We start from the raw sequence: 202,659 nt of genomic DNA on the forward strand, positions 1-202,659 counted from the left end.
GCCGATCAGGTAACGGGTGTAGTCCCACTTCACCGCCGCCGAATAGAAGTTGTCCTTGCCGCCATTCTGATACTCGAAGTCGGTGCGGTTGATCAGTGAACCGAGCGAGAACGCACCCAGTTCGTCATCCCAGAACTGGTAACCGGGGCCGGTACCCACGGTGCGCTGACGCGCCAGATCCTCGATGTGATCCCGCTTGTACTCAAGACGCCCCTGCCAGAACCATTTCTCGGTGATGAAGCGATCGAGCGCATACTCTGCGCTCCAGTTGTTGGTCGTGGTGACGTCGTCCTTGGTCTCGCGGTTGTACTCGCCTTCGGCGTTGTGCCGCCAACGGCCATGACGGGCCGTGGTCTTGAAACCGATGTCATAGTCGTCGGTATCGTTCTCGGCACGCTGGTAGTCCAGCGCGGCATCGATATTGCCTTTCCAGACCAGGTCCTCGACCACAGGCTTGGGCTTCATGATCTGCTCGATGCTGGCAAGCTCTACAGTCTTGGGCGTCTCACCGTTGGCCAGGGTCACCTTGCCAGGCTCGGCGGCCTCCAACGACTTGGCCCGCTCGCCGTTGTAGGCGTCCTGCTTGACCAGCAGCTCCTGGTCGCTCTCCAGGGTCTGGACCTGCTTCCAGTCCAGCGAAATAGAACCACCGTATGGGGTTTCCAGCAGCAGCTTGCCACCATCGAAGACCCGAATCTTGCCGCTCAAGCGGTCACCGTTCTTCATCCACACGGTGTCGGCGAACGCAGGAGCAGCGCACAGGGAAGCGGTCAACAGGCACAGCAAGGATCTAGAATGCATAAGCGAAATACAGGTTCGATTAGACGAATGAGCCGGGCATTATCCGGATGCGGACGACCAGAGCAAGGAAAGACCCCCCACTATGGCGTTGAGTTCAATACGCATTTGCCGTGACCACTGGTCCGGTTTCACTTCAGGCCAGGGCTGCCGCGATGTCTGAGGCACATGAGTACGCGCTGCAGACGCCCGAGGCCCGACGAACGGCGCTTTATTCAGTGCTGGGCCAGGTGCCAGCAGGCAAGGTGGTCAGCTACGGCCAGCTCGCCGAATTGGCGGGCCTTGGCCGAGCGGCGCGTTGGGTTGGAAAGACCCTCGGCCAGCTTCCTGCGGACACCCGTCTGCCGTGGCACCGTGTACTGGGTGCCGGCGGTCGTCTGAGCCTGGCGCTGGGGACTCCCTCGGGAGATGAACAAAGGGCGCGGCTGCGTGCGGAGGGCGTGAATGTAGCCAATAATCGTGTGGATATGATGCGCCATGGCTGGCGCCCAATGGAGCACAGCGGTTAGAGTGCGCGTTTTGTTTTCGCAAACTTGAGGCAGATGTTGGCCCATGCCCCGTAAAACCTGGCGCGCTGCGCTCGCTGCCTATGCCAGCCCGTCAACCCTGGTGCTTCTGCTGCTCGGCTTCGCTGCCGGTCTGCCCTACATGCTGGTGTTTTCGACCCTGTCGGTGTGGCTGCGCGAAGCTGGCGTGGCGCGCGAAACCATTGGCTATGCCAGCCTGATCGGCCTGGCCTATGCCTTCAAATGGGTATGGTCGCCGCTGCTCGATCAATGGCGGTTGCCGCTGCTGGGTGGGCTGGGTCGCCGGCGCTCGTGGCTGTTGCTGTCACAGGCACTGGTGGTGATCGGCCTGGTGGGCATGAGCCTGTGTGACCCTCAGCAACATCTGTCGTGGCTCATCGCTTTGGCCGTGCTGGTCGCGTTCGCGTCTGCCACCCAGGACATCGCTGTCGATGCCTATCGCCTGGAGATTGCCGACGATCAACGCCAGGCCGCCCTGGCCGCAAGCTACATGGCCGGTTACCGGATCGCTGCGCTGCTCGCCACTGCTGGCGCCCTGTTCTTTGCCGAATGGTTCGGCTCCACCGGTTTCAGCTACCTGCACAAGGCCTGGGCCGGCACTTACGTACTGTTCGGCGTGATGATGCTGCCTGCGCTGTTCACCACGCTGGTGATGCGCGAACCTCCCGTACCATTGCGCACCCAGTTGTCGGCAGCGCGCTATGGGCTTATTCACCAGTTGGCCTCGGTGTTTGTGCTGATCATCCTGCTGGTGTCGGTACCGGCTAGCTTCACCCAGCTGTTCAACACCGACTGGGCCAGCGTCATCTTCGGCGATGCCACACCACTGGACCTGCTGCTCGAAGACCGCGCCTTCCTGCGTCTTATCCTTTATGTGCTGCTGAGTTGGGCGTGCCTGTCGAGCATGGGCCGTCGCGGCCTGGCGCCAGTGCTGACGCCAGTCAACGACTTCATCACCCGCTATCGCTGGCAGGCCCTGCTGCTGCTGGGCCTGATCGCCACCTATCGGATGTCGGACACGGTGATGGGCGTCATGGCGAACGTGTTCTACATCGACATGGGCTTCACCAAGGACCAGATTGCCAGCGTCAGCAAGATCTTCGGCCTGATCATGACCTTGGTGGGCGCAGGTGCAGGTGGGCTGCTGATCGTGCGCTTCGGCATACTGCCGATCCTGTTCATTGGCGGTGCAGCCTCGGCGGGTACCAACATCCTGTTCCTGATGCTGGCCGACATGGGGCCAAATCTTCAGATGCTGGTGGTCACCATTTCGCTGGACAACTTCAGCTCGGGCCTGGCGACATCGGCATTCGTCGCCTACCTGTCGAGCCTGACCAACCTGAAGTTCTCGGCCACGCAATATGCCCTGCTCAGCTCGATCATGCTGCTGTTGCCACGCCTGATCGGCGGCTATTCGGGGGTGATTGTCGAGAAGTTCGGTTATCACGACTTCTTCCTGATCACCGCCCTGCTGGGTGTACCGACCTTGATCCTGATCGCCTTGCAATGGCGACAGGAAGCGGGCCGCGGGAAACAGGCACCGGTGGAGAACTCGGCAACCGAGCAGCCCTGAGGGAGACTCGCGGCCTGTACCCGCCCCATCGCAGGCATGCCGGCGATGGGGCCAGGCAATCGCTACTGAGCGACAGCACCCTCATCAGGCCGGCCACCGACCACAAACCACAACGGCCAGAGCGCCAGCGCCCCTGCTACGCCTGCCGCCAAGGCAAAGTGCATCAAGCTCGCCCCCGCCCCGATCATCGCCATCAGCGCCCCGCCCAAGCCCAGCAAGGCGATGGTGATCATCCCCAGCATCGCAGACACCAACCCTTTGCTCTGATCGCTGGAGAACAGCGTCATGCGGTACAGCACCGCATTGGCCACGCCCAGGCCCAGCGCATACAGCGACATGCCCGCCACCACGCTGGTCACGGTGGGCCAGTACCAGGTGGCCAGCACCATCAGGCACAAACCTGCCAGGTATGGCCACAGCGCACCGCGCACCAGCGCCGGCAGCGGATAGCGGTCAGCGATGCGGTTGATGATCAGGTTGCCCAGGATCAGCCCACCGAATACCGGCAACTGCCACAGGGCGTATTCCATCGTGCTGAGCCCCTCGTCGTGGATCAGCAATACCGGTGAGAGGCCGATCCAGCCGATCAGCGGCAGGCCCACCAGGCCCAACGCCGCGCTGCCGGCGACGAAACGCCGGTTGGCCAGCAACTGGCCATAGCCCGCCAGTAGCGGCAGCAGGTGGATCGGCGTGAACGCCAGGCGTGAGCCGTCGCGCCGCTCCACGCCCAAGGTCTCGGGCATCAAGCGGTACAGCAGCCCCCACACCAACACAGCGCCAACGGCGAACGCCACGAACAGCCAGCGCCAGTCCAGCCATTGCAACATCAGGGTACCCACCAGCGGGCCGAGCAGTGGCGACAGCAAGGCAATATTGGCCAGCAACGCCATCATCCGTACCGCATCGGCCTCGCTGAACGCTTCGTTCAGCGCCGGGTAGCTTACCGTCACCACAAAGCCCAGGCCGATGCCTTGCACTAGCCGCAGCAGGTTGAAAAGGCCAATGTCCTGCACCCAAAAGGTGGCCAGGCAAGCCGCACCAAAGAGCGCGCAACCGGCCAGCAGCAGTGGGCGACGACCATAACGGTCAGCCAGCGGGCCGATCAGCCACTGCAGCACCACACCACCGAGCAGGTACAGGTTCAACGCGTGCGGGATGTATTCGGGGCTGGCGTTCAGATGGTCGACCACCACCGGCATGGCTGGCATGACGGCGTCGCTGGCCAGGTAGGTCAGCAGTTCGAACAGGGCCAGGGTCAGGCCGAACAACAGGGCTCTGAGAGGGGTGATGTACAGCAATGGTTTCATGGTGGGGTATCGGTGCAGAGGCAGGTGGGGTCAGGCTATATGCCAGAAATGACGCGGCTTGGCTGTGAACAAGTGTAAATACAAGGGGCCGCTGCGCGCCCCAATCGCCGGCAAGCCGGCTCCTCCAGGCCCACTGCAAGCATCAGGCGCAGTGCATACCTGTTAGAGCCGGCTTGCCGGCGATTGGGCCGCACAGCGGCCCCTATGTTGCAACCTCAGCGTTACTGCGCGGCAGGCTCCTGGACCACACGAATCACCCGCTGCGGGAACGGAATGTCGATTCCTTCGGCCTTCAAGCGATCACGCGCATGTTCATTGAGCATGAACAGCACATCCCAGTAATCGCTGGTCTTGGTCCACAGGCGCAAGGATACGGTGATAGAGCTGTCACCCAGGGTCGCCACCACGGCCTGCGGCGCCGGGTCGGGCAACACGCGAGGGTCCTGCGCAAGCTCCAGCAGTACGTTGCGGGCCTTCTGCAGGTCGGCCTCGTAATCCACACCTACGTCGAACACCACCTTGCGCGTCGGCTGGCGGTTGGTGTTGGTGATGATGCCGTTGGACAGGCTGCCGTTAGGCATGATCACTGTCTTGTTGTCACCGGTGCGCAGCACAGTGTGGAAGATCTGAATGCTGTCCACCGTGCCCGCCACACCCTGCGCCTCGATCCAGTCGCCGATGCGGAACGGGCGGAACATCAGGATCAGCACGCCACCGGCAAAGTTCGCCAGGCTACCCTGCAGGGCCAGGCCGATGGCCAGGCCGGCGGCACCGATGGCAGCGACGAAGGAGGTGGTTTCGATGCCGATCATCGAGGCCACACTGACCAGCAGCAGCACCTTCAGCACGATGTTGGCCAAGGTGCTGATGAAGCCCTGCAGCGCCAGGTCGGCGTTACGCAGACCTACCAGTTTGCCCAGGCGGGCGCTGACCTTGTTGATGATCCACCAGCCGACCGCCAGGGTCAGCAGTGCCAGCAGCACACGGCTGCCGTACTCCATGATCAAGGGGACCCAGGTCTGCGATTGGCGGACCAGCTGATCGACTTCAGCGTTCAAATCCATGTTCATCTCCTGATGCCGAACGGCAAGTACACGGTAAAACCGGCCGCGAAAAATTCAGCGGCCATGGCCCCCATGGACATCATTGCGCCATCGGGGTTCCTGCCAACAAGGATCAGTCGCGGAAGTTGTTGAACTGCAGCGGCATGTCGAACTCTTTGGCACGCAAGGCAGCAATGGCCTCTTGCAGGTCATCACGCTTCTTGCCGGTCACGCGCACCTGCTCACCCTGAATGGCAGCCTGGACCTTGAGCTTGGCATCCTTGATGTGGGCGACGATCTTCTTGGCCAGCTCTTTGTCGATGCCTTCGCGGAACTTGGCCTCCTGCTTCATTTCCTTGCCCGAGGCGTAGGCGTCTTGGGTTTCCAGGCATTTCACGTCGATCTTGCGCTTGACCAGCGCCAGGCGCAGGATCTCGATCATCGCTTCGAGCTGGAACTCAGCCTCGGCAGTCAGCAGCACGGTCTGTTCCTTTTCCTTGAACTCGAAGCTGCCCTTGCCCTTGAGGTCGTAACGACGGTCGAGCTCCTTGATGGCGTTTTCGACGGCGTTCTGCACTTCGTGCTTGTCCAGTTCCGATACCACGTCGAACGAAGGCATGGTTGTTCTCCATAAAATAAAAGCGCGCTCGGTCTGAAGATGGAGCGCGTCGGGGTTTGAAGGTTAAAATGCGGGCTTATTATAACGGGTTGCGAAACGCAGATGAGCAGCACCTGGCATATTCTCGGCGCCGGTAGCCTCGGCACCCTCTGGGCTTGCCGACTGGCACGTGCCGGCAAGGCGGTGCGCCTGATTCTGCGCGATCGGCAGCGGTTGCTGGCCTATGAACAGGCTGGCGGCCTGACGCTGGTCGAACAGGACCACGCCAATCATTACGCGATCCCTGCCGAAACAGCCGATACCAACGGGCCGGTGCACCGCCTGCTGGTGGCTTGCAAGGCCTACGACGCAGCACCTGCGATCGCACGGCTGGCCCCGCGCCTGGCCGCTGGCGCGCAAATCGTGCTGCTGCAGAACGGGCTGGGCAGCCAGGACGAAGTCGCCGATCAGGTACCGCTGGCCCGCTGCATCTTCGCCTCCAGCACCGAGGGCGCATTCCGCGAGGACGACTGGCGGGTACGCTTTGCCGGCCACGGCTTCAACTGGCTGGGCGACCCGGCCAACCCCGCGGCGCCAGAGTGGTTCGACGAGCTCCATGACGCCGGTATCCCGGCTGAATGGACCGTCGACATACTTACCCGCCTGTGGCGCAAGCTCGCGCTCAATTGCGCGATCAATCCGCTGACCGTGCTGCATGACTGCCAGAACGGCGGGCTGCTGGGGCACCTGAGCGAAGTCGATGGGTTGATCGCCGAACTCGGCGAACTGCTGGGCCGCTGTGGCCAACCCGAAGCCGCCGATAATCTGGGCGAAGAAGTACAACGGGTGATCCTCGCCACGTCAGCCAACTACTCTTCGATGTATCAGGATGTGCGCGCAGGCCGGCGTACCGAGGTGCATTACTTGCTTGGCCATGCCTGCCGCTCAGCCGCGCGCCATGGCATGGTGCTGCCTGGGCTGGAACGCCTGCACCAGCGGCTGGTCGATAACCTGCGTGCACGTGGCTTGCCAAGCGCCTGACGCGCCCTTTCAACCGGATACGGACATTGCCTAGCCCATGACCTTGCGCCAACGCCTGGAAAACCTCCCGGTCGGGCAGAAGCTGCTGGCCGCCCTGCTGGTACTGCTGGTGACCATCCTGCTGGTGGCCAACCTGACGTTCATCAGCGCCGCCTACTGGATCACCCAGGAAAGCATGGCGCCGCAAGCGTTGCAGACCATCGGCCGCCTGGTCGCCAACCCTCAGCTGGCAGCACGCGCCGGCGAATCCCAGGACACTGCCACGGCGCTGCTCAAAGAGCTGGACAGCTATACGCCGCTGCGCGCTGCGGCGGTCTATGGTGGCGATGGTCGCATGTTGGCCCAATTGCAACATGGCGACCCGCTGGCCCTGCCCAAGCGCTATCGAAACATCGACGGCTGGCGCCTGATGGAATTTCGCAGCACCCAACTGATCCGTATCCCCCGTGATGCCAGCCCGCCCGCGCACCTGCTGCTGGTGGCCAGCAGCGAACTGCCAACCGCGTTCTACACCGGCACCCTGAGCGCCAGCCTGGCGATCCTGGTGTTCAGCATCCTGCTATGGCTGGTCATCGCCCGGCAGATCAAACGCCTGATCACCCAGCCGATCAATCAGCTCGAAGAACTCAGCCGCCAGGTCACCCGTGAAGAAAGCTACGCGCTGCGTGCCAAAAGGGGCAACGACGATGAGATCGGCAGCCTCGCCGACGCTTTCAACACCATGCTCTCGCGCATCGAGGCGCGCGAGCAGCAACTCAAGCGCACCCGCGACGAATTCCAGGACGCTTACGATCAGGCCCAGGGCCTGGCCGAGGAAACCCGCCACACCAACCGCAAGCTGGAACTGGAAGTCCAGGTGCGCAGCAAGATCGAGAAAAAGCTCACGGGCTTTCAGAACTATCTCAACAGCATCATTGACTCCATGCCCTCGGCGCTGATCGCCCTCGACGAGCAGCTTTATGTCACCCAGTGGAATCACGAGGCCACGGTGCTCTCCGGCACGCCGCTGGACGAAGCGCTGAACCAGCCGATCTTCATCGCTTTCGAGCCGCTCAAGCCGTTCCTGCCGCAGCTCAAGGAAACCGTGGAAAAACACCGTGTCGCCAAGATCGAGCGGGTCACCTGGGCCAAAGGCGAAGACACGCGCCACTACGCCCTGACCTTCTATCCGCTGATGGGCGGCGGCGGCCGCGGCGTGGTCATCCGCATCGACGACATCACCCAGCGCCTGTCGCTGGAGGAAATGATGGTGCAATCGGAGAAGATGCTCTCGGTCGGTGGCCTGGCGGCCGGCATGGCACACGAAATCAACAACCCGCTGGGCGCGATCCTGCACAACGTGCAGAACATCCGCAGGCGACTGTCGCCGGAGCTGCCACGCAATCAGGAGCAAGCCAGCGAGCTGGGCATCGACTTGCCCAGCGTCAATCGCTACCTGGAAAGCCGCGAAGTACCGCAACTGCTCGACGGCATTCAGCAGGCCGGTGCCCGGGCGGCCAAGATCGTCACTCATATGCTCAGTTTCAGCCGCCGCAGCAACCGCCAACTGGCACCCTGCGACCTGCCGGCATTGATCGACCAGGCCGTGGAAATCGCCGGTAACGACTTCGACCTGACCATCGGTTTCGATTTCAAGGGCCAGGCCATTGTCCGCCAGTTCGACCCCAACCTGGGGCCGGTGCCGTGCACCGCCAACGAGCTGGAGCAAGTGCTGCTGAACCTGCTGAAGAATGCCGCCCAGGCCATTCACCAACGGCCTCAGCCCAGCGAGCCAGGAAGGATCACCTTGCGTACCCGGCTCAGCCCGCCGTGGGCCGAGATCCAGGTCGAGGACAACGGCGTCGGCATGCCCGAAGCGGTCCGCAAGCGCACCTTCGAGCCCTTCTTCACCACCAAGGAAATCGGCCAGGGCACCGGGCTCGGTTTGTCGGTTTCCTACTTCATCATCACCAATAACCACAAGGGGCAGATGGAAGTGCAGTCCACGCCCGGCCAGGGCACCTGCTTCACCCTGCGCCTGCCCCTCGGCCAGCCGTCGGCAGCGGCCCCGAACCAGACGGAGACATGACATGGGCTATCGCCTGTCGAAGATTTACACCCGCACCGGTGACACAGGCGAAACCGGCCTGGGCGATGGGCGCAGAGTGCCCAAGGACCACCCGCGGATCGAGGCTATTGGCGAGGTGGACAGCCTTAACAGCCAGCTTGGGCTGCTGCTGGCCGGCCTTGCAGAGCAAGGTCTGGAGGAGGTCAGCGAGGTTCTGGCGCCATGCCAGCACCGCCTGTTCGACCTGGGCGGCGAGCTGGCGATGCCCAGTTACAAGGCACTGAACGAGGCCGAGGTGGAACGGCTTGAGGCCGCCATCGATGGGTGGAACGAGGAACTGGGGCCGTTGACGAACTTTATCCTGCCCAGTGGATCGGCGCTGATCGCCCAGGCGCACGTCTGCCGAAGCCTGGCACGCAGTGCGGAACGACGCTGCCAGCAACTGAATGCGGTTGAGCCGCTGGAAGGCGTGGGGCTGGCGTATATCAATCGCCTTTCCGATCTGCTGTTTGTGGCGGCGCGGATCATCGGGCGGCGGCAGGGGGTTGCCGAGGTGTTGTGGCAGGCTGCGGACAAGCCAGCAGGCTGACACCGCAAAGGGGCTGCCTGGCAGCCCCCTGCGACGGCCGCCTCAGGCCTCAGGCCAAAAGGCCCGAATCCCGGCAACACCTTGCGCCCCGGTTTGCCAGGCCCGCTCACGCTCGCCTGGCCCAACACCACCGAGCAGGAACACCGGCTTGCCGAACCCGGCAATCAAGCGCTGAGCCTCATCCCAACCCAGCGGCGAGGCCTCAGGATGCGTCTGCGTCAGCTGCACTGGCGAGAGCGTGACGAAATCCACACCCATCTGCTCAGCCAGTGCCAGCTCTTCAGCACTGTGACAGGACGCTGCCAGCCAACGATCTTTAGGGAAAGGCCGGCCCTTGGCGGCGTATTTGCGCAGTTGCGCAGCCGTCAGGTGCCAGCCTGCCGCGGGGAAGTCGCCCAACCACTCCAGCGGCCCCTTGAGCATCAATTGTGCCTTGCCCGCACATAGCCCCACCGCATCCACCGCCACATCGCGGTACTTGGGGTCGTACATGTCCGGCGCACGCAACTGGATCAAGCGGATGCCGGCGGCGACAGCCTTCTGTATACCCTTGAGCATCTCGGGTACGTCCAGGCCGTCCGGGGTGATCAAGTACTGATCGGGCAGGCGCGCGGCGGCCACGATCGGCTTGTTGGCCTCGGGGAACTCATACTGTGGCAAGTCCCTCGGCGACACCCAGGCCAGCGGCTGGCCTTCAGCGCCGTGGGGCTCACCGGTGAACGCTTCGACCTCACGGACATCGAGCAACACCTGTTTGTCCGGGTAGTCGTGGCTGACTTTGATAAGCGCCCGTGAACGGGTCACTTCGATACCCAGCTCTTCGCGAAGCTCGCGAGCCAGCGCCGCTTCGACGCTTTCGCCCTCCTCCACCTTGCCGCCAGGGAATTCCCACAGGCCACCCTGATGCTGGCTGTCGGCCCGTCGGGCAATGAGGATGCGGCCGTCTGTACCGCGAATCACCGCTGCTGCTACATGAATCCGTTTCACCCTTCACGCTCCGCCAGGCCTGCTTGTTGCCAGGCCTTGAAGGCCGGCCATTGGTAAATGGTTTCGATATAGCTCGCAGCCTGCGCTGGCACCTCTACACGGTAAGTACGCAGGCGCACGGCAACCGGGGCGAAGAAGGCATCGGCCAGGGTCGGCTTGCCGAACAGGAACGGGCCGCTGTCCTTGGCCACCAGGCGGCATTCGGACCACAGCGCGACGATACGGTCGATATCCACTTGCACATCCAGCGGGATGTTTTCCAGTGCTTCGTCCCGGGACAGATCGAAGGGCATGGCGCCACGCAGGGCGAAAAAACCGCTGTGCATCTGCGCACAGGCCGAACGGGCCTGGGCACGGGCTGCCACATCGACAGGCCACAAGTGGGCCTCGGGGTGGCGCTCGTTAAGGTATTCAGCGATGGCCAGGGAGTCGGCGATCACCCCGTGCTCGGTCTTGAGCAGCGGCACCTTGCCGGTGGAGGAGAACGCGAGAATGCGCTGACGGGTGTCGGGCTGGTTGAGTTTGATCAGGGTTTCTTCGTAGGGAACGCCGGCCAGCTCAAGGGCCAGGGCGCCGCGTAGCGACCAGGAAGAATACAGCTTGTCGCCGATGATCAGGTGATAGCTCATGGGTCGGCTCCGATGATGTGGCAATGTCGGTGGCCTTGGGGCTGCTGTGCAGCCCATCGCCGGCAAGCCGGCTTCCACAGGTGGCTGCGAGCAGGCTTTTCGGCGATCAGGCCATTGGATCAGGTACGGTATTCGGCGTTGATCTTCACGTATTCGTGGGACAGGTCGGTGGTCCAGATGGTTTCGCTGCACTGGCCACGGCCCAGCTCGATACGGATGGTGATCTCTTCCTGAGCCATCACTGCCGAGCCCTGCTCTTCGGTATAACTCGGGCTGCGGCCGCCTTTGCTGGCAATACACACATTGTCGAGGTACACGTCGATCAGGCTTACATCCAGCGCAGGCACCCCAGCGCGCCCTACGGCAGCAAGGATACGGCCCCAGTTCGGGTCGGAGGCGAACAGCGCGGTCTTGATCAGCGGCGAGTGAGCGACAGCGTAACCGACATCCAGGCACTCCTGATGGTTGCCACCGCCATTGACCTGCACGGTCACGAACTTGGTAGCGCCTTCGCCGTCACGGACGATGGCCTGGGCCACTTCCATGCACACTTCGAACACCGCCTTCTTCAGCGCTTCGAACAGCGCGCCGCTGGCCTCGGTGACTTCCGGCAGGCCCGCTTTGCCGGTGGCGATCAGCATGCAGCAGTCGTTGGTCGAGGTGTCGCCATCGATGGTGATGCGGTTGAACGACTTGTTGGCGCCGTCGAGCATCAGGTCCTTGAGCACGGCCGGGGCAACTTTGGCGTCGGTAGCGATGTAGCCGAGCATGGTGGCCATGTTCGGGCGGATCATGCCGGCGCCTTTGCTGATACCGGTAACGGTGACGGTCACGCCTTCGTGCTGGAACTGGCGGCTGGCGCCCTTGGGCAGAGTGTCGGTGGTCATGATGCCGGTGGCGGCTTCAGCCCAGTTGTTTTCCGACAGGTTGTCCAAAGCGGCCTGCAGGGCACCTTCGATCTTTTCGACCGGCAGCGGCTCACCGATCACACCGGTGGAGAATGGCAACACCGACTCGGCAGGCACACCGGCCAGTTCCGCAAGCTTGGCGCAAGTGCGCTCAGCGGCGGCCAGCCCCGGCGCGCCGGTGCCCGCGTTGGCGTTGCCAGTGTTGGTCAGCAGGTAACGCACAGTGCCCTGAACGCGTTGCTTGGCAAGGATCACCGGTGCTGCGCAAAAGGCGTTGAGGGTGAACACGCCTGCCACGCTGGAGCCCTCGGCGCAGCGCATGACCACCACATCCTTGCGCCCTGGGCGCTTGATGCCGGCAGAAGCGATGCCGAGTTCAAAACCCGGAACCGGGTGCAGGGTGGGCAAAGGACCAAGACCAACAGCCATTAGAGCGCTCCTAGAAAAACGGTGAAGTGATGAGGAAAGAGCGGGGCCGCTTCGCGCCCCATTCGCGGCACAAGGCCGCTCCTACAGGGACCGCGCCAACCGGTGGGCGAGCGCGATATGTGAGAGCGGCCTTGTGTCGCGAAAGGGCCGCAATGCGGCCCCAGGCTTTTACAAACGTCTGTTCAGATCACTCGATCTGACCATGGCAATGCTTGAACTTCTTGCCCGAACCACACCAGCACGGCTCGTTGCGGCCCAGCTTCTGATCGTTGCGCACCGGGGCCACGGCGACTGCCACTTCGGCACCTTCTTCGCTCAGTTGCTCGCTCTCAAGGCCTGGCGCAGGGGCGTGCTGGAACTGCATGCGGCTGGCCAGTTCTTCGGCTTCGCGGCGCAGGCGGGCCTCTTCTTCGACCGGGTCTTCGCGGCGTACCTGAACGTGCGACAGCACGCGGATGGTGTCGCGCTTGATCGACTCGAGCAATTCCTGGAACAGGGTGAAGGATTCGCGCTTGTACTCCTGCTTCGGGTTCTTCTGCGCGTAACCACGCAGGTGAATGCCGTGGCGCAGGTGGTCCATGGTCGACAGGTGGTCTTTCCACAGGTCGTCCAGCACGCGCAGCAGGATCTGCTTCTCGAAGGTGCGCAGGGCGTCGATGCCGGCCTGGTCTTCCTTCTCGTTGTAGGCGTCGGTGATTTCCTTCAGCAGCTTCTCGCGCAGGGTCTCCTCGTAGAGGTGGTCGTCCTCGTCGAGCCACTGCTGGATAGGCAGCTTGATGGCGAAGTCGCTGGCCAGCGAAGCCTCCAGGCCGGCAACGTCCCACTGTTCGGGCAGCGACTGCGGCGGGATGTGCTGGCTGATGGTGGCATCGAGCACTTCCTGACGGAACTCGGCGATGGTGTCACCGATGTTTTCGGCAGCCAGCAGGCTGTTGCGCATGTGGTAGATCACCTTGCGCTGTTCGTTGGCCACGTCATCGTATTCGAGCAGTTGCTTACGAATATCGAAGTTGCGCCCTTCGACCTTGCGCTGCGCCTTTTCGATGGCGTTGGTGACCATGCGGTGTTCGATGGCCTCACCGGACTGCATGCCCAGTGCTTTCATGAAGTTCTTCACCCGATCGGAGGCGAAGATACGCATCAGGCTGTCTTCCAGCGACAGGTAGAAGCGGCTGGAACCCGGGTCGCCCTGACGGCCGGAACGGCCACGCAGCTGGTTGTCGATACGGCGCGATTCGTGGCGTTCGGAGGCGATCACATGCAGGCCACCGGACTCGATCACCTGCTGGTGACGCTTCTGCCAGTCGGCCTTGATCTGAGCGATCTGCTCGGGGCTCGGGCTCTCCAGGGCAGCCACCTCGGCTTCCCAGTTACCGCCCAGAAGAATGTCGGTACCACGACCGGCCATGTTGGTGGCAATGGTCAGTGCACCCGGAGCCCCCGCTTGCGCGATGATCTCGGCTTCCTTTTCGTGGTACTTGGCGTTCAGGACCTTGTGCTCGATGCCTTCCTGCTTCAGCAAGTTCGACATGTGCTCGGAGGTTTCAATGGTCGCAGTACCCACCAAAACCGGACGGCCCTGGGTCATGCTTTCCTTGATGTCGGCAATGATCGCAGCGTACTTCTCGTCTGCGGTCAGGTACACCAGGTCGTTGAAGTCCTTACGCGCCAGCGGCTTGTTCGGCGGGATCACCATCACGTTGAGGCCGTAGATCGACTGGAACTCGAACGCTTCGGTGTCGGCGGTACCGGTCATGCCGGACAGCTTGGTGTACAGACGGAAATAGTTCTGGAAGGTGGTCGAAGCCAGGGTCTGGCTCTCGGCCTGGATGTTCAGGTTCTCTTTCGCCTCGATGGCCTGGTGCAGGCCTTCGGACAGGCGACGGCCTGGCATGGTACGGCCGGTATGCTCGTCGATAAGCAGGACCTGACCGTCCTGAACGATGTACTCGACGTTGCGGTGGAACAGTTTGTGCGCACGCAGGCCGGCATAAACATGGGTCAGCAGGCCAAGGTTGTGCGACGAGTAGAGGCTCTCGCCCTCAGCCAGCAGGCCGGACTGGGTGAGCATCTCTTCGATGAACTGGTGACCGGCTTCGTTGAGCTCGACCTGGCGGCTCTTCTCGTCGATGGAGAAATGGCCTTCCTGGGTGACCTGGCCTTCGACTTCTTCGATGTGCTGGGTCAGGCGCGGGATCAGGCGGTTGATCTCGATGTACAGCTTGGAGCTGTCTTCTGCCTGGCCGGAGATGATCAGCGGCGTACGGGCTTCGTCGATGAGGATCGAGTCGACTTCGTCGATAACGGCGAAATTCAGTTCACGCTGGAATTTCTCTTCCAGGCTGAAAGCCATGTTGTCGCGCAGGTAGTCGAAACCGAACTCGTTGTTGGTGCCGTAGGTGATATCGGAGGCATACGCAGCGCGCTTTTCCTCTGGTGGCTGGAAGGCCGAGACGATGCCTACGGACAGACCGAGGAATTCGTACAGAGGACGCATCCAGTTGGCGTCGCGGCGGGCCAGGTAGTCGTTGACCGTGACCACGTGCACCCCTTTGCCGGAAAGGGCGTTGAGGTAAACGGCCAGGGTACCGACCAAGGTCTTGCCTTCACCGGTGCGCATTTCTGCGATCATGCCCTCGTGCAGGGTCATGCCGCCGATCAGCTGCACATCGAAGTGGCGCATGCCCATCACGCGCTTGCCGGCTTCACGGGCCACGGCGAAGGCTTCAGGCAGCAGTTGGTCCAGTGTCTCGCCTTTGGCCAGACGCTCCTTGAACTCTGCGGTTTTGGCGCGCAGTTGCTCATCGGAGAGGGCGACCATTTTCTCTTCGAAGGCATTGACGATGTTCACCGTCTTGAGCATGCGTTTGACTTCACGCTCGTTCTTGCTTCCAAAAAGTTTCTTTAACAAAGGCGCAAACATATCGGCAGGATCTTCCACACGTAGGGATGGAGGGCGGCCCCATGAGTCGCCCGTGCAGCCCTTGGGCCGCATGCGAACGAGCATTCTACCCGGAAACGATGGTGAGGAAAGTGGTGGATTTCCACGATGCTGGCACAGCGCTTTGGCGGGGGCGTTTCTAAGATAAGGGCATTTTCGCTGAGTTCAACCCGGAGCATCATGAAACGTATCGAGAATGACTCGTATGCTGTCTGTGTGCGATGGCGCTGACGCCGTCAGTGGGGCCGATAGAGGTGTTAGACTGCCAATCTTGTAACCTGATGCGACCCCCCATGGCCTACAAACCCTCCCCCGCCCAGCCTCCTTCGGCACTGCTGCGCCAGGTGCGCCCGCTGCGCCTGTTGCTGAACCAGGCCGAACGCCTGGCGCACCTGCAGCGCCTGCTGGAAAGCCAGTTGCAACCGGCAGCCCGCGAGCACTGCCACGTGGCTTCGTGGCGCGACGGCACGCTGCTGCTGGTGGTCACGGACGGGCACTGGGCCACCCGCCTGCGCTATCAGCAGAAGCGCCTGATGCGTCAGCTGCAGGCGCTGGAAGCGTTCGGCAACCTTCAGCGCATCCTTTACAAGGTGCAGCCGCCGCTGGTTCCGGCCAAGCGCGGCGGTAACATGACCGAGCTGTCGACCAATGCCGCCGAAGGCATTCGGGGTTCCGCCGAAGGCATCACCGACCCCAAACTGCGTGAAGCACTGGAACGCCTGGCCAGTCACGCCAAGGGCAAGGGTTGAGTCAGCAGGCCTGAGCACAACCCATAAAAAAGGCCACCCAAAGGTGGCCTTAATCACTAGAGAGAGTGTTCGAACTTACACGGCCGCAACAGGGCGCATATAAGAGATCGGTGCCGTACTGGCATCTTCGAAAGTGACCACTTCCCAGGCATCGGTTTCATTGATCAGCTTGCGCAGCAGCTGGTTGTTCAGCGCGTGCCCGGACTTGTAGCCCTTGAACTCGCCAATCAGGCTGTTGCCCAGCAGGTAAAGGTCGCCGATGGCGTCGAGGATCTTGTGCTTGACGAACTCGTCTTCGGAGCGAAGGCCGTCTTCGTTAAGGACACCGGTCTCATCGACAACGATGGCGTTCTCGACACTGCCACCCAGCGCAAGGTTGTGCTTGCGCAGGTACTCGATGTCACGCATGAAGCCGAAAGTACGGGCGCGGCTGACTTCCTTGACGAACGAAGTGCTGGAGAAGTCGACGACGGCGCTCTGGGTCTGGCCCTTGAGGACCGGGTGATCGAAGTCGATCTCGAAGCTCACCTTGAACCCTTCGAAAGGCAGGAAGGTAGCGCGCTTGTCGCCCTCCTCCACTGTCACTTCACGCAGGATGCGGATGAACTTCTTGGCTGCGTCCTGCTCTTCCAGGCCGGCAGACTGAATCAGGAATACGAAGGGACCGGCGCTGCCATCCATGATCGGAACTTCCGAGGCGGAGAGCTCGACGTAGGCGTTATCGATGCCCAACCCCGCCATGGCGGAAAGCAGGTGCTCGACGGTATCGACCTTGACGTCACCGTTGACCAGCGTGGTGGACATGGTGGTCTCACCGACGTTGGCCGCACGTGCCGGGATCTCGACCACAGGGTCGAGGTCGGCGCGACGGAAGACGATGCCGGTATCGACAGGCGCAGGCTTGAGGGTCAGATAGACCTTCTCCCCGGAGTGCAGGCCGACGCCTGTGGCACGGATGGTATTCTTCAGGGTGCGTTGTCTAATCATGGCATTGGCCGCTTCAGCGCAAATTGCGAACAGGTATCAACAAAGGCTGAGGATGATAACAGACCCGGCCTTTGCTGAACACCAATCACCCTTATACCCCTGATAAATTCCATTAATCGGCCTGACGACGCAGGAAGGCCGGGATATCCAGGTAGTCCAAGTCATCCTGAGGGTTGAGTTTAGCTGCTGCGGCAGCGCCTGCGTGGGCCTGGTTGCGCATCACGGTCGGACGCTCCAGGTCACGGTAGTTGACCGCTGGCTGCTCCTGACGAACAGGGGCCGGGTTGGAGGCCTCGTACGCCTGCTGGGCAGTCTGCAGGGTGTTGTCGACCACCTTGACCGGCTTCTCGATACGCGCGCCCAGGCCAGTGGCCACCACGGTCACGTGCAGCTCATCGCGCATGTCCGGGTCGATCACGGTGCCCACCTTGACCATCGCGTGGTCGGAGGCGAAGGCTTCGATGATGCTACCCACATCGGAGTACTCGCCCAGCGACAGGTCAGGGCCTGCGGTGATGTTCACCAGGATGCCGCGGGCGCCCTGCAGGTTGACGTCTTCGAGCAGCGGGTTGCGGATTGCCGCCTCGGTGGCTTCGCGAGCACGGTTCGGGCCGCTGGCGCAACCGGTACCCATCATCGCCATGCCCATCTCGCCCATCACGGTGCGCACGTCGGCGAAGTCGACGTTGATCATGCCCGGGCGCTTGATGATGTCGGAAATACCGCGAACGGCACCGGCCAGTACATCGTCAGCCTTGGCAAAGGCGGACAGCAGGCTGGCATCCTTGCCCAGGATGGTCAGCAGCTTCTCGTTGGGAATGGTGATCAGCGAGTCGACGCTCTCGGCCAGCATGCGGATGCCTTCATCGGCGATCTGCATACGTTTGCGACCTTCGAACGGGAACGGGCGGGTTACCACGGCAACCGTGAGAATGCCCATTTCCTTCGCCACTTCGGCGATGATCGGCGCTGCACCGGTACCGGTACCGCCGCCCATGCCGGTAGTGATGAACACCATGTTGGTGCCCTGCAGCACCTCGGCGATGCGCTCACGGTCTTCCAGAGCAGCCTGACGGCCGACTTCCGGATTGGCACCTGCACCAAGGCCCTTGGTGACCCCGGTACCCAGTTGCAGGATGGTGCGCGCGCCGATGTTTTTCAGCGCCTGAGCATCGGTGTTGGCGCAGATGAACTCGACGCCTTCGATGCTGCTTTTCACCATGTGGTTGACGGCGTTGCCGCCGCCACCGCCGACACCGATCACTTTGATGACCGGGCTTTGCGGGACGTTGTCTACGAGCTCGAACATTTTCCCTCTCCTTTCAGTTCTCTAGTTGTCGCGCCTACCACTACTGCTTTGAAACTTAGAAGTTGCCCTGAACCCACCGCTTGAAGCGCTCAAGCACTGGGGCCTTCGGTTCATCGCCATAGCTGTTGCTGCTGCTGTTACCGGTCAGGGGCAAGTCTTCGGACTGCTTCTGCAGGCCGTAAGCGAGCAAGCCCACGCCGGTGGAATAGATCGGGTTGCGCACCACGTCGCTCAACCCCCGAACGCTGTGCGGTACGCCCAGGCGTACCGGCATGTGGAAAATTTCTTCGGCCAGTTCCACGGCGCCTTCCATCTTCGCGGTGCCGCCGGTGAGGACGATGCCGGCCGGCACCAGGTCCTCGTAACCGCTGCGGCGCAGTTCGGCCTGGATCAGCGTGAAAAGCTCGTCGTAACGGGGCTCTACCACCTCGGCCAGGGCCTGGCGCGACAGTTCGCGCGGTGGGCGGTCGCCCACGCTCGGCACCTTGATGGTCTCGCCGGCGCCGGCCAGTTTGGCCAAGGCGCAGGCGTAACGGATCTTGATTTCCTCGGCGTACTGGGTGGGTGTACGCAGGGCCATGGCGATGTCGTTGGTGACCTGGTCGCCGGCAATCGGGATGACCGCAGTGTGACGGATCGCGCCTTCGGTGAAGATGGCGATGTCGGTGGTGCCGCCGCCGATGTCCACCAGGCACACACCGAGCTCTTTCTCATCGTCGGTCAGCACCGAGTAGGCCGAGGCCAGTTGCTCGAGGATGATGTCGTCGATTTCCAGGCCACAACGGCGCACGCACTTCTCGATGTTCTGCGCCGCGTTGACCGCGCAAGTGACCACGTGAACCTTGGCTTCCAGGCGCACGCCAGACATGCCCAGCGGCTCGCGCACACCTTCCTGGTTATCGATCACGTAGTCCTGCGGCAGGGTGTGCAGCACGCGCTGGTCAGCCGGAATGGCCACGGCCTGGGCAGCGTCAAGCACACGCTCGAGGTCGGCAAGGCTGACCTCGCGGTCGCGAATGGCGACGATGCCGTGGGAGTTCAGGCTGCGGATATGGTTGCCGGCCACGCCGACGAACGCCGAGTGGATGCGGCAGCCAGCCATCAGCTGCGCTTCTTCCACTGCGCGCTGGATCGACTGCACGGTGGACTCGATGTTCACCACCACGCCCTTCTTCAGGCCGCGGGAAGGGTGAGTACCGATCCCGACGATCTCCAGGGTACCGTCTTCGCCTACTTCACCCACCAGCGCCACCACCTTGGAGGTGCCAATGTCCAGCCCGACGATCATTTTGCCGCTATGCGCGTTTGCCATGGTCCTGCCTCTCTCTAATTCTTCGCAACGGCGGGTTGGGCCGTCGTCGGTGCGTTCGGTTCCCGCCAACCAACGGCAAGTCCGTTGGAATAACGCAGATCAATGCGGGCGATGTTGGTGATCTGCTCTTTGAGTGTCTTGTCGTAAATGGCAATGAAACGGCGCATCTTCTCCACCAGATGATCGCGCCCCAGCAGCAGCTCGACGCCCTGCCCGGTGCTGCCCGCACCGGTGGTCAGGAACCAGCTGCCACGCTCGCGCAGCTCCAGGCGAGCGATGGAAAAGCCCAAGGGGCGCAGCATCTGGCTCAAAACCTGATACTGCTGCATGACTTGCTGCTGGGCACGCTGCGGCCCGGCCAACTGCGGCAGATGCTCGTAGTTGGCCAGCTCGCGCGGGGTGAAGGCCTGGCCCTGGTTGTTGAGCAAGGCTTCCTCACCCCAGCGTGCCACCGGCAACTGTTCTTCCAGGCGAATCACCACCTCGTCCGGCCAAACCCGGCGTACTTCGGCGTGGGCGATCCATGGCATCTGTTCGAGCTCGGCTCGCATCGCCGTGAGGTCGACGCTGAAGAAACTCGCTGCCACGTATGGCGCGATCCGCTGCTGCACCGACTGCTGGCTGATGTAACTGAGGTCGCCCTGCACGTCGATCTTGGTGATCGGCCGGTCGGCGTACGGCATCAGGCGAATGGCGCCCTCGTAGGCGCCAAAGCCTGCGGCCACCAGCAACACCGGCCACAGCAGGCGCTTGAGGCCGCCCAGGCTGGGCCGCGGCAGGCGCGCCGATACGGGCTCGTCGGCCACCAGTCGGCTGGCACCACGCGGCACCGGCTTGCTACGGCCGGTAACGGGTTGCTGCTGACGTATCATTGCGCCTTGCATGGTTTGTTAACCTCGCGTCGCTACGCTGTCGGCCAGGATCGCCAGCACCAGTTGCTGGAAGTCCAGACCGGCCGCGCGGGCCGCCATGGGCACCAGGCTATGATCAGTCATGCCCGGCGCGGTGTTTACTTCGAGCAGCCAGAACCGGCCCTGCTCGTCCTGCATCACGTCCAGACGGCCCCACCCTTCAATGCCGATAGCATCGCAGGCGCGCGCGGTCAGGTCGATAAGCTCCTGCTCCTTGGCACTGTCCAGCCCGCACGGAATGCGGTACTGGGTGTCATTGGCGATGTACTTGGCGTCGTAGTCGTAGAACACGTGCGGAGTGCCCAGGGCGATCGGCGGCAGCACCTGGCCACGCAGAACGGCAATGGTGAACTCCGGGCCGTGAATCCATTGCTCGACCAGCACCTGAGAATCGTATTTGGCGGCGTCTTGCCAGGCAGCGACCAGTTCCTGCTCGCTGTTCACCTTGGCCATGCCGATGCTAGAGCCTTCATGGGCAGGTTTGACGATCAGCGGGAAGCCCAGTTCCGTACCAGCTACAACACAATCTTCTTCGCTGGCCAGCACAGCATGACGCGGGGTCGGAATGCCCAGGCTTTGCCATACCTGCTTGGTCCGCAGCTTGTCCATGGCCAGGGCCGAGGCGAGGATGCCACTGCCGGTGTAGGGAATGCCCAGGCACTCCAGCAGGCCTTGCATGCTGCCGTCCTCACCGCCGCGGCCGTGCAGGATGATGAAGGCACGGTCGATCTTCTCGCTTTGCAGGCGGGCCAGCAGGTCATCGCCCACGTCGATGGCGACCACGTCGACACCGGCGCTGCGCAGCGCCTCGATCACGGCAGCGCCCGACTTGAGCGAGACTTCACGCTCGGCGCTCTTGCCGCCGTACAGTACAGCGACACGGCCGAACGCGTTGACGTCCAGGGTTGAATGTAGCTTCTCGTAGGCGCTGGTCATTTCGACTTCTCCTGCTTGGCGCCAGCGAACAGCGGGCTTTTCATCAATTGCGGGGCCAGGCCACCGACATCGCCGGCACCTTGGCACAGCAGGATGTCACCGGCACGCAGCAGCGGCTTGACCAGCGGTGCCAGCTCGGCGCCGCGTTCGATGTAGATCGGGTCCAGCTTGCCGCGCTGGCGGATGCTGTGGCACAGCTGACGGCTGTCGGCACCGGGTATCGGCTCTTCACCGGCCGGGTACACCTCCATCAGCAGCAGCACGTTGGCATCGCCCAGCACCTGCACGAAATCGTCGTACAGGTCACGGGTGCGGCTGTAACGGTGTGGCTGGTAGACGATGACCAGGCGACGGCTTGGCCAGCCACCGCGTACAGCCTTGATCACCGCCGCCACTTCGGTCGGGTGGTGGCCGTAGTCGTCGACCAGCATCACGCTGCCGCCTTCAACCGGCAGTTCGCCGTACACCTGGAAGCGTCGACCGACACCCTGGAAGCCCGAAAGCCCCTGCACGATGGCTTCGTCGCTGATGCCTTCGTCGGTGGCGATGGCGATGGTGGCCAGGGCATTGAGCACGTTGTGGTTACCCGGCATGTTGACCGACACTTCCAGCGGCTCACGATCACGGCGCAGCACGGTGAAGTGGGTCTGCATGCCCTTCTGGCTGACGTTGATCGCGCGGATGTCAGCCTCTTCGCTGAAACCGTAGGTCACGGTCGGGCGCTTGACCTGCGGCAGGATCTCACGCACCACCGGGTCGTCCAGGCACATCACGGCCAGGCCGTAGAACGGCAGGTTGTGCAGGAACTCGACGAAGGTTTTCTTCAGTTTGTTGAAGTCACCCTCGTAGGTGGCCATGTGGTCGGCGTCGATGTTGGTGACCACAGCAACCATCGGCTGCAGGTGCAGGAAGCTGGCGTCGCTTTCGTCGGCTTCGGCGATCAGGTAACGGCTGGTTCCCAACTGCGCATTGGTGCCGGCAGCGGTCAGGCGGCCACCGATGACGAACGTCGGGTCCAGGCCACCGGCGGCAAATACCGAGGCCAGCAGGCTGGTGGTGGTGGTTTTGCCATGGGTACCGGCAACCGCCACACCATGGCGGTAGCGCATCAGCTCAGCGAGCATTTCGGCACGCGGCACCACTGGGATGCGCCGTTCAAGCGCAGTGGCGACTTCCGGGTTGGCCGGGTTGATGGCGCTGGACACCACCAGTACATCGGCATTGGCGGCGTTTTCGGCACGGTGGCCAACGAAGATCTCGGCACCGAACGACTCCAGGCGCTGGGTAACCGGCGACACCTTGAGGTCGGAGCCGGACACTTCATAGCCCAGGTTCAGCAGCACTTCGGCAATACCGCACATGCCCACGCCGCCGATACCGACGAAGTGGATACGATGAATACGGCCCATCTTCGGCTGGGGCATGGCTTTCTGGCTTTCAACCATGGGCCACCTCCAGGCAGATATCGACCACGGTGCTGGTTGCGGAAGGTTTGGCAAGGCCCCGTGCGGTGCGTGCCATGGTGTTGAGTTTCTCGGGTTGCATCAGCACCTCGTTCAGGCGTTCAGCGAGTTGCGCTGCGCCAGTTGTCGCTTGTGGCATGAGGAAGGCGGCGCCTTCCCGAGCCAGATATTGGGCGTTATGGGTCTGGTGGTCGTCGATGGCATGGGGCAAAGGCACCAGCATCGAAGGCAGGCCGGCCGCCGCGAGCTCGCTGACGGTCAGGGCACCGGCCCGGCACACCACCAGGTCGGCCCAGCTGTAGGCGTGGGCCATGTCCTTGATGAACGGCTCTACCTGAGCCTCGACACCCGCCTCTTGATAACGCTCGGCGGTGATCGGCGCGTGGTGCTTGCCGGCCTGATGGAACACCTCGGGCCGCAGGTCAGCGGGCACCTCGGACAGGGCCTTAGGCAACAATTTGTTCAATGGTTCCGCACCCAGGCTGCCACCCATGACCAACAGGCGGGCACGGCGCTCGCCCAAGGGCGCACGCTGCGCGTCCATGAACAGCTCAGGGCGCACCGGATTGCCGGTGGTACGCAGCTTTTCGCCAGCTTCAAACGTGCCTGGGAAAGCCTCGCAGACACGCGCCGACAACGGCACCAGCAGGCGATTGGCGGTACCGGCGCGGGCGTTCTGTTCGTGAATCACCAGCGGCACACCGCACAGACGCGCGGCGACGCCGCCAGGGCCGGTCACATAGCCACCGAAGCCGATCACGCAGACCGGCTTGAGCTGGCCAATGATACGCCGCGCCTGGAGCACGGCCTTGACCAGGGTAAACGGTGCCTTGAGCAGCGACAGCTTGCCCTTGCCACGCAAGCCGCTGACCTGGATCAGGTGCAGCGCCAGGCCGGCCTGGGGGACCAGCTCATTCTCGATGCCGCGGGGGGTGCCCAGCCAGTGCACGGTATAGCCGCGCGCCTGGAACTCACGTGCGCAGGCCAGGGCCGGGAACACATGGCCTCCGGTGCCACCCGCCATGATCAGTACGTTTTTGCCGTCAGCGGCCATGACTGGTCTCCTCGGCAAAATCGCTTTCGCTGAATTCGTGTTCCTCGCTGCCCAAGTGCGTGCGGCTTTCCCATTCGATACGCAGCAACAAGCCGACGCAGGCACAGCAGATCACCAGGGAGCTGCCCCCGTAACTGAGGAAGGGCAAGGTCAGGCCCTTGGTCGGCAGCAAGCCGACGTTCACGCCAATGTTGATCAGGAACTGGCCAATCCACAGGAACGCCAGGCCAAATGCCATGTAGGCGGCAAAGTACTGCTTGGCCTTCTCGGCCCACAGGCCGATGTAGAGGGCGCGCACGGTCACGAATACGAACAGCGCGATGGTCACCAGCGAACCGACCACGCCCAACTCCTCGGCGAGTACCGAGAACACGAAGTCGGTGTGCGCTTCAGGCAGGTAGAACTGCTTTTGCACACTGTTGCCCAGCCCTACGCCCAGCCACTCGCCGCGGCCGAAGGCGATCAATGCCTGGGTCAACTGGTAACCAGAGCCGAACTGGTCGGACCAGGGGTCGGTAAAAGTGATCAGGCGCGCCATCCGGTAGGGCTGCGCCTGCACCAGCACGAACACTGCGACCACCGCCAGCACCACCATCAGGCTGAAGCGGAACAACCCTACTCCGCCGAGGAACAGCATGGCTGCGGCAGCGCCCATCATGACCACGGTGGCACCGAAGTCCGGCTCCATCAGCAGCAGGCCGGCCATCGGCAGCAGCACGATGAACGGTTTGAAAAAGCCCATCCAGCTTTCGCGCACTTCGGTCTGCCGACGTACCAGGTAGCCGGCGAGATAAATGACCACGAAGACCTTGGCGATCTCCGAAGGCTGGACGTTGAAGAAGCTGAAGCCGATCCAGCGCATCGAGCCGTTCACTTCCCGACCAATGCCAGGCACCAGCACCAGTACCAGCAGGCCAAAGGCACCAACCAGCATCATGAAGCCCATGCGCTGCCACGTGGCGATCGGCACCAGCAGGGTCGCACCACAGGCGACCAGGCCAATGGCCACATAAACCAGATGGCGGAACATGTGGTACAGCGGGTTGCCTGACTGTACTGCGGCCACTTCCGACGACGCCGAGGTGATCATCACCAGGCCCAGGCCGAGCAGCGCCAGGCAGCCGGCCAGGAAGGCGAAGTCGAGGTCGATGCCACGGCCGCTGATAAGCGGCGACGGGTACGGCTTGAGGATGCCGAAGATCATGCCAGCCCTCCCGCCGCCTGGGCGAACAGCCGCCCGCGTTCTTCAAAGTTCTTGAACATGTCGAGGCTGGCGCACGCCGGCGACAGCAACACGGCGTCACCCGGCAGGGCCAGCTCGGCGCATTGCTGCACGGCCTCGTCCAGCGTCTTGACCCGCACCAGCGGCACGGCATCACCTAGCACCTCGGCCAGGCGTTCGGCATCACGGCCGAGCAACACAACGGCGCGGCAAAAACGTGCCACCGGCTGACGCAGGGCGGCAAAATCGGCACCCTTGCCGTCGCCGCCGGCGATCAGCACCAGCTTGCCGTCGATATCCGCGCCCAGGCCTTCGATGGCGGCCAGGGCAGCACCGACGTTGGTCGCCTTGGAATCGTCGTACCAGCTCACACCGTTGCGCGCACGCACCCATTGGCAACGATGGGCCAGGCCGCCGAATTCGCGCAGGGCTTCGAGCATCGGCTCGAACGGCAGACCGGCGGCATGCCCGAGGGCCAGGGCCGCCAGGGCGTTGCTCTGGTTGTGGGCACCCCGAATTTTCAGGTCACGGACCGGCATCAGTGCCTGGAACTCGAAAGCCAGGTACTTCTCGCCCTCGACTTCACGCAAGCCGAAGGCCTTGAAGTCCGGCTGATTCAGGCCAAAGCTCCAGCACGGGCGATTTTCGACCGGCAACGGCCGGCTCAGGGCATCCTGGCGGTTCACCACCACTTGGCGGGCGCCACGGAATATCCGGTGCTTGGCCAGGTGATAGGCCGGCAGGCCGCTGTAGCGGTCCATGTGGTCTTCGCTGATGTTCAGCACCGTGGCAACTTCGGCATTGAGCTGGTCGGTGGTTTCCAGCTGGAAGCTCGACAGCTCCATGACATACAGCTCGACATCATCACTGAGCAGGTCCAGGGCCGGTGTACCCAGGTTGCCGCCGACGGCCACGCGCTTGCCGGCCTTGGCGGCCATCTCGCCGACCAGGGTGGTTACCGTGCTTTTCGCATTGGAGCCACTGATCGCCACGATCGGCGCCTTGGCATGGCGGGCGAACAGTTCGATGTCACCGGACAGCTTCACGCCACGCGCCGCCGCCTGCTGCAGGGCCGGCGTGGCCAGTGCCAGGCCTGGGCTCACATACAACTCGTTGGCGCGGCACAGGAAGTCCACGTCCAGTTCACCACAGCGTACTTCCACCTGCGGGTAATCACGGCGCAGGGTGTCCAGTTCCGGCGGTTGCTCGCGGGTGTCGGCGACCGCAAAGGCAATGCCCTGGTTCGCCAGGAAGCGAACCAGGGACATGCCGCTCTTGCCGAGGCCGACAACGATGCGGAATTGGTCGGAAGCGATCAGTGACACGCTCGTCTACCTCAGTTTCAGGGTTGCAAGGCCGATCAGCACCAGAATCACGGTGATGATCCAGAAACGGACAATCACCCGTGGTTCAGGCCAACCCTTGAGTTCAAAGTGGTGGTGGATCGGTGCCATGCGGAACACGCGCTTGCCGGTCAGCTTGAAGGAAGCCACCTGGATCACCACCGACAGGGTTTCCATCACGAAGATGCCGCCCATGATGAACAGCACGATTTCCTGGCGCACGATTACGGCGATGGTGCCCAGTGCAGCGCCCAGCGCCAGCGCGCCGACGTCACCCATGAACACCTGGGCCGGATAGGTGTTGAACCACAAAAAGCCCAGGCCGGCGCCGATCAGCGCGCCGCAGAACACGATGAGCTCACCTGAACCCGGCACATAAGGAATGAGCAAGTACTCAGCGAACTTCACGTTACCCGACAGGTAGCAGAAGATGCCCAGCGCACCGCCAACCATCACCGTCGGCATGATCGCCAGGCCATCGAGGCCATCGGTCAGGTTGACCGCATTGCTCGACCCGACGATGACGAAGTAGGTGAGGACGACGAAGCCGATGCCCAGCGGGATGGTGACGTCCTTGAGGAACGGCACGATCAGGGTGGTTTCGACAGTGGTCGGGGCCGTCTGATACAGGAAGATCGCCGCCGTCAGGCCGAACACCGACTGCCAGAAGTACTTCCAGCGGCTAGGCAGGCCGCGCGAGTTCTTTTCGATCACCTTGCGGTAGTCGTCGACCCACCCGATGGCGCCGAACAGCAGCGTGACGATCAGTACCGTCCACACATAGCGGTTCGACAGGTCGGCCCACAGCAGGGTGCTGATGCCGATGGCGGACAGGATCAAGGCACCACCCATGGTTGGCGTGCCGGATTTGGACAAGTGCGATTGCGGGCCGTCATTACGGACGGCCTGACCGATCTGGCGGATCTGCAGGGTACGGATCATCCACGGGCCCAGCCACAGCGCCAGCGACAACGCGGTCAGTACGCCAAGGATCCCGCGCAGGGACAGGTACTGGAAGACCGCGAAGCCTTTGTGGAACTGTTGCAGATACTCAGCCAACAGCAGCAGCATTAATGTTTCTCCCCGCTGGCACCGCACAATGCAGCCACGACGTTTTCCATCGCAGCGCTGCGCGAGCCCTTGATCAAGATAGTGGTGTTGCTGGCAGTTTCGGCACGAACGGCCTCGATCAGCTCAGCTTGAGTTGCGAAATGACGGCCATTGGCGCCGAACGCCTTGACCGCATGTGTCATGTTGGTACCCACTGCATACAGGGCATCGACCTTACCGCGCGCGTAATCGCCCACCTGACGGTGGCCTTCTTCGGCCCACTGCCCCAGCTCGCCGATATCCCCCAGCACCAGAACGGTGCGACCGGAAAAGCCGGCGAGTATATCAATGGCCGCGCACATCGAGGTGGGATTTGCGTTGTAACTGTCATCGATCACGCGCACGCCATTCGGGGCGATTTGCGCCACGGTACGGCCCTTGACCGGCTGCATGGCGTTCAGGCCGGCGGCAATGCCGCTCAGGCTCAGACCAACGGCATGGGCGGCGGCGGCGGCGGCCAAGGCGTTGCTGACGTTATGCTCACCGAGCACATTGAGCTGCACGGCCACCGATGCGCCGGCGCCATGCAGTGTGAACGACGGGCAACCCCGCGCGTCGCGCCCGATGTCGGTGGCATGGAAGTCGGCGCGGGCGTCGCTGCGGGCAAAGCTGATGACCTTGTGCGCACCCGCACGCGCCTTCCAGATGGCAAAGGCCTTGTCGTCCAGGTTGAGGATGGCCGTGCCACCCTCGCCCAGCCCTTCGAGAATCTCGCCCTTGGCTTCAACGATCTTCTCTGGCCCGCCGAACTCGCCGACGTGGGCAGTACCTGCGTTGTTGATGATGACCACCTGTGGCTGGGTGAGGCCCACGGTATAGCGGATCTCGCCAATGCGCGAAGCGCCCAGCTCAATGACGGCGGCGCTGTGCTGCGGGGCAATTTCCAGCAGGGTCAGCGGTGCACCCAGGTCGTTGTTCAGGTTGCCACGGGTGGCATGAACAGGGCCACGGGTACGCAGGATGCAGGCAAGCATCTCTTTGACCGTGGTCTTGCCGCTGGAGCCGGTGATCGCTACCACAGGTTTGTCGTAGCCGGCACGGTTCAGCGCACCAAGCTGGCCGAGGGCCAGACGACTGTCGGCAACCACCAGTTGCGGCAGGTCGACATCGGCCACTTCACGCTCCACCAGCGCTGCCACAGCCCCCTTGGCCTGCACATCGGCCAGGTAGTCGTGGCCATCGAAACGCGGCCCCGCCAGGGCGACGAACAACTGCCCGGCGCCGACGCTGCGGCTGTCGATGCTGACACCGCTGAAGCTGGCGTCTGCGCCGACCAGGCGAGCGCTCAGTGCTGCGGTCAGCTGGCTGAGTGTCATGGGCTTAAGCATGTGGAGCCTCCCAGGCTGCAAGTGCCTTTTCGGCTTCGACCAAGTCGGAGAAGTCATGGCGCTGGCCATTGATTTCCTGGTAATCCTCGTGCCCCTTGCCGGCCAGGACGATGACGTCCGAGGCGGCAGCAGAAGCGATCAGGTGTGCAATGGCCTCGCCACGGCCAGCGATGAACTCGACCTCGGCGGGCCGGGCAAAACCAGGGCGAATGTCGTTGAAGATGGCCTGCGGGTCTTCGGTACGTGGGTTATCGTCAGTGACCAGTACACGGTCAGCCAGGCGCTCGGCCACCTCGGCCATCAGCGGACGCTTGCCACGATCGCGATCGCCGCCACAACCGAACAGGCACAGCAATTGGCCGTGGGCGTGCGGGCGCAGGGCCTGGAGTACTTTTTCCAGGGCGTCAGGAGTGTGCGCGTAGTCGACCACCACCAGCGGCTTCTCACCACCGCCAAGGCGCTGCATGCGGCCCACCGGGCCCTGCAATTGCGGGGTGACCTTGAGGATTTCATCCAGCGAATAATCCAGAGCCATCAGAGTGGCCACGGCCGCGAGCATGTTGCTCAAGTTGAAGCGGCCCAGCAGCTGGCTGCGCAAGGTGCGCTCACCCTGGGCAGTGACGATGATGGCGCGTACGCCATCGTCGTCGAATTTGGCTTCACGGCAATACAAGGAAGCGTCGGAGTTTTCCAGGCTATAGCTGAGCAAACGGGTCTCGATATGATCGACACTCGGACGACGGGCAAAATCAGCCGCCAGGCGACGCCCGAATCCGTCATCCAGGTTGACCACCTGGCAACGCAGGCCAGGCCAGGCGAAAAGCTTGGCCTTCGCGGCCTCATAGGCCTCCATGCTGCCGTGATAGTCCAGATGATCACGGGACAGGTTGGTCATCACCGCGATATCGAATTCCAGCGCAGCAACACGACCCTGTTCCAGGGCGTGCGAGGATACTTCCATCGCCACAGCCTTGGCGCCAGCCTTTTTCAGATCATAAAGGGTCGACTGCACCGCAATCGGGTCTGGCGTGGTCAACCGACCGCTCTGCAACTCACCATGAAACCCGGTACCCAGGGTGCCGATCAGGCCGCACCGCTGGCCAAGTGCATCGAGCGCCTGGGCCACCAGCTGAGTGACGCTGGTCTTGCCGTTGGTGCCGGTAACCCCGACCAGGTTCAGCTGACGGCTCGGCTCGCCATAGAAGCGGCCGGCAATATCCGACAGCTGGGCGATCAGGCCTTTGACCGGGATCAGCGGCACATCGGTGATCGGCAGCACATGGGTGCCCTGCTGTTCGTAAGCGACTGCGGCGGCACCACGGGCCAGCGCGTCGCTGATATGGTCACGGCCATCGACCTTGGCCCCCGGCACGGCCAGGAACAGGTCACCTGCGCGCACAGCACGGCTGTCCAGGGTCAGCTCACGGATCAGCGGGTCGCGACTGGCGTGGGCGAAAAGCTTGCTCAGTGGCATTGTCATCATCCACGCCCTCCCTTGGCGGGTACTGCATTGACTTGTTGCGGGTCGGCAGGCGGTGGCAGGTTGTCTGGCGGCACATTCATCAGCCGCAGGGTGCCCGACATGACGTTGCTGAACACCGGCGCCGATACCAGACCACCGAAATAACCGCCTTTCCTCGGCTCGTCGATGACCACGACAATGGCGTAACGCGGGTCGCTCATCGGGCCGAAGCCGGCGAACAGCGAGCGGTAGGCGTTTTCGGTGTAGCCCTTGGCGCCAACTGTGGCTTTACGTGCGGTACCGGACTTGCCGGCCACGTGATAGAACGGCACCTGGGCACGGAATACCCCGCGCGGCGCCTCGATCACTTGCTGCAACATGCCTTGCACGGTCTCGGCGGTGTCCTTTGGAATGGCCTGGACTGCCTCGGGCGCCTTGTCGACCTTGAGGATCGACAGCGGCACCATCTTGCCGTCGTTGGCCAGCGCCGCGTAGGCATGCACCAGCTGCAGGGCGGTAACCGAGACGCCGTAGCCATAGGACAAGGTCGCGGTTTCGGCCTTGCGCCACTCGCGATGGTTGGGCAGGTTGCCAACGCGCTCACCCGGGAACCCAAGGCCGGTGTACTGGCCAAGGCCGACCTGGGACATGACCCGGTAGATGGCTTCGCCGCCGATATCGAAGGCGATCTTGCTCATGCCGACGTTACTGGAGTTGATCAGGATGCCGGTCAGGTCGAGGATCGGCCCCTCGCTCCTGGACACGTCCTTGATGGTGTAGCGGCCGATCTGCAAGCTGCCCGGGTACACCTCGACCTTGTCGGTGGGCTTCCAGCGCCCACTCTCCAATGCGGCGCTCATGGAGATCGGTTTGACCGTGGAGCCTGGCTCGAACACGTCAATGATCGCCCGGTTACGCATCGCCGCCGGGAACATGGTGCGACGGTTGTTCGGGTTGTAGGTCGGCTGGTTGACCATCGCCAGGACCTCACCGGTCTTGACATCCATGATCACCAGGCTGCCGGCCTTGGCGTCCTGTTCGGCGATTGCGTTACGCAGTTCGCGAGTGGCCAGGTATTGCAGGCGCAGGTCGATGGACAACGCCAAGGTCTTGCCGGCCTTGGCGTTCTTGGTTACCTGAATGTCCTTGATCAAGCGGCCGCGCCGGTCCTTGATCACTTGCCGCTTGCCGGGCACCCCGGCCAGCCATTCATCGTAGGCCAGTTCCACCCCTTCGCGGCCATGGTCATCCAGGTCGGTGAAACCGACCATGTGCGCGGTGACATCACCGGCGGGATAGAAGCGGCGGAATTCTTCAAGGCCGTATACACCCGGCACTTTCAGGTCGAGCACATGCTGCCCCTGCTCCGGGGTCAGGCCGCGGACCAGGTAGATGAATTCTTTGCTGGCCTGCTGGGTCAGGCGCTCGCTCAGCTGTTGGGCGTTTTGCCCCAGTGCTGCGGCCAGTTGCGGCCAGCGCTCCTTGGAGGCTTGCATTTCCTTGGGGTTGGCCCACAAGGTGGTGACAGGCGTACTGACGGCCAGAGGCTCACCATTGCGATCGGTAATCAGACCACGGTGTGCCGGAATAGGGATATGACGCAGGCTGCGGGCATCGCCCTGGCCCTTGAGGAAGTCACGGTCGACCACCTGCAGGTCGATGATGCGCCAGCAGATGGCACCGACCATCAACGCCAGCAAGCCGATCACCACGCGGAAGCGCCAGGGGTAGAGCGCGCCTTCGAGCTTCATCATGGCGCCACCATCCGTACTTCGTCGGCGGCAGGCACGTGCATCTTCAGCTGCTCGGAAGCCAGGTTCTCGATGCGGCTGGCAGCGGTCCAAGTGCTTTGTTCAAGGATAAGCCGGCCCCACTCGGCCTGGGCCTTGTCGCGCTCATTCAACTCGCCGTACAGGGTGTTGAGCAACTGGCGATTCCAGTGGGCGCTGTACGATACGGCAATGGCCGAAACAAGCACGCCAACGAACAGCAGAAGCATCAGGAAGCTTCCGCCTGGCAAAGGTTTGGCAAATAGCCGGCTCACCGAAGCTTCTCCGCCACCCGCATCACGGCGCTGCGCGACCGCGGGTTGGCCTTGAGCTCGGCTTCGGAAGCAAACTGGGCCTTGCCGATCAGACGGATTTTCGGCTCGAAGACCTTGTGCTGAACCGGCAGGTTGCGCGGCAGGTTATCCGCTTCACCCTTGACCAGTTTGCGCATGAACAGCTTGACGATACGGTCTTCCAGCGAGTGGAAGCTGATCACCGCCAGGCGGCCGCCGACTTCCAGCGCATCGAGTGCGGCCTCAAGGCCGGCCTCAAGATCGCCCAGCTCGTTGTTGACGTGAATGCGCAGGCCCTGGAAGGCACGGGTAGCCGGATTTTTACCTTTTTCCCAGGCAGGGTTGGCGACCTTGAGCACTTCGGCCAGGTCCGCAGTACGCGTGAACGGCTGCTTTTCGCGGCGCTCTACCACGGCACGCGCCATGCGCCCGGCAAAACGCTCCTCGCCGTACTCTTTGAAAACGCGGGCAATTTCCTCAACCGGCGCGGTGGCGATGAACTCGGCAGCACTGATGCCCTGGTCGGGGTTCATGCGCATGTCCAGCGGGCCGTCATTGAGGAAACTGAAACCACGCTCGGGGTCGTCCAGCTGGGGCGAGGACACGCCCAGATCAAGCAGGATACCGCTGACCTTGCCAGCCAGCCCGCGCTCGGCCACTTCCGCGCCCAGTTCGGCAAAACTGCGCTGCACAATGACAAAGCGGCCGTCTTCGGCCGCCAGCGCTTGCCCCGTGGCAATCGCTTGAGGATCTTTGTCGAAGCCCAGCAGCCGCCCTTGCGGCCCGAGCTTGCTGAGGATCAGACGGCTGTGCCCGCCGCGGCCGAAGGTGCCGTCGAGATAGCAACCGTCGGCGCGCAGGGCCAATGCCTCGACAGCTTCGTCGAGCAGGACGGTGATGTGGTTGAAGCCGCTATCTATGGTCACAGGATCAGGTCACGTAAATCGTCGGGCATGGCGCCCGGTTGTTGGATAGCTGCAAGGTCGGCTGCCGAAACTGCGTTCCAGGCATCCTCATCCCACAGCTGGAATTTGTTCAACTGCCCCACCAGCATCGCCTTCTTGTCCAGCTTGGCGTACTCCCGCAGGCGGGGCGGTACCAGGAAACGGCCACTGCCGTCGAGCTCCAGGTCCACCGCATTACCGATCAGCAAACGCTGCAGGCGGCGGTTTTCCTCACGCAACGACGGCAAGGCACGCAACTTGGCTTCAATCTGCTCCCACTCATCGAGGGGATAAACACACAAGCAGGGGTCGACGGCGTCGATGGTCACGATCAGCTGACCATTGCAACGCGAATCGAGCTCGTCACGGTACCGGCTCGGCATGGCGAGACGGCCCTTTGCATCGAGGCTGACGGCGTTGGCTCCGCGGAACACGGCTGCGATTCCCCACAATGGTAGCTTTTTTGTGCCAGAAAACCCACTTCATCCCACTTTCTGCCACTTGCGCACACTATAGGAATCCGTCCGCTGCACCGTCAAGGCGCGTTCATAGGGAAAACCCTTACAGGACCGAGATTTAGCTCAATAAAGGAAGAAGGAAGGAGTACTGGGGGCAAAAAAAAACGTGAAAAATCAAACCCACTCAAACGGATACCGTTTGAACTTAAAGTGATTTATTAAGAGTAAGATCTTTTCGGTATTACAAACGCGCTCTGCTATCGATCGAGCAGAAGGGAGGAGAGGTGGAGAGTCGATCTGTAAGCCGGGTTTTGTCGAGGACAGTCATTCCTCTACGACGGCCATCACTGGACGCCTCTAGCAACCTACCCGGTTCCGACGCGGGCCACGCCTGATGGAACCCTATTTGGTCTTGCTCCGAGTGGGGTTTACCTAGCCACGAACTGTTGCCAGACGTGCGGTGCGCTCTTACCGCACCTTTTCACCCTTACCGGCACCGAAGTGCTTAGGCGGTTATTTTCTGTGGCACTTTCCGTAGGCTCGCGCCTCCCAGGCGTTACCTGGCACTCTGCCCTATGGAGCCCGGACTTTCCTCCCCCCGCCGTTACGCAACAAAAGTTGCGGAACAAAAGCAGGCAGCGACTGTCCGATCGACTCTCCGGCGCCAAGGTTAACGGCAGCTGCGCTCAAGAACAAGCAATACCGCAACTATATCAAATTGCCACTACTGCGGTTTCTGCTTTTCCAGTGCCGCCTGATACAACAGGTTCTTGCGCACACCGGTGATCTCGGCCGCCAAGGCCGCCGCACGCTTGAGCGGCAACTCGGCCAGCAGCAGGTCCAGCACACGCTGCGCTTGGACACTGATCGCCGCCTCACCTTCCGGCGCACTCCAGCCACCGACCAACACCACGCACTCGCCGCGCTGCTGGTTACTGTCACCCGCCACGAACTCGCACAACTCTGCGAGCGGCAACCCTTTGAGGGTCTCGAAGGTTTTGGTCAGCTCACGTGCGAGCAACGCCGGGCGCTCGGCACCGAACACCAGCTTCATATCTTCCAGACACTCAAGAATACGATGAGGCGCTTCGTAGAAAATCAACGTGCGCGGCTCCTCCTTCACCTGTTCGAGCCGGCCACGGCGACCGGCGCTTTTGGCGGGGAGGAAACCTTCGAAAATGAACCGATCGGAGGGCAGCCCGGCCGCCGAAAGCGCGGCGATCAGCGCGCAGGCGCCAGGCACAGGCACCACATCGACACCTGCGGCTCGCGCCTGACGCACCAGGTGGTAGCCAGGATCGGAAATCAACGGTGTACCGGCATCGGAAACCAACGCCACATCCTCACCGGCCAACAGCTTGGTGATGAATCGCCCGCCTTCGTCCCGCTCATTGTGCTCGTGACAGGCTGCTAGCGGCGTATCGATGCCGAAATGCTGCAGCAGGCGGATCGAGTGCCGGGTGTCCTCGGCAGCGATCAAGGCGACGTTGGCCAGCACCTTCAATGCCCTGGCGCTCATGTCGTCGAGGTTGCCAATGGGGGTTGCGACCACATACAGCGTCCCCACGGTGGATTTCGAAGCCCCTGCCACATCAGTCACTGCGCACACCTGCCTTTCGGATCAAAGGCGCCATTGTAGCCCGAGCGCCGGTAACAGGGCGCAAAGAACTTCACCTGCGGCCACGTCAAGTACACCTATAGTGAAGGTTCCCGTTCAGCAACATCGCGCCCCGGCCAACGCTTGGGTACAATTGCCGGCCAACTTGATCGAGTAACAGGACCTTTACATGATCGCTTGCCTGCGGCTGCTCACAGCCCTCTGCCTCGCTGCCCTGCTGGCAGCCTGCGCCAGCTCGCCCTCATCCAGCCTCGGAGAGCTGCCACGCACGCCGGACGCCAGCATCGAGCAACTGCTCGAAAAAGCGGCGGCCAGCACGTCTGCCGAAGATGCCGCCCTGCTGCGCCTGAGCGCTGCCGACCTGGCTTACAAGCAGAAGGATTACCCGCGCGCCGCACGCATTCTCGAGCAGGTCCCCATGGATACGCTCAAGCCCGCCCAACAAATCTTCGCCGCCACACTTGGCGCCGAACTGGCCATGAGCCGCAACCAGCCCAAAGCCGCCCTCAGCGCCCTCTCGCACAGCAGCCTGCAGCACCTCGCCCAATTGCCGGCAGAGCAGCAGGTGCGCACCTATGGCGTCCACGCCGCCGCCCTTGAAGCCGACGGCCAGGCCCTGGCCGCTGCACAACAGCGCGTAATGCTGGGCCCACTGCTCAGCGGCCAGGCTGCCAGCGCCAACAATGACGCGATCTGGGCCCTGGTCGCCTCGCTGCCGGCAGAGCAACTGCAGCAGCCCGCCGGCGACCAGACCCTGGCCGGCTGGACCAGCCTGGCCCTGGCCGTGAAAAGCGCCGGCACCCTGGAGCAGCAGCAGGCCGCCATCGAAACCTGGCGCAAGCAGCACCCCGACCACCCCGCGGCACAGCAACTGCCATCGGCCTTGGTCAAGCTCAAGGAACTGGCAAGCCAGCCGCTGACCAAGATCGGTCTGCTGCTGCCCCAGGAAGGCCCGCTTGCCGGTGTCGCCCGCGCCCTGCGTGACGGCTTCATGGCCGCGCACTTCCAGGCCCAGCAGGCTGGCCAGCAAGCGCCGGCCGTACAGGTGTACGACAGCTCACGCATCGGCTCGCTGGACGACTTCTATCGTCAGGCCCAGGCCGATGGCGTGCAACTGGTAGTCGGCCCGCTGGAAAAAGCGCTGGTAAAAAAACTGGCCGCCAATGCGCAGCTGCCTATCACGACTCTCGCCCTGAATTACGCCGACGCCGGCCAGAACGCCCCGCCACAGCTTTTCCAGTTCGGCCTGGCGGCCGAAGACGAAGCCCGCGAAGTCTCGCGCCGCGCCCGCGCCGACGGCATGGTTCGCGCGGTGGCCCTGGTGCCGAGCGGTGAATGGGGCGACCGCGTGCTTGCCGCGTTCCGCCAAGACTGGGAAGGCAATGGCGGCACCATCATCGCCGCCGAACGCATCGCCCAGCCGGTCGCCCTGGCCCAGCAGATCGCCAACCTGTTCCAGCTGCGCCAGAGCGAAGGCCGCGCACAGAGCCTGCAGAGCACCGTGGGCGGCACCATTGCCGCACAACCATCGCGTCGCCAGGACATCGACTTCATCTTCCTCGCCTCGACCCCGCAACAGGCGCAGCAGATCAAACCGACCCTGAACTTCCAGTACGCTGGCGACGTTCCGGTCTACGCCACCTCGAACCTTTACAGCGCCAGCGGTGACGTCAACCAGTACAAAGACATGAACGGCATTCGCTTCTGCGAAACCCCGTGGCTGCTCGACACCACCAACAGCCTGCGCCAGCAGGTGGTTCAGCAGTGGCCACAAGCCGCTGGCAGTCTCGGCCGCCTGTATGCGATGGGTGTAGACGCCTATAGCCTGGCACCACGCCTGGGTCAGCTCAAAGCATTGCCGGACAACCGTGTACAGGGCCTTTCCGGCAGCCTGAGCATGAGCGCCAGCCAGCGCATCGAGCGCCAGCTGCCGTGGGCTGAATTCTCTGGCGGCCAGGTCAAACGCCTGCCCGATACCATCCGCTAATGCCCCAAGCATCACCAACCAGCGCCGGCCATGCCGCAGAGAACCAAGCCCTTGAGTTTCTTCAAGGGCAAGGCCTGCAACTGCTGACGCGCAATTGGCGATGCAAAGGCGGCGAGCTTGATCTGGTCATGCTCGACACCGATACAGTAGTATTCGTCGAAGTCCGCTATCGGTTGCACGCGGGCTTCGGTGGCGCCCTTGGCAGTATCGACGGGCGCAAGCAGAAGCGGCTGGTGCATGCCGCCAGCCTTTTTCTGCTGAAGGAGTCTTGCTGGGCCAACCACCCTTGCCGCTTCGATGTTGTCGCCTTGCAGGGTAGCCACCATGCAGGCAGGCCGCTTCAATGGCTGAAAAACGCCTTCGAATGCTGAACCCACTCCCCTATTTTTGCTCTATGTTTCGCGGGCTGGTCCCTGTTGCGCGTAGCAAAGGCCACCGCCCCACTTAAGGTCACCAGATGGACATGCAATCCCGAATTCGCCGGCTGTTCCAGGCCAGCATCGATACCAAGCAACAGGCAATGGACATCCTGGCACCGCACATCGAGCAGGCCAGCCTGGTCATGGTCAATGCGCTGCTCAACGAGGGCAAGATGCTCGCCTGCGGCAACGGCGGCTCGGCCGGCGACGCCCAGCATTTCTCTTCGGAGCTGCTCAACCGCTTTGAGCGCGAGCGTCCGAGCCTGCCGGCAATCGCTTTGACCACCGACAGCTCGACACTGACCTCGATTGCCAACGACTACAGCTACAACGAAATCTTTTCCAAGCAGATTCGCGCCTTGGGCCAGCCCGGCGACGTCCTGCTGGCGATTTCGACCAGCGGCAACTCGGCAAACGTGATTCAAGCGATCCAGGCGGCACATGATCGCGAAATGATTGTCGTAGCATTGACCGGGCGTGACGGTGGCGGCATGGCTTCGCTGCTGTTGCCCGAGGACGTGGAGATCCGCGTACCCTCGACGGTCACTGCACGCATCCAGGAAGTCCACCTGCTGGCGATCCACTGCCTGTGTGATCTGATCGACAGCCAACTGTTCGGGAGTGAAGAATGATCCCCAAGCGCCTCGGCCTGATGGCCCTGACCCTGTGCCTGAGCGTCACCGGCTGCAGCTCGGTACTGACCTCGACCCGCAATTCGCCGATCGAGGATGATCGCGGCACTCGCACCATCGGCAGCAAGATCGACGACTCGCTGATCGAAACCAAGGCCGCTGTAAACATCTCCAAGGCCAACCCTGATCTGGACAAGGGTTCGCACATTGTCGTCAGCAGCTACAACGGCATTGTCCTGCTCGCCGGCCAAACCCCGCGCGCCGACCTGAAGAGCCTGGCCGAGCAGACTGCCAGCCAGGTGCAGCGGGTCAAGCGGGTGCATAACGAGCTGCAGGTGATGCAACCCTCCTCCATCCTTGCGCGCAATAACGACGCCTGGCTGACCACCAAGATCAAGACCCAGATGCTCACCGACAATGCCGTGCCCAGCTCACGCATCAAGGTCATCACCGAGAACGGTATCGTCTACCTGCTAGGCCTGGTTACCCGGCAGGAAGCCAACTCCGCCACTGCCGTGGTACAGGGCGTGTCGGGCGTGCAAAAGATCGTCAAGCTGTTCGAGTACATCGACTGATACGCTTGCCTGCACCGGCCCTCGCATACCGGCACAGGCATCCTAATGGCTCCACCTTCAGAACTTCAGGAAACACCGCATGAAAAAGCTTCTGCTGCCCGCCCTGTTGATCGGCGCCTTCGCCACCCTGGCCGGCTGCTCCACCCCTAGCCTGATCACCCTGAACGACGGTCGCGAATTCCAGACCGTTGACGAACCACAGTTTGATCAGGACTCCGGCTTCTACGAGTTCCAGCAGCTCGACGGTAAACAGACCCGCGTTAACCGTGACCAGATTCGCACCATCAGCGACCTGTAACCACCACCGTGCTGCAAAGAAAAAGGCGACCCAACCGGATCGCCTTTTTTGTTACTTGACCACCTTCAGGCTCGGCCGACCACTCGGGCGCGGCGGCTGCCCCCCACCTTCCGGCGGGCCATCATCATCCGGCTCGACACCCTCGTCTTCCAGCTCTTCACCCTCCATCAACGGAGGCTCCAGCTCGAAGACCATGCCTTGGCCGTTCTCCCGGGCATAAATGCCCAGAATCGCGCCGACCGGCACGAACAACGAGTGGGCAACGCCACCGAAGCGCCCCTCGAAGCTCACCGCGTCGTTGTCCATGTGCAGGCTGCGCACGGCACTTGGGGAAATGTTCAGGACGATCTGGCCGTCACTGGCGAAACCTTGCGGCACCTGGACTGCCGGATATTCGGCATTGACCAGCATATGGGGCGTGCAATCGTTGTCGACGATCCACTCGTACAGTGCTCGAACCAGATAGGGGCGACTGGAGTTCATCAACGGCTCCTTAAAGCTTGCGCATTTCACGTTCAACGGAGGACAGGCTCGCCAGGAAAGGCTCACGGGCGAACTGCCGCTCCATATAATCCAGCAGCGGCTTTGCTTGCCGCGGCAATTCGATACCCAGTACCGGCAAACGCCAGAGTATGGGCAATAGACAACAATCGACCAGGCTTTGCTCATCGCTCATGAAACAAGCGAACTCGTTGAACAATGGCGAGACGCCCGTCAGGCTCTCACGCAGTGCCTTGCGCGCCTCGGCACGAGCGGCATCACTGCTGCGCGAATCGAGCACGGTATCGGCCAGCGCGCACCAGTCACGCTGAATGCGATGCATCAACAAGCGGCTGTTACCACGCGCCACCGGATACACCGGCATCAGGGGCGGATGCGGATAACGCTCCTCGAGGTATTCCATCACCACGGTCGATTCATACAACGCAAGATCGCGGTCGACCAGGGTCGGCACGCTGCCGTAAGGGTTCACTTCACCCAGCTTGGGTGGCAGACGACCGGGATCGACGTCGATGATCTGCACGCTGACACCTTTCTCGGCGAGAACCAGGCGTACCCGATGAGAATAATGGTCAGCGGGGTCGGAATAGCAGGCTAACCTGATGGTCGCGCCCATGTAGCGCCTCCTCGCATGGGGATGCTTGTGAAACTGCAAATGCAAACGCGCCCTGGAGGCCCCTTCGCATACACGAGGGAGCGCCCAGGGCGCGTTCAACTACCAGAAACTACTGCGTGATCAGTGCACGTCCTTCCAGTATTCGCGCTTGAGCAAGTAGGCGAACACGAAGAAGAAGGCCAGGTACAGCAACACATACGTGCCGATGCGCTGGCTTTCCAGTTTGACCGGGTTGGCCGAATAGGCCAGGAAGGTCACCAGGTTCTTGACCTTCTCGTCGAACTGCTCAGGCGTCAGGGTACCGGAATTCGGCGTGATGGTCAGCTGGTCACACGCTTCATGGGTCAAAGGGCTGCCGGTCAAGGGGTCGAATTGCTTCTTGCCATCGACCACCATCTGCACCTGCTTGCACCCTATCACCTGATTGCCCTGCAGCCCGACCAGCACATTGGGCATACCGACATTCGGGAACACCTTGTTGTTAACCCCGTAAGGTCGCGACTTGTCCTCATAGAAGCTGCGCAGGTAGGTGTACAGCCAGTCGGTACCACGCACCCGGGCAACCAGGGTAAGGTCCGGTGGCGCAGCACCGAACCAGGTCTTGGCGTCATCGGGCTTCATGCCGATGTTCATGTGGTCGCCGATCTTGGCACCCGTGAACACCAGCTTCTCCAGCATCAACTCATGGGGTATTCCCAAGTCATCGGCTACGCGCTCGTAACGCTGGAACTTGGCACTGTGGCAACCCATGCAATAGTTGGCGAAAGTCCGTGCGCCATCCTGCATCGCAGCCTTGTCCGTCAGGTCGATATCGACTTTGTCCAGCTCCAGCCCCGGTCCGGCAGCAAAGGAAAAGGCAGGCATCACTGCCAGCAAAAATACTGCAATCAACTTTTTCATCAGCCAGTCACCCTTTCCGGAACCGGTTTGGTCTTCTCAAGCCTTGTGTAGAACGGCATCAGCAGGAAGTAGGCGAAGTACAGCACGGTGCACACCTGCGACAGCAGCGTGAGACCTGGCGTAGGTGCCAGCACCCCCAAAATGCCGAGGATGACGAAGGAAATGCAGAACACCAGCAGGAAGACCTTGCTGATCCAGCCCTTGTAGCGCATGGAGCGTACCGGGCTTCGATCGAGCCAAGGCAATACGAACAGCACGGCGATCGCCGCCCCCATGGCGATTACGCCCATCAACTTGTCGGGCACCGCACGCAGAATCGCGTAGAACGGCGTGAAGTACCAGACCGGCGCAATATGCTCAGGCGTCTTGAACGCATTGGCCTGTTCGAAGTTGGGTTTTTCCAGGAAGTAACCGCCCATTTCCGGGAAGAAGAACACTACCGCACAGAACACGAACAGGAACACCACCACGCCGACAATGTCCTTGACGGTGTAGTAAGGGTGGAACGGAATACCATCCAGCGGGATGCCGTTTTCGTCCTTTTTCTTCTTGATATCGACCCCGTCCGGGTTGTTCGAACCCACCTCGTGCAGGGCCAGAATGTGCAACACGACCAGCCCGAGAATGACGATCGGCAGGGCCACGACGTGCAGCGCGAAGAAGCGGTTCAGGGTAATGCCGGAAATAAGGTAGTCACCACGAATCCACTGGGTGAGATCGTCGCCGATCACCGGAATGGCACCGAACAGCGAGATGATCACCTGCGCCCCCCAGTAAGACATCTGACCCCACGGCAGCAGATAGCCCATGAAGGCCTCGGCCATCAGCGCCAGGTAGATCAGCATGCCGAACAGCCAGACCAGTTCACGTGGCTTCTGATAGGAGCCATAGAGCAGGCCGCGGAACATGTGCAGGTAGACCACGACAAAGAACGCCGAAGCACCGGTGGAGTGCAGGTAGCGCAGGATCCAGCCGTACTCCACGTCACGCATGATGTACTCGACCGAAGCGAAGGCCTCCTCCGCCGAGGGCGTGAAACTCATGGTCAGCCATACACCGGTGACAATCTGGTTGACCAGCACCAGCAGGGCCAGCGAGCCGAAGAAATACAGGAAGTTGAAGTTCTTGGGCGCGTAATACTTGCTCAGGTGCTCTTCCCACATCTTGGTGGCGGGGAAGCGAGCATCAATCCAGTCCATGAACTTGCTCATCATGCTTTCTCCTGGTCGACGCCGATGACGACGATGTCATCCGACTCGTAAGAGTGCGGCGGCACTGGCAGGTTGAGAGGCGCTGGCTGCGATTTGTAGACACGCCCCGCCAGGTCGTAGTGGGAACCATGGCAGGGGCAGAAATAGCCGCCCACCCACTTGGGCCCCAGATCGGCGGGCGCGACTTCCGGGCGGAAGGTCGGTGAGCACCCAAGGTGAGTGCACAGGCCCACGAGAATGAGGATTTCCGGCTTGATCGAGCGTACCTGGGGGTCGACGTACTCCGGCTGTACGGAGGCCTTCGATTCAGGGTCGGCGAGCTCGGCAGTGACTTTTTTCAGGTTACCGAGGATCTCATCCGTTCGCCGCACGATGAACACAGGCTGGCCACGCCATTCCGCAACCATCTGCTGCCCAGGCTCAACCTTGGCGATGTTGACCTTCACCGGTGCCCCGGCCGCCTTCGCCTTGGCGCTGGGAAACCATGACCCCACGAACGGTACCGCAGCCCCCACTGCCCCCGCTGCCCCGACCACGGATGTCGCGGCTACGAGGAAGCGGCGCCGGCCTGCGTTGACGCCGTCATTGCTCATTCAGTCCTCTCCCATCAGCTTGCTTGGCCTGTTGGATCAGGCCTGTACTTAGGTAATGTCTGTGGCACCCCAAATTGGCCGCCATGGTAAGAAACAAATCCACACAGTGACAAGGTGATTAACCCAGGTCTGGGCTACAACCCTCGCTTTGCTTGATCTGCGTCTATGCGACAGGACACCACGGACATGCTGACAGGTTAGTTCAAGCCATAAAAAAAGCCCGGTTCCAAAGAACCGGGCTTTTTTCGACTGCCGAAGCGGTATTAACGCTTGGAGTACTGAGGACGCTTACGCGCTTTACGCAGACCCACTTTCTTACGCTCGACTTCACGAGCGTCGCGGGTGACGTAGCCAGCACGACGCAGAGCGCCACGCAGGGTTTCGTCGTATTCCATCAGAGCGCGGGTGATACCGTGACGGATCGCACCGGCTTGACCGCTGACACCACCACCGGCAACGCTGACATAGATGTCGAACTTCGCGGTGGTCTCGGTCAGCTCCAGAGGCTGGCGAACAACCATACGAGCGGTTTCGCGGCCGAAGAAGGTGTCCAGAGGACGGTTGTTGATGGAGATGTTACCAGTACCCGGACGCAGGAAAACGCGAGCGGTTGCGGTCTTGCGACGGCCAGTGCCGTAATTTTGAGTCGCCGACATAATGAACTATCCCGTTAGATCTTCAGTTCTTGAGGCTGCTGAGCAGTGTGTGGGTGAGCAGCACCCGCGTACACTTTCAGCTTACGGTACATGTCGCGACCCAGCGGGTTCTTCGGCAGCATGCCTTTGACCGCGGTTTCGATAACACGCTCAGGGGCCTTGGCGATCAACTTCTCGAAGTTGATTTCCTTGATACCGCCCGGGAAGCCGGAGTGGGAGTAGTACATCTTGTCGGAAGACTTGGCGCCAGTTACACGGATTTGCTCGGCGTTGATGACGACGATGTAGTCGCCGGTGTCAACGTGAGGAGTGTATTCTGGTTTGTGCTTGCCACGCAGACGGCTAGCGATTTCGGTAGCCAGACGACCCAGGGTCTGGCCAGCGGCGTCGACTACGAACCACTCGCGCTTTACTGTTTCCGGTTTAGCAGTAAAAGTTTTCATTCTCTAAAGCCTCAGAGGCCGCCCAGCGAAAAATAGACGGCGAATCTTACTGGATAGTGCACAGCTTGCCAAGGGCAAGCGCGCAGCCGAACACAGACGCTTTTGGGGGCTCGGGTCGGGCACGCCAATGTTCGACGGGGTTCTTCCTGCGTGGTGGTGCATCACTTCCGCCACACGGAGAGGGGCCGAATTATCCAGATTGCGCGAAAAATTTCAACCTGCTTTTATGGGTGTCTTTGCCAAGGAGTGTTTTCCCGATGGAATACCGCAAGCTCGGCCGTACCGATCTCGATGTCAGCGCCCTGTGCCTGGGCACCATGACCTGGGGCGAGCAGAACGACGAGGCCGAGGCCTTCGCCCAGATCAAACTGGCCAAAACCAGCGGGGTCAATTTTATCGACACCGCCGAAATGTATCCGGTGCCGCCACGCCCCGAGACCTATGCCGCCACCGAGCGCATCATCGGCAACTGGTTCCGCCAGCACGGCGACCGTGATGACTGGATTCTCGCCAGCAAGGTCGCCGGCCCCGGCAACGGTATCAGCCACATCCGCGACGGCCAGCTCAAGCACAACCGCCAGCACATCGTGGCGGCGCTGGATGCGAGCCTTGAGCGCCTGCAAACCGACCGTATCGACCTGTATCAGCTGCACTGGCCGGAGCGCAGCACCAACTTCTTCGGCAAGCTGGGTTACCAGCACCTGCCGCATGACCTGTTCACCCCCCTGGAAGAAACCCTCGAGGTGCTCGACGAGCAGGTGCGGGCAGGCAAGATCCGCCACATTGGCCTTTCCAACGAAACGCCGTGGGGCACCATGAAGTTCCTGCACCTGGCCGAAACCCGCGGCTGGCCCCGGGCGGTGTCGATCCAGAACCCGTACAACCTGCTCAACCGCAGCTTCGAGGTGGGCCTGGCGGAAGTGGCCATCCGCGAGCAGTGTGGCCTGCTGGCCTACTCGCCGCTGGCCTTCGGCATGCTGTCGGGTAAATACGAGAACGGCGCCCGGCCGGAAAAAGGCCGCCTGACCCTGTTCAGCCGCTTCGCCCGCTACTCCAACCCGCAGACCGTGGCGGCCTGCAGCCGCTATGTGCAACTGGCCCAGGCACACGGGCTGGACCCGGCACAAATGGCCCTGGCATTCGTCACCCGCCAGCCCTTCGTGACCAGCAACATCATCGGTGCCACTGACCTGGTACAACTTCAGAGCAACCTCAAAAGCCTGGAGCTGAACCTGAGTGATGAGCTGCTGGCGGCGATCGAGGCCGTTCATCAGGAGCAGCCCAACCCGGCACCTTGAACAAAGCTGCAAGAAAAAGCAGAGCGGTGTCGCAGCCTCTGCTTTTTTCTTGCCGCTTGCAGCTTGAAGCTTGCAGCTCGACAAAAAACATAAGACGATCCAGCCGGTGATTGACCACTCTACCCTATAAGAACAATGACAATGATGTTTACCCAACCCTCCGCGTCATTGCGGCGCGTCAGCATCCTGGCCATTGACAAGGTGTTCGCTTCGACCTTGATGCAAGCCAAGGACTTTTTCCACCTCGCCAGCCTGCGCTACAGCAAACAGCTGGGCCTGGGCCTGCAGCCCATGTTCGAGATCTGCCTGGTGAGCCCCGACGGCCGGCCGGTGGACAGTTTCAGCAATGTGCAGCTGCCGGTCGATGGCGGCCTGGACGACGCCGATGTGATCATCCTCCCAGCCTTCTGGGAAGACTTCGACAACCTGCTGCAACGTTATCCGCAAGTGCTGCCCTGGTTGCGCGAGCAACATGCCCGCGGCGCCGTACTCTGCGCTGAAGCCAGCGGGGTATTCTGGCTGGCCGAGTCCGGCCTGCTCGACGGCAAGGAGGCGACCACCTACTGGCGCTTCTTCACCAGCTTCGCCGAGCGCTACCCGAAGATCCGGCTGAACCAGGACAAGCACCTGACCGACGCCGACAACCTTTACTGCGCCGGCGGCACCACCTCGGCCTGCGACCTGTACATCTACCTGATCGAACGCTTCTGCGGGGCCAACGTGGCCCGCGCCGTGGCCCGTGACATCCTCTACGAAGTGCAGCGCAACTACACCCCTGGGCGCATGGGTTTCGGTGGGCAGAAGCTGCACCAGGACCTGATCATCCTGCAGATTCAACACTGGCTCGAGGAGCACTTCGCCGACAAGTTCCGCTTCGAGGATGTGGCCCGCAACCATGGCATGAGCATCCGCAACTTCATGCGGCGCTTCCAGGGCGCGACCGGCGACAAGCCGCTGCACTACCTGCAGCGGCTACGGATAGAAACAGCCAAGGGGTTGCTGTCGAGCACACGCAAGAGCATCAAGACCATCAGCTATGAAGTCGGCTATGACGATGCGAGTTTCTTTGCGCGGCTGTTCCGCCAGCACACGGAGTTGTCGCCGAACCAGTATCGGCAGCAGTTTATGCAGGAAGCCTGAATTCAGCCCAAGCGACCGTCTGTAATCGATGGACTCGCCCCCGCCGAGGCATCACAGTGCCACGGTGGCGTTCTAAGAAGCCAACGGCAGCGAGGGCGAGTCCATGAAAAAGCATAGTTCGAAGCACGATTCCCTGTCTTCCACTGATGTGGAGCTTTGCACAACCATCTGCGTAGACCTGACCAAGCAGGTCTTCCAGCTAGCAGGCGAAGATGCTGCCGGCCGGGTGATCTACGAAGATCGCATCAAATCCCGCCAAGCCTTCCATGATTTCTTGCTCAAACTACCCGTGACGGTGACCGTCTTGATGATCAGCCAGACGATCGCCGCCTCTTGCGCTGGCTATCCCGCCTTGGGCGCAAGGAGGCGGCAATCAGACTGGCTAATCGGAATCTGCGGATAATCTGGGCTCTGCTGCAGAGTGGCCAGGTTTACCAACGCAAAGCGGAAAATCGGTCGGAGGCTGCTATGAGCCGCTGATCAACTGAGCAATGCCACCGGGCGCTGAGCGCTCCAACCCCTGCTAGTGAACATTGACCCTTGGTAAGACCGTCGCAGACAGATGCCCCCGCTCCTACAGGCCTGATGAGTGGCCTCAATGTAAACGGCACGCTGCGAGCTCACCACGATGTTGGCCAGAAGCAAAAAGCTTCCTTGAATAGGCCTGATACGTAGATGCAACCGGGTTCCTATGTTCAAAAAGCAGCTAAGTCCATACATAGGAGCGGCCTTGCTGGGGCGCCGGACCGGTCGGAAAGGGCTGCGCAGCGGCCCCGATGTTTTTTGTTGCGCCACAGAACCTGGGGCCGCTGCGCGCCCCTTTCGCGACGCAAGGCCGCTCCTACAGCGCAAGGACCTCAGGGCTTGTGCGCGCGGGCCAGGAATTCGTGCGACTGCATCTCCAGCAACCGGCTCAAGGTGCGCTGGAACTCGAAGCTCAGGCGCCCACCGGTGTACAAATCCTTCAGCTCTACCTCGGCCGAAATGATCAGCTTGACGTTGCGGTCGTAGAACTCGTCCACCATGTTGATGAAGCGCCGGGCGATGTCGTCGGTGGTGACGCCCATCTGCTCGACGTTGCTCAACAGCACGGCATGGAAAATCTTGCCCAGTTCAATGTAGTCGTTCTGGCTGCGCGGCCCGTCGCACAGGGCGCGGAAGTCGAACCAGGCGACATCGTCACAGGTACGCAGCGCATGGATCGGGCGGTTCTCGATCATCAGCACGTCATTGTCGACGGCCTGGGTGCACTCGGGTGTCAGCGCCTTGAAGCTCGCACGCATGCTCTGCTCGGCAGCCTCGTCGAGCGGGAAGTGGAACAGTTCGGCCTGCTCCAGGTGACGCAGGCGGTAGTCGACCCCGCTGTCGACGTTCACCACGTCCGTATACTGCTTGATCATGGCGATGGCCGGCAGGAAGCGCGCACGCTGCAGGCCATCCTTGTACAGGCCGTCGGGGACGATGTTGGAGGTCGCCACCAGCGATACGCCGTTCTTGAACAGCTCTTCCATCAGGGTGCCGAGGATCATGGCATCGGTGATGTCGGAGACGAAGAATTCGTCGAAACAGATCACCTTGGCTTCATCGCTGAAGCGCTTGGCGATCAGGGTCAGCGGGTTCTTCTCGCCCTTGAGGGTTTTCATCTCCTCGTGCACCCGCTTCATGAAGCGGTGGAAGTGCGTACGCATCTTCTGCTTGAACGGCAGCGCTTCATAGAAGGTATCGACCAAGTAGGTCTTGCCCCGGCCTACCCCGCCCCAGAAATACAGGCCTTTGACCGGCGTCTGCTCCTTCTTGCCGAACAGCTTGCCGAACATGCCCGGCTTGTTGTTCTGCGCGTGCACCAGGTCGTCGTACAGGCGCTGCAAGTGACGCACCGCAGTTTCCTGCGCCGCATCATGGAAGAAGTCGGGACGTTTCAGATCTGCTTGATATCGTTCTAGGGGCGTCATGATTTCGTTAGCGAGGCAACAAAAAACGGGCCGTCACTGTAGCGACCGGCCCGCCTAATGGCAATCAGACTTGCGTCAAACTGTCTCAGTCCTGCTGCGGCGCCAGGGCCTCACGCAGGCTTTGAACGGCCATGTCACGGGCCTGGGCACTGGCAAACTGCGGCCCGTCGGCAACCTGCTCGCCGTTCAGCCACAAGCTGAAGCCCAGGCCTTCGACACGCACATCGGCGTCGCCGCCCTGCTGCAACTGCTTGCTCACCGCGCCCGCGCTCTTGCCGTCGGCGAAGCTGCGAGACAACAGCAGTTGCTCGCCATCAGCGGCCAACAGGCGGAAGCGGAAGCTGCCGTCCTCGTCACGGAAGCTGACGAAGCGTGCGCTCTTGACGGCCTTCTTCTTCACCTCTGTAGTGGCCTGCACGCTGCTACGGAACGAGCGCAGGCCAACGGCCTCGCGCAGTTGCTCGAGGAACGGCGTGGCGGTCTTGCGGGCCTTGGCAGCGCCGGCCAGCAGGATGTCTTCCAGGTCCGACGGGCGGGAAATCAGTTGGTGATAGTGCTCACGCTTCTCGGCCAGTTGCCCGTCAAGCAGCTGGAACAGGCGCTGCTTGGCCTCGCCCCAGCCCAGGCCCTGCAGCAGTTCTTCGCGGAACTCGGCGCATTGCACCGGCGTCGAGAAGGCCTGGAACAGGGTGAACAGGTGCGCGTTGTCCGGGTCTTTCGCTTCGCCAGGTGCGCGCGAGTCGGTGACGATGCGCGAAATGGCGTCCTTCATGTCCTTGGCGCTGGAGAAAAGCGGGATCGTGTTGTCATAGCTCTTGGACATCTTGCGCCCGTCCAGGCCAGGCAACGTCGCCACACTTTCTTCGATAACCGCCTCTGGCAAGGCGAAGAAGTCCTTGCCTTGGCCGAACAGGTGGTTGAAGCGCTGGCCGATGTCACGGGCCATTTCCACGTGCTGGATCTGGTCGCGACCGACCGGCACCTTGTGCGCGTTGAACATCAGGATGTCCGCCGCCATCAGCACCGGGTAGCTGTAAAGGCCCATGGTCACGCCGGCGTCCGGGTCTTCGCCATTCTCGAGGTTCTTGTCCACCGAAGCCTTGTAGGCGTGCGCACGGTTGAGCAGGCCCTTGGCCGCGACGCAGGTGAGCAGCCAGGTCAGCTCGGGAATCTCGGGAATATCGGACTGACGGTAGAAGGTCACTTTGTCCGGGTCGAGGCCGCCGGCCAGCCAGGTAGCAGCGATTTCCAGACGCGAGCGCTGAATGCGCAGCGGGTCATCGCACTTGATCAGGGCGTGGTAGTCGGCCAAAAAGTAGAACGAGTCGGCCCCTGGCTGCTGGCTGGCGACGATCGCCGGGCGAATGGCACCGGCGTAGTTGCCCAGGTGTGGGGTACCGGTGGTGGTGATACCAGTGAGAATGCGCGTGGTCATGGGTGTTCGCTTATTCAGGCTTGGCTCAATTCGAAAGGCGCGGCAGCAGCAGATCCTTCAGATCGGTCAGCTTGCCATGGAAGAAGTGTCCGCATTCTGCCACTTTCAGCAGCTCATGGGGGCGCGGCAGCGTGTCAGACCATTCGTAAACGAGCTGCGGTGCAACGACTTCGTCGGCATCTGGCTGCACCACGGTGATCGGGCAGCGCTGCGGCAAGGGGAACTCTGCAGTCAGGCGCATCACGGCCGGGGCAATCATGAACAGGTGCTGCAGCGTGACGTCGGCGCTCTCAAGGCGCCCGGCCAGGCAGGTGGCGACAAAGCCGCCGAACGAGAAGCCCATCAACACCAGCGGCAGGTGCGGGTGTTTTTCGCGCAACCAGGATGCGGCAGCTTGTGCGTCGGCCACTTCACCAGCGCCCATGTCATGGCTGCCCGCGCTCTGGCCAACACCGCGGTAATTGAAACGCAATGTCACGTAGCCAGCGTCGCGTGCCGTGCGCTGCAGGGTCGAGACCACCTTGTTGAGCATGGTGCCACCCTGAACCGGATTGGGGTGGCAGATCAGCACCGCGCCACGGGCGTCGGCCACGTCCAGGTACAAGGCTTCCAGCTGGCCGACGGGGCCATCGATGAACAAGGGGGTTTCGCGGACAAGCAAGGCACTCACTCCGTGACCTCGAAGGGGGTCGATTCGTCTAGGGTAGGAATTCTGTTCTGATTTGCGATCGCTCGCGGTATACAGCGCAGGTCTGAGCCGTTAACGTAAAGCAAAGCCGTTTATAGAGGAAGGACTCGTGGAACTCTCGCTCCTTGTTTGGTTGTTGCCAACCCTGGCCCTGGTCATCGGTGTGGCGGTCGGTTTCATCGTGGCCCGCCTGCTGCCCAATGCTGCGCCGACCAACACCCAGCGCCAACTGGACGACATCCAGAAGCGCTTCGACAGCTACCAGAACGAAGTGGTCACCCACTTCAACAGCACCGCAATGCTGGTCAAGAAACTGACCCAGAGCTACCAGGATGTCCAGGATCACCTGGCCGAAGGCGCCAATAGCTTGGCCCTCGATGAAGTCACTCGCCAGCGCCTGCTGGCTGCACTGCACTCCGAGTCGGCCCAGGCACCACGTGACCGCCTGACGCCGCCGAAGGACACCGCCGAAGTACCGCGCGACTATGCGCCAAAAGCGCCGAACTCGCCGGGCATGCTTGACGAGAGCTACGGGCTCAAGCGTTGATCTGCTGAACACGTAAAAGGCCTCGTAAGAGGCCTTTTTTGTGGATGCCGTTTTCCTGCCCGTGTACGACCCAGTGTAGGAGCGGCCTCGCGCCGCGAACGGGCTGCAAAGCAGCCCCGGCAATCTTGCAGGATGGCTGAAATCCGGGGGCCGCTGCGCGCCCCTTTCGCGGCACAAGGCCGCTCCTACAGATGCCCCAGCGCCTGCTCGATGTCCGCCAGCAGGTCTTGCACATCCTCCAGCCCCACCGATAACCTCACCAGCCCCTCCGATATCCCGTGATGCGCCCTCTCCTGCGGTGTGTAGCTGGAATGGGTCATGCTCGCCGGGTGCTGCGCCAGCGACTCGGCATCCCCCAGGCTCACTGCCCGGGCAAACAGCTGCAGGGCATTCATGAAGCGCCGCCCAGCCTCGAAACCACCCTTGAGCTCAAACGCAATCATCCCGCCCGGCAAACGCATCTGCCGCTGTGCCAGTTCGTACTGGGCAAACGACGGCAACCCCGGGTAATGAATCAGCTCTACCTGCGACTGCCGAGCCAGGCATTGCGCCACCTGCAGTGCATTGGCGCAGTGCCGGTCCATGCGCAGTGCAAGGGTCTTGATACCGCGCATCAATAGCGAAGCGTCATGCGGCGAAAGCACAGCCCCGGTCATGTCTTTCAGCCCTTCCAGGCGAATGCGGTCGACCAGCGCTTTGCGCCCCACCACCAGGCCGGCGGTAATGTCGCCATGGCCACTGAGGTACTTGGTCGCCGAATGCACCACCAAGTCCGCCCCAAGCTCCAGCGGCCGCTGCAGATAAGGCGTGCAGTAGGTGTTATCGACCACCACAAGCACATCACTGCCTTGCACTGCCTCGACGACGGCCGCTATATCCACCAATTGCATGTTGGGGTTGGCCGGCGTTTCGAAGTAGATCATCCGCGTTTTGCCGTTGATCGCCGCTTTCATGGCCTTGGCATCGTTAAGGTCGACATGGCGAATCTTGACCCCGAACTCGCCGATGCCATGGTGCAGGAACGCGAAGGTGCAGCCATACAAGGTGCGCCCGACGATCAACTCATCACCAGGCCGCAGCAGGGTCCAGATGGTCGAAGTGATGGCGCCCATCCCCGACGCCAGCGCCAATCCCGCCTCACCGCCCTCCAGCGAGGCCATGCGCTGCTCAAGCAAGGCCAGGGTGGGGTTGGAGATGCGGCTGTAGAAGTGCCCCGCCTCCTCCCCGGCGAAGCAGGCAGCACCGTATTCGACAGTCGGGAAGGCATAGGTAGCGGTCTGGTACACCGGTGGCACCAGGGCACCACCGTGGGAAAGCGGGTCGTAGCCATGGTGAATGGCCCGTGTGGAAAAACCGGTGTTGTTATGGGAGTCGCGCATCGCAACAGCCTCTTGTGGTTTGTTATAAGCTTATGCCACCGAGCTGCCCGATTTTTTCCAAAATAGCCCACGCATCTGCGTGCTTGCTGGAACAAAAACAACAATTAACGGACCAGGAGGGCAAAACATGCCTTCAAGCCTCGACCGCACCGACCGCGCCCTACTCGCCGCCTTACAGGACAACGCCCGCCTCACCGTCGCCGAACTCGCCGACCAGGTAGCCCTGACCACCTCGCCCTGCTGGCGACGGGTCAAGCTGCTGGAAGACAACGGCTACATCACCGGCTACCAGGCTATTCTTTCGCCCAAATCGCTAGGGTTTGGGGTAACTGCGTTCGTCAGCATCATGATGGACTCGCACACCAAGGAAATGGCGCTGGCGTTCGAGCAGCGGCTGATGGAAATCCCCGAGATCGTCGCCTGCCACAACATCTCCGGGCGCTATGACTTCCTGCTGGAAATCCTCGCACGGGACCTGGAGTCGTTCGGCGAATTTACCCGCGAAGTGCTGCAGCGCTTGCCCGGGGTGAAGGAGATTTATTCGAGTTTTTCCTACAAGGCAGTTAAGGAAAAACGCGTGATCCCCGTGTCGGAAACGCATATCTGAATGAGACCTTTCAAGCCGGAAGTAGGGCTAGCTTTCCCCATTTCCTCCAATGAGCAGTTGCTCAATAACACAACCAGTCAAAAAGTCACCTAAGAGCGCACTAAAATCTAAATCCACATAAAACCACCAAGCGTATTAAGTTTGGTGGTCTACATTCAGCGAAACGCGATTATGCATCACGGATAGTCATGTGGAATCTTAATGAGTGGCGGAGGGATTGGTGGATAGACCTCCGGATATATTTTGGTTCTACGCGGCAGCCGTCCAGGCACATAGCCATAGCGCGCCCATCGCACCTCCCCATTACGACCGTCAAAGATCAGGATATTTCCCGTATCAGTCAACGCAAGATAGTTGTTTTCCCAGTAGGACCTATCCAGTGTTTCAGTGGGCTGTGCGGACCAGATCCGCAGTCGGACAGGATCATATAAAAATCCGGAGTTGCTGACAACGAACTGGAGTGACTCGCGAGTTCGTAACCGAAATGTAGAGCTATGAGGTTGACTCTCGTCTGCCACCCATACGACGGTCCCCCCATCTTCCAACACAAGATTTCCATCACTTCGAAGACGCAGAATAAACCGGCCATTCTCTGATTTTATAAACTGCCCAGCCTGCATGGCTTGATTAGGAGGTAGCAATATCCCACCAGAACCAAGGAAAGGCTGATAGCGTATTTTCCGATACTTACTTCGCCCCATTGCACACCTCATTCCTATGGATACACATGGAGTGCTCAAGCAGCGCTCCATGGCCATCATGGGTACATAGCGCGCAAAACAACACATAGAATTACTCCCCACCAAATCCGGAACAAATTCCTACGCATCAAGGCGGAATTTCCTACACCTATTGCGCCATACTAATTCTCGAAAACAAGGCATAATTCAAGAACAAACCGCTCACCCAGTCCCTGCACAGCAACGTGTACCCCTCGAGCAAATAATTACTTTAACGAACTCTACCCATGAAAAAGCTAGCGATCACCACCCTATTATTCCTAAGTGGATGCACCGGCGAAATGCCTATGCTTCTCCCTGACAAACAAGAAATCCACTTTAAATGCGACATGGACCCCTACAAGCAGGGCTGCGAACGACAGAAGGATTACCAAGAACACTTCCGATGGATAGATAACACAAAACAAAACAACCCTACGGAGTAATTACTCGAAATTCGAAATCCATGTGCTTGCTTCGCGACAACACAGAACTGCAGCAGCCTCATGCAGACCTGCCAAAGGCAATCGAGCGCAGGATCCGGCAGATACAATTGGAGCAGCAGATCTGTTTCGACTGTCTGCCTAACTTCGTACAGCATCAGGTGGTTCAGGCCACGTCCATTCAGGATACCGATACCCTGCCCCAGCGGCTGTCGGCATACTTGAATACCGCCAACGGTCTGATTGAGGCCAAGAAGGCGCAAGTACCGGCATTCAGCGAATCCAACCCGAACATCATCGGGCCACTGTCCAAGCCGCAAACCGAAGCCTTGCAACATTTGGTCTATGAGCAGGCCACACGTCGAGCCGGACAACTGTGGGCGGACTAACATCGCGCACTCGCGCTGACCGAATCCATTCGCTACCTGCAAGGGTTCAGCGCTGCGATGCAACCTGGCTCAGCGCGCCATTGAGGTGGAGCAACTTCAAGCCAGGCACGCGGCAGAACAGGCTGCGGCACAGGAAGCTGCGCGGCTGAAGGCCGAGACGCAATGATTGGCTGCCGAGGAAGCTGCACGAAAACAGGCAGAAGTCGAACGACTGGCAGCACACGCTGAACGTCAGCGCCAAGAAGCGGCACGCCAACGCATCAGCTACATCAGCGATGCCCGAACCGCATCCTCAGTACCCACCATCACTCCGATCGGCGCGGCAACGTTCGCACTAGCGGAAAGTGCGTCCACTGTAATGCTGGAGGCTATCAAAGCAGCAGTAGCTGGCATGGGGGCGGTGACCGTTGCGGCTGCTCCTCAGTTCATCGTCACCGCTCTGGCAGCAGCTTGGCCATCAACACTCGGTAGTGCTGATCGGCGCTACCTTGTCAGCACCCCACTCTCCAGACCCAAGCCTTCTTGGCACTTTCGGCGCCTTGGCCATCATCTTTTCCACCGGATGTAGCGGATTAGCCATGCGCCCTCCAATAAACAAAAAACCCGCCGAAGCGGGTTTTTTGATGCAGCAGCCAGCGCTTAGATCGCGCCGCGCTGACGCAGCACGTCCAGCACCTGTTTCACACCTTCGTCCACGCTAGTGGCCTGGGTGTCGATAACAAGGTCAGCATCCAGCGGCACATCGAACGGGAAGCTTTCACCCGGGATGTTGTCTCCACCGGCAGCGTACAGGCCTTGCGGGTCGCGCTCACGGCAGGCCAATGGCGAGGCCTGGACGTAAACGGTCACCAGGCGCTCCTTGCCGATCAGCGCCTTGGCCTGCTCGCGGCCTTCGGCATCCGGGGCCACGAACGCGGCCAGGGTCAGCAGGCCGGCTTCGTTGAACTGGCGCGCCACATGGGCGGCGCGGCGCCAGTTTTCGGTGCGACCGGCGCGGTCTTGCGGCAGGCCCTTGTTCAGGTCGTGGCGCAGGTTCTGGCCGTCGAGCACGTACACCGCACGGCCCATGTCGAACAGCTTGCGCTCCACGGCATAGGCCAGGGTGCTCTTGCCAGCGCCGGACAGGCCGCTGAACAGCACGGTGGCTGGCTGCTGGCCGAAGCGCAGGGCGCGCTCTTCGGTAGACACGTGGGCCTGCTTGCCATGCTGGCCGGTGCTGCCGTGCGGCAGAACAGGCGGAGCGATGATCATGCCGGCGCCGACGGTGCCGTTGGTCAGGCGGTCGATGACGATGAACGCACCGGTGGTGCGGTTGCTGTCGTAGCCGTCCAGGGCGATGGCGCTGTCCAGCGACACCTTGACGCGACCGATTTCGTTCAGCTGCAGCGCGCTGGCTGCATCTTTTTCGAGGGTGTTCACATCGACCTTGTGGGTGATGCTGGCAATCGAGCCCGGCACGTAGCTGGTGGCGCGCTTGATGTCGTATTTCTTGCCCGGCAGCATCGGTTCTTCGGCCATCCATACCAGCATGGCGTCGAACTGGTCGGTCACTGGCGGGACGTTGTCGGCATGCACCAGCAGGTCGCCACGGGAGATGTCGATCTCGTCTTCCATGGTCAGGGTCACGGCCTGGCCCGGGCCGGCGTTCTCCAGCTCACCTTCGTAGGTGACGATGGACTTGACCCGGCTGCTCTTGCCCGACGGCAGTACGACGATTTCGTCACCTTTGTGCACAACGCCGCTGGCAAGGGTACCGGCGAAGCCGCGGAAGTTCAGGTTCGGGCGGTTGACGTACTGCACCGGGAAACGCAGGTCGGTGAAGTTGCGGTCGGCCGCGACCTCGACGGTTTCGAGGATTTCCATCAGCGCAGGGCCGGTGTACCACGGCGAACGCTCGCTGCGGTTCACCACGTTGTCGCCCTTGAGCGCCGACATCGGCACGAAGTGCAGGCTGCTCGGGGTCAGGTTGATGGCGTCGGCGAACTTCAGGTAGTCGGCCTTGATTTCCTCGAAGACGCCTTCATCGAAGCCTTTGAGGTCCATCTTGTTGACCGCGACGACGATGTGCTTGATGCCCAGCAACGAAGCGATGTAGCTGTGGCGGCGGGTCTGGGTCTGCACGCCGTAGCGGGCATCGACCAGAATGATCGCCAGGTCACAGGTGGACGCGCCGGTGGCCATGTTACGGGTGTACTGCTCGTGGCCCGGGGTATCGGCAATGATGAACTTGCGCTTGGCAGTGGAGAAGTAGCGGTAGGCGACATCGATGGTGATGCCCTGCTCACGCTCGGCCTGCAGGCCATCGACCAGCAGCGCCAGGTCGACTTCCTCACCGGTGGTGCCGGACTTCTTCGAATCACGGGTGATGGCCTCGAGGTGGTCCTCGTAGATCATCTTGGAGTCGTGCAGCAGGCGCCCGATCAGGGTGCTCTTGCCGTCGTCGACGTTGCCGCAGGTCAGGAAACGCAGCAGTTCCTTGCGCTCGTGCTGGGCCAGGTAGGCGAGGATGTCCTCGCTGATCAGATCAGATTGGTGCGACATGGAGTAACCCTGAAATTAGAAGTAGCCTTGGCGTTTCTTGTCTTCCATGGAACCGGCGCCATCGTGGTCGATGACACGGCCCTGGCGTTCGGACGTTCGGGTCAGGAGCATTTCCTGAATGATGTCCGTCAGGGTCTCGGCTTCCGACTCGACAGCACCCGTCAACGGGTAGCAGCCCAGGGTACGGAAACGCACCTTCTTCTTGACGATGCGCGCTTTCTCTTCCTCGGAGAGGTGCTCGAGGATGCGCTCGTCGTCGATCATGATCAGGGTGCCGTTCTTCTCGATGACTTCACGCTCGGCGGCGAAGTACAACGGCACGATCGGGATGCCTTCAAGGTAGATGTACTGCCAGATGTCCAGCTCGGTCCAGTTCGACAGGGGGAACACGCGGATCGACTCGCCCTTGTTGACCTTGCCGTTGTAGACGTTCCACAGTTCCGGGCGCTGGTTCTTCGGGTCCCAGCGGTGCTTGCTGTCACGGAACGAGTAGACGCGCTCTTTGGCACGTGACTTCTCTTCATCGCGGCGGGCACCACCGAAAGCGGCGTCGAAACCATGCTTGTCCAGTGCCTGCTTGAGACCCTGGGTTTTCATGATGTCGGTGTGCTTGGAGCTGCCATGGGTGAACGGGTTGATGCCCTGCGCCACACCTTCGGGGTTGACGTGGGTGATCAGCTCCAGGCCCATTTCCTCGACCATCTTGTCGCGGAAGCGGTACATCTCCTGGAATTTCCACTGGGTGTCGACGTGCATCACCGGGAACGGCAGCTTGCCTGGGAAGAAGGCTTTGCGCGCCAGGTGCAGCATCACGGCGGAATCCTTGCCGATCGAGTACAGCATCACCGGGTTGTCGAACTCGGCGGCCACCTCGCGGATGATGTGGATGCTTTCCGCCTCCAGCTGTTTCAAGTGCGTCAGTTTGTCGACCATGGCTACTCACGTAAAACGATCTTATGGACGGCCTTCGGGCCGTGTTCGAGCGAGCCACTTTATCACAGCGGCTGATTCTATTTAGGCGCCGGACTAGATCGAAAAGGTCTAACGATATGACTGGGGGTTTGGCTATCAAAGGGCCGCTCTGCGGCCCAATCGCCGGCAAGCCGGCCCCACTGACCCATGGGAGCCAGCTTGCCGGCGATGAGGCCGAAGATGGCCTCAGATAGGGTTCGGGCAGTCGATGAACAGATGCTCCAGAGCAAAGCGCCGCGCCAGATAGTCGCCCAGCGCCTGCACACCATAGCGCTCGGTGGCATGATGCCCGGCGGCAATGAAGCTCACGCCATTCTCGCGGGCACTGTGGTAGGTCTGTTCGGACGCCTCACCACTGATGAACAAGTCTACCCCGGCAGCAATCGCCGTATCGATATAGCCCTGCCCACCGCCCGTACACCAGCCGACGCGACGGATCACCTGGTCACCTTCGACCAGCAGCGGCTCACGCCCCATCACCTCCTGCACACGGCGGGCGAAATCGCGCGCCGTCACAGGCTCGGCCAACGAGCCGACCAGCCCGACCACCTTGGGGTTGTTCGGGTCCAGCGGCCCTTCGACAGTGATGTCCAGCTGGCGGGCCAGTTGCACGTTGTTGCCGACCTCAGGGTGCACATCCAGCGGCAAGTGGAAGGCCAGCAGGCTGATGTCGTGCTTGAGCAGGGTTTTCAAGCGCCGCTGCTTGATCCCGGTAATGCACGGGTTCTCGCCCTTCCAGAAATAACCGTGGTGTACCAGCACCAGGTCGGCCTGTGCCTCGACCGCCGCATCCAGCAATGCCTGGCTGGCGGTGACGCCGCTGACGATGCGGCTGACCTGCGGGCGGCCTTCGACCTGCAGGCCGTTGGGGCAGTAATCCTGGATTTTCGCGCTACCCAGGTAACGCTCGGCTTCTTCAACCAGGGTGTCAAGGGCGACGGCCATGGAAAATCTCCTCGAAATCTGCACGTTCAACGGTAACAACGCCCGTATAATGGCCGCCATTATGGGCCGTCGCCGGCGTTGGGGAAACCGGTGTATGATCGCGCGCGTTCGCGCCCCGCCGCGCCACCATGGCCCTCGCCCACTCCCAGGATTCGTTCATGTTCAAGGCTTTGCGTTATTTTGGCTGGCCCCTGCTTACCGGCATACTGATCGCCATGCTGATCATCCAGCGCTTCCCGCAGTGGGTCGGCCTGCCCAGCCAGGATGTAAACCTGCAACAAGCGCCACAGACCACGCAGATCATGCAAGGCCCGGTGTCCTATGCCGATGCCGTCACGCTCGCCGCCCCTGCCGTGGTCAACCTGTACACCACCAAGGTGGTGAACAAGAGCGCCCACCCGCTGTTCGAAGACCCGCAGTTCCGCCGCTTCTTCGGCGACAACCTGCCCAAGCAACGGCGCTGGGAGTCGAGCCTCGGCTCGGCGGTGATCATGAGCCCCGAGGGCTATCTGCTGACCAACAACCACGTCACCAGCGGCGCCGACCAGATCGTCGTGGCGCTCAAAGACGGCCGCGAAACCCTGGCACGGGTGATCGGCAGCGACCCCGAAACCGATCTGGCGGTATTGAAGATCGACCTCAAGAACCTGCCGGCCATCACCATCGGCCGCTCCGACACCATCCACATCGGTGACGTCACCCTGGCCATCGGCAACCCCTTCGGCGTCGGCCAGACCGTTACCATGGGCATCATCAGCGCCACTGGCCGCAACCAGCTGGGCCTGAACAACTACGAAGACTTCATCCAGACCGACGCCGCAATCAACCCGGGCAACTCCGGCGGCGCGCTGGTCGATGCCAACGGCAACCTGGTCGGCATCAATACGGCGATCTTCTCCAAATCGGGCGGCTCGCAGGGCATCGGCTTCGCCATACCGGTCAAACTGGCGCTGGAAGTGATGAAGTCGATCGTCGAGCATGGCCAGGTGATTCGTGGCTGGCTGGGTATCGAAGTTCAGCCGCTGAGCCAGGAACTGGCCGAATCGTTCGGCATGCAAGGGCGCCCAGGCATCGTTGTAGCGGGCATTTTCCGCGATGGCCCGGCGCAGAAGGCCGGGTTGCAACTGGGTGACGTGATCCTGAGCATCAATGGCGAGCCGGCCGGTGACGGGCGCAAGTCGATGAACCAGGTGGCGCGGATCAAGCCCAACGAGAAGATCACCATCGAGGTGATGCGCAACGGGCAGCAGTTGAAGCTGATCGCCGAAGTGGGGCTACGGCCGCCGCCTGCGCCAGCTGCGGCTCAGGAAGAGAAGTAAGGCTTCAAGATCCGGGGCTGCTTTGCAGCCCTTTCGCGACACAAGGCCGCTCCTGCAGGTAAAACGCGTACCCCTGCAGGAGCGGCCTTGCGCCCCTACAGCATCAGTGCAGGATCTGGCTTAGGAACAGCTTTGTCCGGTCACTGCGTGGCCGGTCGAAGAAGTCATCCGGCGCAGCCTGCTCCACGATCTCCCCCTTATCCATGAAGATCACCCGGTTCGCCACGGTTCGGGCAAAGCCCATTTCGTGGGTCACGCAGAGCATGGTCATGCCGTCCTCGGCCAGGCCAACCATGGTGTCGAGCACTTCCTTGACCATTTCCGGGTCGAGCGCCGACGTCGGCTCGTCGAACAGCATGATTTTCGGCTTCATGCACAGCGCCCGGGCAATCGCCACGCGCTGCTGCTGGCCACCGGACAACTGCCCCGGGTACTTGTGCGCCTGCTCCGGGATACGTACCCGCTCCAGATAGTGCATGGCGATTTCCTCGGCCTTGCGCCGCGGCATCTTGCGTACCCACATGGGCGCCAGGGTGCAGTTTTCAAGGATGGTCAGGTGCGGGAACAGGTTGAAGTGCTGGAACACCATACCCACCTCACGACGGATCGCCTCGATCTGCTTGAGATCGTTGGTCAACTCCACACCATCGACCACGATGCGCCCCTGCTGGTGTTCTTCCAGGCGGTTGAGGCAGCGGATGGTGGTGGACTTGCCCGAACCGGAAGGCCCGCACAGCACGATACGCTCACCCTGGCGCACGTTCAGGTTGATGTCCTTCAGTACATGGAACTGGCCGTACCACTTGTTGACGCCCTGCATCTGGATGATGCCTTCGGGGCCGGCAGGCTGCTTGATCGCTTCACTCATTTCGAAACTCCTAACGCTTGTGGCCAGTGTCCAGCTTGCGCTCCAGGTGCATGGAGTAGCGGGACATACCGAAACAGAAGATCCAGAACACCAGGGCTGCGAACACATAGCCCTCGGTGGCCATGCCCAGCCAGGCCGGGTCGGCGGCAGCCTGCTTGACGCTGTTGAGCAGGTCGAACAGGCCGATGATGATGACCAGGCTGGTGTCCTTGAACAGGGCGATGAAGGTATTGACGATGCCAGGGATCACCAGCTTCAAGGCCTGCGGCAGGATCACCAGGCCCATCGAGCGCCAGTAGCCCAGGCCCATCGCCGCAGCGGCTTCATATTGCCCCTTGGGGATGGCCTGCAGGCCGCCGCGCACCACCTCGGCGATGTACGCCGACTGGAACAGGATCACGCCGATCATGGCCCGCAGCAGCTTGTCGAAGCTCATGCCTTCGGGCAGGAACAACGGCAGCATCACCGACGACATGAACAGCACGGTGATCAACGGCACGCCACGCCAGAACTCGATGAAGGTCACGCAGACCACCTTCACCGCAGGCATGTTTGAACGCCGCCCCAGGGCCAGCAAGATGCCCAGCGGCAAGGCGCCGACGATACCCACCGTGGCGATCACCAAGGTCAGCATCAGCCCGCCCCACTGGCTGGTCGGCACGCTTTCCAGGCCCAGGTAGCCGCCATGCAGCAGCGTGTAGGCCAGGAACGGGTACACCACCAGAAAGCCCAGGCCGTAAACGGCCTTGCGCGGGAAGCGCTTGATGAACAGCGGCGCAGCGCCAAGCACGGCAAGCCATACGGTCAGGTCCACGCGCCAGCGCAACTCAGCCGGGTAATAGCCGTACATGAACTGGCCAAAGCGCTGCTGGATGAACACCCAGCAGGCACCCTCCTTGGTGCAGTCGGCGCGCGTGGTGCCGACCCAGTTGGCGTCGATCAACGCCCACTGCAGCAGCGGCGGCACGATCAGCCATACCAGGTACACGGCGAACAGGGTCAACAGGGTGTTGAGCCAGCTGGAGAACAGGTTTGCCCGCATCCATGCGAGCACGCCGACGGTCTTGACCGGTGGCGGCATGTCAGGTTTGAAAACATGAGCATTCACGGGCGTATCCTCACCGCTCGATCAGCGCAATGCGCTTGTTGTACCAGTTCATCAGCAGCGAAATGCTGATGCTGATGGCGAGATAGACACTCATGGTGATGGCGATCACCTCGATGGCCTGGCCGGTCTGATTGAGTACGGTACCGGCGAACAGCGAGACCATCTCCGGGTAGCCGATACCGGCCGCCAGCGACGAGTTCTTCGCCAGGTTCAGGTACTGGCTGGTCAGTGGCGGAATGATCACCCGCAGTGCCTGGGGGATGATCACCTTGCGCAGCGTCGGGCCTTCGCGCAGCCCGAGCGAACGGGCGGCTTCGGTCTGGCCATGGCTGACCGAACGGATGCCCGAACGCACGATTTCGGCGATGAACGCGGCGGTGTAGATGGTCAGCGCCAAGGTCAGCGCCAGCAGTTCCGGGATCAGTACCCAGCCGCCAACGAAGTTGAAACCTTTGAGCTGCGGGACTTCCCACTGCACAGGGCTGCCGAACAGCAATGCACAGAGGCCTGGAATCACCACCAACAGGGCAAGCCCTGCCCAGAACTTATGGAACGGCTCGCCGGTTTCGTTGAAGCGCTTGTTGGCGTAACGCACCATCGCCATGATGGCTACGATCGCCAGGGCTACGGCAGCGACGAACGGCCAGAAGCCGTCGGCCATCAGGGCGCCGGGCATGTTCAGGCCACGATTGCTGATGAAGAAGGCATCGTCGAAGCTGATGCTGCCCCGTGGCCCCGGCAGGGTCAGGAACACGGCGAAATACCAGAAGAGGATCTGCAGCAGCGGCGGGATGTTGCGGAACGTCTCGACATACACGGTCGCCAGCTTGTTGATCATCCAGTTCGGTGACAGGCGAGCCACACCGATGATGAACCCCAGGATCGTTGCCAGGATAACGCCGATGAAGGTGACCAGCAGGGTATTGAGCAAGCCGATCACGAACACCCGCGCATAGCTGTCGGACTCCACATAGGGAATCAGATGCTGGGCGATGCCGAAGCCGGCACTGCGGTCGAGGAAGTCGAAGCCGGACGTAATGCCCCGGTGTTGCAGGTTGGTTTGAGTATTGTGGAACAGGTACCAGCCCAGACCCACCACGAAGATGATCGTGAGAATCTGGAACAACCACGCGCGCACACGTGGATCGCTCAGGGTCAGCCCCTTTTGTGCGCCGATTCGATTTTGCATGAAGTGCCCCGGACAGTAGGGATTCGAACAGCCTGCGGCGGCGGAATGCCGCCGCAGGGTGCAGCCATCAGCGCACAGGTGGCGCGTACTGGATGCCGCCGTTGTTCCACAGGGCGTTCATGCCACGGTCGATCTTCAGGTCAGTGCTCTGGCCCAGGTTCTTCTCGAACACCTCGCCATAGTTACCCACTTGCTTGACGATCTGCACTACCCAGTCCTTGGGCAGCTTCAGGTCCTTGCCGTACTCACCGTCAGCGCCGAGCAGGCGGGCGGTGTCCGGGTTTTTGGTGGACTTGGCCTCGGCTTCGACGTTCTTCGAAGTGACGCCCGCCTCTTCGGCATTGAGCATGGCGAACAGGGTCCACTTGACGATGCTGAACCACTCCTCGTCGCCCTTGCGTACCACCGGGCCCAGCGGTTCCTTGGAGATGGTTTCCGGCAGCACCACGTAGTCGGTTGGCCCGGCCAGCTTGGAACGCTGGGCGAACAGCTGCGACTTGTCCGAGGTCAGCACGTCGCAACGGCCCGACTCCAGCGATTTGGCGCTCTCGTCGGAGGTATCGAAGGTGATCGGGGTGTACTTCAGGCCGTTGGCGCGGAAGTAGTCGGACACGTTCAGCTCGGTGGTGGTGCCTGCCTGGATGCAGATGGTCGCGCCATCGAGTTCCTTGGCACTGGAAACACCCAGCTTCTTGTTGACCAGGAAGCCGACGCCGTCATAGTAAGTGACGCCTGCGAACACCAGGCCCATGCCGGCATCGCGCGAGCTGGTCCAGGTGGTGTTGCGCGACAGCACGTCGACTTCGCCGGACTGCAGCGCAGTGAAGCGTTCCTTGGCGTTGAGCTGGCTGAACTTGACCTTGGTGGCATCGCCGAACACGGCGGCGGCCACGGCGCGGCAGACATCAGCGTCGATACCGACGATCTTGCCCTGCGCATCAGGTACCGAGAAGCCTGGAAGACCGTCGCTCACGCCACACTGGACGAAGCCCTTCTTCTTGACCGCATCGAGGGTGGCGCCGGCCTGGGCATTGCTCACGGCGCCCAGCGCGGCGGCAGCGGTGAGGACTGCCAGGGTGGTTTTCAACATCTTCATTCACAACCTCCAAATCGCTCTTGTTGTACGAGCCGGAATTGCACCGCACCCTTATGAGGCGCATCCGACCCTTGTTGGCTTGTTATTGGGTCAATGGCGCAATGGGCTGTTCTATGACAGCCTTCGCGTGACAAGGGTGTTACCGTACCGGCCCGACCCTTGCATCGAAGGTTTCATAGCAAGGGGCGTACCACAGTTGGCGGCTAAAGCGTTTAAGCGCTCGTCAAGTAGGGAAAGTTGTATCGTTGCGACATTCTTTTTCCGACAATCATTTCCAGCGCCTTCTTTTTGCGCATGCCTTCATACGATTCGCACACTTTCGGAGCAGTCATGACCCACCCGTTGATTCTCGAACCCCAGAAAACCGCAGACGCCTGTGTGATCTGGTTGCACGGCCTGGGCGCCGACCGTTACGACTTCCTACCGGTTGCCGAATTCATGCAGGAGCGTCTGCTCAGCACACGGTTCGTCATGCCCCAGGCGCCGACCCGGCCTGTCACCATCAACGGCGGCTATGCAATGCCCAGTTGGTACGACATCAAGGCCATGACCCCGGCCCGCGCCATAGACGAAGCGCAGCTGGAAGAATCGGCTGACCAGATCATTGCCCTGATCGAGGCCGAGCGGGCCAAAGGCATCGACCTGGCACGGATCATCCTGGCCGGGTTCTCCCAGGGCGGCGCCGTGGTGCTGCACACTGCTTATATAAAGTGGCAAGAAGCACTGGGCGGCGTGATCGCACTGTCTACCTATGCACCAACCTTCAACGACGGCCATCAGTTGAGCGCCTGCCAGCAACGTACCCCCGCCCTGTGCCTGCACGGCGTGCACGACCCGGTGGTGATCCCCTCCATGGGCCGCACCGCCTTCGAGTACCTGAACACCTGGGGCGTGGCCGCGCGGTGGCAGGAATACCCAATGGAACACGAGGTGGTGGTGGCAGAGCTGAGCGATATCCACGACTGGCTGAGCAAGCAACTGCAATAGGCAGGCTCTCTTGTAGTTGTGGGCGCATTCCGCTACGCCGCGCCCAGATCTTGCATTACACTGCCCGGCGTACATTCCTAAATCAGTTGATGAGACGATCGTGCTCAAGGCACTCAAGAAAATATTCGGCAAGGGAGACCCGGCACCTCAGGCCGCCGCTCCTGCTGCCAGCATCACCCCGCCTGCGGCCCCCATGGCTCAGCCCGAGCCGCAGCCCTCCACGCCGCGCACCAAACCCGCCGCCAAGGCCCAGATGCCTGCAGCCGCGCCCGTTGCCGAGCAACCGGCCATGGACAAGCCGCGCCGCGAACGCAAGCCCAAACCCCAGGCCAGCCTGTGGAAGCCGGAAGACTTCGTGGTCGAACCGCAGGAAGGCAAGACCCGCTTCCACGACTTCAAGCTCTCCAACGAGCTGATGCACGCCATCCATGACCTGGGCTTCCCGTACTGCACGCCGATTCAGGCCCAGGTGCTGGGCCACACCCTGCGTGGCCAGGACGCCATCGGGCGCGCGCAGACCGGCACCGGCAAGACCGCCGCGTTCCTCATCTCGATCATCTCTCAGTTGCAGCAGACGCCGCCGCCCAAAGAGCGCTACATGGGCGAGCCGCGTGCACTGATCATCGCGCCAACCCGCGAGCTGGTGGTACAGATCGCCAAGGACGCCGCCGCCCTGACCAAATACACCGGCCTGAACGTCATGACCTTCGTCGGCGGCATGGACTTCGACAAGCAGCTCAAGGCGCTCGAAGCGCGCCATTGTGACATCCTGGTGGCTACCCCTGGCCGCCTGCTGGACTTCAACCAGCGCGGCGATGTGCACCTGGACATGGTCGAGGTGATGGTGCTGGACGAAGCCGACCGCATGCTGGACATGGGCTTCATCCCGCAGGTACGGCAGATCATTCGCCAGACCCCGCCCAAGAGCGAGCGCCAGACCCTGCTGTTCTCTGCCACCTTCACCGACGACGTGATGAACCTGGCCAAGCAGTGGACCACCGACCCTGCGATCGTCGAGATCGAGCCGGAGAATGTCGCCAGCGAAACCGTCGAACAGCACGTGTTCGCAGTGGCGGGCAGCGACAAGTACAAGCTGCTGTACAACCTGGTGACCCAGAACAAGTGGGAACGGGTGATGGTGTTCGCCAACCGCAAGGACGAAGTGCGGCGTATCGAGGAAAAACTGGTGCGCGACGGTATCAATGCCGCCCAGCTGTCGGGCGATGTGCCGCAGCACAAGCGCATACGTACCCTGGAAAGCTTCCGCGAGGGCCGGATTACCGTGCTGGTGGCCACCGACGTGGCGGGGCGAGGCATTCACATCGACGGCATCAGCCATGTGATCAACTTCACTCTGCCGGAAGACCCGGATGACTACGTGCACCGCATCGGCCGCACGGGCCGTGCCGGCACCAGTGGCGTGTCGATCAGCTTTGCCGGCGAGGATGACTCCTACCAGTTGCCGGCGATCGAAGAGTTGCTGGGGCGCAAGATCAAGTGCGAGATGCCACCGGATGAGCTGCTTACACCGGTGCCGCGCAAACACCATTGATGCGGGGCTGCTTTGCAGCCCATGCGCCGCAGTTGGTCGCAACGAGAACTGCACTGAGTCTTGCATCGGATTTACCGGCCCTATCGCCGGCAAGCCGGCTCCTACAGGTACCCCGCTGCTCTCAAGCTCAGCGCAAACCCAGTGGGAGCCGGCTTGCCGGCGATCCGGGGCAAAGCCCCGGCCAATCGATCAGACCTTACCAGCGCCCCGCCGCATCCTGATCACTCTGCCTGCCTTCGACCCAGCGCGGGCCCTCCTGGGTATTCTCCTTCTTCCAGAACGGCGCACGAGTCTTCAGGTAATCCATGATGAAATTGCAGGCATCGAAAGCCGCCTGCCGATGGGCACTGGCCACACCGACGAACACGATCGGCTCCCCAGGCTCCAGCGCACCAATGCGATGCAGCACTTCAACCTTCAGCAACGGCCAGCGCTGCTCGGCCTCGACCACGATCTTCGCCAAAGCCTTCTCGGTCATGCCAGGGTAATGCTCCAGGAACATCCCGGCCACGTCCCGGCCATCATTGAAATCGCGCACGTAACCAACGAACCCGACCACCGCGCCCACGCCAACATTGGCGGCATGCATGGCATTGACCTCGACCCCGGGGTCGAACGCGCCATCCTGCACTCGCACTGCCATGCTCAGCCTCCGGTCACCGGTGGGAAGAACGCCACCTCATCGCCCGCTTCCAGCGGCTCATCGAGCCTGCACAGCTCTTCGTTGCGCGCGCACATCAGGTTCTGCTCGGCCAGCACCTGGTACTGCCCACCCTTGGCCACCAGGGCCTGGCGTACATCGTCAAGCACCTTGAAGTCGCCCTCCAGGCGCTCGGCATCCACACCAAGCAACTCACGGTAACGGGCGAAATACATCACTTTCACGTTCATCACGCATCCACCTTGTAGTGGCCGCTTTTGCCACCGAGCTTTTCCAGCAGGCGCACCTGCTCGATGACCATACCCTTGTCCACGGCCTTGCACATGTCATAGATCGTCAGCGCCGCGACGCTGGCAGCGGTCAATGCTTCCATCTCCACACCGGTCTGTCCGGCCAGCTTGCAGCGCGCGACGATGCGCACCACATCCGTGCCTTCTGCGCTGAGTTCGACCTTGACGCTGGTGAGCATCAAAGGGTGGCACAACGGAATCAAGTCGCTGGTCTTCTTCGCCGCCTGAATGCCGGCGATACGCGCCACGGCGAACACATCGCCCTTAGGGTGCTCACCCTCGACGATCATCTGCAAGGTCTGCGGCAACATCCGCACGCGCGCCTCAGCGGTGGCCTCGCGCTCGGTCACGGCCTTTTCAGTGACGTCGACCATGTTGGCCCGCCCCTGGGAATCAAGATGTGTCAGCACTGCTCTGCTCCTGTGAAGGGAACACAGAGTGTAAACCTGTGGGTCAGGTTTGAGCAGTGGAAAAAACCGGGCGGCGCACCGCCCGGTTCGAGAGGTTACAGGTGCGACTCGGCGTACTCGGCCAGCACCGAGCGCGGTACACCTTGCAAGGTGATGTGCACGCCGTGGGGGAAGTCCTTGAAGCGTTCGGTCAGGTAGGTCAGGCCCGAACTGGTCGCGGACAGGTAGGGGGTGTCGATCTGCGCCAGGTTGCCCAGGCAGACCACCTTGGAACCAGAGCCGGCACGGGTGATGATGGTTTTCATCTGGTGCGGCGTCAGGTTCTGGCACTCGTCGATCAGGATCAGGCTCTGCTGGAAGCTGCGGCCCCGGATGTAGTTCAGCGATTTGAACTGCAGCGGGACCCGCTCGAGGATGTACTCGACACTGCCGTGGGTGCTCTCGTCATCCATGTGCAACGCTTCGAGGTTGTCGGTGATCGCACCCAACCAGGGTTCCATTTTCTCGGCTTCGGTCCCCGGCAGGAAACCGATTTCCTGGTCCAGCCCCTGCACGCTGCGGGTGGCGATGATACGGCGGTAACGCTTGCTGACCATGGTCTGCTCGATAGCCGCTGCCAGCGCCAGGATAGTCTTGCCGGAGCCGGCGGCGCCGGTCAGGTTGACCAGGTGGATATCCGGGTCGAGCAACGCGAACAGCGCCAGGCTTTGATGGATATCCCGCGGTTTGAGGCCCCAGGCCTCCTGGTGCAGCAGTGGCTCCTGGTGCAGGTCGAGCAGCAGCAGTTCATCTTCGCGGATGCCCTTGATCCAGCCGACGAACCCTTGCTCATCGATGATGAACTCGTTGACATGCACTGCCGGCAGGTTGTCGATCAGTTGCACCCGGTGCCAGGTTCGGCCCCGCTCCTGACGGGTATCGACCTTGCTGACACGGTCCCAGAACGAACCGGTGACCGAGTGGTAGCCCTTGGAAAGCAGCGAGACGTCATCGACCAGCTGGTCGGTGCTGTAATCTTCGGCCGCGATACCGCAGGCCCGCGCCTTAAGGCGCATGTTGATGTCTTTGGTTACCAGCACCACGTCCAGGTCGGCACGTTTGGCCCGAAGTTCCAGCAACTGGTTGATGATGATGTTGTCGTTGAGGTTCTCCGGCAGCAGCCGGTTGGGTTCGTTGCGTGGGCTCATCAGGATCGAAAGGAAGCCCTTGGGCCCACTCTTGCCACGCTGTATGGGTACGCCCTGCTCGACATCGCTGGGCGAGGCGTCACCGAGGGTCTGGTCGATCAGGCGGATGGCCTGGCGACATTCGGCGGCGATGGACTGTTTACCGGTCTTGAGCTTGTCGAGTTCCTCCAGCACCGTCATCGGAAGGGCGACGTGGTGCTCCTCGAAGTTGAGAAGTGCGTTGGGGTCGTGAATCAGGACGTTGGTATCGAGCACATAGAGGATTGGCTTGCTGGAGGAAGGGTTGCGTCCTTGGTCATCCATACTCGGTCACCTTATGTCGAAGCCACACGGCGCGGTCTGCTGCGCCGCAGAGTGACTGCCGTTCTCCCCGTATCCGCGTTGCTACGGGCGGGAAGTGAACCTGGCAAGGTGGGCTCGGATGACGCCACCTGTGCTGCAGGAATCGGCTGTCTGGTTTCTTCATACCGCAAAAAGCATGACTAAAAAAAGCATTTTTACGTGTTGGTGAAGTTTATTTTTCCGATTGACGAACAGGACTTGGCGATGGACCCAGACGGGACTACAGTCAGAAGTCAGACCCGTTATTCCTGATAGCCGTATTCACGGCAATCCTCCCAGCCAATGCCGCTTTGCGCGGTATGTTCCAGCAACCATTGCACCGCCGGCTGCGCCTTGGGCAGGCTGTCATGGAACTGGATCACGCCCTTGCGCCACAGCAGCATCAAGGTCACCACCCGCTGGGCCGAGGCTTGGGCTGTCAACGGGCCGTCATCCTGTGCGTCGATATCCCACAGCGACACCCGCAGCTGCTGGCTGGCCATGAATGCCTCGCCATCGGCCCGGCGCTGGCCATAGGGCGGGCGGAACAACGGCACATACTGCTCAGGCAGGTCGGCCTGGACCCGCGCCTGGCTGCGCCTGAGCGAATCCTGCCAGCCATTCCACTGCGCATGCGAGCGATACTCCCACCCCTGAAGCCCCACGCACTGGCCATCATAGAGCTGCCCCAGCGCACCGGCCGCTCCAGCGTCACGGCGCTGCTGCAAGCGGTTGCCCAGTACAAAGAAGGTGCCCTGCATCTTCTGTTTGCGCAGGTAAGCGGTCAGCGTGTCGGTCGTGCTGCCCTGGGGGCCGGGGCCGCCCACGAAGGTCAGCAGGAACATGCGGTCATTCAGCTCATCGCCGCTGCGCTCACGATTGGACAGGCGTTCGACCTCGCTGGTGATCTGCGGCAACAGCGCCGCCTTGCGCAGTTGCTCATCCAGGTAGCGCACATGGAACTGGCGGCTTGGTTCGACCCAGCCGGTATAGAAGGTGCCGACATCGGTAGCGAACGTCGCAGCCCTTGTGCGCAAATCGGCCATGGACTCCACCACGTAGCAGAACGAGGCATCCTGCTCGCAGCTGCGCTGGGCCTGCTGGTAGCCCTGCCACAAACGCTGCCACATGCGCGCCCGCAGCGCCCGGACCTTCTGCAGGTTGATCTGCCGCAAGCCCAGGCGCGCAGCCAGCGCCCCATCGTCGAGCAGCTCACTTTCGTGCAGTACCTGGGCAAACGACAGGATCTCTGCGCGCGAGGCGACATCGAACAATGCAGGGCTGTCCAACTGTTCGGGCCACAGGCTGCGGTCCAGGCTGGCGGGGGGGATAGGGGCGGCTTGGGCGGCCAGGCTCAGGAGTGAGGCCAGCAAGACACCGGCAATGCGCACGATCGGTCTCTCCGTCACAGCGAAACGCGCACTATAGCGCCTGCTCATCCGATGGTCTGTGACTATTGTCGCCATAGTTTGGCGTTCCCCCCTTCAGTCCGTAGAATCCCCGGCAACGATTCCAGGAGCCGACCCGATGCTGACGGTGATTTCCCCCGCCAAGACCCTCGATTACGACACCCCACCGGTGACCGAGCGTTTTACCCTGCCCCAGTACCTGGACGACTCCCAGGAGCTGATCGTGCAACTGCGTGAGCTGTCACCGGCGCAGATCAGCGAGCTGATGCACCTGTCGGACAAACTCGCCGGCCTCAACGCCGCCCGCTTTGGCAGCTGGACGCCAGGCTTCACGCCGGCAAATGCCAAGCAGGCCCTGCTGGCCTTCAAGGGTGACGTGTATACCGGGCTGGACGCCGAAACCCTGAGCGAAGACGACTTCACCTACGCCCAGCAGCACCTGCGCATGCTTTCCGGCCTGTACGGCCTGCTGCGCCCGCTCGACCTGATGCAGCCCTACCGCCTGGAAATGGGTACCAAGCTGGCCAATGCCCGTGGCAAGGACCTGTATGCCTTCTGGGGCACGCGTATCAGCCAATGGCTGAACCAGGCGCTGACCGAGCAGGGCGATGACCTGCTGTTGAACCTGGCCAGCAACGAGTATTTCAGCGCGGTGAAACGCAGCGCCCTGAAAGGCCGGGTAATCAACGTCGACTTCAAGGACCTGAAGAACGGCCAGTACAAGATCATCAGTTTCTACGCCAAGAAAGCCCGCGGCATGATGAGCCGCTTCGTAATCCAGGAACGGGTCAATGACCCGCAGCAGCTCAAGCAGTTCGATGTACAGGGCTACTACTACAGCGCCGAACAGTCCAAGCCTGATCACCTGGTGTTCTTGCGCGATCATCCGGCCGAGTGAGTGCCTGCACCACCGCCAAGCCCTGGTCCCTGGATCTGTGACAACCGACCGGGCCGCACAGCGGCCCGTTACGGAATTCGTACATAACCCGCCGATAGCCCCACCACCTCGACCCCCTGCGCTACCGCGACACCTGCCGTGACCGGTACCTTGCGCCCCTGTCGATCTGCCGTAGCCCGGTAAACCACGTAAGCCTGCCCCGCCTCATCCACCTGCAGCGCCTCTGCCGGTACCGCAATGCCCTGCTCCGTTCTGTGCGCGATCACTGTCAACTGCGCCGTCATCCCAAGGCGCAACAACGGTGTCGACGGCTCCCTCGGCATCTCCAAGGCCACCCGTACGTCGTACCAGGCCCCCTGCCCTTCATCGTTCCTGGCCTGAAGGGCAACGCGTTGCACCTGGCCGGCAAGTGGCTGACCGGCGATGATGACCTCGACCTCCAGCCCTTCGCGCAGCCTGTCCAGATCATGCTCCTGGACTGCGGCAAGCACCTGCAGCTGGCTCAGGTCGACCAGCGTCAGCAATGGCGCGCCCTGGCTCACCTGCTGGCCCGCTTGCAGGTGCCGTGAGGCACCGCCCCCGGCGTTGTCGGCACGCACCACCAAGGCCGCAAAAGGCGCCCTGACCACCCTGCGCTCACGCTGGGCCAGCATCGCCTGCCAGCGGGCGTGGGTATTAGCCAGCGCCATCTGTGCAATGCGCAGCTCATCGCCTCGCCCGCGTTCGCGCACCAGGCTCAGCTCCTGTTCGGCATCTTGCAGTGCCTCGCGCTGAGCGACTACCTGCTGCGCCAGGCTGTCGACCTCGATGCGGGCGACGATCCCCCGCTCGAACAGGCGTCGTGTGTCTGCCAGCGCGGCCTCGCTGGCTGCCAAAGCCCCCCGGGCGCCGAACATCGCGCGGCGCGCACGGGCCACCTGCGGCCCGGTTTGCCAACCCTGCAGCAGGCGCACGCTAGTCCGCGCCTTGAGCCACTCGGCCTCGGCCTGGCGTATCTGTACATCCAGTTGTGCGGTATCGAGCCTGAACAGTGGCTGGCCTGGCGCCACCCGCTGCCCTGGCTCCACCTCCACTTCGGCGACCACCCCGTCGAATGGCGCAGCCTGGATCTGCTGGCGGACCGCCTGGACCCTGCCGACCAGGCCCACCCGGCTTTCCAGCCGCTGCGGCTCAACCCACAACCAGCGCGCCGCGACATCCTGTCCCTGGCTAGCAGGCCAGGCTTGCCACAGGAGCCACGCTGCCGGCCACGCCAGCAGCCACAACAGCAACCGCCACCTAATCATTGAGCGCCACAGCCCAGCTTTCCAGCGTGGTACCCAGTGTCCGGTCGAGTTCAGCCTGGCCATTGAGGTAGGCAATTCTGGCATCCAGTTCGACGCTCTGCGCATGGCGCAAATCGCTCTCGAAGCTGAGCACCTGGAAATTGCTCGAGCGTCCGACGGCGAGTTTTTCCTGTTCTATCTCCAGTTTGCGCCGCGATAGCGCCAGCGCCCGTGCGGCAATTTCCAGCTGGCGCCAACGCACCTGGGAATCGCGCACTGCAGTCAACACATCGCGCTGGAGTTGCTGGCGCGCCTCGGCCAGGCTGACCTGCTGCCTTTCGACCGCCACGCGGGCACGTACCTCGGCCTGACGCCGGCTCAGGTATCCAAGCGGTATTTCCAGCTCCAGCCCTACATAGTGCTCCCAGCCGGCCTGGTTGCCAGGGCGCTGGCGCGTCTGGCTGGCCCCGCCGACCAGCGACACGTCCCACCATTGCTCATTGCGTGCCACCTGCAGCTCAATCAACGCCTGCTCACCCGTGATCACCTGCATCAGATACGCAGGCTGCAGCGCTTCGGCTTGGGTCAGTGCCTGCGCAGTATCGACCTGCAAGCGCTGGACGTGGACCTTTTCCACTGCTCGCAAAGGGGTGGCCAGGTCCACTGCCAACACCTGGGCCAACGCCAGCCGGCTTGCGTGGAGCTGATTACGGCTGCTTTCGAGCGCCAACTCCTGCCCAGCCACCTCGGCTTCGGCCTGAACCTTGTCGAATGCGGCCATGCGCCCGGCAGCGATCAGCGCCTGGTTCACCTCTACCAACTGCTGCGCCCGGGCCAGCGCCTGCTGGGCAATGTGCAACTGCTCCTGGGCGTGAAGCAGTTCGCGATAGTGCAGGATGGTACGCGTGATCACTTCAGCCACGCGGTCTTTGAGCACCAGCCGGTTTAGTTGCTCGGCCAGCAGCGCCTGGCGTAGCGGTGCACTGGCCACCTCGCGCCCGGCACCGCGCAGCAGCGGCTGTATCACCATCAAGTTGGCGCCATCACGGTAATGTACGCCAGCCCTGTCGGCGCGTGTCTGGCCGTACGCCCAGTCCAGGCTCAGCCGTGTGCCGTAGGGCGTGAGCAGGCTCGCCGCCGGAGCGAGCTGGACTTCGCGGTAGTGGTCATCACTGTTGCGATTGCCAAGGTAGCGTGCCTTGAATGACAGCTGCGGGGCATAGTGATCACGCGCCACGCGCAGGTCGAATTTCTGCGCGATGCGCTCAAGATAAGCACTGCGGACGGCGCGGTTGTCGCGCAGGGCCAAGGCAACGGCATCGGCCAGCTCCAGCGATACCTCGGCGCCCCCGCTGGCCGCCCAGGCAGTGGCCGACACCGCAAAGCCGTGGTCCGAACGCGGCAGCTGCAGCGGATCAGCAGCCAGTACGGCACCGCCCAGCAGCGCCAAGCACAGAAAAACGAGCCATCTAGTCATCGCGCAACGCCAATACAGGTTGCAGGTGCGCCGCAGCCAGTGCCGGTTGCAAGCCGAAGAAAAGGCCGAGCGCCAACGCGCTGCCCATGCCCAGCGCTATCGATGACGCATCCAGCGCATAGCGCCAGCCTGACACCAGGGCAAAGCCCCAGCTCGCCGCTAGCCCCACCAGTGTTCCGAGCAACGCTCCGCCAACCGCCAGCAACAGCGCTTCGAGCAGGAACAACCAGGCAATATCGCGGGTGCGTGCGCCCAGCGCCAAGCGCACGCCGATCTCGCGACGGCGCTGCGCTACGCTCATCAGCATCACATTCATCACCCCGACCCCACCCAACAGCAATGCGATACCGGCGAACCCGGCGAGCACCCACGTGAACATCCGTGACTGGTTAGCCATCCCTTCCAGCAGCTGCTGTGGCAGTTGCACGTCGACCTCGTAACCTGGCAATCGTGCAGCCAGGTAGTCAGTCAGCGCCTGCGCCGTGCCCGTCAACACCGCGACATCATGCCCGCGTGCAAGCACCGTCCCCACCTCGGGCGCAGCGCCCAGGCGGCGCATACCCGGCAAGGGCATCAGCAGAACATCGTCGACCTGTATTGGCAGCATCGGGTTGTAGCCCCGCTGCGCAAGCACGCCAACCACCTCGAACAGGTAGCGGCCCGACTGCAGACGATCGCCCACACGCGCACCCAGTTGCCGGGCCAGCGTAGCCCCCAGCAATACATGCGTGGTGTCATCGTCGTAGGCGGACAACAAGCGGCCCTGGCTGGCTTGCAGGTCCAGCACTTGCGCCAGTTGCAGCGTGCTTGCGCCGACCAGGGTCTCATGGCGCTTGCTTGCCAATTGCACTGTGGCCACAGAAACCAGCAATGGCGCAGCGGCGCGAATGGACACTGGCAGTACTGACAGGTCCAGTGCCACGGGTGCTGCAACTTTAGCGGGGCGTTGCAGATTGGCGACCAGCAGTTCACTGCCCATGCCTCGATACAGCTGCCGAGCATGCTGCGTGGCGCTGTGGCCGATATTGAGCAAGGCCACCAGCGCAGCACACCCCACAGCGATGCCGATCAGCGCCAGCCAGGCGCGGGGGCCTGCCTGACGCAAGCTGACCAACGCCTCGCTCAAGCGCTGTGGCCACGAAGGGCCATAAGCCTCAGGCATCAAAGGCCCCACCGTTGCGCACCTCGATGCAACGGTCCATGTGCCGCGCCATGGCAGGGTCGTGGGTGACCATCAGCAAGGTCACGCCCCGCTCACGATTGAGTGCCAGTAACAGCGCTGCGATACCCTCGGCCGTGGCGCCATCGAGATTACCGGTCGGCTCATCGGCCAGCAGCAACGCGGGCTCCGTCACCAGCGCCCGGGCGATGGCGACCCGTTGCCGCTGGCCACCGGACAAGTCGGCAGGCAGGTGCTGCGCCCGCTGACCTAGCCCGACCGCCTCCAGTTGCTGCTGTGCCGCCTGGCGTGCCGCTACCCGCCCGATGCCCCGGTAACTCAACGGCAAAGCGACGTTGTCCAGCGCAGTCAGGCGCGGCAGCAGGTTGAAGCCCTGGAAGATGAAACCCAGCAGGCGATTACGCATGATTGCGCGCTGGTCGGCGGTGGCGGCGGTCATGTCCCGGCCAGCCAGCACTATCTGGCCACGGCAAGGCTGGTCGAGCAGGCCGATCAGGTTGAGCAAGGTACTTTTGCCCGAGCCGGAAGGGCCGATGATGGCGCAGGTCTGGCCGCAGGGGATGGACAAAGAGACATCTTGCAGGACTGGCTGGCAGCCCAGAATGCGCGCGATACCGTTCACGCAGACTATCGGGTTCATGCCTTGCCCCCCCCATTCTCACCCTGAAATGCAGCGTCGCTCTGCGAGTCGAGTGCTTTCGCTTGATCGCTTCGTGCCGATTTCCACTCCTTTGCCAGCATGTCGATCAACGAAGTATCAAACTCCGGCTGCGGCACTTCATGCTGCGACAACTGCATCATGATATCGGCCTCATAGTTCCCATATTCGGCAACTTCAATGGGCGGTAGAGCATTATAAAAGTCCAGAATCTCATGCAACCCTTCATCAATTCGGCCCGTTCGCTGATATTCAGCATTCATCTTGCCGCTTATTGATTGTGCCCACTGGTTATGCTGGTCTGTTTTTTCGAACATTGCAGCACGCCGCTCACTCACCGTGAAAGCCCCGCTTTCATCGTAAATGATCAGGCTTAGCTGCTCGCGACTAAAACCCTTGAATGGGTTGCTACCTTTGCCACTTGCAAAATCATTGGCTTGGCGCGCACGCGCCAGCAACTCGGCATTATCCGTATCCGGTAGCTGTGAATCATAAAAGTCTTTCGCCAAGGAATATGAAAGCCCTCCCAACCGGTCAAGAATGCTGGCTGCAAGGTCTGCCAGCTCACTACGGGAGAGCTGGCTATCACGCAACGCCGCACGCTCGGCAGCAGCGCTCAACTGTTTAGCCAGGCTCGAAATTTTTTCTTCGCCATTCCCCATTTTGCTGTCTATTTTCTGCGCGTCTACAAGGTCAGACTCCTCTACACGCCTGACAGTTAGAGCCGTGCCAACCTGGCTTTTATATACCCCACGACCATTGACTCCATCCATATACATAACTCCTGCTGCTGATGCAGCACCCACCTTTCGCACAAATACTTCAATTACACTTCGCCGGCGCATACCGGCAAAGTGCAGACGTTGAGAAGCAGACTGAAACGCCACTCACCTCATCGTGAATTCAACTTTCCATGCGAAGTCAGCGGATGTACTCGTAATAGTCGCCGTGCACGTTGCCCCGCCACTTGGCGTTGCAGTTTTGGTCCACTGGGGCTGCTTGATTCCCCCCGGTAACATACGCATCTGAAATGTGGTGCCAAAAGCACACGTCTTGCTGCCAATGGTGTAGCGCACCATCGCACCATTTACGTCCGGGCTTACCAACCGCTGCACGCGCATGAAGGTGGAAGATGAGGCTGGAATCATATTGGAGGGTTTAGGGTTGGCGATCTGATAGGTGCTGCTCTCATTTGAGGTTACCAGTTTCATGACCGCGGGCTGAGCGCCGAGGTTTTTGATGGTCACTTCAACGGGCGGCCCCGCCTGCGCCAGGCCGGCGGCAAGCAGCGATACGGTGGCAAGCACAATCTGCGATGTCTTTTTCATTAGCGTGATCTCGTCTCTTCCATGTGATTAAGGATGAGACGCCCCTGATGGCCAGTGGCCTCAGGCTGCCCAAGACGCTCCGTCGTTCATGGACAGCTCCGAATAGGGGCGTCCAAGGGTGTTAACGACCAGCCCCGGAAAAACCTTAGCTTTCGCATGGCTTTGAATATTTCTGAATGTGAACCCGCACCACACTGAAGCAGGGATCACGCAGCCACCATGCCAACAAACCAGCGCCAAAAAATCGGCATACGAGCTGTTATCGCAAACCGTCATAAGCCCATTCGTAGTTTTTTGACGAATTTTGAAAAAAATTTTTCGGTGCTGGCACAAAAATATCTCACCCGGATTTCGCCCTTTATATACAGGGGTGCGCCTGAGGCGTGCTATCAGTTTGAAAGTATTCGCCACTGAAGAATTATTTAGAAATCTTTCATCGAGGCGAAACCCACCCAGGAACTTCTTCTGTGACGCATCGCTCATAGTGCCGTAACGAATTTCATGCCTGTGCGGTGTGAGAGATGACTTACAGATGACAAGCAGCCGCGAACCAATAGCGGCTCCGAAACTTTTAACAGATGCCACGGGTACTCCCGTAGGCCCTGCCCAGCAGGAGAGACGCGCCCCTAAAGAATCGTCCTAGTGGTTGATTTCAAAGGATTTTTCCACTTGAAAGAACAAGCACAGCAACGCGCCAAGTAGCGCTTTGCAATAAAGACGGCTGCATTTCAGGGCACGCCTATTAATTACTGGCCTTTGACTGCCAACTTTGAGTGCACAACGTTGTGCGCTCCGGATTTATTCATGCCTGCGCTCGGTGAAGTGTGCATTCGCCATGGGATCCGTGCGCCCTAAAACTGTTGTTAATCAACCCGGTCCGGCTCTTCCCGGAAGAGCTGGCGTGATAAACACATGAGGTGATAGCGATGCGTATCAGCATCTTTGGTTTGGGTTATGTGGGTGCGGTCTGTGCAGGTTGCCTGACGGCGCGAGGCCATGACGTGATTGGTGTGGACGTGTCCAGCACCAAGATCGACCTGATCAACCAGGGCAAGTCGCCCATCGTCGAACCTGGCCTGGAAGCACTGCTGCAGCAGGGCATCGCCAACGGCCGCCTGCGTGGCACCACCGACTTCGCCGAGGCCATCCGCGCCAGCGACGTGTCGATGATCTGCGTCGGTACCCCAAGCAAGAAAAATGGCGACCTGGGCCTGGAATACATCGAGTCGGTCTGCCGCGAAATCGGCTACGTCCTGCGTGACACCACTCGCCGCCACACCATCGTGGTGCGCAGCACCGTGCTGCCAGGCACGGTCAAGAACGTAGTCATCCCGATTCTCGAAGACTGCTCGGGCAAGAAAGCCGGCGTCGACTTCGGCGTCGCGGTCAACCCCGAGTTCCTGCGTGAAAGCACCGCGATCAAGGATTATGACCACCCACCGATGACTGTCATCGGCGAACTGGACAGCGCCAGCGGCGACGTCCTGCAAAGCCTGTACGAAGAACTCGATGCACCGATCATCCGCAAGCCGATCGAAGTCGCCGAGATGATCAAGTACACCTGCAACGTCTGGCACGCCACCAAGGTCACCTTCGCCAACGAAATCGGCAACATCGCCAAGGCCGTCGGCGTCGATGGCCGCGACGTGATGGACGTGGTCTGCCAGGACAAGGTGTTGAACCTGTCGCAGTACTACATGCGCCCTGGCTTCGCCTTCGGCGGCTCGTGCCTGCCCAAGGACGTGCGCGCCCTCACCTACCGTGCCGCCAGCCTCGACGTACGGGCGCCACTGCTCGACTCGCTGATGCGCAGCAACGAATCTCAGGTGCAGAACGCCTTCGAACTGATCGAAGCCCACGACAAGCGCAAGGTCGCCTTGCTGGGCCTGAGCTTCAAGGCCGGTACCGACGACCTGCGTGAAAGCCCGCTGGTGGAGCTGGCCGAGCGCCTGATCGGCAAAGGCTACCAACTGGACATCTACGACGAGAACGTCGAGTACGCCCGTGTTCACGGTGCGAACAAAGAGTACATCGAGTCGAAGATCCCGCACGTCTCGTCGCTGCTCAACGCCAACTTCCAGAAGGTCATCGACAACGCCGACATCATCGTCCTGGGCAACCGTGACGAGCAGTTCCGCGCCCTGGCCGAACAAGCGCCGGAAGGCAAGCAAGTGATCGACCTGGTCGGCTTCATGAGCAAACCGACCTGCAACATCAGCCGTACCGAAGGCATCTGCTGGTAAGCCAGCAGCCAGGCAGCGCAGGCCTCCTGCGCTGCCCTTTTCCCAGAATTCTCGACGGATGCTGAACATGCAAAGGCTACAGACAGTGCTGCTGCAGTGCGCCGGTTGGCTGCTCTACATGAGCCTGCTCATGTTGATCGCCCTGGCCTTGCCGGCCGAAATCTTCGACTCGCAGTCCAAGCACTTCATCTTCCTGGTCGGCGCAGTCGGCATCTGGCGCTACTCCATGGGCGCCACCCATTTCATTCGCGGCATGATCTTCCTATACGGCGTGTACCCCTACCTGCGCCGCAAGGTGCAGAAGATGGGCAGCGCGGCCGACCCGTCGCACGTGTACCTGATGGTCACCAGCTTTCGCATCGAAGCATTGACCACTGCCCAGGTGTACAGCTCGGTGATCCGTGAAGCGATCGATTGCGGCTTCCCCACCACCGTGGTCTGTTCGCTGGTGGAAATGTCCGATGAACTGCTGGTAAAGAGCCTGTGGGCCAAATACAACCCGCCCGCCCACGTGAAGCTGGACATCGTGCGCATCGCCGGGACCGGCAAGCGTGATGGCCTGGCGTACGGCTTTCGCGCCATCTCGCGGATGCTGCCGGATGAGAACGCCGTTGTCGCGGTGATCGACGGCGACACCGTGCTGGCCGAAGGCGTGGTTCGCAAGACCGTACCGTGGTTCAAGCTGTACCCGAACGTCGGTGGCCTGACCACCAACGAGTTCTGCGAAGTGCGCGGTGGCTACATCATGAGCGAGTGGCACAAGCTGCGCTTCGCCCAGCGCCACATCAACATGTGCTCGATGGCCCTGAGCAAGCGCGTGCTGACCATGACCGGGCGCATGTCGATGTTCCGTGCCAGCGTCGTGACCAACCCCGAGTTCATCGCCGACGTCGAAAGCGACTCGCTGATGCACTGGCGCCTGGGCCGCTTCAAGTTCCTCACCGGGGACGACAAGTCCAGCTGGTTCAGCCTGATGCGCCTTGGCTACGACACCTTCTACGTGCCGGACGCCGCCATCAACACGGTCGAGCACCCGCCGGAGAAGAGCTTCCTCAAGGCCAGCCGCAAACTGATGTACCGCTGGTACGGCAACAACCTGCGGCAGAACTCCCGCGCGCTGGGCTTGGGCATGCGCCGTCTGGGGCTGTTCACCAGCATCGTGCTGTTCGATCAGCGCGTGTCGATGTGGACCAGCCTCTTGGGCCTGACCGTGGCTGTGATCGCCAGCCTCAAGTTCGGCCTCGGCTTCCTGCTGGTGTACCTGCTGTGGATCGGCATCACCCGCCTGATCCTCACCATCATGCTGCTGTGCTCGGGGCACAACGTCGGCCCGGCCTATCCGCTGATCCTTTATTACAACCAGATCGTCGGCGCGCTGATGAAGATCTACGTGTTCTTCCGCCTCGACAAGCAGTCCTGGACCCGTCAACCGACTGCCCTGAAACGCGACCTCGCCAGTTTTCAACAATGGTTCAACACCTGGTCCTCGCGGACCATGACCTTCTCGGCTGCCAGCATCTTCGTCGCTGTGCTGTTCATGGTCGTGTGAGCCCAACCCGGATCGGAACTAACAGGAACAAACCACCATGAATACCGCCGTGAACGTCAATGTCGTGCATGAGTCCGAAGCCCAGCGCCAGCACGCCCGGGTGCGCATCCCGGCCAAGCTGCGCTACCTGGATGGCGAACGCCAGACCCAGGAGGTCAAGGTCGAAGACCTGTCCGCTGGCGGCTTGAGTTTTTACGCCAAGCAGCCGCTGAAGGTCGGTCAGGTACTGCGCGGGCGCTTGCAGTTCGTGGTCGACAACCTGGGCCTGTCGATGGACATCGAGTTTCAGGTGCGCTCCTGCAACCCGAGCGATGGCCGTACCGGTGCGCAGTTCCAGAACCTCGAACCCCGCGACATCGCCACCCTGCGCCACATCATCACCAGCCACCTTTCGGGTGAACTGATCAGCGTCGGCGACGTGCTCAGCACCCTGCAGCGCGACAACTTCACCAAGGCGCGCAAACAGAAGGACGGCGGCTCCGGACTGTCCGCTTTCGGCCGCCTCAAGGCAGTGACCGTGACCCTCGGGGTGTTCGTCGTTGGTGTGGCCGCCTTCGGCTTCGTCGCCAAATCGCTGTACGGCATGTACTTCGTCAGCCACGCCGAAGCCGGCGTGGTCGCAGTGCCGACCACCAACATCACCATGCCGCGTGACGGCACCGTCAACAGCCTGGTCGAGCCCGGTGGCATGGTGGTCAAGGGCGCGCCGCTGGCAAGCTTCAGCACCAGCATGCTGGACATGCTCAAAGGCCACCTGGACGACTCGCAGCTGGAACCGGCCAAGGTCGAGGAACTGTTCGGCAAGCAACTCTCCGGCACCCTCACCAGCCCCTGCGATTGCGTAGTCGCCCGCCAGCTGGTGGACGATGGCCAGTACGCCGCCAAGGGCCAGCCGATCTTCCAACTGGTCCCGCGTACCAGCAACCCGATGGTCGAGGCACGCTTCAGCTACCGCCAGTTCGACGAAGTCAAGCCAGGTACCCGCGTCAACTTCCAGGTGGCGGGCGAAACCGAAGTGCGCACCGGCCAGATCGTCAGCAGCGCCAGCCTCGACAGCGAAAACCTGGCGTCCGACATCCGCGTGCAGATCAAACCAGACGGCGGCCTGCCTGCCGAGCTGGCCGGGCGCCCGGCATCGGTCAGCAGCGACCGTGGCCCTTCGCTCAACTGGCTGATCGACAAAGCCGTGGCCCGTGGGCTGTAAGAGGATCAAACGATGATTCCCCACAAGAAAAGCGCAAGCCTGGGCCTCTGTGCCCTGGCCGCGGCGATCGCCCTGGCAGGCTGTGCGGGCCTGCCTGACCAGCGCCTGGCCAACGAAGCCCTCAAGCGCGGTGACACCGCGCTGGCCGAGCGCAACTACAAGGCCCTGGCTGACCTGGGCTACAGCGACGCACAAGTAGGCCTGGCCGACATCAAGGTCGCTACCCGCGACCCTTCGCAGCTCAAGGAAGCTGAGGCCACTTATCGCGCTGCGGCGGCAACCTCGCCACGCGCCCAGGCACGCCTCGGCCGCCTGCTGGTGGCCAAGCCCGACAGCACCCAGGCCGAACGCGAAGAAGCCCAGGCCCTGCTCAAGCTCGCCGCCAAGCAGGGCCAAGGCAATACCCTGATCCCGCTGGCGATGCTCTACCTGACCTACCCGCAGAGTTTCCCCAACATCAATGCCCAGCAGCAGATCGACCAGTGGCGCGCTGCCGGCAACCCGGAAGCGGGCCTGGCCCAGGTGCTGCTGTATCGCACCCAGGGCACCTACGACCAGCACCTGGGTGAAGTCGAGAAGATCTGCAAGGCTGCGCTGAACACCAGCGACATCTGCTATGTCGAGCTGGCCACCGTGTATCAGAAACGCGGCCAGGCCGACCAGCAAGCCGCCCTGCTCGGCCAGCTCAAGTCCGCCTATGCCCGCGGTGCGGTGCCTGCCACTCGGGTCGACAGCGTTGCCCGTGTACTGGCCGACCGTAGCTTGGGCCAGACTGACGAAAAAACCGCCAAAGCGCTGCTGGAACAGGTCGCCCCGGCCAATCCGGCTTCCTGGGTGAGCCTGGCGCAACTGGTCTACGACTTCCCGGAACTGGGCGACACCGACCAGCTGATGGCCTACATCGACAAGGGCCGCGAAGCCGAACAGCCGCGTGCCGAACTGTTGCTGGGCCGCCTGTACTACGAAGGCAAGACCTTGCCCGCCGATGCCGAAAAGGCCGAACACCACCTGCAGGCAGCTGCCGAGGCCGGCGAAGTCAGCGCCCACTACTACCTTGGCCAGCTGTATCGCCGTGGCTACCTGGGCAACGTCGAGCCGCAAAAGGCCGTCGATCACCTGCTCAGCGCAGCCCGCGGTGGCCAGAACAGTGCCGACTATGCCCTTGCCCAGCTGTTCAGCGAAGGCCATGGCATTCGCCCACAACCTGGCAACGCCTGGGTATTCGCCCAGCTTTCGCAGGCCAACCCGACGCCGCAGTCCACCGAGCTGCTGCAGCAACTCGACCAGCAGCTCACGCCTGACCAGCGCAGCCAGGCACAAAGCCTGCTGACGCAGGAAAAGCAGGCTCGCGGCAGCATGGCCCAAGGCGGCACCCTGGCCCTTGAGGCCCTGCAAGACGACGAAAAAGAAGTAGACGGTGAGGACTCGCTATGACGCTCAATCCCTTCGTGAAAGCCGGCATCGGCCTGAGCTTCGCCCTGCTGTGGTCCTGCCCGACCCTGGCCGACATGACCGCCCAGAAAAACTTCGGCCTGGATGTGAAGATCACCGGCCAGTCGGAAGACGATCGCGACCTGGGCACCCGCTCCGGCGGTGACGTCAACGGCCTGGGCCTTGACCTGCGCCCTTGGGTATACGGCGAGCGCGGCAACTGGAGTGCCTTCGCCATGGGCCAGGCCGTTGCTGCCACAGACACCATCGAAACCGACACCCTGCGCCAGAACGATGACGGCACCACCACCGACACCGGTGACGACAGCCGCCAACCCGACAAAAGCTATCTGGCCATGCGCGAGTTCTGGGTCGGCTACAGCGGCCTCACGGCTTACCCGGGCGAGCAGCTGCGCCTTGGTCGCCAACGCCTGCGCAGCGACGACGGCATGTGGCGCGACACCAACATCGAAGCGTTGAACTGGACCTTCGACACCACCTTGCTCAAGGCTGACCTGGGTGTGGCCCAACGCTTCAGCGAATACCGCACCGACCTGACCGAGCTGGCCCCGGAAGACGAAGACCGTACGCACATCTACGGTAACGTCGCCACGCAGTGGACACCCGGCCACTGGGTCGGCCTGCGCGCCCACCACACCCATGACAGCGGCAGCCTGAAAAGCCCGGGCGAAACCATCGACGCACTGGACAAGACTCGCACCGGCGACCTCACCTGGCTGGGCCTGGAAGCCAACAGCGACGCCTACAACTGGCGCAACGACCACACCGTCAACTACTGGGGCAGCCTGACCTGGCTGACCGGTGATCGCGACAAGCTCAACAGCCAGCTGGTCGGTGACGACCAGGTCGTCGTCGGCAAGCAGAGCGGCGACGTCAACGCCTGGGCCACCGACCTGGGCATCCGCCTGCGCCTGGACCCGAACTGGCAGGTTGGCGCGGCCTATGCCCGCGGCAGCGGCGATGGTGGCGACGACGGTTCGAGCAACTTCGAGCAGACCGGCCTTGAGAGCAACCGCTCCAACTTCACCGGTACCCGTTCGCGCGTGCACCGCTTCGGCGAGGCCTTCCGCGGCGAGCTGGGCAACCTGCAGGCGGCCACCCTGTTCGCCTCCTGGCAACTGCGCGAGGACTACGACGCCAGCTTCATCTACCACAAGTTCTGGCGTGTCGATGGTTCGCAGAACATCGGCTCCAGCGGCATCAACGCTGCAGTCAACGACAACGGCGTGAGCCGCCCGCTGGTCAACGGCGAGAAAGACCTGGGCCAGGAAATGGACGTGGTCGTCACCAAGTACTTCAAGCAGGGCCTGCTGCCTGCTTCGATGAGCCAGGCGATCGACGAGCCGTCCGCGCTGGTGCGCCTGCGCGCCGGTGTGTTCAAGCCCGGCGATGCCTATGGCAAGGAAGCGGACTCCTACATGCACCGCGCCTTCGTCGACGTGATCTGGCGCTTCTAAGGCCGGTAGAGGACCTGCAATGAACCTTCACCCGCACTTACGTCACAGCCTTCTGGCCAGCGCTCTGCTGCTGGCCTCAGGGCTGGCCGTCGCCGCAGAACCTGCGGTGATCGCCAAGGAACTGCAGCATGCCAAGACCTACACCGTGTCCAGCGCACCGACCGAGCCGTTGCACATGGACCCGCCCAAGCTGCCCGATCTGAGCGGTTACACCGCCGCCGCTGTGCAGAAAAAGATCGACCGCAGCCACAAGGGCAAGGTCAGCGTGCGCCGCATGCTGCAGGAAGAATCGCTCAAGGAATTCATCGGCGGCGACAACAAGGCTGCCGAGTGGGTACAACGCCAGCACGGCATCCCCCAGGCGATCTTCGTCGATGACGGCCATGTCGACCTGGTCGAACTGAGCAAGAAGGTGCCCAAGCAGTACCTCAGCGAAGTCGAGCCAGGTGTTTACCTGGCGCGCCTGCCGATCGTGGTCGGGCACAAGGGCATCCTCGAGATCGACGGCAAGGTCAAGCAACTGCGCCTGTCCCAGGAGGGCGGCGCGTTCCTGGTCAATGACGGCAAACTGTTCGTCAGCGACACCCAGGTCACTGGCTGGCGCGAGAAGGACAACGGCCCGGCGACCTTCCGCTCGCCCAATGAATTCCGCCCGTTCCTGCTGTCGTGGGGCGGCACCGAGACGTACATCGTCAACACCAAGATGGCCAGTTTTGGCTATGCCAAGTCCAAGTCTTACGGCGTGAGCATCTCGCAGTACACCCCGAACATGGCCAAGCGCATGGGCCGCCCGGAGCCCACCGGCTGGATCATCGGCTCGGAATTCAGTGACATGTGGTACGGGTTCTACTGCTACGAGACCCAGGACTTCGTGGTCAAGGACAGCACCTACCGCGACAACATCGTCTACGGCATCGACCCGCACGACCGTTCGCACCGCCTGATCATCGCCGGCAACACGGTGTATGGCACCAAGAAAAAGCACGGGATCATCGTCTCGCGTGAGGTCAACGACAGCTGGATCATCAACAACAAGAGCTACGACAACAAGCTCTCGGGCGTGGTGATCGACCGTAACAGCGTCAACAACCTGATCGCCTACAACGAAATTTACCGTAACCACACCGACGGCATCACTTTGTACGAAAGCGGTGACAACCTGATCTGGGGCAACAAGCTGATCAACAACCGTCGCCACGGCATCCGCGTGCGCAACAGCGTCAACATCCGCCTGTACGAGAACGTCGCCATGGCCAATGGCCTGGTTGGCGTGTACGGGCACATCAAGGACCTGTCCGACACCGACCGTGACATCGCCCTCGACCCGTTCGACACCAAGGTCTCGCTGATCGTGGTCGGCGGTGAGCTGGCGGCCAACGGCTCGGGGCCTCTTTCGATCGATTCGCCGCTGTCGGTGGAGCTGTACAAAGTCTCCATGCTCGCCCCGCGCAAATCCAACGGCATCAGCCTCAACGGCATCCTGGGCGAGCGCCAGGACGAAATCCTCGACCTGCTGGTGCGCCAGCAGAAGGCCGTGCTGATCGACCCGGTCGAACGCCAGACCGAAATGATCGATTAAGGAAGCCCAGACCATGACCCCACACTTGATGAAACTGCTGGGCCTGTCCGCCGCCCTCCTGGCCATCAGCCAGGGTGTGCGCGCCGACGAGGTCAAGGCGCCGACCTTCACTGCCGAGCCTTGCTGCCAGCTGTGCCCCGAAGCACACGACGCCAGCCGCTACACCACACGCTACCAGCAGAACTTCACCACGCTGGTACAGGCCAAGGGTGACTGGCTGTTCCGTACCCGCGAAGACCTGCGTACCGAGTTCAGCACCACACCGGCAGGCTACAAACGCCTGCAGCAAGTGCACGACGCGTTCAAGAAGCGGGGCGTGGAACTGGTGGTGGTGTACCAGCCCACCCGGGGCCTGGTGAACCGCAACATGCTCAACCCGGCCGAGAAAGCCGCCTTCGATTACCAGAAGGCCCTGGGCAACTACCAGGCCATGCTCAAGCGCTTCGCCGGCATGGGCTACAACGTGCCGGACCTGTCGCCGCTGACCAACGAACAGTTGGCGGCCGCCGAGCAGGGCAAGGACTTCTACTTCCGTGGTGACCAGCACTGGACGCCTTACGGCGCCGAACGTGCAGCCAGGATCGTGGCCGACACCGTACACAAGATGCCGGCCTTCGAAGGTATCCCGCGCAAGGAATTCGAGACCCACAAGTCCGGGCGCATGGGCAAGACCGGCACCCTGCACAACGTTGCCGGGCAGCTGTGCGGCACCAGCTACGCCGTGCAGTACATGGACCAGTTCGCCACCGAACCGAAAGGCGCCAGCGGCGGCGACGATCTGTTCGGCGACAGCGGTAACGCCCAGATCACCCTGGTCGGCACCAGCCACAGCGGCAAGAACTACAACTTCTCGGGCTTCCTCGAGCAGTACATCGGCGCCGACGTGCTCAACGTCGCCTTCCCTGGCGGCGGCCTGGAAGGCTCGATGATCGAGTACCTGGGCAGCGAGGAATTCCAGAACAATCCACCGAAGATCCTCATCTGGGAATTCTCGCCGCTGTATCGCCTGGACCAGGAAACCATCTGGCGGCAGATCCTCGCTCTGCTCGACGATGGCTGTGACGCGCGCCCGGCACTGATGAGCGCCAGCAGCACCCTCAAGCCCGGCAAGAACGAGCTGATGGTCAACGGCAAGGGCGGCGTGATCAAGGACCTGGTCAACCGCAACCTGCAGATGGACATCAAGTTCGAAGACCCTTCGGTCAAGGTGCTGCAAGCCACCCTCTGGTACCTCAACGGGCGCCACGAGGACATCAAGATCGAGAAGCCGGAAACCTCCGACACCAATGGCCGCTTCGTCTTCCAGATGCGTGAAGACGAGGACTGGGCCAGCCAGAACTTGCTGGCCCTGGAAGTCCAGGGGCCAGAAAGCGGCACCCAGAAGGTCGAGGCCAAGCTCTGCAAACGCAACAACTACGCCGTGCCCGCGCAAACCGCGCAGGCCGGCCAGTGAGGCGACCATGACTGCATTCAAGCGAATATTCAGCCCCGCCCTGCTCGTTCTGGCCCTGTACGGAGGTGCCGCGCATGCCGCGCTGGTACCGCCCCAGGGTTATTACGAGGGGATTGAAAAGATCAAGACCAGCGACGGCAACTTCCGCTGCGAATCTGCGCCCAAACCTTTCACCGGCGCGCTGCAATTTCGCAGCAAGTACGAAGGCTCGGACAAGGCTCGGGCGACCCTGAACCGGGACTCGGAACAAGCCTTCCGCGACTCCACCAAAGACATCACCACCCTTGAGCGTGGTGTCGCCAAGATGGTCAACCAGTACATGCGTGACGGCCGCCCGGCACAACTGGACTGCACCCTGACCTGGCTGGGCACCTGGGCACGCGCCGATGCGCTGATGTCCACCAACTACAACCACACCGGCAAGTCCATGCGCAAATGGGCGCTGGGCAGCATGAGCGGCTCGTGGCTGCGCCTGAAGTTCTCCAATTCGCAGCCACTGGCAGCACACCAGGCCGAGGCCGAGCTGATCGAGAAGTGGTTCGCCCGCCTCGCCGAGCAGACCGTGCGCGACTGGAGCAACCTGCCGCTGGAGAAGATCAACAACCACAGCTACTGGGCGGCCTGGTCGGTGATGGCCACCGCCGTGGCCACCGACCGCCGTGACCTGTTCGACTGGGCGGTGAAGGAATACAAGGTCGGCGCCAACCAGATCGACGACCAAGGCTTCCTGCCCAACGAAATCAAGCGCAAGCAGCGTGCCCTGGCTTACCACAACTACGCCCTGCCGCCACTGGCGATGATCGCAAGCTTTGCCAAGGCCAATGGCGTGGACCTGCGCAGCGAAAACAACTTTGCCCTGCAGCGCCTGGGTGAAGGCGTGCTGTACGGCGCCCGCGACCCGCGCCACTTCGCCGAGCGCGCGGGTGAGAAACAGGACATGAAGGACCTCAAGGTCGACGGCAAGTACGCCTGGCTCGAGCCTTGGTGCGCGCTGTACCAGTGCGTGGGCGACACGCTTGAGCGCAAACACCGGATGCAGCCGTTCGACAGCTTCCGCCTGGGCGGCAACCTGACCCGGGTCTATGACCCGAGCGCGCAATCCAAGAAATGAGCGTTGCCTGAATGGGGGCCGCTTTGCGGCCCATCGCGACGCAAGGCCGCTCCTACAAGGACGGCGCTGAATCTGTAGGAGCGGCCTCGCGTCGCGAAACGAGGGCCAAGCCCCTCGCCAGCGGTATTGAAGCAACAAAGGTTTCCTCCAGTTTCTCACTGGGGGGTTTGGGGGGCGCTTTGCCCTGGATGCTGTGAACAATTTAGGAGAACCGGGATGGTCTTCTCGTCCAACGTGTTCCTGTTCCTGTTCTTGCCGATATTCCTCGGCCTGTACTACCTGAGCGGGCAACGCTATCGCAACCTGCTGCTGCTGGTCGCCAGCTACATCTTCTACGCCTGGTGGCGGGTGGACTTCCTCGCCCTGTTCGCCGGTGTCACCCTGTGGAACTACTGGATCGGCCTGAAAGTCGGCGCCGCCGGCGTACGCACCAAGCCTGCACAGCGCTGGCTGCTGCTGGGCGTAGGCGTGGACCTGGCGATCCTCGGCTACTTCAAGTACGCCAATTTCGGCGTCGACAGCCTCAACGCGATCATCAGCTCGTTCGGCCTTGAGCCCTTCATCCTCACCCACGTGCTGTTGCCGATCGGTATCTCGTTCTACATCTTCGAGTCGATCAGCTACATCATCGATGTGTACCGCGGCGACACCCCGGCCACCCGCAACCTGATCGACTTCGCAGCGTTCGTGGCGATCTTCCCGCACCTGATCGCCGGCCCGGTGCTGCGCTTCAAGGACCTGGTCGACCAGTTCAACAACCGCACCCACACCCTGGACAAGTTCTCCGAAGGCTGCACCCGCTTCATGCAGGGCTTCATCAAGAAAGTGTTCATCGCCGACACCCTGGCGGTGGTCGCCGACCATTGCTTCGCCCTGCAGAACCCGACCACCGGTGACGCCTGGCTCGGTGCGCTGGCCTACACCGCGCAGCTGTACTTCGACTTCTCCGGCTACAGCGACATGGCCATCGGCCTGGGGCTGATGATGGGCTTCCGCTTCATGGAGAACTTCAAGCAGCCTTACATCAGCCAGTCGATCACCGAGTTCTGGCGCCGCTGGCACATCAGCCTGTCGACCTGGCTGCGCGACTACCTGTACATCACCCTGGGCGGCAACCGCAAAGGCACCTTCAACACCTACCGCAACCTGTTCCTGACCATGCTGCTGGGCGGGCTGTGGCACGGCGCCAACTTCACCTACATCATCTGGGGCGCCTGGCACGGCATGTGGCTGGCAATCGAGCGAGCACTGGGCCTGGACACCAACCCGCAGCGCTTCAACCCGGTCAAGTGGGCGTTCACCTTCCTGCTGGTGGTGGTCGGCTGGGTGATCTTCCGCGCCGAAAACCTGGAAGTGGCCGGCCGCATGTACGGCGCCATGTTCAGCTTCGGCGAGTGGCAGCTGTCCGAACTCAACCGCGCCCAGCTCACCGGGCTGCAGGTGGCGACGCTGGTCATCGCCTACATCACCCTGGCGTTCTTCGGCCTGCGTGACTTCTACCGCAATGCCACCCCGCCGGCAGCCATGCGCACCCCGGCGCAGGTCAATGCCGACGGCTCGCTTGGCCTGGACTGGACCCGGGTGATGACCCGCGCCCTGATCCTGCTGCTGTTCGTGGCCTCGATCCTCAAGCTTTCGGCGCAGAGCTACTCGCCGTTCCTTTACTTCCAGTTCTGAGGTTGATGACCATGACCCGGACATTACGCATCACCTATTCCCTGTCGTTCATCGGCCTGCTGGTAGGCATGGGCGCCTGGTCCACCGGTGGCCTGCAAAGCTTCCAGCGCACCGAACAGATGACCGTGCTCAACGGCAAGCTGGCCAAGGCCGCCGAGACGCACTACGACGACGAGTTCCCGATCAAGCGCCTGGGCACCAACCTCTGGGCCGCGCTGGATTACAAGCTGTTCAACGAAGGCCGCCCGGGCGTGGTGCTGGGCCGTGACCAGTGGCTGTTCAGCGACGAAGAGTTCAAACCGACTGCCGGTGCCGACCAGCTCATGCAGGAAAACCTGGCGCTGATCCGCGGTGTGCGCGACACCCTGCAACAGCACGGCAGCCAGCTGGTGCTGGCGATCGTGCCGGCCAAGGCGCGGGTCTACTCGGAGTATGTGGGCAAGGAGGCGCCAGCCAGCCTGCATGACGACCTGTACAACCAGTTCCATGCCCAGGTCCGTCAGGCCAACGTGTTCGCCCCTGACCTGATGGCCCCGATGGAACAGGCCAAGGCCCGCGGCCAGGTCTTCCTGCGCACCGATACCCACTGGACGCCGATGGGCGCTGAAGTCGCCGCACAGGCTGTGGCCGAGGCGGTCGGGCGCCAGAGCCTGCTCAATGGCGCCCCCCAGACGTTCATCACCGAGACCGGCAACACCGCCCCGTACAAGGGCGACCTGACCAACTTCCTGCCACTGGACCCGCTGTTCAGCAACCTCTTGCCCAGCCCGGACACCCTGCAGCAACGCAGCACGCGCCCGGTCGAGGCCGAAGGTGATGCGGGCGATGCCCTGTTCGCCGACAGCCAGATCCCGGTCGCCCTGGTCGGCACCAGCTACAGCGCCAACCCGCACTGGAACTTCCTCGGCGCGCTGCAGCAGGCCCTGCGCAGCGACGTCGCCAACTATGCCGAAGACGGCCACGGCCCCCTGCTGCCAATGCTCAAGTACCTGCAAAGCGATGCTTTCAAGAACGCCGCGCCACAGGTTGTGGTGTGGGAATTCCCCGAACGTTATCTGCCAATGAAAAACGACCTCAGCAGCTTCGATCCACAGTGGATCGCGCAACTGAAGAACACCCGCAAATCCGAAGAAAACCTGGCCCTGTCGTCCAACCGGACGGACCACTGATAGATAGAGAGGAACACGCACATGACTACCAAGACTTCCATTGCCAAAGCCCTCACCCTCGCAGCAGGCCTGTCGTTGGCTTCGATGCAGGCATTCGCCGGCGCCGACGCTGCCCTGTATGGCCCGACCGCACCGAAAGGCTCGACCTTCGTGCGCCTGTACAACGCCTCCCCTGCACCGGCTGCCGCCAGCGTCGGCAACACCCAGATCAAACAGGTCGGCGCCCAGGCCAGCAGCGACTTCAGCTTCCTCCCGGGCGGTGACTACACCGCGCAGGTCGCCGGCAAGAGTGTCCCGGTCAAGCTCGCCGCAGACAAGTACTACACCCTGGTCAACAACGGCAGCGGCAACCCGCAGCTGATCGAAGAACCGCCTTTCAAGAACAAGCAGAAAGCCCTGGTGCGTGTACAGAACCTGAGCGATCAGGCGCTGGCCCTGAAGACCGCTGACGGCAAGACCGAGGTGGTTACTCCGGTGGCGGCCAAAGGCCGTGGCGAGCGTGAGATCAACCCGGTCAAGGTGAACCTGGCCCTGTTTGCAGGAGACAAGAAAGTCAGCGACGTCAAACCCGTCGCCCTGGAGCGCGGCGAAGCCGCCGTGCTGTACGTCACCGGCTCGGGCAGCAGCCTGTCGCCAGTCTGGGTCACCCGCCCAGTGTCCACCAACTGATCCTCTGCCTCTTTAACGACCTTATTGGAGAAACAACATGATCCCGGTAATTCTTTCTGGTGGTAGCGGTTCGCGTCTGTGGCCTTTGTCGCGCAAGCAGTTCCCCAAGCAGTTCCTCGCCCTGACCGGTGAGCACACGCTGTTCCAGCAAACCCTCGAGCGCCTGGTGTTCGAAGGCATGGACGCCCCGATCGTGGTCTGCAACAAGGACCACAAGTTCATCGTCCAGGAACAGCTCGCGGCGCTGAAACTGCAAACCCAGGGCATCCTGATGGAACCCTTCGGCCGCAACACGGCCCCTGCGGTGGCCATGGCCGCCATGAAGCTGGTCAACGAGGGGCGCGATGACTTGATGCTGGTGCTGCCGGCCGACCACGTGATCGACGACCAGAAGGCCCTGCAACGTGCCCTGGCCCTGGCCACCGTGGCCGCCGAGCGTGGCGAGATGGTGCTGTTCGGCGTCCCGGCGACCAAGCCCGAGACCGGCTATGGCTACATCCGCTCCAGCCAGGACGCCCTGCTGCCCGAAGGTGTGGCCCGGGTGGCGCAGTTCGTCGAAAAACCCGACGAAAAACGCGCCGCCGAATTCGTTCAGTCCGGTGGCTACTTCTGGAACAGCGGCATGTTCCTGTTCCGCGCCAGCCGCTTCCTTGAAGAGCTGAAAAAGCACGAGCCCGACATCTATGACACTTGCGTGCTGGCCCTGGAGCGCAGCGACGAAACAGATGATGTGCTGAGCATCGACGAAGCGACCTTCGCCTGCTGCCCGGACAACTCCATCGACTACGCGGTGATGGAAAAGACCCAGCGCGCCTGCGTTGTACCGATGTCGGCTGGCTGGAGCGACGTCGGCTGCTGGTCGTCGCTGTGGGAAGTGCATGACAAGGACGCCAATGGCAACGTCACCAAGGGTGATGTGGTGGTGCAGGACAGCCGCAACTGCATGATCCATGGCAATGGCAAGCTGGTGTCGGTGATCGGCCTGGAAAACATCGTCGTGGTCGAGACCAAGGACGCGATGATGATTGCCCACAAGGACAAGGTCCAGGGCGTCAAGCAGATGGTCAAGACCCTCGACGAGCAAGGCCGCAGCGAAACCCAGAACCACCTTGAGGTGTACCGCCCGTGGGGCTCTTACGATTCGGTGGACATGGGCGGCCGCTTCCAGGTCAAGCACATCACCGTCAAGCCGGGCGCCAGCCTGTCGCTGCAGATGCACCACCACCGGGCCGAGCACTGGATCGTGGTATCGGGCACCGCCGAAGTGACGTGCGATGAAAACGTTTTCCTGCTCACCGAAAACCAGTCGACCTATATCCCGATCGCCTCGGTCCACCGCCTGCGCAACCCGGGCAAGATCCCGCTGGAGATCATCGAAGTGCAGTCCGGCAGCTACCTGGGCGAAGATGATATCGAGCGCTTCGAGGATGTGTATGGGCGCACGGCAACTCCCGTCGAACGTGGCGTATCGGTGAAGACCATCGCGCAGTAAGCTACGAGCTGCAAGCTACAAGCACAGCGGGTCGGCGGTGTACCTACAGATGTGGGGCCATCGCCGACCCGCTTTTCTCTTGCAGCTTGCCGCTTGCAGCTTGCAGCTGGCCGCTCCAAGATGTCCGAAGACTCGAACGGGAATCGGACCACATGATCATCGGCGCCTTCCTCATCCTCACCTGGCTGGTACTGCTGCTGCGTTACCCGGCCAAGGCCCTGCTGATCTCGCTGGCCGCTGTCTGCGGCCTCGGGCTGGTCGCGCTGTTCGTCGTCTGGCAGGACACACGCGAAGCTTCGCAACTGGCGCGTCTTGACCTGCGCCTGACCTATGCCCCGGATCAATGCCCCGCCGACCGTGCCTTGAAGGTACACATGAAAAACGGCAACAAGGCTCCGCTGACAGAACTGCGCTGGCGGGTCGGTGCCTATGCCCCGGGCGATACCATCAACCTGGCCGAAAACACCTACAGCGCACCGCGCTATCGTGGGCCGGGCGAACTGCAGCCTGGGGCAGAATGGACCGATTGCCTGCCACTGCCGCCACTGCGCGCCGGCTACCGGCCGCAGACACTGGAGTTTCGTGCCGAGCATCTACAGGGTACATTCGCCAACTGATACGGTGCCTGCTCTGGCCCTATCGCCGGCAAGCCGGCTCCCACAGGTTCACCGCTGCCCGCAGATTCGGGGTACTTCTGGGAGCTGCCTTGCCGGCGATAGGGCCAGCCCAGCCTATACATAACTTACTTTGAGCACAGGCCTGCCCAATGCCCACCGTCCTGATCACCGGTTGTTCCAGCGGCATCGGCCGCGCCCTGGCCGAAGCCTTTCGCGATGCCGGCCACGACGTTTGGGCCACCGCCCGTAAAGCCGAAGACGTCGAACACCTGGCCGGCGCCGGCTTCACCGCCCGGCAGCTTGACGTCAACGACGCCGAGGGCCTGAAGCACCTGGCCGAGGAGCTGGAAGCACGCCACGGCCGGCTCGACATCCTGGTCAACAACGCAGGTTACGGTGCCATGGGCCCCCTGCTCGATGGCGGCGTGGACGCCCTGCGCCAACAGTTCGAAACCAATGTGTTCGCCGTGATCGGTGTAACCGGTGCACTGTTCCCGCTGCTGCGCCGTGCGCGTGGGCTGGTGGTCAACATCGGCAGTGTATCGGGCGTACTGGTCACGCCGTTCGCCGGCGCCTACTGCGCCTCCAAGGCTGCCGTGCACGCACTGAGCGACGCCCTGCGCCTGGAGCTGGCGCCTTTCGGCATTCAGGTGATGGAAGTGCAACCGGGGGCGATCGCCTCACAATTCGCCAGCAATGCCCAGCGCCAAGCCGATCAGGTGGTAGCGGCGCAGTCGCCGTGGTGGCCGCTGCGCGAGCATATCCAGGCGCGGGCCCGCGCCTCGCAAGACCGGCCCACATCCGCGGCGCAATTTGCCCAAGGGCTGCTGGCGGCCACGCGCAAATCGCCTGTGCCAGCGGTGGTGCGGCTGGGCAATGGCAGTACGGCGTTGCCGCTACTGGCACGCTGGCTGCCACGCCGGTTACTGGACTGGGTACTGCGCAAACGCTTCGGGCTGCTGCGACCGCTCTGATTCACCGCCCAGGTGGATCACCTGCCCCCATTTGCGCTCGGCCATGCCGCGGGCGTAATGACGCTGCAGGCGCCGGGCAACGTCCCGCGTGCCGTTGTTGACCAGGATATCGGTATGCGGCACCTGCTCCAGCAACGCCTGTACGCCCTGTTCGGTGCCCAGGTCAGCGGCAACACCAATGATCCGTGCCTTGGGCAAGCGCTCACGTATCGCTTTCAGCGCAGCGTCGACCAACGCCTGGGTGCGGTCGTTGAGCACGACCTCCGCGCCGGCGGCGGCAAGGTCTATGGCGGTAGACAGGCCCTGCCCTGCCATGGAGCCACTGATGAGTGCGCGCTTTCCATTGAGGGAGAGGTGCATGGCTGCCTCCGCTTGATCACACCTTTGTCGTCGGCTGCCCGTCGAACGCCTGCCAGCCACCACCCAAAGCCTTGTACAGCCCGACCAATGCCTGCGATACCGCCGCCGAACTGTCGATCCACTGCTCTTCGCTGGCCAGCAACGCACTCTGTACAGTCAGCACGTTGAGAAAGTCCACTGCCCCTTCCACGTACTGACGCTGGGCGGTTTCCAGGGCGATGCGGTTCTGCCGCACCGCTTCGGCCAAATGATCACGGCGCAGCTGGCTGGCGTTGTACAGGCGTAACACATCGTCGATCTCGTGCCAGGCACCGAGCACCACCTTGCGGTAGTTGAGCGCCGCCTCCTGCTGCTGCGCCTCACGCAGCGCCAGGGTGCCCTTGAGCCGGCCACCCTCGAAGATCGGCAACGACAGCTGTGGGCCGAAGGCAAAGCGGCGCGAGTCCCAGGCGCCGAAATCCGACAGTTGCATGGCCTGGAAGCCGACGCTGCCGGACAGCCGGATGCTGGGGTAGAAATCCGCCTTGGCCACGCCAATGCTGGCAGTGGCCGCATGCAGCCGCGCCTCGGCCTGGCGGATGTCCGGACGGCGCTCGGCCAGCTCGGACGGCAAGCCGATCGCAAATTGCTGCTGCGGCGCGGGCAACTCCCCGCCCTCAAGCAACTGTGCCTGCAAACTGCGTGGGGGCTCGGCCGCCAGCAGGCTGAGCGCGTTGATCAGGTCGTCGCGCCGGGCCTCCAGGCTCGGTAGACGGGCCTGGATCGAGGCAACCTGGGCACTGGCCTGGGCCACGTCGAGCCGGGTGGCGACACCCTCGGCCTGGCGGTCCTGGGACAGCTTCAGGCTGTGCCGGGCGACCTTCAGGTTGTCGCGCGTGACATCGAGCGTGTGCTGCACGGCACGCAACTGGATGTAGTTGCCTGCGGTTTCCGACAACAGCGCCAAGAGCACACCGCGCCGGTCATTCTCGGCCACTTCCACCGTGGCGTCGGCAGCCTCCACCTGCCGGCGCACCCGGCCCCAGAGGTCCAGCTCCCAACCGGCGACCAGGTCGCCCTGCCACAGGTTGAACGCCGACTTGCCTGCTTTGCCAGACGGGTCGCTGAGGCCTTCGGCACTGTTACGGGCGCGGCTGTAGCCGCCATCCACATCGACCGACGGCGCCTGGTCGGCAGCCACCGTGCTGCGCAAGGCGCGGCTTTGCAGCAGCCGCGCACTGGCGATCTGCAGGTCGAGGTTACGCTCGGCCACCTGCTGGATCAGCGCACTCAGGCGCGCATCGTGGAAGGTCTCCCACCAACGCAGTTCAAGCGGTTCTGCTTGCGGCTGGCTGGGTGCCGCCTGGCCCTGCAGCGGTGCCCATTGCTGCGGGGCCTGGCTGGCCGGGCGTTTGAAGTCGGGGCCCAGGGTGCAGCCGGCCATCAGTACGGCCAGCAGCAAGGGGCTCAAGCGTACTGCCGGTTTCATCGTGCACTCACCTCTTTGCCACTGAACGTGTCACCACGGGTGTCGATGGTCGCTTCCACCGACATGCCCACACGCAGGCGCGCAAGCAACGGCTGGCCGTCATCGAAGACGATTTTCACCGGGATGCGCTGCACGACCTTGGTGAAGTTGCCGGTGGCGTTGTCGGGTTTTACTGCCGCGAAGGTCACGCCAGTTGCAGGCGCAATGCTTTGGACATGGCCCTTGAGGGTTTCACCGGAAAAGGTATCGACGCTGATACTGACAGGCTGCCCCGGCTGCACATGGGTCAGCTGGGTTTCCTGGAAATTGCCGACCACATAGGCATGCTGCAAGGGCACCACCGACAGCAGGCGTGCGCCCGGGTTGACGAAGGCGCCAACGCGCAGGGCACGCTCACCGACCATGCCATCCACCGGGGCAGTAATGCGCGTGTAGGACAGGTCCAGCTGAGCTTTTTCAACGCCCGCTTCGGCACGCTTGAACTGCCCATCGGCGCTGGCGACCTGAGCGCTGAGGATGTCCACCTGCTTGCGCGCGGCAACCAATGCAGCCTGGGTATTGGCCAGCCGTGCGCGGGCCTGGTCGACCCGGCTGCGCGCCTGCTGGGCATTCTGCACGGTGCCGGCGCCCTGCTGGGCGAGGCGGCTGTAGCGGTTGACCTCGTGGTCGGCGAACGATGCTTCGGCCTGCGCTGCCTTCACCGCCGCCTCGGCCTGGGCAATCAATGCCGCCTGGCGTTCCAGGGTGGCACGGGCATCGGCGCTTTGCGCCTTGGCCACCAGCAACTGGGCCTGCGCGGCATCCAGGGCGGCCTGGTAGTCCCGCGCATCGATGGTCGCCAGCAACTGGCCGGCCTGCACCTGCTGGTTGTCTTCGACCAGCACTTGCTTGACGAAGCCGGCCACCTTGGGCGCCACTACGGTGTAATCGGCGATCACGTAGGCGTCGTTGGTGCTTTGCCGGTGGTCACTGCCGAGCAGCCAGGGGCCGACGATACCCGCCAGCACGGCCACGGCGAGTACCGAGCCGATCACGATTGTCTTGCGCTTGTTGGTCATTTTCAGCGGTCTCGAATTCATCCGGGCTCAGGCCACCGCGCGCGGTGGGTAGACCCGGGTAGGCACGAAAGGAATCAGGCAGATCAGCGCCACGGCGATACCGGCCATGACCAGGTAAAGGTCGGCCGAAGTCAGCACCAGCGCCTGGTCATGGATACGCTTGGCAAGGCCCGCAGCGTTGTCATCGATCAGCGGGGCGTTGCCCAGGCTGTCCACCAGGTGGTTGGAATGAAAGTGTCGGCGCAGCGTGCCGAGGGCATCCAGCAGGCCACCGGCGATCACTGCGGCGAGCCCCTTGACGGTGTTGAACCAGCTGGAGGCGAATGGGCCTTCCTGTGGGCTCATGCCATTGGTGGAGAGCATCAGCAGCGGCAGTACCGCCATCGGTTGGCCGAACACCTGAAGCAGGTAGAAAGGGTAGAAATCACCACGGATCCACTCGGAGGTCAGCAGGCTGCTGCCGATGCACGACAGCGCCAGCATCGCCAGCCCCGTGGCCAGCACCCAGCGGCAGTCCACCGCACGCAGGTTGCACAGTGCCGCCGTCAACGGCAGGGCAATCAGTTGCGGCATGGCCACCAGCATCATCAGCGGGCTGGTTTGCGCCGGGCGATACCCTTGGATTTGCGCAAGGTAGGCAGAGGGAATGCTGCCCACACCGGAAAGCACCACCAACACGCCGGCCAGGGTGACCAGCGCGAAGCTCAGGTTGCGGCGCGACAGCATGCGCAACTGGAAGAACGGCAGCGGCTCGGACCATTCGTTGTACAGGAACAGCACCAGCAACAGCACGCCCCCGCCCAGCAGCCAGCAGATCAGCGGCGAATCGAACCAGCCCCAGCGGTCCCCTAGCGACAGGCCCAGGACAATGCAGCTGATGGCCGGCAGGCCAAGCAACACGCCGCGCCAGTCGAACTGCTTGAAGCGCTCCAGGCGCAGCGGGTCTTGCGGCAAGCCCCAGCCGACACAGCACATGGCCAGGGCCGAGGGCAGGATGATCTGCCAGAACGCCCACTGCCACCCAACGTATTCGGTCCACAACCCGGCCAGCGGCGTGCCGAGGTTGGGCCCGAAGGTGGCCGTCAGGGCATAGCAGGCCAGGCCGTAGACCTTGATGCCCGGCGGCAGAAAACGCAGCGCCACGCTCATGAGCATCGGTGGCAAGGCGCCCGCTGCAAAACCCTGAAGGATGCGCAGCAGCATGAGGCTGTGCAGGTTGGGGGCCAACGGCTGCAGCAACCCCAGCAGCGCAAACAGCCCGACCGCGCTCATGGTGAAGCGGCGCAAGGAGAAGGTAGTGGCCAGCCACGGCGCGAAGGCCATGGCCGAAACCGACGCGGCGCTGTACACCGCCAGCAGCCAGGCGCCCTCGTCGGCGCCGATGCCCATGCCCCCGCGGATATCGGCCAGGGAAATCTTGGTCACCGACTCGTTGAGGCCGGCGCACAGCACGGCCAGCAACACGCCGAACAGCCCGACCACCACGCGCAGGCCGAACGCCGACTGCACGGGCGCAGCCGGCGCGGGGGCGGCGGCGATCGCGGTGGCAGGGGCGGACAGGGAACTCATGGGTAGACAACTCCAGCAACAATTTTATGGCTGGGGCAAGTCTAAGAAAGTCGAATGCTTACGAAAACTGACTTATCGGCAGCTTTATATTGCGTTTGACGCAATCCGCCCCAGCCGCCGTAGGGCGAAGCGGGTTTATGGATCGACACTGCAGCAGGTTTTCAGGATCTGCCGCAACCAGCGGTGGGCCGGATCGTTGTGATAACGCGGGTGCCAGGCCTGCAGCACGGTTACCCGCTCCAGCGGCACCGGAATCTCGAACGAGCGCAACGGTAAGCCGAGCTTGTGCACACTGTTGAGGATATTGGCGGGCATCGGCAGGATCAGGTCCGAATCCGGCAGCGAGAACAACGCCGAGTGGAAGCTCGGCGTGATCAGCGCCACGCGCCGCTGCACCTTGAAGTTGGCCAGTTCGACGTCAATCGGCCCATTGGCGCGGCCACGCCTGGATACGCTGATCTGTGGATAACTGGCAAAGCTCTGCGGTGTGATCGGCTGGTCGAATATGGGATGGTCGCGCCGCGCCAAACCCACGTAGTAGGTCTGGAACAGGCTCTGCACCTTGATCTCCGGGCCCAGGTCGACGGTCGAGCTGATGATCAGGTCGGTGCGCCCGTCGCGCAGCACGCTATCGTCATCACCGCCGGGGCTCTCGGGCACGAAGCGCAGGACCGTGCGCGGGGCCTGCTCATGCATGCGGCGCAACAGCATGGCGCCATACAGGGCAATGAACAGGTCATTGGTGCGGATGTTGAAGGCTCGGTCGAGCTTGGGCAAATCCACCTCTGCAGCACTGCGGAACACCTCACCGGCCTGCTCCACCAGCGCCGCCACCTGCTCGCGCAGGGCCAGCGCCCGAGGTGTCGGTACCAGGCCACGACCCGCGCGTACCAGGATCGGGTCGCCCAAGGCATCGCGGATACGCCCGAGGGTCCGGCTCATCGCCGCCGGGCTGAGGTTCATGCGCTGCGCCGCACCGACCACACTGCCTTCATCGAGCAGGGCGTCGAGGGCGACGAGCAGGTTCATGTCCGGGAGTGGCATGGCCGATTTCCGTGGCAGTTGTGGGAACGCGATGTTAACAGGTCGCATGATTGCACCAGACGCAATGCGTTCGTGCGTGGAGGGGCATTTATCTCGAGGGCGAGATGAGCCATTAATGATGCTGTGGCTGTACCGGCCCTATCGCCGGCAAGCCGGCTCCTACAGGTGCCCCACTGCCCTGCGATCGGTGCATTACTTGTGGGCCGGCTTGCCGGCGATGGGGCGGTACAGGCAACCGACCAGCCAGTTTTTCAGCAAGGAACCTCCATGCCCAGCCCCGTCCTGATCGCCATCGACGCGTCCCCTGCCTCGACCGCCCTGCTCACCCTCGCCCGCCGCTACTGCCGGCCCGACGAACACGAACTGCATGTACTGCTGGCCATCGACTCGACTTTCGCGGTGCACGACAAGCCTGCGCCCTACACCGCCGAGGAACTGGAGCAATACCCTGCCGCCTGTGAGGAACAACGCCTCGGCGACCGCGCCGTGGCCGAGGCTGTTGCATGGCTAAAGCAGGCCGGCTTCACCAGCCACGGCTGCATGGTCGCCGGGCAACCGGTCGAGGCCATTGTCGCCAAGGCACGGGAACTGCAATGCGAGCTGATCATCATGGGCCACCGGCACCTGTCGCGGCTGGGGCGGATGCTGGATCCGTCGATCAGCACTAAAGTGATCGATCGGGTTGAGGTGCCAGTGCTGGTGGGAGCGGCTTGAGGGGACATTTTCAAAAGCCATGGCTCACTCTTGACGAATAGCCAGCTCCCGCTCGATCTGCTCGACAGTGGGCAAGCTTGCCTGCAGCTCTTCCGGCAAGGTATTGATCAACTGAAATTCAGCGACACCAATGGGTTGAGACTTGCCGCGTAACGCGTACTCGGCCACCACCTTGTTCTTGCCTTTGCACAGCAGCAAGCCAATCGTGGGGTTGTCTTGCTCTAGCTTCATCTGTAAATCAACTGCAGTGAGGTAGAAGCTCAGCTGACCCAGATGCTCCGGCTTGAACTTTTCTGCCTTCAACTCAATGACTACATAACAACGCAGCTTCAGGTGGTAAAACAGAAGATCGATATAGAAGTCATCACCTCCGACTTCCATATGCACTTGGCGGCCGACGAAGGCAAAACCTGCCCCTAGCTCAAGCAGAAATTGGGTGATGTGCTCCACCAACGCTGCCTCGATCTCTCGTTCACTCGCCTCTTGGGTTACATTCAGGAAGTCGAAAAGATAAGGATCCTTTAGAAACTGGCGAGCCAGGTCAGTCCCTGGCGGTTGCAAGAGCGCCGAAAAATTTGAAACACCATTACCCTCGCGCTCCAGCAACCTGGACTCGATATGCATCTGCAAGGTCGACCGTGACCAACCGCACTCCGATGCCCGCACTGCATAAGCAAGCCGCTCTTGTGGCTTTTTTAACTTGGTCAGCAACACCAGATTATGGCCCCATGGCAATTGTCCAACAGCCTGTTGGACAATTGCTTCCTCTGGCCAAGCCTCAGCAAATGCTCGCATATACATCAGATTGGCTCGTGAGAACCCCTTCATCGCGGGGAACGCAGTTTTGAGGTCATGAGCCAGCCGCTCTATGACTTTCGCTCCCCAACCTTGAGCCGCTTGGCGTTCGACAATATCTCGCCCAAGATGCCAATAAAGACCCACCAGCTCCCGATTCACGGCAAGGCTGGCCCTTTGCTGGGCTTTTTGAATACGACCTTTCAGGTCAGCTAGCCAAGCGCTGTAGCCCTGAGGGGTGTCGATCAGGGATAGCGTTTTTTCGGGCATGGGATCAGAGTTCCTCGAACAATCGATGGGTTGCTTTCGTGACAACCCAGGCTGCTCCGATGGAAAAGCACCGCCAAGAGCTCCAGCAGGCGATTTCTCCCTAAATCAAGTAGGATATTTCCCAATCCCTCCCTGAGCTCAAAACTAACGTTCTTACGGCATCCCGCGATAACAGTTTCATTCCTCCCTCTTCACCACCACCGTACACGTCGTCCCCGCCGCCAGCAGAAACCCGTCCGGCACTTCATCAATGTGAATCCGCACCGGCACGCGCTGGGCCAGGCGCACCCAGTTGAAGGTCGGGTTCACATCGGCAATCAGCTCGCGGCTCTGCGGGTTGTCGCGGTCGTAGATACCGCGGGCGATGCTCTGCACGTGGCCCTTGAGCCGTTCGCCGCTCATCATCTGCAGCTCAGCCTGGTCACCCACCTTCACGTGCGGCAGCTTGGTTTCCTCAAAGAAGCCGTAGACCCAGAACGAGTTTTCATCGACCACTGCCATCACCGCCTCACCGGTACGTGCATAGTCGCCTTTGTGGATATTCAGGTTGGTCACGTAACCATCGACCGTGGCAACGATCCGGGTGCGCTTGAGGTTCAGCTCGGCCGCTGCCAATGCTGCCTGGGCCTGTTGATAGTCGGCCAGGGCGGCGTTGGCGATGTTGCTGGCGTCGTCGCGGTTTTCCTTGGAGATCACCAGGTTGTCCATGTCGGCACGGCGCCGGGCGTTGACCTTGCGCATCTCCCAGGTGGCCTTGCGCGAGGCGACCAGCGCCTTGGCCTGGTCGACAGCCAGCTGGTAGTGCTCGGGGTCGATGCGGATCAGCAGGTCGCCCTTCTTCACCCGCTGGTTATCCTTGACCGGTACGTCCACTACATAACCGGGCACGTCGGCGGCGACATTGATGATGTCGGCCCGCACGCGGCCGTCACGGGTCCAGGGCGTGGTCATGTAGTGCAGCCACAACTGGCGACCGATCACCACGGCAGCGGTCAGCACCAGCAAGGTAGCGATCAGGCTGAAGAACTTTTTCATCGAAGGATTCTCACCAGTAGAGCGACAGCGCCAGGGCGCCGAACAGGCAGACGAACAGGCTCAGGCGCAACAGCGCCGGGTGCCAGAAGAAGCGGTAGCCATCATGGCTGGCAATGAAGCGGTCCAGGCCCCAGGCCAGGCCCAGGGCGAACAGGAACATCAAGGTCATGGTGGGCATGTACACGCCATGAAAAGCGATCTCACGGGGCATGATTTCACGGAACATCGTGCAATCCTTTCGTCGTAGCCAACGGCGACTGTGGGTCGAGCAGGGAGGAACGGATGAAGTGCAGGTAGCTCTGCGCGCGGCGTAACACCGAGGTGTCGAAGTGCCGGGCGAAGGGTTCGTCGGTGGCCTGCACGCGGCTGATGGCGTGGTCCACCGCCACCAGCGCGCGCTCGTGGTTGCTGGCGCTGGGCTGCAGGAACAGTCGTGCCAAGGCGCGGCCCATGACACGGATGGCCTGGCGCCACGGCTGCGACTCGGCATACGCCGGGTGGATTGGTGCGCGGGCCTGCTCCTTGCGCAGCTCGATGACCGCGTGGCCGATTTCCAGCACGGTGAACATCCAGCCCATCAGCTGGCTTTGGACCTGCGGCTTGCCGGCAGCCAGGCCATAGGCCTGGTGCAACAGGTCACGGGTGCGGCTTTCGAAAGCCGAGCCCAGACCGCGCAGGCGACCGCTGATGGCGAACAGCACCTGCTCGCGCAGCTCCTGCTCCAGGCGGCTCCACAACCAGCGGCTGTTGGGCGGCAGGATGATCGCCCCGGCCGCAGCGCAGACGAACATGCCGATGACCATGCCGATGTAGTCGTTGATGAAGGTGTAAGGGTCGTACACGGTCAGGTTGTTGGGCACCGAACCGATGGCGAAGAACACCAGCAGGCCTATGCCGTAACCTGCGTAAGCCGGCCGCGAAGACAGGAACGCGCCGAGCACGAACACCGGCGCCAGGACCATGCACAGCAGCGGGAAACCATCGATCCAGGGGAACACGAAGAAGGTTTCGAAGAAGCCGACGAACGCGCCGATCGCCGTGCCGCAGGCCATTTGGAACGACATGCGCTTGGGGTTCGGCGAAGCCGCCGACAGGCCCACGGTGACGGTGGCGATCAAGGTCATCATGGCCCCGCTGGGCCAGTCGCTGAGCAGCCAGTAGCTACCCAGCAGCAACAGCACCGCCGAGGCGCGCACGCCAGCGGCCAGCGACACCAGCCAGCTGGTCCGGGCCACGTAAGGCTCGTCCCACTGCTCGCGCGCGTGCGTGTGCGCTGCCAGGGAGGCATGGGTTTCGGCGTAGCTGTACATCTCGTCGACGAAGCGATAGAGCAGTTCGAAAGCGGTATGGAAATCCAGCAGGTCGGACTCGCTGGGCTCGGTCAGCAGGTACTCGGCGCGCAGGCCGCGTACCTGAGCCTGCAGGCCCTCTTTGTAGGCCGCCAGTTCCAGCGTCAGGCGCAGTGCATCGGCATCGGTCAGCGCACGCCCTACATAGGGCTCAAGCAGCTCGACCAAGGTGTTCAGGCCCGGCTCGATGGCCCCGACGATCTGCAGCGGGCCGCGGGCGCGCAAGCGCTCAAGCAACCGGTGCAGGGCGTTGAAGCGCGTGGTGATGGCCATGAACTCACTGTTCATGCGCACCAGCCGGCCAGAGCGCCTGCGCATGTGTGGGTCTTCGAAGGCGGTGACGTTGCGCAGGCTTTCCAGGCCGACCGCCTCGGCGACGAAACGCACGTTGCTGGTTTCGAAACGGTCACGCTGGCTGTCACCGCGCAAGGCCTCGACCACCACCCCGGCGAACACACCAAAACGCTGGTACAACGCATTGCGCATGGCGGCGCTGGCCGATTGCGGCAGGATCGCGGCGCTGACGAAGGTCGAGACGAGAATGCCCAGGGCAATCTCCAGCACGCGCCACACCGCTGCCATGAACGCCTGGTCAGGGTGCTCCAGCACCGGCAGGCCGATCATGGCTGCGGTGTAACCGGCCAGCACGAAGCCATAGGCGCGCAAGGTGCGGTAGCGCATGGCGCCCGCCGAACACAGGCCCACCCACAGTGCCAGGCTGGGCAGGAACAGCTCAGTGTTCTGCGGGAACAGGGCGATCAGCGCCACCATCATCGCCGAGCCGGCCAGGGTGCCGAGCACTCGGTAGAAGCTCTTGGCGAAGACATGGCCGCTCTGCGGCTGCATGACGATGAACACGGTGATCATCGCCGTGCGCGGCTGCGGCAGCTCCAGGCGCATGGCCAGCCACAAGGTGATGAACGCAGCGGCGAGCACCTTGAAGATGTAGACCCAGGTCACCCCGTCGGTACGCGCCCAGGCAAAGAAGCCACGGCGCCACTCCAAGCTGTGCAGCCAGCGCAGGGGCAAGCTCGATGTACTCATTCGGCGTGGTCCGGTTTGCGTTCGAAAACAGCCAGGGTGGCCGGGGTTTTCGGCGCCGCCTGGCGCTCCTGCTCAGGCACGTCCTTGCCGGCCTGCAGGCCACCGCCCAGCGCGGTCACCAGCTCGGCATGGGCGATCAGGCGCGCGGCCTGCACCTGCTGCTGCACCTGCTGCTGACGCAGCAGCAAGGTCTGGGCACTGAGCACGTTGAGGTAGTCGGTCAGGCCGCGCTGGAAGGCGACCATGGCAATATCGTAGGTTTTCTGTGCAGCGACCACGGATTCGGCGGCGAAGTGGGCCTGCTCCTTCATCGACTCACGGCGGATCAACTGGTCGGAAATGTTCTTCAGCGCGCCGATGACCGTCTGGTTGTAGTGCGCCACGGCCACGTCATAGCCCGCCGAGGCCACACCCAGCTGCGAGCGCAAGCGGCCGCCGTCGAAGACCGGCAGGCTGATGGCCGGCCCGACGTTGTAGTTGAACTTGCGCCCGGTAAGGAATTCCAGCGGCCCGCCACCGGTGGCCATGAAGCCCAGGCTCCCGACCAGGTCAACGTTGGGGAAGAAACCGGCGTGGGCGACGTCGATACCACGCGCCTGCGCGGCCACCTGCCAGCGGCTGGCGACCACGTCGGGGCGCTGGCCGACCAGCTCGGCCGGCAGGGCCGACGGCAGTTTCAAAGGGGCGGCGAGGGCCAGGCTGGGGCGCTGGATCTGCGCGCCCTCACCCGGCCCCTTGCCCGCCAGCGCGGCCAGCTGGTTGCGGGTAAGGGCGATTTCTTCGTCCAGGCTATCCAGTTGGCGGTGGGTTTCGGGCAACGGTGCTTCGGCCTGGCTGACCTCAAAATGGGTACCGATACCGCCGTCCAGGCGGCGCTTGGCCAAAGCCAGGATCTGCTCCTGCTGCTCCAGCTGGGCCTTGACGATGTCGCGCTGGGCGAAGTGCAGGCTGAGCTGAATGTAGGCACGCACCACATTGTTCTGCAGTTCCAGTTGCGCCTGGCGGGCCTCGGCCACGCTCATGTGTGCCTGGTCCACGGCCTGTTCGCTGGCATTGCGCTCGCGCCCCCAGAGGTCCAGGGCATAGCTGAAGCCGATGGCGGCGTTGTTGTCCCAGGTGTTGGCACCCGACAGTGCGCCAGGGCCATAGAACTGGTCTTCAGGCCAGTTGTGGCGTTTGAGCGACGCTTGACCGTTGGCCTGCAGCTTTTCTGCCGACTCGACCACACCGGCCATGGCCTTGGCTGCGCGCACCCGCGCTGCGGCCATGGCCAGGGTCGGGCTACCGGCCATAGCCAGGTCGAGCCAACGATCGAGCTGTGGATCACGGTAGGCGTGCCACCACTGCTGGTCGGGCCAGTGGGCATCGCTGGCGGCTTCGCGGATGGCCGCATCGGTGGTCAGGGTATTGGCTTGGAGGGTCTTGCTTTGTGGGGCAATGCCCCAGGTTCCGATACAGCCGCTCAAGGTGAGGCTAAGGGCACAGGCACTGAACGCCTGAAGCGTTCTGATGATGCGACGCGGCACAGCTGCGATTTCCCGAGGAAGAGGTGGAGGGCTGGGCAATTCTAGGGGGCGGCCGCACTGGCGATAAGCGCAGATTCCTGCGAATCTTTGTTACCAAAACAGCGATAATCCGGCTTTGGTCGAAGGCACATGCAACTAACTTCGTGACACAATTTGCCCTCTACCTTGAGAGTGACCCATGGACACCCTGCAAAACATGCGTGCTTTCAGTTGCGTAGCCCAGCTTGGCAGTTTCACTGCCGCTGCGGCGCAACTGGATACGACTACCGCGAACGTGTCGCGGGCGGTCTCCAATCTGGAAGCCCATCTGCAAACCCGGCTGCTCAACCGCACCACCCGGCGCATCGCCCTGACCGAGGCGGGCAAGCGTTACCTGATGCGCTGTGAACAGATCCTCACCTATGTCGAAGAAGCCGAAGCCGAGGCAAGCGACGCGCATGCCCGGCCTGCCGGGCAATTGAAGGTGCATTCGATGACCGGGGTCGGCCAGCACTTCGTGGTCGATGCCATCGCCCGCTACCGCGAGTCGCACCCGGACGTGACCTTCGACCTGACCATGGCCAACCGCGTCCCCGACCTGCTCGACGAAGGCTATGACGTGTCCATCGTGCTGGCCACCGAGCTGCCGGACTCAGGTTTCGTGTCGCAGCGCCTGGGCATCACCTACAGCATCGTCTGCGCCTCGCCCGAGTACGTGGCCAGGCACGGCTTCGCGCACAAGCCGGTCGACCTGCTGCAGCATGCCTGCCTGCGCATGGTCAGCCCGGTGATCCCGCTGGAAAAGTGGTTGTTCGACGGCCCGGAAGGCCAGGAACTGGTCAACATCACCAGCTCGCCGTTCCAGGTCAACTCGGCCGACGCGATGAAAACCGCGATTCGCAGCGGCATGGGCATGGGCGTGCTGCCGATCTACTCGGCCATCGATGGTTTGCGTGATGGCAGCCTGGTGCGGGTGATGCCGGACTACCGGCTGCAGGAACTGAACCTGTATGCGATCTACCCGTCGCGCCAGTACCTGGATGCGAAGATCAAGACCTGGGTTGAGTACCTGCGCAACTCGTTGCCAGAGATTCTCGCAGCCCATGAAGCGGACCTGAAAACCCACGAGTTGCTGATCGCGAACTGAAAGCAGCTGCAAGCGGCAAGAAAAAGCAGATTGGTGCACGCGCTGCTTTTTCTTGCGGCTTGAAGCTTGTAGCTTGTAGCTTGTAGCTTTTGCGTTGGAAGTAGCCCGATGAAAAAGACCGTCCTGGCCTTCAGCCGTATCACCCCGGCCATGGCCGAGCGCCTGCAGCAAGATTTCAACGTGATCGTGCCGAACCCCAAGCTCGGCGACATCAGTGCCCAGTTCAATGAAGCTTTGCCCCAAGCCCACGGCCTGATCGGCGCCGGTCGCAAGCTCGGCCGCGCGCAGCTCGAGGGGGCAGCCAAACTGGAAGTGGTGTCCAGCGTATCGGTGGGCTACGACAACTACGACGTCGACTACTTCAACGAGCGCGGCATCGCCCTGACCAATACCCCCGATGTGCTCACTGAAAGCACCGCCGACCTGGGCTTCTCGCTGATCATGGGCTGCGCCCGCCGCACGGCCGAACTGGATGCCTGGACCAAGGCCGGCCAATGGCAAGCCACCGTCGGCCCGGCGCACTTCGGCAGCGATGTGTACGGCAAGACACTGGGTATCGTCGGCCTGGGCAACATCGGCGCGGCCGTCGCCCGCCGTGGCCGCTTCGGCTTCAACATGTCGGTGCTGTATGCCGGCAACAGCCGCAAACCGGCGCTGGAGCAGGAACTGGGGGCGCAATACCGCAGCCTCGAACAACTGCTGGCAGAGTCCGATTTCGTCTGCATCGTGGTGCCGCTGTCCGACGCCACCCGCAAGCTGATCGGTGCTCGCGAGCTGAAGCTGATGAAGCCGAGCGCCTTCCTGATCAACATTGCCCGTGGCCCGGTGGTAGACGAGGCAGCGCTGGTCGAGGCCCTGCACAACGGCACCATTCGCGGCGCTGGTCTGGATGTCTACGAGAAAGAGCCGCTTAGCGAATCGCCGCTGTTCAAATTGCCCAATGCCCTGACGCTGCCGCACATCGGCTCGGCCACCGCCGAAACCCGTGAGGCCATGGCCAACCGGGCAATGGACAACCTGCGTGCGGCGCTGCTGGGCGAGCGGCCGCAGGACCTGGTGAATCCGCAGGTGTGGAAGGGCTGATTACGCGTTTGTCCCACCAAAGGGCCTGCGCAGACAACCTTCACGTGGGTTGTCTGCGCCGCCTCAGCACCTTGCGCACCACGTACCGGGGCCGCTGTTTGGTCTCCTGGTAGATCCGCCCTACGTACTCCCCCAGTATTCCGATACCGATCAACTGCACACCGCCAAGGAACAGCACTGCCGTCATCAACGACGGATAGCCCGGCACATCGTTTCCGTACAGCAGTTTGTCGATCACCATGTACACCGCAAAGGCAAAAGCCGACAGCGATACACCTCCGCCCACGTAACTCCATAGCCGCAAAGGCACAGTGCTGAACGAGGTGATGCCATCCAGGGCCAGGTTCCACAGCCGCCAGAAGCTGAACTTGCTGTTGCCCGCCGTACGTTCGGGCCGGTCGTATTCGACGATGGCAGTACGAAAGCCTACCCAGGACAACACACCTTTCATGAACAACTGCTGCTCCGGCAACTGGCGGATGGCGGCTACTACTTTACGGTCCAGCAGGCGAAAATCACCGACGTTCTCCTCGATCCGGGTCGAGGCAATGCGGTTGTGCAGGCGGTAGTACAAGCGTGCGCTCCACCGTTTGAACCGTGTGTCAGCGGCACGGCTACGGCGCTTTGCCAGAACGACCTCCGCCCCTTGCTGCCACACATCGATCATCTGCGCGATAAGCTCGACCGGGTCCTGCAAGTCGACATCGATCGGCACCACGGCGTCGCCCTCGGCGTACTCAAGGCCGGCGAACAACGCCGACTCCTTGCCAAAGTTACGCGAGAAATTGACGACGGTTACCCATTCATCCCGTGCCGCCAACTCGGCGCAGATGGCCTCGCTGGCATCATTGCTGCCGTCATTGACCAGCAGGATCTCGACCACCACGCCCTGTAAAGACGGCTCGTTACGCACCGTGTGATAGAACCGTTCGAGGGTGTCCTGCTCGTTGTACAGGGGCACGACCAAGGTAATGTTCATGGCTGCCTCCGCTTGAACACCACTGTCCGCGAGTAGCCGTAGCCGATGATCAGGCTGACGGCTGAAAAAGCTACCAAGGTCAGCCAGGGTGACAAACCAGCCCGGTCCGATAGCGCCCCCATGCTCAGGCTCAGGCAACCCATGCCCGATACGAACGCCAGGTAACGCAGCTTGCTCGGCGCGGTGGCGAACGTGAAGCGAGCATTGAGGTAATAGGACGCACTGACAGCCACTGCGAATGCCAGCAAGTTGCTCGATGCCTGGTTCAGCCCGGCAGCCTGGTGCAGCAGGAAGAAAACCGCCCAGTGCAACAGCGTATTTCCAACACCGATGAGGCCATACCGGTAGAAACGCAGGGTCGTTACCATCGGTAGGCCTCGCTCTGGGCAGGTGCTTTCATCAGCACATAGCCGTTACCGTCGACCAGGTGGATGTCGAAAAACGTGCTCTTCACCACCGCTGCATGGCTGCGCGCAAGTACCTGCTCACGGTCGAGCGGGGGATTTGTAGTGAAGTTGACCAGCCCGAGGCGCGGCATCATCTCAGGCAACAGCAGAAAATCGATGTTCAGGACATAACGCAACGCTGGCATCTGTTCATAACTGGCGCTGGCTGCAGGCAACCAACGTGCGCTGCTACCGATGTCGAGAACATAGAATCGCTTGGTCTCGTACAACTGCGGCCGGCTTTGGATGGCATTGGCGAGCGAAGACGTCACCATGCGTTGCAGTTCCTTCTGCACGATCAGCGTTCGGCCGTAAGCAAACGAAAATGACAACATGAACAACACAGGAATAGCCAGCAGCCACCTCAGCCGACCGCCAAGCCCTGACAGTAGCCGATGGGCCAGCAGTGCCAGCATCATCAAGACCACGCCGAACCCCATCAACAGGCGTGCGCGACCGTCAAAATGCGCGAACACCATCATCAGGCCGTACACCAGCAACGCCACAGCCGGGATGGGCAGCAGCAGCGCAGCCGTCAACACCCCCCGTTCCCATACAGGGCGTGGATCAACCAATACCTCACGCAAGGCGATCAGCAGCGCCACAAGCGCCAGCCCCGAAAGGCCGATGAACACCCACGCCGTTCCTGGCGTGATCAACATCGCCACGTGCCCCAAGATAACTTCCAGGCGCCGCAACAGCTCAGGCCACCACTGGGCATCCAGAGGCAGCAACGCGGTGCGGGGGACATCTATGAACTGATGGGCCGTGAGCAAGTACAGCAGGCACCCGCCGAGCAGTTGTGTCAGCCGGCCGAAAAGATGACGGCAGACCTGATGCAACCCGGCATGGCCGAGCACCTGACGCATGATTTCGAGGCAACACAAGCCAGCGAAGACGTTGATGCTGACCTGGTAGAAACTCGCGGCACATGCCACCAGCACGCCGCCCAGCAGGCACTGCTGCCAGCGCTCGGCACTCAGCGTGATGGCCCAGACGCATGCAGCCAGCGCCAACGCCATACCGGGTGCGTCGTATTGGTACGACAGGTTTTGCAGAAAGAAGGGGTTGTACCATAAGGGCAATACCACCAGCACAGAGGTCGCCGTGGGGGCCGGGAAGTAATGTGACACCAGCCGGGCGAGCGCCAGTGCAGTCACGCTGGCAGCCAGCAGAATAGGCAAAGGGAACAGATTCACAGCCCCGACAGAGAAGCCCAGCATGCGATGCATCAGGTAGAGCAGGAAGCGCCCCTGCCCCGTCCAGGATTCATTGCCGGTAGGCGTGAGGCCAGCGTTCTGGGCGCGCCACACATCATCGATATAGGCGTAATCGGCAAGCACCAGCGGCAATAGATGCACCGCCAAGGCCAACAGGCAGAGCAGCTGCACCTGACGATGCGACAGTCGCTTGTTCCAGGGGAGCAATGGTGACATTGACGTTTCCGGGCTAATGGCTCCCGGGCAAGTCTAAACAGCCCACCCCGTGCCAACACCTGGCATTTATGTCAGTTGCTGCGCAGCGCTCAACGTGCCAGAGCACCTGCCAACGTGGGTTTGGGCTTGCGAAACACCAACACATTACCCGCCATGACTGCGACCAGCCCGAGCAAAGCCGGGGCTGTCCATTGATAGCCTTCGGCAAACGCCGACACGTTCAGCGCCACCAGCGGGAACAGCACCGTGCAATACGCAGCCCGCTCCGGGCCCATGCGCCCGACCAACGTCAGGTACGCGGTGAAACCGATCACTGAACCCGGTATCACCAGGTACAGCAGCGAGCCGACATAGCGCGTGTTCCACTCCATCGCAAATGGAATACCGCTGATCAGGCAATACACGGCCAGCATCGCGGCGCCATAGACCATGCCCCAGGCATTGGTGGTCATGGGCTTGAGGCCAGCTTTCTGCTGCATGCTCGACAGCATGTTGCCTGCCGAAAAGCACAACGTACCGAGCAAGGCCAGGCCGAGACCATAGAGCGTTTCGCGGCTTGCCGCATGGTGCGACAGCTCCGGCCAGAACAGCAGCCCCAACCCCAGAAGGCCAAGCGCGCCGCCACCGAGTACGTTGCTGGCAACCCTCTGGCCAAAAAAGAGGCGCGCGTTCAGCGCATTCCACAGTGTTGCAGTGGAAAACACCACGGCGATCAAGCCACTGGCGATCCACTGGCTGGCGGTGAGGAAACACATGAAATTGACGCAGAACAGGCACAGGCCCTGCGCCAGGCACAGCAGATGACCGCGCCGATTCATCGGCTGCAGGCGGCGGGTGAGCAGCAGGATGGCGAACAGAATCAGGCCGGCCAAGGCAAAGCGGTAGACGATCGAAACCGGGATGGCCACTTCACCCAATTGCAGTTTCAGGGCGATCCAGGTGGTACCCCAGATCAGGACAGTGAGCAGGTACAGGGAAAGGTTCATGGGGGTTCCTTAGGCATACGACCATGCATTGCGGGGGGCACCATGCGGCCAACCTGTGGGAGCTGGCTTGCCGGCGATCGAGGACGCAGCCCTCGCCAGGGCCATCAGTGTTCTCTGCGGCCAGTGAAGTGCGCTTGCACAAACTTGCGCTTTTCAGCATTCAGGGAGCTGCCACCTCGGCGCATCGGCAGTACGATGGCGACAGAGGAAAAGCTCATGACCCCACTGACCCAGTTGCACGTGTTCAACGCCATGCATGCCTCGCCCCACGCGAGGCTGGAACTGAGCGCGCACCTGGGCGACGGGCTGGCGGCGGCGCTATGGAGCAACCGTGACGATGCCCGCGACTATCAGGCGCCCAGCCACCACACGCTGTCGTGCTACATCGCCCACGGCACCGGCACCTTTCGCCGCCAGCGCCCAGCCGACAAAGGAGCGCCGGACAAATTGTGCATCATGCCGGCCGGCCACGAGTCCAACTGGGTGGTCAATGGGCAGATCCGCCTGGCGCACCTGTACATCAGCGAGGTGCAATTCGCCCTGGGCTGCGTGCGCCTGCTCGACCGGGAACCGCGGGAGATGCAACTGCAGGAAGCGACATTTCTCGACGACCCACGGCAGTCGGTGCGTTTTCGCCAGTTGATCAGCCTGGCCTGGGAAGAGCCAGGCGAGCGCTTGCTGGCCAGCAGCCTGGCACACGAGATCGTCGATCACGCCGTGCTCAGCCAGGTAGGGCTGCGCCAGGGGTTACGCCTCAAAGGCGGGTTGGCACCGAACCTGCGCCGGCAACTGGTGGAATACATCGAGACACACCTGGATCAGCCCATCACCCTCGGTGAGTTGGCCGTGCGTTGCAACCTCTCCGAGTATCACTTCGCACGCATGTTCCGCACCAGCTTCGGCTTGCCACCACACCAGTACCTGCTGGCCCGCCGGCTGCATCGGGCCTGCCAGCTGCTGCGCCTGGGCCAGCTGCCATTGGGAGACATTGCACTGCTGTGCGGGTTTGCCAGTGCCAGCCATTTCAGCAACCGCTTTCGCCAGGCAGTCGGCGCGACACCTGGCGACTATCGCGCCGCCTTCAGCCACTAGAACTCGAAGGTACTCGACAGGCTCACCTGGCGCGCATCACCTATGGCAACGAAGTACTGGTTCACCGCCGAGCTGTAGTAAACCTTGTCGAACAGGTTCTTCACGTTCAGTTGCAGGCGCACATTGTGCTCGTCGAGCCGGGTCTCGTACGTGGCGAAAGCATCGGCAACGGTGTAGCTGGGCAAGTCGAAGGTGTTGGTCGAGTTGCCCGGGCGCTCGCCGATATGACGGGCTCCGGCACCGAAACGCAAACGGTCGCCACCGAACAGGCTGCCGAAGTCGTACACCGCCGACAATGAGCCACTGTGCCTGGCCACGTTCTGCAGGCGGTTACCCTCGAGGTCCGGGTCCTTGGTCACCTTGGCGTCGGTAAAGGCATAGCTGCCGATCAGGCTCCAACGCTCACTGAGCTGTCCGGTCAGGTCAAGCTCCACCCCCCTTGAACTGACCTCGCCCGCATTGCTGTAGACCGTCTCGCCGGTACCGCTGTCGAAGTTGGAGACCAGCACGTTGCGCTTGGTGATGTCGAACAGCGCCAGGGTGCCGGTCAGGCTGCCAGGCATGTCGAGCTTGGCCCCCAGCTCCCACGACTTGCCCTCTTCCGGCGCAATCGACGAATCCAGCACCACACCGCCGGTCAGCGGGGCAATGCTGGAGTTGGGCTTGAACGACTCGCTGTAACTGCCATAGAACGACAACTGCTCATCGACCTTGTAGACGATGCCGGCATGCGGTACCCAGGCCTGGCCGCTGGTGTCGGTATTGGCCTTGAACGGCCGGCCGCGGCCGGCGTACTGGTCGTACTGCTGAAAGCGTGCGCCGGCCACCAGTATCCAGTGCTGGTCCAGGTGCAGTGCGTCCTGCAGGAACAGCGCCTCGGTGCGCAGCTTGTCGGTCTGGTCGCTGTCGCTGGCGCGCACCGTACTGCCCTCCACTTCCTGGCCATAGACCGGGTTCACATAACTGAAGGTGGACTGAGCGGTCTGGCGAATCAGGTCGCCGCGAAATACCTTGCGGTCTTCGTGATCAATGCCAATGAGCAGGTCATGCTGCATTCCGGCCAGCTCGACGTTGCCATTGAGGCTGAGGGTCGCGAACTGGTCGCGGCTCATGGCGTTGTGGGTGCCATCGATGCTGCGCGTAAGCGTGCCCTTGTCTTCGTTGACGCCGGTCACGCGCACTTGGCTTGCGTCGTAAGTCTCGCGGTTGAAGCTGTAGCCAGCGTGCAGTTTCCAATCGTCGGCCAACTGGTGGTCGACCTCAAGGCGATACAGGTCGGAGCGGCCTTCCATGTCGTTGAAGGGTTCATCCAGGCGGCGCGTGGCCGGAATGTCCAGCGGGTGGCCGTTGCTGCCGAACGCAGTGCCCCGGTCGAACGGGTAGAGAAACTCACGGTGCTCATAAGCCAGCACCACTTGGGTGTCCTCGCCCAGCCAGGCCAGCGACGGCGCCACCAGCGATTCGCGGTGCACGCCATAGTTGCGCCAGTAATCCTCGTCCTCATGATCGACGATCAAACGGTAGGCGAAGTTGCTGTCGCCCAGTGCCCCGGTGCTGTCGAACCCACCGCCGCTGCCGTTCTTGCCGCTGCCGTAGGTCGAGCCGCGCACGGTCAGGGCGTTGTACTGCCGCAATTGCGGGCGCTTGCTGACCACGTTGATCACCCCGCCCGGGTCCTGGATGCCATACAGCAGCGAAGCCGGGCCCTTGAGCACCTCGACCCGTTCGGTGCTCGCATTGAGGCTGCGCCCCTGCACGACGGGCATGCCATCGCGCATGATCGAACCGTCGCGGTTGTCACCGAAGCCGCGTTTCATCACCGTGTCGGAGGTGCCACCGAAATTGTTGCCCTGGGTGATGCCGCTGACATTGGCCAGGGCGTCATCCAGGTTGCGCGGGGCCTGGTCGCGGATGACCTGGGCAGGGACCACGTTGATGGCTTGGGGGATGTCCTGGGACGGGCCTTGGCCACGCATGATCGAGGCGCTGGCCGGCGGCTGGTAGCTGTAGGTGTCCATCTGCGAGGTCACCGTGGTGGCCTGCAGGTTGAGCGCACCGGAGGTGTCCACCGGTTCAAGCGTCAGGGTGCGGGCATCGACCCGGCGCCACGTCAGGCCAGCGTTGCCCAGCAATCGCTGCAGCGCCTGTTCGGCACTGAACGTACCCTGCAGGGCCGGTGCCTGCACGGCAGGCAGTTCCAAGGTGTAGACCACGCTCTGGCCGGTGGCACGGCTGAAGGCATTGAGCGCCTGGGGCAAGGGCTGGCTCGGCTGGGCGAACCGGTGCAGTTCAAGCTGCTCGGCGGCAAAGACACAAGGGGCAGCAGCCAAGGCCGAAAGCGCAGAGAAACCTAGCCAGAGAGGGACGCAACGGTGGGTGAACTTCATGGACGCTGACCTGTGAGAGGGTGATGACTGCGAATGAATCGCACTTCCACTCATTACACGGATGTCACGTCCTGTTACCTCATCCGCTTTTGAAAATTATTTTTCCAGTGCCGCCGCTTAACGGATAACGGTCAACCGGCCGAAAACCGTCTGCCGCGAGAACCCCATCACCTTGCCCAGCGAATCCAGTGCCGCCAGTGGCTCGCGCACCGGGAAACTGCCGCTGACCTTGCGCTGCCCCAACTCGCCGTCGAGCAGCACGATCCGCCCCGGGTAATAGCGCCCCAGGTCCTCGACCACCTGCGCCAATGGCACCTGGTAGTAATTGACCCAGCCCTGGCGCCAGGCCAGACGGCTGTCGCTGTCCACACTCGCCGTCTCACCGGCCCGGCCTCTGGCATAGGCCAGTTGCTGGTTGGCCGTCAGCTCAAGGGCGGCCTGCCCCTGAGCCGGCGTGACCGCCACCCGACCGTTGCGCACCGTGACCTGTGCACCCTCGGCCTGCTCGCGCACTTCGAACTCGGTGCCCAGCACCCGCACCTGCCCCCCCGCCGCCTGTACTACAAACGGGTCACCGGTGTGCGTGACCTTGAAGAATGCAGCGCCATGCAACAGCCGCACATGGCGCTGCCCCTGCTGGAAATCGACAGCAATGGCACTGCCCGCATCCAGCGTCACCTGCGACTGGTCAGCCAGCGTCACCTGGCGAATGGTGTCTGTGCTGCTGAAGTCGGCCTGCAGGTCCTGCAGCCAGTACCCCGGATGCCAGCCCCCGGCAACGCCCACGGCAAGCACCAGGCAGGCCGCTATGGCCAGTGCGCGGGCGCGCCGCCAGCGAGGCGGGGCAGGCGCCTTGGCCATGGCATCCAGGTATCGTTGCAGGTCTGCGTGTTCTTCCTCGGCCAGGCGTGCCGCGGGTGCCGCACTCTTGTGCCACAGCGCCTGGGCCTGGGCATAGGCTTCAAGGTGCCTGGGGTCGGCCAGCAACCAGCGCTTGAACGCCGCACTGTGCGCTACCTCAGGCTGCTCGTTGATCCTGGCCAGCCAATGCAGTGCAGCGTGCGACGGGTCGGCGGTGGTCAAGTCTGAATGGCTCATCGACGGGCGCTCCCTGGCCTGCGCATCGGGGTCGCGGGTTCGGCAACACTGGCCTTGCACGCTTGGAGGGCGCGCATCATATGCTTTTCCACGGCGCTCTGGGACAGCTGCATGGCCTTGGCGATTTCGCCGTACTTGCAGCCGTGTATGCGGTTGAGCAAAAAGATCTGCCGGGTGCGCTCGGGCAGGGCGCGCAGCGCCGCTTCGATGCGCTGCAGGTCATGGTCTACCTCAAGGGCCTGCTCCGGTGCCTGGGCCGAGCACTCATCCAGTTGCAGCGAAGCTTCGGCGATGCGTTCGCGGCTGCCTTCGCTGCGCAGATGGTCGATGGCCAGGTTGCCGGCGCAGCGCAGCAGGTAGGTATCCAGCGCCTCGACCTTGACCTCGGGGCGGCGCCAGAAGCGCAAGAACAGCTCCTGCACCAGGTCCGATGCAGTGGCGCGGCAGCCTACCCGACGGCTGACCAGGGCTTCCATGCGTGCGCGCTGGGCCATGAAGACCTGGACGAAACGTGCGCGCGTACTGTCGCTGTCAGGTTCGATCAAGGCATCACCCGCCAGATATGACCAGCAGTGGGCCCAGTACCAGGCTGGTCGCCGCCAGCCCCAGCAACAGGCGCGGCTGGTAAGGCAAGGCGAAGACCCACAGGGTCACCCCGGCCATCAACACAGCGACCCACTCCACCAAGCCATGGGCCCACCCACGCAGGTGCACCGACAGCAACAGCGATGCCAGCAGCAGCAACCAACCCGCCATACGCAGCCTGCGCAACTGGCCGACAGCAGGCTTGCGCCCGAGCAGGTCGCTGAAGTGCTTTTCCATCGCCAGGCACAAGGCGGCGAACCCGGCAAAACCGATCAGGGCGACGCTCAGCATCCGTTCACCTCGACCGTTTCAGCCGCTGCCTTTGACACCCGGGGCTCACGCTTGGCCACAGCCTTCGGAGCACGCAGCATCTTGCCTGCGGCCCAGGCCAAAAACAGGCCGGTGCCCAGTGCCGTGAGGTCCAGGCCCGCCATCGCCCAGTCGCCGGCGGCTACGCTGTGGTTCAGCCCCTGGCCGGTGGCCAGTGCATTGAGCAAAGGCAGCAGCGCGAAGGCCAGCGCGCCCAACCCAAGCTGCTCGCCCCAGGCTCGGCGCCCGGGGCGCAGCACGGCATGTACCAGCGACAACAGCCAGGCCACGAAGAACGTGTTCACCTCCCAGTCCGCCCGCCCTTGCAGCGCCACAGGCAGCAAGCGGTTGGCCCAGAAAAAGCCGGCCACCGCGAGCAGCAGGCCACTCATGCTGGCGATGTTGAGCACCTCGACCAGGCGCAACTCAGCGGGCATGCGTTCGCGCTTGGCATGCTTGAGCTGGCGCTTGCCAAGCCACATCACCAGGCCCGTACCGATGACCGCAGTACCCGCCACCCCGAACACGAAGTACAGCCAGCGCAACCAGGGCCCGGCGAAGTTGCCCATGTGCAGGCCGACGAAGCTGAACGAAGTCATCATCGCAGCGCTTTCCGGTGCCCCCTGGCTCAGCAGCTCGCCCGTGCTGCCGTCGAACATCCAGTTGGCGCTGCGCTTGTAGGCGATGTTGTCGGCCGAAGCCTGGGCGAAGCTCACGCGAGCGTTGCGGTCGCCCGGGTTGTGCACCTGGATGTAACCCATGCGGGCACCGGGGACCTGCGCCTGAACCTTGGCGTACAAGCCGGCCAACGGCACCAGTGGCGCAGCGACGTTGGCCACCTTGGGCACCTCCTCTGGGCCGAACAGGTCGTTGAAGTAGCCGTTGGTAGTGCCGCCATAGCTGGCCATGATGCTGGCCGGCATCACCATGTACATGAAGATCACCAGGCTGCTGTAACTGATCATCAGATGGAACGGCAACACCAGCACACCGATTGCGTTGTGCCCATCCAGCCACGAGCGCTGGCCCTTGCCGGGGCGGAAGGTGAAGAACTCCTTGAAGATCTTCTTGTGGGTGATGATGCCGGTGACCAGGCCCAGCAACATGATGAACGCGCAGAAGGTCGCCAGCCAGCGCCCCCAGGGGTGGGGCATCTGCAGCTGGAAGTGGAAGCGGTAGAAGAACTCGCCGCCGCGGCTGTCACGGGCCTCTACTGGCTGCCCGGTCTGGGCGTCGAGTTGCTTGCTGACAAAGCCACGGCGCCCGCCGGCAGGGTCACGCCAGCCGACGCTCAACGCGGCTTCGCGCTCGCTGGGCAAGCGGATCATCCAGTTGCCCGAGTGCGCCGCGTTGGCCTCCAGGTAGCGCTGGGCCAGGCCCAGGCTGGCCACCGGGTCGAGCGCGTGGCGGCGGACTTCGGGCTGTGCCCAGTGGCTGATCTCTTCCTTGAAATACGACAGTGTGCCGGTCAGGAAAATTGCGAAAAGCAGCCAGCCGAAAATCAGCCCGGTCCAGGTGTGCAGCCAGGCCATCGCCTGGCGGAAACCGCCCTTCATGGGTTCTTCATCCAATAGGCCAGCCCGTTGATCAGCCCCAGCAGCAGGCTCGGCAGCAACACGCCGAGCCAGGCATGCCAGGCGCTGCGGCAGGCAAAGCACCAGATGAAGGCCAACAGGTAGAAAACGAACGACAGCATCATGCCGGTCATGGCCGCGTCGACTTGCGCCAACGGCACCAGCAAGGTGATGCAGACACTGGCCATGGACGCCAGCAGGTACCCACCCAGCACCGCTGCCAGGCAGCGTGAGGTCACGGCCAGGCGGTAGCTGAGGGGCAGTCCGGCGGCATTGCGCTTCATGGCGGAGGTCCGGGAAACTCTGGGGGCTGCAATAGTAATGATTTCAATTCGCATAAGCAAAGTCTGAAAGACTTTGGGTTTTTAACCGGTCTTATGTAGTCAAAGGGCTGCCCGGTAGCCTCTGCGGGGTTAATTGCAACAGAAAATTTATTTCACGAAGGGCTTGAATTCAGGCTTCGGTTGCCTGACCTTAGAGTCAAGAGGCGAAGAATTTCCAAGGGCCTCAAGGGCCTAGGCACGCCTCCATGCGAGCAAGCTGAATAAGGATTGAATCATGCAAATCCAGGTCAACAGCAGCAACCATATCGAAGGCAACATCCGTCTCAACGAGTGGGTCCGCAGTACGCTGCAAACCACACTCGAACGTTACGAGGAGGACCTCACCCGCATCGAGGTGCACCTGCGCGACGAGAACGGCGCCAAGCCCGGGCCGCATGACAAACGCTGCCAGATGGAGGCTCGCCCCAAAGGCCATCAACCGATTTCCGTGACCCATACCGCCGCTTCGCTGGACCAGGCGGTGGATGGAGCCGCCAGCAAGCTGAACAATGCGCTGGATCATTTCTACGGCAAGCTGCGCAGCAAGCGCGGCGTACTGGAACTGAGCGATCCCGACGCCTGACCCTTGCCAGTAAGCAAAAACGCCCGGCCATGTGCCGGGCGTTTTCGTTTTCACCTTCGTCCAGTTGAGTCAGTACTTGGCAACCTGCAACAGTGGTTGCGGGAACAGGTTGTCCAGTGTCTCCAGCAACCGTGCGTAATAGATGGGCTTGCGGAAGAAATCCAGCACCTGCAGGCGCAGCAGGTCGCTGAGGTCTTGCGCACCGGCGTGCCCCGACATGACGATCACCGGCAAATGCTGCCGGGCCGTATGGTCGCGCAGGCGCTGGATCAAACCGATGCCGCTTTCTTCCGGCATGCGTAGATCAGTGATGACCAAGGCAACGTCCGGATAACGGGTGAGCAGTTGCAGGGCAGCTTTCACCGAGCCTGCCGTGTGGCAGTAGTACCCCTCGTTGTCGAGGAGTTCGGCCAACTCAAGCAGGTGCTCTTCCTCGTCATCGACCAGAAGAATCTGCTGACGCGAGGGAGAGTTCTGCATGTGCGGCTCCTGTTGATCCGGTCCGACGAAACATCGCCTGTTATTGGTCTAGTTCAGGGCCGTCTGGATTGCGGTGAACATGGTACTGATGTTGCCGGAGATCCCGGGAACGAACCCGGCCAATACCACCGCCACCATCGCCGCGATGACCGCGTACTCGATACCCGAGGCACCGTCCTTGCGATGCAGGAATTGCTTGCAGTGAAGGATGACCTGTTTCAGCAACATGACCAGCTCCTTGCGGCGAACTCGCCGGCGACAATGGTGTCAAAGTGACGCCTGTTTGCCATCAAAGGATTGCCAAGCTGGAGCCGTCTGCAAATATAAAAAAGCATTAGTCATCAGGTGATAATCCAAAAGAATTAGATCCTTTTATTTCAACAACCGACTGTTTTAATTGGGTTTACGTTCTGGCTACAAAAAAAGCCGAGCGCCTAATGGCGAATGGCGATGGGTGGGCTACCGTGCAATAGCGAAATAGTGACTTTTTGCCACCACTCGACGCGTGCACGGAGGCCAGCCATGAGCAGTCGCTTGACCATGATTCTGGCTGCCCTTTTCCTGCTCGGCGCACTGCTCGCGGGATACTGGGGGGTCGTGCTCAGCCGCCCCCCTGCACCCCCCCAGCCGGTAGCCCCCGCCGCCGAGCAGCCGCCTGCGGTGGTTGCAGCGCCCACCCCGCAACCGCCCGAGCCGCAGCGCTTCCCCATCGTCGTGCTGCGCAAGGCGCTGCCGGCCAATACGCCCTTGACCGCAGACGACGTGCTGCTCGAGCGCTTGCAGGTAGTCCCTGCCGGTGCCTTCCAGCAAGTGGACCAAGTGATCGGACGCAGCAGCGCCAGGCCACTGGCCGCAGGTAGCTGGCTGGACGAGTCGAGCTTCCAGCCCGGCGGACCGCTGGCACGGATGATCCGTGCCCACGAGCGGGCCGTTGCGGTAGGCGTGGACGACGTGGTCGGCGCCGCCGGGCAACTGTACCCGGGTGATTTTGTCGACGTGCTGCTGTACCTGCGCGAAGAGGCCAACAACCCGCAGTCTTCTGCCCAGGTCGTGCTGCCGGCCCTGCGCGTGCTGAGCGTCGGGGAACAGATGGGCGTTACCAATGACGGCCGCCCGGCACTGACCGCCGAGGAGCTCAAGGCCCGACGCGAGCAGGCGACCCCAGGCAACCTCGCAAGCACCCGCACCGTGGTGCTGGCAGTCCCTGAAGCCTTGGCCAGCCGCCTGATGCTGGCAGCCCAGGTCGGCACCCTGCGCCTGGCCGTGCGCAGTGCCGCCGAGCAGCGGCTGGCCCGCTATTGGGCCCAAGCGGATAGCCAACCGCAGGTAGAAAGCATCAACCGGGAACTCTATCGGTTCAGCCAGCTTTCCCAGGCGCCATTGGCCAAAACCGCCTCAACCGCTGCAGCCGTTGCAAGCATGCAGATCATCCGTGGCGCACAGGCCGCGGACGCCAACAAGACCCCCTGACAAGGCAAGGATGCAGTATGCGTAGTTCCGAGCGTTGCAGTTCAAAACGGTTCTTCAGCCTCGCGTGCCTTGCCCTGCTCATGGTTGCGCTGCTGCCGAAGGCCCATGCCGCCAGCAACGGCTGCGAAGCATTTGCCCAGCTGCCTTCAGTGATCGAAATCGACCAAGGCCTGCAGCAAGAATTGCGCTTGCCGCTGGCGATCACCCGCGCCGCCGTCGGCGACCCCAAGGTTGCCGACGTGCAACCCAGCGGTGACCGCGCCGTGCTGGTGACGGCCGTGGGCCAGGGCAATACCACGCTCATGCTGTGGACAGCCTGCGCACCGGCGCCACACCGGGCCATGCTGTTCGTCAAAGGCCAGGCCAGCGCCGCCATGGCCGAAACGGGCCTGCCGCCGTCGCTGGATCCGGAGTTGCCAAGCCAGGTGCAGGCCGATATCCGCTTCGTCGAGGTGCGCCGCACCAAGTACAAGGAAGCCGGCGCCCGGCTGTTTTTCAGCGGCTCGAACAACAGCCTGATCGGATCGCCGGGTACCGTGCCAGGCACTTCGGTGACACCGGGCGCCGTGCCTGTCACCTCGCCACAGATCCCGCTCAACGACGGGGTGTTCAACATCGTCTGGGGCGGCGGCAGCAGCCGCTTCCTGGCGGCCATCAATGCCCTGGAAAACAGCGGTTTCGCCTACACCCTGGCGCGCCCCAGCCTCACCGTGCTCAGCGGCCTGACTGCAAGCTTCCTGGCCGGTGGCGAGATACCGATCCCGGTGCCCAGCGCCGGCAGTGACAACTTCTCGATCGAGTACAAGGAGTTCGGCGTGCGCCTGGCACTGACGCCGACCGTGATCAGCCGCGACCGCATTACCCTGAAGGTAGCACCTGAAGTGAGCGAGCTGGATTACACCAACGCGGTGACCATTGGCGGCACAAGCGTACCGGGGCTGAGCATACGGCGCACCGATACCAGCATTTCCCTGGCCGATGGCGAGAGTTTCATCATCAGCGGCCTGGTCGGCAACAACACCCGCTCCGCCGTGGACAAGCTCCCCGGCCTGGGCAACCTGCCGATCCTTGGCGCGTTCTTCCGGCAATCGGCCCTGATACGTGAGGAGACCGAGTTGCTGATGATCGTCACCCCGCACCTGGTTCAACCGCTGGCGGCCAATGCCCGCCTGCCGGAACTGCCCGGCGAAGGGTTGCGTACCTACGACCCCAGCTGGGGCCGGCTGTTCTTCATGGAAAACGGCAACTTCGATGGCCAAAGCGGGTTATCACGATGAACGAGAGCCTCAACCAGACCTTTCTGGGCATCACCCGCAATGAAGAAGACCTGCAGTGGCTGCAGAGCGCGCTGGCACCCCAAGGCCAGGTGATCGGCGCCAGTGGCGGCAGCCTCGACGAACTGCTGGCGCTGATCAATGCGACCTTCAGCACCCTGGTGTTCATCGGCCTGGACCGTGAGCAACTGGTCAATCAGTGCGCACTGATCGAGGGGGTGCTTGAAGCCAAGCCGCTATTGGCGATCGTCGCTCTGGGCGATGGCATGGACAATCAACTGGTGCTGCACGCCATGCGTGCCGGCGCCCGCGATTTCGTCGCCTACGGCTCACGGGCCAGTGAAGTGGCCGGGCTGGTCCGGCGGCTGGGCAAGCGCATGCCCACCGTCACCAACAACCCCAGCCTGGGCGGCCTGACCGTGCTGTACGGTGTGCAGACCGGTGCCGACGGCGCTTTGCTGACCACGCACCTGGCGCGGGTGGTACAGGAAAGCGGCCAGCAGACCCTGCTGCTGGACCTGGGCATGCCACGTGGCGACAGCCTGGCGCTGCTGGGGCTGGAGGCGTCGTTCTATTTCGGCGATGCCCTGCGCCACCTGCGCCGGCTCGACACCACCCTGATCGACAGTGCTTTCACCCGCGACAAGAAAGGCCTGCGCCTGCTGACCTTTGCCGAAAACGATGACCCGCTGCGCCAGACCAGTGCCGCCGAGCTGTACATGCTGCTCAGCGCACTGCGCCAGCACTTCCAGCACATCGTCGTGAACCTGACCGGGCATGCCGACAGCGAAGCCCTGCGCACCATCATCAGCCACTGCGACAAGCTCATCATCTATACCGACCAGAACATCCTCGACTGCCGGCGCAACCTCGAAGTGCTGGAGCTGTGGCGCGATCATGGCATCAAGCTGGAGCATGCCAGCCTCTTGGTCGACCGCTACCTGGGCAATGTCGCCCCGGATGCCGAGAGCCTGGCCAAGCGCTATGCGCTGCCGCTGCTCAAGGTCATGCCCGACAGCCCCGAGGTGCGGCTGAACGTGAAAAACCAGGGCCTGAGCCTGTTCGAACTGGCCCCGCGCGAAAACCTTACCCAAGCCCTGCGCGGCCTGGGTGAGCGCTTGGCGCAGCGTTCGGAAAACCTTGCGCCACCGGCCTTTACCTGGCTGCGTCGGCTATGGGGCAGCAAATGAACGGCGACCAACCCTTCGGCGGCCCCCACCATGCCACGGGCGACCCTTATGCGCTCAAGCGTGCACTGCACCGCTTTGCCATCGATGCCATCGAAGACAGCGGCCGCAACCTGCTCGAAGGCGCGCGCCCGGCACTGACGCAGTTTGTGCTGGAGCAGGTGGGCGATTACGTGGCGCGCCTGCGCCTGGCAATGTCACGCTACGAAATGGAGCGCCTGGCCGAAGAACTGGTCGACGAGCTGACCGGGTTCGGGCCGCTGGAGGTGCTGCTGCGGGACGCCAGTGTCACCGAGATTCTGGTCAACGGGCCGCACAGGGTGTTCGTCGAGCGGGCCGGGCAGTTGCAACAGACCGACCTGCGTTTCATCGATGCCCAACACGTCGAGCGCGTCATGCAACGCATCCTTGCACCGCTCGGGCGCAGGCTGGACGAATCGTCGCCGATGGTCGACGCGCGCCTGCCCGACGGCAGCCGGGTCAATGCGATCATTCCACCCGTGGCCCTGGACGGGCCGTGCCTGTCGATCCGCAAATTCCGCCAGGACATGCTCAAAAGTGCCGACCTGCTCGCCACCCGTGCCATCGACCAGCACATTTTCGACTTCCTCGAGCGCGCCGTGGGTCGGCGCTGCAACATCCTGGTCAGCGGCGGCACCGGCACCGGCAAGACCACCCTGCTGAACATCCTCAGCCAGATGATCGCCCCGCGCGAGCGCCTGGTGACCATCGAAGACGTCGCCGAACTGCAACTGCACCATCCCCACGTGGTACGCCTGGAAACCCGCCCGCCAAATGCCGAGGGGCACGGCGAGATCAAGGCCAGCGAGCTGATCCGCAATGCCCTGCGCATGCGCCCGGACCGTATCATCCTCGGCGAGATCCGCGGCACCGAGGTGCTGGACGTGCTCACCGCGATGAACACTGGCCACGACGGCTCGATGAGTACGGTGCACGCCAACACCGCGCAGGACGCCTTGCTGCGCCTGGAAACCCTGGTTGGCCTGAGCGGGCGGCAGATCGCCGAGAAGACCTTGCGGCAGATGATCTGCGCGGCACTGGACGTGGTGATCCAGCTGACCCGCCTGCCCGACGGTCGCCGCTGCGTCAGTGAAATCCTGGAAGTGGTCGGCGTGCGTGACGACGTGTATGTGACCAATACCCTGTTCCGCCTCGACCGCCGCGGCGGCGACGTGTTTCTGCGGGAGGCGCCGAACCCCGCGGGCAGCAAACTGCGCCATGAAGGTGTGCAATGACCGGCCCCCTGCTGCTGGCGCTGGCGCCCCTGTTGCTGGGCGTCTCCCTGATGCTGTTTCGCCTGGGCCTGTACAAGCGCAGCGAACAGCGCATTCTCCAGCGCCTGGGGCGGGCCTTTGAATTGGTCCGCAGCGGCAATGCACGGCGCGCCTGGCTCGAGCCGCTGTTGCAACGTGCCGGGCTTGGCGCAACCGACTGGCAACCGCAGCGCTGGCTGCTGGCCTGGCTCGGCCTGGCACTGGTGGCGCTGCTGGGGGCCGGGTGGGTGGCCGGGCTGATGGTGCTGGTCGGCCTGCCGCTGCTCGGCTATTTCACCCTCAGTTGGCTATGCCGACGGCGCGTGCACCAGCTTGTCGAACAACTGCCCGCTTTGCTGGACTACAGCGTGCGCAGCCTCAAGGCCGGGCGCACCCTCAATGATGCGGTCCTTGGTGGTATCGACGGCTCTCGCGAGCCCTTGCGCTCGACCATGACCCGGGTACGGCGCAACGTACAGCTGGGCGTGCCGCTGGACGATGCGGTCAACGAACTGGCCGAGCTTTACAACCAGGACGAGCTGCGTCTGTTCGCCATGGGGCTGCGCATCAACCAGCGCTACGGCGGCAATACCAGCGAGCTGATGGAGAACCTGATCAAGCTGATCCGCGAGCGCGAACAAGGCAGCCGTCAGCTCAAGGCCATGACCGGCGAAACCCGCATCACAGCGATGGTCCTGGGTGCCTTGCCGCTGTGCATGGTCGGCTACTTCCTGATGGCCAATCCGCACTACCTGCTGACCATGTGGCAAGACAGCAGCGGCCAGATGATGCTGCTGTTCGCCTTCGCCCTGCAGGTGGTCGGCTGCCTGGTGCTGTGGCGCATGATGAGGAGCCTTTGACCATGGCCTTGTTGCTCTGCGCCGTGTGCCTGTTCATCGCCGCCGGCTTGCTTGGCGTGCAGGCCGCCCGGCAGCTGCGTGCCCGCTACCTGGTCGCTCGCAGGCTGCAGGGGCGGCTGACGCGCGAGGAGCGCCTGGGGGACTGGCTGCACTGGCTGGGCAGTAGCCCGCTGGGGCGGCGCCTGCAGAAACTCGACGGGGAAACCCAAGCCTTGCTTGACCGTGTCGGCTGGCGCCGCAGCCGCCAGCGGGCGCTGTTCGCTGCCATGCAACTGGGGCTGCCGCTGCTGGCGGTCGTGCTGACACTGATCCTGCAGCAAGGCGTGCTAGGCGGTGAAGGCACGCACTGGTTGGTCTGGCCGTTATGCGCCTTGGGTGCCAGCTACCTGTTGCCCAAGCGCTTGCTGGCGGTTGCCGCCAGACGGCGCCAGCAGCGTATCGCCCAGGAAGTCAGCCTGATGATTCCGCTGCTGCGCATTCTCTTCGAGACCGGTCTGGCCGTAGAGCAGGCACTGCGCGTGCTGAGCCAGGAAGGCCAGGCGCTGGTCCCCGAAATCAGCGAAGAGTTGCGCCAGGTGCTGCAACGGGTGGACTCGGGCCTGGCGCTCGGCCCGGAGCTGGAAAAGAGCGCCCGGGTACTGGCCGTGGATGAGTTCATCGACACCTGCGTGATCCTTCAACAGTTGCTGGTACAGGGCAGTGGTGCGATGAAATCGCTGCTCGCGCTCAAGGACCTGCTCGATGACCGGCGCCTGACACGCATGCAGGAACGGGTATCGAAAATGTCGGCAAAAATGTCGGCGGTGATGATGGTATTCCTCTTCCCGGCACTGCTCATCGTCCTGGCCGGGCCGGGATTTTCCGCCTTGACGCGGGCCTTGGGCCCCTAGGGAGTAATGGATGAAAGCGACCCTGTTGTTCACCGGCCTGCTCTTGCTGACAGGATGCGCCGGCCAGCAGCCTGAAGGGTTCGGACACCTGTTCGGCACCTCGAGCTGCGGCAAGCCGAACGCCGATCAGCAACTGGCGCTGAACCTGGCGGACGAGATGCTCAACGATGGCCGCCCGCATGCCAGCCTGGCGCACCTGGAGCAGTTGCCCAACACCCTCGACCAGGTACGCTTGCGCAAGGCCAGGGTCTCGCGCTTGTTGGGGCGTAGCGAAGCAGAACCGCTGTACCGCAGCCTGCTCGGCGGCTGCCTCGCGGCCGAAGGTGAACATGGCCTGGGCCAGCTCGCCTCGGCCCGGGGCGATGACGTGCAGGCCTTGCAGAACCTGCAGCGTGCGGCGCGTCTGGCCCCCACCGACGAGCGGGTTCGCAACGACCTGGGTGTGGTGCTGATGAGCATGGGCCGGTATGAACAGGCACGGTTCGAATTCCTGACCGCCATCGAGCTCAAGGATGACAACCCGCTGCCCGCCGTCAACCTGGTGACCTTGGCGCTGCTGCAGGACAACTGGCAGCAAGCCACCGACCTGGTCGGCCGCCTGCGGCTCAAACCGGCGCAGTTTGCCCAGGCCCAGGCACGCGCCAGCCAGATCAAAGCCACAGGACGCGGGCCGATAGCTTCGGCCAGTGGCGCAGGTGTGATGGTCAACTGAGCAAAGGAGAAGGTCATGATCAGGTATGTGATGCTGCTGGCCTGCTGCACCGGTATTACCACGGCCTGGGCAGAGGATTACCCACGCCAGCAACCGCCTGCGCTGACGGCAACCGAAGCGCTGCTGCGAGTGCAGTCCAGTGGCGAACAGGCGTCCACGCGCCTGCAGGTGCAGACGGCGCGCGAGCGTGATCTGTCCAAGCAGCGCTGGCTGGAAACCTACAAGTACGCCATTCCGGATTTCTATCGCTGGACCAAGATGACTGAGTCGAACAACTGACCGGGCCTGGCGATCTCACTGCAGGCACGCGCTGGTCAGCAAAAAACCCACCAGCACAAAGGGCGCGAAAGGCTGCTTTTCAGCCCCCTGCCCTGCCCTGCGCCGCGCCCACCGTCGCAACAGCGCCCAGACCAGCAAGGTGCCGCCGGCGCCGATGAACGTACCGAGCACGTAGTCCTGGCTGGTGGCCAGCCCCAGCGCGCCGAGCAACTTGACGTCGCCGGCACCGAAACGCCCCATCGCGTAGCCGGGCAACGTGAGCAGCAACACAATCGCCAGTGCCCAGCCGGCATCACTGGCCCGGGCGCCGATCCAGCTATGCCCGGTAACCGCCAGCCACACCAGCGCACAGGCTGCGACGCCCAGGGTCAGAAGGTTGGAAATCTGCCGTTCGCGGACATCTTGCCGGCTGCACAAGGCAAGCCACAGCAGCAGGGCGATACTGGATATTGGCAATTGGCCATCCCTGTTCGTCGAAGGCTTCTATGCTGTAACTCAGGACTCCTCGTCAGGGTAGACGCAATCATGCAAGCAGGCCCGGTAGCACGGCAAAAAGGCGCGGCAGCCATCGAGTTCGTCGCCGTCTTCATGATCTTTTTCACAGTGTTCTACGGCCTGGTCAGCTACACCCTGCCAATGCTGATGCTGCAATCGTTCAACCAGGCCAGCAGCGAGGCCGTGCGCCGCTGCGTGGCTCTGGACCCGAGCAGCGAGACCTATGACGACGATGTACAGGCGCTTGCCCATGCAGTGATCCGCGAGCAGTTGGCCTGGATGCCTGAGGCACTCGACTTCCAGCCGGCCGATGCACAGGTGAGCGTGGATGATGACAAGCTGCTGAAGGTGACGATCAATTATCCGAAAAGCAAACTGCACAAGGTGCTGCCGCTGCTGGTGATACCGCTGATTGGCGAAGTGCCCCGCTTGCCTGAGAGCTTGCAGGCCGAAGCGAGCCTGCAACTGTGAGTGGCCTGTTCGATCGCTGGCTGGGCAGCCATGGCGCAGAGCCCGCCGCGCAGATGTCGCATGCCGTGGGCCTGCAGGTGTGGCTGGACGATCAGGGGCATGTGCTGCGCCTGGCCGGGCCCTTGCGCACGCTGCTGGCCGTACCCAGCCACGCGCAGGCGCGGGTGCACGACTACCTGTATCGGCACAGCTGGCTGGCCCTCGAAGGTGTGCCCGCCGATTGGCAAGGGCAAGCACTGGACCTGGATTTTCATACCGTGCACGGCCAGGCCCTGCAGACCCGTGGCTGGCTGCAACACCAGGCTGTCGGCTGGATGCTGCAGCTGTTCGATATCAGCGACCTGCTGCGCCAAGGCGCTCAGCAGGAGCAGTGCCTGACCTTGCGCCAGCTGGCCGCAGACGTCGGCCAGGCCGTGCGTGACTGCAGCGAAGACTGGCTGACGCAGACGACCGCCGAGCAACTGCTGCGCCTGGCCGAGCACTGGCATGCCGGCTCGGTACGCCTGATGTTGGCGGACCCATCGGGCTGGCGGGCGCATACCTGCAGCGAAAGCGACTGGCCTTGGCCCGATGACCAACGCCTGCAGCCGTGGCTGCAGGCACTTCCCGCCCATTTTCAGCAGGTCGCGCCTGACTTGCCGCACTGGCGGGCGACGTGCGCTGGGTTGCCGCTGTTCCTTGTGCCTTACAGCCACGGCCATGAGGTTCAGGCCTGGTTGCTGTGTGCGGGCGCGCCATCGGTGCCTTCACCAGAGGCGGCCAAGGCGCTCTTGCAAGCCTTGCTCGAGCCGCTGCTCGCGCGCCTGCGGCAACACCAGCTGCAGCAGCGCTCGCGCCATCTGGACGAGCTGCAACAGCAACTGGGCGCAGGCTGGTGGCAATGGCCGGGGCAAGGGCCGCTGCATTTCGATCCGGCCCTGGCCGCCAGCCTTGGCCTGCCCAGTGCGGTGAGCATCGAGCAATGGCTGGCGCGCCTGCACCCGGCTGATCGGGAGGCTGCGCAAATGGCCCTGGAGCAGCTGCGCAACGGTGTGGCATTGAGCTTGAACGTGCGGCTGCTCGAAGCCGACAGTGGCGCGGCGCCTCGCTGGCTGCACTGGGTCGGGCAGTTGCACGGCGGCCAGGGGCACGGCTTTGTGCTCGACATCAGCGCACTGAAAGCCCAGGAGCTTCAGGCCAGCGCCGCGCGCGCCCGGCTGGAGAACCTGATCGCCAGTTCGCCTGCGGTGATCTATATCCAGCGCTGTTGCGAGGGCGCGTTGCACAGTGAGTTTTTCAGCGCCAGCCTGACGCCGATGCTGGGCTGGCCCAAAGATAGCGAGCTGGCGCGCCATCCAGGCCAGGCGGTACACCCGCACGACCGGGCGCTATGGCTTGAGCGAACACGTACGCTGTTGCGCGATGGCCAGGTCCGCAGCCGCTATCGCCTGCGCGACCACTTGGGTGGCTATCACTGGGTGCTGGACGAAGCCCGGCTGTTGCGTGACGACCTTGGCCAGCCGGTCGAGGTGGTCGGCCTGTGGCTGGATGTCAGCGAAGCGACCGAGGCAGCCGAGCGTGTGCGCCAGAGTGAGGAACGCTACCGGGTGCTGGTGGAGGATTCACCCGCGATGATCTGCCGCTACACCCCGGACCTGCAGCTGCTGTTCGGCAACCGGCCGCTCGCCGAACAACTGGAGTGCGCACCTGAGCAACTGAGCGAGAAGAACCTGGGCCAATGGATGTCCGACAGCCAGCGCCTGTCGTTTCTGCAACGCCTGGCCGACCTTACCCCGGAGCAGCCGCTGGGCAGCGCGGAGATCTGCCTGCAACTGCCAGGGCACAGGCATGCCTGGTGGGTGTGGGCCGAGCGTGGGCTGTTCGATGAGCAAGGCCGGCTGCTGGAAGTGCAGGCAGTGGGGCGCGACAACACGCAGGTAAGGCAAAGCCAGCAACAATTGATGCAGGGCGCCAAGATGGCCACGCTCGGCGAGTTGGCGACAGGGCTGGTGCATGAAATCAACCAGCCGCTGAACGTGATGCGCCTGGCCATTGCCAACACCCTCAAGCGCGTGGAAAGCGGGGTGGTCGAAGTCGAGTACCTGACAGGCAAGCTGCAGCGCATCGATGCACAGGTGGGGCGCGTGGCCAGGCTGGTGGAGCATATGCGCACCTATGGGCGGCGCTCCGCGCTTGAGCACCAGGTGTTTGCAGCCTGGACTGCGGTGGATGGCGCAGTGGCGTTGCTGGCTGAAGGGCTGCGCGGCAAAGGTGTGGCGTTGCAGGTCGAAGAGCCGGATTTCTGCCCGGAGGTGCAAGGGCATGAGGACCAGCTCGAGCAGGTGCTGATCAACCTGATGGTCAACGCCCGGGACGCTTTGCTCGAGCGCCAGGTGGCCAGCCCACGGATCGGCATCTGCCAGCGTATCGAGCAAGGGCAACTGTGCCTGCAGGTGGAAGATAACGCCGGCGGTATCGACCCACGCCTGATCGAGCGCATCTTCGAGCCGTTCTTCACCACCAAGCCTGCGGGCGTGGGTACCGGGCTGGGGTTGTCGGTGAGCTTCGGCATCGTCGAAGCCATGGGCGGCAGGCTCGAAGCGCTCAATGGCGTTGACGGTGCCTGCTTCCGGGTGTTGCTACCCATCTACAACACCAACTGAGCACGGCCGGTGGAGCAACTGAGGTTGGCGCCGACGTCGGTATTGACCAGGTCGATTCCCAGAACCTTCAGCAGCACATTGACCAACGGGTCGATCAGGGGGCTGAGCAACCCTCTTATCAAGGGTTCGATGATGCCTTTGACCGTACCGAGTACATTGCCGGCGATCACCAGCACATCGCCGAGGCCACTGTTGGCGGTGGGTTTGAAGGCCTGGAGCTGGACGCCCAGCAAGGTGTCGCTGAGGCTGCCGACCACGTTGTCATTGGCGGGGCGCATGTTCAGGTACTCGGCGGGCTGCCCGATATTGGGCGGTTCGCTAACCGGGCCCTGGAACACCAGCGAGTGCTCTACCGGGCCACTGCCCAGCAGCTTGCTGTCGACCCGCAGGCCAAGGCCGCCACCGGCGTAGGGTATTCGGCTTTGGCAAGTTCCGAGTATCAGCAGCTTGGTGCAGCGTTTGGTGCCGATATCGATCAATGGCAGCGCCTTGACTGCGGTAGTGCCGGTGGTGAAGAACGCGTCAGTGGATTCGAAGCGCCCCACCGCCAGCTGGGCAGCAGCGCTCTGGGCCTGAACGGTCAAACGCTTGGGCGAGCATCTGAACGTGTCAGGAGACTGCGGGTCGAGGCGTGCCGTGGCTTCGGCGACCTGAAGGCCAATGTCCAGCTGAAGCTTGTCAGGCACGAGCACGATATCGGTGACGGTGCACGGCACACCCAACAGGCATAGCACCGATTCCAGTGTCGAAGCCAGGTTCAGGCTGAGCAGGTTGTTGAGCACGTTGGTCAGTGGCGAGGCCAGGTCGAGCACCGCATTGACCAAGCCGAAGACCGTGCTGAGCAGCGGCAGGTCGAGCGAAATCATCGCCCGTACCTGAGCCGTGTGAACCCTCAGTTCATCCGTACGCGGATCGCCGACCGCCGAGACCTGTTGCGGCTCGATGACCTTCAGCCGCACCCGACCGTTGATCAGGCCGAGCACGCTAATCGGCAAGTCGGCAGTGGCTGCGCTTTCGCTGGCAGCCAGCTGGATCACCCCCTGCACCAGTTGCAGCAGCTGGATGCTGGCGTCCAGCCCCGCTTGGGCAGTACCGTTCTGAATATCGAGAATGTCGCCCAGTTGCAGCAACGTGCTGTTGCCGGCCCCCAGGGCGACCTTGCCCAGGTTGGTGACAACATCGGCGGCGGCACCGCTTTGCTCAAGTACCTTGACCGCCGCTTCCAGCAATTGTGTGACGGTGGCGTCGGCATTGAGCAGTTGCTCGTAGTCGCCAACGGTCAATTGCAGGTCGACAGCCAACTGCTCGAGGTAGTTGAGCAGGTTGAGGTCGGTTGCGGCTATGCCTTTCCAGCCTGCGAGGCCAAGCTGCACGTTGCCTCCCAAGGCGCCGAGCAGGCCATCGAGCAACACCGACTGTTGCGAATCCACCGTAGCCAACGTAGTGCGAATGCTCAGCATGGCCTGTGGCGGCAATGCCTTGGACGCCACCGCATGGGCCTGCAGGGTGGTGGTCAGGGGAGCCCCGCCACCTTGGGTCAGGATGTAGATGCCGGCGGCAAAACTGGTGGTGACTGTGTTGCTGACATCGACCCGTATCGCTTCGTTACGGGCATTGTCGCTGGTAAACGTGCGCAGGCTATTGGCACCGGTCTGCAGGTAACCGCAACTGGCCACCAAGGGGCTGCCAGGCGTGTGGCCGTTGCGGGCCGCGGCTACGCTGGCGATGGCCGTGGCCTGTGGGCCACTGCCCGTGCACACGGCAGACTGGCCTGCAGCTTCAAGCGCGGCCATGTCGGCGATGCGTTGCAACTTGCGCTGCTCAAGGTAAAGACGGCCGCTGTCGACCACTACCAGCATGAAAAGCAAGGCCAGGGCCAGTGTGGTAACCGCCATCAGGCCGATCGCGCCACGCTGCCGGGCAGCGGAAGAGGGAACCACGGGCACTCCTTTGCAGGCCAGAGGCCAGCCATCGCGGCTTTGGTCACAGGAGTGTAGTCACAATAGTGGCTAATTGCCTTGCCCTGGGGCGCGAGGGCTACCGATCAAATGCCCTGAACCAACCCGGCATCTACCCGGTCAATTCCTGCAATCACCTATTGCAGGCCCAGACCATGAACAATCCATTCGAACAGATCAGCGCCGCCTTCGCCCCCGAGTACCGCGTAAACCTGAGCATCGAGCGCCTGGACGGCAGCATCATGCTGACACTGTCCGATGATGCCGGGGTGGTCGCCAAGCGCCTGATAACCCAGGCCCAGCGCAACGACCCGGTGCGCCTGCAGCGGGTCATCGACAGCATTCGCCTGGGCTTGGCCATCGAACTGGGGCAGAACCCTTTGCAGGTACTGGCCGCCCTCACCCGCGACCCGCGCCAGCAGCCAGGTCACTCCATCGCCAACTGACGGCTACTTGCCCTCTTCCACTGCCTTGCCATTGGCGTCCAGCACCTTGGTCGAGGGGTAACGGTACGAGGCGTAGCGCACCACCAGGATCGAAAACGCCAGCAGCAGGATGCCCCCGCACAGGTACAGCAGGCCCTCATCCGGCGCCTTGTGGTGCGACACATCACCGATCAGCAGGCGGGTGAGCGCGGTGATCGCCACATACAGCAGAAAGCGGATAGGCATGTGGTTGGTCTTGAAATAGATCCCGACCATCGCCCCAAGCTCCAGGTAGATGAACAGCAGCAGGATGTCATCGACGCTGATGCCGCCCTTGCCGAGCATGTCCAGGAACGTCATCACCGCCGCGTAGGCGGTAATGGCGCCGATGCCGAACAGGGCAAGGTAGTGAAACCCCTCTACACACAGATTGCCCAGCGAGTCGGCCGAGCCATGCAGGCCCTTGCGCAGCTTTTCTGCCCATTTGATGTTCACGATGTGCGATTCCCCGATACGACATGAAGGATGATGCGTCACGCGTGTGACGCTTGTGCCATGCAGTTAAAGGGCCAGGCCCCTGCTTTGGAAGGCGGCAGATTGCCGCAAGGCACCTGTGGGCTACGCTTTTTTGCGGCAAGGGTTGCACCTGAGGTGCGATTGCCATTACTGTATGCGCATACAGTTATCGATAAACCAACCGCAAAAAGGCACAGAGGTGATGAATGGCCGTCGAAGTGGTGTACCGCAGCAGCCGCGACCCGGAGCGCTTGTTCATGGATAAGGCCGAAGCTGATCGTCACGACAAGATGCTCGAACTGGCCGAGCGCCTGGCCGAGGTGCTGCACAAGGCGGTCCCGTCGCTGACCGAGCAGCAGGTCGAGGAAGCCGGCATTTACATGGCGAAGAACCGCGACGTGTTCGCGCGGGCATTCAAGAGCCAGCCGGACGCGTTGGGTGAGTTGTTGCAAGGTGACGCTGCAGAATGATGTCGACGGCCGGGCCGCCGTGCGGCTTCAGCCGTATAGCAACCGCTCCGCCAGCATTTGCGCCACACGGGCGGGCGAACGCTTCTCGGCCTGAGCGTGGGCGAACACCTCGGTCAGGCGCGTCGGGATCCGTGCCAGGTGCGCGGTGATGGTGCCCAGCTCCTCGCCGCGGTGCTTCATTGCCACGTAGATCAAACCACCGGCATTGATCACGTAGTCCGGAGCATAAAGAATCCCGCGAGCCTCCAGCTGGTCAGCAACCTGCAAGGTGGTCAGCTGGTTGTTCGCCGCCCCTGCCACCGCAGCACAGCGTAATTGCATCACCGTCTGGCCATTGAGCACCGGGCCCACGCCACACGGCGCAAAAATATCGCAGGGCGTACTGATCAAGGCATCGTTGGTCACCGGATGGGCGTTGAACTGCTCCACCGCCAGCCGCACCCGACCGGGGTCCAGGTCACTCACCAGCAACTCGGCACCTGCTGCGTACAATTGCTCGGCCAATGCGTAACCCACATTGCCCAGGCCTTGCACCGCAATGCGCAAGCCTTTGAGGTCGCTGCTGCCCAGGCGGGCCAGGCAGGTTGCACGGATACCGGCGAATACCCCCATGGCCGCATGCGGCGAGGGATCACCCGAGGCCGTTGTGCTGGTCACATGGGGCGTACTCTGGGCGATGCAATCCATGTCCAGCGTGGAGGTGCCGCTGTCCACAGCGATGATGAAACGCCCCTGTAGGGTATCGACGAAGTGCCCCAGCGCCTCGAACAGCGCCGCGCGGTTTTCCACGTGCGGGTTGCGCATGACCACCGCCTTGCCACCCCCCAACGCCAGCCCGGCCAGCGCCGCCTTGTAGCTCATGCCTTGCGCCAGGCGGATGGCATCGGCCATGGCGCTCTCGTCGTCAGCGTAGGGCAGGTAGCGGCAACCTCCCAGCGCCGGGCCTCTAATCTCGTTATGAATGGCCACCACAGCCTTGAGGCCGGTTTTCGGGTCGGTAAAGAGGTGCAGTGACTGAGTGCGGGTGCTTTGCATCAGCGCGAACATCGGCGGGCTCCCCTGGGAGGTGCTCCTAGCAGTATAGGCATCCACATGCACGCCAAGCTGCGACCGGACCACTGGACGAATCACGACGCCAGCGCTATTACTCAAGGGTATGCGGAGATGCCCCCATGAACCCACGCCAAGCCTGCCTGGCCTGCCTGGAACGCGAACCGGTCGCCTTGCTGGAAGCTGCCTTGTGGATTGCCGCCGAGCACGATCGCAAGGTCGAGCCCGCAGCCAGCCTTGCCAGCCTGCACCACCTGCAAGCCGAAATCAGCGCCAGCCTGCCGATGCTGCCGGTGTGCGAGCTGGCTCAGCCACTGCTGCGCCAACTCAATGCGCTGGGCTTCCAGCAGGATGAATTCCACCCACTGCGCCCGCAGGCAGCACTGATGGACAAGGTTTTGCTGCGCCGCCGGGGCCAACCGCTGGCGCTGGCCATCATTACCCTGGAGCTGGCCCGGCGCCTGTCCATAGCGCTGGAGGGTGTGGCATTCCCAGGGCACTTTCTGCTGCGCGTACCCGGTGCCGATCACCTGCTCGACCCTTGCGGTGGCCGGCGCCTGTACCCCAATGATTGCCGCGAGTTGCTGGCCCGCCAGTTTGGCCCGCATGTGCCGCTGACAGCCGAGCACCTGCGCACGGCCAGCCCGGCCCAGATGCTGCAGCGCCTTTCGCGTAATTTGCGCCAGCTGCATATCAGCAATGACAACCACCTGGCCGCGCTGGTCGACGCCGAACGGGTCATGCAACTGGGCCCGGTGCAAGTCAGCGACTACATGACCCGCGCCTCGCTCTACCAACACCTCGACTGCCCGCAGGCCGAACGCTTCGACCTGGAGCATGCCTTGCTGCTCACCGAGGACCCGGTCCAGCGCCTGAAGCTGTCCGAACGCATCGGCCAGCTACCGCTGGCGAACCGTTCGATTCACTGAAGCGGTGTATCCGGCTGGCAGGACGGGTGCGCCTTGGCGAATGCAGCATGCCTGGCGGCCAATGCCGCAACCCGGCGGATACGCGGATAGCTGCCAAGGTCGATGTTGAATCGCTCGGCGGCATACAGTTGCGGGACCAGATAGACGTCTGCCAGCCCCGGCGCCTCACCAAAGCAGTAGCCATCATCGCCGATCAGCTGCTCTACAGCCGCCAGGCCTTGGCCAATCCAGTGGGCAATCCACTGGTTGACCTTGGCCTCGTCATGGCCCAACTGGCGCAATTGGTTGAGCACACTGACGTTGTGCAACGGATGGATATCGCAACCGATGATCGCCGCCACACCGCGCACCCTGGCCCGTGCTGCAGCGCCACGGGGCAACAGCGCAGGCTGTGGATAAACCTCTTCCAGGTACTCGATGATCGCCGGCGACTGCACCAGCAGCTGGGCATCGTCGGTGCGCAGAGCCGGTACCCGGCCCTGCGGATTCACCGCTACATACTCGGTACCGCGCTGCTCGCCCTTGAGCAGATTGACCGGCAGGGCCTGGTAATCCAGGCCCTTGAGCGCCAGGGCAATGCGCACCCGGTAGGAAGAGGTGGAACGGTAGTAGGTGTACAGCTCCATTGCCCTGCTCCCTCAGTTGGCGGCGATGATCTTGCCGCGGCACTCACCAAAGCCGATGCTGGCCACGCCATCACGCTTGCAACGGGCACGCAGGATGATCTCATCGCCATCCTCGAGGAACTTGCGCTGCTCGCCACTGGCCAGCTCCACCGGCTGCTTGCCACCCAAGGTGGTCTCCAGCAGGCTGCCGTAGGCGTCGGGCGAAGCGCCGGACAGCGTGCCCGAACCGAACAGGTCGCCTGGCTGCAACTGGCAGCCGTTGACACTGTGATGGGCAATCAGCTGTGCCACGGTCCAGTACATGTTCAGGGTGTTGCTCAGCGCCAGGCGGTGGGCCGGCAAGCCCTGCTCACGCATGCGCTCGGTGATCAGCAGCACTTCCAGCTCGATGTCGAAGGCGCCGTTGGCCTGGTCACGTGGGTCAAGCAGGTAGGGCAACGATTGTGGATCACCTTGCGCACGCGCCGGTTGGGCGCAGCGGAAAGGCTCCAGGGCCTCGGCGGTGACCACCCAGGGCGACAGCGTGGTGATGAAGCTCTTGGACAGGAACGGCCCCAGCGGCTGGTATTCCCAGGCCTGGATATCACGCGCCGACCAATCGTTGAGCAGGCACAGGCCAGCCAGGTGCTGGTCGGCTTCAGCGATCGGAATCGCCTGCCCCATCTCGTTACCCCGGGCAATCCAGATACCCAGTTCAAGTTCGTAATCCAGGCGCGCACACGGGCCGAAGCTCGGTTCGGTGTGCCCGGCGGGCAGCGTCTGGCCCTTGGGGCGGCGTACATCGGTGCCTGACGGGCGCAGCGTCGAGGCGCGGCCGTGGTAGCCGATCGGCACGTACTTGTAGTTGGGCAGCAGTGGGTTATCGGGGCGGAACAGCTTGCCGACGTTGGTAGCGTGCTGGATGCCTACGTAGAAATCGGTGTAGTCGCCGACTTTGGCTGGCAGGTGCAACTGGCAATCGCCGGCAGGATGCAGCGCGCCCTTGAGCACAGCCTGATGCTCGCTGTGTTCGCCCAACAGCGCCAGCAACCGCTCGCGCAACGCCACGCGGGCCTCTCGGCCCAAGGCGAAGAAGGCGTTCAGCGCACCACCACGGGTAGCCTCCACGGCGGCCTTGGCCTGGCCTTCGAACAGCCCGGCAGCCAGCACGGCCTCCAGGTCAAGAATCGCATCACCGATGGCAACGCCGCAGCGCAGCGTTTCACCTGGGCGGCTGAAGATGCCCAGCGGCAGGTTCTGCAGCGGGAAGTCGCTGTGCCCGTTGGCGTGCTCGACCCAACTACGGGCAATGGCGGACTGGTTCATGGGTTATCTCCGGTTCGGGTTGAAGGTGCTCGGCAAGGTGGCCCAGCAACTATCGTAGTCGGCCTGCAACTGCGGGCACTCGAGCGCCTGCAGGCTCGGGCGCAGCACCTGGCTGGTCTCGAACATGAAGGCCATGGTGTTGTCGATCTTGTGCGGTGCGAGGTCGGCGGCAATGGCTTTTTCGCAGGTTTCGGCATCGGGCCCGTGGGCGCTCATCACACCGTGCAGCGAAGCGCCACCGGGCAGGAAACCTTCGGCCTTGGCATCGTAGGCACCGCTGATCAGGCCCATGAATTCGTTCATCAGGTTGCGGTGGAACCACGGTGGACGGAAGGTGTTCTCGGCCACCATCCAGCGCGGAGGGAAGATCACGAAGTCCATGTTGGCCAGACCATGCACGCTGGTCGGTGACGTCAATACGGTGAAGATCGACGGATCGGGGTGATCGAAGCTGACCGTGCCGAGGGTGTTGAAACGACGCAGGTCATACTTGTAGGGCACGTTGCTGCCGTGCCAGGCGACCACATCCAGTGGTGAGTGCTGCAGCTCGCAGGCCCAGTGTTCGCCCAGGAACTTCTGCACCAGTTGCACCGGGCCTTCAGCCTCCTCGTAGCGCGCTACCGGGGCCAGGAAGTCTCGGGGGTTGGCCAGGCCATTGCTGCCGATCGGGCCCAGGTCCGGCAGGCGCAACGGCGCGCCGTGGTTCTCGGCAATGTAGCCCCGGGCCTGGCCATCAGGCAGTTCGACGCGAAACTTCATGCCGCGCGGGACCACTGCGATTTCCTGCGGCTCGACCTCCAGCAGCCCCAACTCAGTGGCGATGCGCAGGCGGCCCTGCTGCGGCACTATCAGCAGTTCACCGTCAGCGTTGAAAAACACCCGTTCCATCGAGCGGTTGGCGCAGTAGATATAGACACTCACCCCCGCCGGTTTGTCCGCAGCGGAATTGGCCACCATTGGGAGCCAGCCTTCGATGAAGTCAGTTGGTTCAGCGGGGAGCGGTTGAGGGTTCCAACGCAGGCGATTGGGGGTGACGGCGCCCAGCGGCCCGTTCAGTGGCTGACGCGCCAGCCGTTCAAAGCGTGGGTGCAGGGCGGACGGGCGGATGCGATACAGCCAGGTCCGGCGCAGTTCGCTGCGCGCCATGGTGAACGCCGTACCCGACAGTAGCTCGGCATACAGGCCGTAGGGGGCCTTCTGCGGAGAATTTTGCCCGACGGGCAGGGCCCCGGGCAGGGCTTCACTGGCGAACTCATTGCCGAAGCCGCTCAGGTACTGAAGGTCGGGCGACGTGTCGCGGTTCATCGATGCCTCCGGATTTTGTTTTTATCGTAATCAGATTACGAATAACGTAATTTGCTCCGTGCAACCCGTCAAGCTATAAAGGCGCGACTCGACGAATCCGGAAAACCCAACCCATGGCCAAAGCCAGCTCCCCCACCGACAACGGCAAGCAGAAGGTCCGCTCGGCGGAAGTCGGCACCGACATCCTCAAGGCCCTCGCCGAGCTCTCGCCGTCCACCTCCCTGTCGCGGTTGGCCGAGCACGTGCAGATGCCCGCGAGCAAAGTGCACCGTTACCTGCAAGCACTCATTGCCAGTGGTTTTGCCGAGCAGGATGCGGCCACCAACCACTACGGGCTGGGCCGAGAAGCATTGCGCGTGGGGCTGGCAGCGCTGGGCAGCATCGATGTGCTGAAGCTGGCGGCGCTGCCCTTGTCGCAGCTTCGCGACGAGCTCAACGAAAGCTGCTTCATCGCCGTGTGGGGCAATCAGGGAGCAACGGTGGTCAGCATCGAGCCTGCTGTACGGGCAGTCACGGTGGTGACCCAGATCGGCTCGGTGTTGCCGCTGCTCAGTTCCTCTACCGGGCTGGTGTTTGCCGCATACTTGCCTGAGCGCGAAACCCTGGAGCTGCGCGACAAGGAACTGGCCGTGCTGCAGCAGAGCGCGAGCGATTACGACCGGCTGCTGGCAGGCATTCGTGAACGGGGGCTGCACCATGTGCACGGCTTGCTGATGCCGGGCGTGGATGCGCTCTCGGCCCCCGTGTTCAATGCCATGGGGCAGATCGCTGCGGTGATGACGGTGGTAGGGCCGACCTCGATATTCCACGCCGATGAACATGGGCCGGCGGCGCAGCGCCTGCTGGCAGCAGCGCGCGATACCAGTTGGCGCATGGGTCACTCGCCGAAGGCCTGAGAAGGGCCGTGGCACTATTGCCTGAAACGTAAAGGTGAATGTCGCAAGCGGCTATTTTTCCTGCCGGATCAAGCGCTTATTCTTGAATCACTGGCCGGCATGAAGGGCACTCCCCCGCCTTTCAGGCCTGCGAGGTTCACCGACGTTGATTTTGAAGCTCCTTGATCTGACGTCTCGATTGGCCGCTGCGCTTGCAGCGGCCTTTTTTTATGGGGTGTGCTCTGGCGGCCAGAAGACCGAGCGGCGACCGCGATGGTGCTCGTTTTCAAGGACGCTGCAGCGGATACTGCTGCAGGTTCGTCATCATCTGCTGCAACGCCTGCAAGCTGTCCTGCGGGTGCACCGCATCAGCGAAATCACCAATCTGCGCCCAGCTGTCAGCCACCTGCTCAGGGCTAAAACCTTCCCTCGGGTCGAAGCCGACACCCAGGCTACGCTCCCAGCGCACCTTGCCAATCCAGCCCCCGCCCACCTCGAACAGCTCACCGCTGCTCTGGCACTGCTCGCTGCCCAGGTAAACCACCAGGGGGCTGACCAGTTCAGGCTTGAGGCGTTCGAACACCTGTGCCGGTATCAGCCCTTCGGTCATGCGCGTGCCACCGGTAGGCGCGATGGCATTGACCAACACGCCGTGTTTGCGCCCTTCGATGGCCAGGGTACGGGTCAAGCCATATAAGCCAAGCTTGGCCATGCCGTAATTGGCCTGGCCGAAGTTGCCATAGATCCCAGAGGTCGAAGCGGTGAAGATCACCCGCCCCCAGTTCTGCTCGCGTAAATGGGGCCAGGCAGCGCGGGTGACCTTGTAGGCGCCCTCGACATGGACTTGGTAAACCTGATCCCAATCGCTGTCGTCCATCTTGTGGAACGTCTTGTCGCGCAGGATGCCGGCATTGTTCACCAGCACATCGACCCGCCCAAAACAGTCCAGCGCCTGTTCGACGATGCGTGCGCCGTCACCAACGGAGTCGTGATTGGCCACAGCCATGCCTCCAGCGGCGCGGATCTCATCGACAACCCGATCGGCCGCTGAAGCGCTGGCGCCTTCCCCGTGGGTAGCCCCCCCAAGATCGTTGACCACCACCTTGGCGCCACGCGCGGCGAACAGCAGTGCATGGGCGCGGCCCAGGCCACCACCGGCCCCTGTGACGATCACCACACGGTCTTGCAGACGTACCGGCTCGCTCATGCTCCTGGCTCCAGATCGGTTGAAGGACTCGAGTGTCCACCAGCATCTGCCAGCGGACAATCAAGCTCACTCAGGCTGAATGCCAGGCGATAACGCGCAACGATGTCAGTCGCTCAGGACCAGGCCATTTTTTGCGGGAGGTAGCTCAGCGGCTGTTCGCGAAAGGCCAGGTAGTGGCGCAATACCTGCGCAGGGGCTTCGGTGTGCGGGTAATGGCCAATGCCCTGCAATTGCACGATGTCCGGGTTGGGCACCAGTTGCCGGTAACGCTCGACCATCTGCGCTCCGCTAAGCGGATCGACCACGCCGTTGATAAAACGCAACGGCACGCCCTCACGCTGCAGCGCACCCACCCAGCGTTCGCGATGCAGCCTGCGCTCGGTAACGAAACCTACCAGTTTGTGCAGGATGCGAGTGCCGCCGTTGGCAGCGATCAGGCTCCAGAAGTCATCCAGCGCGCTTTCGCTGGGGTGAGTGCACGGCCCATAGACCTGGCTGACGTTGCGCACCAGGTCGTCGCGCCCGAACGAACGCGCCACCAGCCAACCCAGGCGGCTGAGCAACAGCTTCTGTATCAACAGTACCCGGCAGCTTTCAGGGAACAGGCCGCTGTTGAGGAACACGCAACTGGCGATGTCCGCACGCTGTTCATGGTGTCGCGCCAGCAACTCTTGAGCCACACTGCCGCCGTAATCGTGTGCCAGCAGGTGCACAGGCTGGTCGACCTCGAGGTGGGCGAGCAAGGCCTGCTGCAGGTCGGCTTGCTCGATCAGGCTGTAGCCATGGTTGAGCGGCTTGGCCGAATCGCCAAAGCCGAGCATGTCGCAGGCGATGAGGCGAAAGCGCTGGGCCAGCGGCGTCCAGAGGTAATGCCAATCCCAACTTGCCGTCGGGAATCCATGCAACAGCAGCAGGGGCTCTCCTTGCCCTGCGGTCCAGTAGCGGATGCTCTGGCCCCGGAATGAAAAACTCTGACTCCGGGTACGCCAGACGCACAATGGTATCTCGGCCAAAGGCATCAGATTCGTCCCGGTATGCAAAGGTTGTGGTTATAGGGCAAGGCTGCGGTCATTGCATTTCACCTCGGCACATACATGTGCTCTCTATGTCGAGGCTGAGTCTAGTCAGCCGCCCACTCGGTGAAACTTGCGTTGACAGCCAGCTTGATGACCGAGCGAGTCAGTGGCACGAACGGTCACTGCGCACACGGGTCGCCACCACAACTTCAGGCCGTCAGGGCCTGGGCAAATGCTGCCAACCACGGTTCGGCGTCAGTCTCCGGGGTTACTGTCTCGCTGGCATCGAGCTTGAGCATCGGCTGCAGTTCACGCACACCCAATTCGGCAAACAGCTCACGCAACTGCTCGCCACCGCCGCAGTAAGTATCGCCATAACTGGAGTCGCCCAACGCAATGACCGCCCCCGGCAAGCCACGCCAAGCGGCGGGCAGGGTGTCACGGATGCTGCTGTACAGCGCCATGAGGTTGTCCGGCAGTTCACCCATGCCGGTGGTGGAGGTCACTGCCAGCAACGCTTCTGGCGCAAAACCTTCGAGATCCTGTTGGGTGGCGCGGGCAGCGTGCCAGGCATCATGGCCTGCAGCCTTGAGCAGCGATTCGGCATGACGGGCAACTTCTTCGGCAGTACCGTACACGGAGCCGGAAATAATGGCGATTTTCATCGAGAGATGGATTCCGAAACTGAGTGAAAACGTAGGATACTAGCATCCGGCGGTGGCAAAAGGCCGCCCATCCTTATGCCCCCTTTGTCTACTGGCCAGGACATGATCAACGCACAACTGCTGCAATCGATGGTCGATGCGTCCAACGACGGCATCGTGGTCGCCGAACAGGAAGGCGATGACACCATTCTGATCTACGTCAACCCGGCGTTCGAGCGCCTGACCGGCTACAGCCGCGACGAGATCCTTTACCAGGATTGCCGTTTCCTGCAGGGCGATGACCGGGACCAGCTTGCCCGAGCGCGCATTCGCAAGGCGCTGGCCGAAGGCCGTCCCTGCCGCGAAGTACTGCGCAACTACCGCAAGGACGGCAGCGCCTTCTGGAACGAGTTGTCGATCACGCCGGTGAAATGCGATGCCGATCATCGCACGTATTTCATCGGCATCCAGAAGGATGTCAGCCGCCAGGTCGAGCTGGAACGTGAACTGGCCGAGATGAACGTTCGTCGGAATTTCGACAAGCGCCAGGAACCAAGCGCTTAAGGCAGAGTCAATCCCGTTGAAGAAGCCGTCAACTCCGAGTTCGATCATGCACGCCAATGCGCTTTTGACCCAGGACGAGCTGGATTTCATCCAGGACATGCAGCATTCCCCGCAATTGAACCAGACCGACCCGATGTCGAGCCTGCTGGTCAATGGCGACCGTCGTATTCAGTCGTTGCTGGCTCGGCTGGTGGCCAACGAGCAAGTCACCCTGCAGGCACAGTTCAACAACCAGCAGATCAACTTCCCCCTGCACCTGGTGGAAGACGAGTTCCACGCCGTGCACCTGCAGATCGGCTCGCCGGAAATTTACGAAGACGGCCCGATGCTGCGCCCTTGGCGCCTGTCGATGGACCAACCCACCGCGCTGCTGGATGCGCACGGGAAGGTTAGCGGGCTCTTCGTGCGCGAGATTTCGTTCAAAGGGGCGCTGCTGGAAATTCGCGGCCTGCCCGAAGCGCCTTCGCGCTTCGACCTGCGCTTCGCGCCAGGGGGCATCCCGGCCATCACACTGCACGGCAGGCTACGCCGGCGTATTGGCTCGGATCTCGCTGCCTACGACCTCAGCCGCAGCCCGGCGCAAGAAACCGAGCGCTTGCGTGAATACATTCTGCAGGCTCACCTTCAGGCCCACCCGGAGCTGCACGCTCAGCTGTCGAGCTGACCGGCCAGGTATTGCCGCAGGCGCCGCCGCATCAGGCTTACCTCTGCACCCAGGCACGCCACCGGGCTGCCGGCCAGGCTTTCCTGGGCCATTTCGGCAGCCTCCCCCGCCAGTAGCAATGGGCACTCAAGCCCGGCAGCCAGACGGCTCAAGCGCTTGCTCAGCTCAGCGGTCGGCGCGTGGTTGGAGAACAGCACCAAAGCATCGGGCCGGAGCTTTCCAGAGACGACCGCCAATTCATCCAGCGGCTGCCCAGGCGTCAACACCGTCACCCCGACATCATCGCTGCACAACAACAGGCCGGTGACCAGCAGCTCCAGTTCCAGGCACTGCCCTGGCAACGGTGCCAGTAGCACGCAGCGGTTGCGCTGCCGACGCGTGAGCTGCAGGCGCGAGAACACCCGGGCACGCAAGAACTGATCGAGGAACAGCCACTCGCTGGCCTGGCCGAACGCACCCTGCCCCGCCGCCAGGTCGTGCCAGACAGGCATGAACACATCAGCGAAAACCTGGTCCTGACTGATGCAGGCAAACACCTGGTCGAACAAGCGGTCAAGGCTCGCGGCATCAAAGCGTTGCACGGCCTCGCGCAATTGCGCCTGCCAGCGGATGGCGGAATCGGCTGCAAACGCGTCATGCACGTTCGCCTGATCACGCGCCAGGATACTGCCGACCTTGCTGACCGCCACACCGCGTTCGAGCCACCCGAGGATGCGCCGGATTTCGTCGATGTCTGCCAGCGAATAGAGCCTATGGCCACTGTCGGTGCGTGTTGGCTGGATCAGCCCATAGCGCCGCTCCCAGGCACGCAAGGTCACGGCATTGACCCCGGTGAGCCGGGAAACTTCACGAATCGGGTACAGCTCCGAATGCTGCAGGCCTGCTTCGACTTGCGCGATAAGTCCCTGTTTGTCCATCTGCACTTAGTGACCTGTGCGCAAAAAATTGGAGGTACAGTCTACTACGACCGGGAACGTCTCACGTTAGCCTCCCTTTTGCAGCGGAGCAGTTGCCAACGAAGTCCAATAAGCGATAATCCGCGCCCGATTCTTGCATGCAAGCCTGCGTCGCCCACCACCCCGGGCCACGCAGCCAAGGGGCCGGCTACCCGCCAGCCCCGTCGCCAGGAGATACACGATGTCTACCCCACCCGTCACCCTGATGGTGTCGCGCCGCGCCGCCCATGGCCGCTACCAGGACCTGCTGGCCTGGCTGCACGAAGGCGAGCAGCTGGCTACCGACTTCCCCGGCTACCTCGGTTCAGGCATCCTCGCACCGCCCCGCGACAGCGATGAATTCCAGATCATTTTCCGCTTCAGCGATGAACCCACCCTGCACGCCTGGGAGCATTCCGCGTCGCGCCGGGCCTGGCTGCAACGCGGCAACGGCCTGTTCGAGCGCCCCAAAGAAAGGCGCGTCAGTGGCATTGATGACTGGTTCGGCACCAACACAGTGCAAAAACCACCACGCTGGAAACAGGCAATCGCGATCTGGCTGGCATTTTTCCCCGTCTCGCTGCTGTTCAACGTGCTGTTCGGCCACTGGCTGACCGAATTTGAACTGGTGCCGCGCGTGATGCTCAGCACCCTGGCCCTGACGCCGCTGATGGTGTACCTGTTCATTCCCCTCTCCACCCGCCTGCTGGCCGGCTGGCTTCATGCCTCGCCCTCCTCAGGCGCCGCACTGCGCAGCCGCTGAGGCCAGGCCATACAAGAGGGAAACAGTTCGGGTATGCTGGGCGGCAACGACAGGAAAGACAAGTTGACCGCCCGCACATGAACAGCCCAATTCTCGTTACCGGAGCCAGCCAGCGCGTCGGGCTGGCCTTGGCCCTTGAGCTGGCAGAGGCCGGCCATACCGTGGTCAGTGCCAGCCGCAGCGTCCAGCCCCAGCCTGCGCACCCCAACATCGTGCAGTTCCAGGCCGACCTTTGCCTGGCGGCCGACCGTCAGGCGCTGATCGACCACCTGCAGCAGCACTACGATGGGCTGCGCGCGATCATCCACAATGCCTCTTTGTGGCTCGACGATGGCCTGGACAACCTGCAGACCATGTTCCGCCTCCACGTCGAGGCGCCCTACCACCTGAACCTGGCGCTGGGTGATTTGCTGAACAAGGTCGACAAGGCCGATATCATCCATATCTGCGACGAAACCTCCTCGCGTGGCAGCAAGAGCCATATCGGCTATGCCGCCACCAAGGCAGCGCTGCAGAACATGGTGCTGTCGTTCGCCGAAAAATATGCGCCCAAGGTACACGTCAACGGTATCCTGCCCGGGCTGCTGATCCTCAAGGAAGGGGGCGACGAAGCCTATCGCCAGCAGACCCTGAAAAAGGCCCTGCTGGAATTCGAACCCGGCGCCGGCCCGCTGATCGAGACGGTCAAATACCTGCTCGACAGCCAATACAGCACCGGCAGCCAGGTGGTCATCAACGGTGGCCGCCACCTGAAGAATCGCATGACCTGAGAGAAGCCCATGACTGCGCAAGAACAGCTCGAACTCGAGGCCGCCGCCTTCCGGCGCCTGGTCGCACACCTGCAGAACCGCACCGATGTGCAGAACATCGACCTGATGAACCTCTCCGGCTTCTGCCGTAACTGCCTGTCCAAGTGGTACAAGGCCGCGGCCGACGAACGCCAGGTCGACATCAGCCTGGATGACGCCCGCGAAGCGGTGTATGGCATGCCCTACGCCGAATGGAAAACCCAGTACCAGAAAGAAGCCAGCGCCGACCAGCAAGCGGCGTTTGAAAAAGGAAAACCTCGTGACTGATCTGAACACCCTGCGCGCCAGCCTGGCCAGCGGCGAACACGCCTTTGCCGACACCCTGGCGTTCATCGCCGCCCACTACAGCTACCAACCACAGGCCTTCACCAACGGTGGCGTGGAAAACGCCGCCGGGCAGAACGAAGGCTCGTGCAAGACGCTGGGCCTGGCCCTGCTGGAAGGCCTGAGCGACCAGGAGGCGCTGCTGGCCTTCGGTGAACACTACCGCGACGTGATGGCCACGCCCGAGGGCACTGACCATGGCAACATCCGTGCGCTGATCGCGCATGGCCTGGCAGGCGTGAAGTTCAACGCCCAGCCGCTTTCGCGCAACGCCTGATACTGCCGGGCCGGGCAGGCCCCATCAACTGATGATCTGCCCCGGCCCGTCGGCCGGCAACCCGCCGCGCTGCAACCACGCCAGCGCAATCGGCCACAGGCTCTCGCGGAATCGGTCATGGAAAAACGCGAAGTGGCCAATGTCCTCGACCGCGATATCCACAGGTGCGATCCGCAGATGCCGACGCTCGGCGCCTTCCAGATAACCTAGCAATCGCTCTGTAGCGGCAACCGTGCCAAACGGGTCATCGGCCAGGCTGATCGCCAACGTTGCCGCCCGCACCTGAGCAAACGGCAAGTACTGCAACTGGCGCCCGCTGGGCCTTTGCTCGTAGCGCGCAGTACGGGTAGTCCAGTCCTGCACCACACCGGCAGGCGTGTCTTCCATCCAGCCCAGGCGCTTGCCAGGGAAGTAACCGAACACACGGGTCAGCAACGGCATCGCCACATGCCATTTACCGAACAGTCGCCAACGCTGATCGGCCGCGTAGTCACGCCAGTAGGCAAACTGCGCACCCACCATCACCACCCGCCTGATCCGCTCGGCAGACGGCGCCAGCCCTACGGCGCAACCGCCGAAGCTGTGCCCAACGACATCCACCGGCTGGCAGGGAAATGCCTGGGCGGCGTACGCCAGCATGGCTTCGAAATCCAGCCTGCCCCAGTCGCTCCAGGAGGCCTGGAAACCGCGCAAGGAAGGCGGCCGGGATTCGCCGATGCCGCGGTAGTCATAGGTCAACACGTCGCAGCCTTGGGCGAACAGGTAATCGGCAAAGCGGGTGTAGTAACGGCAGCGCACGGACGTGGCGGCATTGATGATCACCAGCGGGCGCTGGGGATTGGCCTGGGCGTGGCGCCAGTAGAAACCACCAAGGCTGTAGCCGTCGGCTGTGGTCTGGCGAAAAGGCGTGGCCGGTCGGGTGAGGCTGCTCATGGCGCGCTTCCTTTTGTTGTGCGCCAACGCTAGCAAAAAACGCGAGGGCTGTACCGGCCCTTTCGCGGGGCCGGTACAGCCAGAGGGCTTACAGCTCGACGCAGTCGAACTTCACATCGGTCGCCACATCTTCGTCGTAGTTGACGTCAGCGCGCTCGAAGCCGAACAGGTTGAGGAACTGCTTCTTGTAACCTTTGTAGTCGGTCAGTTCGAACAGGTTCTCGGTGGTCACTTGCGGCCACAGGGCCTTGCAGGCGCCCTGCACGTCGTCGCGCAGCTCCCAGTCGTCCAGGCGCAGGCGGCCCTTCTCGTCCAGCTCCGCCGGGGCGCCGTCAGCACGGTACATGCGGTCACGGAACATGCGGTCCAGCTGGTCCTGGGTACCTTCGTGAACGCCCTTCTCCTGCATGATCTTGAAGACCATCGACAGGTACAGCGGCATCACCGGAATGGCCGAACTGGCCTGGGTGACCACCGACTTGAGCACGGCCACGTTGGCGCTGCCACCGACCTTACCGGCCAGACGCTGGGCGGTTTCGTCCAGGTCCTGCTTGGCCTTGCCCAGGGCGCCGTGCCAGTAGATCGGCCAGGTGATGTCGCTACCGATGTAGCTGAAGGCCACGGTGCGAGCCTGTGGCGCGAGCACGCCAGCGGCGTTCAGGGCGTCGATCCACAGTTCCCAGTCCTGGCCGCCCATGACGGTGACGGTGTCAGCGATTTCCTGCTCGGTGGCCGGCTCGATGCTGGCCTCGATGATGGTGTCCTTGTTGGTGTCGATGGCGGTCGACTTGTACGGCTGGCCGATCGGCTTGAGCGCGGAACGGATCACTTCACCGGTCTGCGGCAGCTTGCGCACCGGCGAGGCCAGGGAGTAGATGACCAGGTCGACCTGACCGCCCATTTCGTTCTTGATCAGCTCGATGACCTTGGCACGGGCTTCATCGGAGAAAGCGTCACCGTTGATCGACTTGCTGTACAGGCCCTCGGCCTTGGCGAACTTGTCGAAGGCAGCAGCGTTGTACCAGCCGGCAGTGCCAGCCTTGGTCTCGGTGCCTGGCTTTTCGAAGAACACGCCCAGGGTATCGGCCTTGAAGCCGAAGGCTGCGGTAATGCGTGCCGCCAGGCCGTAGCCGCTGGATGCACCAATGACCAGGACCTTCTTCGGGCCATCCTCGCGCACGCCCAGCTTGCGGGTGGCTTCGATCTGGTCACGGACGTTCAGCTCGCAGCCCTTGGGGTGAGTCGTGGTGCAGATGAAACCGCGAACCTTAGGATGAATGATGGCCAATGTCTGTACCTCGTCAGGTTTATGCAGGGAAGCGCCGCCTTGGGCGATTCCGATTGATCAGAGGGTGAGACTACCCCCACAGGTTATCCGACACATATTACGGGGTGATCAAAGGGATGCAAAACGATGCGCCTCCCGATGAACACTCTGTCGCCGGCAAGATCCGGTGGTTAAGAGCAAAGACCGGACACCAGCCCAGGAGCCATTGATTGGTTTTTCACATCAATGGCAAAGAAAAACAAACTTAACAAATGAGCCAAACCCGCCGAAGCTGGTGGCACTGCGCCCGCTTGGCGCCCACCTGCACACGGAGAACAACAACATGAACGACGTGGTCATCGTCGCCGCAACCCGAACCGCCATCGGCAGCTTCCAGGGTGCCCTGGCCAACGTGCCCGCGGTAGACCTGGGCGCTGCCGTGATCAAGCGCCTGCTGGAGCAGACCGGGCTGGACCCGGCACAGGTCGATGAGGTGATTCTCGGCCAGGTACTCACCGCCGGCGCCGGGCAGAACCCTGCCCGCCAGGCCGCGATCAAGGCCGGCCTGCCCTACAGTGTGCCGGCGCTGACCCTGAACAAAGTCTGCGGTTCTGGCCTCAAGGCCCTGCACCTGGCGGCCCAGGCCATCCGTTGCGGTGATGCCGAGGTGGTGATCGCCGGAGGCCAGGAGAACATGAGCCTGGCCCCCTACGTGATGCCTTCGGCGCGAACCGGGCAGCGCATGGGCCACGGCCAGTTGGTCGACAGCATGATCACCGACGGCCTGTGGGATGCCTTCAACGACTACCACATGGGCATTACGGCCGAGAACCTGGTGGAGAAGTACAGCATCAGCCGTGAACAGCAGGATGCGTTCGCTGCCCAATCGCAACGCAAGGCCGTGACCGCCATCGATGCCGGCCGCTTCAAGGACGAGATCACGCCCATTGTGATGCCGCAGAAAAAAGGTGACCCCAAGGTCTTTGACCGTGACGAGCAGCCACGCCCGGACACCACCGCTGATTCCTTGGCCAAGCTGCGCCCGGCCTTCAAGAAAGACGGCAGCGTCACCGCTGGCAACGCCTCCAGCCTCAACGACGGCGCCGCTGCGGTGCTGCTGATGAGTGCGGGCAAGGCCAAGGCCCTTGGCCTGCCGGTACTGGCCAAAATTGCCGGCTACGCCAGTGCGGGGGTGGACCCGGCAATCATGGGCATTGGCCCGGTGTCGGCCACCCAGCGTTGCCTGGACAAGGCCGGCTGGCAATTGGGCGAGCTTGACCTGATCGAAGCCAACGAGGCCTTTGCCGCACAGGCGCTGGCGGTGGGCAAGGCGCTGGAGTGGGATGCCGCGCGGGTCAACGTCAACGGCGGGGCAATTGCCCTTGGGCACCCGATCGGTGCTTCGGGGTGCCGGGTGCTGGTGACCTTGCTGCACGAAATGATCAAGCGCGACGCCAAGAAGGGGTTGGCCACGCTGTGCATCGGCGGGGGCCAGGGTGTCGCTTTGGCGATCGAGCGTTGATCCTGGTTTAAGGCAGACAGCACTGCCCTCATCGCCGGCAAGCCGGCGATGAGGGCAGTACAAGCAGCAAATGCTCAGGCTGTGGCGCGCAACTCACGAGCCGCCGCCACCATGTTCACCAACGCCGCCTCGGTCTCAGGCCAGGCACGGGTTTTCAATCCGCAATCCGGGTTGACCCACAGACGCTCGGCCGGAATACGCAAAGCCGCCTTGCGCAGCAACTTGACCATCTCCTCTCTGGTCGGTACCCGTGGCGAGTGAATGTCATACACACCTGGGCCGATCTCGTTGGGGTAGTCGAACTTCTCGAACGCCTCCAGCAATTCCATGTCAGAACGCGATGTCTCGATGGTGATGACGTCGGCGTCCATCGCAGCGATCGACTCGATCACATCATTGAATTCGCTGTAGCACATGTGGGTGTGGATCTGTGTTTCGTCACGAACGCCCGAAGCGCACAGGCGGAAGGCTTCGGTGGCCCACTCGAGGTAAGCCGGCCAGGCACTGCGACGCAGCGGCAGGCCTTCGCGGAAGGCGGCCTCGTCGATCTGCACGATCTTGATATCAGCTGCCTCAAGGTCGAGCACTTCATCGCGAATCGCCAGCGCCAGTTGACGGGCCTGGGCTTCGCGGCTGACATCCTCACGCGGGAACGACCACATCAGCATGGTCACCGGGCCGGTCAGCATGCCCTTCATCACTTTGCCGGTCAGCCCTTGTGCATAGCGGGTCCAGGCCACGGTCATTGCCTCAGGCCGGCTCAGGTCACCGTAGATCACCGCCGGCTTCACGCACCGCGAACCATAGCTCTGCACCCAGCCAAAACGGGTGAACAAGTAACCGTCGAGTTGCTCGGCAAAGTATTCCACCATGTCGTTGCGCTCGGCCTCGCCGTGCACCAGTACGTCCAGGCCCAGGTTTTCCTGGATCTGTACGGCATGGCGAATTTCACTGTGCATGGCTTCGACGTAATCGGCTTCGGTCAACTTGCCCTGTTTAAACGCCTGGCGTGCCAGGCGTATGGCAGGGGTCTGTGGGAAAGAGCCGATGGTGGTGGTCGGATAGGCAGGCAGGTTCAGCCCGGCTCGCTGCTTGGCAATGCGCTGGCCGAACGCCGACAGGCGCTGGCTGTCGCCAGGCTTTATCGCGTCGACACGCGCCTGTACGGCAGGCTTGTGGATACGCGGCGAGCTGGCGCGGCCAGCCTCGATGGCGCGGCTACGCGCCAGTGCGGCGGCAACTTCGGCAGCGTCCGGCTGATTGATGGCCTTGGCCAGCACGGCGACTTCCTGGCATTTCTGCACGGCGAAGGCCAGCCAGCTTTTCAGCTCGGTGTCGAGCTGGTCTTCACGGCTCAGGTCCACCGGGCTGTGCAACAGCGAACAGGATGGTGCGACCCACAGGCGGTCACCCAGACGCTCGGCAGCGTGACGCAGTACATCAACGGCATTTTCCAGGTCGCAGGCCCAGACATTGCGGCCGTTGACCAGGCCCAGCGACAGTATCTTGTAGGCCGGCAGGCGGTCGAGGATGGTCGGGTACTGCTCCGGCGCCCGCACCAGGTCGATATGCAGGCCGTCGACGGGCAGGTTGGCGGCAAGGCCGAGGTTTTCTTCCAGGCCGCCGAAATAGGTGGCCACCAGTTTTTTCAAAGGGGCGCGCTGGAGGATGTTGTAGACACGCTCATAGGCGTTTTTCCATTCCTGCGGCAGATCGAGTACCAGGATCGGCTCGTCGATCTGCACCCACTCCACACCCTGACCAGCCAAGCGATTGAGGATTTCGTCATACACCGGCAGCAAGCGGTCGAGCAGCTCCAGCTTGTCGAAGTCGCCACCTTTGGTTTTGCCCAGCCACAGGTAGGTCAGCGGGCCGATCACCACCGGTTTGGCGGCATGGCCCAATGCCGTGGCTTCGTCCACTTCCTCGAACAGCTGCTCCCAGCTCAGGGCGAATTGCTGATCGACGGTAAACTCAGGTACCAGGTAGTGGTAGTTGGTGTCGAACCACTTGGTCATTTCCTGGGCGTGGGCAGCGCCGCAGCAGTTGGCACTGCGCTCGGTCGCCACGCCACGGGCCATGGCGAACAGGGTTTGCAGGGTGGGCTTGGCACCGTCATGGCCTCGGAAACGCTCGGGGATGACGCCGAAGGTCAGCGAGTGCGTCAGTACCTGGTCGTACCAGGCGAAATCGCCGACGGGCAACAGCTCGATGCCAGCATCCTTCTGGGCTTGCCAGTGCGCCGCGCGCAAGTCGCGGCCAACCTTGCGCAGGCCGGCTTCGTCCAACTCACCTTTCCAGAAGGCTTCCTGGGCTTTTTTCAGTTCGCGGTCGCGGCCGATACGCGGAAAACCCAGGTTATGTGCCAGTGCCATCTCTTGTCCCTCAGAATGCAAAAAATAATGAGGGGGATTTTCCGGCCCGCCACACAATGAGACAAACTCATTTAATTTGTGATGAAGTCAAGATTCTTTCATGATGAATAGGCCGGGCACGTCTTGTTCAGAGCAGCCTGGTACGCTCGCAGACAAGCCTGCGCCCAAGACGCGTCGCACAATGCCTCACTGAACAATCCAGGTGCCCCATTGCCATGAGCCTGCTGAAATCGGCGCTGCGCGAAAAAACCTTCGTCTGCGTCATGGAGTTCGTGCCCAAGCCGTCGGCCGAACGCTTCGCTGCGATGGAGGCGATCATGGCCCGTGGGCACTTGTGCGGCTGGCCAATGACCGTAGCCATCGGCGACCGTGTCGGCAGCCCGCTGGACCTCTCACCATTGGACGCCCTGTCCAGCTTCAGTAAACCCGTCCCTGCCCTGCCCCACTTTTCCGGCAAGGACCGTGAACGCCATGATCTGCTCGCGCAGCTGAAAAGAATGGACGCCGCCGGCCTCGACCAATTGCTGCTACTGACCGGCGATCGCCTGCCAGGCCACCAGCCAGGCGAGCGCCCGGTGCGCTATCTGGAATCGGTCGCCGCACTGCAACTTGCTCGCAAGGCCTGCCCCCACTGGCTGCTGGGGGCTGCACTCAACCCATTCAAATACCGCGAGGAGGAAGGCGGTGCGCAGTATTTCAAGGCAGAGAAGAAGCTCGCTGCGGGCGCCGATTTCCTCACCCTGCAATTGGGCTTCGATGCCAGCAAGCATCTGGAGGCCATGCAGTGGATGGGGCGTCAGGCCGAACCCAAGCCCCTACTGGCCTGCCTGATGAGCCTGAGCCATGGCCGTGCAGCGATGCTCGAGCATGTCGCCGGCGTTACCGTATCGCCGTCGATGCGCGACATGCTTGAGGCCGAAGCGGGCGTATCCAAAGCCTATGCCCAGGCACGCGGCCTTGATCGCCTGGCCCTGCAGATCATTGGCGTAAAGTTGATGGGGTATGCCGGGGTGCACCTTTCAGGTGTTCACGAACTCAAGCAACTGCTCGCCCTGGAGGCGCGCATCGAGGACTGGCAAGCACGTGTCCATTCACAGGAACAGTGGACAACGGCCTGGGCCGGCAGCTGGCAGATGCCAGGCCTGCCGGCGGTGACCTTTCACCCACCACAAGCAGACTGGCGCCAAGGCCAGTCGAGGGTCAGCGCAACCGCCAGGGAGAAACTGCGTTATCACCTGCTGCATGGGTTTCACGCCCTGTTGTTCAGCCGTAACAACTGGCTGAGCAAGACCTTTGGCTGGGCCGTGCGCCAGCCGCTGTGGGCCAGCGACAGCGGCGCCCGCTGGCTGCACGGGCTGGAGCGCAGCGTGAAGCGCCCGCTGCTGGGCTGCGACACCTGTGGCCGGTGCCGCCTGGAAGACACCTTGTACATCTGCCCCGAAACCTGCCCCAAGGGCCTGGCCAACGGCCCCTGTGGCGGTACTGCGCTGAACCGCTGTGAGTTCGGCGACCGCGAGTGCATCCACAGCGTCAATTACCGCACCGCCAAAGCCGTGCAACAGACCGCCGTGCTCACCGAACGGCTGATCCCCTGCATCGAGGTACAAACGCGTCACCGCAGTTCATGGCCGCAGTGGTTCGCCGTGCAGACGCCTGCCCGGTTCAGCCCGCAGCCAACGCTTCGAAACCCGCCCGAATCTTCGCCTCAGGCAGTTCATCGGCAATGAACACCATCACGCTTTCGCGCGTTTCGCCTTCGGCCCACTCGGCGTCCCAATCGAAACCATAGAGCTTGAGCACGCCCTGGAACACCAGGCGACGGTCTTCTCCGGCAATGTTGAGCACACCTTTATAGCGCAGCAGTTGCTTGCCGTGAGTCTCGAGCAATTCGTTCATGAAGTCGCTGAGGCGGTCGATGTCCAGGGGGACCTCGGTACGCAACACCAGGGTCGAGATACGATCAGGTGTGGCGGGTTTGAACGCCGGGCGCAGGGTTGGCTTGAGGTTGGCGCCCAGATCCGGGTTGAGGTTGAACCCGCGCACGTCGAGCAGTTCGGCCAGGTCGATACGGCCGTGCTCGACCACGCGCAACGCCGCACGGCCATTGATACGCGCCAGGCGCTCGCGCAAGGCGTCCACCGCCGCCGGCTCGACCAGGTCGGTCTTGCTCAGCAACAGGCGGTCGGCAAAGCCCACCTGGGCCTGCGCGATGGTTTGGGCCAGATGCAGCTCGGCATGGGCCGCATCGACCAGGGTAATGATGCCATCGAGGATATAGCGGTCGCGCAATTGCTCTTCGACGAAGAAGGTCTGCGCCACCGGCGCGGGGTCGGCCAGGCCAGTGCATTCGATCACCAGGCGATCGAAAGCGATCTCCCCGGCGTCCAGGCGCTCGAGCAGCAGGAACAGGGCACGGGTCAGGTCGCCATGAATGCTGCAGCATACACAGCCGTTGGCCAGGGTCATGACCTGCACCGGCTCGTCGCCCAACAGCTGGCTGTCGATGCCTGCCTCGCTGAACTCGTTCTCGATCACGGCGATTTTAAGGCCGTGCTCGGCTTTTAGCATGTGCTTGAGCAAAGTGGTCTTGCCAGCACCGAGAAAACCGGTGAGCACGGTTACGGGAATTGGCGTCTGCACGCAGAAATCTCCTGAAGCTGAAAATGACTGTGGGAGCCCACAGGCTCCCACAGGTTCACGCAGTGTGCCGAATCAGCAGCACTTGGGGCCGGACTTGCCACCGTAGCGGGCTTCCTGGCGTTCCCGGAAGAACGCCTCGTAGCTCATCACCGGCTTGTCCGGGTGCTTGGTCTGCATGTGCTCGACATAGTTGTCGTAGTCGGGCATGCCGACCATCAGGCGGGCTGCCTGCCCCAGGTATTTACCCAGCCGACCCAGGTCGTTGAACATCGCAGCATTCCTCTCAAGCGTCAGGCAGTGCCTGGAACGGGGTTTCCTTGTCGGTGCGTTCCTTGCGGCCGAGGGCGGCGTAGCCGACCTTGACGGCAAAGAACAACACGCTGAACACCACAATCAGGAACAACACGGTGAGCCCGGCGTTGGTGTAGGCGTTGTAGATCACGTGCTGCATCTGCCCGATATCCTTGGCCGGGGCCAGCACCTGGCCGGCGTCCAGGGCGGTGCTGTACTTCTCGGCCAGGGCCAGGAAGCCAACCGCAGGGTTCGGGTCGAACAGTTTGATCAGCCCGGCAGTGGTGGTGCAAATCAGCAGCCACACCGCTGGCAGCAAGGTGACCCACATGTAGCGCTGGCGCTTCATCTTGATCAATACCACCGTGCCCAGCATCAGGGCGATACCGGCCAGCATCTGGTTGGAGATGCCGAACAGCGGCCACAGGGTGTTGATGCCACCCAGCGGGTCGATCACGCCCTGATACAGCAGGTAACCCCAAAGGGCCACGCAGCCAGCCGTGCCGATCAGGTTGGCCGTCCACGACTCGGTACGCTTGAGCGCCGGCACGAAGCTGCCCAGCAGGTCCTGTAGCATGAAGCGGCCGGCACGGGTACCGGCGTCCACTGCGGTCAGGATGAACAGCGCTTCGAACAGGATCGCGAAGTGGTACCAGAAGGCCATGGTGTTTTCACCCGGCAGTACCTGGTGCAGGATCTGCGCAATACCCACCGCCAGCGTCGGCGCACCGCCGGCACGGGCCAGGATGGTGTGCTCGCCGATGTCGCGGGCCACGGCCTCAAGCTGCTCGGGGGTGATCAGGAAGCCCCAGCTGCTGACCGTCTGCGCCACCGACACGACGTCGGCCCCGACCACTGCGGGCGGGCTGTTCATGGCGAAATAAACGCCTGGCTCGATGACCGAGGCGGCGACCATCGCCATGATGGCGACGAACGATTCCATCAGCATGCCGCCGTAGCCGATGTAGCGGGCGTTGGTTTCGTTGTCCAGCAGCTTCGGCGTGGTTCCCGAGGAAATCAGCGCGTGGAAGCCGGACACCGCACCACAGGCGATGGTGATGAACAGGAACGGGAACAGTGTGCCCTTCCACACCGGGCCTGTACCGTCGGTGAACTGGGTCAGCGCAGGCATTTTCAGCTCTGGCGCGATGATCAGGATACCGATGGCAAGGCCGACGATGGTGCCGATCTTGAGGAAGGTCGACAGGTAGTCACGCGGCGCCAGCACCAGCCACACTGGCAGCACGGCAGCGACGAAGCCATAACCCACCAGCATCCAGGTGATCTGCACGCCGGTGAAGGTGAACGCCGGGCCCCAGACCGGATCCGCGGCAATCTGGCCCCCCAGCCAGATCGACGCCAGCAGCAGTACCACGCCGACGACCGAGATCTCGCCGATACGGCCCGGGCGGATGTAGCGCATGTAGATGCCCATGAACATCGCGATCGGGATGGTCGCCATCACCGTGAACATGCCCCATGGGCTTTCAGCCAGGGCCTTGACCACGATCAGCGCCAGCACCGCCAGGATGATGATCATGATCAGGAAGCAGCCGAACAGGGCGATGGTGCCAGGGATGCGCCCCATCTCCTCGCGCACCATGTCGCCCAGCGAGCGGCCGTTGCGGCGGGTAGACAGGAACAGGACCATGAAGTCCTGGACCGCGCCGGCCAGCACCACGCCGGCGATCAGCCAGAGCGTGCCAGGCAGGTAGCCCATTTGCGCCGCAAGCACGGGACCGACCAGGGGGCCGGCGCCAGCGATGGCGGCGAAGTGGTGACCGAAAAGAATGTGTTTGTTGGTCGGGACGTAGTCCAGGCCATCGTTGTTGAGCACCGCAGGGGTGGCTCGGCGAGGGTCGAGTTGCATCACCTTGGTGGCGATGAACAGGCTGTAGTAACGGTAGGCGACCAGGTAGATGGCCACTGCCGCGACCACGATCCACAAGGCATTGATCGCCTCGCCTCGACGCAGGGCGACCACACCCAGCGCACAAGCCCCTATGACCGCCAGCGCCAGCCACGGGATGTGGCGTAGCAGGCTGTTATTGTTGTTCATGGCATGCTTCCAGCTAAGTGGTTGGAATAGACAGCCCCTTGAGTCTAGGGCTTGCTTGAAGGGTTTACCATCCCGAATTGGCATACAGCCGGTGGCGAGCACAGGCTCTAGAACGCCGCTACCCGTACAACCTCATGCCTGGGAAGCAACACGCGCCCTGGCGGGCCTGCCATTTTTGCCAGTTGTGCATGAAAGGGGCACGCGCTTTCAATGATCAGGCAATCCGATTGCCCTTGGACGACACGCGATTGACGAATCTGCACACGCTGAAATCGTGCGTCGATCATCTGAAAGCCGGGGAGCCGCTGACCCGTGCCCAGTTCGAACCGCAGCCGTTCGCCACATTCCTCAATGAACTTCAGCCTTACTGGGGCTTCACCGACGAGCAGATGTGGCCGGCACAACCCACCACGCATACCTTGGAGCTACCTGAACGCCAGGGCTATCACGTACTGCTGGGCGTATGGGAAATAGCCGAGACCGACAAGGCCTTCTATCAGGTGGTCGACCTCGATTTCGTCACCAGCTAACGGTGGCGCCGGGTGACTCGGCCATATGTCCCCCGTGTCACCTGTCATCCGGCAGGAGTGCCCGTGGCTGGTCTATAGTCAGTGCTACTGACGAGGGCCCGCCATGACCACTCCTTCCGACGATCGCCGGCGCTTCCAGCGCATTGACTTCGACGCCCCCACCGAACTGCGCCAGGGCGATCGCCGCTGGCCGGTCAAACTCCTGGATCTGTCGCTCAAGGGCCTGCTGATCGAGCGCCCTGAGCCGTGGAACGCCGACCTCACTCAGGATTTCGATGCGATCATCCAACTGGACCCGCACACCCATGTGCAGATGCAGGTGGAACTACGCCATGAAGAGGCGAAGCGGCTGGGGTTCATCTGCCTCTACATCGACATCGATTCGATGAGCCATTTGCACCGTCTTGTGGAATTGAACGTGGCCGACAGCACCGAAATGATGCGCGAGCTGCGACAACTCATCGAATAATGGGATCTCTTAGCTAGCTAATAGCTTTCCCAACTTGTGTTTCTTGTCTACCCAGACAGCTTTCAACCTGGGTATCGCAACGTTGTACACACCCCTCTAACACCGTATTCAATGAGTTGGTACGCGATCTGCATTGCGTTCTTGCACACCCTGCAAGCCTGCTTGTTCGCGCTCCAATCAAAATATTGTATACAATTCTTGTAGCAATCATTTGTAGGAAGTGTCTACAGTAGCGGCACAACAATAAACAGTGAGCCTGCTCAATGACTACGTCCCCTAGCACGTCTCCCGCCAAGCGCCCCGAGGACGAAAACCTCGGCCTTGGAGCCAACTTGGCCTATGGCCTTCAGCATGTGCTGACCATGTATGGAGGGATCGTCGCAGTACCCCTGATCCTGGGGCAGGCTGCGGGCCTCAATGGTGCCGAGATCGGCATGCTGATCGCGGCCTCGCTGTTTGCCGGTGGCCTGGCCACGCTGCTGCAAACGCTCGGCCTGCCCTTCTTCGGATGCCAGTTGCCGTTGGTGCAGGGCGTGTCGTTCGCAGGCGTGGCAACCATGGGGGCGATTCTCAGCAGCCAGGACGGTGGCGGCTTGCCAGGCGTGCTGGGCGCAGTCATGGCGGCATCGCTGATCGGCTTTCTGATCACCCCGGTGTTCTCGCGCATCACCAAGTTCTTCCCGCCTCTGGTCACCGGTATCGTCATCACCACCATCGGCCTGACCTTGATGCCGGTGGCCGCACGCTGGGTGATGGGCGGCAACAGTGCTTCGCCGGAATTCGGCAGCATGGCCAACATCGGCCTGGCAGCGCTGACGTTCGCCATCGTGCTGCTGCTGAGCAAACTGGGCAGCGCGACCATTTCGCGCCTGTCGATCCTGCTGGCCATGGTCTTCGGCACCCTGATCGCCTGGGCGCTGGGCATGACCGACTTCAGCAAGGTGGCCGAAGGCCCGATGTTCGCCTTCCCCACCCCGTTCCACTTCGGTATGCCGACCTTCCACATCGCGGCGATCCTGTCGATGTGCATCGTGATCATGGTGACCCTGGTGGAAACCTCGGCCGACATACTGGCCGTGGGTGAGATCATCGATACCAAGGTCGACTCCAAGCGCCTGGGCAATGGCCTGCGCGCCGACATGGCTTCGAGCATCCTGGCACCGGTATTCGGCTCTTTCACCCAGAGCGCCTTTGCGCAGAACGTAGGCCTGGTGGCCGTGACCGGGGTCAAGAGCCGCTACGTGGTGGCCACCGGTGGTGTGATCCTGGTAGTGCTGGGCCTGCTGCCGGTGATGGGCCGGGTGATTGCAGCAGTGCCAACCCCGGTACTGGGCGGCGCAGGCATCGTGCTGTTCGGCACTGTGGCTGCCAGCGGTATCCGCACCCTGTCCAAGGTCAACTACAAGAACAACGTCAACCTGATCATCGTCGCCGCCTCGCTGGGCTTTGGCATGATTCCGATTGCCGCGCCGAACTTCTACCACCACTTCCCGAACTGGTTCGAGACCATCTTCCACTCCGGCATCAGCTCGGCAGCGATCATGGCCATCGTGCTCAACCTGATCTTCAACCATTTCACGGCAGGCAATTCGGACCAGCAGTCAGTGTTCGCGGCAGGCTACGAGCGCACCATCCAGTACTCGGACATCTCTGCACTGCGTGATGGCGATTACTTCAAGGAAGGCAAGCTGTTCGACGCCGAGGGCAATGAAGTGCCGGTCCTGGAGCTGGACGAGCATGGTAATACGGCGCCCAGGCGAACGCCGGTAGCCGAGCACTGACCGCTGACTGAGCGGTGACCCAGGGGGAGCCGATGCGCATCGTCGGCTCCCTTTTTTGTTGCCTGCACCGGCCGATTGCCTGCACAACCAGCGGCTTATTCGAACAAGGCGTCCAGAGCCTGTTCCAGCCGGGTTACGGCGATCACCTGCAACCCCGCCGGTGATTCCTTCGGTGCGTTGCCCTTGGGCACGATGGCCCGCTTGAAGCCATGTTTTGCCGCTTCTTTGAGGCGTTCCTGGCCACTGGGAACCGGCCGTACCTCGCCCGACAAACCAATCTCGCCAAATACCAGCAGCCCATGGGCCAACGGCCGGTTGCGCAGGCTGGACATCACCGCAGCCAACAAGGCCAGATCCGACGCGGTTTCAAGGACCTTCACCCCACCGACGACATTGAGAAACACGTCTTGGTCATGGGTGGGAATACCACCATGGCGGTGCAGCACCGCCAGCAACATGGCCAAACGGTTCTGGTCCAGGCCCAGGGTGACACGTCGCGGGTTGGCCAGGTGGCTGTCATCGACCAGCGCTTGTACCTCTACCAGCATCGGCCGGGTACCTTCCCATGTGGCCATGACCACGCTCCCCGGTACTTCTTCCTGAGCCCGGTTGAGGAAGATCGCCGATGGGTTGGAAACCTCTTTGAGCCCACGGTCGGTCATACCGAAGACCCCCAGTTCATTGACCGCACCGAAGCGGTTCTTCACCGCGCGCAGCAAGCGCAAGCGGCCATCGGACTCTCCCTCGAAATACAACACGGTGTCGACCATGTGCTCCAGCACCCGCGGGCCTGCCAGCGAGCCTTCCTTGGTGACATGGCCGACCAGGAAGATCGCCGTGCCACTCTGCTTGGCATAGCGCACCAGCAATGCCGCACTTTCGCGCACCTGGGCGACACCGCCGGGCGCTGATTGCAATTGCTCGGTGAAGATGGTCTGGATCGAATCGATGACCATGACCCGGGGCTTTTCCTGGCGCGCGGTGGCAATGATCGTTTCGATACAGGTCTCGGTCATCACTTTGAGCTGGTCCTGGGGCAGCCCCAGGCGGCGTGAGCGCATGGCCACCTGCTGCTGCGACTCTTCGCCGGTGACATACAGCGCCGGCATGCCCACGGCGATATTGCACAAGGTCTGCAGCAGAATGGTCGATTTGCCGATGCCCGGATCACCACCGATCAACACCACCGAGCCGTCGACCAGGCCGCCGCCCAGCACGCGATCGAGTTCGGTGCTGCTGGTGGTGAACCGCGGAATTTCCTCGACGCTGACTTCGGCCAGGGTCTTGATCTGCGCCTGTTGCCCGGTCCAGCCGGCGCGACCGCTGGGTGCCGCCGCACCGCCGCTCTCGATCATGGTTTCGACCAGGGTGTTCCACGCCCCGCATTCGCCACACTGGCCGGCCCATTTGGGAAAGGTAGCGCCGCACTCGGTGCAGCCATACAAGCGCTTGGCCTTGGCCATGGGCAGGGTCTCCTGGAAAAAATCGCCATGATAGCCGACGCAGACGTGTCTCGAGCGCGTCGGCATGCGACAAAACTATTCGTTCCAAGCGCAGTCACTACCCGTGAACGGCACGCATGAAGCGATGCAGTGGCTTACACTGCGTAAACATCACCATTTGTCACAAGGGAATCGAACATGGGAATGATCAGTGAGTTCAAGGCCTTCGCGGTCAAGGGCAATGTCGTCGACATGGCAGTCGGTATCATTATCGGCGCTGCATTCGGCAAGATAGTCTCCTCATTCGTCGGCGATATCATCATGCCGCCACTGGGGATATTGATCGGAGGCGTGGACTTCAGTGACCTGGCCATTACCTTGAAGGCGGCTGAGGGCGATATACCGGCCGTGGTGCTGGCCTACGGCAAGTTCATCCAGACCGTGATCGACTTCGTAATCGTGGCCTTCGCCATCTTCATGGGTGTCAAGGCGATCAACCGCCTGAAACGCGAAGAGGCCGTTGCGCCAAGCGCCCCGCCGACCCCGACCCCTCAGGAAACGCTGCTGACCGAGATTCGTGACCTGCTCAAGTCGCAGAACCAGAATCGCCTGCCTTGAAACGCGGCAAGCTGCAAGCTGCAAGAGAAAAGCCGCTCAAGGGCAGCACTTGTAGCTTGCAGCTTGCAGCTACCAGTAGTTCTCCACCGCCACCTGCCCAGGCCGCTTGCTCAGGCTCAACTGCAGGTCACGCGCCTTGAGCACCTTGCGGGTCTCATCGATCATTTGCGGGTTGCCGCAAAGCATGATCCGTGAGTGCTCAGGCGACAGTTCCAGCCCCGCCGCCTTTTCCAGCTCGCCATTCTCGATCAGCGTGGTGATACGTGCATTCAGCGCACCCGGATACTGCTCACGGGTAACCACGGGAATGAATTGCAGCTTGCCTGCAAACTCTGCCAGGTAATCACGCTGTTCAAGCCCGGCAATCTCATCCACATAGGCCAGCTCCTTGGCCTCGCGTACCGAATACACCAGTTTGATGTTGTCGAAACGCTCCCAGGCCTCGAAGTCCTGCAGGATCGACATGAACGGCGCAATGCCGGTACCGGTCGCCAACAGCCACAGGTCACGGCCACCGACGAAGCGATCAAGGGTCAGGTAGCCAAATGCCTGGCGGTCGATCAGCAGTGAATCACCCTCGCCAAGGCGGCTGAGCTCGCTGGTGAACTCCCCGCCCGGGACCACGATGGAGAAGAAGTCTAAATACTCGTCATGCGGCGCACTGACCATCGAGTAAGCACGCCAGACCACGCTGCCATCGGCCTTGGTCACGCCAAGCCGGGCGAATTGCCCGGCCCGAAAGCGAAACCCCGGATCGCGAGTCACCCGCAGGCTGAACAGGCCAGGCGTCAGTGGCTGGACGTCCAGCAAGGTCTGGCGGGTAAACTTTTCGGCACTGGCGGTCATGACGGGCTCCGTGAATAGCGTGCGCACAGTGTCGCGCAAAGCGGCCAGGATAAAAACCGTTCGATTGTAGGGTCACAGGCCACGGCCTGGCTGCTGTCCTGGAATGATGAGACATTCTTAACAAAAAAATCCCAACAAAACGCTCGGTCTTTTCCTACAATCCCACCGGTATGCAAACGGATTGGGTCCTCTGGACGCAAGGGAGAGGGTTGATGCCTCACTGGAATCACGAGCATTTAGACCGCTTGGTCAACGAAAGTACCCCGCAAAAGGTGTTCGACCTCGCGGTTCACCTGGCACAGGACCTGGGCATGGAGTTCATGGGGCTCAAGCTTCGCATTCAGCTTGCAGCCCAGGCACCCAGGCTCTACCTGTACAGTAACTACCCGCTTGCCTGGATCGAGCGTTATCAACGCGACGAGTTCTACAAGCAGGACTCGGCAGCAGCATTGAGTCACACGTCGACCGGGCCGGTACTGTGGACCGATGAGTTGTATCGCGAAGCGCCGGATTTTCGTGAGCAGGCCTGCAAACATGGCCTGCGCCACGGCTGGACACAATCGCTGCATGACCTCAGGCACAACGAGACCCAAGTCAGCGTGGCACGGCCCTGTGGCAAGATCGACACCCACGAGCTGTACGACAAGGCCGGCCAAGTACAATGGCTGTGCCATACGCTGCACGACACCATTTGTGAGCATCACCTGGCCAAGTTGAGTTCGCCGCTGAAGATGAGCGATCGGGAACTCGAGGTGCTGAAATGGTCGGCCGCCGGCAAGACCGCCGCCGACGTCGCCTGCATTCTGTCACTGTCGCAAAGCACAGTGAACTTCCATATCCGCAGCGTGATTACCAAGACCAATGCTTCCAACAAGGCAGGCGCCGTCGCCATTGCCGTGATGCGAGGCCTGATCGATCAATAACCCGGCCTGCGACCAGAGGCAAAGCCCTGTAGAATCGCGTACCGAAGCCCGTGACGATCTGTGACGGGCGACCCGTGCCCGAGCCTGATGCCATGCCCCTGTTGATCACACCCTACGCCGAACTCGACCTGATCCGCCAGCCGGACCAGGCCAACGACCCGTTGCAGGCCTTTGACGCCGCCGATGAATACCTGCTCGAGCAGTTGCACGCTCAGCAACTGGCGGCCGGGAGCAGGGTGCTGGTACTCAATGACAGCTTCGGCGCGCTGGCCGCCAGCCTGGTCGACCACGTGCCGGTGGTCAGCAGCGGTGACTCGCACCTGGCCCACATGGCCCTGGAAAAAAACCTCGCGCGTAACGGCAAGGCATTCGACAGCGTACCTTTCGTGCCCGCCAGCGAGCATTGGCAGGGGCACTTCGATCGCGTACTGGTGCGCGTGCCGAAAACACTTGCACTGCTCGAAGAGCAACTGATCCGGTTGCAAGGCCACCTGGCGCCCGGCGCACAGGTCATCGCTGCGGCCATGATCAAACACTTGCCACGGGCTGCGGGTGATCTGCTGGAGAAGTACATCGGCCCGGTACAGGCTTCGCTGGCGCAAAAAAAAGCGCGCCTGCTGACGGCCACCTTCGCCCAGCGCCCTGCCGCCAGCTCCCCGTACCCGACCCGCTACCGCCTCGACTCACCTGCGCTCGAACTGCTCAACCATGCCAACGTATTCTGCCGCGACGGCCTGGACATCGGCACGCGGGCCTTCCTCCCACACCTGCCACACGACTTGGGCAATGCACGTGTCGCCGACCTGGGTTGCGGCAACGGCGTGCTGGCCATCGCCAGCGCGCTGGCCAACCCCCAGGCGCACTACACACTGGTGGATGAATCGTACATGGCGGTGCAGTCGGCGCAGGAAAACTGGCAGGCTGCGCTGGGCGATCGCGCGGTGACGGTAGTGGCAGGCGATGGCCTGGCGGGGGTGGAAAAGCAATCGCTGGATGTGGTGCTGTGCAACCCGCCGTTCCATCAACAGCAGGTGGTGGGCGACTTCCTTGCCTGGCGCATGTTCCAGCAGGCGCGTGAGGCATTGGTGGTCGGCGGTGCGTTGTATATCGTCGGTAATCGCCACTTGGGCTATCACAGCAAGCTGGCGCGCCTGTTCCGGGGAGTTGAACAGGTGGCCGCGACACCGAAGTTCGTGATCCTCAAAGCCCGCAAGTGAAGCGGGGGCTGCTCAGTGCAGCCCCACGGCCCTCAATGCGTGGTCAGCCCCGCCGCGCTCATGAACAGCCGCATCACATAGGCCGCCACGCCCAGGGCGGCCACGCTCAAAGCCCAGATCAGCAACAACCAGCCCAGGCGTTGCCACAGGGGTTTCTTCTCTTCAAGGCCATGTTTGCCAGCCATGATGGGCCCTCCTAGTGATAGCCGTCTTCGTGGGTGACCTTGCCGCGGAACACGTAATAGCTCCAGAAGGTATACCCCAGGATGAATGGCAGGATGAACAATGTGCCGACCAGCATGAAGCCCTGGCTCTGTGGCGGCGCAGCTGCATCCCAGATCGAGATCGACGGCGGGATGATATACGGCCAGAGGCTGATGCCCAGGCCGCTGTAGCCAAGGAAGATCAGCACCAACGTCAGCAGGAACGGGGTGTAGTTGGCACTGCGCGCCACTGCCTTGAACAAACCGTAGAACGTTACCAGCACGAGAAGCGGTACCGGCATGAACCAGATCAGGTTGGGCATGCTGAACCAGCGATCGGCAATCTGTGGGTAAGCGATCGGCGTCCACAAGCTGACGATGCCGATCACCACCAGCAACACCAGGGCCAGCGGCCGGCCGAGCTTGTGCATCTGCGCTTGCAGAGGCCCCTCGGTCTTCATGATCAGCCAGGTGCACCCGAGCAAAGTGTACGCGACGATCAGGCCCAGGCCACTGAACAGGCTGAACGGGGTCAGCCAGTCGAGCGTGCCGCCGGCGTAATGCCGGTCCACTACCTTGAAGCCCTCGATGAATGCCCCCAACGCGACCCCCTGGAAGAAAGTCGCCACCAGTGAACCGCCGATGAACGCCTTGTCCCAGATGTGGCGCTTGTCGTCCTTGGCCTTGAAACGGAACTCGAAGGCCACTCCGCGGAAGATCAGGCCGATCAGCATGAGGATCAGCGGCAGATAAAGCGCTTCGAGCACCACCGAATAGGCCATCGGGAAGGCCCCGAACAAACCGGCGCCGCCCAGGACCAGCCAGGTTTCGTTACCGTCCCATACGGGGGCGACGGTGTTCATCATCACATCCCGGTCCTGCTCAGCCTTGACGAAGGGGAAGAGCATGCCGATGCCCAGATCGAACCCGTCCATCACCACGTACATCATGACACCGAAGATGATGATCACGGCCCAGATCAGCGGAAGGTCGATACCCATGGCTCAGTTCTCCTTGCTCAGGCTGGGGGCAGTGGCCTTGCGGCCTTCATCGGCGGCGGAAAGCGGCCGTGCCGGCGTGCGTTTCTGGCCGGGACCGCCAGGGGTGTGCTCGTCGCCCTCGCCCGTTTTCGGCCCTTTGCGCACAAGGCGCATCATGTAGCCCAGGCCAGTGCCGAACAGCGCGAAGTACACCACCACGAATGCAATCAGGGTAAAGCCCAGCTGGGCGTAGCTATGGTTGGAGACACCCTCCGAGGTACGCATCAGGCCGTACACCACCCACGGCTGGCGGCCGATCTCGGTGGTGAACCAGCCGGCAAGAATGGCGATCAGGCCCGATGGGCCCATCCACAGTGTCAGGTACAGGAACGGGCGTGAAGTGTAGAGGGTGCCGCGTTTGCGCAGCCAGAGGCTCCACAGGCCAACGAAGATCATCAGGAAGCCAAGCCCGACCATGACCCGGAACGACCAGAAGACAATGGTCGAATTGGGACGGTCTTCTGGCGGGAACTCCTTCATCGCCGGCACTTGCTTATCCAGGCTGTGGGTAAGGATCAGGCTACCGAGCGCCGGGATTTCGACCTTGAAGCGGGTGGTTTCGGCTTCCATGTCCGGGATGCCGAACAGGATCAGCGGGGTCGGCTCGCCAGGAACGTTCTCCCAGTGGCCTTCGATTGCGGCAATCTTCACCGGCTGATGCTTGAGGGTGTTAAGCCCGTGGAAATCACCGATCACAGCCTGGATGGGGGCGACGATCAGCGCCATCCACATGGCCATCGACAGCATCTTGCGCACCGCCGGGTTATCGCGCCCGCGCAGCAGGTGCCAGGCCGCCGAGGCGCCAACGAAGAAGGCGGTGGCAACGAACGCGGCGGTGGCCATGTGCATCAGGCGGTAGGGGAACGACGGGTTGAAGATGATCGCCAGCCAGTCCACCGGGACGACCCGACCGTCGATGATCTCGTGGCCTTGCGGGGTCTGCATCCAGCTGTTGGACGCCAGGATCCAGAAGGTCGACACCAGCGTACCCAATGCCACCATCACGGTGGAGAAGAAATGCAGGCCGCGGCCCACGCGGTTCCAGCCAAACAGCATGACGCCGAGGAAGCCCGCCTCGAGGAAGAACGCGGTCAGCACCTCATAAGTGAGCAGGGGGCCCGTGACAGCGCCGGCGAAGTCGGAAAAACGACTCCAGTTGGTACCGAACTGGTAGGCCATGACCAGGCCGGAAACCACCCCCATACCGAAGTTGACGGCGAAGATCTTCGACCAGAAATGGTAAAGGTCACGGTAGACCTGCTCATGGGTCCTCAGCCAAAGGCCTTCGAGAACCGCCAGGTAACTCGCAAGGCCAATGGTGATGGCCGGGAACAGGATGTGGAACGACACGGTAAAGGCAAACTGAATTCGGGCGAGCTCGAGGGCTTCTATTCCGAACATGGTGCTTCCTCTTCAGGTAATCCGGCTTCCGGGCTCGTGGCCCGTCGCCCACTGCCCCCGCGTTAGTGTCGAGTGCGGCACGTTGGAATTGTTCTGTTCGATCGCAGGGATTTCGGCCCACTGGCCAAATCGTTGTTTCTGGAACGATTGATCCAGATCAACGATTGATAGCAAGCATAGTCCCGAATGGCCCGGCAGGCGGTGCGGTTGTTTGCCGCGTGACCGGTTGCCCCACGCCCTTCCAGAGCCGAAGAAACCGTGTCGACAACGGCAAACAGTAACCGTTTGTTACAAACAGATGATAATCTGCCGCCCCCCTCTACTGCGCCGAGGCCACAGGTTTCCGATGTCCGATTCCGCACCGCAGTTGTTGCGCCATCACCGCCCTTTCATTGCCTTCTGGCTGGCCCGGGTGTTCACCGCCAGCGGTTTTCAGATGCTTACCGTTGCTATTGGCTGGCACCTCTACCAATTGACCGGCAATGTGCTCGACCTGGGCCTGGTTGGCCTCGTCGAATTCGCGCCGCGGGTGCTGTTCATGCTGCACACCGGGCACGTCGCCGACCGCTATGACCGGCGCAAGGTCGCGGCCCTGTGCCAGACGCTGCAGGGGTTGATCGCCCTGGTGCTGGCCTTGGGCAGCGCCACCGACAACGTCAGCCGCGAACTGATCTTCGCCCTCGCCTTCCTGCTCGGAGCCACCCGCTCGTTCGAAATGCCCGCCACCCAGGCGCTGCTGCCCAATGTGGTGCCGCCCGGGCTGTTTCCTCGGGCCGTAGCGGCCTCAGCCTCGGCCACCCAGGCGGCGACCATCGTCGCCCCGGCCGTGGGTGGGCTCCTGTATGCCTTCGGCAGTACCTGGGTGTATGGCCCGACCGTGGCCCTGTATGCCATTGCCTGCTTGCTTATGCTGACCCTGGATTCGCGCCAGCAAGTGCCGCAACGCGGTCGCGCCAGCCTGGAGTCGCTACTGGCAGGCGTGCGTTTCATCCGCAGCCGGCCAGACATTCTCGGGGCGATTTCCCTCGACCTGTTCGCCGTACTGCTGGGTGGCGCCACCGCACTGCTACCAGTGTTCGCCAAGGATATCCTGCTCACCGGCCCTTGGGGCCTGGGCCTGTTGCGGTCGGCGCCAGCGGTGGGCGCGCTGTTGATGTCGTTCTGGCTGGCGCGCTTCCCGGTGGAGCGCAAGGTCGGCCGCACCATGTTCACCGCAGTCGGGGTGTTCGGCGTGGCAACTATCGCCTTTGGCCTGTCGACCTCATTCTGGTTCTCGCTGGCGGTACTGGTGGTGCTGGGTGCAGCAGACATGATCAGCATGGTGATACGCGGTGCGTTCGTGCAACTGGAGACGCCGGATGAGATGCGTGGCCGGGTAAGCGCAGTCAACGGCCTGTTCATCGGTGCCTCCAATCAGCTCGGTGAATTCGAATCGGGGGTCACGGCGCACTGGTTCGGCACGGTGCCGGCGGTGGTGCTGGGCGGCGTCGGCACCTTGGTAGTGACCGGTGTGTGGATAAAGTTGTTCCCGACACTGGCCACGCGGGATCGGTTGCACAATGGTTGACGGGGGCCTGAACGGCCATAGGCCCCTGCCAGCCATGCTGGTATGATGCGCGGCTTTTTTCCTCCCCACGCAAAACCACGGCAGCCGTTACGGTCTGTGCTTTGCTGATGGGGTCGATACATTCACGGCGCCGGGGGCGCCTCGGGGAGCGGGCATGCTGGAAAGGCTGTTTCAACTAAGAGCACACAACACCAACGTGCGCACCGAGATTCTTGCGGGCGTCACCACCTTCCTGGCCATGGCCTACATCCTGTTCGTCAACCCGAGCATTCTTGGCGAAACCGGCATGGACAAGGGCGCGATCTTCGTCGCCACCTGCCTGGCTGCCGCCATCGGCTCGGCGACCATGGGCCTGATCGCCAACTACCCCATCGCCTTGGCGCCGGGCATGGGCTTGAACGCGTTCTTCACCTACACCGTGGTCCTGCACATGGGGCACACCTGGCAGGTCGCGTTGGGCGCGGTGTTCCTCTCGGCGGTGATGTTCTTCCTGCTGTCGATCTTCCGCATCCGCGAGTGGATCGTAAACAGCATCCCGCTGCCGCTGCGCTCGGCCATTGCCGCGGGCATTGGCCTGTTTCTGGCGCTCATCGCCCTGCATAACGCCGGCATCGTCGTCGATAACCCGGCCACCCTGGTGGGCATGGGCGACCTCAAGCAGCCGTCGGTGATCCTTGCCACGCTGGGCTTCTTCCTGATCGTGGGCCTTGAAGCGCTCAAGGTGCGCGGCGCGGTGCTGATCGGTATTCTCGCCGTGACGGTCGCTGCGATCGCCATGGGCGTCACGCCGTTCGGCGGTATCGTGTCGATGCCCCCTTCGCTGGCACCGACCTTCCTGCAGCTGGACATCGCCGGGGCACTCGACGTAGGCCTGGTCAGCGTGATCTTCGCTTTCCTGTTCGTCGACCTGTTCGACAACTCCGGCACCCTGATCGCCGTGGCCAAGCGCGCCGGCCTGATGGGCAAGGACGGCCACATGCCGAAGATGGGCCGTGCCCTGATCGCCGACAGCACTGCGGCCATGGCCGGTTCGCTGCTGGGCACCTCGACCACCACCAGCTACATCGAGTCGGCGGCAGGCGTGAGCGCCGGTGGCCGCACCGGCCTGACCGCCATCGTGGTGGCCGTGCTGTTCCTGCTGGCGCTGTTCTTCGCCCCGCTGGCCGGTAGCGTACCGGCCTTTGCCACCGCACCGGCGCTGCTGTTCGTCGCCGTGCTGATGGCTTCGGGCCTGGCGGAAATAAACTGGGACGACGTGACCGAGGCCGCACCGGTGGTGGTCACCGCCCTGGCCATGCCGCTGACCTACTCGATCGCCAACGGCATCGCCTTCGGCTTCATCTGCTGGACCGCCGTCAAGCTGATCTCCGGCCGCCGCCGCGACCTGAACCCGGCACTGGTGATCCTTTCCATCCTGTTCGTCATCAAGCTGGGCTGGTTCAACGCATGAGTGCTGCCTTCGACCCTAGCGCCTACGACGCGCAACTGCAGGCCAAGGTTACCCGCCTGCGCGAGCTGCTGGCCCCCTTCGGTGCGCCGCAGCCCGCTGTGTTCGACTCGCCGCGCGAGCATTACCGCTTGCGTGCCGAGTTCCGCCTGTGGCGCGAGGATGGCCAGCGCCACTATGCGATGTTCGCCCCGGGCGAGAAGCACAAGGCCATCCTGATCGACGATTTCCCCATCGCCAGCGAGCGCATCAACGCATTGATGCCGCGCCTCAAGGCTGCCTGGCAGGCCAGTGAAGAACTGAGCAATCGGCTGTTCCAGGTGGAGTTCCTCACCACCCTTGCCGGCGATGCGATGGTCACGATGTGCTACCACCGCCCGCTGGACGAGGCCTGGGAAGTGGCAGCACGGCAACTGGCCGAAGAACTGGGCGTGAGTCTGATCGGCCGCTCCAAGGGCAAGCGGCTGGTCATCGGCCGTGATTACGCCATGGAAAAACTCGATGTGGCTGGCCGGGTGTTCAGCTATCGCCAGCCGGAAGGCGCATTCACCCAGCCCAACGGCGCGGTGAACCAGAAGATGCTGAGCTGGGCGTATGACGCCATCGGCGAGCGCGATGACGACCTGCTGGAACTGTACTGCGGTAACGGCAATTTCACCCTGCCGCTGGCCACCCGCGTACGCCAGGTGCTGGCCACCGAGATCAGCAAGACCTCGGTCAACGCCGCCCTGAGCAACCTCGAAGAGAACGCGGTGGATAACGTGCGCTTGGTGCGCCTGTCAGCGGAAGAGCTGACCCAGGCGCTGAACGAGGTTCGTCCGTTCCGACGGCTGGAAGGGATTGACCTGAAGAGTTATGCGTTCGGGACCGTGTTCGTCGACCCACCACGTGCGGGGATGGACCCGGATACTTGCGAGCTGACACGGCGTTTTGAACGGATTCTGTATATCTCGTGCAATCCAGAAACGCTGGCGGCCAACATCGAGCAGTTGCAGGACACGCACCGCATCGAACGCTGTGCGTTGTTTGACCAGTTCCCGTATACCCACCACATGGAGAGTGGGGTATTGCTGGTTCGGCGCTGATTGACGGAAATTGGGGCTGCTTTGCAGCCCCAATACACTCAGAAGTCGAAGAAGACCGTCTCCCCTTCCCCCTGGACACGGATATCGAAACGGTACGCCGTCTTGCCATCCACCTCGCAACGCTTGGCAATCAAGGTTTCACGGCGCTGCGGCTGCTCGATCAGGTTGAGCACCGGGCACTTGGCGTTCGCTTCGGCCTCATCATCGAAATACAGCCGCGTATGCAAGTGGATATTGATGCCGCGAGCAAACAGGCTGATGTTGATGTGCGGGGCCATCGGTACACCGGCAGCGTTGTTCACCACACCGGGCTTGACGGTCTGCACGGTCCACTCACCGGCATCGAAGGTGGTGGCAGTACGACCGAAGCTGTTGAAGGCGTTTTCCAGGTTGTAGTCATCCTGGTACTGGCCATTGGCATCGGCTTGCCAGAGTTCCAGGAATGAATCGCGCACCAGGTGGCCGTTGCCGTCATACACCTGGCCGATCAGCAGGATGTGTTCACCCGGTGCCTGCGGCTTAGCCAGACGGTTCCAGATTTCCTGATCACGGGTAGGGTTACCGGCCGCTTCCAGGGCCAGGCCGATGTGCACGTAGGGGCCGGCGGTCTGCGAGGGGGTTTCCGGCAGCAGTTCGATTGGCATGGCGGGGTCCTCAGCAGTTTTCGAAGTGGGTTTTGCGCTGGCCGCGCAGCACGATGTCGAAGCGGTACGCCAGGCAATCCATGGGGTTGGCGTTGCTCATGTCGAGCTTGGCGATCAGTTGCTGCACCGCTTCTGGGTTGGCGATCGACTTGACGATCGGGCACATCGGGATCAGCGGGTCGCCCTCGAAGTACAGCTGGGTGATCAGCTTGGTGGCGATCGACGGGCCGCTGACAGCGACGTGGATGTGCGCCGGGCGCCAGTCGTTCGGGCCGTTGCGCCATGGGTATGGGCCGGGCTTGATGGTGCGGAAGCTGTAGTAGCCTTCACTGTCGGTCAGGCAGCGGCCGACACCACCGAAATTCGGGTCCAGCGGGGCCAGGTAGCGGTCGTTCTTGTGGCGGTAACGGCCGCCGGCGTTGGCCTGCCAGATCTCTACCAAGGTATTGGGCACTGGCTTGCCGTACTGGTCGACGACACGGCCAGCAACGATGATGCGCTCACCAATCGGCAGGCCGCCGTTGTTGAAGTTCAGCAGCAGGTCATGGTCGTGGGCGCCGAAGCCCAGGTGGGTGAAGTCCGGGCCGGTGGTTTCGCTGATCGACTGCGGGATGCTGACCAATGCCTGGCGCGGCGAGCGGGCAATGGAAGTCTTGTAGTCGGGGGTCAGGGCCTTGGGGTGCCAGTTGCGATCACGGATCACGAAGCGGCTGTTGTCCTGGGCGGGCATGCCGTTTTCCTCTCTTGGAGTTATCAAAGCGCCTGTGGTTCGCAGGCGGACTTGCAGTTTCGGATAGGTCGCCCCAGATGAATATTGAATTCCGCCGACCGTTACTTAACCAAATGGTTATGCATTAGTACCTTTGGCTGGCGTGAACTAACCTTTGTCTTCATGTTTCAGGCTCAGGAGTGCACTTCATGGAATGGCGAAAAGGCCGTCGTAGCGACAATGTGGTCGATGCCCGTGGCCAAGGCGGCGGCGGTGGTGGCATGCGCTTTGGCGGCGGCAAGGGCCTGGGGCTCGGGGCCATCCTGCTGATCGTCGGCATCGGTTGGCTCACTGGCCAGGACCCGCTGCAGATCCTCGGCCAGCTCACTGGCCAGATGGAGCAGCAGCAAGCCCCAAGCGGTGCGGGCAACAAGGCCCCAGCGGCCAACGACGAGCAGGCCCAGTTCGTCGCCTCGATCCTGGGCGACACCGAAGACACCTGGAAGGCTCTGTTCTCGCAGGCTGGCAAGCAGTATCGCGACCCTAAGCTGGTGCTGTTCAGCGGCCAGGTGAATTCCGCCTGCGGCTTCGCTTCAGCGGCGGTGGGGCCGTTCTACTGCCCGGCCGACCAGCGGGTGTACCTGGACATGTCGTTCTTCCGTGAAATGGAAACCCGCTTCGCCGCCGCAGGCGACTTCGCCCAGGCCTACGTGATCGCCCACGAGATCGGCCACCACGTGCAAACCTTGCTTGGCGTGTCGGCCAAGGTCGATGCCGCGCGCCGTGCAGGCCAGCGCCTGGAGGGTGACAATGGCTTGCTGGTGCGCCAGGAATTGCAGGCCGACTGCCTGGCCGGGGTATGGGCTTACCAGGCGCAGCAACGCCTGAACTGGCTGGAGCCAGGGGATGTCGAGGAAGCGCTCAATGCTGCCAATGCCATCGGTGATGACCGACTGCAGCAAAAGGGCCAGGGGCGCGTGGTACCTGACTCCTTTACCCATGGCACCTCGGCGCAGCGGGTGCGTTGGTTCAAGGCCGGGTTTGCCCAGGGCGATGTGAACAGCTGCGACACGTTCAGTGCGCGAAGCCTTTGAAATTTCAAGGAGTCCCTGCGCGCGGCAAGCCCGCTGCCGCGCGTGGTGTTGCAATTGAGCTGAAAAAGCGTTTCAGCTTCCCCGCCATTTGCCGATAACCCCTGCACGATTCAGCGGGCATCCAGAACAACAACGCCTCGCGATCGAAAATTGATCAAGTGAGCGAAATCATTTCTGGAGAGCGTGCATGAACAGCTGGTTTGCCAACATCAGCGTCAACCTCAAACTCGGCCTGGGCTTCGGCCTGGTGCTGGTCCTCACCGGCCTGCTGGCCCTGACCGGCTGGAACAGCCTGGGCAGCCTCATCGACCGCAGCAACTGGATGGGGGACATCGGCAAGCTCAACAAAGACCTGACCGACCTGCGCGTGGCGCGCCTGCAATACATGATCGCCAATGGCGACGATGCTGCCGCAGCCAACACCCAGGCCAAGCTGGATGCCTTCAGCAAGCAGCAGCAATACCTGGTCAGTACTTTCAAGAGCCCGGAAAACGTCAAGCTGCTCAAAGAGCTGGGCCAGACCATCAGCGAGTACGAGGTTTCGCTGAACAAGATGCGTGCCGGCTACAAAGGCTCGCTGGCTGCACGTGACGCGATGAATGTATCGGCTGCCAAGGCCGACGCGGCCATGGATCTGCTCGGCGAGGACGTGATGGGCCGCCCCGAAGCCGATAGCGTGCGCCTGGCGCAATACCAACTGATCAGCAAGGCGCGCCAGCAACTGCTGCAAGTGCGAGTGGATGTGCGCGGTTACATTGCCGACAACTCTGCGGCCAACGAACAGGCCGCACTGCGCCAGCTGGAGTCGGCACTTGCCGAGATCGACAACCTGAAGCGTCAGCTGCCTGCCGAAGCCACGCGCGTGCAGCAGTTGGAGCAATCGATACAGGCCTACCGCGAGGCCGTGCGCCAGTTCCGCGATGCAGTCGCCGACATCACCACCGCCCGTGCAGAGATGACCGTGCAAGGCGGCGATATCGTCAAGCGCAGCGACGCGCTGTACAAGATCCAGATCGACCGCCGCGACGCCGAGAGCGCCCAGGCGCGCAGCCTGCAGACCATCGCCACGTTGCTGGCCCTGCTGGTCGGTGTACTGGCGGCGGTGCTGATCACCCGCCAGATCACCCGCCCGCTGCATGACACGCTGCAAGCGGTGGAGCGCATCGCTGGTGGCGACCTCACCCACGACCTGCGGGTTACCCGTCGCGACGAAATCGGCGTGCTGCAGCAGGGCATCGCCCGCATGGGCACCACCCTGCGCGAGCTCATCACCGGCATCCGCGACGGTGTCACGCAGATCGCCAGCGCCGCTGAGGAACTGTCGGCGGTCACCGAGCAGACCAGCGCTGGCGCAAACAGCCAGAAGGTCGAAACCGACCAGGTCGCTACCGCCATGCACGAAATGGCCGCGACCGTTCAGGAAGTGGCGCGCAATGCCGAGCAGGCTTCGCACGCAGCGACCGGCGCCGATGACGAAGCACGCGCAGGTGATCGCGTGGTCGGCGAAGCGATCAGCCAGATCGAACGCCTGGCCGAGGAAGTGCACCGCTCCACTGAAGCCATGAACCTGCTGCAGCAAGAAAGCCAGAAAATCGGCAGTGTCATGGATGTGATCAAGTCGGTAGCCGAACAGACCAACCTGCTGGCGCTCAACGCTGCCATCGAAGCCGCCCGTGCCGGTGAGGCTGGCCGTGGCTTTGCCGTGGTCGCCGACGAGGTACGTGGTTTGGCCCAGCGTACGCAGAAATCCACCGAAGAGATCGAAGAATTGGTGGCTGGCCTGCAACATGGCACCCAGCAAGTGGCCAACGCCATGCAAGGCAGCCGCACCCTGACCGACAGCAGTGTCGAACTGGCGCGCAAAGCCGGCACTTCGCTGGAAAACATCACCAGCACGGTGTCGAGCATCCAGTCGATGAACCAGCAGATTGCCGCGGCAGCCGAGCAGCAGAGCGCGGTGGCTGAGGAGATCAGCCGCAGCATCCTGAATGTGCGCGATGTGTCGGAGCAGACCGCAGCGGCCAGTGATGAGACCGCGGCGTCCAGTGTCGAGCTGGCGCGCCTGGGTGGGCACCTGCAGACGCTGGTCAGCCAGTTCCGCGTCTGACCTCGTGCTTTAGGGCCGCTTTGCGGCCCATTGTCGGCAAGCCGGCTCCATCAGGGATACGCAAGGCTCGAGGCTGCGCGATACCAGTAGGAGCCGGCTTGCCGGTGATGATGGTAGAGCTGACAGCCGATTATTTAACGACCATCCCCACCCCGCGCCCACGCGGATCCGAAGCCGTCTCAAGCTTCGCCCCGTTCACCCGGATCGCCTGGATATCCCCCATCTCCCAGCCCTGATCCTCCAGCACGTAACCCATCTTCTTCAGGTCGTCGGCTACCGGCCCGCTCAGCGGTGCGTAGCTGTCGAAGTAGATGGTGTCCTTGGGCAACAACTGGTGGTGCACACGCTGCGCCGCCACGGCCTTGTCCAGGGGCATGCCGTAGTCGTACAGGTTGTTCATTACCTGGAAGATCGAAGTGAAGATCCGCGAGCCGCCGGGCGTACCGATCACCAGTGCAACCTTGCCATCGCGGGTCATCAGGCTCGGGCTCATGGACGACAGCATGCGCTTGCCCGGCTCGATAGCGTTGGCATCACCGCCCACTACACCAAAGGCATTGGCTGCGCCCGGCTTGGCACTGAAGTCGTCCATTTCGTCGTTGAGCAAAAAGCCCGCGCCCTTGACCACCACACCACTGCCGTAGTCGAGGTTGAGGGTGTAGGTATTGCTGACCGCGTTACCCTGTTTGTCGACGATCGAGAAGTGCGTGGTCTGGTGCGGCTCCAGGCCCGGTTTGACATCGTCGGTCGCGGAAATGGCCTTCGGGTTGACCTGCGCGGCGCGCTTGGCCAGGTAATCCTTGGCGATCAGCTGGTCGACCGGCACCTTGGTGAAGGCCGGGTCGCCCAGGTAGTCGGCGCGGTCGGCGAACACGCGCTTCTCGATCTCGGCCAGCAGGTGAATGTATTGCGCCGAATTGTGCGCCACGCCTTTGAAATCAGCCGCACGGTCTTCCTTGATGCCCAGCAACTGGGCCAGTGCAACGCCGCCCGAGCTTGGCGGTGGCGCGGTGTAGACCACGTTGCCGCGCCAGCTCAGGGCCATGGGCTCACGCCAGACGGCCTTGTAGTCCTTGAGGTCTTCTTTGGTGATCAGGCCTTTGTCAGCCTGCATCTGCGCCACCAGCAGGTCGGCGGTCTTGCCCTGGTAGAACTCGCTCACGCCCTTGTCGGCAATACGTTCGAGGGTCTGGGCCATCTCTGGCTGCTTGAACAGCTCGCCCACCTTCATGGTGCCGAAATAGTCGTTGAAGTTGGTCGCGGTCTTGAACAGGCCCTGCGCGTCATTGCGATACTGGTACTGCTTTTCGGCAACCTTGAAGCCGTTTTTCGCATAGCCGATGGCGGGGGTCAGCAGCTCGCTCCAGGGCAGCTTGCCGAATTTCTCGTGCGCTTCCCACAGGCCCATCACCGTGCCGGGCACGCCGGCTGCGCGCACGCCGACCAGGCTGAGGTTCTCGATCACCTCGCCTTTTTCGTCCAGGTACATGTTGCGGGTCGCGGCCTTGGGCGCCACTTCCCGGTAGTCGAGGAAATACGGCTTGCCGTCGACGAACAGGGTCATGAAACCGCCGCCACCGATGTTGCCGGCCTCAGGGTAGGTCACCGCCAGAGTGAAGGCGGTAGCCACTGCTGCATCCACCGCGTTGCCACCTTTTTTCAGGATGTCGGCGGCTACCTGTGCGCCATATTGATCGGGCGCGGCCACCGCGCCACCCTCCAGGGTTACCGCATAGGCCGACGAACAGCTCAAGATCGCGGCGCCGAGGGCCATGGACTGGAACAGGACAATACGCATGACACTTCCTTGGTGTTGTTTTTGTTGATCACTCAGTAAGGCCGAAGCGTCTCGACTGTGCAATCACATGTAGGAAGTTTCGCCGCCCTTGGACAGGATTTGTCGCGTTCAGGCAACTCAGCAGGCGTACATCGCCAGTTTGCGCTGGATGAAGTCGAGGAAGCACTGGATGCGCAGGGCCAGTTGCGTGTTGCGGTAGTAAACAGCGTGGATCGGCTGGCGGTAGCCGTTGTTGGCCTCGCTCAGAATGACCTGCAGGCGGCCGGCGCGGATGTCCTCGTGGGTCATGAAGTGCGACAGGCTGACGATACCCTCCCCCGCCAGCGCCAACTGGCGCAGGGTCTCGCCGCTGGAGGCGATCAGCGCCGGGCGGATCGCCCAGCGGTCGCCCTGGGCATGGCGCAGCGGCCACTGGTTGAGTGACTCGGGCTGGCTGAAACCGAGCAGGCAGTGATGGTTCAGGTCTTCTACATGCTGCGGTGTACCGTGCCGCTCAAGGTACGCCGGACTTGCCAGTACCTGCACCGGGCTGCAGCCCAGCGAACGCGCGTGCAGGCTGGAGTCGGCCAGCTCACCGATGCGGATCGCCACGTCGGTGCTCTGCTCGAGCAGGTCGATGATCAGGTCATCGGTGTTCAGTTCCAACTCGATGTCGGGGTACTGGCTGCGAAATTCACCGATCCACGGCAAGATCGCGTGCAGCATGAACGGCGCTGCGGCGTTGATGCGCAGGCGCCCGGAAGGCGTCTGGCGGTTCATCGACAGGCGCTCTTCCATGTCATTCATCTGCTCGAGCACCAACCGTGAGCGTTCCAGGAAGAAGCGCCCTTCTTCGGTCAGGTCCATGCGCCGGGTGGTGCGATTGACCAGCGTAGTGCCCAGCTTTGCCTCCAGGCGCGACAATGTGCGGCTGACCGCCGAAGGGGTCTGCCCCAGTTGCTCGGCGGCAGCGGAAATCGAACCGCAGTCGATGACGGCGACGAATACCTGGAGTTCTTCGGATCGGGTTTTCACAGGATTGGCCTGACAATGATATGCCGTGATTGATAGCGGCTGATCGGCCTCTATGCAAGGGGGCGCGAAGCGGCACTATTGAAAGCCACTTACTGAGCCATGCCGAACACTTTATTCAGATGCGCCTCATAAGCTGCCAATGCAGCCGGCACATCCGGGCGCTTCATCACATCGACTGCCAGATAGGTCGGCAGGCCGGTCATGCCAAGAAACTCATTGGCCTTGTGGAACGGGAAATACACTGCATCCACCCCTTTGCCCTCAAAGAAATCGCTCGGGTCGTCGAAGGCCTGCTGCGGTGCGTTCCAGGTCAGCGACAGCATGTACTGCTTGCCCTGCACCAGACCGCCGCTGCCGTACTTCTGCGAAGCATCCGAGCGAGTCCGGCCGTCGTTGGCGTAGAGGCTGCCGTGGCCTGCTGTGAAGACTTCGTCGATGTATTTCTTCACGGTCCAGGGTGCGCCCATCCACCAGCCCGGCATCTGGTAGATCACCACATCGGCCCAGAGGAACTTCGCCACCTCTGCCTGCACGTCGTAGCCCGCGTCGATGAAGGTTTGCTGCACGTCGAAACCGGCTCGGTCGAGATGAGCAAGGGCGGCGTCGTGCAAAGTCTGGTTAAGGCGACCTTCGGAATGGGCGAATTGTTTACCGCCATTGAGCAGGAGAATCTTTTTCATGCTGACCTCAAGTCAAGAATCAATGGCCGGCAGATTAGCGATTCAGGGTCACGGGATACAGGGTGAGCGGGGCAAAATACAATTGACCATAAGTCACGAATACGAAGCTTATTATTGCCTTAGAATCGCTTCACCCTCCACCAACGAGTTGTGATCAATGAGCGAGCAATACGCCTTCATTCTCAAGGCAAAGACCCGTCCGGAAATGGCCGACGCCTTCGATACCCTGTTCCGTGCTTACGTTGAACCGAGCCGCAATGAGCCTGGCTGCATCGAATACCACATGCTGCGCGACAAGGAAGACCCGAGCCTGTTCGTATTCTTTGAGGTGTGGGCCAACAAAGCAGCGTTGGACGTGCATTCGGCCCTGCCGCATATGGTCGAGTTCTTCGAAAAACGTATGGACTACCTGGAGCGCGACTTCGATATCCAGCTGATCGAAATGCTCAGTGCGTCCTCCGCTAGCCGTTGATCAGCAGATGGCCGCCCAGCGCGGCCAGGCCGATGAAGAAGCACCGTTTGAACAGCTCGGCGCTGATGCGCTGCCGCAACCACTGGCCAGCCAGCATGCCCAGCAGCGCGGGCGCCAGCATCAGCAATGAAGCGCCCAGTGCCTGGCTGCCCAGGGCGTCTTGCCCGGCCAGCCCCAGGGCCAGCGCCACGGTCGAGACGGTGAACGACAGGCCCAATGCCTGGATCATTTCGTCTCGGCTCAGGCCAAGGCTCTGCAGGTAGGGCACTGCGGGCATCACGAATACACCCGTGGCGGCAGTCACGATGCCGGTCACCCCCCCGCACACTGGTCCCAGCCACCCTTCCCTGCCCGGCGCCAGCCGCAGGCCAGGCCCGATCAAGCCATACACCGCATACACCAGCAGCGCCGCGCCCAACGCGTGCGCCGCCCATGGGCCACTGTTGATCCCCAACCAGGCACTGCCGACCAGCGTGCCGATGAAAATCATGGCGAGCATCGGCCCAAGACGCCGCAGCAACGCCGACAGATGGCCGCCCGCCGCCAGTTGCCAGAGATTGGTGATGGTCGATGGCACGATCAGCAAGGCGGCAGCCTGCGCCGGAGGCATAGCCAGGCCCAAAAGCCCCATCGCAATGGTCGGCAGGCCCAGGCCGATCACGCCTTTTACCGCGCCAGCCAGCACGAAAGCCACGATTACCAGCAGGGACAAGGCCGGCCCGATATGTTGATAGAAAGCGATCAGGTTATTCATGACCACCATCATGGCGTGCACCGCAGTGGCTGAAAATCTGCCATATACTCACCCTGACTCTCGCCAGGACAGAGGCTGATGCATTTCGACCTGATTGATCTCACGCTGTTCCGGCACACCCTGGAGTGCGGCAACATCACGGCCGGGGCCCGCAGCAGCCACCTGTCGCTGCCTGCTGCCAGTGCGCGAATCCGCGCCATGGAAGCCTCACTCGGTACTGCGTTGCTGGAACGCAACCGCCGCGGTGTGCAACCGACCCCGGCTGGCCAGGCGCTGCTTCAGCATGCGCGGTTGATCGGCCAGCAGGTCGAACGCATGCAGTTCGACCTGGGCCAGTACGCTCAGGGGCAGCAGGGCCAGGTACGCCTGCTGTGCAACACGGCGGCGCTGACCGAATACCTGCCGGAGCTGCTGGCCGGGTATCTGGCCGACAACCCTGGCGTGAGCGTCGACGTGCAGGAAATGCCGAGCCTGAGGATCGTGCAGTCGATCACCCAAGGCATGGCCGACCTGGGCATCATCTCCACCGCTGCGCCCAGCACGCACCTGCAAACCCGACCGTTTCGAGACGACCCGCTAGCGCTGATCACACCGCGGGCTCACCCCCTCAGCTCGGAGCCTGCCCCAAGCTTCATCGACAGCCTTGCCCACGAGCATGTCGGGCTCGGTGCGAACAGCGCCCTGGCGTTGTATCTGGAGGAACAGGCCCTGCGCGAAGGTAGGCGCATGCGCGTACGGGTGCGCGCCGAAGGCTTTGACGGGGTGATCCGCATGGTTGCGGGTGGCGCCGGGGTTGGCGTGGTGCCGCTGGCGGCAGTGAAGCGCTGGGAAGGCCTGTTGCCGCTGCACTGGGTGGCGCTGCGCGAGGATTGGGCGAATCGCCGCTTGCGGCTGTGCGCACGGGATTTTGCGGCGTTGCCGGGCTATGCGGCCGGGTTGGTCGAACGGCTGGCAAAGGCTTGAACGCTCATCCCACACGCATGCGCATAGCGCAGTCAGGCACCTGAGCGTCGAGCCCAGGCAACTGCGGCTCGGCCAATGGCCCTATGGTGTCGAGTCATTCAGCCAGTCACCAGGAGTTGTGCCATGTCCGATTTCATTACCGTCCTGCGCGAAACCTGCCCGACGCCGGTCGTGGACGCCACCAAGTGGAAGCGCATCGGCGGCGATCCACACACCGTCAACCTCAATGCCTACCTGTCGGCCGACGGCAGCAAGATCATGGGCACCTGGATCTGCACACCGGGCAAATTCGAGGTCAACTACGAGAAGTGGGAGTTCTGCCACTTCCTCGATGGCTATTGCATCATCACCCCGGAAGGTGAAGAGCCCAAGCACCTGAAGGCGGGTGATGTGTTCGTGATCGAACCTGGGATGAAAGGGACTTGGGAAGTGGTTGAGACGGTACGCAAGTATTTCGTTTTCGCCTGATCCAACGTGTTGTTTGTTGTCCCCGGCGAAGGGCCTCAACAGACAAAAAAATCGCGGAGCAAGTGCCCTTCCCTCTGGTGCGCAGTTACAGAGGGAAGGCCGCCCGGCCCGCGATGAAGTCCACCTCGCTCGTCAATTCTTCTTGCGGTACCCCTCGACAATCGCCGAGAAATCTTTGCCACCCTCACCCCGCAGGCTCATTGCCTGATAGAGCTGCTGGGCCACAGCACCGAGAATCACTGGCTGATGCGCCTGACGCGCAGCCTCGGTAGCCAGCCCCAGGTCTTTGAGCATCAACTCGGCGCCAAACCCGCCGGTATAGCCGCGTGATGCCGGGGCGGTTTCGATGATGCCCGGCCACGGGTTGTAGGTGTCGGAACTCCAGCAACGCCCTGTCGAGCTGTTGATGATGCCCGCCAGCACCTTGGTATCGATGCCCAGCGCATTGCCTAGCGCCATGGCCTCGGACACGCCAATCATCGAGATGCCCAGCAACAGGTTGTTGCAGATCTTGGCGATCTGCCCGGTGCCGACCTCGCCGCAATGCACGATATTGCGGCCCATCTGCTCCAGCACCGGCTTGAGCGTGGCGAACAGTTCAGTGCTGGCGCCGACCATGAAGGTCAGTGTGCCGGCCGCCGCGCCGCCGGTGCCGCCGGAAACCGGCGCATCGCCCATGTCCACGCCTTTGGCCGCAGCGGCCTTGGACACCTCGCGCGCAGTCTGCGGATCAATGGTGCTGCAGTCCACGGTCGGTGTGCCCGGGCGCACGCCCGCCAGCACGCCGTCGTCGTTCAGGTAGACACTGCGCACATGGGTCGCGGCCGGCAGCATGGTGATCACCAGTTCGCTGCTGGCTGCCGCTTCCTTGGGCGAGGCGCTGACCTGCCCGCCCAGTTCGGCGAGCTCGGCCAGTACGGTCTTGTTCAGGTCGAACAGGTTCAGCTGGTGCCCGGCCTTGATCAGGTTGCGGGCCATGGGGGCGCCCATGTTGCCCAGGCCGATGAATGCGATACGCATGGCGATCTCCTTAGCGCAGGCTGATGGTGGTGTTCACACCGTCATTGACGCTGTCGTCATCGAACCAGCGGGCGGTAACGGTCTTGGTCTGAGTGTAGAACTGCACCACCTGCTTGCCGTACGGGCCAAGGTCACCGAGCTTGGAGCCACGCGAACCGGTGAAGCTGAAGAACGGCACCGGTACCGGGATCGGGATATTGATGCCGACCTGACCGATGTCGATTTCGCTCTGGAACTTGCGCGCCGCCGCGCCGCTCTGGGTGAACAGGCCGGTACCGTTGCCGAACGGGTTGGCATTGACCAGGGCGATGGCCTCGTCGAGGGTGTCTACTTCCAGGGTCACCAGTACCGGGCCGAAAATTTCCTGAGTGTAAACCTGCATGTCGGTCTTCACCCCGGAGAACAGCGTCGGGCCGACAAAGTTGCCTTGCTCGTAGCCCGGCACTTTCACGTCGCGACCGTCGAGTTCGAGCTTGGCGCCCTCCTTGATACCGCTCTCGATCAGGCCTAGTACGCGCTCCTTGGCGCGCTTGGAGACCACCGGGCCGACATCGGTGCCTGGCTCACTACCGGCGTTGACCTTGAGCTTGCTGGCCGCGTCCTTGATGTCCGGCAGCCATTCACGCGCCTTGCCCACCAGCACCGCCACCGAGGTGGCCATGCAGCGCTGACCCGCCGCGCCGAACGCTGCGCCGACCAGGGCGTTGATGGTTTGGGTGCGGTTGGCATCGGGCAGGACCACGGCGTGGTTCTTCGCGCCCATCATCGACTGCACGCGCTTGCCGTGCTGGCTGCCCAGGTTATACACATGTGTGCCGACTTCGGTGGAACCGACGAAGGAAATCGCCTTGATGTCCTTATGGGTGCAGATCGCATCCACTACCTGCTTGCCGCCGTGCACCACGTTCAGCACGCCGGCCGGCACGCCGGCTTCCAGCGCCAGCTCCACCAGCATCATGGTCGACAGCGGGTCCTGCTCGGACGGCTTGAGCACGAAGGTGTTACCGCAGACGATGGCCATCGGGAACATCCACAGAGGGATCATCGCCGGGAAGTTGAACGGAGTGATGCCGGCGCACACGCCGATGGGTTGGCGCAGAGTGTAGGTGTCGACACCGCCGGCGACGTTTTCGGCGAACTCGCCCATCTGCAAGGTGCCGATGGACGCGGCGTGCTCGACCACTTCCAGGCCACGGAAAATATCACCTTCGGCATCGGCAATGGTCTTGCCCTGCTCAGCGCTCAGGGTCTGGGCGATGCGCTTGCTGTGTTCGCGGATCAACGCCTGCAGCTTGAGCATGATGCGCATGCGTGCGCCGATCGGGGTGTCGCGCCAGGTCTTGAAGGCGCGCTCGGCAGCGGCCACGGCGGCATCCACTTCTTCGACGGTGGCGAACGGCACTCGCGCCAGCACCTGCTGGGTAGCCGGATTGACGATGTCGCGCCATTCGGTGGTTTTCGACTCGACCCACTGGCCGTCGATCAGCAGCTTGACCTGCTCGACCTTGGTCTGGTCGGGGGATTGGGGTGCGTTCATCTGCGTTCTCCTTGGAATTATTGTCAGGACGAGATCGCCAGCGCCGTGCAACCGCGAGGTGGCGTCATGGGGCTTTTTTCGAGTATAGATGTGCAAACATCCAACAAGAACGCACAAAAAAACCGGATCAACATGCAAAAAGACCTGACCTCTCTCAGTGCGCTGAACTGGGACGATCTGAAGTTCTTCCTCGAAGTAGCACGCACCCGCAAGGCCAGCAGCGCGGCCAAACGCCTGAGCGTGGACTACACCACGGTGTCGCGGCGCATCACTTCACTGGAAGGCGCGCTGGGCACGTTGCTGTTCGAAAAATCGCGGACCAATGGCTTTGTCCTGACCGCCGAGGGGCAGCGCTTGCTCGGTTATGCGGAGTCGATCGAAAGCACGCTGCACATGGCCTGCGAACAGGTGTCCGGTTCAGGTGTGGCGCTGTCGGGCCATGTGCGCATGGGCTGTACCGAAGGCTTCGGCAGCTTTTTCGTTACCCCACAGTTGAGCCATTTCGTCGATGCCTACCCGGCGATATCAGTGGATATCCTGCCGCTGCCACACTTCATCAGCCTCTCCAAACGCGAGGCGGACATCGTCATCGCCCTGGAGCGGCCCGAGCATGGGCCTTATGTGTGCTGCAAGCTGTGCGACTATCGGCTGCGGCTGTATGCGACCCAGGATTACCTGGACGACCATGCGCCGATCAACCAGGTCAGCGATCTGGTTGGCCATCCGTTCATCAGCTATGTGGATGACCTGGCGTTCAGCTCAGAGCTGCTGTACCTGGCCAACCTGATTCCCAACGCCAGCGCGCACCTTCGCAGTACCAGCGTGATTGCACAGTACACGGCGGCGTTGCAGGGGCGAGGGTTGGCGATCTTGCCGTGTTTCCTGGCGGCGCAGGATGCGCGATTGGTCACGGTGCTGCCTGAGCAGATCGAGGTGACGCGGCAATTCTGGATGTATTGCCGGGAGGATCTGCGCAAGTTGAAGCGCATTACCTTGCTGTGGGATTACATTCGTGGGGTGACGGAGGCGAATACGCCGTTGTTGATGGGGCAAACGCGTGAGATGCGTTTCGCTCAGGAGTAATGGGGCTGCTGTGCAGCCCATCGCCGGCAAGCCGGCCCCACGTTTTCCACTGCCTTCGAGGTAGTTGTGGAAGCACACCTTGGCCACACTTTGCGCCCGCTGCTCTGAGGTTCTGGCAGTCAGCTCAAAGGCCTCGTTGGCCGCGGCTCAACGATAGCGCAACGCCATCATTGCGGGGAGAGCGCCCTTTCGCGGCAAACGGCAGTTCCTACAGCAGTGCATCACACCTGTTCGAGCATCAGCCCGGAGATACGCCGTACCTTGCGTGCCACCGCTTCTTCGAAGATGCCCTGGCGTGGCTCGACCAGGCTGAAGCAATGCTTGGCCCGGGTTATACCGGTGTATACCAGCTCCTTGGTCAGCACGGGGTTGAGCGCATCGGGCAGTACCAGCGCGGTGTGGCTGAACTCAGAGCCCTGGGACTTGTGAACGGTCATGGCGAACACCGTTTCCACCTCGTTGAGCCGGCTGGGCAGCACGAAACGCACCCCGCCACTGCCGTCGTTGCGTGGGAAGGCCACGCGCAGCAAAGGCTCGCCCTGCTCGTCCGGCAAGCGCAGGGCGATGCCGATGTCACCGTTCATCAGGCCCAGGCCGTAGTCGTTGCGCGTCACCAGTACCGGGCGCCCTTCGTACCAAGGCTGCTGGCTGTCGATCAGCCCGGCGCTGTGCAGCACCCGCGCCACCCGCTCGTTAAGGCCTTCAACCCCCCAGGCACCCTTGCGCACCGCGCACAACAACTGGAAGTCCTCAAAGCTGCGCAGCACCTTGCCAGCCCACTGCTCCCAGTGCGGGTCGTCGAAAGCACTACCAGGCGCTGGACGATGGCGGCCAATGGTGCGCAGATAGCTACGATAGCCTTGTGGCCCCTCAGCGCTGCGGTTCAGACCGTCCAGTATCAGCCGATCAAAGGCGCGGTCGTGCTCGCCGCGCAGGGCCAGGCCGAATACATCGGCCGGGGGCATGGTCAACAGGTCTCGGGCCGCCTGGGCTTGCTGGCGGTTGACCAGGCGCGCCAGCTGGCCGATGCCGCTGCCTTCGCCAAAGCGGCGGGAAAAACGCAGCATCACCACCTGCTGGGCCAATGGGTTGCGTTGCGCGTCGCCGGCCTTCAGGCCACTGTCGGCCAGCGACTGACCGCCAATCTGCTCCAGCCATGCCTGGGTAGCGGGTGAGTAGCAGCCCTCTTCGGCATCCCGGCACAGGTCGCCGAGCACCGCGCCCGCCTCGACCGAGGCCAGCTGGTCCTTGTCCCCCAACAGGATCAACCGGGCTTTGGGTGGCAAGGCATTGAGCAGGTTGGCCATCATTTCGAGGTCGATCATCGACGCTTCATCCACCACCAGCACATCCAGCGGCAGCGGGTTGCCTGCATGGTGCCGGAAGTGCCGCGACCCCGGACGGCTGCCGAGCAGCCGGTGCACGGTGCTGACATCGGTAGGAATCTGCCCGCGGACATCGGCACTCACCTGCAAGCGCTCGACCTGTTGACCAATGGATTCGGTCAGGCGTGCTGCAGCCTTGCCGGTGGGCGCTGCGAGGCGAATGCGCAGAGGCCTGCCCTGCTCGACCGCAGGTGCCTGCAGCAAGGCCAGCAGGCGCACTACCGTGGTGGTCTTGCCGGTGCCCGGCCCCCCGGTGATGATGCTGAAGCCGGCGCGGGTGGCCAGGGCACAGGCCAGTTTCTGCCAATCGACCTGGCCTGCCAGAGCGCCTTCGTCGAACAACTGCGCCAGGCGTGCAGGCAGGTCCGCGGGCGTGGCCTCGTCCTGGCTCAGGCGCTGGCGCAGGGTTTCGTCTATCTGCCGCTCATAACTCCAGTAGCGGCGCAGGTAGAGGCGCTCGCCGCTGATCACCAATGGCCGGGCGTTATGACCAGGGGTATTGCCAGTTGCAACCAGGGGGCTGGCGGCAATGCGCTGGCGCCAGGTGTGCAGGTCGAGGTTGGCGAGCAATTGCGACGGTAGCAGCAGCGGGCCTGCCAAAGCATCGCCCTCCGGCGGCAGCGACAGGGCGAAATCCGGCTCGGCAAGGGTTTGCTGCAGGTCCAGGCAGACATGCCCGTGGCCCAGTTGATGGCTGGCCAACGCAGCGGCCAGCAGCAACAGCGGATCGCTGCCGGGTGCGAGCTCTTCCAGGAAGGACACGAAAGCCCGGTCCAAAGCCCGCAACCAGCCGCGCTCAACCCAGCGGTCGAGCAGTTGCAGCAGGTCTGCGCTGTTGCGTTGTGGCGCCAGCCTCAGCAAGTGCTCTGCGTTCAGTGGGGTAGGCAAGAGGTCATCAAGGGTGCGGCTCATGGCGCAGCTCCGGCGAACAGGTCCTGTTGTTGAGGCGCGTGAACGCCACGGAACAGCGCATCGAGCGCCTCGATCAACTCACGTGGCGGCTTGACGAAGTACACGCCGTGGCCGCTGCTGCTGGCTCCGCGCAAGAAGATGAACAGCGCACCGCTCACATGCAGGTCGTAATCGTAATCGGGCAGCCGTGCACGCAGCTGGCGATGCAGGGCCAGCAGATAAAGCACGTATTGCAAGTCGTAGCGGTGCTCCAGGATCGCCTTTTCCATGGCCAGCGTGTCATAGGCCTGGATATCCGGGCCAAGCCAGTTGGACTTGTAATCGGCCACGTAGTAGCGGCCATCGAGCTCGAACGCCAGGTCGATAAAGCCTTTGAACATGCCGTTGAGCAGTGTCGGCTGAGCAGCGGGGCGCGCTGCGCCTGGATGGGTGTGGCGGGCGACCAACCGGTCCAGTTGCTCTGCATCGACCTGATGACTGGCGAACCAGAACTCCATTTCTATCTGATAGTGCTGCAACTGCGCCAACGTCAGGCTCATGTCACGGGCCGGCAGTGGCTCGTTCAGCAGTTGCTGCAACCATTGGCTGAGCGTCGGGATCCAGCCGGTCCAGTCGCGCCGGTTGCAGCGCTGGCCGACGGTGCGCTCGATCAGTTTGGGGTTGGCAGCGACCTCGGCGAAGCCTTCGCGCCCGGCCCACTCAAGCAAACCATGGAGGAAGGTGCCGGGGTTCGGCCCGCGCGGGAAGCGGTGAATGTCGCCGCTGTCGGCGGGCACCTCTCGGGGCAGTTGAGCATCGATCCCCTCATCGTCGAGCAACTGCTGGGCCTGGGAACTGTCGCCCCCCAGTGTCTGTTCACCCACCCGCAAGGCGCTGTACGACGCGATCCACCAATGCTCCGCCGCTGCGCGACGAGGCTTGCGTGCAGGCAGCAGCTCGCGCTCGGCATGGGGCGATCGGTAGCGCTCTTCGTCTGCCTCCGGCAGGCCGGGGCAGGCAATGTGCGGGCAGCCTGCCTGCAAGCTCTGCAGCCAGTCCGCCAGTTGTTCCGGGCCCTGCAGTGGCACTCCGCCGCCAAGCAGATAGCCGAGCGCGGAACGGTGCAGCTGCGAGCTTTTCTGGTTACCGCGCTTGAGGTCGGCGACGCCCAGCCAGCATGCGTGCTGGGCACGTGTGAGGGCCACGTAGAGCAGGCGCAGGTCTTCAGCGAGACGTTCATCATCGGCCAGGGCAATCTGTACCGGGTCGGGGGTCAGGGTCATCTGCGCATTGCCCTGGCTGTCGTGCCAGGCCAGCGGCAGGCGGCTACCGTCGACCGGTTTGCTGGTGCAGATGAACGGCAGGTAGACCAAGGGGTATTCCAGGCCCTTGGACTTGTGGATGGTCACGACCTTGACCAGTTGTTCATCACTCTCCAGGCGAAGGATCTGGTCCTCACCGGCCTGCCCGGCATTGGCCAGGTGCTCGGCCAGATGGCGGATCAGCGCTTGTTCGCCGTCCAGTTCGCCCGCCGCTTGCTGCAGCAGCTCGGCAAGGTGCAGCAGGTTGGTCAACACCCGCTCGCCATCGCTGCGGGCAATGAGCGTACGCGGCAACTGGAAGTCGTGCAGCAGGTGCCGCAACATCGGCAGTACGCCCTGGCGCTGCCAAGTGTCGCGGTAGCGGCGAAAACGCATTACCCAGTCTTCCCAGACCCGCTCGTCCTGGTTCAGCTGGTCCAGTTCGGCCAGCGACAGGTCCAGGGTCAGGCTGGCCAAGGCGGCCTTGAGCAGGCGCTCGGAGTCCGGCTCGGCGCAGGCCTTGAGCCAGGCCAGCAAGTCATGCGCCTCCTGGGCGGCGAAAACCGAGTCCTTGTCGGACAGGTACACGCTGCGAACGTCACGGGCGGCAAGCTCGGCTCGCACCAGCTGCGCTTCATGGCCGTCGCGTACAAGGATGGCGATGTCAGAGGGCAGGCACGGGCGCAGCTCACCGTCAGCCTTGCTGAAACCGCTCTGGCCGCGCTGGGCACCGTTGAGCAGGGCGACGATGTGGCTGGCGCAACTGGCCGCCAGTTGCTGCCGGTACAGTGTGCTGGAGACGGGGTCGTCGCTTTCCAGTTGCCAGCACTGCAGGGCCGCGATGGCTTGGCCGTCGATCAGCAGGCGTTCGCTGCGCCCCTTGGCGCGCACCTCGATGAACGGCAACGGGTTGTCATCGTCTTCGCGGAACAGGAAGGCGCCCCGCCCTTGCTCACGGGCTTCAGCCTGCAGGAACACCTGGTTGACAGCGGCCACCATGGCCTCGCTGGAACGGTAGTTGGTGTCCAGGCTGTGCAGCCGCCCGGCGGTGGCGCGCCGCGCGGACAGGTAGGTGTAAATGTCGGCGCCCCGGAAGGCATAGATGGCCTGCTTGGGGTCGCCGATCATGAACAGGCCGGTTTCCTCACGATTTTCGCTGATGCGGTAGATGCGCTCGAAGATGCCGTATTGAACCGGGTCGGTATCCTGGAATTCGTCGATCAGGGCTACCGGGAACTGTTCGCGAATCAGGCCTGCCAATCTCTCGCCGGCTTCACTGGCCAACGCATGTTGCAGGCGCAGCAGCATGTCATCGAAGCCCATTTCGGCACGGCGGCGCTTTTCCACCTCGAAGCGCGCCGAAACCCAGGCAGCGGCGTGTTCGAGCAGGCGTGCATCGGGGCTTGCCAGAGCCTGCAGCTGTTGTGGCAGGTCTTGCATGGCGTGCAGCGCTGGGTGATCTGGAGGCTCACCGACCTTCCAGGCTTCGGCCATGCCTGCTGGAGTCAGGCGCGTAAAGCCAGTCCCAAGGTCAAGTTCCACTATCTGCTCATCAGCAGCCCAGGCGCGTAACTTGTCGAACCAGGGTTCGAAGAAGCGCGCCTGCAGCTTGCGGCCATCGGCCTGCTTGGCGGCGACGGCGTCCCGGCAGATCTGTTGCAACTGCTCGACCCATTGCGCCCATGGGGCTTTAAGCTGGTGCAACTGATCGGCGCGCTGCAGCAGCGCTGCATCAATCAGCGCTTGCGGTTCCTGCTCATCCTGCTGCGCACGCACGCGACCAAACAGGGGGCGGATCCTGGGCAACAGTGCATCGGGGCTGCCCCAATGGCTACGCACCCAGCCCAGGGCCTCGCCGTGCATGCCGTAGCAGAACCGCCGCCAGTAGTCGCGCATGACCTGGCCAAGCAGGTCGCTGTGGTCGGTTTCCAGGCTCTGGGTGAACAGGCTGCCGCTGTCGAAGGCATGCTCGCGAAGCATGCGCTGGCACCAGCCATGAATGGTCGAGACTGCCGCTTCGTCCATCCACTGTACGGCGATCTCCAGGCGGTTGGCGCAGCGCGGCCAGTGCTCGGGTGGGTAATCGTCACGTAGCTGGTGCAGCAGCGGGTCGGCTTCCTGTAACTCGCCGCGAAAGAAGCGTGCAGCTTCGGCCAGGCGCGCGCGAATACGCTCGCGCAGTTCCTTGGTGGCCGCATCGGTGAAGGTCACCACGAGGATCTGCGGTGGCAACAACTCGCGGCCAAAAGCGCACTCACCGCCATGGCCGAGGATCAGCCGCAGATAAAGCGCCGAAATCGTGAACGTCTTGCCGGTACCGGCACTGGCTTCGATCAGTTGGCTGCCGTGCAGGGGGAAACTCAGTGCCAGGGGACGGACCTGGGTCATGCGCCACTCTCCGGGTTGCCCAGCGTCTGCCAGGCTGCGCTGAATAACGGGCGGTACAGGGTTTCGCACCAGCCTTCAAAAGTTTCGTCGGCACTGAGTGCGGCGAAGTCACGGAACTGTCGGGCCAGGGCCAGGCTTTCGCTGCGCTCACCGAAACTGGTGCGGCCATCACCTTCGTAAGCACGGGCAGCTGCGGCGAGGGCTTTGTCAGGATCGTCCTGGGCCAGCCAGGCGAACGCTGTCTTGGCGGCGACCGGCAGCGGCGCATTCATTGCGGCCTGGCGTGACACCAGCAGATGGCCGAGCTGCTCGGCAGCTTCGTGTTGTGGCAGTGGCGCGAGCAGCAGGGTGATGTCGCTGGCCAACAGGGCGCTATGCAGCGGATAGCCTTCGGCGCACGCCGCCAGGTGCATGACCCAACTGGCGATCAGCCGGTGCCACTTGAGGCTGTGACGCCCGGCGCTGATGGTGTTGGGCACCGTGGTGATGCTCAACAGGCTTTGGTCATCGGCCTGATACACCCGGCCAAGCCAACCCTCCAGGCGATGGCTGCCATGCTCGAAATGGATCGGCAGTGCGCCCTCGACCACGTTGGGCCAGCGCTGCAACAATTGGCGATGGCGTTGCAGCAGATCGGGCAGCGGCTGGATCAGCTCTGCCTGCAGAAGCTCGCCGAACCCGGCCAACGGCAGCATGCCGCACGCCTGCAGCCGGCGCGCCTGGGCTTGCAGCGCCTGCTCGGCGTTTTCCGGCTCGGCCAGCGCCGCGCCGAGCAGGCTTTCACTGGCGCTATAGCGCTGCAAGGCATCGAGGACAAACGGCTCCTCATCCGGCGTCGGCGCCTCCAGCGCCTCGAAGAACACTTTCAGGCGCTGGCTGAAGAAGTGACGCACCGGATGACGCAGAAAGTCCTGCAGTTGCGTAAGGGCCAGGGCTTCATCGCTGCTGTAAGCCGGCAGGCCAACATCCGCCTGTTTAGCCTCATCGCAGACTTGGTGCAGCAGCTGCCATTCATGGGCATAACTGAACAACGCGCTGCCTTTCTGGAAATAACGCGGGCTGAAGGGCTGCAGCGGGTGCTCTTGAGTCAACGCATGCAACAACTGCTCGCCCGCTTGCTGGCTGTCGCTGCCACCGGCCAGCCGCCAACCTGCCGCCAGGTGATCGCGCAGTTGGCCTATGAGCACGGATGCCGGGCGCTCGCTATTATCGCGGATGCTCCGGCCGACCCAGCTGATGTACAGCTGATCGCGCGCGGACAACAACGCTTCGAGCAGCAGGTAACGGTCATCCTCCCGACGCGAGCGGTCGCCGGGGCGGTAGTCACTGGCCATCAGGTCGAAGTCCAGCGGCTGCTGGGCGCGCGGGTAATCGCCATCGTTCATGCCAAGCAGGCAGACCACTCTAAACGGGATGGCACGCATCGGCATGAGGGTGCAGAAGTTTACCGAACCTGCAAGAAAACGCTGGGACAGCTTGCCCTGATCCAGGCCCGACAACCACGCCTCGCGTATGACCGTGAGGGGCAACAAGTCCTGCAAGCCTACGGTCTCGCACACCTGTAACCAGCTATCGCGCAGCTCCTGCAGTTGCATGAGCAGGAATTCGTCGTGCTCGCCTTCTGCCAGGAAGAACACTTGCAACAGCGCGTTCAGTCGCTCGCCCCACTGGGCCGCAGTGGCTGGCTGAGAGAGGGCATGGTTGGCCACATCGAGGGCGTCGAGCAAGGCCACCAACGGGCCGATCAGCGCAGCATCCAAGCCGCCGATTTCGTCGTAAGGTTCGATACCGTCACAGCCCTCCCCCATACCCACGGCATAACCCAACAGCATACGCCGCAGGCCGAACCGCCAGCTGTTCTGCTCCAGCCCTTCGGGCAGGCCCAGGGACGCTCGCTGCTCGGCATTGAGCCCCCAACGGATACCGGCGCCCTCGATCCAGCGGTGCAGCGTGGGCAGGTCGCTTTCGCGGATCCCGAAACGCGCTCGTACAGCCGGTACGTCCAGCAGATCGAGCACTTCGCTGACGGCGAAACGGCTGTCTGGCAGCTTGAGCAGATGCTCCAGGGCAATCAACAATGGATCACGCCCGCGCTGGCCCTGATCGGTCAGGGTGAAGGGTATGTAACGCGGGTCGTTGCGCTGTAGCTGGCCGAAAACGGCACGGATATGCGGTGCATAGTTGTCGATTGCCGGGAGCATGACAATGATGTCACGCGGGCGCAGGGTGGGGTCGGCACTGAAGCGGGCCAACAATTGGTCGTGCAGGATCTCTACTTCGCGTTGTGGGCTGTGGGCGATGTGGAAGCGCACGGAGCGGTCTTGCGCCAGATCGACCTCAGGCCACAGCTCACGGGTTTCAGCAAGCGGGCGCAGTTCGAGGATATCGTCCTGCAGCTGCTTGAGCAGTGTTGCCGGCTCGCTTTCGCTGAACAGGTCGATGCGTCCATCGCTGAATGCGCCCTGGTAGCTGCCTGGGTCATCATAACTGTCGAGCAGGTTGATGTAGTCGCGGCCCTGTTTGCCCCAGGCGGCCAGCAAGGGGTGGGCGTGCTGGTGCAAGGACTCGTCATCCAACTGCACGGGCATGCCCTGCTTGCGCTGCTGGCGCTTGTACTGGTGGCGCAGCAGGTCCTTGTCGGCGACGATGTCCGCCCAGTGATGGCGACAAGGGTTGTGCACACACAGTAATACCTGGCTGAACCGCGCAAGACCTGCCAGTGCCTCCAACGCTTGGGCAGGCAGCGATGAGATACCGAATACGATTACCCGTGAAGGCAGACCCGCAGGGGGTTGCTCAAGGCTGTTGATCCGCTCGATGAATCGCTGGTGCACCCCTGCACGGCTCTGGGCCATGCCTTGTTCACCTACATCCTCGAGCAAGGCCCGCCACAGCTCGGCCTGCCAGCGGTTGCCAGGTGCCAGGGGTTGGCGTTCGCCACGGGCCGTATTGAGGACGTGCTGGCCGGCAGCCCAATCCTTGAGCCAGTCGGCACGATAGACCTGATACTGGTCGAACAGGTCAGCCAGGCGCTCTGCCAGCTGATAGCGTTTGCGTAGATCACCGTCGTCGGTGAGGAAGCGTCGCAACGGTTCGAAATGCGTGCGCTCGATCAGCGCTGGCAGCAAACGCATGAGTCGCCAGGTCAGCGGGGCCTTGTCGAGCAAGGAAACCTCTGGAATCTCGTCACGCCCGAGGACTTTTCTGTACAGCTGCCACATGAAGCTGCCCGGCAACTGCACTTCGATGGCAGCAGCGATCCCACAACCACCCTGGTCATCTTCGAGCGGGTCCTCGGCCAAGGCCAGCTTGAGCCACTGGGCGATGCCATTGCTTTGTACCAGGGCGATTTCGTTTTCCAGGGGGGCCAGCGGATAGCGCCGCATCCAGCTCACCACCAGGCTGCGCAAGTCGTCCAGGCGATTGCCGTGCACGATCATGAAGCCGGGATGGAGTGAAGTCGGGTTGGCCATTGATGGTTCTCTGGAAGGCAGTTCGGGCTGATGGGGAACGATATCACGGCTAGCCGCCGAGTCCGGGATCTGTAAAAGCCAGAAAAGACAAAACCCCTACCTGCTCGCGCAGATAGGGGTTTTGCGAAATGAATCTTGACGATGACCTACTCTCACATGGGGAAACCCCACACTACCATCGGCGATGCATCGTTTCACTACTGAGTTCGGGATGGGATCAGGTGGTTCCAATGCTCTATGGTCGTCAAGAAATTCTGTAGCCAGAATGTCCAGATGGACAGCCCAGCGAATTCGGATATGCGATAGTTGTGATGTTGCGAACTTTCGGTTCTTTCGTCTTCACCACCACAATCTGCAGAAGCAAATTGCTTGGGTGTTATATGGTCAAGCCTCACGGGCAATTAGTATTGGTTAGCTCAACGCCTCACAGCGCTTACACACCCAACCTATCAACGTCGTAGTCTTCGACGGCCCTTTAGGGGATTCAAGATCCCAGTGAGATCTCATCTTGAGGCAAGTTTCCCGCTTAGATGCTTTCAGCGGTTATCTCTTCCGAACATAGCTACCCGGCAATGCCACTGGCGTGACAACCGGAACACCAGAGGTTCGTCCACTCCGGTCCTCTCGTACTAGGAGCAGCCCCTCTCAAATCTCAAACGTCCACGGCAGATAGGGACCGAACTGTCTCACGACGTTCTAAACCCAGCTCGCGTACCACTTTAAATGGCGAACAGCCATACCCTTGGGACCGGCTTCAGCCCCAGGATGTGATGAGCCGACATCGAGGTGCCAAACACCGCCGTCGATATGAACTCTTGGGCGGTATCAGCCTGTTATCCCCGGAGTACCTTTTATCCGTTGAGCGAT

At 62.5% G+C, this 202,659-nt stretch carries 186 protein-coding genes, 2 rRNA genes, 1 other RNA gene and 1 pseudogene (2 of these 190 cut by a window edge); 77 read left to right on the plus strand and 113 right to left on the minus strand.

Annotated features, from left to right (window positions below):
- Positions 1–801, minus strand: the 5' portion of a protein-coding gene (locus tag IWW33_RS06490) for a DUF481 domain-containing protein (RefSeq protein ID WP_174142276.1). It extends 210 nt beyond the left edge of the window; 801 of the gene's 1,011 nt are visible here — the first part of the coding sequence; the start codon lies at positions 799–801; the stop codon falls past the left edge of the window.
- Positions 802–953: 152 nt separating this feature from the next.
- Between IWW33_RS06490 and IWW33_RS06495 the strand changes: the two genes are divergently transcribed.
- Entirely contained in the window at positions 954–1,307 is a 354-nt protein-coding gene (locus tag IWW33_RS06495; RefSeq protein WP_080952075.1) for an MGMT family protein, read from the plus strand.
- A gap of 43 nt (positions 1,308–1,350) precedes the next feature.
- On the plus strand, positions 1,351–2,898 hold the full coding sequence (locus IWW33_RS06500) for an AmpG family muropeptide MFS transporter (RefSeq protein ID WP_039603670.1): 1,548 nt from the start codon (positions 1,351–1,353) through the stop codon (positions 2,896–2,898).
- Positions 2,899–2,960: 62 nt separating this feature from the next.
- On the opposite strand, the gene IWW33_RS06505 is transcribed toward IWW33_RS06500, so the two are convergent.
- From IWW33_RS06505 to IWW33_RS06515, 3 genes are all read right to left on the minus strand, one after another.
- Positions 2,961–4,205, minus strand: coding sequence for an MFS transporter (locus IWW33_RS06505; RefSeq protein ID WP_046784867.1), 1,245 nt, complete (start codon positions 4,203–4,205; stop codon positions 2,961–2,963).
- A 221-nt stretch (positions 4,206–4,426) separates the two neighbouring features.
- Positions 4,427–5,269: a mechanosensitive ion channel family protein gene (locus IWW33_RS06510; protein WP_115273649.1), complete on the minus strand. Its 843-nt coding sequence runs from the start codon at positions 5,267–5,269 to the stop codon at positions 4,427–4,429.
- A gap of 112 nt (positions 5,270–5,381) precedes the next feature.
- On the minus strand, positions 5,382–5,867 hold the full coding sequence (locus IWW33_RS06515) for a YajQ family cyclic di-GMP-binding protein (protein ID WP_046784865.1): 486 nt from the start codon (positions 5,865–5,867) through the stop codon (positions 5,382–5,384).
- 102 nt (positions 5,868–5,969) lie between these two features.
- Between IWW33_RS06515 and IWW33_RS06520 the strand changes: the two genes are divergently transcribed.
- From IWW33_RS06520 to IWW33_RS06530, 3 genes are read left to right on the plus strand one after another with little or no spacing between them, the layout of a single operon-like run.
- Positions 5,970–6,887, plus strand: a complete 918-nt coding sequence (locus IWW33_RS06520) for a putative 2-dehydropantoate 2-reductase (protein ID WP_174142274.1) — start codon at positions 5,970–5,972, stop codon at positions 6,885–6,887.
- A 37-nt stretch (positions 6,888–6,924) separates the two neighbouring features.
- Entirely contained in the window at positions 6,925–8,955 is a 2,031-nt protein-coding gene (locus tag IWW33_RS06525) for an ATP-binding protein (protein ID WP_046784863.1), read from the plus strand.
- A gap of 1 nt (position 8,956) precedes the next feature.
- On the plus strand, positions 8,957–9,523 hold the full coding sequence (locus IWW33_RS06530) for a cob(I)yrinic acid a,c-diamide adenosyltransferase (protein WP_119688323.1): 567 nt from the start codon (positions 8,957–8,959) through the stop codon (positions 9,521–9,523).
- A gap of 42 nt (positions 9,524–9,565) precedes the next feature.
- Here IWW33_RS06530 and IWW33_RS06535 read toward each other — a convergent pair whose 3' ends face one another.
- The 4 genes from IWW33_RS06535 to secA all read right to left on the minus strand — a co-directional run bounded on the left by IWW33_RS06535 (position 9,566) and on the right by secA (position 15,399).
- Positions 9,566–10,510, minus strand: coding sequence for a Nudix family hydrolase (locus IWW33_RS06535; RefSeq protein WP_119688322.1), 945 nt, complete (start codon positions 10,508–10,510; stop codon positions 9,566–9,568).
- A complete protein-coding gene (locus tag IWW33_RS06540) occupies positions 10,507–11,139 on the minus strand; it encodes a glutathione S-transferase family protein (RefSeq protein ID WP_046784860.1) in 633 nt (210 codons plus the stop codon). The genes IWW33_RS06535 and IWW33_RS06540 overlap by 4 nt, the downstream gene beginning before the upstream one ends.
- 119 nt (positions 11,140–11,258) lie before the next feature.
- A complete protein-coding gene (argJ, locus tag IWW33_RS06545; RefSeq protein WP_046784859.1) occupies positions 11,259–12,476 on the minus strand; it encodes a bifunctional glutamate N-acetyltransferase/amino-acid acetyltransferase ArgJ in 1,218 nt (405 codons plus the stop codon).
- Positions 12,477–12,663: 187 nt separating this feature from the next.
- The gene (secA, locus tag IWW33_RS06550; RefSeq protein WP_174142273.1) at positions 12,664–15,399 is read right to left on the minus strand and encodes a preprotein translocase subunit SecA; all 2,736 of its coding nucleotides are present in this window, start codon (positions 15,397–15,399) and stop codon (positions 12,664–12,666) included.
- 311 nt (positions 15,400–15,710) lie between these two features.
- Between secA and IWW33_RS06555 the strand changes: the two genes are divergently transcribed.
- On the plus strand, positions 15,711–16,166 hold the full coding sequence (locus IWW33_RS06555; RefSeq protein ID WP_115273642.1) for a DciA family protein: 456 nt from the start codon (positions 15,711–15,713) through the stop codon (positions 16,164–16,166).
- A 75-nt stretch (positions 16,167–16,241) separates the two neighbouring features.
- On the opposite strand, the gene lpxC is transcribed toward IWW33_RS06555, so the two are convergent.
- From lpxC to rsmI, 18 genes are all read right to left on the minus strand, one after another.
- Positions 16,242–17,153 (minus strand): UDP-3-O-acyl-N-acetylglucosamine deacetylase, encoded by a 912-nt coding sequence (lpxC, locus tag IWW33_RS06560; protein ID WP_039603495.1) that lies wholly within the window; start codon positions 17,151–17,153, stop codon positions 16,242–16,244.
- Between the two features lie 112 nt (positions 17,154–17,265).
- Positions 17,266–18,462, minus strand: coding sequence for a cell division protein FtsZ (gene ftsZ / locus IWW33_RS06565; protein ID WP_003251871.1), 1,197 nt, complete (start codon positions 18,460–18,462; stop codon positions 17,266–17,268).
- Positions 18,463–18,517: 55 nt separating this feature from the next.
- A complete protein-coding gene (gene ftsA / locus IWW33_RS06570) occupies positions 18,518–19,774 on the minus strand; it encodes a cell division protein FtsA (protein ID WP_012312872.1) in 1,257 nt (418 codons plus the stop codon).
- A gap of 14 nt (positions 19,775–19,788) precedes the next feature.
- The gene (locus IWW33_RS06575; RefSeq protein ID WP_012312871.1) at positions 19,789–20,658 is read right to left on the minus strand and encodes a cell division protein FtsQ/DivIB; all 870 of its coding nucleotides are present in this window, start codon (positions 20,656–20,658) and stop codon (positions 19,789–19,791) included.
- A 6-nt stretch (positions 20,659–20,664) separates the two neighbouring features.
- The gene (locus tag IWW33_RS06580) at positions 20,665–21,621 is read right to left on the minus strand and encodes a D-alanine--D-alanine ligase (RefSeq protein ID WP_046784855.1); all 957 of its coding nucleotides are present in this window, start codon (positions 21,619–21,621) and stop codon (positions 20,665–20,667) included.
- The gene (murC, locus tag IWW33_RS06585) at positions 21,618–23,066 is read right to left on the minus strand and encodes a UDP-N-acetylmuramate--L-alanine ligase (protein WP_046784854.1); all 1,449 of its coding nucleotides are present in this window, start codon (positions 23,064–23,066) and stop codon (positions 21,618–21,620) included. The genes IWW33_RS06580 and murC overlap by 4 nt, the downstream gene beginning before the upstream one ends.
- The gene (murG, locus tag IWW33_RS06590; RefSeq protein ID WP_115273641.1) at positions 23,059–24,138 is read right to left on the minus strand and encodes an undecaprenyldiphospho-muramoylpentapeptide beta-N-acetylglucosaminyltransferase; all 1,080 of its coding nucleotides are present in this window, start codon (positions 24,136–24,138) and stop codon (positions 23,059–23,061) included. The genes murC and murG overlap by 8 nt, the downstream gene beginning before the upstream one ends.
- On the minus strand, positions 24,128–25,339 hold the full coding sequence (gene ftsW / locus IWW33_RS06595; RefSeq protein ID WP_174142282.1) for a putative lipid II flippase FtsW: 1,212 nt from the start codon (positions 25,337–25,339) through the stop codon (positions 24,128–24,130). Before ftsW ends, murG begins: the two co-directional genes overlap by 11 nt.
- Complete coding sequence (gene murD / locus IWW33_RS06600) at positions 25,339–26,685, minus strand: UDP-N-acetylmuramoyl-L-alanine--D-glutamate ligase (RefSeq protein WP_115273640.1); 1,347 nt, start codon at positions 26,683–26,685, stop codon at positions 25,339–25,341. Before murD ends, ftsW begins: the two co-directional genes overlap by 1 nt.
- Before the next feature lie 6 nt (positions 26,686–26,691).
- Positions 26,692–27,774, minus strand: a complete 1,083-nt coding sequence (gene mraY, locus IWW33_RS06605) for a phospho-N-acetylmuramoyl-pentapeptide-transferase (RefSeq protein ID WP_012312865.1) — start codon at positions 27,772–27,774, stop codon at positions 26,692–26,694.
- Positions 27,774–29,141 (minus strand): UDP-N-acetylmuramoyl-tripeptide--D-alanyl-D-alanine ligase, encoded by a 1,368-nt coding sequence (gene murF / locus IWW33_RS06610; protein WP_115273639.1) that lies wholly within the window; start codon positions 29,139–29,141, stop codon positions 27,774–27,776. The genes mraY and murF overlap by 1 nt, the downstream gene beginning before the upstream one ends.
- Positions 29,134–30,624 (minus strand): UDP-N-acetylmuramoyl-L-alanyl-D-glutamate--2,6-diaminopimelate ligase, encoded by a 1,491-nt coding sequence (gene murE, locus IWW33_RS06615; RefSeq protein WP_182445246.1) that lies wholly within the window; start codon positions 30,622–30,624, stop codon positions 29,134–29,136. Before murE ends, murF begins: the two co-directional genes overlap by 8 nt.
- Entirely contained in the window at positions 30,621–32,354 is a 1,734-nt protein-coding gene (locus IWW33_RS06620) for a penicillin-binding protein 2 (protein WP_161872110.1), read from the minus strand. Before IWW33_RS06620 ends, murE begins: the two co-directional genes overlap by 4 nt.
- Positions 32,354–32,647 (minus strand): cell division protein FtsL, encoded by a 294-nt coding sequence (gene ftsL / locus IWW33_RS06625; RefSeq protein WP_012312861.1) that lies wholly within the window; start codon positions 32,645–32,647, stop codon positions 32,354–32,356. Before ftsL ends, IWW33_RS06620 begins: the two co-directional genes overlap by 1 nt.
- Entirely contained in the window at positions 32,644–33,585 is a 942-nt protein-coding gene (gene rsmH / locus IWW33_RS06630; protein WP_174142281.1) for a 16S rRNA (cytosine(1402)-N(4))-methyltransferase RsmH, read from the minus strand. The genes ftsL and rsmH overlap by 4 nt, the downstream gene beginning before the upstream one ends.
- 2 nt (positions 33,586–33,587) lie before the next feature.
- A complete protein-coding gene (mraZ, locus tag IWW33_RS06635) occupies positions 33,588–34,043 on the minus strand; it encodes a division/cell wall cluster transcriptional repressor MraZ (protein WP_011535546.1) in 456 nt (151 codons plus the stop codon).
- A 308-nt stretch (positions 34,044–34,351) separates the two neighbouring features.
- Positions 34,352–34,725: RNase P RNA component class A (gene rnpB / locus IWW33_RS06640), an RNA gene on the minus strand.
- Positions 34,726–34,791: 66 nt separating this feature from the next.
- Positions 34,792–35,667 carry a 16S rRNA (cytidine(1402)-2'-O)-methyltransferase gene (gene rsmI / locus IWW33_RS06645; RefSeq protein WP_046784848.1) on the minus strand — a complete coding sequence of 292 codons (876 nt, stop codon included), beginning with the start codon at positions 35,665–35,667 and terminating at the stop codon, positions 34,792–34,794.
- Between the two features lie 187 nt (positions 35,668–35,854).
- On the opposite strand from rsmI, the gene IWW33_RS06650 reads away from it, so the two are divergent.
- The 5 genes from IWW33_RS06650 (at position 35,855) to IWW33_RS06670 (ending at position 39,596) form a co-directional block, all read left to right on the plus strand.
- Positions 35,855–37,672 carry a penicillin-binding protein activator gene (locus tag IWW33_RS06650; RefSeq protein WP_119688320.1) on the plus strand — a complete coding sequence of 606 codons (1,818 nt, stop codon included), beginning with the start codon at positions 35,855–35,857 and terminating at the stop codon, positions 37,670–37,672.
- Positions 37,672–38,043 carry a YraN family protein gene (locus tag IWW33_RS06655; RefSeq protein WP_039605078.1) on the plus strand — a complete coding sequence of 124 codons (372 nt, stop codon included), beginning with the start codon at positions 37,672–37,674 and terminating at the stop codon, positions 38,041–38,043. The genes IWW33_RS06650 and IWW33_RS06655 overlap by 1 nt, the downstream gene beginning before the upstream one ends.
- Positions 38,044–38,129: 86 nt before the next feature.
- Positions 38,130–38,723 (plus strand): phosphoheptose isomerase, encoded by a 594-nt coding sequence (locus IWW33_RS06660; RefSeq protein WP_008097558.1) that lies wholly within the window; start codon positions 38,130–38,132, stop codon positions 38,721–38,723.
- Positions 38,720–39,298: a BON domain-containing protein gene (locus IWW33_RS06665; protein ID WP_115273637.1), complete on the plus strand. Its 579-nt coding sequence runs from the start codon at positions 38,720–38,722 to the stop codon at positions 39,296–39,298. The genes IWW33_RS06660 and IWW33_RS06665 overlap by 4 nt, the downstream gene beginning before the upstream one ends.
- A gap of 79 nt (positions 39,299–39,377) precedes the next feature.
- Positions 39,378–39,596, plus strand: a complete 219-nt coding sequence (locus tag IWW33_RS06670; RefSeq protein ID WP_046784845.1) for a YgdI/YgdR family lipoprotein — start codon at positions 39,378–39,380, stop codon at positions 39,594–39,596.
- Between the two features lie 51 nt (positions 39,597–39,647).
- Here IWW33_RS06670 and IWW33_RS06675 read toward each other — a convergent pair whose 3' ends face one another.
- The 7 genes from IWW33_RS06675 to rplM all read right to left on the minus strand — a co-directional run bounded on the left by IWW33_RS06675 (position 39,648) and on the right by rplM (position 44,516).
- On the minus strand, positions 39,648–40,079 hold the full coding sequence (locus IWW33_RS06675; protein WP_046784844.1) for a ClpXP protease specificity-enhancing factor: 432 nt from the start codon (positions 40,077–40,079) through the stop codon (positions 39,648–39,650).
- A gap of 10 nt (positions 40,080–40,089) precedes the next feature.
- Complete coding sequence (locus IWW33_RS06680) at positions 40,090–40,713, minus strand: glutathione S-transferase N-terminal domain-containing protein (RefSeq protein WP_046784843.1); 624 nt, start codon at positions 40,711–40,713, stop codon at positions 40,090–40,092.
- Between the two features lie 120 nt (positions 40,714–40,833).
- Positions 40,834–41,613 carry a cytochrome c1 gene (locus tag IWW33_RS06685; protein ID WP_012312852.1) on the minus strand — a complete coding sequence of 260 codons (780 nt, stop codon included), beginning with the start codon at positions 41,611–41,613 and terminating at the stop codon, positions 40,834–40,836.
- The gene (locus IWW33_RS06690; protein WP_196914443.1) at positions 41,613–42,824 is read right to left on the minus strand and encodes a cytochrome bc complex cytochrome b subunit; all 1,212 of its coding nucleotides are present in this window, start codon (positions 42,822–42,824) and stop codon (positions 41,613–41,615) included. Before IWW33_RS06690 ends, IWW33_RS06685 begins: the two co-directional genes overlap by 1 nt.
- Entirely contained in the window at positions 42,824–43,417 is a 594-nt protein-coding gene (petA, locus tag IWW33_RS06695) for a ubiquinol-cytochrome c reductase iron-sulfur subunit (RefSeq protein ID WP_039604011.1), read from the minus strand. The genes IWW33_RS06690 and petA overlap by 1 nt, the downstream gene beginning before the upstream one ends.
- 263 nt (positions 43,418–43,680) lie before the next feature.
- Entirely contained in the window at positions 43,681–44,073 is a 393-nt protein-coding gene (gene rpsI / locus IWW33_RS06700; RefSeq protein WP_196914256.1) for a 30S ribosomal protein S9, read from the minus strand.
- Positions 44,074–44,087: 14 nt separating this feature from the next.
- Complete coding sequence (gene rplM, locus IWW33_RS06705) at positions 44,088–44,516, minus strand: 50S ribosomal protein L13 (protein WP_008097538.1); 429 nt, start codon at positions 44,514–44,516, stop codon at positions 44,088–44,090.
- 257 nt (positions 44,517–44,773) lie between these two features.
- Between rplM and IWW33_RS06710 the strand changes: the two genes are divergently transcribed.
- The 3 genes and pseudogenes from IWW33_RS06710 to IWW33_RS06720 all read left to right on the plus strand — a co-directional run.
- The gene (locus IWW33_RS06710) at positions 44,774–45,814 is read left to right on the plus strand and encodes an NADP(H)-dependent aldo-keto reductase (RefSeq protein ID WP_119688319.1); all 1,041 of its coding nucleotides are present in this window, start codon (positions 44,774–44,776) and stop codon (positions 45,812–45,814) included.
- A 219-nt stretch (positions 45,815–46,033) separates the two neighbouring features.
- Positions 46,034–46,954 carry a GlxA family transcriptional regulator gene (locus IWW33_RS06715; protein WP_174142280.1) on the plus strand — a complete coding sequence of 307 codons (921 nt, stop codon included), beginning with the start codon at positions 46,034–46,036 and terminating at the stop codon, positions 46,952–46,954.
- 148 nt (positions 46,955–47,102) lie between these two features.
- Positions 47,103–47,264 (plus strand): annotated as a pseudogene (locus IWW33_RS06720) (IS110 family transposase); the annotation flags it as partial.
- Positions 47,265–47,811: 547 nt separating this feature from the next.
- Here the strand turns inward: IWW33_RS06720 and zapE are convergent.
- From zapE to IWW33_RS06735, 3 genes are all read right to left on the minus strand, one after another.
- Positions 47,812–48,906 (minus strand): cell division protein ZapE, encoded by a 1,095-nt coding sequence (zapE, locus tag IWW33_RS06725; RefSeq protein WP_039603943.1) that lies wholly within the window; start codon positions 48,904–48,906, stop codon positions 47,812–47,814.
- 85 nt (positions 48,907–48,991) lie between these two features.
- Positions 48,992–50,341 carry a tryptophan--tRNA ligase gene (locus tag IWW33_RS06730; protein WP_046784839.1) on the minus strand — a complete coding sequence of 450 codons (1,350 nt, stop codon included), beginning with the start codon at positions 50,339–50,341 and terminating at the stop codon, positions 48,992–48,994.
- A gap of 25 nt (positions 50,342–50,366) precedes the next feature.
- The gene (locus IWW33_RS06735; RefSeq protein ID WP_174142279.1) at positions 50,367–51,002 is read right to left on the minus strand and encodes an alpha/beta fold hydrolase; all 636 of its coding nucleotides are present in this window, start codon (positions 51,000–51,002) and stop codon (positions 50,367–50,369) included.
- Between the two features lie 136 nt (positions 51,003–51,138).
- Between IWW33_RS06735 and IWW33_RS06740 the strand changes: the two genes are divergently transcribed.
- Positions 51,139–51,576 (plus strand): DUF1043 family protein, encoded by a 438-nt coding sequence (locus tag IWW33_RS06740; RefSeq protein WP_012312843.1) that lies wholly within the window; start codon positions 51,139–51,141, stop codon positions 51,574–51,576.
- A gap of 185 nt (positions 51,577–51,761) precedes the next feature.
- Here the strand turns inward: IWW33_RS06740 and IWW33_RS06745 are convergent, their stop codons facing one another.
- Positions 51,762–52,955 carry a methionine gamma-lyase gene (locus tag IWW33_RS06745; protein WP_174142270.1) on the minus strand — a complete coding sequence of 398 codons (1,194 nt, stop codon included), beginning with the start codon at positions 52,953–52,955 and terminating at the stop codon, positions 51,762–51,764.
- A 127-nt stretch (positions 52,956–53,082) separates the two neighbouring features.
- Here IWW33_RS06745 and IWW33_RS06750 point away from each other — a divergent pair, with 127 nt between their 5' ends.
- The gene (locus IWW33_RS06750; RefSeq protein WP_039604488.1) at positions 53,083–53,562 is read left to right on the plus strand and encodes an Lrp/AsnC family transcriptional regulator; all 480 of its coding nucleotides are present in this window, start codon (positions 53,083–53,085) and stop codon (positions 53,560–53,562) included.
- A 1,191-nt stretch (positions 53,563–54,753) separates the two neighbouring features.
- Entirely contained in the window at positions 54,754–55,113 is a 360-nt protein-coding gene (locus IWW33_RS06755; RefSeq protein ID WP_147405238.1) for a hypothetical protein, read from the plus strand.
- A 639-nt stretch (positions 55,114–55,752) separates the two neighbouring features.
- Here the strand turns inward: IWW33_RS06755 and cysN are convergent.
- From cysN to IWW33_RS06770, 3 genes are all read right to left on the minus strand, one after another.
- Positions 55,753–57,654: a sulfate adenylyltransferase subunit CysN gene (gene cysN, locus IWW33_RS06760; protein WP_046784834.1), complete on the minus strand. Its 1,902-nt coding sequence runs from the start codon at positions 57,652–57,654 to the stop codon at positions 55,753–55,755.
- Positions 57,655–57,669: 15 nt separating this feature from the next.
- Positions 57,670–58,587, minus strand: coding sequence for a sulfate adenylyltransferase subunit CysD (gene cysD, locus IWW33_RS06765; RefSeq protein ID WP_009684445.1), 918 nt, complete (start codon positions 58,585–58,587; stop codon positions 57,670–57,672).
- Between the two features lie 225 nt (positions 58,588–58,812).
- Positions 58,813–59,571, minus strand: coding sequence for a Nif3-like dinuclear metal center hexameric protein (locus IWW33_RS06770; RefSeq protein WP_115273627.1), 759 nt, complete (start codon positions 59,569–59,571; stop codon positions 58,813–58,815).
- A 158-nt stretch (positions 59,572–59,729) separates the two neighbouring features.
- On the opposite strand from IWW33_RS06770, the gene algW reads away from it, so the two are divergent.
- On the plus strand, positions 59,730–60,890 hold the full coding sequence (algW, locus tag IWW33_RS06775) for a Do family serine endopeptidase AlgW (protein WP_115273626.1): 1,161 nt from the start codon (positions 59,730–59,732) through the stop codon (positions 60,888–60,890).
- A 103-nt stretch (positions 60,891–60,993) separates the two neighbouring features.
- Here the strand turns inward: algW and IWW33_RS06780 are convergent, their stop codons facing one another.
- The 4 genes from IWW33_RS06780 to IWW33_RS06795 all read right to left on the minus strand — a co-directional run bounded on the left by IWW33_RS06780 (position 60,994) and on the right by IWW33_RS06795 (position 65,151).
- The gene (locus IWW33_RS06780; protein ID WP_012312835.1) at positions 60,994–61,758 is read right to left on the minus strand and encodes an amino acid ABC transporter ATP-binding protein; all 765 of its coding nucleotides are present in this window, start codon (positions 61,756–61,758) and stop codon (positions 60,994–60,996) included.
- Between the two features lie 10 nt (positions 61,759–61,768).
- Positions 61,769–62,866: an amino acid ABC transporter permease gene (locus tag IWW33_RS06785; protein ID WP_046784831.1), complete on the minus strand. Its 1,098-nt coding sequence runs from the start codon at positions 62,864–62,866 to the stop codon at positions 61,769–61,771.
- A 10-nt stretch (positions 62,867–62,876) separates the two neighbouring features.
- Complete coding sequence (locus IWW33_RS06790; RefSeq protein ID WP_119688313.1) at positions 62,877–64,055, minus strand: amino acid ABC transporter permease; 1,179 nt, start codon at positions 64,053–64,055, stop codon at positions 62,877–62,879.
- A gap of 67 nt (positions 64,056–64,122) precedes the next feature.
- Positions 64,123–65,151: an amino acid ABC transporter substrate-binding protein gene (locus IWW33_RS06795; protein WP_046784829.1), complete on the minus strand. Its 1,029-nt coding sequence runs from the start codon at positions 65,149–65,151 to the stop codon at positions 64,123–64,125.
- Between the two features lie 330 nt (positions 65,152–65,481).
- Here IWW33_RS06795 and IWW33_RS06800 point away from each other — a divergent pair, with 330 nt between their 5' ends.
- Complete coding sequence (locus tag IWW33_RS06800) at positions 65,482–66,138, plus strand: alpha/beta fold hydrolase (protein ID WP_046784828.1); 657 nt, start codon at positions 65,482–65,484, stop codon at positions 66,136–66,138.
- A 100-nt stretch (positions 66,139–66,238) separates the two neighbouring features.
- Positions 66,239–67,690, plus strand: a complete 1,452-nt coding sequence (gene rhlB, locus IWW33_RS06805; protein WP_125923868.1) for an ATP-dependent RNA helicase RhlB — start codon at positions 66,239–66,241, stop codon at positions 67,688–67,690.
- A 196-nt stretch (positions 67,691–67,886) separates the two neighbouring features.
- Here the strand turns inward: rhlB and moaE are convergent, their stop codons facing one another.
- The 5 genes from moaE to IWW33_RS06830 form a co-directional block, all read right to left on the minus strand.
- Positions 67,887–68,333 (minus strand): molybdopterin synthase catalytic subunit MoaE, encoded by a 447-nt coding sequence (moaE, locus tag IWW33_RS06810; RefSeq protein WP_046784826.1) that lies wholly within the window; start codon positions 68,331–68,333, stop codon positions 67,887–67,889.
- A 2-nt stretch (positions 68,334–68,335) separates the two neighbouring features.
- Positions 68,336–68,581, minus strand: coding sequence for a molybdopterin converting factor subunit 1 (moaD, locus tag IWW33_RS06815; protein WP_012312828.1), 246 nt, complete (start codon positions 68,579–68,581; stop codon positions 68,336–68,338).
- Positions 68,581–69,051, minus strand: a complete 471-nt coding sequence (moaC, locus tag IWW33_RS06820) for a cyclic pyranopterin monophosphate synthase MoaC (protein WP_161871772.1) — start codon at positions 69,049–69,051, stop codon at positions 68,581–68,583. The genes moaD and moaC overlap by 1 nt, the downstream gene beginning before the upstream one ends.
- Before the next feature lie 95 nt (positions 69,052–69,146).
- Positions 69,147–70,541, minus strand: a complete 1,395-nt coding sequence (locus IWW33_RS06825) for a PhoH family protein (RefSeq protein ID WP_046784825.1) — start codon at positions 70,539–70,541, stop codon at positions 69,147–69,149.
- A gap of 281 nt (positions 70,542–70,822) precedes the next feature.
- Positions 70,823–71,950 carry a polysaccharide deacetylase family protein gene (locus tag IWW33_RS06830; RefSeq protein WP_174142269.1) on the minus strand — a complete coding sequence of 376 codons (1,128 nt, stop codon included), beginning with the start codon at positions 71,948–71,950 and terminating at the stop codon, positions 70,823–70,825.
- 136 nt (positions 71,951–72,086) lie between these two features.
- On the opposite strand from IWW33_RS06830, the gene yaaA reads away from it, so the two are divergent.
- Positions 72,087–72,866, plus strand: coding sequence for a peroxide stress protein YaaA (gene yaaA / locus IWW33_RS06835; protein ID WP_115273623.1), 780 nt, complete (start codon positions 72,087–72,089; stop codon positions 72,864–72,866).
- 68 nt (positions 72,867–72,934) lie between these two features.
- Here the strand turns inward: yaaA and IWW33_RS06840 are convergent, their stop codons facing one another.
- From IWW33_RS06840 to IWW33_RS06870, 7 genes are all read right to left on the minus strand, one after another.
- Positions 72,935–74,152, minus strand: a complete 1,218-nt coding sequence (locus tag IWW33_RS06840) for an HlyD family efflux transporter periplasmic adaptor subunit (protein ID WP_174142268.1) — start codon at positions 74,150–74,152, stop codon at positions 72,935–72,937.
- On the minus strand, positions 74,145–75,608 hold the full coding sequence (locus IWW33_RS06845) for a TolC family protein (protein WP_174142267.1): 1,464 nt from the start codon (positions 75,606–75,608) through the stop codon (positions 74,145–74,147). The genes IWW33_RS06840 and IWW33_RS06845 overlap by 8 nt, the downstream gene beginning before the upstream one ends.
- Positions 75,601–76,770: an ABC transporter permease gene (locus tag IWW33_RS06850; RefSeq protein WP_174142266.1), complete on the minus strand. Its 1,170-nt coding sequence runs from the start codon at positions 76,768–76,770 to the stop codon at positions 75,601–75,603. The genes IWW33_RS06845 and IWW33_RS06850 overlap by 8 nt, the downstream gene beginning before the upstream one ends.
- On the minus strand, positions 76,763–77,428 hold the full coding sequence (locus IWW33_RS06855) for an ABC transporter ATP-binding protein (RefSeq protein WP_046784821.1): 666 nt from the start codon (positions 77,426–77,428) through the stop codon (positions 76,763–76,765). The genes IWW33_RS06850 and IWW33_RS06855 overlap by 8 nt, the downstream gene beginning before the upstream one ends.
- Positions 77,425–78,219, minus strand: coding sequence for a hypothetical protein (locus IWW33_RS06860; RefSeq protein WP_174142265.1), 795 nt, complete (start codon positions 78,217–78,219; stop codon positions 77,425–77,427). The genes IWW33_RS06855 and IWW33_RS06860 overlap by 4 nt, the downstream gene beginning before the upstream one ends.
- A 114-nt stretch (positions 78,220–78,333) precedes the next feature.
- Positions 78,334–78,774, minus strand: a complete 441-nt coding sequence (locus IWW33_RS06865; protein WP_161872587.1) for a hypothetical protein — start codon at positions 78,772–78,774, stop codon at positions 78,334–78,336.
- Between the two features lie 60 nt (positions 78,775–78,834).
- Positions 78,835–79,359 carry a hypothetical protein gene (locus tag IWW33_RS06870; protein WP_174142264.1) on the minus strand — a complete coding sequence of 175 codons (525 nt, stop codon included), beginning with the start codon at positions 79,357–79,359 and terminating at the stop codon, positions 78,835–78,837.
- A gap of 341 nt (positions 79,360–79,700) precedes the next feature.
- On the opposite strand from IWW33_RS06870, the gene IWW33_RS06875 reads away from it, so the two are divergent.
- The 14 genes from IWW33_RS06875 to IWW33_RS06940 all read left to right on the plus strand — a co-directional run bounded on the left by IWW33_RS06875 (position 79,701) and on the right by IWW33_RS06940 (position 97,420).
- The gene (locus IWW33_RS06875) at positions 79,701–81,017 is read left to right on the plus strand and encodes a UDP-glucose/GDP-mannose dehydrogenase family protein (RefSeq protein WP_119688305.1); all 1,317 of its coding nucleotides are present in this window, start codon (positions 79,701–79,703) and stop codon (positions 81,015–81,017) included.
- A gap of 67 nt (positions 81,018–81,084) precedes the next feature.
- Positions 81,085–82,566, plus strand: a complete 1,482-nt coding sequence (alg8, locus tag IWW33_RS06880) for a mannuronan synthase (protein ID WP_174142263.1) — start codon at positions 81,085–81,087, stop codon at positions 82,564–82,566.
- Positions 82,567–82,603: 37 nt separating this feature from the next.
- Positions 82,604–83,770, plus strand: a complete 1,167-nt coding sequence (locus tag IWW33_RS06885) for an alginate biosynthesis protein Alg44 (protein ID WP_174142262.1) — start codon at positions 82,604–82,606, stop codon at positions 83,768–83,770.
- A 12-nt stretch (positions 83,771–83,782) separates the two neighbouring features.
- Entirely contained in the window at positions 83,783–85,204 is a 1,422-nt protein-coding gene (algK, locus tag IWW33_RS06890) for an alginate biosynthesis TPR repeat lipoprotein AlgK (protein ID WP_119688304.1), read from the plus strand.
- Positions 85,201–86,679: an alginate export family protein gene (locus tag IWW33_RS06895; RefSeq protein ID WP_196914257.1), complete on the plus strand. Its 1,479-nt coding sequence runs from the start codon at positions 85,201–85,203 to the stop codon at positions 86,677–86,679. The genes algK and IWW33_RS06895 overlap by 4 nt, the downstream gene beginning before the upstream one ends.
- Before the next feature lie 19 nt (positions 86,680–86,698).
- Positions 86,699–88,258, plus strand: coding sequence for a mannuronan 5-epimerase AlgG (gene algG, locus IWW33_RS06900; protein ID WP_115273614.1), 1,560 nt, complete (start codon positions 86,699–86,701; stop codon positions 88,256–88,258).
- 13 nt (positions 88,259–88,271) lie between these two features.
- On the plus strand, positions 88,272–89,711 hold the full coding sequence (locus tag IWW33_RS06905) for an alginate O-acetyltransferase (RefSeq protein WP_115273613.1): 1,440 nt from the start codon (positions 88,272–88,274) through the stop codon (positions 89,709–89,711).
- Between the two features lie 7 nt (positions 89,712–89,718).
- Positions 89,719–90,822, plus strand: coding sequence for a mannuronate-specific alginate lyase (locus IWW33_RS06910; protein WP_012312810.1), 1,104 nt, complete (start codon positions 89,719–89,721; stop codon positions 90,820–90,822).
- A gap of 216 nt (positions 90,823–91,038) precedes the next feature.
- Positions 91,039–92,499: an MBOAT family protein gene (locus tag IWW33_RS06915; protein WP_012312809.1), complete on the plus strand. Its 1,461-nt coding sequence runs from the start codon at positions 91,039–91,041 to the stop codon at positions 92,497–92,499.
- A gap of 11 nt (positions 92,500–92,510) precedes the next feature.
- Positions 92,511–93,668 (plus strand): alginate O-acetyltransferase, encoded by a 1,158-nt coding sequence (locus tag IWW33_RS06920; protein ID WP_174142261.1) that lies wholly within the window; start codon positions 92,511–92,513, stop codon positions 93,666–93,668.
- Positions 93,669–93,689: 21 nt separating this feature from the next.
- Positions 93,690–94,337 carry an alginate O-acetyltransferase AlgF gene (locus tag IWW33_RS06925; RefSeq protein WP_115273612.1) on the plus strand — a complete coding sequence of 216 codons (648 nt, stop codon included), beginning with the start codon at positions 93,690–93,692 and terminating at the stop codon, positions 94,335–94,337.
- 37 nt (positions 94,338–94,374) lie between these two features.
- Entirely contained in the window at positions 94,375–95,829 is a 1,455-nt protein-coding gene (locus IWW33_RS06930; RefSeq protein WP_046784811.1) for a mannose-1-phosphate guanylyltransferase/mannose-6-phosphate isomerase, read from the plus strand.
- A gap of 152 nt (positions 95,830–95,981) precedes the next feature.
- Complete coding sequence (locus tag IWW33_RS06935) at positions 95,982–96,446, plus strand: multidrug transporter (protein ID WP_174142260.1); 465 nt, start codon at positions 95,982–95,984, stop codon at positions 96,444–96,446.
- 149 nt (positions 96,447–96,595) lie between these two features.
- Entirely contained in the window at positions 96,596–97,420 is an 825-nt protein-coding gene (locus tag IWW33_RS06940; RefSeq protein ID WP_046784809.1) for an SDR family oxidoreductase, read from the plus strand.
- Here the strand turns inward: IWW33_RS06940 and IWW33_RS06945 are convergent.
- From IWW33_RS06945 to IWW33_RS06965, 5 genes are all read right to left on the minus strand, one after another.
- Entirely contained in the window at positions 97,370–97,780 is a 411-nt protein-coding gene (locus IWW33_RS06945; protein ID WP_119688302.1) for an SDR family NAD(P)-dependent oxidoreductase, read from the minus strand. The genes IWW33_RS06940 and IWW33_RS06945 overlap by 51 nt on opposite strands.
- Positions 97,781–97,796: 16 nt before the next feature.
- Positions 97,797–99,248: an efflux transporter outer membrane subunit gene (locus tag IWW33_RS06950; RefSeq protein ID WP_174142259.1), complete on the minus strand. Its 1,452-nt coding sequence runs from the start codon at positions 99,246–99,248 to the stop codon at positions 97,797–97,799.
- On the minus strand, positions 99,245–100,306 hold the full coding sequence (locus tag IWW33_RS06955) for an HlyD family secretion protein (protein WP_115273609.1): 1,062 nt from the start codon (positions 100,304–100,306) through the stop codon (positions 99,245–99,247). The genes IWW33_RS06950 and IWW33_RS06955 overlap by 4 nt, the downstream gene beginning before the upstream one ends.
- 27 nt (positions 100,307–100,333) lie before the next feature.
- Complete coding sequence (locus IWW33_RS06960; protein ID WP_046784806.1) at positions 100,334–101,875, minus strand: MFS transporter; 1,542 nt, start codon at positions 101,873–101,875, stop codon at positions 100,334–100,336.
- Positions 101,876–102,010: 135 nt separating this feature from the next.
- Positions 102,011–102,919, minus strand: coding sequence for a LysR family transcriptional regulator (locus tag IWW33_RS06965; RefSeq protein ID WP_115273607.1), 909 nt, complete (start codon positions 102,917–102,919; stop codon positions 102,011–102,013).
- Positions 102,920–103,186: 267 nt separating this feature from the next.
- Between IWW33_RS06965 and IWW33_RS06970 the strand changes: the two genes are divergently transcribed.
- The gene (locus IWW33_RS06970; RefSeq protein ID WP_115273606.1) at positions 103,187–103,633 is read left to right on the plus strand and encodes a universal stress protein; all 447 of its coding nucleotides are present in this window, start codon (positions 103,187–103,189) and stop codon (positions 103,631–103,633) included.
- A 24-nt stretch (positions 103,634–103,657) separates the two neighbouring features.
- Here IWW33_RS06970 and IWW33_RS06975 read toward each other — a convergent pair whose 3' ends face one another.
- The 5 genes from IWW33_RS06975 to IWW33_RS06995 form a co-directional block, all read right to left on the minus strand.
- Positions 103,658–104,698 (minus strand): PDDEXK nuclease domain-containing protein, encoded by a 1,041-nt coding sequence (locus tag IWW33_RS06975; protein WP_115273605.1) that lies wholly within the window; start codon positions 104,696–104,698, stop codon positions 103,658–103,660.
- 177 nt (positions 104,699–104,875) lie between these two features.
- Entirely contained in the window at positions 104,876–105,733 is an 858-nt protein-coding gene (locus IWW33_RS06980) for an HlyD family secretion protein (protein WP_115273604.1), read from the minus strand.
- A 10-nt stretch (positions 105,734–105,743) separates the two neighbouring features.
- Positions 105,744–105,944, minus strand: a complete 201-nt coding sequence (locus IWW33_RS06985; RefSeq protein ID WP_008097766.1) for a DUF1656 domain-containing protein — start codon at positions 105,942–105,944, stop codon at positions 105,744–105,746.
- 4 nt (positions 105,945–105,948) lie between these two features.
- Positions 105,949–108,126 carry an FUSC family protein gene (locus tag IWW33_RS06990; protein ID WP_046784802.1) on the minus strand — a complete coding sequence of 726 codons (2,178 nt, stop codon included), beginning with the start codon at positions 108,124–108,126 and terminating at the stop codon, positions 105,949–105,951.
- Positions 108,123–109,652, minus strand: coding sequence for an efflux transporter outer membrane subunit (locus IWW33_RS06995; protein ID WP_174142258.1), 1,530 nt, complete (start codon positions 109,650–109,652; stop codon positions 108,123–108,125). The genes IWW33_RS06990 and IWW33_RS06995 overlap by 4 nt, the downstream gene beginning before the upstream one ends.
- A gap of 178 nt (positions 109,653–109,830) precedes the next feature.
- Here IWW33_RS06995 and IWW33_RS07000 point away from each other — a divergent pair, with 178 nt between their 5' ends.
- Together IWW33_RS07000 and IWW33_RS07005 are read left to right on the plus strand one after the other, a co-directional pair.
- Positions 109,831–110,778 (plus strand): LysR family transcriptional regulator, encoded by a 948-nt coding sequence (locus IWW33_RS07000; protein ID WP_046784800.1) that lies wholly within the window; start codon positions 109,831–109,833, stop codon positions 110,776–110,778.
- Between the two features lie 108 nt (positions 110,779–110,886).
- A complete protein-coding gene (locus IWW33_RS07005) occupies positions 110,887–111,861 on the plus strand; it encodes a D-glycerate dehydrogenase (RefSeq protein WP_046784799.1) in 975 nt (324 codons plus the stop codon).
- Between the two features lie 40 nt (positions 111,862–111,901).
- On the opposite strand, the gene IWW33_RS07010 is transcribed toward IWW33_RS07005, so the two are convergent.
- The 4 genes from IWW33_RS07010 to IWW33_RS07025 all read right to left on the minus strand — a co-directional run bounded on the left by IWW33_RS07010 (position 111,902) and on the right by IWW33_RS07025 (position 115,708).
- Complete coding sequence (locus tag IWW33_RS07010; RefSeq protein WP_174142257.1) at positions 111,902–112,840, minus strand: glycosyltransferase family 2 protein; 939 nt, start codon at positions 112,838–112,840, stop codon at positions 111,902–111,904.
- The gene (locus IWW33_RS07015) at positions 112,837–113,208 is read right to left on the minus strand and encodes a GtrA family protein (protein WP_115273600.1); all 372 of its coding nucleotides are present in this window, start codon (positions 113,206–113,208) and stop codon (positions 112,837–112,839) included. Before IWW33_RS07015 ends, IWW33_RS07010 begins: the two co-directional genes overlap by 4 nt.
- The gene (locus tag IWW33_RS07020) at positions 113,202–114,722 is read right to left on the minus strand and encodes a glucosyltransferase domain-containing protein (RefSeq protein ID WP_174142256.1); all 1,521 of its coding nucleotides are present in this window, start codon (positions 114,720–114,722) and stop codon (positions 113,202–113,204) included. The genes IWW33_RS07015 and IWW33_RS07020 overlap by 7 nt, the downstream gene beginning before the upstream one ends.
- Positions 114,723–114,811: 89 nt before the next feature.
- Positions 114,812–115,708: a DMT family transporter gene (locus IWW33_RS07025; RefSeq protein WP_174142255.1), complete on the minus strand. Its 897-nt coding sequence runs from the start codon at positions 115,706–115,708 to the stop codon at positions 114,812–114,814.
- Between the two features lie 216 nt (positions 115,709–115,924).
- On the opposite strand from IWW33_RS07025, the gene IWW33_RS07030 reads away from it, so the two are divergent.
- A complete protein-coding gene (locus tag IWW33_RS07030) occupies positions 115,925–116,800 on the plus strand; it encodes an AraC family transcriptional regulator (protein WP_046784794.1) in 876 nt (291 codons plus the stop codon).
- Here IWW33_RS07030 and IWW33_RS07035 read toward each other — a convergent pair.
- The 6 genes from IWW33_RS07035 to IWW33_RS07060 form a co-directional block, all read right to left on the minus strand.
- A complete protein-coding gene (locus IWW33_RS07035) occupies positions 116,797–119,187 on the minus strand; it encodes a TonB-dependent receptor (RefSeq protein WP_174142254.1) in 2,391 nt (796 codons plus the stop codon). The genes IWW33_RS07030 and IWW33_RS07035 overlap by 4 nt on opposite strands.
- 117 nt (positions 119,188–119,304) lie before the next feature.
- A complete protein-coding gene (locus tag IWW33_RS07040) occupies positions 119,305–120,285 on the minus strand; it encodes a FecR domain-containing protein (protein WP_119688293.1) in 981 nt (326 codons plus the stop codon).
- Positions 120,282–120,779, minus strand: a complete 498-nt coding sequence (locus IWW33_RS07045) for a sigma-70 family RNA polymerase sigma factor (RefSeq protein ID WP_223255085.1) — start codon at positions 120,777–120,779, stop codon at positions 120,282–120,284. The genes IWW33_RS07040 and IWW33_RS07045 overlap by 4 nt, the downstream gene beginning before the upstream one ends.
- Positions 120,780–120,834: 55 nt before the next feature.
- Positions 120,835–121,161 carry a DUF3325 domain-containing protein gene (locus tag IWW33_RS07050; protein ID WP_174142253.1) on the minus strand — a complete coding sequence of 109 codons (327 nt, stop codon included), beginning with the start codon at positions 121,159–121,161 and terminating at the stop codon, positions 120,835–120,837.
- Complete coding sequence (locus tag IWW33_RS07055) at positions 121,155–122,735, minus strand: PepSY-associated TM helix domain-containing protein (RefSeq protein ID WP_174142252.1); 1,581 nt, start codon at positions 122,733–122,735, stop codon at positions 121,155–121,157. Before IWW33_RS07055 ends, IWW33_RS07050 begins: the two co-directional genes overlap by 7 nt.
- Positions 122,732–123,037, minus strand: a complete 306-nt coding sequence (locus IWW33_RS07060) for a DUF3649 domain-containing protein (RefSeq protein ID WP_046784788.1) — start codon at positions 123,035–123,037, stop codon at positions 122,732–122,734. Before IWW33_RS07060 ends, IWW33_RS07055 begins: the two co-directional genes overlap by 4 nt.
- A 274-nt stretch (positions 123,038–123,311) precedes the next feature.
- On the opposite strand from IWW33_RS07060, the gene IWW33_RS07065 reads away from it, so the two are divergent.
- A complete protein-coding gene (locus tag IWW33_RS07065; protein WP_012312780.1) occupies positions 123,312–123,659 on the plus strand; it encodes an HPF/RaiA family ribosome-associated protein in 348 nt (115 codons plus the stop codon).
- Between the two features lie 69 nt (positions 123,660–123,728).
- Here IWW33_RS07065 and IWW33_RS07070 read toward each other — a convergent pair whose 3' ends face one another.
- Positions 123,729–124,139 (minus strand): response regulator, encoded by a 411-nt coding sequence (locus IWW33_RS07070; protein WP_115273593.1) that lies wholly within the window; start codon positions 124,137–124,139, stop codon positions 123,729–123,731.
- A gap of 48 nt (positions 124,140–124,187) precedes the next feature.
- Entirely contained in the window at positions 124,188–124,367 is a 180-nt protein-coding gene (locus IWW33_RS07075; RefSeq protein WP_046784786.1) for a Flp family type IVb pilin, read from the minus strand.
- A 294-nt stretch (positions 124,368–124,661) separates the two neighbouring features.
- Between IWW33_RS07075 and cpaB the strand changes: the two genes are divergently transcribed.
- Genes cpaB through IWW33_RS07115 form a run of 8 tightly spaced genes read left to right on the plus strand, consistent with a single transcriptional unit; the run spans position 124,662 to position 132,085 of the window.
- Positions 124,662–125,609 (plus strand): Flp pilus assembly protein CpaB, encoded by a 948-nt coding sequence (cpaB, locus tag IWW33_RS07080; protein WP_196914258.1) that lies wholly within the window; start codon positions 124,662–124,664, stop codon positions 125,607–125,609.
- A 17-nt stretch (positions 125,610–125,626) separates the two neighbouring features.
- Positions 125,627–126,886 (plus strand): type II and III secretion system protein family protein, encoded by a 1,260-nt coding sequence (locus IWW33_RS07085; protein ID WP_046784784.1) that lies wholly within the window; start codon positions 125,627–125,629, stop codon positions 126,884–126,886.
- Positions 126,883–128,073, plus strand: a complete 1,191-nt coding sequence (locus tag IWW33_RS07090) for a pilus assembly protein (RefSeq protein WP_046784783.1) — start codon at positions 126,883–126,885, stop codon at positions 128,071–128,073. Before IWW33_RS07085 ends, IWW33_RS07090 begins: the two co-directional genes overlap by 4 nt.
- The gene (locus tag IWW33_RS07095) at positions 128,070–129,326 is read left to right on the plus strand and encodes a CpaF family protein (protein ID WP_115273591.1); all 1,257 of its coding nucleotides are present in this window, start codon (positions 128,070–128,072) and stop codon (positions 129,324–129,326) included. The genes IWW33_RS07090 and IWW33_RS07095 overlap by 4 nt, the downstream gene beginning before the upstream one ends.
- Positions 129,323–130,204, plus strand: coding sequence for a type II secretion system F family protein (locus IWW33_RS07100; protein WP_115273590.1), 882 nt, complete (start codon positions 129,323–129,325; stop codon positions 130,202–130,204). Before IWW33_RS07095 ends, IWW33_RS07100 begins: the two co-directional genes overlap by 4 nt.
- 2 nt (positions 130,205–130,206) lie before the next feature.
- Positions 130,207–131,094, plus strand: a complete 888-nt coding sequence (locus tag IWW33_RS07105; RefSeq protein ID WP_115273589.1) for a type II secretion system F family protein — start codon at positions 130,207–130,209, stop codon at positions 131,092–131,094.
- Positions 131,095–131,104: 10 nt separating this feature from the next.
- Positions 131,105–131,806, plus strand: a complete 702-nt coding sequence (locus IWW33_RS07110) for a tetratricopeptide repeat protein (RefSeq protein WP_046784779.1) — start codon at positions 131,105–131,107, stop codon at positions 131,804–131,806.
- 15 nt (positions 131,807–131,821) lie between these two features.
- Positions 131,822–132,085: a DUF3613 domain-containing protein gene (locus IWW33_RS07115; RefSeq protein ID WP_012312770.1), complete on the plus strand. Its 264-nt coding sequence runs from the start codon at positions 131,822–131,824 to the stop codon at positions 132,083–132,085.
- 15 nt (positions 132,086–132,100) lie between these two features.
- Here IWW33_RS07115 and IWW33_RS07120 read toward each other — a convergent pair whose 3' ends face one another.
- The gene (locus IWW33_RS07120; protein WP_115275473.1) at positions 132,101–132,535 is read right to left on the minus strand and encodes a prepilin peptidase; all 435 of its coding nucleotides are present in this window, start codon (positions 132,533–132,535) and stop codon (positions 132,101–132,103) included.
- Positions 132,536–132,610: 75 nt separating this feature from the next.
- On the opposite strand from IWW33_RS07120, the gene IWW33_RS07125 reads away from it, so the two are divergent.
- Both IWW33_RS07125 and IWW33_RS07130 read left to right on the plus strand, forming a co-directional pair.
- A complete protein-coding gene (locus IWW33_RS07125) occupies positions 132,611–133,051 on the plus strand; it encodes a TadE/TadG family type IV pilus assembly protein (protein WP_039603864.1) in 441 nt (146 codons plus the stop codon).
- Entirely contained in the window at positions 133,048–135,693 is a 2,646-nt protein-coding gene (locus tag IWW33_RS07130) for a PAS domain-containing sensor histidine kinase (protein ID WP_174142303.1), read from the plus strand. The genes IWW33_RS07125 and IWW33_RS07130 overlap by 4 nt, the downstream gene beginning before the upstream one ends.
- Here the strand turns inward: IWW33_RS07130 and IWW33_RS07135 are convergent.
- Entirely contained in the window at positions 135,678–137,633 is a 1,956-nt protein-coding gene (locus IWW33_RS07135) for a pilus assembly protein TadG-related protein (protein WP_348635179.1), read from the minus strand. The two genes, IWW33_RS07130 and IWW33_RS07135, sit on opposite strands and share 16 nt — an antisense overlap.
- Before the next feature lie 173 nt (positions 137,634–137,806).
- Here IWW33_RS07135 and IWW33_RS07140 point away from each other — a divergent pair, with 173 nt between their 5' ends.
- Positions 137,807–138,097, plus strand: a complete 291-nt coding sequence (locus IWW33_RS07140; RefSeq protein WP_046784955.1) for a DUF3509 domain-containing protein — start codon at positions 137,807–137,809, stop codon at positions 138,095–138,097.
- A gap of 3 nt (positions 138,098–138,100) precedes the next feature.
- Here the strand turns inward: IWW33_RS07140 and IWW33_RS07145 are convergent, their stop codons facing one another.
- On the minus strand, positions 138,101–138,571 hold the full coding sequence (locus IWW33_RS07145; RefSeq protein WP_115273586.1) for a phosphate-starvation-inducible PsiE family protein: 471 nt from the start codon (positions 138,569–138,571) through the stop codon (positions 138,101–138,103).
- A 227-nt stretch (positions 138,572–138,798) separates the two neighbouring features.
- Between IWW33_RS07145 and IWW33_RS07150 the strand changes: the two genes are divergently transcribed.
- Positions 138,799–139,062 carry a YebG family protein gene (locus IWW33_RS07150; RefSeq protein WP_046784740.1) on the plus strand — a complete coding sequence of 88 codons (264 nt, stop codon included), beginning with the start codon at positions 138,799–138,801 and terminating at the stop codon, positions 139,060–139,062.
- A gap of 27 nt (positions 139,063–139,089) precedes the next feature.
- Here the strand turns inward: IWW33_RS07150 and IWW33_RS07155 are convergent, their stop codons facing one another.
- Positions 139,090–140,109, minus strand: a complete 1,020-nt coding sequence (locus IWW33_RS07155) for a Glu/Leu/Phe/Val dehydrogenase dimerization domain-containing protein (protein ID WP_046784739.1) — start codon at positions 140,107–140,109, stop codon at positions 139,090–139,092.
- Positions 140,110–140,234: 125 nt separating this feature from the next.
- On the opposite strand from IWW33_RS07155, the gene IWW33_RS07160 reads away from it, so the two are divergent.
- On the plus strand, positions 140,235–141,041 hold the full coding sequence (locus IWW33_RS07160) for a tetratricopeptide repeat protein (RefSeq protein WP_046784738.1): 807 nt from the start codon (positions 140,235–140,237) through the stop codon (positions 141,039–141,041).
- Here the strand turns inward: IWW33_RS07160 and maiA are convergent.
- The 3 genes from maiA to hmgA are packed head-to-tail and all read right to left on the minus strand — an operon-like array spanning position 141,035 to position 144,277.
- Complete coding sequence (maiA, locus tag IWW33_RS07165) at positions 141,035–141,667, minus strand: maleylacetoacetate isomerase (protein ID WP_174142302.1); 633 nt, start codon at positions 141,665–141,667, stop codon at positions 141,035–141,037. The two genes, IWW33_RS07160 and maiA, sit on opposite strands and share 7 nt — an antisense overlap.
- 12 nt (positions 141,668–141,679) lie before the next feature.
- Positions 141,680–142,972, minus strand: coding sequence for a fumarylacetoacetase (gene fahA / locus IWW33_RS07170; RefSeq protein ID WP_174142301.1), 1,293 nt, complete (start codon positions 142,970–142,972; stop codon positions 141,680–141,682).
- Between the two features lie 3 nt (positions 142,973–142,975).
- Complete coding sequence (gene hmgA / locus IWW33_RS07175) at positions 142,976–144,277, minus strand: homogentisate 1,2-dioxygenase (RefSeq protein WP_046784735.1); 1,302 nt, start codon at positions 144,275–144,277, stop codon at positions 142,976–142,978.
- Positions 144,278–144,390: 113 nt separating this feature from the next.
- On the opposite strand from hmgA, the gene IWW33_RS07180 reads away from it, so the two are divergent.
- Positions 144,391–145,173 (plus strand): IclR family transcriptional regulator, encoded by a 783-nt coding sequence (locus IWW33_RS07180; RefSeq protein WP_046784734.1) that lies wholly within the window; start codon positions 144,391–144,393, stop codon positions 145,171–145,173.
- A gap of 265 nt (positions 145,174–145,438) precedes the next feature.
- Here the strand turns inward: IWW33_RS07180 and IWW33_RS07185 are convergent, their stop codons facing one another.
- The 3 genes from IWW33_RS07185 to IWW33_RS07195 form a co-directional block, all read right to left on the minus strand.
- The gene (locus IWW33_RS07185) at positions 145,439–146,359 is read right to left on the minus strand and encodes an SDR family oxidoreductase (RefSeq protein WP_196914259.1); all 921 of its coding nucleotides are present in this window, start codon (positions 146,357–146,359) and stop codon (positions 145,439–145,441) included.
- A gap of 113 nt (positions 146,360–146,472) precedes the next feature.
- Complete coding sequence (locus IWW33_RS07190) at positions 146,473–147,378, minus strand: alpha/beta hydrolase (RefSeq protein WP_174142299.1); 906 nt, start codon at positions 147,376–147,378, stop codon at positions 146,473–146,475.
- A gap of 206 nt (positions 147,379–147,584) precedes the next feature.
- Complete coding sequence (locus IWW33_RS07195) at positions 147,585–148,040, minus strand: flavodoxin (RefSeq protein ID WP_046784732.1); 456 nt, start codon at positions 148,038–148,040, stop codon at positions 147,585–147,587.
- Positions 148,041–148,142: 102 nt separating this feature from the next.
- Here IWW33_RS07195 and IWW33_RS07200 point away from each other — a divergent pair, with 102 nt between their 5' ends.
- Together IWW33_RS07200 and IWW33_RS07205 are read left to right on the plus strand one after the other, a co-directional pair.
- The gene (locus IWW33_RS07200) at positions 148,143–148,583 is read left to right on the plus strand and encodes a PAS domain S-box protein (RefSeq protein ID WP_115273582.1); all 441 of its coding nucleotides are present in this window, start codon (positions 148,143–148,145) and stop codon (positions 148,581–148,583) included.
- A gap of 46 nt (positions 148,584–148,629) precedes the next feature.
- Positions 148,630–149,247, plus strand: coding sequence for a hypothetical protein (locus IWW33_RS07205; protein ID WP_046784730.1), 618 nt, complete (start codon positions 148,630–148,632; stop codon positions 149,245–149,247).
- Here IWW33_RS07205 and IWW33_RS07210 read toward each other — a convergent pair.
- A complete protein-coding gene (locus IWW33_RS07210; protein ID WP_174142298.1) occupies positions 149,232–150,164 on the minus strand; it encodes a MerR family transcriptional regulator in 933 nt (310 codons plus the stop codon). The two genes, IWW33_RS07205 and IWW33_RS07210, sit on opposite strands and share 16 nt — an antisense overlap.
- A 220-nt stretch (positions 150,165–150,384) precedes the next feature.
- Here IWW33_RS07210 and IWW33_RS07215 point away from each other — a divergent pair, with 220 nt between their 5' ends.
- The 4 genes from IWW33_RS07215 (at position 150,385) to IWW33_RS07230 (ending at position 152,355) form a co-directional block, all read left to right on the plus strand.
- Positions 150,385–150,945, plus strand: coding sequence for an antibiotic biosynthesis monooxygenase (locus IWW33_RS07215; RefSeq protein ID WP_174142297.1), 561 nt, complete (start codon positions 150,385–150,387; stop codon positions 150,943–150,945).
- A 77-nt stretch (positions 150,946–151,022) separates the two neighbouring features.
- Positions 151,023–151,715, plus strand: a complete 693-nt coding sequence (gene folM, locus IWW33_RS07220) for a dihydromonapterin reductase (protein WP_115273580.1) — start codon at positions 151,023–151,025, stop codon at positions 151,713–151,715.
- Between the two features lie 9 nt (positions 151,716–151,724).
- Positions 151,725–152,021, plus strand: coding sequence for a DUF1244 domain-containing protein (locus IWW33_RS07225; RefSeq protein ID WP_012312735.1), 297 nt, complete (start codon positions 151,725–151,727; stop codon positions 152,019–152,021).
- Positions 152,014–152,355 carry a HopJ type III effector protein gene (locus IWW33_RS07230; protein WP_174142296.1) on the plus strand — a complete coding sequence of 114 codons (342 nt, stop codon included), beginning with the start codon at positions 152,014–152,016 and terminating at the stop codon, positions 152,353–152,355. The genes IWW33_RS07225 and IWW33_RS07230 overlap by 8 nt, the downstream gene beginning before the upstream one ends.
- A 24-nt stretch (positions 152,356–152,379) precedes the next feature.
- On the opposite strand, the gene IWW33_RS07235 is transcribed toward IWW33_RS07230, so the two are convergent.
- Both IWW33_RS07235 and fabV read right to left on the minus strand, forming a co-directional pair.
- The gene (locus IWW33_RS07235) at positions 152,380–153,288 is read right to left on the minus strand and encodes an alpha/beta fold hydrolase (protein ID WP_046784725.1); all 909 of its coding nucleotides are present in this window, start codon (positions 153,286–153,288) and stop codon (positions 152,380–152,382) included.
- Between the two features lie 88 nt (positions 153,289–153,376).
- On the minus strand, positions 153,377–154,576 hold the full coding sequence (gene fabV / locus IWW33_RS07240; RefSeq protein ID WP_115273577.1) for an enoyl-ACP reductase FabV: 1,200 nt from the start codon (positions 154,574–154,576) through the stop codon (positions 153,377–153,379).
- 322 nt (positions 154,577–154,898) lie between these two features.
- Between fabV and IWW33_RS07245 the strand changes: the two genes are divergently transcribed.
- A complete protein-coding gene (locus IWW33_RS07245) occupies positions 154,899–156,077 on the plus strand; it encodes an acetyl-CoA C-acetyltransferase (RefSeq protein WP_174142295.1) in 1,179 nt (392 codons plus the stop codon).
- 74 nt (positions 156,078–156,151) lie between these two features.
- On the opposite strand, the gene metE is transcribed toward IWW33_RS07245, so the two are convergent.
- Complete coding sequence (metE, locus tag IWW33_RS07250; RefSeq protein ID WP_174142294.1) at positions 156,152–158,452, minus strand: 5-methyltetrahydropteroyltriglutamate--homocysteine S-methyltransferase; 2,301 nt, start codon at positions 158,450–158,452, stop codon at positions 156,152–156,154.
- Between the two features lie 215 nt (positions 158,453–158,667).
- On the opposite strand from metE, the gene IWW33_RS07255 reads away from it, so the two are divergent.
- On the plus strand, positions 158,668–160,179 hold the full coding sequence (locus tag IWW33_RS07255; protein WP_174142293.1) for a methylenetetrahydrofolate reductase C-terminal domain-containing protein: 1,512 nt from the start codon (positions 158,668–158,670) through the stop codon (positions 160,177–160,179).
- Here the strand turns inward: IWW33_RS07255 and yjiA are convergent.
- From yjiA to IWW33_RS07270, 3 genes are all read right to left on the minus strand, one after another.
- Positions 160,115–161,092, minus strand: a complete 978-nt coding sequence (gene yjiA / locus IWW33_RS07260) for a GTPase (protein WP_119688275.1) — start codon at positions 161,090–161,092, stop codon at positions 160,115–160,117. The two genes, IWW33_RS07255 and yjiA, sit on opposite strands and share 65 nt — an antisense overlap.
- 72 nt (positions 161,093–161,164) lie before the next feature.
- Positions 161,165–161,362 carry a YbdD/YjiX family protein gene (locus tag IWW33_RS07265; RefSeq protein WP_008094130.1) on the minus strand — a complete coding sequence of 66 codons (198 nt, stop codon included), beginning with the start codon at positions 161,360–161,362 and terminating at the stop codon, positions 161,165–161,167.
- Between the two features lie 13 nt (positions 161,363–161,375).
- Entirely contained in the window at positions 161,376–163,442 is a 2,067-nt protein-coding gene (locus IWW33_RS07270; protein WP_046784720.1) for a carbon starvation CstA family protein, read from the minus strand.
- Between the two features lie 248 nt (positions 163,443–163,690).
- On the opposite strand from IWW33_RS07270, the gene IWW33_RS07275 reads away from it, so the two are divergent.
- The 3 genes from IWW33_RS07275 (at position 163,691) to IWW33_RS07285 (ending at position 166,222) form a co-directional block, all read left to right on the plus strand.
- Entirely contained in the window at positions 163,691–163,972 is a 282-nt protein-coding gene (locus IWW33_RS07275) for a lytic polysaccharide monooxygenase (protein ID WP_231386145.1), read from the plus strand.
- A gap of 103 nt (positions 163,973–164,075) precedes the next feature.
- Positions 164,076–164,441: a PilZ domain-containing protein gene (locus tag IWW33_RS07280; RefSeq protein ID WP_046784718.1), complete on the plus strand. Its 366-nt coding sequence runs from the start codon at positions 164,076–164,078 to the stop codon at positions 164,439–164,441.
- 263 nt (positions 164,442–164,704) lie between these two features.
- Entirely contained in the window at positions 164,705–166,222 is a 1,518-nt protein-coding gene (locus IWW33_RS07285) for a nucleobase:cation symporter-2 family protein (RefSeq protein ID WP_012312724.1), read from the plus strand.
- Positions 166,223–166,317: 95 nt separating this feature from the next.
- On the opposite strand, the gene radA is transcribed toward IWW33_RS07285, so the two are convergent.
- Positions 166,318–167,685 (minus strand): DNA repair protein RadA, encoded by a 1,368-nt coding sequence (gene radA, locus IWW33_RS07290; RefSeq protein WP_042111159.1) that lies wholly within the window; start codon positions 167,683–167,685, stop codon positions 166,318–166,320.
- A gap of 177 nt (positions 167,686–167,862) precedes the next feature.
- Between radA and mscL the strand changes: the two genes are divergently transcribed.
- Complete coding sequence (mscL, locus tag IWW33_RS07295; protein WP_012312722.1) at positions 167,863–168,282, plus strand: large-conductance mechanosensitive channel protein MscL; 420 nt, start codon at positions 167,863–167,865, stop codon at positions 168,280–168,282.
- 69 nt (positions 168,283–168,351) lie between these two features.
- Here mscL and IWW33_RS07300 read toward each other — a convergent pair whose 3' ends face one another.
- Positions 168,352–169,128, minus strand: a complete 777-nt coding sequence (locus IWW33_RS07300) for a ferredoxin--NADP reductase (protein WP_174142292.1) — start codon at positions 169,126–169,128, stop codon at positions 168,352–168,354.
- A 212-nt stretch (positions 169,129–169,340) separates the two neighbouring features.
- Here IWW33_RS07300 and IWW33_RS07305 point away from each other — a divergent pair, with 212 nt between their 5' ends.
- The gene (locus IWW33_RS07305; RefSeq protein WP_046784715.1) at positions 169,341–170,051 is read left to right on the plus strand and encodes an autoinducer binding domain-containing protein; all 711 of its coding nucleotides are present in this window, start codon (positions 169,341–169,343) and stop codon (positions 170,049–170,051) included.
- Between the two features lie 92 nt (positions 170,052–170,143).
- Positions 170,144–171,268, plus strand: a complete 1,125-nt coding sequence (locus IWW33_RS07310; protein WP_046784714.1) for a methyltransferase — start codon at positions 170,144–170,146, stop codon at positions 171,266–171,268.
- A gap of 32 nt (positions 171,269–171,300) precedes the next feature.
- Here IWW33_RS07310 and IWW33_RS07315 read toward each other — a convergent pair whose 3' ends face one another.
- Genes IWW33_RS07315 through IWW33_RS07325 form a run of 3 tightly spaced genes read right to left on the minus strand, consistent with a single transcriptional unit; the run spans position 171,301 to position 173,912 of the window.
- Positions 171,301–171,456: a DUF2474 domain-containing protein gene (locus IWW33_RS07315; RefSeq protein ID WP_080765861.1), complete on the minus strand. Its 156-nt coding sequence runs from the start codon at positions 171,454–171,456 to the stop codon at positions 171,301–171,303.
- Between the two features lie 8 nt (positions 171,457–171,464).
- Positions 171,465–172,472, minus strand: a complete 1,008-nt coding sequence (gene cydB, locus IWW33_RS07320; protein ID WP_012312717.1) for a cytochrome d ubiquinol oxidase subunit II — start codon at positions 172,470–172,472, stop codon at positions 171,465–171,467.
- A 3-nt stretch (positions 172,473–172,475) separates the two neighbouring features.
- On the minus strand, positions 172,476–173,912 hold the full coding sequence (locus IWW33_RS07325) for a cytochrome ubiquinol oxidase subunit I (RefSeq protein ID WP_046784713.1): 1,437 nt from the start codon (positions 173,910–173,912) through the stop codon (positions 172,476–172,478).
- Between the two features lie 346 nt (positions 173,913–174,258).
- Here IWW33_RS07325 and IWW33_RS07330 point away from each other — a divergent pair, with 346 nt between their 5' ends.
- From IWW33_RS07330 to trmA, 3 genes are all read left to right on the plus strand, one after another.
- On the plus strand, positions 174,259–175,479 hold the full coding sequence (locus IWW33_RS07330) for an MFS transporter (RefSeq protein WP_125923832.1): 1,221 nt from the start codon (positions 174,259–174,261) through the stop codon (positions 175,477–175,479).
- Positions 175,480–175,633: 154 nt separating this feature from the next.
- Positions 175,634–176,929, plus strand: coding sequence for an NCS2 family permease (locus IWW33_RS07335; RefSeq protein WP_046784711.1), 1,296 nt, complete (start codon positions 175,634–175,636; stop codon positions 176,927–176,929).
- Positions 176,926–178,011, plus strand: coding sequence for a tRNA (uridine(54)-C5)-methyltransferase TrmA (gene trmA / locus IWW33_RS07340; RefSeq protein ID WP_046784710.1), 1,086 nt, complete (start codon positions 176,926–176,928; stop codon positions 178,009–178,011). The genes IWW33_RS07335 and trmA overlap by 4 nt, the downstream gene beginning before the upstream one ends.
- 38 nt (positions 178,012–178,049) lie before the next feature.
- On the opposite strand, the gene pcaG is transcribed toward trmA, so the two are convergent.
- Together pcaG and pcaH are read right to left on the minus strand one after the other, a co-directional pair.
- Positions 178,050–178,655 (minus strand): protocatechuate 3,4-dioxygenase subunit alpha, encoded by a 606-nt coding sequence (gene pcaG, locus IWW33_RS07345; protein WP_046784709.1) that lies wholly within the window; start codon positions 178,653–178,655, stop codon positions 178,050–178,052.
- Between the two features lie 10 nt (positions 178,656–178,665).
- Positions 178,666–179,385, minus strand: coding sequence for a protocatechuate 3,4-dioxygenase subunit beta (gene pcaH, locus IWW33_RS07350; RefSeq protein ID WP_046784708.1), 720 nt, complete (start codon positions 179,383–179,385; stop codon positions 178,666–178,668).
- 188 nt (positions 179,386–179,573) lie between these two features.
- Here pcaH and IWW33_RS07355 point away from each other — a divergent pair, with 188 nt between their 5' ends.
- Positions 179,574–180,458 (plus strand): neutral zinc metallopeptidase, encoded by an 885-nt coding sequence (locus IWW33_RS07355; RefSeq protein WP_046784707.1) that lies wholly within the window; start codon positions 179,574–179,576, stop codon positions 180,456–180,458.
- 187 nt (positions 180,459–180,645) lie between these two features.
- Positions 180,646–182,565 (plus strand): methyl-accepting chemotaxis protein, encoded by a 1,920-nt coding sequence (locus tag IWW33_RS07360; protein WP_174142291.1) that lies wholly within the window; start codon positions 180,646–180,648, stop codon positions 182,563–182,565.
- A gap of 130 nt (positions 182,566–182,695) precedes the next feature.
- On the opposite strand, the gene ggt is transcribed toward IWW33_RS07360, so the two are convergent.
- The 3 genes from ggt to IWW33_RS07375 all read right to left on the minus strand — a co-directional run bounded on the left by ggt (position 182,696) and on the right by IWW33_RS07375 (position 186,057).
- Entirely contained in the window at positions 182,696–184,363 is a 1,668-nt protein-coding gene (ggt, locus tag IWW33_RS07365; protein WP_046784705.1) for a gamma-glutamyltransferase, read from the minus strand.
- A gap of 117 nt (positions 184,364–184,480) precedes the next feature.
- Entirely contained in the window at positions 184,481–185,377 is an 897-nt protein-coding gene (locus tag IWW33_RS07370; protein ID WP_115273567.1) for a LysR family transcriptional regulator, read from the minus strand.
- A gap of 89 nt (positions 185,378–185,466) precedes the next feature.
- A complete protein-coding gene (locus IWW33_RS07375) occupies positions 185,467–186,057 on the minus strand; it encodes an NAD(P)H-dependent oxidoreductase (RefSeq protein WP_046784703.1) in 591 nt (196 codons plus the stop codon).
- Between the two features lie 157 nt (positions 186,058–186,214).
- On the opposite strand from IWW33_RS07375, the gene IWW33_RS07380 reads away from it, so the two are divergent.
- A complete protein-coding gene (locus tag IWW33_RS07380) occupies positions 186,215–186,529 on the plus strand; it encodes a putative quinol monooxygenase (protein ID WP_046784702.1) in 315 nt (104 codons plus the stop codon).
- Here the strand turns inward: IWW33_RS07380 and IWW33_RS07385 are convergent.
- Positions 186,519–187,283, minus strand: a complete 765-nt coding sequence (locus IWW33_RS07385; protein ID WP_174142290.1) for a sulfite exporter TauE/SafE family protein — start codon at positions 187,281–187,283, stop codon at positions 186,519–186,521. The two genes, IWW33_RS07380 and IWW33_RS07385, sit on opposite strands and share 11 nt — an antisense overlap.
- A gap of 78 nt (positions 187,284–187,361) precedes the next feature.
- Between IWW33_RS07385 and IWW33_RS07390 the strand changes: the two genes are divergently transcribed.
- Both IWW33_RS07390 and IWW33_RS07395 read left to right on the plus strand, forming a co-directional pair.
- Entirely contained in the window at positions 187,362–188,246 is an 885-nt protein-coding gene (locus IWW33_RS07390; RefSeq protein WP_174142289.1) for a LysR family transcriptional regulator, read from the plus strand.
- A 123-nt stretch (positions 188,247–188,369) separates the two neighbouring features.
- Positions 188,370–188,714, plus strand: a complete 345-nt coding sequence (locus IWW33_RS07395) for a cupin domain-containing protein (RefSeq protein ID WP_003258412.1) — start codon at positions 188,370–188,372, stop codon at positions 188,712–188,714.
- A gap of 132 nt (positions 188,715–188,846) precedes the next feature.
- On the opposite strand, the gene mmsB is transcribed toward IWW33_RS07395, so the two are convergent.
- Positions 188,847–189,734 carry a 3-hydroxyisobutyrate dehydrogenase gene (gene mmsB / locus IWW33_RS07400; RefSeq protein WP_174142287.1) on the minus strand — a complete coding sequence of 296 codons (888 nt, stop codon included), beginning with the start codon at positions 189,732–189,734 and terminating at the stop codon, positions 188,847–188,849.
- Between the two features lie 10 nt (positions 189,735–189,744).
- Positions 189,745–191,271: a CoA-acylating methylmalonate-semialdehyde dehydrogenase gene (locus IWW33_RS07405; protein ID WP_115273564.1), complete on the minus strand. Its 1,527-nt coding sequence runs from the start codon at positions 191,269–191,271 to the stop codon at positions 189,745–189,747.
- 132 nt (positions 191,272–191,403) lie between these two features.
- Here IWW33_RS07405 and IWW33_RS07410 point away from each other — a divergent pair, with 132 nt between their 5' ends.
- Complete coding sequence (locus IWW33_RS07410; protein WP_174142286.1) at positions 191,404–192,354, plus strand: LysR family transcriptional regulator; 951 nt, start codon at positions 191,404–191,406, stop codon at positions 192,352–192,354.
- Positions 192,355–192,575: 221 nt separating this feature from the next.
- On the opposite strand, the gene recD is transcribed toward IWW33_RS07410, so the two are convergent.
- From recD to IWW33_RS07435, 5 genes are all read right to left on the minus strand, one after another.
- Complete coding sequence (gene recD, locus IWW33_RS07415) at positions 192,576–194,651, minus strand: exodeoxyribonuclease V subunit alpha (RefSeq protein ID WP_174142285.1); 2,076 nt, start codon at positions 194,649–194,651, stop codon at positions 192,576–192,578.
- A complete protein-coding gene (gene recB / locus IWW33_RS07420) occupies positions 194,648–198,319 on the minus strand; it encodes an exodeoxyribonuclease V subunit beta (protein WP_196914260.1) in 3,672 nt (1,223 codons plus the stop codon). Before recB ends, recD begins: the two co-directional genes overlap by 4 nt.
- Positions 198,316–201,792, minus strand: coding sequence for an exodeoxyribonuclease V subunit gamma (recC, locus tag IWW33_RS07425; protein ID WP_174142283.1), 3,477 nt, complete (start codon positions 201,790–201,792; stop codon positions 198,316–198,318). The genes recB and recC overlap by 4 nt, the downstream gene beginning before the upstream one ends.
- Positions 201,793–201,925: 133 nt before the next feature.
- Positions 201,926–202,041, minus strand: a 5S ribosomal RNA gene (gene rrf, locus IWW33_RS07430).
- Positions 202,042–202,172: 131 nt separating this feature from the next.
- Positions 202,173–202,659 (minus strand): 23S ribosomal RNA (locus tag IWW33_RS07435) (it continues 2,405 nt past the right edge of the window).

Origin of the sequence: Pseudomonas sp. M2 (genome assembly GCF_015751845.1) — a bacterium.
In the GTDB taxonomy this organism is placed as follows: domain Bacteria; phylum Pseudomonadota; class Gammaproteobacteria; order Pseudomonadales; family Pseudomonadaceae; genus Aquipseudomonas; species Aquipseudomonas putida_E.

What these genes read in the sequence shown, in the direction of transcription:
- IWW33_RS06495 (WP_080952075.1), top strand. Translation starts at nt 954, where the DNA reads ATGTCTGAGGCACATGAGTACGCGCTGCAGACGCCCGAGGCCCGACGA.
- IWW33_RS06500 (WP_039603670.1), top strand. Translation starts at nt 1,351, where the DNA reads ATGCCCCGTAAAACCTGGCGCGCTGCGCTCGCTGCCTATGCCAGCCCG.
- IWW33_RS06505 (WP_046784867.1), bottom strand. Translation starts at nt 4,205, where the DNA reads ATGAAACCATTGCTGTACATCACCCCTCTCAGAGCCCTGTTGTTCGGC.
- IWW33_RS06510 (WP_115273649.1), bottom strand. Translation starts at nt 5,269, where the DNA reads ATGGATTTGAACGCTGAAGTCGATCAGCTGGTCCGCCAATCGCAGACC.
- IWW33_RS06515 (WP_046784865.1), bottom strand. Translation starts at nt 5,867, where the DNA reads ATGCCTTCGTTCGACGTGGTATCGGAACTGGACAAGCACGAAGTGCAG.
- IWW33_RS06520 (WP_174142274.1), top strand. Translation starts at nt 5,970, where the DNA reads ATGAGCAGCACCTGGCATATTCTCGGCGCCGGTAGCCTCGGCACCCTC.
- IWW33_RS06525 (WP_046784863.1), top strand. Translation starts at nt 6,925, where the DNA reads ATGACCTTGCGCCAACGCCTGGAAAACCTCCCGGTCGGGCAGAAGCTG.
- IWW33_RS06530 (WP_119688323.1), top strand. Translation starts at nt 8,957, where the DNA reads ATGGGCTATCGCCTGTCGAAGATTTACACCCGCACCGGTGACACAGGC.
- IWW33_RS06540 (WP_046784860.1), bottom strand. Translation starts at nt 11,139, where the DNA reads ATGAGCTATCACCTGATCATCGGCGACAAGCTGTATTCTTCCTGGTCG.
- argJ (WP_046784859.1), bottom strand. Translation starts at nt 12,476, where the DNA reads ATGGCTGTTGGTCTTGGTCCTTTGCCCACCCTGCACCCGGTTCCGGGT.
- secA (WP_174142273.1), bottom strand. Translation starts at nt 15,399, where the DNA reads ATGTTTGCGCCTTTGTTAAAGAAACTTTTTGGAAGCAAGAACGAGCGT.
- IWW33_RS06555 (WP_115273642.1), top strand. Translation starts at nt 15,711, where the DNA reads ATGGCCTACAAACCCTCCCCCGCCCAGCCTCCTTCGGCACTGCTGCGC.
- lpxC (WP_039603495.1), bottom strand. Translation starts at nt 17,153, where the DNA reads ATGATTAGACAACGCACCCTGAAGAATACCATCCGTGCCACAGGCGTC.
- ftsZ (WP_003251871.1), bottom strand. Translation starts at nt 18,462, where the DNA reads ATGTTCGAGCTCGTAGACAACGTCCCGCAAAGCCCGGTCATCAAAGTG.
- ftsA (WP_012312872.1), bottom strand. Translation starts at nt 19,774, where the DNA reads ATGGCAAACGCGCATAGCGGCAAAATGATCGTCGGGCTGGACATTGGC.
- IWW33_RS06575 (WP_012312871.1), bottom strand. Translation starts at nt 20,658, where the DNA reads ATGCAAGGCGCAATGATACGTCAGCAGCAACCCGTTACCGGCCGTAGC.
- IWW33_RS06580 (WP_046784855.1), bottom strand. Translation starts at nt 21,621, where the DNA reads ATGACCAGCGCCTACGAGAAGCTACATTCAACCCTGGACGTCAACGCG.
- murC (WP_046784854.1), bottom strand. Translation starts at nt 23,066, where the DNA reads ATGGTTGAAAGCCAGAAAGCCATGCCCCAGCCGAAGATGGGCCGTATT.
- murG (WP_115273641.1), bottom strand. Translation starts at nt 24,138, where the DNA reads ATGGCCGCTGACGGCAAAAACGTACTGATCATGGCGGGTGGCACCGGA.
- mraY (WP_012312865.1), bottom strand. Translation starts at nt 27,774, where the DNA reads ATGCTGCTGCTGTTGGCTGAGTATCTGCAACAGTTCCACAAAGGCTTC.
- murF (WP_115273639.1), bottom strand. Translation starts at nt 29,141, where the DNA reads ATGCTTAAGCCCATGACACTCAGCCAGCTGACCGCAGCACTGAGCGCT.
- murE (WP_182445246.1), bottom strand. Translation starts at nt 30,624, where the DNA reads ATGATGACAATGCCACTGAGCAAGCTTTTCGCCCACGCCAGTCGCGAC.
- IWW33_RS06620 (WP_161872110.1), bottom strand. Translation starts at nt 32,354, where the DNA reads ATGAAGCTCGAAGGCGCGCTCTACCCCTGGCGCTTCCGCGTGGTGATC.
- IWW33_RS06650 (WP_119688320.1), top strand. Translation starts at nt 35,855, where the DNA reads ATGATCGCTTGCCTGCGGCTGCTCACAGCCCTCTGCCTCGCTGCCCTG.
- IWW33_RS06655 (WP_039605078.1), top strand. Translation starts at nt 37,672, where the DNA reads ATGCCCCAAGCATCACCAACCAGCGCCGGCCATGCCGCAGAGAACCAA.
- IWW33_RS06660 (WP_008097558.1), top strand. Translation starts at nt 38,130, where the DNA reads ATGGACATGCAATCCCGAATTCGCCGGCTGTTCCAGGCCAGCATCGAT.
- IWW33_RS06665 (WP_115273637.1), top strand. Translation starts at nt 38,720, where the DNA reads ATGATCCCCAAGCGCCTCGGCCTGATGGCCCTGACCCTGTGCCTGAGC.
- IWW33_RS06670 (WP_046784845.1), top strand. Translation starts at nt 39,378, where the DNA reads ATGAAAAAGCTTCTGCTGCCCGCCCTGTTGATCGGCGCCTTCGCCACC.
- IWW33_RS06675 (WP_046784844.1), bottom strand. Translation starts at nt 40,079, where the DNA reads ATGAACTCCAGTCGCCCCTATCTGGTTCGAGCACTGTACGAGTGGATC.
- IWW33_RS06680 (WP_046784843.1), bottom strand. Translation starts at nt 40,713, where the DNA reads ATGGGCGCGACCATCAGGTTAGCCTGCTATTCCGACCCCGCTGACCAT.
- IWW33_RS06685 (WP_012312852.1), bottom strand. Translation starts at nt 41,613, where the DNA reads ATGAAAAAGTTGATTGCAGTATTTTTGCTGGCAGTGATGCCTGCCTTT.
- IWW33_RS06690 (WP_196914443.1), bottom strand. Translation starts at nt 42,824, where the DNA reads ATGAGCAAGTTCATGGACTGGATTGATGCTCGCTTCCCCGCCACCAAG.
- petA (WP_039604011.1), bottom strand. Translation starts at nt 43,417, where the DNA reads ATGAGCAATGACGGCGTCAACGCAGGCCGGCGCCGCTTCCTCGTAGCC.
- rpsI (WP_196914256.1), bottom strand. Translation starts at nt 44,073, where the DNA reads ATGTCGGCGACTCAAAATTACGGCACTGGCCGTCGCAAGACCGCAACC.
- rplM (WP_008097538.1), bottom strand. Translation starts at nt 44,516, where the DNA reads ATGAAAACTTTTACTGCTAAACCGGAAACAGTAAAGCGCGAGTGGTTC.
- IWW33_RS06710 (WP_119688319.1), top strand. Translation starts at nt 44,774, where the DNA reads ATGGAATACCGCAAGCTCGGCCGTACCGATCTCGATGTCAGCGCCCTG.
- IWW33_RS06715 (WP_174142280.1), top strand. Translation starts at nt 46,034, where the DNA reads ATGCAAGCCAAGGACTTTTTCCACCTCGCCAGCCTGCGCTACAGCAAA.
- zapE (WP_039603943.1), bottom strand. Translation starts at nt 48,906, where the DNA reads ATGACGCCCCTAGAACGATATCAAGCAGATCTGAAACGTCCCGACTTC.
- IWW33_RS06730 (WP_046784839.1), bottom strand. Translation starts at nt 50,341, where the DNA reads ATGACCACGCGCATTCTCACTGGTATCACCACCACCGGTACCCCACAC.
- IWW33_RS06745 (WP_174142270.1), bottom strand. Translation starts at nt 52,955, where the DNA reads ATGCGCGACTCCCATAACAACACCGGTTTTTCCACACGGGCCATTCAC.
- IWW33_RS06750 (WP_039604488.1), top strand. Translation starts at nt 53,083, where the DNA reads ATGCCTTCAAGCCTCGACCGCACCGACCGCGCCCTACTCGCCGCCTTA.
- cysN (WP_046784834.1), bottom strand. Translation starts at nt 57,654, where the DNA reads ATGTCGCACCAATCTGATCTGATCAGCGAGGACATCCTCGCCTACCTG.
- cysD (WP_009684445.1), bottom strand. Translation starts at nt 58,587, where the DNA reads ATGGTCGACAAACTGACGCACTTGAAACAGCTGGAGGCGGAAAGCATC.
- IWW33_RS06770 (WP_115273627.1), bottom strand. Translation starts at nt 59,571, where the DNA reads ATGGCCGTCGCCCTTGACACCCTGGTTGAAGAAGCCGAGCGTTACCTG.
- algW (WP_115273626.1), top strand. Translation starts at nt 59,730, where the DNA reads ATGTTCAAGGCTTTGCGTTATTTTGGCTGGCCCCTGCTTACCGGCATA.
- IWW33_RS06780 (WP_012312835.1), bottom strand. Translation starts at nt 61,758, where the DNA reads ATGAGTGAAGCGATCAAGCAGCCTGCCGGCCCCGAAGGCATCATCCAG.
- IWW33_RS06790 (WP_119688313.1), bottom strand. Translation starts at nt 64,055, where the DNA reads ATGCAAAATCGAATCGGCGCACAAAAGGGGCTGACCCTGAGCGATCCA.
- IWW33_RS06795 (WP_046784829.1), bottom strand. Translation starts at nt 65,151, where the DNA reads ATGAAGATGTTGAAAACCACCCTGGCAGTCCTCACCGCTGCCGCCGCG.
- IWW33_RS06800 (WP_046784828.1), top strand. Translation starts at nt 65,482, where the DNA reads ATGACCCACCCGTTGATTCTCGAACCCCAGAAAACCGCAGACGCCTGT.
- moaE (WP_046784826.1), bottom strand. Translation starts at nt 68,333, where the DNA reads ATGGCAGTGCGAGTGCAGGATGGCGCGTTCGACCCCGGGGTCGAGGTC.
- moaD (WP_012312828.1), bottom strand. Translation starts at nt 68,581, where the DNA reads ATGAACGTGAAAGTGATGTATTTCGCCCGTTACCGTGAGTTGCTTGGT.
- IWW33_RS06825 (WP_046784825.1), bottom strand. Translation starts at nt 70,541, where the DNA reads ATGGATGACCAAGGACGCAACCCTTCCTCCAGCAAGCCAATCCTCTAT.
- yaaA (WP_115273623.1), top strand. Translation starts at nt 72,087, where the DNA reads ATGCTGACGGTGATTTCCCCCGCCAAGACCCTCGATTACGACACCCCA.
- IWW33_RS06840 (WP_174142268.1), bottom strand. Translation starts at nt 74,152, where the DNA reads ATGATTAGGTGGCGGTTGCTGTTGTGGCTGCTGGCGTGGCCGGCAGCG.
- IWW33_RS06845 (WP_174142267.1), bottom strand. Translation starts at nt 75,608, where the DNA reads ATGACTAGATGGCTCGTTTTTCTGTGCTTGGCGCTGCTGGGCGGTGCC.
- IWW33_RS06850 (WP_174142266.1), bottom strand. Translation starts at nt 76,770, where the DNA reads ATGCCTGAGGCTTATGGCCCTTCGTGGCCACAGCGCTTGAGCGAGGCG.
- IWW33_RS06855 (WP_046784821.1), bottom strand. Translation starts at nt 77,428, where the DNA reads ATGAACCCGATAGTCTGCGTGAACGGTATCGCGCGCATTCTGGGCTGC.
- IWW33_RS06860 (WP_174142265.1), bottom strand. Translation starts at nt 78,219, where the DNA reads ATGGATGGAGTCAATGGTCGTGGGGTATATAAAAGCCAGGTTGGCACG.
- IWW33_RS06865 (WP_161872587.1), bottom strand. Translation starts at nt 78,774, where the DNA reads ATGAAAAAGACATCGCAGATTGTGCTTGCCACCGTATCGCTGCTTGCC.
- IWW33_RS06875 (WP_119688305.1), top strand. Translation starts at nt 79,701, where the DNA reads ATGCGTATCAGCATCTTTGGTTTGGGTTATGTGGGTGCGGTCTGTGCA.
- alg8 (WP_174142263.1), top strand. Translation starts at nt 81,085, where the DNA reads ATGCAAAGGCTACAGACAGTGCTGCTGCAGTGCGCCGGTTGGCTGCTC.
- IWW33_RS06885 (WP_174142262.1), top strand. Translation starts at nt 82,604, where the DNA reads ATGAATACCGCCGTGAACGTCAATGTCGTGCATGAGTCCGAAGCCCAG.
- algK (WP_119688304.1), top strand. Translation starts at nt 83,783, where the DNA reads ATGATTCCCCACAAGAAAAGCGCAAGCCTGGGCCTCTGTGCCCTGGCC.
- IWW33_RS06895 (WP_196914257.1), top strand. Translation starts at nt 85,201, where the DNA reads ATGACGCTCAATCCCTTCGTGAAAGCCGGCATCGGCCTGAGCTTCGCC.
- algG (WP_115273614.1), top strand. Translation starts at nt 86,699, where the DNA reads ATGAACCTTCACCCGCACTTACGTCACAGCCTTCTGGCCAGCGCTCTG.
- IWW33_RS06905 (WP_115273613.1), top strand. Translation starts at nt 88,272, where the DNA reads ATGACCCCACACTTGATGAAACTGCTGGGCCTGTCCGCCGCCCTCCTG.
- IWW33_RS06910 (WP_012312810.1), top strand. Translation starts at nt 89,719, where the DNA reads ATGACTGCATTCAAGCGAATATTCAGCCCCGCCCTGCTCGTTCTGGCC.
- IWW33_RS06915 (WP_012312809.1), top strand. Translation starts at nt 91,039, where the DNA reads ATGGTCTTCTCGTCCAACGTGTTCCTGTTCCTGTTCTTGCCGATATTC.
- IWW33_RS06920 (WP_174142261.1), top strand. Translation starts at nt 92,511, where the DNA reads ATGACCCGGACATTACGCATCACCTATTCCCTGTCGTTCATCGGCCTG.
- IWW33_RS06925 (WP_115273612.1), top strand. Translation starts at nt 93,690, where the DNA reads ATGACTACCAAGACTTCCATTGCCAAAGCCCTCACCCTCGCAGCAGGC.
- IWW33_RS06930 (WP_046784811.1), top strand. Translation starts at nt 94,375, where the DNA reads ATGATCCCGGTAATTCTTTCTGGTGGTAGCGGTTCGCGTCTGTGGCCT.
- IWW33_RS06935 (WP_174142260.1), top strand. Translation starts at nt 95,982, where the DNA reads ATGATCATCGGCGCCTTCCTCATCCTCACCTGGCTGGTACTGCTGCTG.
- IWW33_RS06940 (WP_046784809.1), top strand. Translation starts at nt 96,596, where the DNA reads ATGCCCACCGTCCTGATCACCGGTTGTTCCAGCGGCATCGGCCGCGCC.
- IWW33_RS06945 (WP_119688302.1), bottom strand. Translation starts at nt 97,780, where the DNA reads ATGCACCTCTCCCTCAATGGAAAGCGCGCACTCATCAGTGGCTCCATG.
- IWW33_RS06950 (WP_174142259.1), bottom strand. Translation starts at nt 99,248, where the DNA reads ATGAAACCGGCAGTACGCTTGAGCCCCTTGCTGCTGGCCGTACTGATG.
- IWW33_RS06955 (WP_115273609.1), bottom strand. Translation starts at nt 100,306, where the DNA reads ATGACCAACAAGCGCAAGACAATCGTGATCGGCTCGGTACTCGCCGTG.
- IWW33_RS06960 (WP_046784806.1), bottom strand. Translation starts at nt 101,875, where the DNA reads ATGAGTTCCCTGTCCGCCCCTGCCACCGCGATCGCCGCCGCCCCCGCG.
- IWW33_RS06965 (WP_115273607.1), bottom strand. Translation starts at nt 102,919, where the DNA reads ATGCCACTCCCGGACATGAACCTGCTCGTCGCCCTCGACGCCCTGCTC.
- IWW33_RS06970 (WP_115273606.1), top strand. Translation starts at nt 103,187, where the DNA reads ATGCCCAGCCCCGTCCTGATCGCCATCGACGCGTCCCCTGCCTCGACC.
- IWW33_RS06975 (WP_115273605.1), bottom strand. Translation starts at nt 104,698, where the DNA reads ATGCCCGAAAAAACGCTATCCCTGATCGACACCCCTCAGGGCTACAGC.
- IWW33_RS06980 (WP_115273604.1), bottom strand. Translation starts at nt 105,733, where the DNA reads ATGAAAAAGTTCTTCAGCCTGATCGCTACCTTGCTGGTGCTGACCGCT.
- IWW33_RS06985 (WP_008097766.1), bottom strand. Translation starts at nt 105,944, where the DNA reads ATGCCCCGTGAGATCGCTTTTCATGGCGTGTACATGCCCACCATGACC.
- IWW33_RS06990 (WP_046784802.1), bottom strand. Translation starts at nt 108,126, where the DNA reads ATGAGTACATCGAGCTTGCCCCTGCGCTGGCTGCACAGCTTGGAGTGG.
- IWW33_RS07000 (WP_046784800.1), top strand. Translation starts at nt 109,831, where the DNA reads ATGGACACCCTGCAAAACATGCGTGCTTTCAGTTGCGTAGCCCAGCTT.
- IWW33_RS07005 (WP_046784799.1), top strand. Translation starts at nt 110,887, where the DNA reads ATGAAAAAGACCGTCCTGGCCTTCAGCCGTATCACCCCGGCCATGGCC.
- IWW33_RS07010 (WP_174142257.1), bottom strand. Translation starts at nt 112,840, where the DNA reads ATGAACATTACCTTGGTCGTGCCCCTGTACAACGAGCAGGACACCCTC.
- IWW33_RS07015 (WP_115273600.1), bottom strand. Translation starts at nt 113,208, where the DNA reads ATGGTAACGACCCTGCGTTTCTACCGGTATGGCCTCATCGGTGTTGGA.
- IWW33_RS07020 (WP_174142256.1), bottom strand. Translation starts at nt 114,722, where the DNA reads ATGTCACCATTGCTCCCCTGGAACAAGCGACTGTCGCATCGTCAGGTG.
- IWW33_RS07025 (WP_174142255.1), bottom strand. Translation starts at nt 115,708, where the DNA reads ATGAACCTTTCCCTGTACCTGCTCACTGTCCTGATCTGGGGTACCACC.
- IWW33_RS07030 (WP_046784794.1), top strand. Translation starts at nt 115,925, where the DNA reads ATGACCCCACTGACCCAGTTGCACGTGTTCAACGCCATGCATGCCTCG.
- IWW33_RS07035 (WP_174142254.1), bottom strand. Translation starts at nt 119,187, where the DNA reads ATGAAGTTCACCCACCGTTGCGTCCCTCTCTGGCTAGGTTTCTCTGCG.
- IWW33_RS07040 (WP_119688293.1), bottom strand. Translation starts at nt 120,285, where the DNA reads ATGAGCCATTCAGACTTGACCACCGCCGACCCGTCGCACGCTGCACTG.
- IWW33_RS07045 (WP_223255085.1), bottom strand. Translation starts at nt 120,779, where the DNA reads ATGGCCCAGCGCGCACGCATGGAAGCCCTGGTCAGCCGTCGGGTAGGC.
- IWW33_RS07050 (WP_174142253.1), bottom strand. Translation starts at nt 121,161, where the DNA reads ATGCTGAGCGTCGCCCTGATCGGTTTTGCCGGGTTCGCCGCCTTGTGC.
- IWW33_RS07055 (WP_174142252.1), bottom strand. Translation starts at nt 122,735, where the DNA reads ATGAAGGGCGGTTTCCGCCAGGCGATGGCCTGGCTGCACACCTGGACC.
- IWW33_RS07060 (WP_046784788.1), bottom strand. Translation starts at nt 123,037, where the DNA reads ATGAAGCGCAATGCCGCCGGACTGCCCCTCAGCTACCGCCTGGCCGTG.
- IWW33_RS07065 (WP_012312780.1), top strand. Translation starts at nt 123,312, where the DNA reads ATGCAAATCCAGGTCAACAGCAGCAACCATATCGAAGGCAACATCCGT.
- IWW33_RS07070 (WP_115273593.1), bottom strand. Translation starts at nt 124,139, where the DNA reads ATGCAGAACTCTCCCTCGCGTCAGCAGATTCTTCTGGTCGATGACGAG.
- IWW33_RS07075 (WP_046784786.1), bottom strand. Translation starts at nt 124,367, where the DNA reads ATGTTGCTGAAACAGGTCATCCTTCACTGCAAGCAATTCCTGCATCGC.
- cpaB (WP_196914258.1), top strand. Translation starts at nt 124,662, where the DNA reads ATGAGCAGTCGCTTGACCATGATTCTGGCTGCCCTTTTCCTGCTCGGC.
- IWW33_RS07085 (WP_046784784.1), top strand. Translation starts at nt 125,627, where the DNA reads ATGCGTAGTTCCGAGCGTTGCAGTTCAAAACGGTTCTTCAGCCTCGCG.
- IWW33_RS07090 (WP_046784783.1), top strand. Translation starts at nt 126,883, where the DNA reads ATGAACGAGAGCCTCAACCAGACCTTTCTGGGCATCACCCGCAATGAA.
- IWW33_RS07095 (WP_115273591.1), top strand. Translation starts at nt 128,070, where the DNA reads ATGAACGGCGACCAACCCTTCGGCGGCCCCCACCATGCCACGGGCGAC.
- IWW33_RS07100 (WP_115273590.1), top strand. Translation starts at nt 129,323, where the DNA reads ATGACCGGCCCCCTGCTGCTGGCGCTGGCGCCCCTGTTGCTGGGCGTC.
- IWW33_RS07105 (WP_115273589.1), top strand. Translation starts at nt 130,207, where the DNA reads ATGGCCTTGTTGCTCTGCGCCGTGTGCCTGTTCATCGCCGCCGGCTTG.
- IWW33_RS07110 (WP_046784779.1), top strand. Translation starts at nt 131,105, where the DNA reads ATGAAAGCGACCCTGTTGTTCACCGGCCTGCTCTTGCTGACAGGATGC.
- IWW33_RS07115 (WP_012312770.1), top strand. Translation starts at nt 131,822, where the DNA reads ATGATCAGGTATGTGATGCTGCTGGCCTGCTGCACCGGTATTACCACG.
- IWW33_RS07125 (WP_039603864.1), top strand. Translation starts at nt 132,611, where the DNA reads ATGCAAGCAGGCCCGGTAGCACGGCAAAAAGGCGCGGCAGCCATCGAG.
- IWW33_RS07140 (WP_046784955.1), top strand. Translation starts at nt 137,807, where the DNA reads ATGAACAATCCATTCGAACAGATCAGCGCCGCCTTCGCCCCCGAGTAC.
- IWW33_RS07150 (WP_046784740.1), top strand. Translation starts at nt 138,799, where the DNA reads ATGGCCGTCGAAGTGGTGTACCGCAGCAGCCGCGACCCGGAGCGCTTG.
- IWW33_RS07155 (WP_046784739.1), bottom strand. Translation starts at nt 140,109, where the DNA reads ATGTTCGCGCTGATGCAAAGCACCCGCACTCAGTCACTGCACCTCTTT.
- IWW33_RS07160 (WP_046784738.1), top strand. Translation starts at nt 140,235, where the DNA reads ATGAACCCACGCCAAGCCTGCCTGGCCTGCCTGGAACGCGAACCGGTC.
- maiA (WP_174142302.1), bottom strand. Translation starts at nt 141,667, where the DNA reads ATGGAGCTGTACACCTACTACCGTTCCACCTCTTCCTACCGGGTGCGC.
- fahA (WP_174142301.1), bottom strand. Translation starts at nt 142,972, where the DNA reads ATGAACCAGTCCGCCATTGCCCGTAGTTGGGTCGAGCACGCCAACGGG.
- hmgA (WP_046784735.1), bottom strand. Translation starts at nt 144,277, where the DNA reads ATGAACCGCGACACGTCGCCCGACCTTCAGTACCTGAGCGGCTTCGGC.
- IWW33_RS07180 (WP_046784734.1), top strand. Translation starts at nt 144,391, where the DNA reads ATGGCCAAAGCCAGCTCCCCCACCGACAACGGCAAGCAGAAGGTCCGC.
- IWW33_RS07185 (WP_196914259.1), bottom strand. Translation starts at nt 146,359, where the DNA reads ATGAGCGAGCCGGTACGTCTGCAAGACCGTGTGGTGATCGTCACAGGG.
- IWW33_RS07190 (WP_174142299.1), bottom strand. Translation starts at nt 147,378, where the DNA reads ATGCCTTTGGCCGAGATACCATTGTGCGTCTGGCGTACCCGGAGTCAG.
- IWW33_RS07195 (WP_046784732.1), bottom strand. Translation starts at nt 148,040, where the DNA reads ATGAAAATCGCCATTATTTCCGGCTCCGTGTACGGTACTGCCGAAGAA.
- IWW33_RS07200 (WP_115273582.1), top strand. Translation starts at nt 148,143, where the DNA reads ATGATCAACGCACAACTGCTGCAATCGATGGTCGATGCGTCCAACGAC.
- IWW33_RS07205 (WP_046784730.1), top strand. Translation starts at nt 148,630, where the DNA reads ATGCACGCCAATGCGCTTTTGACCCAGGACGAGCTGGATTTCATCCAG.
- IWW33_RS07210 (WP_174142298.1), bottom strand. Translation starts at nt 150,164, where the DNA reads ATGGACAAACAGGGACTTATCGCGCAAGTCGAAGCAGGCCTGCAGCAT.
- IWW33_RS07215 (WP_174142297.1), top strand. Translation starts at nt 150,385, where the DNA reads ATGTCTACCCCACCCGTCACCCTGATGGTGTCGCGCCGCGCCGCCCAT.
- folM (WP_115273580.1), top strand. Translation starts at nt 151,023, where the DNA reads ATGAACAGCCCAATTCTCGTTACCGGAGCCAGCCAGCGCGTCGGGCTG.
- IWW33_RS07225 (WP_012312735.1), top strand. Translation starts at nt 151,725, where the DNA reads ATGACTGCGCAAGAACAGCTCGAACTCGAGGCCGCCGCCTTCCGGCGC.
- IWW33_RS07235 (WP_046784725.1), bottom strand. Translation starts at nt 153,288, where the DNA reads ATGAGCAGCCTCACCCGACCGGCCACGCCTTTTCGCCAGACCACAGCC.
- IWW33_RS07245 (WP_174142295.1), top strand. Translation starts at nt 154,899, where the DNA reads ATGAACGACGTGGTCATCGTCGCCGCAACCCGAACCGCCATCGGCAGC.
- metE (WP_174142294.1), bottom strand. Translation starts at nt 158,452, where the DNA reads ATGGCACTGGCACATAACCTGGGTTTTCCGCGTATCGGCCGCGACCGC.
- IWW33_RS07255 (WP_174142293.1), top strand. Translation starts at nt 158,668, where the DNA reads ATGAGCCTGCTGAAATCGGCGCTGCGCGAAAAAACCTTCGTCTGCGTC.
- IWW33_RS07265 (WP_008094130.1), bottom strand. Translation starts at nt 161,362, where the DNA reads ATGTTCAACGACCTGGGTCGGCTGGGTAAATACCTGGGGCAGGCAGCC.
- IWW33_RS07270 (WP_046784720.1), bottom strand. Translation starts at nt 163,442, where the DNA reads ATGAACAACAATAACAGCCTGCTACGCCACATCCCGTGGCTGGCGCTG.
- IWW33_RS07280 (WP_046784718.1), top strand. Translation starts at nt 164,076, where the DNA reads ATGACCACTCCTTCCGACGATCGCCGGCGCTTCCAGCGCATTGACTTC.
- IWW33_RS07285 (WP_012312724.1), top strand. Translation starts at nt 164,705, where the DNA reads ATGACTACGTCCCCTAGCACGTCTCCCGCCAAGCGCCCCGAGGACGAA.
- radA (WP_042111159.1), bottom strand. Translation starts at nt 167,685, where the DNA reads ATGGCCAAGGCCAAGCGCTTGTATGGCTGCACCGAGTGCGGCGCTACC.
- mscL (WP_012312722.1), top strand. Translation starts at nt 167,863, where the DNA reads ATGGGAATGATCAGTGAGTTCAAGGCCTTCGCGGTCAAGGGCAATGTC.
- IWW33_RS07300 (WP_174142292.1), bottom strand. Translation starts at nt 169,128, where the DNA reads ATGACCGCCAGTGCCGAAAAGTTTACCCGCCAGACCTTGCTGGACGTC.
- IWW33_RS07305 (WP_046784715.1), top strand. Translation starts at nt 169,341, where the DNA reads ATGCCTCACTGGAATCACGAGCATTTAGACCGCTTGGTCAACGAAAGT.
- IWW33_RS07310 (WP_046784714.1), top strand. Translation starts at nt 170,144, where the DNA reads ATGCCCCTGTTGATCACACCCTACGCCGAACTCGACCTGATCCGCCAG.
- cydB (WP_012312717.1), bottom strand. Translation starts at nt 172,472, where the DNA reads ATGGGTATCGACCTTCCGCTGATCTGGGCCGTGATCATCATCTTCGGT.
- IWW33_RS07325 (WP_046784713.1), bottom strand. Translation starts at nt 173,912, where the DNA reads ATGTTCGGAATAGAAGCCCTCGAGCTCGCCCGAATTCAGTTTGCCTTT.
- IWW33_RS07330 (WP_125923832.1), top strand. Translation starts at nt 174,259, where the DNA reads ATGTCCGATTCCGCACCGCAGTTGTTGCGCCATCACCGCCCTTTCATT.
- IWW33_RS07335 (WP_046784711.1), top strand. Translation starts at nt 175,634, where the DNA reads ATGCTGGAAAGGCTGTTTCAACTAAGAGCACACAACACCAACGTGCGC.
- trmA (WP_046784710.1), top strand. Translation starts at nt 176,926, where the DNA reads ATGAGTGCTGCCTTCGACCCTAGCGCCTACGACGCGCAACTGCAGGCC.
- pcaG (WP_046784709.1), bottom strand. Translation starts at nt 178,655, where the DNA reads ATGCCAATCGAACTGCTGCCGGAAACCCCCTCGCAGACCGCCGGCCCC.
- pcaH (WP_046784708.1), bottom strand. Translation starts at nt 179,385, where the DNA reads ATGCCCGCCCAGGACAACAGCCGCTTCGTGATCCGTGATCGCAACTGG.
- IWW33_RS07355 (WP_046784707.1), top strand. Translation starts at nt 179,574, where the DNA reads ATGGAATGGCGAAAAGGCCGTCGTAGCGACAATGTGGTCGATGCCCGT.
- IWW33_RS07360 (WP_174142291.1), top strand. Translation starts at nt 180,646, where the DNA reads ATGAACAGCTGGTTTGCCAACATCAGCGTCAACCTCAAACTCGGCCTG.
- ggt (WP_046784705.1), bottom strand. Translation starts at nt 184,363, where the DNA reads ATGCGTATTGTCCTGTTCCAGTCCATGGCCCTCGGCGCCGCGATCTTG.
- IWW33_RS07375 (WP_046784703.1), bottom strand. Translation starts at nt 186,057, where the DNA reads ATGAAAAAGATTCTCCTGCTCAATGGCGGTAAACAATTCGCCCATTCC.
- IWW33_RS07380 (WP_046784702.1), top strand. Translation starts at nt 186,215, where the DNA reads ATGAGCGAGCAATACGCCTTCATTCTCAAGGCAAAGACCCGTCCGGAA.
- IWW33_RS07385 (WP_174142290.1), bottom strand. Translation starts at nt 187,283, where the DNA reads ATGAATAACCTGATCGCTTTCTATCAACATATCGGGCCGGCCTTGTCC.
- IWW33_RS07390 (WP_174142289.1), top strand. Translation starts at nt 187,362, where the DNA reads ATGCATTTCGACCTGATTGATCTCACGCTGTTCCGGCACACCCTGGAG.
- IWW33_RS07395 (WP_003258412.1), top strand. Translation starts at nt 188,370, where the DNA reads ATGTCCGATTTCATTACCGTCCTGCGCGAAACCTGCCCGACGCCGGTC.
- mmsB (WP_174142287.1), bottom strand. Translation starts at nt 189,734, where the DNA reads ATGCGTATCGCATTCATCGGCCTGGGCAACATGGGCGCCCCCATGGCC.
- IWW33_RS07405 (WP_115273564.1), bottom strand. Translation starts at nt 191,271, where the DNA reads ATGAACGCACCCCAATCCCCCGACCAGACCAAGGTCGAGCAGGTCAAG.
- IWW33_RS07410 (WP_174142286.1), top strand. Translation starts at nt 191,404, where the DNA reads ATGCAAAAAGACCTGACCTCTCTCAGTGCGCTGAACTGGGACGATCTG.
- recD (WP_174142285.1), bottom strand. Translation starts at nt 194,651, where the DNA reads ATGAGCCGCACCCTTGATGACCTCTTGCCTACCCCACTGAACGCAGAG.
- recB (WP_196914260.1), bottom strand. Translation starts at nt 198,319, where the DNA reads ATGACCCAGGTCCGTCCCCTGGCACTGAGTTTCCCCCTGCACGGCAGC.
- recC (WP_174142283.1), bottom strand. Translation starts at nt 201,792, where the DNA reads ATGGCCAACCCGACTTCACTCCATCCCGGCTTCATGATCGTGCACGGC.